This is a genomic window from Bacteroides stercoris ATCC 43183 (assembly GCF_025147325.1).
Classification (GTDB): domain Bacteria; phylum Bacteroidota; class Bacteroidia; order Bacteroidales; family Bacteroidaceae; genus Bacteroides; species Bacteroides stercoris.
The window spans coordinates 1671666-1902351 of record NZ_CP102262.1 but is presented as its reverse complement, the minus strand read 5'-3'; the positions used below and the strand labels follow the sequence as shown (position 1 = coordinate 1902351).

159 protein-coding genes, 1 tRNA gene and 1 pseudogene (2 of these 161 only partly in view) are annotated in these 230686 nt (G+C 46.8%); 67 read left to right on the top strand and 94 right to left on the bottom strand.

Annotated elements, in window-relative coordinates:
• Positions 1 to 398: the 5' end (the start) of a sugar kinase gene (locus NQ565_RS07660; protein ID WP_005654731.1), read on the bottom strand. It extends 676 nt beyond the left edge of the window; only the first 398 of its 1074 coding nucleotides appear in the window; it begins with the start codon at positions 396 to 398; its stop codon lies beyond the left edge, outside the window.
• 164 nt (positions 399 to 562) lie between these two features.
• Between NQ565_RS07660 and nhaC the strand changes: the two genes are divergently transcribed.
• The 3 genes from nhaC (at position 563) to NQ565_RS07645 (ending at position 3457) form a co-directional block, all read left to right on the top strand.
• The gene (gene nhaC, locus NQ565_RS07655; RefSeq protein WP_005654729.1) at positions 563 to 1984 is read left to right on the top strand and encodes a Na+/H+ antiporter NhaC; all 1422 of its coding nucleotides are present in this window, start codon (positions 563 to 565) and stop codon (positions 1982 to 1984) included.
• A 131-nt stretch (positions 1985 to 2115) separates the two neighbouring features.
• Positions 2116 to 2706, top strand: coding sequence for a DUF4251 domain-containing protein (locus NQ565_RS07650; protein ID WP_005654728.1), 591 nt, complete (start codon positions 2116 to 2118; stop codon positions 2704 to 2706).
• Between the two features lie 88 nt (positions 2707 to 2794).
• Positions 2795 to 3457, top strand: coding sequence for a LuxR C-terminal-related transcriptional regulator (locus NQ565_RS07645; protein ID WP_034535922.1), 663 nt, complete (start codon positions 2795 to 2797; stop codon positions 3455 to 3457).
• Here NQ565_RS07645 and mnmA read toward each other — a convergent pair.
• Together mnmA and NQ565_RS07635 are read right to left on the bottom strand one after the other, a co-directional pair.
• Positions 3414 to 4511 carry a tRNA 2-thiouridine(34) synthase MnmA gene (mnmA, locus tag NQ565_RS07640; protein WP_005654726.1) on the bottom strand — a complete coding sequence of 366 codons (1098 nt, stop codon included), beginning with the start codon at positions 4509 to 4511 and terminating at the stop codon, positions 3414 to 3416. The two genes, NQ565_RS07645 and mnmA, sit on opposite strands and share 44 nt — an antisense overlap.
• 73 nt (positions 4512 to 4584) lie before the next feature.
• Positions 4585 to 5871 (bottom strand): O-acetylhomoserine aminocarboxypropyltransferase/cysteine synthase family protein, encoded by a 1287-nt coding sequence (locus NQ565_RS07635; RefSeq protein ID WP_005654725.1) that lies wholly within the window; start codon positions 5869 to 5871, stop codon positions 4585 to 4587.
• Between the two features lie 191 nt (positions 5872 to 6062).
• Between NQ565_RS07635 and NQ565_RS07630 the strand changes: the two genes are divergently transcribed.
• Positions 6063 to 7475, top strand: coding sequence for a S41 family peptidase (locus NQ565_RS07630; RefSeq protein WP_005654724.1), 1413 nt, complete (start codon positions 6063 to 6065; stop codon positions 7473 to 7475).
• Positions 7476 to 7504: 29 nt separating this feature from the next.
• The gene (locus NQ565_RS07625; RefSeq protein WP_005654723.1) at positions 7505 to 8338 is read left to right on the top strand and encodes a DUF4595 domain-containing protein; all 834 of its coding nucleotides are present in this window, start codon (positions 7505 to 7507) and stop codon (positions 8336 to 8338) included.
• On the opposite strand, the gene NQ565_RS07620 is transcribed toward NQ565_RS07625, so the two are convergent.
• Positions 8339 to 9157 (bottom strand): alpha/beta hydrolase, encoded by an 819-nt coding sequence (locus NQ565_RS07620; RefSeq protein ID WP_040315727.1) that lies wholly within the window; start codon positions 9155 to 9157, stop codon positions 8339 to 8341.
• 93 nt (positions 9158 to 9250) lie between these two features.
• Here NQ565_RS07620 and NQ565_RS07615 point away from each other — a divergent pair, with 93 nt between their 5' ends.
• Positions 9251 to 10543 carry a hemolysin family protein gene (locus tag NQ565_RS07615; RefSeq protein WP_005654719.1) on the top strand — a complete coding sequence of 431 codons (1293 nt, stop codon included), beginning with the start codon at positions 9251 to 9253 and terminating at the stop codon, positions 10541 to 10543.
• A 42-nt stretch (positions 10544 to 10585) separates the two neighbouring features.
• Positions 10586 to 11059 (top strand): copper resistance protein NlpE N-terminal domain-containing protein, encoded by a 474-nt coding sequence (locus tag NQ565_RS07610; protein WP_005654717.1) that lies wholly within the window; start codon positions 10586 to 10588, stop codon positions 11057 to 11059.
• Positions 11060 to 11209: 150 nt separating this feature from the next.
• Here NQ565_RS07610 and NQ565_RS07605 read toward each other — a convergent pair whose 3' ends face one another.
• Together NQ565_RS07605 and NQ565_RS07600 are read right to left on the bottom strand one after the other, a co-directional pair.
• The gene (locus NQ565_RS07605; protein ID WP_005654715.1) at positions 11210 to 11809 is read right to left on the bottom strand and encodes an OmpH/Skp family outer membrane protein; all 600 of its coding nucleotides are present in this window, start codon (positions 11807 to 11809) and stop codon (positions 11210 to 11212) included.
• Positions 11810 to 11838: 29 nt separating this feature from the next.
• The gene (locus NQ565_RS07600) at positions 11839 to 12072 is read right to left on the bottom strand and encodes a hypothetical protein (RefSeq protein ID WP_016661408.1); all 234 of its coding nucleotides are present in this window, start codon (positions 12070 to 12072) and stop codon (positions 11839 to 11841) included.
• 266 nt (positions 12073 to 12338) lie between these two features.
• Between NQ565_RS07600 and NQ565_RS07595 the strand changes: the two genes are divergently transcribed.
• Positions 12339 to 13799 carry an aminoacyl-histidine dipeptidase gene (locus tag NQ565_RS07595; protein WP_005654711.1) on the top strand — a complete coding sequence of 487 codons (1461 nt, stop codon included), beginning with the start codon at positions 12339 to 12341 and terminating at the stop codon, positions 13797 to 13799.
• Between the two features lie 32 nt (positions 13800 to 13831).
• Entirely contained in the window at positions 13832 to 14917 is a 1086-nt protein-coding gene (locus tag NQ565_RS07590) for an endonuclease/exonuclease/phosphatase family protein (protein WP_394330095.1), read from the top strand.
• Here NQ565_RS07590 and NQ565_RS07585 read toward each other — a convergent pair.
• From NQ565_RS07585 to NQ565_RS07540, 10 genes are all read right to left on the bottom strand, one after another.
• Positions 14914 to 16083 (bottom strand): mechanosensitive ion channel family protein, encoded by a 1170-nt coding sequence (locus NQ565_RS07585; protein WP_040315792.1) that lies wholly within the window; start codon positions 16081 to 16083, stop codon positions 14914 to 14916. The genes NQ565_RS07590 and NQ565_RS07585 overlap by 4 nt on opposite strands.
• Before the next feature lie 97 nt (positions 16084 to 16180).
• Entirely contained in the window at positions 16181 to 16855 is a 675-nt protein-coding gene (locus NQ565_RS07580; RefSeq protein ID WP_005654705.1) for a phosphatase PAP2 family protein, read from the bottom strand.
• A 1-nt stretch (position 16856) separates the two neighbouring features.
• The gene (locus NQ565_RS07575) at positions 16857 to 18758 is read right to left on the bottom strand and encodes an LTA synthase family protein (RefSeq protein ID WP_005654704.1); all 1902 of its coding nucleotides are present in this window, start codon (positions 18756 to 18758) and stop codon (positions 16857 to 16859) included.
• A gap of 112 nt (positions 18759 to 18870) precedes the next feature.
• Positions 18871 to 19527, bottom strand: coding sequence for a fructose-6-phosphate aldolase (gene fsa / locus NQ565_RS07570; protein ID WP_005654702.1), 657 nt, complete (start codon positions 19525 to 19527; stop codon positions 18871 to 18873).
• A gap of 76 nt (positions 19528 to 19603) precedes the next feature.
• Positions 19604 to 21076, bottom strand: coding sequence for an ATP-binding cassette domain-containing protein (locus NQ565_RS07565; RefSeq protein WP_040315791.1), 1473 nt, complete (start codon positions 21074 to 21076; stop codon positions 19604 to 19606).
• Positions 21077 to 21286: 210 nt separating this feature from the next.
• On the bottom strand, positions 21287 to 23089 hold the full coding sequence (locus NQ565_RS07560) for a PL29 family lyase N-terminal domain-containing protein (RefSeq protein WP_005654698.1): 1803 nt from the start codon (positions 23087 to 23089) through the stop codon (positions 21287 to 21289).
• Between the two features lie 11 nt (positions 23090 to 23100).
• On the bottom strand, positions 23101 to 23313 hold the full coding sequence (locus tag NQ565_RS07555) for a hypothetical protein (RefSeq protein WP_005654697.1): 213 nt from the start codon (positions 23311 to 23313) through the stop codon (positions 23101 to 23103).
• A gap of 567 nt (positions 23314 to 23880) precedes the next feature.
• Complete coding sequence (pulA, locus tag NQ565_RS07550; protein WP_005654694.1) at positions 23881 to 25878, bottom strand: type I pullulanase; 1998 nt, start codon at positions 25876 to 25878, stop codon at positions 23881 to 23883.
• Positions 25879 to 25927: 49 nt separating this feature from the next.
• Positions 25928 to 26497: a crossover junction endodeoxyribonuclease RuvC gene (ruvC, locus tag NQ565_RS07545; protein WP_005654692.1), complete on the bottom strand. Its 570-nt coding sequence runs from the start codon at positions 26495 to 26497 to the stop codon at positions 25928 to 25930.
• Positions 26494 to 26799: a DUF4286 family protein gene (locus NQ565_RS07540; protein ID WP_022103763.1), complete on the bottom strand. Its 306-nt coding sequence runs from the start codon at positions 26797 to 26799 to the stop codon at positions 26494 to 26496. Before NQ565_RS07540 ends, ruvC begins: the two co-directional genes overlap by 4 nt.
• A gap of 104 nt (positions 26800 to 26903) precedes the next feature.
• Between NQ565_RS07540 and NQ565_RS07535 the strand changes: the two genes are divergently transcribed.
• Positions 26904 to 26977 (top strand) — tRNA-Ala (locus NQ565_RS07535).
• A 193-nt stretch (positions 26978 to 27170) separates the two neighbouring features.
• Here the strand turns inward: NQ565_RS07535 and NQ565_RS07530 are convergent.
• From NQ565_RS07530 to NQ565_RS07480, 11 genes and pseudogenes are all read right to left on the bottom strand, one after another.
• Positions 27171 to 28175: an ISAon1 family transposase gene (locus NQ565_RS07530; protein ID WP_040315496.1), complete on the bottom strand. Its 1005-nt coding sequence runs from the start codon at positions 28173 to 28175 to the stop codon at positions 27171 to 27173.
• 10 nt (positions 28176 to 28185) lie between these two features.
• Positions 28186 to 28536, bottom strand: a complete 351-nt coding sequence (locus tag NQ565_RS07525; RefSeq protein WP_005652161.1) for an ISAon1 family transposase N-terminal region protein — start codon at positions 28534 to 28536, stop codon at positions 28186 to 28188.
• 214 nt (positions 28537 to 28750) lie between these two features.
• Entirely contained in the window at positions 28751 to 31528 is a 2778-nt protein-coding gene (locus tag NQ565_RS07520; protein WP_040315790.1) for an alpha-L-fucosidase, read from the bottom strand.
• A gap of 13 nt (positions 31529 to 31541) precedes the next feature.
• The gene (locus NQ565_RS07515) at positions 31542 to 33863 is read right to left on the bottom strand and encodes a glycoside hydrolase family 20 protein (protein ID WP_005654686.1); all 2322 of its coding nucleotides are present in this window, start codon (positions 33861 to 33863) and stop codon (positions 31542 to 31544) included.
• Between the two features lie 23 nt (positions 33864 to 33886).
• The gene (locus NQ565_RS07510) at positions 33887 to 35464 is read right to left on the bottom strand and encodes a sulfatase family protein (RefSeq protein ID WP_005654685.1); all 1578 of its coding nucleotides are present in this window, start codon (positions 35462 to 35464) and stop codon (positions 33887 to 33889) included.
• A gap of 253 nt (positions 35465 to 35717) precedes the next feature.
• Entirely contained in the window at positions 35718 to 37613 is a 1896-nt protein-coding gene (locus tag NQ565_RS07505; protein ID WP_005654683.1) for a RagB/SusD family nutrient uptake outer membrane protein, read from the bottom strand.
• A 35-nt stretch (positions 37614 to 37648) separates the two neighbouring features.
• Positions 37649 to 40861, bottom strand: a complete 3213-nt coding sequence (locus NQ565_RS07500) for a SusC/RagA family TonB-linked outer membrane protein (RefSeq protein WP_005654682.1) — start codon at positions 40859 to 40861, stop codon at positions 37649 to 37651.
• Between the two features lie 232 nt (positions 40862 to 41093).
• Positions 41094 to 43541: pseudogene (locus NQ565_RS07495) on the bottom strand (glycoside hydrolase family 95 protein).
• Positions 43542 to 43678: 137 nt separating this feature from the next.
• Complete coding sequence (locus tag NQ565_RS07490; protein WP_005654677.1) at positions 43679 to 46129, bottom strand: glycosyl hydrolase family 18 protein; 2451 nt, start codon at positions 46127 to 46129, stop codon at positions 43679 to 43681.
• Between the two features lie 91 nt (positions 46130 to 46220).
• Positions 46221 to 48230: a family 20 glycosylhydrolase gene (locus tag NQ565_RS07485; protein ID WP_005654675.1), complete on the bottom strand. Its 2010-nt coding sequence runs from the start codon at positions 48228 to 48230 to the stop codon at positions 46221 to 46223.
• Between the two features lie 46 nt (positions 48231 to 48276).
• Positions 48277 to 51357, bottom strand: a complete 3081-nt coding sequence (locus tag NQ565_RS07480; RefSeq protein WP_005654674.1) for a glycoside hydrolase family 2 TIM barrel-domain containing protein — start codon at positions 51355 to 51357, stop codon at positions 48277 to 48279.
• A gap of 297 nt (positions 51358 to 51654) precedes the next feature.
• On the opposite strand from NQ565_RS07480, the gene NQ565_RS07475 reads away from it, so the two are divergent.
• From NQ565_RS07475 to NQ565_RS07445, 7 genes are all read left to right on the top strand, one after another.
• Positions 51655 to 55587 carry a hybrid sensor histidine kinase/response regulator transcription factor gene (locus tag NQ565_RS07475; protein ID WP_005654672.1) on the top strand — a complete coding sequence of 1311 codons (3933 nt, stop codon included), beginning with the start codon at positions 51655 to 51657 and terminating at the stop codon, positions 55585 to 55587.
• Positions 55588 to 55810: 223 nt separating this feature from the next.
• Positions 55811 to 56845, top strand: coding sequence for a phenylalanine--tRNA ligase subunit alpha (pheS, locus tag NQ565_RS07470; RefSeq protein WP_016661427.1), 1035 nt, complete (start codon positions 55811 to 55813; stop codon positions 56843 to 56845).
• Positions 56846 to 57088: 243 nt separating this feature from the next.
• Positions 57089 to 58285 carry an MFS transporter gene (locus NQ565_RS07465; protein ID WP_005654668.1) on the top strand — a complete coding sequence of 399 codons (1197 nt, stop codon included), beginning with the start codon at positions 57089 to 57091 and terminating at the stop codon, positions 58283 to 58285.
• Positions 58282 to 58956 carry an endonuclease III gene (gene nth / locus NQ565_RS07460; protein ID WP_005654667.1) on the top strand — a complete coding sequence of 225 codons (675 nt, stop codon included), beginning with the start codon at positions 58282 to 58284 and terminating at the stop codon, positions 58954 to 58956. Before NQ565_RS07465 ends, nth begins: the two co-directional genes overlap by 4 nt.
• Positions 58957 to 59044: 88 nt before the next feature.
• Complete coding sequence (locus NQ565_RS07455; protein WP_117666280.1) at positions 59045 to 60304, top strand: phosphoglycerate kinase; 1260 nt, start codon at positions 59045 to 59047, stop codon at positions 60302 to 60304.
• A gap of 73 nt (positions 60305 to 60377) precedes the next feature.
• The gene (locus NQ565_RS07450; protein ID WP_005654664.1) at positions 60378 to 61403 is read left to right on the top strand and encodes a porin; all 1026 of its coding nucleotides are present in this window, start codon (positions 60378 to 60380) and stop codon (positions 61401 to 61403) included.
• Between the two features lie 68 nt (positions 61404 to 61471).
• Positions 61472 to 63667 carry a tetratricopeptide repeat protein gene (locus tag NQ565_RS07445; RefSeq protein WP_005654662.1) on the top strand — a complete coding sequence of 732 codons (2196 nt, stop codon included), beginning with the start codon at positions 61472 to 61474 and terminating at the stop codon, positions 63665 to 63667.
• Between the two features lie 226 nt (positions 63668 to 63893).
• Here NQ565_RS07445 and NQ565_RS07440 read toward each other — a convergent pair whose 3' ends face one another.
• Genes NQ565_RS07440 through NQ565_RS07420 form a run of 5 tightly spaced genes read right to left on the bottom strand, consistent with a single transcriptional unit; the run spans position 63894 to position 66757 of the window.
• Positions 63894 to 64478, bottom strand: a complete 585-nt coding sequence (locus NQ565_RS07440; protein WP_005654657.1) for a Maf-like protein — start codon at positions 64476 to 64478, stop codon at positions 63894 to 63896.
• Between the two features lie 60 nt (positions 64479 to 64538).
• Positions 64539 to 65069: a KdsC family phosphatase gene (locus NQ565_RS07435; RefSeq protein WP_005654655.1), complete on the bottom strand. Its 531-nt coding sequence runs from the start codon at positions 65067 to 65069 to the stop codon at positions 64539 to 64541.
• 20 nt (positions 65070 to 65089) lie between these two features.
• Entirely contained in the window at positions 65090 to 65881 is a 792-nt protein-coding gene (locus tag NQ565_RS07430; protein WP_005654654.1) for a Rossmann-like and DUF2520 domain-containing protein, read from the bottom strand.
• A 1-nt stretch (position 65882) separates the two neighbouring features.
• Positions 65883 to 66218 carry a hypothetical protein gene (locus NQ565_RS07425; protein WP_005654653.1) on the bottom strand — a complete coding sequence of 112 codons (336 nt, stop codon included), beginning with the start codon at positions 66216 to 66218 and terminating at the stop codon, positions 65883 to 65885.
• 2 nt (positions 66219 to 66220) lie between these two features.
• Positions 66221 to 66757 carry a nitroreductase family protein gene (locus NQ565_RS07420; protein ID WP_005654652.1) on the bottom strand — a complete coding sequence of 179 codons (537 nt, stop codon included), beginning with the start codon at positions 66755 to 66757 and terminating at the stop codon, positions 66221 to 66223.
• Between the two features lie 79 nt (positions 66758 to 66836).
• Here NQ565_RS07420 and NQ565_RS07415 point away from each other — a divergent pair, with 79 nt between their 5' ends.
• Entirely contained in the window at positions 66837 to 67814 is a 978-nt protein-coding gene (locus tag NQ565_RS07415; RefSeq protein WP_040315723.1) for a GNAT family N-acetyltransferase, read from the top strand.
• 5 nt (positions 67815 to 67819) lie between these two features.
• On the opposite strand, the gene NQ565_RS07410 is transcribed toward NQ565_RS07415, so the two are convergent.
• The 8 genes from NQ565_RS07410 to NQ565_RS07375 all read right to left on the bottom strand — a co-directional run bounded on the left by NQ565_RS07410 (position 67820) and on the right by NQ565_RS07375 (position 84343).
• Positions 67820 to 69880: an alpha-amylase family glycosyl hydrolase gene (locus NQ565_RS07410; RefSeq protein ID WP_005654650.1), complete on the bottom strand. Its 2061-nt coding sequence runs from the start codon at positions 69878 to 69880 to the stop codon at positions 67820 to 67822.
• 177 nt (positions 69881 to 70057) lie between these two features.
• On the bottom strand, positions 70058 to 71191 hold the full coding sequence (locus tag NQ565_RS07405) for an Outer membrane protein SusF domain-containing protein (protein ID WP_005654649.1): 1134 nt from the start codon (positions 71189 to 71191) through the stop codon (positions 70058 to 70060).
• Between the two features lie 26 nt (positions 71192 to 71217).
• Positions 71218 to 72435 (bottom strand): SusE domain-containing protein, encoded by a 1218-nt coding sequence (locus NQ565_RS07400; protein ID WP_005654648.1) that lies wholly within the window; start codon positions 72433 to 72435, stop codon positions 71218 to 71220.
• Positions 72436 to 72464: 29 nt separating this feature from the next.
• Entirely contained in the window at positions 72465 to 74198 is a 1734-nt protein-coding gene (locus NQ565_RS07395) for a RagB/SusD family nutrient uptake outer membrane protein (RefSeq protein ID WP_005654647.1), read from the bottom strand.
• A 20-nt stretch (positions 74199 to 74218) separates the two neighbouring features.
• Positions 74219 to 77305 (bottom strand): SusC/RagA family TonB-linked outer membrane protein, encoded by a 3087-nt coding sequence (locus tag NQ565_RS07390; RefSeq protein WP_259830948.1) that lies wholly within the window; start codon positions 77303 to 77305, stop codon positions 74219 to 74221.
• Between the two features lie 832 nt (positions 77306 to 78137).
• The gene (locus NQ565_RS07385; RefSeq protein WP_005654640.1) at positions 78138 to 80612 is read right to left on the bottom strand and encodes a glycoside hydrolase family 2 TIM barrel-domain containing protein; all 2475 of its coding nucleotides are present in this window, start codon (positions 80610 to 80612) and stop codon (positions 78138 to 78140) included.
• A 19-nt stretch (positions 80613 to 80631) separates the two neighbouring features.
• A complete protein-coding gene (locus tag NQ565_RS07380; RefSeq protein ID WP_016661436.1) occupies positions 80632 to 81816 on the bottom strand; it encodes a glycoside hydrolase family 53 protein in 1185 nt (394 codons plus the stop codon).
• A gap of 58 nt (positions 81817 to 81874) precedes the next feature.
• Positions 81875 to 84343 (bottom strand): polysaccharide lyase family 8 super-sandwich domain-containing protein, encoded by a 2469-nt coding sequence (locus tag NQ565_RS07375; RefSeq protein ID WP_040315788.1) that lies wholly within the window; start codon positions 84341 to 84343, stop codon positions 81875 to 81877.
• A gap of 301 nt (positions 84344 to 84644) precedes the next feature.
• Between NQ565_RS07375 and NQ565_RS07370 the strand changes: the two genes are divergently transcribed.
• From NQ565_RS07370 to NQ565_RS07345, 6 genes are all read left to right on the top strand, one after another.
• Positions 84645 to 85652, top strand: coding sequence for a LacI family DNA-binding transcriptional regulator (locus tag NQ565_RS07370; protein ID WP_034535925.1), 1008 nt, complete (start codon positions 84645 to 84647; stop codon positions 85650 to 85652).
• Between the two features lie 51 nt (positions 85653 to 85703).
• Positions 85704 to 87074, top strand: coding sequence for an SLC45 family MFS transporter (locus NQ565_RS07365; RefSeq protein WP_005654631.1), 1371 nt, complete (start codon positions 85704 to 85706; stop codon positions 87072 to 87074).
• A gap of 266 nt (positions 87075 to 87340) precedes the next feature.
• Positions 87341 to 89659, top strand: coding sequence for a family 65 glycosyl hydrolase domain-containing protein (locus NQ565_RS07360; protein ID WP_005654629.1), 2319 nt, complete (start codon positions 87341 to 87343; stop codon positions 89657 to 89659).
• A gap of 10 nt (positions 89660 to 89669) precedes the next feature.
• Positions 89670 to 90722: an efflux RND transporter periplasmic adaptor subunit gene (locus NQ565_RS07355; protein WP_005654627.1), complete on the top strand. Its 1053-nt coding sequence runs from the start codon at positions 89670 to 89672 to the stop codon at positions 90720 to 90722.
• Between the two features lie 51 nt (positions 90723 to 90773).
• Positions 90774 to 93806: an efflux RND transporter permease subunit gene (locus NQ565_RS07350; protein ID WP_005654625.1), complete on the top strand. Its 3033-nt coding sequence runs from the start codon at positions 90774 to 90776 to the stop codon at positions 93804 to 93806.
• A gap of 61 nt (positions 93807 to 93867) precedes the next feature.
• Entirely contained in the window at positions 93868 to 95142 is a 1275-nt protein-coding gene (locus tag NQ565_RS07345) for a TolC family protein (protein WP_005654622.1), read from the top strand.
• A 79-nt stretch (positions 95143 to 95221) separates the two neighbouring features.
• Here the strand turns inward: NQ565_RS07345 and NQ565_RS07340 are convergent, their stop codons facing one another.
• The 4 genes from NQ565_RS07340 to NQ565_RS07325 all read right to left on the bottom strand — a co-directional run bounded on the left by NQ565_RS07340 (position 95222) and on the right by NQ565_RS07325 (position 100047).
• A complete protein-coding gene (locus NQ565_RS07340) occupies positions 95222 to 96457 on the bottom strand; it encodes a sodium ion-translocating decarboxylase subunit beta (RefSeq protein ID WP_016661442.1) in 1236 nt (411 codons plus the stop codon).
• Positions 96457 to 98292, bottom strand: a complete 1836-nt coding sequence (locus tag NQ565_RS07335; protein WP_005654617.1) for a biotin/lipoyl-containing protein — start codon at positions 98290 to 98292, stop codon at positions 96457 to 96459. The genes NQ565_RS07340 and NQ565_RS07335 overlap by 1 nt, the downstream gene beginning before the upstream one ends.
• Positions 98293 to 98333: 41 nt before the next feature.
• Positions 98334 to 98591, bottom strand: coding sequence for an OadG family protein (locus tag NQ565_RS07330; RefSeq protein ID WP_005654614.1), 258 nt, complete (start codon positions 98589 to 98591; stop codon positions 98334 to 98336).
• A gap of 133 nt (positions 98592 to 98724) precedes the next feature.
• Positions 98725 to 100047: an ATP-binding protein gene (locus NQ565_RS07325; RefSeq protein WP_005654612.1), complete on the bottom strand. Its 1323-nt coding sequence runs from the start codon at positions 100045 to 100047 to the stop codon at positions 98725 to 98727.
• Between the two features lie 184 nt (positions 100048 to 100231).
• On the opposite strand from NQ565_RS07325, the gene NQ565_RS07320 reads away from it, so the two are divergent.
• Together NQ565_RS07320 and NQ565_RS07315 are read left to right on the top strand one after the other, a co-directional pair.
• Positions 100232 to 101383, top strand: coding sequence for an IS110 family RNA-guided transposase (locus NQ565_RS07320; RefSeq protein WP_005654610.1), 1152 nt, complete (start codon positions 100232 to 100234; stop codon positions 101381 to 101383).
• Between the two features lie 439 nt (positions 101384 to 101822).
• Positions 101823 to 102974 carry an IS110 family RNA-guided transposase gene (locus NQ565_RS07315; RefSeq protein WP_005654610.1) on the top strand — a complete coding sequence of 384 codons (1152 nt, stop codon included), beginning with the start codon at positions 101823 to 101825 and terminating at the stop codon, positions 102972 to 102974.
• Between the two features lie 612 nt (positions 102975 to 103586).
• Here NQ565_RS07315 and NQ565_RS07310 read toward each other — a convergent pair.
• The 4 genes from NQ565_RS07310 to NQ565_RS07295 all read right to left on the bottom strand — a co-directional run bounded on the left by NQ565_RS07310 (position 103587) and on the right by NQ565_RS07295 (position 107445).
• On the bottom strand, positions 103587 to 105161 hold the full coding sequence (locus NQ565_RS07310; RefSeq protein WP_005657707.1) for a peptide chain release factor 3: 1575 nt from the start codon (positions 105159 to 105161) through the stop codon (positions 103587 to 103589).
• Positions 105162 to 105199: 38 nt separating this feature from the next.
• Entirely contained in the window at positions 105200 to 106054 is an 855-nt protein-coding gene (rfbD, locus tag NQ565_RS07305) for a dTDP-4-dehydrorhamnose reductase (protein ID WP_005657709.1), read from the bottom strand.
• A 127-nt stretch (positions 106055 to 106181) separates the two neighbouring features.
• Positions 106182 to 106727, bottom strand: coding sequence for a DUF4924 family protein (locus NQ565_RS07300; protein ID WP_005657711.1), 546 nt, complete (start codon positions 106725 to 106727; stop codon positions 106182 to 106184).
• A gap of 64 nt (positions 106728 to 106791) precedes the next feature.
• Positions 106792 to 107445 carry a LysE family translocator gene (locus NQ565_RS07295; protein WP_005657713.1) on the bottom strand — a complete coding sequence of 218 codons (654 nt, stop codon included), beginning with the start codon at positions 107443 to 107445 and terminating at the stop codon, positions 106792 to 106794.
• A 345-nt stretch (positions 107446 to 107790) separates the two neighbouring features.
• Here NQ565_RS07295 and purL point away from each other — a divergent pair, with 345 nt between their 5' ends.
• From purL to NQ565_RS07275, 4 genes are all read left to right on the top strand, one after another.
• Positions 107791 to 111498 carry a phosphoribosylformylglycinamidine synthase gene (gene purL, locus NQ565_RS07290; RefSeq protein ID WP_005657716.1) on the top strand — a complete coding sequence of 1236 codons (3708 nt, stop codon included), beginning with the start codon at positions 107791 to 107793 and terminating at the stop codon, positions 111496 to 111498.
• Positions 111499 to 111714: 216 nt separating this feature from the next.
• The gene (locus NQ565_RS07285; protein WP_005657720.1) at positions 111715 to 115767 is read left to right on the top strand and encodes a hybrid sensor histidine kinase/response regulator transcription factor; all 4053 of its coding nucleotides are present in this window, start codon (positions 111715 to 111717) and stop codon (positions 115765 to 115767) included.
• Between the two features lie 25 nt (positions 115768 to 115792).
• A complete protein-coding gene (locus tag NQ565_RS07280; protein ID WP_034535926.1) occupies positions 115793 to 116344 on the top strand; it encodes a chromate transporter in 552 nt (183 codons plus the stop codon).
• A 56-nt stretch (positions 116345 to 116400) separates the two neighbouring features.
• A complete protein-coding gene (locus NQ565_RS07275; protein WP_005657727.1) occupies positions 116401 to 116970 on the top strand; it encodes a chromate transporter in 570 nt (189 codons plus the stop codon).
• A 17-nt stretch (positions 116971 to 116987) separates the two neighbouring features.
• Here the strand turns inward: NQ565_RS07275 and NQ565_RS07270 are convergent, their stop codons facing one another.
• Complete coding sequence (locus NQ565_RS07270) at positions 116988 to 118499, bottom strand: glycoside hydrolase family 10 protein (protein WP_016661450.1); 1512 nt, start codon at positions 118497 to 118499, stop codon at positions 116988 to 116990.
• A gap of 72 nt (positions 118500 to 118571) precedes the next feature.
• Between NQ565_RS07270 and uvrA the strand changes: the two genes are divergently transcribed.
• Complete coding sequence (uvrA, locus tag NQ565_RS07265; protein ID WP_040316290.1) at positions 118572 to 121343, top strand: excinuclease ABC subunit UvrA; 2772 nt, start codon at positions 118572 to 118574, stop codon at positions 121341 to 121343.
• Between the two features lie 157 nt (positions 121344 to 121500).
• Here the strand turns inward: uvrA and NQ565_RS07260 are convergent, their stop codons facing one another.
• Genes NQ565_RS07260 through NQ565_RS07250 form a run of 3 tightly spaced genes read right to left on the bottom strand, consistent with a single transcriptional unit; the run spans position 121501 to position 123661 of the window.
• A complete protein-coding gene (locus NQ565_RS07260) occupies positions 121501 to 121980 on the bottom strand; it encodes a hypothetical protein (RefSeq protein WP_005657737.1) in 480 nt (159 codons plus the stop codon).
• A 25-nt stretch (positions 121981 to 122005) separates the two neighbouring features.
• The gene (locus tag NQ565_RS07255; RefSeq protein WP_005657740.1) at positions 122006 to 122230 is read right to left on the bottom strand and encodes a hypothetical protein; all 225 of its coding nucleotides are present in this window, start codon (positions 122228 to 122230) and stop codon (positions 122006 to 122008) included.
• A 15-nt stretch (positions 122231 to 122245) separates the two neighbouring features.
• Entirely contained in the window at positions 122246 to 123661 is a 1416-nt protein-coding gene (locus tag NQ565_RS07250; protein WP_005657741.1) for a carbon starvation CstA family protein, read from the bottom strand.
• A 200-nt stretch (positions 123662 to 123861) separates the two neighbouring features.
• Between NQ565_RS07250 and NQ565_RS07245 the strand changes: the two genes are divergently transcribed.
• Complete coding sequence (locus tag NQ565_RS07245) at positions 123862 to 125316, top strand: glycoside hydrolase family 10 protein (RefSeq protein ID WP_050759570.1); 1455 nt, start codon at positions 123862 to 123864, stop codon at positions 125314 to 125316.
• Between the two features lie 197 nt (positions 125317 to 125513).
• Here the strand turns inward: NQ565_RS07245 and NQ565_RS07240 are convergent, their stop codons facing one another.
• Positions 125514 to 126692, bottom strand: a complete 1179-nt coding sequence (locus tag NQ565_RS07240; protein ID WP_005657745.1) for a hypothetical protein — start codon at positions 126690 to 126692, stop codon at positions 125514 to 125516.
• 161 nt (positions 126693 to 126853) lie between these two features.
• On the opposite strand from NQ565_RS07240, the gene NQ565_RS07235 reads away from it, so the two are divergent.
• Together NQ565_RS07235 and nifJ are read left to right on the top strand one after the other, a co-directional pair.
• Entirely contained in the window at positions 126854 to 128032 is a 1179-nt protein-coding gene (locus NQ565_RS07235; protein WP_016661454.1) for an ATP-binding protein, read from the top strand.
• A gap of 46 nt (positions 128033 to 128078) precedes the next feature.
• Positions 128079 to 131636 carry a pyruvate:ferredoxin (flavodoxin) oxidoreductase gene (gene nifJ, locus NQ565_RS07230; RefSeq protein ID WP_005657749.1) on the top strand — a complete coding sequence of 1186 codons (3558 nt, stop codon included), beginning with the start codon at positions 128079 to 128081 and terminating at the stop codon, positions 131634 to 131636.
• Positions 131637 to 131762: 126 nt separating this feature from the next.
• Here the strand turns inward: nifJ and NQ565_RS07225 are convergent, their stop codons facing one another.
• From NQ565_RS07225 to NQ565_RS07210, 4 genes are read right to left on the bottom strand one after another with little or no spacing between them, the layout of a single operon-like run.
• On the bottom strand, positions 131763 to 134501 hold the full coding sequence (locus NQ565_RS07225) for a hybrid sensor histidine kinase/response regulator transcription factor (RefSeq protein ID WP_074713719.1): 2739 nt from the start codon (positions 134499 to 134501) through the stop codon (positions 131763 to 131765).
• Positions 134502 to 134549: 48 nt separating this feature from the next.
• Positions 134550 to 135434 (bottom strand): carbohydrate kinase family protein, encoded by an 885-nt coding sequence (locus NQ565_RS07220; protein WP_016661457.1) that lies wholly within the window; start codon positions 135432 to 135434, stop codon positions 134550 to 134552.
• 54 nt (positions 135435 to 135488) lie between these two features.
• Positions 135489 to 136652 (bottom strand): MFS transporter, encoded by a 1164-nt coding sequence (locus NQ565_RS07215; protein ID WP_005657755.1) that lies wholly within the window; start codon positions 136650 to 136652, stop codon positions 135489 to 135491.
• Between the two features lie 13 nt (positions 136653 to 136665).
• Positions 136666 to 138522 carry a DUF4980 domain-containing protein gene (locus tag NQ565_RS07210; protein WP_005657757.1) on the bottom strand — a complete coding sequence of 619 codons (1857 nt, stop codon included), beginning with the start codon at positions 138520 to 138522 and terminating at the stop codon, positions 136666 to 136668.
• A 325-nt stretch (positions 138523 to 138847) separates the two neighbouring features.
• Here NQ565_RS07210 and NQ565_RS07205 point away from each other — a divergent pair, with 325 nt between their 5' ends.
• Genes NQ565_RS07205 through NQ565_RS07185 form a run of 5 tightly spaced genes read left to right on the top strand, consistent with a single transcriptional unit; the run spans position 138848 to position 148540 of the window.
• Complete coding sequence (locus NQ565_RS07205; RefSeq protein ID WP_005657760.1) at positions 138848 to 141928, top strand: SusC/RagA family TonB-linked outer membrane protein; 3081 nt, start codon at positions 138848 to 138850, stop codon at positions 141926 to 141928.
• Between the two features lie 26 nt (positions 141929 to 141954).
• Positions 141955 to 143700, top strand: a complete 1746-nt coding sequence (locus NQ565_RS07200) for a RagB/SusD family nutrient uptake outer membrane protein (RefSeq protein WP_005657762.1) — start codon at positions 141955 to 141957, stop codon at positions 143698 to 143700.
• 49 nt (positions 143701 to 143749) lie between these two features.
• Complete coding sequence (locus NQ565_RS07195) at positions 143750 to 145156, top strand: DUF4960 domain-containing protein (protein ID WP_040316353.1); 1407 nt, start codon at positions 143750 to 143752, stop codon at positions 145154 to 145156.
• Positions 145157 to 145169: 13 nt separating this feature from the next.
• On the top strand, positions 145170 to 146753 hold the full coding sequence (locus NQ565_RS07190) for a glycoside hydrolase family 32 protein (protein ID WP_005657765.1): 1584 nt from the start codon (positions 145170 to 145172) through the stop codon (positions 146751 to 146753).
• 41 nt (positions 146754 to 146794) lie between these two features.
• Positions 146795 to 148540 (top strand): DUF4960 domain-containing protein, encoded by a 1746-nt coding sequence (locus NQ565_RS07185; RefSeq protein WP_005657767.1) that lies wholly within the window; start codon positions 146795 to 146797, stop codon positions 148538 to 148540.
• A 213-nt stretch (positions 148541 to 148753) separates the two neighbouring features.
• Here NQ565_RS07185 and NQ565_RS07180 read toward each other — a convergent pair whose 3' ends face one another.
• Complete coding sequence (locus NQ565_RS07180; RefSeq protein WP_005656266.1) at positions 148754 to 150409, bottom strand: IS1182 family transposase; 1656 nt, start codon at positions 150407 to 150409, stop codon at positions 148754 to 148756.
• A 338-nt stretch (positions 150410 to 150747) separates the two neighbouring features.
• On the opposite strand from NQ565_RS07180, the gene NQ565_RS07175 reads away from it, so the two are divergent.
• Positions 150748 to 153582, top strand: coding sequence for a glycoside hydrolase family 3 N-terminal domain-containing protein (locus NQ565_RS07175; RefSeq protein WP_005657769.1), 2835 nt, complete (start codon positions 150748 to 150750; stop codon positions 153580 to 153582).
• 126 nt (positions 153583 to 153708) lie between these two features.
• The gene (locus NQ565_RS07170) at positions 153709 to 154761 is read left to right on the top strand and encodes a DUF4831 family protein (protein ID WP_005657771.1); all 1053 of its coding nucleotides are present in this window, start codon (positions 153709 to 153711) and stop codon (positions 154759 to 154761) included.
• Between the two features lie 56 nt (positions 154762 to 154817).
• Here NQ565_RS07170 and NQ565_RS07165 read toward each other — a convergent pair whose 3' ends face one another.
• From NQ565_RS07165 to NQ565_RS07095, 15 genes are all read right to left on the bottom strand, one after another.
• Positions 154818 to 155168, bottom strand: coding sequence for a PqqD family protein (locus NQ565_RS07165; protein ID WP_005657773.1), 351 nt, complete (start codon positions 155166 to 155168; stop codon positions 154818 to 154820).
• 8 nt (positions 155169 to 155176) lie between these two features.
• Entirely contained in the window at positions 155177 to 156841 is a 1665-nt protein-coding gene (locus tag NQ565_RS07160) for an MFS transporter (RefSeq protein ID WP_005657775.1), read from the bottom strand.
• A 152-nt stretch (positions 156842 to 156993) separates the two neighbouring features.
• On the bottom strand, positions 156994 to 157389 hold the full coding sequence (gene secG / locus NQ565_RS07155) for a preprotein translocase subunit SecG (RefSeq protein ID WP_005657777.1): 396 nt from the start codon (positions 157387 to 157389) through the stop codon (positions 156994 to 156996).
• 4 nt (positions 157390 to 157393) lie between these two features.
• Positions 157394 to 158272 (bottom strand): tetratricopeptide repeat protein, encoded by an 879-nt coding sequence (locus tag NQ565_RS07150; RefSeq protein ID WP_005657779.1) that lies wholly within the window; start codon positions 158270 to 158272, stop codon positions 157394 to 157396.
• A 7-nt stretch (positions 158273 to 158279) separates the two neighbouring features.
• Complete coding sequence (locus NQ565_RS07145) at positions 158280 to 158804, bottom strand: LptE family protein (protein ID WP_005657781.1); 525 nt, start codon at positions 158802 to 158804, stop codon at positions 158280 to 158282.
• Complete coding sequence (locus tag NQ565_RS07140) at positions 158791 to 160044, bottom strand: sigma-54 interaction domain-containing protein (RefSeq protein ID WP_005657783.1); 1254 nt, start codon at positions 160042 to 160044, stop codon at positions 158791 to 158793. The genes NQ565_RS07145 and NQ565_RS07140 overlap by 14 nt, the downstream gene beginning before the upstream one ends.
• Before the next feature lies 1 nt (position 160045).
• Entirely contained in the window at positions 160046 to 161143 is a 1098-nt protein-coding gene (gene pdxA, locus NQ565_RS07135; protein ID WP_005657785.1) for a 4-hydroxythreonine-4-phosphate dehydrogenase PdxA, read from the bottom strand.
• Positions 161144 to 161145: 2 nt separating this feature from the next.
• Positions 161146 to 162204 carry a DUF4837 family protein gene (locus NQ565_RS07130; protein ID WP_005657786.1) on the bottom strand — a complete coding sequence of 353 codons (1059 nt, stop codon included), beginning with the start codon at positions 162202 to 162204 and terminating at the stop codon, positions 161146 to 161148.
• A 69-nt stretch (positions 162205 to 162273) separates the two neighbouring features.
• A complete protein-coding gene (gene rlmN / locus NQ565_RS07125; protein ID WP_005657788.1) occupies positions 162274 to 163311 on the bottom strand; it encodes a 23S rRNA (adenine(2503)-C(2))-methyltransferase RlmN in 1038 nt (345 codons plus the stop codon).
• A gap of 150 nt (positions 163312 to 163461) precedes the next feature.
• Positions 163462 to 165600, bottom strand: a complete 2139-nt coding sequence (locus tag NQ565_RS07120; RefSeq protein WP_005657790.1) for a peptidylprolyl isomerase — start codon at positions 165598 to 165600, stop codon at positions 163462 to 163464.
• 123 nt (positions 165601 to 165723) lie between these two features.
• Entirely contained in the window at positions 165724 to 166980 is a 1257-nt protein-coding gene (locus NQ565_RS07115) for a hemolysin family protein (RefSeq protein ID WP_040316354.1), read from the bottom strand.
• Between the two features lie 4 nt (positions 166981 to 166984).
• On the bottom strand, positions 166985 to 167611 hold the full coding sequence (gene lptC, locus NQ565_RS07110) for an LPS export ABC transporter periplasmic protein LptC (RefSeq protein ID WP_005657795.1): 627 nt from the start codon (positions 167609 to 167611) through the stop codon (positions 166985 to 166987).
• 4 nt (positions 167612 to 167615) lie between these two features.
• Positions 167616 to 168935, bottom strand: coding sequence for a tetratricopeptide repeat protein (locus NQ565_RS07105; protein WP_005657797.1), 1320 nt, complete (start codon positions 168933 to 168935; stop codon positions 167616 to 167618).
• Positions 168936 to 168982: 47 nt separating this feature from the next.
• The gene (locus NQ565_RS07100; RefSeq protein ID WP_005657799.1) at positions 168983 to 170245 is read right to left on the bottom strand and encodes a hypothetical protein; all 1263 of its coding nucleotides are present in this window, start codon (positions 170243 to 170245) and stop codon (positions 168983 to 168985) included.
• Positions 170232 to 170963: a type III pantothenate kinase gene (locus NQ565_RS07095; protein WP_040316292.1), complete on the bottom strand. Its 732-nt coding sequence runs from the start codon at positions 170961 to 170963 to the stop codon at positions 170232 to 170234. Before NQ565_RS07095 ends, NQ565_RS07100 begins: the two co-directional genes overlap by 14 nt.
• A 168-nt stretch (positions 170964 to 171131) precedes the next feature.
• Here NQ565_RS07095 and lnb point away from each other — a divergent pair, with 168 nt between their 5' ends.
• From lnb to NQ565_RS07070, 5 genes are all read left to right on the top strand, one after another.
• Positions 171132 to 172349: a lipoprotein N-acyltransferase Lnb gene (lnb, locus tag NQ565_RS07090; protein ID WP_040316294.1), complete on the top strand. Its 1218-nt coding sequence runs from the start codon at positions 171132 to 171134 to the stop codon at positions 172347 to 172349.
• Positions 172349 to 173914: an alkaline phosphatase family protein gene (locus NQ565_RS07085; RefSeq protein ID WP_005657805.1), complete on the top strand. Its 1566-nt coding sequence runs from the start codon at positions 172349 to 172351 to the stop codon at positions 173912 to 173914. Before lnb ends, NQ565_RS07085 begins: the two co-directional genes overlap by 1 nt.
• 129 nt (positions 173915 to 174043) lie before the next feature.
• Positions 174044 to 177340 (top strand): preprotein translocase subunit SecA, encoded by a 3297-nt coding sequence (gene secA, locus NQ565_RS07080; protein WP_005657808.1) that lies wholly within the window; start codon positions 174044 to 174046, stop codon positions 177338 to 177340.
• A 178-nt stretch (positions 177341 to 177518) separates the two neighbouring features.
• A complete protein-coding gene (locus NQ565_RS07075) occupies positions 177519 to 178613 on the top strand; it encodes a DUF6340 family protein (RefSeq protein WP_040316297.1) in 1095 nt (364 codons plus the stop codon).
• Positions 178614 to 178680: 67 nt separating this feature from the next.
• Complete coding sequence (locus tag NQ565_RS07070; protein ID WP_005657812.1) at positions 178681 to 179127, top strand: hypothetical protein; 447 nt, start codon at positions 178681 to 178683, stop codon at positions 179125 to 179127.
• 89 nt (positions 179128 to 179216) lie between these two features.
• On the opposite strand, the gene NQ565_RS07065 is transcribed toward NQ565_RS07070, so the two are convergent.
• Together NQ565_RS07065 and NQ565_RS07060 are read right to left on the bottom strand one after the other, a co-directional pair.
• The gene (locus NQ565_RS07065; protein ID WP_005657813.1) at positions 179217 to 181901 is read right to left on the bottom strand and encodes a valine--tRNA ligase; all 2685 of its coding nucleotides are present in this window, start codon (positions 181899 to 181901) and stop codon (positions 179217 to 179219) included.
• 111 nt (positions 181902 to 182012) lie between these two features.
• A complete protein-coding gene (locus tag NQ565_RS07060) occupies positions 182013 to 182288 on the bottom strand; it encodes a hypothetical protein (protein ID WP_040316299.1) in 276 nt (91 codons plus the stop codon).
• On the opposite strand from NQ565_RS07060, the gene NQ565_RS07055 reads away from it, so the two are divergent.
• Positions 182275 to 183372: a DUF3810 domain-containing protein gene (locus NQ565_RS07055; RefSeq protein ID WP_005657819.1), complete on the top strand. Its 1098-nt coding sequence runs from the start codon at positions 182275 to 182277 to the stop codon at positions 183370 to 183372. The two genes, NQ565_RS07060 and NQ565_RS07055, sit on opposite strands and share 14 nt — an antisense overlap.
• Positions 183373 to 183383: 11 nt before the next feature.
• Positions 183384 to 184181 carry a nucleoside triphosphate pyrophosphohydrolase gene (gene mazG, locus NQ565_RS07050; protein WP_005657821.1) on the top strand — a complete coding sequence of 266 codons (798 nt, stop codon included), beginning with the start codon at positions 183384 to 183386 and terminating at the stop codon, positions 184179 to 184181.
• Positions 184182 to 184398: 217 nt separating this feature from the next.
• Here the strand turns inward: mazG and NQ565_RS07045 are convergent, their stop codons facing one another.
• The 8 genes from NQ565_RS07045 to NQ565_RS07010 form a co-directional block, all read right to left on the bottom strand.
• Positions 184399 to 184878 carry a hypothetical protein gene (locus tag NQ565_RS07045; RefSeq protein WP_005657823.1) on the bottom strand — a complete coding sequence of 160 codons (480 nt, stop codon included), beginning with the start codon at positions 184876 to 184878 and terminating at the stop codon, positions 184399 to 184401.
• A 33-nt stretch (positions 184879 to 184911) separates the two neighbouring features.
• Positions 184912 to 185280: a hypothetical protein gene (locus tag NQ565_RS07040; RefSeq protein WP_040316356.1), complete on the bottom strand. Its 369-nt coding sequence runs from the start codon at positions 185278 to 185280 to the stop codon at positions 184912 to 184914.
• 48 nt (positions 185281 to 185328) lie between these two features.
• Positions 185329 to 185883, bottom strand: a complete 555-nt coding sequence (locus NQ565_RS07035; RefSeq protein ID WP_005657827.1) for an RNA polymerase sigma factor — start codon at positions 185881 to 185883, stop codon at positions 185329 to 185331.
• 118 nt (positions 185884 to 186001) lie between these two features.
• A complete protein-coding gene (locus NQ565_RS07030) occupies positions 186002 to 186586 on the bottom strand; it encodes a DNA-3-methyladenine glycosylase I (RefSeq protein ID WP_005657829.1) in 585 nt (194 codons plus the stop codon).
• Between the two features lie 43 nt (positions 186587 to 186629).
• Positions 186630 to 187544 (bottom strand): ribonuclease Z, encoded by a 915-nt coding sequence (locus NQ565_RS07025; RefSeq protein ID WP_034535891.1) that lies wholly within the window; start codon positions 187542 to 187544, stop codon positions 186630 to 186632.
• 130 nt (positions 187545 to 187674) lie between these two features.
• Positions 187675 to 189468 carry a 30S ribosomal protein S1 gene (gene rpsA, locus NQ565_RS07020; RefSeq protein WP_005657835.1) on the bottom strand — a complete coding sequence of 598 codons (1794 nt, stop codon included), beginning with the start codon at positions 189466 to 189468 and terminating at the stop codon, positions 187675 to 187677.
• A gap of 154 nt (positions 189469 to 189622) precedes the next feature.
• A complete protein-coding gene (gene coaW / locus NQ565_RS07015; protein ID WP_005657838.1) occupies positions 189623 to 190456 on the bottom strand; it encodes a type II pantothenate kinase in 834 nt (277 codons plus the stop codon).
• A 58-nt stretch (positions 190457 to 190514) separates the two neighbouring features.
• A complete protein-coding gene (locus NQ565_RS07010) occupies positions 190515 to 192854 on the bottom strand; it encodes a DUF5686 family protein (protein WP_005657839.1) in 2340 nt (779 codons plus the stop codon).
• Positions 192855 to 192997: 143 nt separating this feature from the next.
• Between NQ565_RS07010 and NQ565_RS07005 the strand changes: the two genes are divergently transcribed.
• Complete coding sequence (locus tag NQ565_RS07005) at positions 192998 to 195187, top strand: glutamine synthetase III family protein (protein ID WP_005657840.1); 2190 nt, start codon at positions 192998 to 193000, stop codon at positions 195185 to 195187.
• Between the two features lie 195 nt (positions 195188 to 195382).
• The gene (locus NQ565_RS07000) at positions 195383 to 196084 is read left to right on the top strand and encodes a Crp/Fnr family transcriptional regulator (RefSeq protein WP_005657842.1); all 702 of its coding nucleotides are present in this window, start codon (positions 195383 to 195385) and stop codon (positions 196082 to 196084) included.
• A gap of 105 nt (positions 196085 to 196189) precedes the next feature.
• On the opposite strand, the gene trxB is transcribed toward NQ565_RS07000, so the two are convergent.
• Genes trxB through NQ565_RS06985 form a run of 3 tightly spaced genes read right to left on the bottom strand, consistent with a single transcriptional unit; the run spans position 196190 to position 200322 of the window.
• On the bottom strand, positions 196190 to 197125 hold the full coding sequence (gene trxB, locus NQ565_RS06995) for a thioredoxin-disulfide reductase (protein ID WP_005657843.1): 936 nt from the start codon (positions 197123 to 197125) through the stop codon (positions 196190 to 196192).
• Between the two features lie 27 nt (positions 197126 to 197152).
• A complete protein-coding gene (locus tag NQ565_RS06990) occupies positions 197153 to 197785 on the bottom strand; it encodes a LolA-like putative outer membrane lipoprotein chaperone (RefSeq protein ID WP_005657845.1) in 633 nt (210 codons plus the stop codon).
• Between the two features lie 20 nt (positions 197786 to 197805).
• Complete coding sequence (locus NQ565_RS06985) at positions 197806 to 200322, bottom strand: FtsK/SpoIIIE family DNA translocase (protein ID WP_005657847.1); 2517 nt, start codon at positions 200320 to 200322, stop codon at positions 197806 to 197808.
• 108 nt (positions 200323 to 200430) lie between these two features.
• On the opposite strand from NQ565_RS06985, the gene NQ565_RS06980 reads away from it, so the two are divergent.
• The 10 genes from NQ565_RS06980 to NQ565_RS06935 all read left to right on the top strand — a co-directional run bounded on the left by NQ565_RS06980 (position 200431) and on the right by NQ565_RS06935 (position 209267).
• Entirely contained in the window at positions 200431 to 200988 is a 558-nt protein-coding gene (locus NQ565_RS06980) for a DUF5063 domain-containing protein (protein ID WP_005657849.1), read from the top strand.
• Between the two features lie 10 nt (positions 200989 to 200998).
• Positions 200999 to 201631, top strand: a complete 633-nt coding sequence (locus tag NQ565_RS06975) for a 3'-5' exonuclease (RefSeq protein WP_005657850.1) — start codon at positions 200999 to 201001, stop codon at positions 201629 to 201631.
• A 24-nt stretch (positions 201632 to 201655) separates the two neighbouring features.
• Complete coding sequence (locus NQ565_RS06970; RefSeq protein WP_005657852.1) at positions 201656 to 202837, top strand: class I SAM-dependent rRNA methyltransferase; 1182 nt, start codon at positions 201656 to 201658, stop codon at positions 202835 to 202837.
• A gap of 315 nt (positions 202838 to 203152) precedes the next feature.
• Positions 203153 to 204418, top strand: a complete 1266-nt coding sequence (locus NQ565_RS06965) for an MFS transporter (protein ID WP_005657854.1) — start codon at positions 203153 to 203155, stop codon at positions 204416 to 204418.
• 9 nt (positions 204419 to 204427) lie between these two features.
• Positions 204428 to 205009, top strand: a complete 582-nt coding sequence (locus NQ565_RS06960) for a bifunctional nuclease family protein (protein WP_005657856.1) — start codon at positions 204428 to 204430, stop codon at positions 205007 to 205009.
• Between the two features lie 6 nt (positions 205010 to 205015).
• Positions 205016 to 205714, top strand: a complete 699-nt coding sequence (locus NQ565_RS06955) for a 16S rRNA (uracil(1498)-N(3))-methyltransferase (RefSeq protein ID WP_005657858.1) — start codon at positions 205016 to 205018, stop codon at positions 205712 to 205714.
• A 6-nt stretch (positions 205715 to 205720) separates the two neighbouring features.
• A complete protein-coding gene (locus NQ565_RS06950; protein WP_005657860.1) occupies positions 205721 to 206821 on the top strand; it encodes a DUF4836 family protein in 1101 nt (366 codons plus the stop codon).
• A 63-nt stretch (positions 206822 to 206884) separates the two neighbouring features.
• Entirely contained in the window at positions 206885 to 207529 is a 645-nt protein-coding gene (locus tag NQ565_RS06945) for an ATP-binding cassette domain-containing protein (protein ID WP_005657862.1), read from the top strand.
• A 22-nt stretch (positions 207530 to 207551) separates the two neighbouring features.
• Positions 207552 to 208754 carry a hypothetical protein gene (locus NQ565_RS06940; protein WP_005657863.1) on the top strand — a complete coding sequence of 401 codons (1203 nt, stop codon included), beginning with the start codon at positions 207552 to 207554 and terminating at the stop codon, positions 208752 to 208754.
• A 240-nt stretch (positions 208755 to 208994) separates the two neighbouring features.
• Entirely contained in the window at positions 208995 to 209267 is a 273-nt protein-coding gene (locus NQ565_RS06935; protein ID WP_005657865.1) for a hypothetical protein, read from the top strand.
• Positions 209268 to 209475: 208 nt separating this feature from the next.
• Here the strand turns inward: NQ565_RS06935 and NQ565_RS06930 are convergent, their stop codons facing one another.
• Positions 209476 to 209628: a hypothetical protein gene (locus NQ565_RS06930; protein WP_155817349.1), complete on the bottom strand. Its 153-nt coding sequence runs from the start codon at positions 209626 to 209628 to the stop codon at positions 209476 to 209478.
• A gap of 540 nt (positions 209629 to 210168) precedes the next feature.
• Between NQ565_RS06930 and miaA the strand changes: the two genes are divergently transcribed.
• The 7 genes from miaA (at position 210169) to NQ565_RS06895 (ending at position 218819) form a co-directional block, all read left to right on the top strand.
• Complete coding sequence (miaA, locus tag NQ565_RS06925) at positions 210169 to 211089, top strand: tRNA (adenosine(37)-N6)-dimethylallyltransferase MiaA (RefSeq protein ID WP_005657872.1); 921 nt, start codon at positions 210169 to 210171, stop codon at positions 211087 to 211089.
• Positions 211090 to 211160: 71 nt separating this feature from the next.
• On the top strand, positions 211161 to 212087 hold the full coding sequence (locus NQ565_RS06920) for a diacylglycerol/lipid kinase family protein (RefSeq protein ID WP_005657874.1): 927 nt from the start codon (positions 211161 to 211163) through the stop codon (positions 212085 to 212087).
• A gap of 52 nt (positions 212088 to 212139) precedes the next feature.
• Entirely contained in the window at positions 212140 to 212940 is an 801-nt protein-coding gene (gene kdsA / locus NQ565_RS06915; protein WP_005657876.1) for a 3-deoxy-8-phosphooctulonate synthase, read from the top strand.
• A gap of 76 nt (positions 212941 to 213016) precedes the next feature.
• Positions 213017 to 215836: a M16 family metallopeptidase gene (locus NQ565_RS06910; protein WP_040316358.1), complete on the top strand. Its 2820-nt coding sequence runs from the start codon at positions 213017 to 213019 to the stop codon at positions 215834 to 215836.
• 196 nt (positions 215837 to 216032) lie between these two features.
• Positions 216033 to 217520, top strand: a complete 1488-nt coding sequence (locus tag NQ565_RS06905) for a DUF5687 family protein (RefSeq protein ID WP_005657878.1) — start codon at positions 216033 to 216035, stop codon at positions 217518 to 217520.
• Positions 217521 to 217545: 25 nt separating this feature from the next.
• Complete coding sequence (locus NQ565_RS06900) at positions 217546 to 218304, top strand: ABC transporter ATP-binding protein (protein ID WP_016661495.1); 759 nt, start codon at positions 217546 to 217548, stop codon at positions 218302 to 218304.
• A 2-nt stretch (positions 218305 to 218306) separates the two neighbouring features.
• Positions 218307 to 218819: a C40 family peptidase gene (locus NQ565_RS06895; RefSeq protein WP_016661496.1), complete on the top strand. Its 513-nt coding sequence runs from the start codon at positions 218307 to 218309 to the stop codon at positions 218817 to 218819.
• Between the two features lie 141 nt (positions 218820 to 218960).
• Here the strand turns inward: NQ565_RS06895 and NQ565_RS06890 are convergent, their stop codons facing one another.
• The 7 genes from NQ565_RS06890 to NQ565_RS06860 all read right to left on the bottom strand — a co-directional run.
• On the bottom strand, positions 218961 to 221252 hold the full coding sequence (locus tag NQ565_RS06890; RefSeq protein ID WP_005657881.1) for a GH92 family glycosyl hydrolase: 2292 nt from the start codon (positions 221250 to 221252) through the stop codon (positions 218961 to 218963).
• 22 nt (positions 221253 to 221274) lie between these two features.
• Entirely contained in the window at positions 221275 to 222252 is a 978-nt protein-coding gene (locus tag NQ565_RS06885) for a glycoside hydrolase family 130 protein (RefSeq protein WP_438839230.1), read from the bottom strand.
• Between the two features lie 147 nt (positions 222253 to 222399).
• The gene (locus tag NQ565_RS06880; protein WP_040316304.1) at positions 222400 to 223719 is read right to left on the bottom strand and encodes an MFS transporter; all 1320 of its coding nucleotides are present in this window, start codon (positions 223717 to 223719) and stop codon (positions 222400 to 222402) included.
• Positions 223720 to 223745: 26 nt separating this feature from the next.
• A complete protein-coding gene (locus NQ565_RS06875; RefSeq protein ID WP_005657884.1) occupies positions 223746 to 226037 on the bottom strand; it encodes a GH92 family glycosyl hydrolase in 2292 nt (763 codons plus the stop codon).
• A gap of 25 nt (positions 226038 to 226062) precedes the next feature.
• Positions 226063 to 228066 carry a glycoside hydrolase family 97 protein gene (locus tag NQ565_RS06870; RefSeq protein ID WP_040316306.1) on the bottom strand — a complete coding sequence of 668 codons (2004 nt, stop codon included), beginning with the start codon at positions 228064 to 228066 and terminating at the stop codon, positions 226063 to 226065.
• A 46-nt stretch (positions 228067 to 228112) separates the two neighbouring features.
• A complete protein-coding gene (locus NQ565_RS06865) occupies positions 228113 to 230389 on the bottom strand; it encodes a GH92 family glycosyl hydrolase (protein WP_005657887.1) in 2277 nt (758 codons plus the stop codon).
• Positions 230390 to 230432: 43 nt separating this feature from the next.
• A protein-coding gene (locus NQ565_RS06860; RefSeq protein WP_005657889.1) for a FecR family protein crosses the window boundary here: on the bottom strand, positions 230433 to 230686 show its final stretch. It continues 757 nt past the right edge of the window; the window shows 254 of its 1011 coding nt (coding positions 758-1011); its start codon lies beyond the right edge, outside the window; the stop codon is at positions 230433 to 230435.

Below are 230686 nucleotides of genomic sequence, written 5' to 3'. Positions count from 1 at the left end.
AAAATGGTTTCCCAATCGATCATACCCGGACGAAGCGTGGCGAAAGAAGAACCCTCGCGGTCGTACACCACATTGGAGTTTCGGAAAGCTGCGCCGCATTCCAGATAATACAATCCCAAACGTTTACCGCCAAATACAATACCGTCCGTCCCCAGCCCGCTGGCACGAAGCGAATTGATACATGCACGCGACACGGCATTATCGGGCAGACGGGTAACAAATTCCGTAGGAATGCCGAAGTGCGCCAAAGACACTGCCACATTAGCCTCACTGCCACCATATGTAGCAATAAATTCATTAGTCTGCGAAAAGCGGCGGAAACCGGGCGTAGTAAGCCGTAGCATAACTTCACCGAAAGTAACGACTTTCTTATCGGTGGAAAGGGATTTCTTTTTCATAAGTCTTATATATTCAAAAGCATCAATGGGAAGTCAAATATACTATCAAAATTCCAAGTAAACGCAAAGAATTGATAATATTTATTGGCAGGAAAGGAAAATAGAAAGGTATTAGGCAGTTTTGTTGTATTTTTGTCACGTCATATTTACAGTAAGATTATCGCATGAGTACAACAAAGAAAATTCCTTCCCCTCTTGTATCCTTTCTCCCCATCGTCCTCTTAATAGGAATGCTGTTTGCCACCATCCGCACTTTCGGCAGTGACGCTTTGAGCGGCGGAAGCCAGATATCCCTGCTCATCACCACAGCCGTTTGTGTCTTTATAGGCGTAGCTTTCTACCGGATTCCCTGGAGAGATTACGAAATAGCCATTACCAACAATGTGGCGGGAGTGACTTCCGCCATTATCATACTGCTGATTATCGGTGCGCTGAGCGGCGTATGGATGATTAGCGGAGTAGTCCCTACTCTCATATACTACGGAATGCAGATTATACATCCGGACTTCTTCCTCACCTCCACCTGCGTTATCTGCGCATTGGTGTCCATCATGACGGGAAGTTCGTGGACCACCATCGCCACTATCGGCATCGCCCTCCTGGGAATAGGCAAGGCGCAAGGGTTTGAAGAGGGCTGGATTGCAGGTGCCATTATTTCGGGAGCGTATTTCGGCGATAAAGTATCGCCGCTGTCGGATACAACGGTACTTGCCGCATCCGTCACGGACACTCCGCTGTTCCGCCATATCCGCTACATGATGATTACCACCATTCCGTCGCTCGTCATTACGCTGGTTATCTTTACGGTAATGGGATTTGCCTGCGAAACCAGCGGTACGGAGCAGATAGCCGAGTTTACCGCATCGCTGAATGCCAGATTCCACATTACGCCGTGGCTGCTGATTGTTCCGGTGGTTACGGGAATATTGATTGCACGCAAAGTACCCTCTATCATCACCCTGTTTCTATCCACGCTTCTGGCTGCAACTTTCGCTATTATATTTCAGCCCGAACTGCTGCACGAGATTTCCGGAAACAATGATTTGTTTGAAGGGACAATGATGAGCCTGTACGGCAGTACCAGCCTGCAAAGTGACAGTGCCATGCTGACTGAGCTGATTGCCACACGGGGCATGGCAGGAATGATGAACACGATATGGCTCATTATCTGCGCCATGTGTTTCGGTGGAGCAATGACGGCAAGCGGTATGCTGGGAAGCATCACTTCCGTATTCGTCCGGTTCATGAAGAATACGGTCAGTGTGGTAGCATCCACCGTCGGTTCGGGAATATTTCTCAATCTTGCCACAGCCGACCAATACATCAGCATCATCCTTACCGGAAACATGTTCAGCAACATCTACGAGAAGAAAGGATACGAAAGTCGCCTACTGAGCCGCACCACGGAAGATGCCGTTACCGTAACCTCGGCCCTCATCCCGTGGAACACGTGCGGAATGACTCAGGCCACCATTCTGAGCGTACCCACACTGACCTATCTCCCCTATTGTTTCTTCAACCTCATCAGCCCGCTGATGAGCATACTCGTTGCGGCAATCGGATATAAGATAGTGAGAAGGAAATAACTTCATAGCCCCGCCGCCAACTCCTTAAATCTCATAAAATTAAAAAAGAGAGTGAACAATCGCGGATGGGCATTGTTCTTGCAATAAACTTATAACGAACAATATAATTTAAACCTAAACAAAAATTAAGTATGAAAAAGTTTATTGCATTAGCAGCATTAGTATTGATGAGCATGGTGACAACCACCGTGTATGCACAAGAGAGTAACGCACAACGCCGTGCAGACCGCAAAGCCCAAAGAGACGCAGAGCGCGCACGCCTGAAAGCGGAACAGCAGGCAGCCGACGCGGTCTCCTACGATGATGCCGTAGCAGCGCTGAAAGCACAGAAGTTTGTATTGGAAGCCAATCAGGTAATGTTCCGCAACGGGCAGACGGCTTTCGTCACTTCCAACACAAACTTCGTATTGGTAAATCAGGCACGCGGTACGGTACAGGTGGCTTTCAACACGGTTTATCCCGGTCCTAACGGTATCGGCGGCGTAACAGTGGACGGGACGGTATCGGACATGAAAATGTCTACCGACAAACGCGGCAACATCAACTGTAATTTCAGCATCCAGGGTATCGGCATCTCCGCACAGATATTCCTTACGCTGACCAACGGCGGTAATAATGCAACCGTTACCATCAGCCCGAACTTCAACTCCAATACTATGACTTTAAGTGGCAGCCTGCTGCCGTTGAACCAATCGAATATCTTTAAGGGACGTTCCTGGTAGCCCTATTACAATATATATATTCCCAACTCCGCTGCAAGTCGCTTAAAAAGTGTACATTTGCAGCGGAGTTTTATATATTATATTCATCATGAGAGAATTTATCATCGCGGACAATCAAGATATAACCAAAGCAGGCATGATGTTTCTGTTGAGCAAACAGAAAGACACCGCCTTGCTGCTGGAAGCCGACAATAAAGCGGAGCTTATACAACAGCTACGGTTACATCCCGAAGCGGTGGTTATATTGGACTATACACTGTTTGACTTTACCGGCGCCGATGAACTGATTGTATTGCACGAACGCTTCAAAACAGCGGACTGGTTACTGTTTTCCGACGAACTGAGCGTCGGCTTTCTGCGACAAGTATTGTTCAGCAGCATGGCATTCGGAGTAGTGCTGAAGGACAATTCCAAAGAAGAGATACTCACAGCACTGCAATGCGCTTCACGTAAGGAACGCTTTATATGTAATCACGTCAGCAACTTATTACTCTCGGGAAATAACCAGTCGGCTGCTCCCCACCCCACTCTGCAAAACGCTCTGCTGACGCCTGCCGAAAGAAGTATTCTGAAAGAGATTGCATTAGGAAAAACGACCAAAGAAATAGCAGCCGAAAGAAACCTCAGTTTCCATACCGTGAACAGCCACCGGAAAAACATCTTCAGAAAACTGAATGTGAACAATGCCCACGAAGCTACGAAATATGCTATGAAAGCGGGCATTGTGGATTTGGTGGAGTACTATATCTGATTTCCCCGCTTCCGATACAAAGCTTGGCAGCCTCATCATATACAACGCCAAACTGGCCGGGAGCTATGCCCTGCAACTTCTCATCTGAAACAATACGATAGCCTGTTTCGTCCTGCCACAGCCTGCCGCCGATAAATCCGGGAGCATGGCGTATCTTGAACGTAACCGGAATCTCATCTTTAATGCCTTCCCACGGATTTTCCGTAATAAAATGAAAATCCTGCATACTGAACTCATGTCCGTATTGCAGTTCCGTATCATATCCGTGCGACACATAAATTACATTCTCGTCCGTATCTTTACGAACCACAAACCAAGGTCCGCCACTCAAGCCCAAGCCTTTACGCTGACCGATAGTATGAAACCAATAACCGCGATGCGTACCCAGTATCTTTCCCGTTTCCAACTCAACAATCCGGCCTTCCTTTTCTCCGAGGAAACGACGGACAAAGTCATTATAATTAATCCGTCCCAAGAAACAGATTCCTTGACTGTCTCGTCTTCGGGCACTGGGCAACTGAGCTTTCAAAGCAATATCGCGCACTTCCTGTTTCATCAGTCCGCCCAACGGGAACATCAGTTTGGACACTTGCAGGTAGTCTATCTGCGCAAGAAAGTCCGTCTGGTCTTTTACGGGGTCGAGGGCTGTTCCCAGCCAGGTCTTTCCATTCTGCAGAACGGTAGTAGCATAATGTCCGGTTGCCGTAAAGTCGAAGTGCCTGCCGACCCGCTGTTCAAAGCAACCGAATTTAATCAGCTTGTTGCACATCACATCCGGATTCGGAGTGAACCCGCGGCTAACTTTTTCAATAGCATAAGCGGCTACATTATCCCAGTACTCCCGATGTAAATCGACAACTTCCAGCGAAAGACCGTAACGGCGCGCTACGGCAGAAGCCATCTCCAGGTCTTCCTCTGCCGAACAGTCCATATACTCGGCATCATCCTTTCCTATCTTTATATAAAACAGAGAGGGACGGTGACCTTGCTCACAAAGGAGATGTACGACAACCGAACTGTCAACACCCCCGGATAATAAAACGGCAATATTCATATTAATAATGTATCTAACATTTCATCCGACGAACAAATGGTTTCATCGGACGAAATGCTCTTTGGTTCCGGACTTAAATTTTCTCCAACGCTTGGGACAAATCATCCAACAAGTCATCTATATGCTCCGTCCCTACTGAAAGGCGTACCGTTCCCGGCTTGATGCCCTGCTCTGCCAATTCCTGTTCATTCAATTGCGAATGGGTGGTAGTAGCGGGATGTATGACAAGCGACTTTACATCTGCCACATTTGCCAATAATGAGAATATCTGCAAGTTGTCAATAAATGTCTGAGCTTCCTTCTCTCCACCCCTTACCTCAAAGGTAAAGATGGAACCTGCTCCTTTCGGGAAATACTTCCGGTATAACGCATGGTCCGGATGATTTGGTAAAGACGGGTGGTTCACAGCCGCCACTTTAGGATGATTCTTCAAAAACTCCACCACTCTCAGCGCATTCTCCACATGGCGTTCCACACGCAAAGAGAGTGTTTCCAAACCCTGCAAAAGAACAAAGGCATTGAAAGGACTGATGGCAGCTCCGGTATCGCGCAACAAAACGGCACGGATACGGACAGCATATGCAGCCGCACCTGCCGCATCGGTAAAGCGCACGCCATGATAGCTCGGATCGGGTTCGGTCAGTTGCGGAAATTTACCGGAAGCCACCCAATCGAACTTGCCGCCATCTACAATAACACCGCCTAAAGAAGTACCATGCCCGCCAATAAATTTTGTGGCGGAATGTATCACAATATCAGCACCATGTTCGATAGGGCGAATCAGATAAGGAGTACCGAAGGTGTTGTCGATAATCAAAGGGATTTTATGACGATGAGCGATTTCGGCAACAGCACCAATATCAATAACATTGGAGTTAGGATTTCCCAATGTCTCGATAAACACGGCCTTTGTATTCTCCTGAATAGCTTTCTCGAAGTTGGATAAATCGCTCGGATCAACAAAGGTGGTCGTGACACCGTAAGCCGGTAATGTATGCGCCAGCAGATTGTATGTTCCGCCATAAATGGTTTTGGCGGCTACGATGTGGTCACCTGCACGCGTAATATTCTCGAAAGCATAGGTCACAGCCGCTGCACCGGAAGCAACCGCCAGCCCTGCAACACCGCCTTCAAGGGCGGCAACACGTTGCTCGAATACTCCTTGTGTGGGATTCGTTAGTCTGCCGTAGATGTTCCCCGGCTCTTGCAACGCAAAGCGGGCGGCTGCATGTGCCGAGTTGCGGAATACATACGAAGTAGTCTGATAAATAGGTACGGCACGCGCATCTGTAGCGGGATCGGGCTGTTCTTGTCCTGCATGAAGTTGCAGTGTCTCAAAATGTAAATTCTTTGTGTCCATTGTCAGTTGTATTTATGAGAGGATAGAAGCCTGTTTCCAATCCTCCCCGATTTATACTCGGATGTTGCAAAGATAGAGGGATAAAACCAAGCAAGCTATGACATACAATAGGGAATTTTATACCATATTTGTGGTAGATACAAGAAGTATTCGCTATTTTTGCGGACGAAAACCAAATGATATAGAGACTGATGAAGATAAGGAAGCTGTTATATTTTCCCTTACTGGGACTCCTTGCACTGACAAGCCTGTTTTCCTGCGGAGAAGACCGCTGGAAAGAATACTATCCGCTGACAGGGCGTGACCTGTGGATGGACAGCCTGATGCGGGAAGTCTACTTATGGTACGAGGATATTCCGGCTGCCAACAGTCTGAACTATTTTCAGGCTCCGGACGCTTTCTTAAAAAGTATCTTATCAAAAAACGATAAAGGTTTTTCCACCGTCGATTCAATAATGGATACGCCGTTGCCAAGTTATGGTTTTGACTACACATTATATAAAGTGGCTACCAGCGACACAACCTATACTGCCCTCGTATCATACGTGGCAAAGAACTCTCCCGCCAAGGATGCCGGACTGGAACGCGGCAACTGGATAATGCTTGTCGACGGCGACTCCATCACCAAAAAGACGGAAGAAAGGCTTATAGATGGCGGTGCACGAACATTGCGCATCGGAAAGTATGTGATAGTAAAAGAGGAGAACAACGGCGGCACAGAGGGGGATACGGAAAACGGAGAGAACGAAGAAGAAGAAGATAAAGAGGTAGGAATCATACAGGAAACAGGAGATGTTGCACTCCCGGCAGTCCGTCCGGTAACGGAGAGCGCCATCTATGACACAAATTTTATACAACTGAAAGGCACTGATTACAAGATAGCCTATCTGGCATACAACTCTTTCACTGCCGGCACTGCGGAACAGAGTGAGAAGTACAACAATGAGTTACGTGCTTTCTCCCAAGAATGCAAGCAACGCGGCATTAATAATCTTGTACTCGACTTCCGCTATAATTCCGGTGGAGAAATGGAATGCGTGCAACTTCTCGCAGATATCCTTGTACCTGCCGATAAATTGGAAAGCCCTTTTGCTTTCTTGCAATATAATGATAAGCAAAGCGCCCAAAACCGTGACCTGATATTGGACTCCCAACTCTTGCAAGGCGGAGTCAATCTGAATCTGCCCACCGTTTATATCATCACAAGCGGAACCACTGCCGGTGCAGCGGAAATGCTTATTAACTGCCTGAAACCCTATATGAAGGTAGTGCTCATCGGACAGACAACCAAAGGAGAATACGTGGCTACGGAAACTTTCATCAATCCCAAATACCCCTGGGCGGTACGTCCGGTCGTATGCGAAGTATTCAACTCTAACGGAGAAGCGGACTATAGCGCAGGCTTTAAGCCGGATATCGCTATCAACGAAACATCCTACCTGCAATACTATCTGCCCTTAGGCGAGCCTGACGAAATTTTGCTCCATACAGCCCTGCAAGTCATAGCTGGAATTGTCGAATTGCCGACCCCAAAAACAGGCACTGCCATAGTCCGGAGTTTCACCACTCAAAAGAACCTGCGCAAGGGGTTGATTGTCAAATAGCAGAAACAATGAATTAAACAACGGAAATAATGAGAAAAATAGTCTTTGCATTGTCAGTTGTACTCACAGTAATGACAGCTTGTGAAGACAATCATGACTCTACCGTCAACGGAAACCGCTCTACCGTACCCTTTTCCAAAATTCAATTATCGGAAAAAAGTACCTATGAAGCGGGAGTACCTACAGTAACCACCACTCAAACCTACTCATACAGTCAGGGACAATTGACCGGATTCACTATCGTACAAAGTTATTCGGTTCAAGGCGAACCGATGTGCATTGAAAACGCAGCATCAGTAACTTATAGTGAACATCAGGCTGTAGTAACGGATAATTTCGGCAATGTGTCAGTCTATACCCTGGACGACAAAGGATACGCCACCTCATGTACACGGCAGGAAAACGGTACGATCCGCACCTATACTTTCTCGTATTTCACCGCTCCGGAAGGTAAATATTACCTGAAAAACATAACCGAAAGCATCAATGACGGCGTATACGCATCCATCGACATAGACTACGGCAACTATCAGGCATTGCGCATCCTGCAAAAGACAGATGCTTACGGGCAGGCATATACGGCTACCACTCCGGCAAATGACGGAATAAATAATCTGTCAGGAGTTCCCTGCCTGTTTCTCGCCGAATTATATCCGCTTTCGCTACATACAGCCGCTCTATACGGGAAATTCCTGGGAGAGCCGTTTCCTATTTTAATAGACCGGATTATCCCCGATGGAAATAAAGAGGTCACCAATTATATCTTCTCTTTTGACAAACGCAATCTCATGACTTCCTGCAAAGAAGTCATAAACAGTTACGGCACGGATTATACCCGTACCGTAAGCTATGTGATTGAGTAATCATCTGCTAAAGAATTTGCAGAAAAACAGAATGTGATAATCTATGGAATTATTCCAATACGTACCGGTATGACCGCCGGGACGTGTTATAAAATCGTGGTCTATCTTGCACTCCAGCAACCTTTTGTGCAGATTCCTGTTCACATCAAGGAAGAAATCGCTTTCACCGCAATCGACAATCAGAGCCAAATCACCGTTCTTCAGTTTATCAACCTGATTGATTACCGTATGACTATCCCATACCGCTTCATTGGCGGCAAGCTCGCCCAACTGCTTCTTCATTTCCCAGTTATCAGGAAACGGACGGATATCCACTCCGCCACTCATACTTCCCGCCGCACCGAATATGTCGCTGTGGCGGATGGCATTCCACAACGCACCGTGTCCACCCATACTCAAACCGCTGATGGCACGCGCACTCTTCTTGGGAATCGTAGCATAATGCTCATCCGTATACTTCACCAGTTCCGAAGAGATGAAAGTTTCATAACGATAAGCGGAATTCCGGGGACTGTCCCAATACCAACTGTTCTTACCATCGGGACATGCGAATATTACGCCTTTTTCATCGGCAATCCGAGGCAGCTCCGGCTTGACACCCATCCACGTACGTGCGTTGCCTCCATAACCGTGCAACAGATAGATTACCGGACAAGCTTGCGGATTTCCGGCAACGGCCTTATCCGGAAGGATATAAACCACCTTTACCTCCCTGTTCATCGAAGGACTTTTTACAAACACAGTGTCTACACGTGCGGCATGTACACTTAAAGCCAGCACTTGCAATAAGAATACGAACAGATAAAGTTTGTTTTTCATGCTATTTTGTTTAATCTTCTTAAGGAACGGCAATATTAATAATAAATATCCAAAAAACATTATCTTTGTACACAAACAATTTGTAATCCAAACATGGAATTTATCATTATTCTATTTCTACTTATCCTGAATGGCATCTTTGCCATGTACGAAATTGCATTAGTATCTTCAAGTAAAGCACGCTTAGAGACTCTTGTAAGTAAAGGAAACAAAAGTGCAAAAGGGGTTTTGAAACAACTGGAAGAGCCCGAAAAATTTCTATCTACCATTCAAATCGGCATTACGCTGATTGGTATCATATCAGGTGCATATGGCGGCGTAGCCATAGCCGATGATGTAACTCCGCTATTTGCCATGATTCCCGGCCTGGAATTGTATGCCAAAGACCTGGCAATGGTTACTACAGTAGCCGTTATCACCTATTTGTCGCTCATTATCGGAGAGCTGGTTCCAAAATCAATGGCACTGAACAATCCGGAACGCTATGCCACCCTGCTCAGTCCTTTTATGATTATCCTGACAAAAGTATCCTATCCGTTTGTCTGCCTCCTCAGTGCTTCAACCAAACTGACAAACAAGCTTATCGGCATGAAAGACGGGGAAGAACGGCAGATGACACAGGAAGAACTGAAAATGATTTTGCATCAAAGTTCCGAGCAGGGCGTTATCGACAAAGAAGAGACCGAAATGCTGCGTGATGTTTTCCGCTTCTCGGACAAACGTGCCAACGACCTGATGACGCACCGACGCGATGTAATCGTGTTGCACCCCTCCGACACGCAAGAAGAAGTGCTTCGGATTATCCAGGAAGAGCACTTCAGCAAATATCTGTTGGTGGAAAACGGCAAGGACGAAATCATAGGTGTTGTTTCTGTAAAAGATATTATCCTGATGCTGGGTGGTGAGCAACCGTTCAATCTTCGCACAATTGCGCGTCCGCCCTTGTTTATTCCCGAAAGTTTGTATGCCAAAAAGGTTTTAGAGCTATTTAAGAAGAACAAAAACAAGTTCGGAGTTGTTGTAGACGAGTATGGCAATACAGAAGGCATTATCACTCTGCATGATTTGACGGAAAGTATCTTCGGCGATATTCTGGAAGAGAACGAAACGGAAGAAGAGGAAATAGTGGCCAGAGCCGACGGTTCCATGCTGGTAGAAGCTTCGATGAATATAGATGACTTTATGGAAGCAATGGGGATATTGAATTATGATGACCTGAAGGAAGAGGACTTTACCACTTTAAGCGGGCTCGCCATGTTCCTTATAGGACGCATCCCGAAAGCCGGTGACATTTTCAGCTACAGAAACCTGGAGTTTGAAATAATGGATATGGACCGCGGCAGAGTAGACAAACTGCTCGTTATTAAACGGAATGATGAAGAATAACGCCACCGGCGTCTCTTTATATTAATTTAAACCATTAAAGCAATGAAAAAAGTAATGATGATTGCAGCGATTGCCGCTGCATTGGTATCCTGCCAATCAAAAGGAAATCAAAACAACAACACCATGGACGAAGGCGTAATGACTGTTGCCGGCAACGATTCTTCCGCAGTAGCCGTTTATGAAGGCATACTTCCAGCTGCCGACGGTCCGGGTATCCAGTATGTGCTGAGTGTAGACAGTGTAGGCCCTAACGGTGAAAGCGGCTATACATTGGTCACAACTTATCTGGATGCGGAAGGACAGGGAAAAAACACCTCCTTCACCTCCAAAGGAAAACGTCAGGTTATTCAGAAAGACGTTAACAATAATAAGAAAACCGCCTATAAGCTGACTCCCGACAACGGTGACTCTCCCGTGTACTTCGTGGTTGTAAACGACACCACATTAAGACTGGTAAACGATAGCCTGCAAGAGGCTGTAAGCGATTTGAATTATGATATCGTACAGGTAAAGTAAAACAGTTGCCACTGAATATAAAAAAGGAAGTTAACTTCATGCCAAGCATGATATTAACTTCCTTTCTTTATGATATAAACTTATTACGGTTATCTTCTTAACTCATTATATCAACCAAGCTAACAGAATACTCCGCAACTATTTTCCAACTTATTTCTTTGGAGAAGAGTATCTTGCATTCAGACCGTCCAAAATTTCACGGGTAATGTTATAAATGCTGTCGGCATACAACAGATTGTCAAAACCGGTGTTGCTGATAATCATACTGTAACCCTTAGTCTTGTTATACTCCTTCAGGAAAGCATTGATAGAATCACGCAACTGCAAGCTGTTCTTTTCGTTCTCGCTCATCAGTTCAGCCTGCAACTTATTACCTAAGTTCTGCAAATCCTGTTCCAATTTGGCAATACGGTTATACTCCTGCTGGGCGCGTTCCTGCGTCAGATAAGCGTTGTTCTGAACTTTTGTCTGGAATTCCTGTTTCTGACGGTCGAGGTCCTTTGCTTTCTGGTTCAAAGTCAAACGTACATTTTCGCTCTTCTTCACCATTGCCTCATTCAAATCGACGCAGTAGTTATATTTTGCCAAAAGCGTATCTATTTCTACATAAGCAATTTTCATTCCGGACAGTCCGGCTGCCTGTGCTGATGCATTAGTCGTCTGATTATCCGCTTTACCGGCGCATTGAGAAAATAAAACGATTAGTGCAAGAGCTGCCAAACCGTTTACGAGGTAGTTTAATCTCTTCATAATTTGTAAAAATATTGTTTTTAGTTTATTTAGTTCATACTATCGTTTAAGGCTTTCTCCAGTTCATCGATAGAGAAGCGGCTTTTCTTCTGTGCTTCCCTGTCTTGCGACTGCACGCATCCGATTCCTCTATCACGCATCGCCTTATTACCGCTGACATGTCCGTTAGGAAACTTACCGCCTTTCACAAAAAAGACCTTCACGCCCAATAAAACAATGCAAATAGCAACTATTAACAAAGTTATCAATAATGTACCAAGCATTTCCATTAAATTTGTTGCACAAAACAGAATATCGTCCGATAAAAAGCATTTGAAATTTGTTTTTACTTTTATCAGCACTGTTTTGTGGGTGCAAATATAGGGCTTTGGTTGGACTAAGCACCCTTTTTTACTCTAAAAAAAGAGAAAGGGAAATAAAATAGCCAATTAATTTAACCATATTTAGCAATAAGAGGTTAATTTGTACAAGATAACAGAAGATCAGGATACGCTTCACTTGTATCCTGGCTGCTATAAACTATTAAGATATGGAAAAAAAAGATTTGAAACCGGCTGGCGTATTCCACTATTTCGAGGAAATCTGCCAGGTACCGCGCCCTTCCAAAAAGGAAGAAAAGATTATCGCTTTTCTAAAAGCATTCGGAGAAAAACATAAGTTGGAAACAAAGGTGGACGAAGCCGGAAACGTACTGATTAAAAAGCCTGCCACTCCGGGCATGGAAAACCGAAAGACCGTTGTGCTACAGTCGCATGTAGACATGGTATGCGAGAAGAATAATGATGTGAAGCATGACTTCCTCACCGACCCTATCGAGACCGAGATAGACGGGGAATGGCTGAAAGCCAAAGGTACGACGCTGGGGGCGGACAACGGTATCGGTGTAGCCACCGAACTTGCCATCCTTGCCGATGACAGTATCGAACACGGACCTGTCGAATGCCTGTTCACCGTAGACGAGGAAACCGGACTGACCGGTGCCTTTGCCTTACAAGAAGGTTTCATGAGCGGTGACATCCTGCTGAATCTCGATTCCGAAGATGAGGGAGAATTGTTCATCGGCTGTGCGGGCGGCATAGACTCCGTAGCCGAATTCACTTATAAAGAGGTGGATGTACCTGCCGGATATTTCTGCTGCAAGGTACAGGTAAAAGGACTTAAAGGCGGACATTCCGGCGGCGATATCCATTTAGGACTCGGTAATGCCAACAAATTATTGAACCGCTTCCTGAGTCAGACTTTCAAGAAGTACGATATGTATCTCTGCGAAATCGACGGCGGCAACCTGCGCAATGCCATTGCACGCGAAGCACATGCCATTATAGCCATCCCCGAAGCCGACAAGCATGCACTGCGTACCGACTTGAATGTATTCGCCGCCCAGGCAGAAGCCGAATATGCTGTAGCAGACCCCGATTTGCAGTTTACCCTCGAATCGGAAAATCCCCGTGCCAAAGCTATCGACAAAGACACTGCCAAACGTCTGTTACAGGCTCTTTACGCAGCTCCACACGGAGTATATGCCATGAGCCAGGACATTCCGGGTCTTGTGGAAACCTCCACCAATCTGGCATCCGTAAAGATGAAACCCGGTAACATCATCCGTATCGAGACAAGCCAGCGCAGTTCTATCGAGTCTTCCAAACAAGACATTGCGACTATGGTACGTACCGTATTCGAAATGGCAGGAGCCAGCGTATCTTTCGGCGACGGCTATCCGGGCTGGAAACCCAATCCGCACTCGGAAATCCTGGAAATTGCGGCGGAATCATATAAGCGTCTGTTTGGTGTGGATGCCAAAATAAAGGCTATCCATGCCGGACTGGAGTGCGGGTTATTCCTCGACAAATACCCCTCTTTGGATATGATTTCCTTCGGGCCTACCCTGCAGGGAGTACACTCTCCCGATGAACGGATGCTTATCCCCACTGTACAAAAGTTCTGGGATCACCTGCTTGATATATTGAAGCATATCCCTGCCAAGAATTGATGAGCTTACATAAATGGAGATATAAAGAAAGAATGCGGAGCAAAAGAGGACATGCTCCGCTTCTTTTTATCCCGCTATCCGCTCTGATGCTTCTTGCTTTCCTGACTTCCGCTCCACTCCACGGGCAAGAGAAGAAAGATACTCTTACCTTCCGCATCATGGGTTACAACGTAGAAAACCTGTTTGACTGCCGCCATGATACCCTGAAAAACGACCGTGACTTTCTGCCCGATGCCGTCCGGCGCTGGAACTATACCAAATACAAAAAGAAACTGAATGCCATTGCACGTGTCATCATTGCCGCAGGCAAATGGACACCACCCGCACTGGTTGCCCTCTGTGAAGTGGAGAACGACAGTGTGCTACGCGACCTTACCCGTTACTCCGTCCTGCGTGAGGCCGGCTACCGCTATGTAATCACTCACTCTCCCGACGAACGGGGCATCAATGTAGCGCTGCTCTATCAAAGAGGCATCTTCAAATTACTTTCCAACCGAAGCTATCCGGTAATGAAACCTCGCAGAAACAACCGCCCCACACGCGATATTCTCCACGTCAGCGGACAGCTTTTAAACTCCGACACTTTGGACGTATTTGTCGTGCATTTTCCGTCCCGGTCCGGCGGGGCAAAAGCGTCCGAACCGTACCGCCTGGCAGCGGCACAAAGATTGAAAGACACAACAGACAGCCTGCTCCGGATCCGCACCCGCCCTCAAATCATCATTATGGGAGATTTCAACGACTATTCTGACAACAAATCCATACAGAAGATACTGAAAGCCGGAATACCGCCCACAGAAACGGACTCTTTGGATTCCCGGACGCTTTACCATCTTTTAGCAAGAAAAGGCATTGACAACAAGCATTTCGGCAGCTACAAATATCAGGGGGAATGGGGACTGCTCGACCATATCATTCTTTCCGGCAACCTGCTGATGCCAGGTTCTCCCTTATACACCGCAGAGGAGAAAGCCGGTGTGTTCCGTGCTCCTTTCCTTCTGACCGAAGACCGGAAATACGGCGACGAACAACCCTTCCGCACCTACTACGGCATGAAATATCAAGGGGGATACAGTGACCACCTGCCCGTATGGGCAGAGTTCCGCCTACTGTATTAATCGGAATACTGGTAGAGCTTTAAATCGAACTTGCCGACTATTGCCAGCAAATGATCGAAAATATCGGACTGAATGCGCTCGTATTCTCTCCATACCTTATTGCGGGAGAAGAAATAAACCTGTATGGGTACTCCGTAAGTGGTTGGTTCTTTCTGACTGATAATCAAATCCATATCCTGATTGACAACCGGAAGGTTGCGCAGATAGCGTTCAATATAAATACGATAAAGCTGCGAGTTAGTGGGCACTTCCCCTTCCGCGGGCTGATAATCCGCCATCAGAGGTACATTCTTACGGATAGCATCCAAGTCTTCCGGCGTACAGAACTTCAGGGTAGTCATATCCAGATAGATATTTTTATTGACCCGGCGTCCGCCACTCTCCTGCATCCCCCGCCAGTTCTGGAAAGAGTTATTGACCAGCGTATAGGGCGGAACGGTAGATATCGTCTCATCCCAATTCCGGATCTTTACAGTATTCAACGTGATTTCCTCGACAGTACCGTTGGCTACTCCATTGGGCAACTGTATCCAGTCGCCGATACGCAGCATATCATTGGCAGAAAGCTGTACCCCCGCCACAAAACCCAGAATACTGTCTTTGAATACCAGCATCAGTACAGCCGCCGATGCACCCAAGCCTGCAAACAAAGTCATCGGGGACTTATTCACCAGCACCGCGATTATAACAATGCCGCCGATAAAGAACAGCAATACCTGAAGAACCTGCACAAACCCTTTCATCGGACGGTTCTTCTGCTTGTCCCTTGCATTATATACATCCAGCATCACCAGCAACAAGCCGTTGATAGTGAACAGTATGGCAGCAATGATATACACCGCACATATTTTCTGTGAGAAGTCCAGTATCTCTTTTCCCCGCACAAAGGCCAGGGGCAATAAGAAGTAAACCAATACACCGGGCAAGATATGAATAAGATGATGCACCACCCTGCGTTTCATCAGCAATGTATTCCACTGGTGGGGTGCACGCTTTGTATAATGTTTCATCCCCCCTACAAATATAGCCTGACACAGATAATCCAGCCCTATCGATACGCCTATCATCAATACGGCAATGATCGTCTCGTCAAACATGTTCGCAAGTTTCGGGTCTACTCCCCAATCAATGAGGATTTCGTTCATCCAGCTTCCTAAGCTCACCATAAGCATTCTGTTTTTATTAGTCTGTCGATAAGGATAACAAATCCAAAGGAAAGATGTTTATTCGCCTTTGCCTCAAAGAAGCGGACAAAGCAAGCCGCTACAACATCGCCCGTATCAGTGCATAAGCCAGAATGCCGGATATGGTAATTCCCCCTACCCAGATTGGAACATAGATATGCTCATAACTCTCTTTACGCCTATACTTACACAACCGGCTGAAAAGCCAGTAACAGAGAGAAGCGCCTACAAAGCCCACAAAAGCACCTACCAGCAAGTCGCCGGGATAATGTACTCCCAAGTAAGAACGGGAATAGCACGTTACCACCGCCCATAACATGATGAACCAGTTCAAGGCACGGTTACGAAACAGATAGAACAGGAAGAAAGCCAAGCCGAACGTATTGGCGGCATGGCAGGAGGGAAAACCGTACCGACCGCCCCTATAACCGTTTACTATCTGCACGAACTCCGAAACGGGATTCTCCAGATTCGCCGGACGAAGCCTGCACACTACCGGACGGATAACGGTTGCCCCCACCTGGTCGGCAAAAACAATGGTCAGCGCAATAGCCACGACACAGCCGATGGCAACTTTCCAATGCAGGTTGCGGACAATTACATAAAGGATGGCGGCATACAACGGCACCCAAATCCACTTCCCGCTAAAGGCATACATAAAATAATCCGCCCATTCGGCACGCCACCCGTTTATTGCGAGCAACAGGTCGGTGTCCGTTTCGACCAACCCCGACAAAACATCTGCTAATATCATTCTATCTTTTGGCTATATCGTCATACAACTTCTGCAGATAGGCCTGCCCCAAAGAGAGGTTTTGCCCTTTCTTCGGGCCTTCATCTACAACAATCGCATCCGCTTCATTATTAAATATCAATTGGTTGTCCGGCGTCAAAAAGCCGAAAGCGTCCGGCACGGTAAAGAAAGCAAAATGAGGAGAAGCCGGATTGAGCATATCTTTGCTGAACGTAAACTCACCGTGCGGTATCGACAACTGCGCCAATAACGTAGCGGCAATATCCTGTTGGGAACCGTAGATACCGATACGTTCCGGTCCGCGTACCGCCCCGCCCACTATCAGCAGAGGAATCCGGTATCTGCCCGTTTCAAGGTTTCCGATACGTTCGGGATAGGCCCCCAAGTGGTCGGGAACCAGTACCACTGCCGTATTCTTCCATTGCGGCAACCTGCGGAACTGTTTCACAAAATCACCGATGCAACTGTCCGTATACGCAAAAGCATTCAAACGTTCGTTCGCCAAACGGCTGTACGGAACTTCAAACGGCTCATGGCTGCTGGAAGTCTGCAACACACGGAAATGCGGCGTCTCCCTACCCGCCAGGGTACTGTCGGCAGCTTCCGCCTTCAGGTCGTCCAGCAAACGGCGGAATACAAGATGATCGTGCACGCCCCACTTGCTCAGACGCTCCGATACCGGAAAGTCCCGGTCGGCAACAATGTCCTCAAAACCGGACGACATCAGATAGGAACGCATATTGGTGAAGTCGGCATCACCGCCATAATAATATTTCGTCCTGTAACCGGCATTCTTCAAACTGCCTGCAATGGCAGGGATAGACTGCGTCTTACGGGGATACTTCATTATGCTGGTAGTGGGCTGTGCCGGATACCCGCTCAATATGGCAACCAACCCGCGGTCGGTGCGGAAACTGTTCGCATAGAAATTCGTGAAGAGAACGCCCTCTTGCGCCAGACTGTCCAACTGCACGGCCACGCCGGGTTCTCCCCCAAGCGTCGTCATCAGCCACGAAGAGAAACTCTCCATGATGATAAAGAGCACATCGGGACGCTTTGTCGTAAACAACGAATGCAAAGAATCCGGAGCCTGCTGCAGGGAATCTGTCGAAAGACCGTCCCGCATCGGAACGGCAGGGTCTGCCAAACCGGAAAAAATACGGTCGGCCGCATCCGCTTCCATGAAACGGTATTGACTGCCGAAGTCCTTCTGCTTAGAGAGAGACTCCATTAAGCTGAAAGCCGGATTAATGGCGGCATGGTTCAAGCGCTGGTCGGTACTGAAATACACCTTCCCGGTATTCATGGTGGAGACTGTAAATCCGCCGCGAATCGGGATAAACAATAATCCGGTCAGCAGCAACAGTACCCCCGATACCCTCAAACGCCGATAAGGTATCTTCATGCGTTCGAAAACCCGTTTCCGCAACAGCACGCCATGGAATATCCCGTATAATGCCGCCGCATAGGCAACCATTGCAATAATTCCCCCGATTACCACCCATATACTGACACTTGCCACCGCATCTTTGGGCGAAGAAAAGAAATAGAACAGAGGCGTAGCGTCCAACCGGAATCCCCAGTATTCGTATAATCCCAAATCGACGGTAAATATAACGGAGAGCAAAACCGAAACGAAAGCAAAATAACCGTACCATATACGGCGAAGAAGATTGGATACCGTCCAGGCAGAACAGATAAAGAGCAATCCAGGAACAGCAGTCAGATAGCCTGCAAGCGATAAGTCCAACGGAAGTCCATGCCACATCACACCCAACCACTCCGTCCACGAAACGCCCTCGTACAAGGAACGGTAGAAGAGCATAAAAAACGGTTTCTGTAATGCGAATATACAGATAAACAAGCAGTATGTCTTGAGAAATCCTATAAGCCTATCTTTCATCGGTGCTTTTTCTTAAACTGAATATATTCGGCAAAAATAAAGTTTTTTATTCTATTTCTCGCCAATATTGGTTAAGAAATGCGTGAAAGATAGGCTTATAAGAATTTAAGAGCTATCCGTTTACACGTTTATAGTCTTCCAGAAACTTCTTTAATCCGGCGTCCGTCAGCGGATGATTCAGCAGTCCTTTTATGGCGGAAAGCGGACATGTAGCTACATCCGCCCCTACCTCTATGCACTGGATGATATGCGCCGTATGGCGGATGGAAGCCGCAAGCACCTGGGTAGCGTAGCCATAATAACGGTATACGTCCACAATCTTACCCACCAAAGCGATACCGTCTTCACTGATGTCGTCAAGACGGCCTACAAAAGGCGAAACGTAAGTTGCTCCGGCTTTTGCCGCCAGCAGCGCCTGCCCTATGGAAAATACCAGTGTACAGTTGGTGCGGATACCTTTTCCCGAAAAGTATTTAATGGCTTTTATGCCGTCTGCGATGCAGGGTACTTTCACCACGATATGCGGATTGAGCGCGGCGAGTTCTTCACCTTCCTTAATCATGCCCTCGTAATCGGTGGCAATAACCTCTGCACTGACATCTCCCTGCACGATGTTGCAGATGTCTACATAATGCTTGCGCTGGTTTTCCACGCCTTTGATACCTTCTTTCGCCATGAGCGAGGGATTGGTAGTCACTCCGTCGAGTACGCCCATATCATAGGCTTCCCGAATCTGGTCTAAATTTGCAGTGTCGATAAAGAACTTCATAATATAATTTGTTTAAGGATTTATTTTACAAATATAGCGATTTACGCCATAGTCTGTTCTTTATCAGCAGGATATTTTAACGGTTACGCGTCAGGCACAAACGGTGGGTTATCGTTTCCGGCAACTCGTTCTCGTAATGGGTCACCATAATCATGGTCTTGTCCCTACGACGGCAGAAGGCTTCTATGATTTTCCTGACGCGACGGCGGTTGTACGTATCCAGCCCGTGCAGCGGTTCGTCAAGAATCAGCAGTTCGGGATCTTTCACAAAGGCACGCGCCAGCAAGGCAAGGCGCTGCTCGCCGCTGGACAGTTGCAGGAAAGGCTTGTCCTTCAAATGCGCCACACCGAAAATATCCATCCACCACTCGCACACAGCCATCTGGCCGGCATGCGGACGTTTGTACAAACCGATGCTGTCGTGCAGTCCGGAAGCTACGATTTCGATGGCAGGCAGGTTTTTCAGATAGGCACGGTGCATCTCCGGACTGACGTAACCTATATGCTTCTTGATTTCCCAAATGCTCTCTCCCGTACCTCGCTTACGGCCGAACAGACGGATGTCGCAGGCATAAGACTGAGGATTGTCCGCACATACCAGACTGAGTAAAGTGGACTTGCCCGCACCGTTCTCACCGCTCAATGCCCACTTCTGCCCACGCATCACCGTCCAGTCCAGTTCTTTCAGAATCGTACGGTCACCGTAGCGGATACTGACTTTGTTCAGCCGGACCACTTCGTCCGAAGTAAAGTTCATGTTTTCGTAAGGAAGACCGGCAATGCGCTGCTGCAATTCGCCCAAAGAAGCGACATCCGCCTCAGCACGGAGGGCATCTTGTTCACGGAAAGCCTGCAGGTAGGCTGCACGCGGCATTTTCTCTCCCACTGTTTTATTGTCAACAGGAACTACGTGGGTAATAAAAGACGGTATATCATCCAGCATGGAAAGTACCAGTACGATTTGCAGGGAAGCAAGTTGCGCCAGCTTCTCCAAGACAGTGTACAACAGCTCGCGCGTAGCAGCATCCAGTCCGATGAAAGGGTTATCCATGATAAGGACACGCGGAGCCGTAAGCAGCGTCTTGGTCAACTGGAACTTACGGAGTTCTCCGCTGGAAAGGAGAATAACCTTCTTGCCCAGCATCGGTTCGATACGGAAAAGCTCAAACAGTTGCTGTCTGAGAGACTCGTCCTTTACCTCGCCCAGCAGGTCGCACACCAGCGGAGCATCTTCCTGGTCGTGAGCATTCCAACGCTGCTGGTAGTAATAATTGGCATCGGCGGAACCGTAGGTGTCACGAAAAGCGATGTACCTGATGTTGTCGTAAGCGGTTTGTGTGGCGGAAGGACGGAAATCGTATGTCAGCGTACCGTCGCGCAAGGGATATTTGCCCGTAAGCAAATCGACCAACAGACTCTTTCCTGCCCCGTTAGGGCCTGCGATAGCGATATGTTCACCGTCGAGAAAATCAAGGGTTATGGGGTTCGATAAACGGACAAGCGGGTTGCGTGCCACGCCCCCCGCTATATGTATGGTATGTTGTTGCATCCTGTCAATGGTTTGTGGTTTGAACGGAGCAAAGATAAGAGAAAAAAATCTTTTTCCGACATCGCCACTCCTGTTGTTGTCACTTCCCGATTCCGTTTTCACATTTTTCAAACTTTCACCAATTTTGCGGATATGAGAACCGTATAACCACAAAGTAAGGAAAATAGAAATTCAAAATCTGTTAGCCGATGTTGAAAAACAGAAAACGGCTTAAAAAGCCAAAACAGCCCGTACCCGGTCAAGCATATTGCCTTTAACTCCATTCGACACGTAGCCAAGGTACATATTTACAAAAAATGCATTGTCGCCATTATCCGGAACTTCTGAAGAAGACCAATAAAGAGCTTCACCAACTTTTTGAGCTTCGAAGTCAGACAAAGCCTCTAACTTCTCATTGACAACGTTGACATTACTTCCGGAAACATTTATACCGCCATAGTTTCCATTTTCCGACCAGCCACTTTCTACCCAGCCCGAACAGAGTGTGGAGAGTTCACGTACAGAAGGAAAATACCAACCGCTACTGCTCTGTGGAGTCGGATTGTCAGAAGTGTATGCAGCAATTTCCATATAAGCTTTTAATAAACTGCCACTATTACTCGCATCATCATTCCATGCCTTCATTGCCTGTGTATTGCTATAACCACATATATGGCTTGTTTCGGAGACACCTATACCGGTTTGCCGATAAACGGATTGCCAACTGATGCCAGCGCTTGCATCCTTCAAGGCAACTACCAAACCATGTGCAGACTTTTTAATACTATTTACTTCATCCCCCATTATAATGGTTTTGGAAGTATCGCTTATTTTCCCTTTCAATTTACTATCATTCTCCGCTACATTACCTGTATGGAAAATGACACCTATCGGAGTTTTCGTATTGTCAAGAGTTGTGGAAAAAGTGCCGTCACTGTAATAATAATCGCCCACAGTCGCTGTGATATTGGAAATCAGTGCACGAGCAACACATGTTATTCTTCCGTCTGTCCCCACTATGGTTACCTCAAGCATGGCTTTGTCGCCAATATCAATGCCCGCAGGAGCATGAACGGTAATAACAGATGTATAAACTCCCTGTGAAGCAACAGGTTTCGTTATTGTTGCACTCCAAGGCGTTGCAACGGCTCGTGTCCGGATATCGGTGCCGACACCCTTGTCACTGACGACTTGAACCATGATAGCAGTACAGTCGCTTTCCCTGAAACCTGCTGGAAACGTGAAAGGAATTTCGGTAGTAAAGGCAGTTATGATTAAGGCGGAATTAGCCTGCCCTGCCTGGTCGTCACCAATGTAAAAAGCCCTATAAAGGGGAAGTTCTATCAGTTCAGTGCAAGTTACCATTCCTGCTGCATCCGTATTGGTTATAGTAATAATAACAGAATTGCCGCTATCGTCTACTGTAATAGAGCTGGAAGCCCCATTTATCCCGTCTGTGCCGTCAACGCCGTCTTTACCTATAGCTTTTACCCCTGTAGATGTCCAAGAAGCACCTTTGTCGATAGAGATTTCCCATTCTTTGCTAACTGCATTGATGCGGACTTTCGGAGCAACAGCATCGTCACCTTTCATACCGGTCTCGCCCCGTTCGCCTGTAACACGCAGAGGGCTACCATCGTTGTCCAATATATAGGAACCGTCCAAAGTCCAGTAATAAACGCCGCCGTTCTCTTTCACGCCTATATTGGGAACAATACCTGGAGCGCCGTCATTACCTTTTTCGCCTTGCCTTCCGTTCTTTATTATTACAGTTTCATTTTTCAGAAAAGCAATCATATAACCTGAACCATCTGGTAATTCACTTACACCTGTAACGTAATCGTTATCAGCAAGAGCAGCAATAAGACTTTGCATACTCTCGATTTGCACGTTAGCTGTCTTCTGCCACTCCTCAAGGGCAGAAAGTCGGGCATTGAGGGCAGTCTGTTCTGCACGTATTTCATCAAGGCTCTGATGAGCACAACTGCACAGTATAAATGTGGCAGCAAACAATAAAAATAAACTCTTTTTCATGAGAAGAAATTTTAATTGATTAACGGATTAGAAAGTAAAATACAGCCGGCAAATGCAAGAATGCTTCCTGCAAGAATATCTTTCCGATACAATTGCATCGGAAGCAGCACTTTTCGTTCCGTACAATTTTCCTTATAGAACATTTCCCGGTTGGAAGCATACAAGGAGTCTTGAGCTGCTGCCTGTAACTGCATAAAGGATGAGAGATGTGTTTTTTTCGTCATGTGGCATAGTATTAAGTTAAACATACAAAAAACGTGAGTCGCTGTATTTGTTTATCTTATCTATCAGGCCTTCGCATTGCCTTGCACTTAGATAAACAACAGCCACTCACGTCGTTTTGTATATAGATACTTTTCTTCCCGGTATACCTGGGAAGAAAGTAGGTATATAACACAGACGTGAGCGTTGTTGTTATCACCTTCAAGTGCATTTCAAAGTTGCGAAGTTTGATAGACGAAGATAATTTCAATAACGCTTCTTACAAAAATATAGATCCATTGCACCCAACGGACTGTTACAAAGATAAACAGTTTTTCCCAACCAAAGCGGGATTGTTCTGTTTTTATTTCACTTTTTTCAGGAATACCTGAAACTGCCACCACTTATTACGCTAGCTTGCCAACGGATATGCTCATTATCTCTTCTCATTTCTCGCGGATGCATCACCAGTTTATCCCCATTAAACTTCAGGTTCATTAGGAATAAACTTCAGGTTTATTCCTAATAAACTATCAGTTTAACCTAAGTAATCAGGAATAAACTCCAGCATTCTTGTGCCCAAAGCCCTCTTATTTATAGAAAATAAGCGCAGACTGTGCCGGAACTGAAATCTCCGGTCCGTACATCGTTCCCAATCCCTTCTCACTGATAAATCCGTCCTTGCAAACAACCGTATATTTGCCTTCGGGTACTGATACCTTAGCCGTTTCCTTACGCGCATTCAACACCACATAGATATCTCCCCACGCATCACCGCCGGCATGCTCTTTCAACCGATAAGCCACTACGTTGCCGCCCTCAGCCGGCAGGAACTCCAGATGTTTGCGAACCAGTCCGGCATCTCCCAGGCGGAAAGCCGGATGATGTTTACGCAACTGAATCAATCCTTTATAATAAGCAAACACATCGGCATGCTCCGTCTTGCGTTTCCAGTCGATGGCATTGACGGAGTCCGGACTTTGATAGCTGTTGTGTACGCCCTTCTTATCGCGCATCACTTCCTCGCCTGCATAGATGAAAGGCACGCCCTGCGAAGTGAACACCGCCGTTTGCGCCAGCTTATCCAACCGGGCAAGCTCTTCGGGAGTGATACCGGGGATGCTGGACTTCAGTCTGTCCACCAGGCACATATCATCGTGGCAAGATACATAGCTAATCATCTGCGTGGGTTGTTCCGCCCAGGGAGCCTTACTGTAATTCACTTTTCCATTATCAACCTGCGGATGCCTGACAGCACCGACAATACCGAATTTGATACTCTCCTCTCCCCCCGGCAGTCCGGCAAGGAAAGCGCCCTGACGGTTATCGTTGAACGGACCGCGCAACGCATCACGCATTTCGTCGGAGAAAGCTGCGATACCCGGCATCTTATAGGTATTGGCTTTCATCGCCAAGGAGTCCTGCGCCAATTGGGGAGCCGATGCGGCCCATCCTTCTCCATAAATAAAGATGGTAGGGTCTACCACTGTTGCCGCCTTGCGTATTTCGTTCATGGTTTCGATGTCGTGAATGCCCATTAAGTCGAAACGGAAACCGTCGATATGGTATTCGTTTATCCAGTGCAATACGGACTCTACCATATATTTGCGCATCATAGGGCGGTCGCTCGCCGTTTCGTTGCCGCATGCAGAAGCATCTGCGAAACCGCCGTCCGGAGCCTGACGATAGAAATATCCGGGAACGGTACGCTCGAAATTGCTCTCGGCCGTATTGAAAGTGTGATTGTACACCACATCCAGCACTACGCGGATGCCTGCCTTATGCAAGGCTTGCACCATTTGCTTGAACTCACGGATACGCACATCCGGTTTATAAGGGTCGGTGGCATACGAGCCGTCGGGCACATTGTAATTCTGCGGGTCATACCCCCAGTTGTATTTGTTCTCGTCCAGTCTGGATTCATCTACAGAGGCATAATCATAGGAAGGAAGGATGTGCACATGCGTCACTCCCAGTTCTTTCAGGTGGTCGATACCGGTTGCCAGCTTGTCCGGATTTGCCGTACCTGTTTCCGTCATTGCAAGGAACTTGCCTTTGTTCCGAATGCCCGAAGAGGGGTCTATGGAGAAGTCACGGTGATGTACCTCGTAGATTATCACATCGGCAGGCGATGCCAGCGGCGGACGTTTATCTTCCGCCCAGCCTTCCGGGTCGGTTTCCCGCATATCGATAACAGCCGCACGCTTACCGTTTACACCTACAGCCTGCGCATTGATACCCGGCGTATCGCCCAGCCATTTTCCGTTGATTTTTACATTGAAAGTATAGAACTTGCCTTTCAAATCCTGCTCCACCTTAGTCGTCCACGTACCGTCTTCGGCGGGCGACATGGCAACCGTTTCGTACGCATGTCCGCCCTCTCCCGCATCATACAGCATCAGACGCACTTCATCCGCAGTAGGCGACCAAAGCGTAAATTGCGTAGCAGCCGGAGCATATTCCATTTCTGCCAGACTGCCCGTACGGACCGGATAGAGTTCGTACGACGCGTATTCTTTCTTTGAGGGGGCGCAACTGGCAACTGTTGTAGCCGCAACTCCGATAATGACAAGATTGTTCAATTTCATGGTAGTATTTTTAAGTATAAAATATTAAGTATAATATATAAGGTATAGGTCAGCGTTTTACTTTGTCGGGATTCTTGGCTATGAAGTCTTTCCAGCCGTGATATCCTTTCTCTGCAACAGGACGCCCCATTTGCAGAAAATGGCAGTAGGCAGCGGCAAGCCCGTCGGTGGCATCCATGAATACGGGCATTTCCTCCTTCGGAAAATGAAGCATGCGCTGCAGCATATCCGCCACCTGCTCTTTAGATGCCTGTCCGTTTCCCGTTATCGCCATTTTTATCTTCAGAGGAGCATACTCGGTAATGGGAATATCACGGCTCAGGGCAGCAGCCATAGCCACCCCCTGCGCACGTCCCAGTTTCAGCATGGACTGCACGTTCTTTCCGAAGAAAGGCGCTTCAATGGCAAGTTCGTCCGGCAGATAACTCTCGATAATACCCAGTACCCGTTCGTGGATGTGGCGAAGTTTCAGATAGTGGTCGCCAAATTTGCGAAAGTCTATGATACCCATAGCAATCATTTCGGGCTTGGTTCCCGCCACACGCAGCACCCCGTACCCCATAATGGTAGTACCGGGGTCGATACCCAAAATAATTTTTTCCTTTACCGGCTGTATCACACTATCACCTCCATTAATGTCGGGAAACCGATTACTTTGTCCTTGAATATTTTCAGTAATTCCTCGTTCAGCTTCACTCCCTGTTCCTGATGCCAACGATGAAGTATGGCTGAATTTTCCACCTCAAACTGTACAGAGTAACAGACACTTCCCTCCTCAATATGGCTTAGTATGCGTGCAATGCGCGGAGCATACAGCGCACCGTGCTTCTCTACTTCGGGAAGATAAAATTCCTGCATCCAGGTGAGGAAGTATTTCTCCTGTCCTTCCTCTACATGATAGGTCGTATTATAGATCAACATAATTTCTTTTTGCATTTTATTGCGCAAACATAGCAATTATTTCAGAATAATGCATTATATTTGCGCCATCAAATAAAGCAGGTAGTTCTGCAAACGTTAGCAACGGGGCGTTAGCTCATCTGGCTAGAGCGCGACACTGGCAGTGTCGAGGTGATGAGTTCGAGTCTCATACGCTCCACAAGTTATCAAAATTAATTATACAAATCCTTGAATTCCAAGCATTCAAGGATTTTTTTATTTTATTTTCTTTTCCCCATTCTTTTATACTCATTCAAAGAGGTCGTAAAAAGCAACTCCCCCCAGCGAAAAAGAAAAGCGCATATTGCCCCATTTTATGGGTCAGCGGATTTCCCCGGTTGGCAAGCTTTCTTTTAAGCGTATAGCCTAGCCAGTCTGAACATGAAGAATTTCAGATCAGCCACCCCTCTTAACTGGCTTCGAAAAGCTTTGATTTTAGCATTGAACGACTCCGCTGAAGCATTTGTCAATCGTTCTTCAAAATAATTTATGATGGTCGTACTATGGTTTGAAAACGTATCAAGTACCTTGTTGAACTCCATATAGTCAAACTTTTCCACTTCATTGTACCATCTTGCGAGATTTAGCCTTGCTTCATCGAGACCTGACTTCTTGTTGAAGATGTCTGTCAGTTTCATGCTAAGGCTGTATCCTTCCAGAAGCTTGGGGAATTTATCAAAGAGAATGGCAGCCCTGGTCTTTTGCTGTTCATTCCATTTGCTCCAGTGTTTCAGTATAATGTGCTTGCTTCTGCTTACTATCTGTGACAGGGTTTCTCCGTTCTCCATTCTTTCAGGTTCCCATTTCCCTATTCTTTCCCTTTCCGCCTTACTCTTTGTTTCTTTCTTCTTTTGGCGATGCTCCCTGATAGCCTGATTTTCCGCATCAAGTACTTTCCACCGATAGCGTATTCTTAACTGGTCAACAGCTTCAGACATGAGCTGCTGTACATGAAAACGGTCATTGATCAGCTTTGCGGCAGGAAACACCTTTCTGACTGTCAGCATCATGGCTGAAGATAAATCTGTAGTGACAGTCTTGACAGACAGCCGTTTCCGGTGCGGAAGCCTGCGCAAGATTCCGCTTACCGCATCTGTGGCCACTCCACGAACTATTGCAACTAAAGCACCCTTACGACCTTTAGCTGCTTTATTGGTCAGAATCGTATAAACATCTCCATTGCTCAGGCAAGTTTCATCCAAAGAAAGCTTTTCTCCAATATTTTCAGGATAAAGGAGATAGTCATGCGCATGTTCGAGCTGATCCCAGTTCCGGTAATCACTGATTTTCTCCTTGTATTGTTTACGAAGAGTCTGCCCTTTTACGCCATAACGTTCCGCAAGCACACTGATGCTCACAGGAGTAGATTCAATCTCCTTCTTTTAAAAAAGAGACGAACTCAGAATTGAGCCGTGTACCGTCAAATTCGGATAAATCCCAGTCATAACTGAAGATTTCATTGGAAGATTTGTCAAGCCATTTACGTTTACGAACATGGAGATAAGTGGCGCGACCACGAATAGGATAGTCTTGGATTGTACGATACTCACCAAAACCATAGGATATGATATCCGGATTGATCTTATCTTCTTTTAGTTGAACTTTTTTTTCATCAAGATAAATATCAAAACGGTCAGCACTCTTGTCGAAATTGACAATATCAAAGTTGTCTATAAGCACATCCGGAAGGATGGCACGAAGGAGTTGTGCGGGTTTCATAAAACAAAGGTAAGCAAAGATAGCTAATTTTAAAACTTACCAACCAGATATTTCCGCTGAGCCCATTTTATTTGGCTTGCTTATAAATGGAAAGAGGAGCGATACAACATCGTGTACTGCTCCTCCTTGCCAATATATGAAAAAACAAATCCCGACTATTGCACATAACGGACCGTACTCCCAGTCCTGCTTTTAACATCGGCCTGTTCTCCTTCTAATAGTATTTCACGGCAGGAGCTGCCGCTCCTTTATATTGTTTATTGACATAAACACGTATCCAATCTATGTACATACAAGGCATGGCGCTGTTGTCCCACAGTTCAGGTTTCACAGCTCCGGCCCATGCTTTGGGATTGGTTGAGATACCGGTACTAAAAATCATAAAGAAACCTTTAGGATCACTCCACGGCCAATCGGTATTACCATTTTCCCCTCGTTTGTGCTCAAAATAAGTAGCTCCATTTACCCCACCTACTATACGGTCGGGATACCATTCCAACCAATAGATATTCCATTTTGACATATCTCTGATTTCAATAGACGAGGTAACACTTCCTGCCCCCCCAATGACACCGGCATAATGATTTTCCGAGTGCAGGGTGAAATGAGCACGGTTGTTCAATTTCCTTTTAGGGTTCTCCAAAAGATCTATCTCACCATTGGCAGGCCAAGGAAGATTATTATTGCCCATAAACCACAACGCATCGTTGAACCCCTCATAGGCATTACGTTTGAATCGCACCTCAATGCGCATATTTTCTGTAAAATTACACCACTCCTCACTACTTCCGGGCAGAGCAGTCCGATAACATCCATGTGAGAATTTCACACGCTTACCGAAACGGTTATCCACCGAATCGGCTTCTTCTATGCTACGAATCTGCAATACACCATTCTTCACTTCCGAACAACGGCTGTTATCTACCCGAGCATCACGACTCATATGCTTGCCTCGATGTTCGATGAATCCCAACGGCAGTCCATTACGGGTATCCCGCTCCAGAAATTCATGTGCAGTGAAAAAACTCCATCCATCCACCGACGGATGGGCATCCCCAACTTTTAAAGTAAGCGGTGCACCGGGAACGGGATAGACTGCAGATTCATCATCTTTAGCAGGTAAAGCAACAGCGAATATTCCTATTTCAGCAATCGATGTGCATGGTTTCCCACTTATTTCAGCAAGAGGAACCAGACGAAAGAAACGTCCTCTATAACTTTGTTCAAAGTGTACGAAACAAGTCACAGGGTTATGCATAATGTTACTGAACTCCCCGGATGTGGCACATGTTTTCCAATGCGAGCCATCCATACTGACTTCAAAACGGTACTTATAGATAGTTCCTGCCAGATTATCGTCCTGCGCAGGGGTATAGCTAAATCCGGTGATTTCGGCATCGCGCCCCAAATCTACAGTGAATGTTTTGAGCCCTTCCGTACGCCATACTGTCTGTACATTTTTATCAAAAGCCTTCCGCATAGTCTCATCCGTACCGGAAAGACGCCATTGGCTTACCGGCACATTGCCCAACTGCACTTTAGCGCTATTGTCTGTCAGCGGACGGGCATAAAAAAGTCCCGTACGCAAAATGTGGGCTGCGTTACGCGCAGAGCGTATCGTCAGACGAATTTTCTCCGGTTGGCACTCTGTAAAACGCACCAAACGCTTGTAGCCCACAGTAGTACCTTCGGCGAGTGTCCGCCAATTCCCATCCCAATAGCCTTCCAATAAAAAACTTTCCACACGTTGGCCTTTGGTTATATCCTCCTGAATCATAAATGTGTTTACAAGAGCATCCTTCCGTACCATGTATTCTTTCGATGTACCTGATAGGGCTTCCCACCGTGTTCTCCCCCTCTTCAGATAATCTTTTTCAAAAGTATTTTTGAGGTAAGTAGAGAACTCTTTTAGCCTGCGGCAATCATTTTCATGGATAAGTCCCGACTTATCGGGTGGAATATTGAGCAATAACACCGAATTATATCCTACCGACTTGAAGTAGATATCTGCCAGATGCGCAAGCGATTTTACATGACTATCCTCCTTGGAATGGTAAAACCAGCCCGGACGGATAGATACATCCACCTCCGAAGGAAACCAAAAAAGCTCTTTTGCGCGCGCCACAATGTCCCGGCTTCCCAAATCTTTTGACTTGCCAAATACGCCCAGCTCCTTATTTTGTCCTATGGCACGGGAATAAATACCAGGAGTCAATACCGTAGCGCTCCATTCTGTCTTACGTCCGATGCCCTTCTCGTTGCCTACCCAACGAACGTCATCGCCCATGACAGCAGTAACCGCTTTGGGCTGTAAACGCCGGATTGTACGCTCAATAGCCTCCCAATCATAAATTTGCTTTTTGCCATTAGGCCCTTCCCCATTGGCTCCGTCGAACCACACTTCATGCACCTCTCCATAGTTGGTAAGCAACTCCGTAAGCTGCTCGATGAAGAACCGGTTATAAGCATCGCCTTGTCCGTAACATTCGGCATTGCGATCCCAGGGTGAAAGATATATACCGAACTTCAAGCCATATTTCTTGCAGGCATTGCGTAATTCGCGCACCACATCTCCCTTGCCATTCTTCCAGGGTGACGAGACAACAGAATGCCGGGTAGTCTTGGTAGGCCATAGACAAAAGCCATCATGATGCTTGGCAGTAATGACAGCCATCTTGAAACCTCCTTCTTTCAAGGCACGCACCCATTGCTCGCAGTCCAGTCCGGTGGGATTGAAAAGCGCAGGATCCTCCTTGCCATCTCCCCATTCACGTCCTGTAAAAGTATTGATACCAAAATGTAAAAAAGCCGTTAGTTCCATCTGCTGCCACTCCAGTTGCTGTGGTGTGGGTACTAACCGGGATGCCATGTCTATTTTCTCCTCCACCGTAGCTTGTGGTGGAAATTCCAAATGCTTTTCGTAATATTCCTGTGCATTGGACTGTGTATAACAGCCCAACAACATCAAAACTGAAAAAAATGTCTTTTTCATGGTCATTCTTTTTCTATTCAATAATTAGCTCATCTATGCACACTTTCGTTTCTTGCTCCGGACGAACATGCGTTGGCGGATTCATACCAGCTCCATAGGCAACAATACGCACATAGCGAGACTCATCTTTTAAATCAAACTGTACATCCTCTGTAAACATACCCTGTCTGAATATTTCCGTCTCTGCAAAGGACTGTTCTTTTATTTTCCGGTATTGACGATCATCCGGCGATACCCAGACCTCTATCCTGCGTGGTTTGTGGATGCCCATGCCGTAACTGTTGTTGAATCCCATTATGAGTTTCTGCATACAGGTTTTCTTGCCTAAGTCAAGGGTGATGCAGATTGTATCGTTATTTTCCCATGACGCCCATTCAAAGTCAGAACTGCGACTGCTCCCTCTGACTCCGTTAACCAGCACATCCTTTGCCGGAGAGTCCGTATATACTGTACAAGCTGTCGCCTTATTCAAACCAACCGGCAACGTCAGCGTTTTCCCCATGCACTTTCCATTGTAAAAAGTTGCACATTTCAGCAAAGTGCTCTGTTTTACAATCAGAGGTTTTACATAGCGCGGAGAGTTGACCGTTGGTTCACTCCCGTCCAAGGTATAGGCTATCTCCACATCGGGACGAATACAATCCAGGGTGACTTGTAACTTGCCATCGCGAACCGTTACAGAGTGCTGAATATTATACATTGATTGGGCGAAATTCACTCCTTTGACGGCCAATCGTTCCGTAAAATGATCCAATGCTTTCAGAAAGCGGCTCCAGTCTTTCTTTCCTGGTATAGTCCACCCTACTTCAGCCACAGCCGCCAACCGAGGGAACAACATATATTCCACATCACTGGTCCGGTTGCAGAACTCTGTCCACATAGAACCTTGCACACCCATCAACAGCGACTTTATCCCATCACTCCAAGTCGGTTCCACAGGTTCATAACTATAAATATCTTTCAATGTATTATTTCCAAAATAGGTATATGGCTCAAACCATTGGGGACCTTGATAACGGATAAGATACATGACACGAGCAGGAGTCATTACAAAGCGATGCCCTTGCCCGGCTGCTTTTAGCGCAGCTTCACCCATACCTCTCCAGCCGAATATAATAGCATCATCAGGTATCTGCGATTGGGTCAGTTCGTCCCATCCCATCACTTCACGCCCCTTGCTTTGTACATACTTGCTCATACGTCGCATAAAATAGCCTTGCAAATCTTCCTCATCCGCCAGTTTTTCCTCTCTGATACGTTTCTGGCAAAGCGGGCATTGCTTCCAATGCGTTTTCCAAGCCTCATCACCCCCTAAATGAATATACCGGGAAGGAAAAAGCGCCATTACCTCATCAAGAACGTCTTGCAGGAAATGATAAACATTTTCATTCCCCGCACAATAAATGATGTCAGCATGATTCCCCCCGAGTCCCGGCAACACACCTATGAATTTATCCACTACAGGACAAGCAAGCATCGGATAGGCTGCAAGAGCCGCATTGCTGTGTGCCGGCATATCTATTTCAGGTATAATTTCAATGCACCGTGAGGAAGCATATGCCACAATCTCGCGTATGTCCGTCTGGGTATAGAATCCTTTTTTCACGGTAGGCTCACCTTGCCGTTGGTTGTGCCTCTCATGGAAAAGCAAGCCTTCCCGTTCTACACGACGGGAGCCTACAGCCGTAAGCAAAGGATGCTTTTTTATCTCAATGCGCCAACCGTTATCATCAGTAAGATGCAAGTGCAATGTATTTATCTTCAACAAAGATATACAATCTATCAGACGTAAAAGGTCTTCTTTAGGAATAAAATATCGGGCTACATCAATCATCACGCCTCTGTACCCGAAACGGGGACTGTCATCGACGGTAGCAGCCGGTACGCTCCAGTCGACATTCATTGCACGCTCTCCTCCCTCCAGCTCTGAAGGCAGAAGTTGGCGCAAGCTTTGAAAGGCATAGAACGCCCCTTCTTTACTCGATGTATACACGTTAATCCGCTTAGGAGTGATGACCAGGCGATAAGCTTCTTTTTTTAAGGAACTGTCAAAACGAAGGCAGACGTCACCGGCTTTCGCTGTTGTTTTCACTTGAGGAGTAAAGCCTGCAGGAACATTGAACAGCGAGGCGAACTGTTCTGCTACAGATACCATAGCTGTATCCTCTACGGTGATTACCGTACTGGCTTTAAATATGAAATTACCCTTTTCAAGCGTAAAATTCTCCGGTGCAGGTACAATTTCTAATTTTTGCATCTTGCGCTCTTCACCTCTGACATAAAGAATGCAGACACACAAAAAGAAGAAGGTCAAAATGAAGATATTTTTTTTCATTTCTATATTTATATAGTGAAAAATCAGTCTCTATCACGTTCCGGCGAGAACCGCACCGGATCGTTATACTGCTCTTGCAGCTCCAGCATGGTTTCTTTCAAACTATCTACAATTGACGCATAGTCGCTGTTTCCGTATAAATTATGCATTTCTGTAGGATCCTCCTTCAGGTCATACAGCTCCCAAGTGTCAATATCATTGTAAAAATGAATAAGTTTGAAACGGTCTGTCCGTACTCCGTAATGACGTTTAACCATATGCTCTGCCGGATATTCATAAAAATGATAGTACAAAGCCTTGCGCCAATCCACCGGATGCTCACCTCTCAATAGCGGCAGCAATGATACTCCGTGCATATCCTCGGGTACTGGAATGCCAGCAAGTTCCAGAAAGGTAGGAGCATAGTCGATGTTCTGTACCATCTCACGGATTTCTCCTTTTGCATTCAACCCTTTGGGCAGATGCATAAGCAATGGTGTGTGCATAGACTCCTCATACATGAAACGTTTGTCAAACCATCCGTGCTCACCCATGTAGAATCCCTGATCAGAGGTATAAACCACCAATGTATTTTCCAGCATACCTTTGTCTTCCAAATAATCCAGAATTCTTCCGACATTGTCATCCAATGACTTAACCACCTTCATATAGTCTCTCATATACCGCTGATATTTCCATTCCGCCAGTTCCTTGCCTTTCAAGTTGAGCTTATAGAACTCTTCAGTAATAGGTGCGTAAAAATCTTCAAACTGCTTGCGCTCAAGCGAGTCCATACGGTTCAGCATACATTCATATGTCTTTTTCAAACGCGACTCCTGACCGTCTTTCAGCATTTTCAAATCATATATAAGATCCATATCTTCAGCAATGCCCATTTCCTGAGAAGCAGCGGCAATACGTCCTTCGTAATCATCATGGAAATTTTCCGGCAATGGAAAGACTTTATCTTCGTAAAGTGAAAGATTTTTGATTTCCGGTAACCAATTCCGGTGGATGGCTTTGTGGTGAATGAGCAGACAGAACGGCTTCTTCTTGTCCCGTGAGTTTTCCATCCAGTCAATACTCATATCTGTGATAAGATTCGTTATATATCCTTTCTTCCGGATAGTGTCGTTGTTCATGTTAATAAAATCCGGATTGTAGTAATTACCCTGACCGGGAACAATTTCCCAATAATCGAATCCAGTAGGAAGACTTTCCAAGTGCCACTTCCCGATAATTGCTGTCTGATAACCGTTTTCACGCAAAATTTTCGGGAAAGTCTGCTGAGTACCATCAAATACGCAAGTACTATTGTCGTAAAACTTATTACCGCAACTGTGTTTACCTGTGAGCATGCAGGCACGACTAGGCCCGCTAAGCGAATTGGCCACAAAACTATTGGCAAATCGCACTCCATCAGACGCAATACGGTCTAAATTGGGAGTATGAACATAACGACGATCATAGCAACTCATCATCTGTGCCGTATGGTCATCGGTCATGATGTACACAATATTATACGGCTTATATTTCTGTTCCTGCTTTTGCTGGCAAGAAAAAAGTGAGGAAGATACAATAGTCACCCCTGCTACTGAAAAAAGTACATGTGTTGTTTTCATTTTATTAGGATTACGAATTATGGATTACACACACTATATTATTAATTCCGTCTGCAAAAATGGCAAGCTCTTATATAGATTACAGCCCTATATTTACTATAAAAACTCCAATAATCGCTATTTTCATATTATTTTGATTAGTATGGAGAGTGCATCCCGGACTTAGCTTAATAAATAAAAGGAGGCACAGAGCAAACAACTACTCTATGCCTCCAGCAAATATCTGCAAAACTGCTACTAAGGCAAAAATAGATTAATAACCAAAGTTGTTGTCATCTACCGTAATACCTTCGTTATAATTGATTTCTGACAAAGGTATCGGCAATAGCAGATTCTTCTTCAAGAAGTCCTGAGTTAATGCTCCACCTTCCGCTTCGTTATAAAGACGATCCTGCTTATTATTTTTTGTTTCCTGATACGTTTCTACCGAGGCTCTCGTTATCTCATGATTATTGTGTTTTTCCAAGGCTTTTTTAAAGAGTTCCACACCTTTCAACCGTACCATTTCATACATATTGGGCTCACCTGCAAATTCAAAGATCCGTTCGTAATACAGATGCTCTCTCACTTCATCCTGCGTCAAAGTCTTCGGCCAGTCAGCCGGCTGAGCAGAAGTCCCTGCAGATGATTGTCGGGCACGTGTCAGTACCTCATTAGCTAAATCAATAGCACGGTCTTTCTGCCCCAATTCATTATATACATCGGCCATCAAAAGCAACATTTCGGCATAACGGTATACAATCAGATTTTTATGACTGCGTGTACCCGTAGCTTTCTTATCGAACATTTTTCCGAAATAGGGAGAAGCGTGTTCTTTGCCAGAAGCTGCATAATCTGTTTGTACACTTTCTCCAATACGGGCCAAACGTGTGGAGTCTTTTAGAGCCTGACCTGTCAAAGGAACCTTTTTATCAGGATTCATTGCCTCCGCCATCTTGGTATAGTCAGCAAATTTTGCTATAGAAGGATTCGAAGGGTCTTCCATGTCTGCATAAGGAAGTTCTGCTACAAAATCTTGCTGTAGCGGTATGCCGTTTTCCATTACTGGTTTTCCGTCTTTCATCACATAGACACCTTTCACCTTATATGTGATGTACGGATAAGAGTAAGTAGAGTCGTTGGCACACGGTTGGTCGCCCTTTTGCGGTACATCATCAGCCTGATTATTCTTATGCTGGCGCCAGCTAGTAAGGAAATTTATTTCCAAACGGGGATCACCGGGATAGGTAGCACGCATCCAGTCGTAAAGCGCTTTGGTTGCCTTGTACGTCCCCCATGCGATACCACTGTTTGAGTGAGCCGGAGCAAAACGGTTACAAGCACGATTGAATACCAAAGTGGACTCTGCGTTATAGTTCAATTGGAAGATTGATTCTTTACTTCCATTTACATTGTCTACAAACAAGTCGCCAAATTTCGGTTGAAGTTGATATTTTCCGTACACTTCATCAAACATGGCTTTGGCATTGTTCAGATTCGTTTGTTTATCAATGTCCAAGCAAGCCATTTTATGATACACTTTGCCCAAATAAGCCTTGGCTGCCAGACTTGTGGCATAGCCATCATTTTGTGTTTCCGGTAACACCAAAGCTGACTTGAAATCATCGATAATCAATCCGAACACCTGTTCTTTCGGCGTACGGGGCATAGCGATTCCATCGGAAGAAGAGGCTGAAGTTCTCATGGGAACGTCACCAAAATGGGAAACCAAGTTGTAATAGGCAACACCACGCAAGAAACGTGCTTCTGCCCCCAGCTTGTTTTTGATATCATCCGAGAGTTCACTCTTGTTCAAATAGTCAAGGAAAGCATTGACTTCAGCGATTACTTTATACATACCGTTCCAAGCATACTCCACTTGTGTACTGGAAGTCAATACATTTAAACTGACATTAGGGTCTTCACCGGAATTACGGTTTGTCCAAGCAAAGCCAGAAGCGCTGATAGGCAATTCCTGCCATTGCTGACCATATCCGTTGGGAGCAGCCATATAGCCGTAGCATCCCAAGAGAGCTTGCCTGGCATTGGACTCACTGCTGAAAATCACCAAATTATTTTGGGAATAAAGGGGCTCTTCATCCAAACAACCGGTCAAAACAGCACTGCCGGTAAGCAGGAAAGAAAAAGCAATATATTTAAAATTCTTCATATTATTCAGTCATTTAAGTTGTTAGTGTAATGGAATTAAAAAGTAAGGTTCAAACCGAAGATGTAGGAACGCGGTGTAGGATAAGAGTTCATATCCACGCCCGGACGAAGTCCGTCGAAGGCAAAACTGTTCACTTCAGGGTCATAACCGCTGTAGTCGGTAAGGATGAAGGCATTCTTCACACTGGCGAATACTGACATGTTTTTCATTCCGATTTTGGAAATCAGGCTCTTGGGCAAAACATAGCTCAATGTAATGTCTGAACACCGAAAATAACTTCCATCCTCTACATAACGATCCATCACCATGTTCTGTACCTCAAAGTTGGCCGAGGGGAAGAGATTGCTGGGGTTTTCGGCAGTCCACATTCCCTGATAAGCTTCAGAAGTGATGTTGTTGGACTTCATACCCGGTGTGTTTATGTAACGGTTACCGGTGTTCAATATATCACGACCTTGTACGCCGTTGAAAGCAGCTTTCAGCGTCAGCGACTTCCAGGAAAGGCTGGTCTGGATACCATAAGTAAAGTCCGGATTGGGATTACCGATAATATCCTTATCCTTATCATCTACCACACCGTCTTCGTTTCTGTCGACAAACTTCACGTCACCGGCTTTCAATGTCTGCCCCATGGCAGTCTTATAGTAACCTTCCGTTCCATCAGCCTTAGTATAACGGATGCCCTTACCTTCTACCACATCGTCAACCTGTACGATACCGTCAGTCACATAACCGTAGAACTGTCCCGGAGCTTCACCTGCCAGGAACACATGGCCTACACCGAAGTGGTCACCCAAAGAATTACCAAAGTAACCGACTCTTTCACCCAATGCACCAAATTGTCCAGGCAACATACCCAAATCACCGATTTTTCCCTTGTTGACACCAATATTTCCGCTTACATTCCATTTCCAGTCTTTATGGTCAATGATGCAGGCATTCAGTGAGAATTCCACACCTTTGTTTGTCAATGATCCTTGGTTATAATAGGTTGTAGAGAAACCTGCCGAACCCGGAAGATCCCGACTGATAAGCAAGTCTGTAGTTTTCTTATTATAAACATCTATAGTACCTGTCAAACGGGAATTCCAAAAGCCGAAGTCTACTCCCACGTTCCAGGAAGCTGTCTTTTCCCATTTTAAGCTATTGTTTGCCAAGTTAGTAATAGTAAGCGTATTCAATGCATTGCCCAGTTTGTCGGCATAGATAATACTACCGCCACCATACATGGCAAAAGTAGAATACGGATCGATACTCTGGTTACCAGTGATACCATAGCTCAAACGAAGCTTCAATTGGCTCAGCCATTTCAAACTCTTCATGAATTCTTCCTGTTCCAAACGCCAGGCGATAGAAGCAGAGGGAAAATACCCCCAACGATTATTCTTGGCAAACTTGCTGGAACCATCGGCACGAATAGAGGCTGTTATCAAATATTTCTCAAAAAGATTGATATTCACGCGTCCCAAGTAAGAAAGCAACTGATAATCTTTCTGAATAGGTGTCTGATATTCACGAGAACCGGCCATGTGCATACCATTTTCGCGCATTTCCATTACAGAAAACTTGGTTCCGACAACATTTTTGTTCAAGAAATTGTAATCCTCGTAAGTCATACCGACTGTACCATCCAAATTACCCCAAGAACCCAGCTTCGTATTATACATTACCAGATTCTCTACCGAGTAATTGCTCTTGTCAAGATTGGAAATGGCCAAGTAACCTTGATTATTCATACCCTGATACAGCTCCAGACCATACCAGCGTTTACGTTCATTGGTATTGATGTTACCACCGGTACGGAGATTATAACGCAAAAACTTGCTGATTTTCCATGTCAGGTCCAAACTGGCATTGAAAGTTTTATCATCAGCCAAGTCTACATAATCATTTAACCAACTGAATACCGTTGTTTTAGCTTCTTGGTCGAAAGCAGGGTCGTCCTCCGGCATTTCATATGGAGCATAGTCCAAAGCCGTACGTGAAACGGCACCTGTAGAACCACCCAATGTATTACCACCGGCCATCATATCGTTCTGACGGAGAGAACCAGCCAAGGACAAACGTAGAGAAACAGCCTTGGACAAGTCGGCATTCAAGTTGGCACGCAAGTCACCTTGCTTCAGTCCTGTCTGCTTCACGGTTCCCTCAATATCCTTGAAATTAGCAGAGACGTAGTAGGTAGTCTTACCTGTACCACCATTTACAGATACGGAATAGTTCTGAGAAAAAGCGGTTTGATAAATTTCTTTCTGCCAGTTTCGTTCAGCCAGCACATGATAGGATTCAGGTTTATCAGGATCATAAGAACCTGTAGCATCACCGAATACATAACGTACTTCGTCACCAACCAGGTGGAACTGCCAGTTTTTCTCATCCGTCTGACGCGAATTACGATACAAGGCATGTTCACGCAAACTCATCATATTCAACAGTTCAGAAGGCTCTGCAATGGTGAAGTTAGCCGAAGCACTTACTTTTGCCTTACCTTCCTTACCTTTCTTTGTAGTAATCAAAATGACACCATTAGCACCACGGCTACCATAGATGGCGGTAGAAGAAGCATCCTTCAATATGGTAATATCTTCAATATCGGCCGGATTCAGCGAAGCCAAGGGGTCTTGTGCAATCTGAAAGTCACCTGAAATACCAGAAGAAGCAAATTCACCGGTAGAAGCCTGCGGGATATTATCAATCACATATAAAGGTTGGTTATCGCCACGCAAAGAACTGGCGCCACGAATCGTAATAGAGGAAGCAGCGCCCGGAGTAGCAGATGCTGTATTTACTACCAGACCGGCAACTTTACCATCAAGCAGATTGTCTATAGATGTCGCTTTCATAGCCTCATTGCCATCCGGACGCATGGTAGTCAAAGCACCGGTCAAGTCACCCTTGCGAGCCGTACCGTAAGCCACAACGACAACTTCATCCAATTGCTGCAAGTCGTCTTTCAATGTTACATTAATATTGGTACGATTACCTACTTTTATTTCCTGCGTTGTATATCCAATAAAAGAGAATACCAATATAGAATTGGAATTTGGAACAGAAACAGTATAATTACCATTTACATCAGTTATGGTACCACTGGCAGCACCTTTTACATGTACGTTTACACCAGGCATCGTTTCACCATTACCATCGTACACAATACCTTTCACTTGAATGGCCTGAGCGAGAGCTGTGGTTACAGCCAACAGACATAGCACCATCACAAGCATCGCCTTTTGAAGTCTTTGTCTCATAGAATTAAATTTAAATAAATATTGTCGTTTCAACGCTGCAAAATTGCAAAACAATCCAAAAACCGAAGTACAAAAATCACTATTAATAGGTCTAAAAATCACTATATTTTCATTGATAGTATTTTTAAGGACTCCAGCTTCTGAAATAAAGCATTTATGCCCATTTCATCGGTATTACATTCATTTCCAACCAGGAAAAGAATTCATAAACTTCACTATACGAACAAGAAATCTATCGTTTATTCAAAATCAGACATCCATTCTGATAGGTTACACGATAGCTTTTCCCTTTTTGAGTCTTGAAAATCAGCACAGCGTCCCGATATCTCAATATGCAAGGTGTTCCCGCATAAGAAATAATGTCAACCTGTCGCAGCTTTCCATCTTTCCAGCATACATCCAATGAAAAATTTCCACGGGCACAAAGTCCGGACACAGAACCGTCACTCCAAGCATCGGGCAAAGCTGGCAACAAGTGAATGAATCCCATGTGACTTTGTAGCAGCATTTCCGTAACACCGGCCGTGCCACCAAAATTCCCATCAATCTGGAAAGGCGGATGCATGTCCCAAAGATTATTCAATGTTCCGTGTTTTAAGAGATTACCAAAAAGTTTATAAGCATGATTACCATCGTGCAGACGCGCCCACTGATTAAGTTTCCAACCCATACTCCAACCGGTTGCTCCATCACCCCGGTGTTCCAACACCACTCTGGAAGCATCGGAAAGTTCAGGGGTGGTTATCGGTGATACCGTATGCCCGGGATGCAAACCAAAGAGATGGTTCACATGACGATGCTGGTCTTTCGGATCATCCATATCACCGGACCATTCCATCAGCTGACCATAGCGCCCAATTTTATAAGGAACCAACTTCTCCAATACCTGCTCCCAGTATTTGCGTTCTTTAGCATCCACCCGCAGCACTTTGCTGGCATCGATAGCATCGAGTAGAATTTCACGGACTACTGCATGTACGAAGGTTGCTCCCTGGTCTACCGGACCATGTTCAGGAGAAGTGGAAGGAGCCGCAGTATAGGTACCGTCGGGTTTATGCCATAAGTAATCTACGGCAAAGTTAGCACTACTTTTAATCAGTTCATAACCGATTTCTTTGAGAAACTTCACATCTCTGGTGTAATCATAATACTCCCAAATGTGTGTTGCCAGCCATGGTCCTGCCATAGGGTTGAAATTCCACGACATATTCTCACTCTCCAACGGTGTAGTAAAACCAAAGATATTTCCAGAAATGGAAGCCGTCCAGCCACGAGCCCCAAAATATGCCTGAGCAGTCTTCTCACCAGGTTTTACCAAAGTACGGATGAAATCTATGAGCGGTTTCATGCATTCGCTCAGATTGGTAGAACATGCCGGCCAATAGTTCATCTGCAGATTGATATTGTTGTGATAGTCCACACGCCACGGACCATCTACATTATTATGCCATATACCTTGCAAATTGGCAGGAAAATTGCCGGGACGAGAACTGGCTATCAACAAGTAACGGCCAAACTGATAGTACAATTGTTCTAAATAGAAATCTTTTTGACCTTCGCGATAACGACTCAAACGTTGAGTAATCGGCATATCACGAAAATCAGATGAATTTGTCAAGTTCAGTTTCACACGGTTGAACAATGCTGTATAATCTGCATAGTGAGCTTGATATAACGCTTCATAGCCTTGTTTTTCTGCCTCATTTATCCAATAAGCTGTCGTTTCTTCCGGATTTACTCCCACATACGTTTTCGGATTAGTGAAGTCAGGGTTGAAATTAATCAGATAGTCAGTATCAGCTGTAATCAGAAATACCACCTCATCCGCTCCTTCGATAAGGAGTTGGTCATGAGTATTCGTTACAGTTCCACCTTGCGTTAAAACCCGCATACGCACTACATACTCCATACTATTATTATCTAATCTGGCTCGAAAAACCAATCCATTTTTCCCTTCAGGTTGTAAAGAGCCTGCCGAAACCGGATTAGGAGCATAGCTGAATCTAAGGTTCTGTTTAGCAGGGCGGTCAGCACTATAACGCATCACCAAAACGTTTGCAGGATAAGATATAAATGAAGTACGCTTATATTTTACTCCATCTTTGCAAAATTGTACTATTGCACGGGCTGAATCGAGCGACAGTTCACGGCGATATCCGCTTATCCCAATAGTACTTAGTCCTGTTTCTATGTAGAATTCTCCCATCGTCGTAAAGTTACCGAACCGGAATGGGTCTTCTTTATAAGATTCATATGGAACTGTACTGTTGAAGTTCTGGCAGGTCAGACGTTCGGCCTTTTCTTGATTACCTTCAGTAAAGGCTTTACGAATCTCGTCAAGAAGATAAGCAGACTGCTTATTTACATTCCAATAATACGCCGCTCCCTTAGCGGTATTCGGTCCTCCTCTCCATAAGGTTTTCTCGTTAAAGGTAATACGTTAGGCTTCTATTGATCCTAAAATATTAGCACCTATACTACCATTGCCCAAAGGCAAGGAAGCTGATTCCCATTCTGCATCCGGATTCTTAGCATGGTCTCCAGCTGAAATAGGTTTCTTATCCTTCCATAATTCCGGATTTCCACCATACCATACAGCATGACCGTTTAACGTCGTGGGAGTATCAAACCAGTAAGACAAGGGTGGTTGTATGCCCTGACCATAAACGCCAAGGCTCATTAACAATCCTATAAATATAATCCTGTTTCTTTTCATATTATCCATAAAGTACATACCAAGCAGCTCACACAAAAGAGAATCATAGCAATGAGTTGATTCCTGCGATAGCATTTCCGCATCCACTTCTTCCATCTCTGTTATTTCCTGATTTCCTCTACTACTGCACGCTGTAAAGAAAGTGAATTTTCATAATCACAGTCGGTGGCCAAATCCCATGACATCACACCGTGCATGTGCTGGCCGAGCGCATACCTTACTTTTTTCTGAATAGTAGATACACTGTTCAAATAGTACGTAGTTCCTTTATAAGTTACCTGATCATCAGTCGTATTCTTGACAGAACCTTCCTTTACCATATCAAAATAGGCAACCGTGCCTTCCGAGCTACCAGAGTTCCAGTTTTTTGTACCATAGAAAGGTAGTCCGGGCACCAGTTTTTCTGTTGGAATACCGTAATTAATAGCAGCCTGCAAATGGCTAGTATAACTCTCATAAGGGAATTCGATAGCTTTCGGACCATAACATTGGAATGAAATCCAATCGCAGGCAGCCACTGCTTCCGGAGTTATCTTATAAGAAATGGGGTGCAAAGAAACCGTAAGTAGATAATCAGAGCCTATTACTTTTCTAATTTCCTGAATAGTCAAACTGTAATTCTTAAATTGGTCAGCAGAATATGCCCATTCAAAATCCAGGTCAACCCCGTCCAACTGATATTTGTCGAGCACAGTCTTAATATTTTTAGCGAATGAAGTACGATTACTGGCATTGCCAATCATAGCTGCCCAATCACCGCCGGACACCCCCAAACGGAACTTGATATCCTTGCCGGTCAACTTCGAACGGACATCTTCCATAATAGTTACCCAACTATGAGAATCCTTTCCTGGATTTTGCTCTTCATCATATTTCCAATAAGCCTGTACTTTGGTGTGATTCCAGTTCCCAAAGTTCAGTCCATCGGTCTTTACCTCATTGATTTCAGCAGCTGACATCGGCAACATACTAAAGAAAGTTTCGTCCAACTTACCTTTCAATCCAGTGCCCAAATACATATTAAAATAGGCATTCATAAATGGAAGTTTCAGAAATGCCGTTGTTTTTCCTGCAGAAACTCCATCAACAAACAATTCTGTGTTTTGGGCTACTCCATCATGAACCAGCGACACATGATGCCAAGCACCTGTTTGCAGCGAGGCTGTAGTATAGGTATGGGTTGTATTATCTACAAAGAAAGTCAACTTGCCTACAGTATCACCTAATTTCAAACCAACCTTTGGGGCATTGTTCCCATTCTGTTTTTTAAAGAGGAAAGCTCCTGCATGCCATTCATCGATATACACCCACGTAGCAAATGTGAATTTCGGAAATTCACCAATGGCTTTATTCAATATATCAGCTTTCACATCCAGCTGCGCTGTTCCATCCAGTGAGACCACACCAGTGCGGTCTGCATAACCAGCCATCCAGGTAGTACCAGCAGACAAAGAGAAAGTACTCTCAGGTATTTCAAAATACAAAGGACCGCCAAAATAGGGATTGGCTACCAGATAAATCAAATCATTGCAAGTCTGCAACCCTTTGGTAAAGATACGGCCGGTTTCATAGAAACTAGTACGGATATATGAACTATTGATAAACTGTTTGGAAGCAGTCTGTTCCGGAGTTTCAAAAGCCGTATCCACAGAGACACTTACCTGCGTCTGTACCTCAGATTCTGCTATATCCGAACAAATAAGATTGGTACGATAGTTCGGAGAGAAAGGCACAGATTCCACTTCATAAGATGCATCCGGTGTATCAGCCGTTTCAGTCACGTCAAATAAATTGATAATTACGTTATACAAACTACTACCTTGTTTGTATTTACCGGAATCAGCCAACGGATGAACAAACAGATAGTCATAAGCAATGCGGTTATTGCCTTCGTCAGTCAAAACGGGTGCTGCAAATGTCTGCTTACCTGCCTTTCCCGTAACATCAGCTGCCAGCACATTATAAGCTGTATAGACACTGGGATAACTGATTTGTACAGCCTTGGTTCTTTCAACAGATGTCTTCGTCCTGATGTTCATCATAGCCAACGGACGCTTCAAGGACAGCTCAATCGGAGCACCTGCCCGGATGTTTTTCTTCACAGCACAGAAAGCATCTTTAGCAGCTGTATTCAAAGCCCACTTGGCTGTATTCATAGACACATTCTGCAGATCGGCGGTGGTGTAGAATTCATCATTTACATTATTCAGTTTCACATTATCCATCCCACTACTTACGTAATCAGCCCAAGCCAGAAAAGTATAGGTTTTGTCAGGCATCAGTTCCAGTTCAAAAGTAGAAGATGTCTGGCAGAGACGTATTAACTTTGCACCCAAAGTACCTTCTGCTTCCTGTGCATAAGCTTCCAGAATATAACGTAAATGATAACCATTCACCTGTTGAGGAGCTGTCAGCCCGCGAGTAGACACATCCACATCAGGAATCAGATGCACTACAGTATGTTCTGACGAAGACATTGACTCAGTTTCATCAGTACAGCCAGACAAAAAAATTGCCATTGCTGCCAGCACTGACCATACTAGTTTTCTCATAATACAAATAATGATTTTATAGGTTTATATATAAATGAATAATTTAAATTTCCGAATCAAAGAGACAGGAAAAAACATTAGAAACGTTCCCTCAGAACTGCTTGCACACTACATTTTTAATCTTTCCTTTAAAACCGTTCAAGCCATCCCCTATTTGTTGTAAGGGAAATATCAGTGTCTCCTGATACTCCATATACTCCATACGCTTATACTGCTGACGATAGACTTTCTTGGTGCGGCCTTCCAGACGTTCCTGCAACTTACCGTTCACATAAAGGGAAGTCCCCTTGTAATCACCTTCTATACGAATATCACTCCACACACCTTCGGGCAAATGATAGGAATGAAACACAAATGTATAGCCGTCACGACTGAAAGCCAGGCAGCCTTTGTTTTCCCAATTGGCATACACCACAGAATGAGGTCCCTTGAATAGTATGGAACTATTGGAAGCATTCTCATCGGGACAAATTTTGAAAGATACAGCATACGGATACCCCACTTCTTGTAACACAGTAGAAATAGAATCGGTTCCGCTTAGCACACAGACTTCCCCGGCAGGGGTAAGTTGCACTTCACCAGAAGCAGTCTGACATACACCTGACGGTATCCGGCCTAACAGATTCACGCCGGGAGCTTCGGGCATCTGACGACATAAATCCTCAAACTGTTCAAAAGAAACCTGACTATTGCTGCCTTTCCACATCTTTTCAGCCAATACCTGTAGGGCTGGGAAAGAACGCACATGCACGTCTTGTTCTGATATACCGTTGCCGCACTTATCATTCCACACGGCAAACATACCTCCCAGTACTCCAACGGTACCTTCGGGCAATGTCAACTTTTTATTAATCAACCATGGTGACCAAGTTTCATACAACCATTGATGATCCAGAAAATCACGGTAATAACCTGCTGAGGGTACAATATAAAGATAAGTGTCACAAGAGTTAATCAACTTATATCCGTCTTTTAAAGATGCTTCCGGGTCTATCCAGTCATACGACCATGCATTGACAGTTACTCCTTCTGCCTGCACAGGTGTCTTTCCCGGGAGCCATTTCAAGCCACCCCACATACGGGGATTTTTACCGTATTTCGCAATGTATTTCAAATACCGGTCCGTGAAATAACGATACCGTTCAGCCTCCTTTTTATTATACTCGTCTGTTCCTATATGTACGTCCGGACCGATAAATACCGGTGAGTCTCCACAAAGATATTCGTCCAACAATGTATCCACAAAACGATAAGTCTCCTCTTTATAAAGGTCAAGATGATCCATACCATATTCTTGACTGGCTATTTCCGGCTTATAATGAGCAAAAGCCAGAGAGTGGGCGGGGATGTCTATTTCTGGAATAATGTTTACTCCATAAGCTTTCCCCATCTTCTGTAACTCTATAAATTCTTTTTTGGTATATGACCCGTCCTTGGATGTCAATCCAGGGAAACGTTCACTCTCTAACCGAAAAGCAGCATAGGTTTTATTCCAATCATTCTCAAAAAATTGCGGAAACCCATTATCATTCAAATGTATTTGAAACTCATTCATCTTGTAAAAAGACAATATCTTTACATATTGCTTCAGATAATCCATCGTGAAGAACTTTCTGGCAACATCTAGCATAAATCCTCGATTAGGGAATTGAGGATAATCGCGTGCAATACCTTTAGGAAGAGTACCTTGATGATTAAAAAGGATCTGCAGCAAACTGCGCGTACCCCAAAATACACCTTTTACGGCAGGAGCTTTTATACAAGCATAACCGGAAAAGTCAAGCACATATCCCTCTTCTCCCAACTCCTCATCAGGTGGAGTGAGGGACAAGCAAATATCGTTCTTACGAGGTTTTCCGGTACGCAAAGTATAATCCCACCCCATCAATTCCTTCAAGTCTGATATAAGAATACGAGCTGTGGACTCTAACGCAGCCTCATCGGTTGTGCGAATTACAATGCTGCCTCGTACAGGCAAGGAAAGAGTTCCACCTGTTCCACGCCATTGTTGCAAAGCCGGAATAACTTGCGGACAAGATTCTTGAGCAATAGCAGAAAGGCTTATACAAAACAATATGATAAAAAATAAAATTCTCTTCATAAACAATTGATACTATTTAAAATTCCGATATGTCAAAAGTGCCTCATCATTTTAAAGGACGTATTTCAAAACTAAACAGATACTCTTTTACAGGCACCAAATAAGGCGCCAGTACCCCCGGTCCGCAAGTAGCCGTTCCCACACCGCTTTGCAAAGCGTCAAGATGAACGGTCACCGTGCCATTTCTTTTCAACTTGTTAATGTGCCCGGCAGCATCTATATTCTCATCAGTGAAAGGAGATACACTAAATTCAAATGACTTCTCCCCCCACACAGACAATCCTTTTCCTAATTCATCGCTAACTTGCATCCAACGCACGTCTGTTCGATTACCGGTAGCCTGAGGACGCACATAATAATGAAACATTCGTTCTGCATCAGTATGATAAATTCCGATACGCCCCGATAGTTTTCGGTCAGCATAAGTCTCATGCTCTCCTCGGCCCAAATAAGTGACACGATTAAAACTGTGGGGCATTTCAAAAACCAGCCCGACACGAGCCAATGAACTGACAAACGTTGTATCCGGAACGAAACGGGTTTGTACAGACAATATTCCATCCTTGCGAATGGTGTATTCAAATGTAGCAGACCCTATTGTCTCATTTTTATCATTCAATAATTTCACTTCACTGTAAGTAGTGTGTCCTGATGTTTTTACAGATAATACACGTTGGACCAAATGATTTAGCCCTAATTTGCGCCAAACCTTTGCGCCTCCCTTCTTTTCACGGTTGTCATTGTCCGTTGCAGGGCGATATAAACTCAGCCGCACAGGCGAGGCAAGATATTCCTGTCCTTCATAGATGTATGATGTTAATGCTCCGGTTTTCGGATCAATCTGAATTTCCGGTTTTTCAGACAGTTTAGCCAATGTCGGACGATACTGACTATTGGCAGGCAAGACAAACTGATCATAAGCAACCTCATCATCAGTTCCGATGAAAGCACTTTTCTTCTTAGGCGTCCAGCTTAAATTCAGATAAGCCTCACGGATATTCCGGGGTAAGCGTACGCCTCCCAATGAAACTTCAGTAGTGGCATGTGGAGCAACTTCTATAGACTGTTCCCCTTTCGCTAACATTTTACCATTATCTCCCACTATGCTCCACTTCAACACATAAGCATTCAGATTGGTAAAGTCATACCAGTTTTTGATAGCGATGGTTAAATTTTTAGGATCTTTGAGCGTGCATTTAATATATTGATAAGCTTTTTTTACCTCTTTTAAATGAGGATGCGGTTCCCGTACAGCATTCACCAGCCCATTACAGCAAAAGTTACCAAAACTTGGTATATTTTCCGGTCCGTAATCACCGCCATACGCCCAATACCATTTACCATGAGCATCCACCTCTCTGAATGACTGGTCGACCCAGTCCCAGATACAACCGCCTTGTACGACAGGTTCGCTCTCGAACACTTCCATATATTCCTTCAAACCGCCTCCACTGTTACCCATTGTATGCAAATATTCCGTCATAATGAAAGGGCGGTATACTTTCGGACTTGTCTGATGGGCATAAGCCAACAACTCATCCACACTACGATACATGCGACAGTAAATATCAGTATTATATTGTTGTTCAGCACGTTCATACTGAACTGGACGACTTTGCTCTACTGATTTCATCCAATCGTAAGTGCGTTCAAAATTAATACCATTACCTGCCTCATTTCCTAATGACCAGATTATGATGGCGGGATGATTTTTTGACCTCTCGTACATCCGTTGTACCCGATCCATATGGGCTGGAAGCCATGTGCTATCCTTAGCAAGCGAAGCTGCTCCATACCCCATGCCATGCGACTCAATGTTTGCTTCATCTATTATATACAGACCGTAAAGATCACAGAGATGATACCAATACGGATGAGTGGGGTAATGCGAATTTCGCACTGTATTCAGATTATTCTGCTTCATCAGACGAATATCCTGTTCCATCAGTTCCTTGCTGACTGTACGTCCCAATTGAGAATGTTCATGACGATTTGCCCCTTTTACCAATATGGGCACACCGTTTATGCAAAATCGTCCATCTTTGATTTCCGAGGTACGAAACCCTACGTTGCACCCTGTCAGATGTATGATTTCTCCTGAAGTATCTTTTAGAGAAATAATCAATGTATAAAGATAAGGATGTTCCGCACTCCAACGTTTCACTTTCGGTAAAGTCTCTTTCTCAAAAAAAATGAAATTGCCGCTTTCCTTGCTTTGAACCGGACAATCCTTTTCCAAAATCGTTTTTCCGCAAGCATCTTCTAAACGATACGATAATGTGGCAGCACCTTCAGCCTCCCCTCCTATGGTTGTTTCAAGAGCAAAAAGCCCATCCGTATACGTTTCTTTATCTAAAGTGGAAGTCACTTGATAGTCTGCAATATATTGCTTGGGAGTGCTATACAGATAGATATCACGTTCTATACCGCTCAATCGCCACATATCCTGACATTCCAGGTATGATCCCGCACTCCAACGATATACTTCCAGGGCAACTGTGTTCTCTCCCTCTTTTACATATGGAGTAATATCCCATTCAGCAGGAGTCTTCGAACCTTGATTATAGCCCAATAAATGCCCATTTACCCAAATATAATAGAATGAGGTAACGCCCTCACAACAGATGACGGTCCGGCGATCTTTCCAATCCAATGGTAAAGTAAAGCTACGCCGATAAGAACCTACCTCATTTTCATCATATGGTACTAGTGGTGGATTTTTCTTAAAGTTAAATAGCGGGTCATCGAATTCGTAGGATTCATTCACATAAATAGCAGTTCCATAACCTTGACGTTCCCAGTTTCCAGGCACTTTGATGTCAGCCCATCCACCCGTATAATATCCAGGCTTATAAAAGTCTTTGGGCCGATTATCAGGATTCTTTACCCAAGAAAATTTCCATCTCCCGTTCAGACTCATATAATAGCGAGAATTTTCATAATCTCCTTGACGGATATTTGTAGCTTTGTCGTATGGCCATACATAAGTATGAGGCCGTAATTTATTTTTTCCAATAGCATATTGACTTTGCCATTCGGGAACAGTAGCCTGAGCAGAAAGCCTACCGACTCCAAAGAATATTCCCACAATGAGGAAGTGTAGAAAAATTTTATAGATGTAATTCATCGTATAACAAAGGTATTAGTTATAATAAATAGTTTTTTGCAAAAGTATCCGTTCCACAATGAATGGAAGGTATAGAAATATCTTTTTTTGCTCCAAAAATGACTATTTCACTCATTATCGTATAATCCTCCTATGCTCTATAAACAGCGTTAATTTATTGGTACAAATCTTGATATACAATAAATTACTGATACCAAACTTGACGGCGATTATACTTGTTAAAATAGCGGAATAAATTTATATGATTATTTGCATTATTGAAGCAAAAACAATATTTTTGTTTTACTTTTTTATACTATGAAGAAAATTTTATTAACTGTACTTGTTTGGATATTGCCAACCGTCTTATGGGGAAAGCAACTAAGTGACAAACAATATATATTTCAACGGATTGACGTACGTGAAGGACTCTCTTATCAAGTCAACTGCATGACAGTCAGCCACCGTACAGGTCATGCCTGGATGGGGACCAAAAACGGTATCGGACGCTTCGACGGATATGAACAAAAGAAATATTTGAATTGCAATATAGACCAATTGGTAGAAGACCGCAATAATAATATTTGGGCACTTGGCAGCGAAGGAGTTTTTCTGTATGATGCGGTCAATGACACCTTTTACCGGGCATGTGACCTAAATGGAAACCTTATATCAGCCTCCTCCATCTGCCTTTGGGATGACGGCGTTTTTTTCGGAGGATTTGACAAATTATACAAATATGATTATAAGACTGGGAAAATCGCTTTTTTCCGTTCGATTACTTCCAATATAAAATTCCAAATCACCGATCTTTACCGTTTTGACAGTCATACCCTGTTGGCTGCCAACCGTTGGGTGGGAGCTTTGCTGATAGATATTCGTACCGGACACACACGTGATGTCCCATTTGATTGTCACGACGTAGTTACGATGCTGCCTGATTCTAAAGGTAATTTTTGGGTGACTCCGTATTGTAAAGGAGTGCAATGTTACAATAAGAATGGTAAACTTCTTCACACCTACCACACAGGCAATTCATCAATGCAGAGTAACATTGTGCTTGCATTGGCTGAATATGATGGCCACATCTGGATAGGTACCGATGGCAAAGGAATTGCCGTTCTAAATCCTGAAAACAATCAAATGGATGTATTAACACATATTCCGGGAGATGCCTATTCTCTCCCCAGCAATTCTATTTTGTCTTTTTATGCAGATCCGGAAAATGGGATTTGGGCTGGCAGCGTACGCAGTGGAATGTTCAATATTAAGGAAGTGGGCATCAAACTATATGCAGATGCACTCCTTAATGCCGATTATGGACTCAGCGAGAAATCTGTATTAAGCCTTTATCAAGAACAAAACGAAAAGGATATATGGATAGGAACGGATGGTGGGGGACTGAATGTGTTTAATGCCGATACCAATAAATTTCGCCATATTCCATCTACATATGGAGAAAAGGTAGCCTCCATCACGGGTGTTGATAAAAACCACCTTTTGATATCACTCTTTGGCAAGGGGATATTTTTCTATAATAAGCAGACTGAACATTGTACTCCTTTGGTTATTGTAAATGATGATATTAACAACCGATTGTGTCAACAAGGCAAGACAGTCAATCTTATGCAAAATACACCGGAAACTATCCTACTGCTTTCCGAGAGTCCATACAGTTACAACTGGAAACAGAAAACATTCACCCCCATTCATATAAACCACCTTAAAGATGCCATAGTAGGTCAGTTGCTCCCGATATGTGTAAAGGAAACATTTTCTTACCTGCATGATTCCAAATGTATTTATCGTATAGACCATAATGACAATACCCTTCACGTCCTCTATCACTGTAAACAAGATACCATGATCCATTCGGCTTCAGCTGACGAGAAAGGCATTATCTGGATAGGGGGGAACTACGGGTTGGGCAGTTTCTCGCCCAATGACGGTTCATATACGCATATTTCAAACTCGTTGATTAACGAAGCAATGTCTGTTGCCAGTGACCAGCATGGACGATTATGGATTGGTAATAATGAACGTTTGCTTTCCTGGATGACCACCCAAAAGCGCTTTATCCTTTACGGTGTTCCAGACGGAGTCGCTCCTAACGAGTATCTGCCGAAACCCCGCTTACTTTCATCAGAAGGAGATGTATATTTGGGTAGTGTAAATGGATTATTACGCATTGCTTCCACACTTCCCAAAGAGCACCCGGAATCTCCGGTGCTTGAACTATCTGATGTATTTGTTGGCGGTGATCGCATGGAATATATTTCAGGCAGGAAGCCTGTTTTAAAAATTCCGGAGCAAAGCAGAACGATAACGATTAAAGTAAAGGCACACAATAAAGATATATTCCGTAAGCCTGCCTATTGTTACAATCTGCAAGGATATGAAAAAGAGCCTATCTATTCTTATTTGCCGGAACTGACACTGAATACGCTGTCAGCAGGCACCTATCAGATAACTGCTTCATGCACTACCCGTTCCGGCGAATGGACAGATAATTACCCCATTATTGAACTTATCATACTCCCACCTTGGTACCGTACATGGTGGTTCATATTAACATGCATGCTGACTGCCTTGTCAGCAGTGGGCTTATCCGTTTACAGCTTTTTACGCCGCAAAGAGAACCGAATGAAATTAGCAATGAAAGAGCACGAGCAACAAGCGTATGAAGAAAAGATACGCTTCCTGATAAATATCAATCATGAGCTGCGTACACCTCTTACGCTAATCCATGCTCCTTTAAAACAACTGATAGAACAGTTTCCTGCCAAAGATGCCCGCTATAGGGTTCTACAGAATATTGCCCGACAGTCTGAGCGCATGAAGAATTTATTAAACATGGTACTTGATGTACGCAAAATGGAAGTCAGCCAAAGTACCTTGCATATAGAAAGCATCAATCTGGAAAAATGGCTGGAAGAAGTAGTTGAAGACTTTATACCCGAGGCTACCCAAAAACATATAACACTCACCCGTCAGCTGTCAGCCGGAATAGAATCATTCTATTGTGATAAGGAAAAATGTACTACTATAATAACCAATTTATTAATTAATGCAATAAAATACAGTAACGAGGGAGGAGAAATCAATATTATTACTTCATTATCCGAAAAGAAAGACAGAGTGCGTATTTCTGTTTCAGATCAAGGTCCGGGGCTAAAAGATATTGATGTCTCGAAACTGTTTACACGTTTCTACCAGGGTGAGAACAGTCGTCCCGGATCAGGCATAGGACTTTCGTACTCAAAAATTTTGGCAGAACAGCAAGGCGGCAGTGTCGGCGCACTCAATAATGTTGAATCTGCAGGTTCTACTTTTTGGTTTGAACTGCCACTAAACATTAAGCCTGGCAAGCTTATTTTACAGCCACAACCTTATCTTAACGAATTGCTTGCCTCTGCTGAAAACATTGAGAGTGTACCAGACGAGCCTACTTTCAGATCCGAAACTAAAGATTATACCATTCTGGTGGTGGATGACAATATGGAATTAGTAGATTATCTGACTGATGCGATGAGGCCCTATTTTAAAGACGTGCGCACAGCTTACAACGGTGAAGAGGCGTTAGAGATGTGCAGGCAGTGGCATCCGGATATTATAATCAGCGATATACAGATGCCTAAAATGAACGGGTACGAGTTGTGCAAGCGGGTTAAGGAAGAATTAGACATCAGCCACACCCCAGTCATTCTGCTTACTGCTCGAAATGATGAAGCAAGCCGTATATTCGGCTATAAAAATGGAGCCGATACTTATCTTACAAAGCCGTTTGAGATAAGTACGCTCTACACAGCCATATATAACCAATTGAAAAATCGTGAGCGTATAAAGAAAAAGTATATTAGCAGCAAAACAGCACCAACACCGGAAGAAAGTACATTTAGCGCCGCTGACGAGAAGTTCTTGAATACAATGAATCAGATTATTACTGAAAATATCGACGAGCCTAATATGGGAGTTCCTTTCCTATGTGACAAACTCGGTATGAGCCGTGCCTCACTTTATAATAAGTTAAAGGCATTAACAGGTATGGGAGCAAACGATTATATAAATAAATTGCGCATTGACAATGCTATCAACCTACTACTAAACAGTTCATTAACAGTAAACGAAATAGCAGATCGGGTCGGGTTCTCTACCCCCCGCTACTTCAGTGCAGTATTCAAGAAAAACATGGGATGCTCTCCTACCCAATATAAGGAAGAACAATTCAAAAATAATGTACAGAATATATAAGTCAACAGGACAAGAATGTCCACCGAAGGAAAAAATATTGGAATAATTGAAGCTACATCTTAGCGGCACATTATATCGAAAGCCGGACACAAAGTCCGGAAAAGCATTCCGGCTGGCAGTCTGAGTTAATAAAAAATAATATGCAGCGATTGAAGGCAAAACAATGATAAAATTGTATCTTTGCATCGTTTTATGTATTGAAAGAATAAATAATAACAACGATATGATAGCCAGAATCAACGAGCTTCTGCAAGAAGTAGAAGCACTGAAAGCCGCTAATGCCGAGGAACTGGAAGCACTGCGAATCAAATACCTCAGCAAGAAAGGAGCCATTAACGAACTGATGGCAGACTTCCGCAACGTGCCTGCCGACCAGAAGAAAGAAGTGGGCATGCGCCTGAATGAACTCAAGAACAAGGCACAGGAAAAGATTGCCGCTCTGAAAGAACAATTCGAGAGCCGGGACAACGGTTGCGAAGACCTTGACCTTACCCGTTCGGCCTATCCCGTGAAATTAGGGACACGCCATCCGCTCAGCATCGTAAAGAACGAAATCATCGATATATTTGCCCGTATGGGATTCAACATCGCCGACGGTCCTGAAGTGGAAGACGACTGGCATGTATTTTCCGCCATGAACTTTGCCGAAGACCATCCGGCACGCGACATGCAGGATACTTTCTTCATTGAAAACAATGCCGAGAATGTATCGCACAATATCATACTGCGCACACATACATCCAGCGTGCAAAGCCGTGTCATGGAGAATACACAACCGCCCATCCGCATTATCTGTCCGGGACGCGTATACCGTAACGAGGCTATCAGCTATCGTGCACATGCTTTCTTCCACCAGGTAGAAGCGTTGTTTATAGACCGTAATGTATCGTTCACCGACTTGAAACAAGCTCTGTTGCTCTTTGCACAGGAAATGTTCGGCAAGGATACCAAGATACGCCTTCGTCCTTCCTACTTCCCGTTTACGGAACCAAGCGCCGAAATGGACATCAGTTGCAATATCTGTGGCGGCAAAGGCTGTCCTTTCTGTAAAGGAACCGGTTGGGTCGAAATCTTAGGTTGCGGTATGGTAGACCCCAATGTACTGGAACTGAACGGTATTGACAGCAAGATATACAGCGGCTACGCTTTAGGTATGGGTATAGAACGTATTGCCAATCTGAAATATCGCGTAAACGACCTGCGCCTGTTCTCGGAAAACGATACGCGCTTCCTGAAAGAATTTGAAGCAGCTTATTAATATAGAAATCCCGATATTTCTATATTGGGCATAAAATTGGGATGTGCCAGAACCCAAAGGCACTCACCATTTATTTTTAGGCACGGATTGCACGGAGAAACACGGATTAAATCAAAAAAAGGACCGTGAAGTCCGTATAATCCGTGCCTAAAAGAAATTATCAGGCGTATTTTTACTCCCGATTATTTGCAACTAACGGTTTTTAATACAGCCTGATTATCAATCCTATTAAATTTCCACCCAATGAAAGATAGGCTCGTAACTCCCGGCTATTGCTTTATCCTCGCTGCCAACTTCCTGCTGTACTTCGGCTTTTGGCTATTGATACCCGTATTGCCATTCTATCTATCCGAAGTATTCAATGCAGGAAACTCCACTATCGGCATCATTCTTTCCTGCTATACGGTAGCTGCCTTATGCATCCGTCCGTTCTCCGGATATTTTCTGGACAGTTTTGCCCGCAAACCGTTGTATCTGTTAGCTTATTTCATCTTCATGACTATGTTTGCCGGATACATCATTGCCGGGTCACTCACTTTATTTATCCTGTTCCGCATCATACACGGCGTATCATTCGGCATGGTAACCGTAGGCGGCAATACGGTAGTCATCGACATCATGCCCTCATCAAGACGCGGAGAAGGTCTCGGATATTACGGACTCTCCAACAACATAGCCATGGCAGTAGGGCCGATGTCCGGTTTGTTCCTGCACGATGCCGGTATGAGTTATACCACCATATTCTGTTGCTCGCTGGGTTCCTGCATTGCCGGGTTCATCTGTGCTTCCTTAGTGAAAACCCCGTATAAGCCGCCTGTCAGACGCGAACCGGTTTCGCTCGACCGCTTTATTTTGCTGAAAGGCATTCCTGCGGGCATCAGCCTGCTCTTATTATCCATTCCTTACGGAATGACTACCAATTACGTAGCCATGTATGCCAAAGAAATCGGTATCCATGCAACTACCGGCTTTTTCTTTACTTTCATGGCGGTGGGCATGGCTATCTCGCGCATCTTTTCCGGCAGGATTGTAGACAGAGGAAAAATAACGCAGGTGATTTCGGCAGGGTTGTACATCGTGGTATTCAGTTTCTTCCTGCTCTCGGCATGCGTCTATATCATCGAGTGGAACAGCATGGCATGCAACATCGTATTCTTTGCAGTGGCATTGCTGCTTGGCATAGGCTTCGGCATCATGTTTCCGGCCTACAACACACTGTTCGTAAACCTTGCCCCCAACAGTCAACGGGGCACGGCCACTTCCACCTACCTCACTTCGTGGGATGTGGGGATAGGCATCGGCATGCTGACAGGCGGATACATTGCAGAAGTCAGCACTTTCGACAAAGCCTATCTTTTCGGAGCCTGCCTGACAATTGTTTCCATGCTCTATTTCAACATCAAGGTAACTCCTCATTATCATAAAAACAAATTACGATGAGAAAGAAAGAACGTTATGAAAAGATACTCGCCTGGTTCAGGGAAAACCGCCCCATAGCGGAGACCGAGCTACATTATAACAACCCGTACGAACTGTTGATTGCGGTAATTCTTTCCGCCCAATGCACAGACAAGCGGGTGAATATGATAACTCCCGCCCTTTACCGGGACTTCCCCACTCCCGAAGCACTTGCAGCCACTACTCCGGAAGTAGTATACGAATACATACGCAGTGTATCCTACCCGAACAACAAGGCCAAGCATCTCGTAGGCATGGCTCAAATGCTGGTGAAAGACTTCAACAGCCAAGTGCCCGACACACTGGAAAAGCTCGTGAAACTTCCCGGTGTGGGACGCAAAACGGCAAATGTAATCCAGTCGGTCGTCTTCAACAAAGCCGCCATGGCGGTAGATACCCACGTTTTCCGCGTCAGCCACCGTTTGGGACTGGTATCCGACAAATGCACTACCCCGTTCAGCGTAGAGAAGGAACTGGTTAAATACATTCCGGAAGCAGAGATTCCCATTGCCCACCACTGGCTCATCCTGCACGGACGGTATGTATGCCAGGCACGTACCCCTCAATGTGACAACTGCGGTTTGCAATTGATGTGCAAATATTACTGCCGGAAGTATAAAGTTAGTAAAGAGAGCAATGATGGGGAAGAATAAACAATGATTTAATAGCAGGGAAAAGAAATAAATACTAACTTTGCCGTCACGAAAAGAAAACGGTAACACTTTTAAATAAAAATAGAGTATTATGACAATTGATCAATTTAACTTTGCCGGAAAAAAGGCATTCGTTCGCGTGGACTTCAACGTACCTCTGGACGAAAACTTCAACATTACAGACGATACCCGTATGCGTGCCGCTCTTCCTACATTGAAGAAGATTTTGGCTGACGGTGGCAGTATTATCATCGGTTCTCACCTCGGTCGTCCGAAAGGTGCAACCGACAAGTTCTCTTTGAAGCACATCCTGAAACATTTGTCAGAACTGCTGGGTGTTGAGGTACAGTTCGCCAACGACTGCATGGGCGAAGAAGCTGCCGTTAAGGCTGCCGCTCTGCAACCGGGTGAAGTGCTGTTGCTCGAAAATCTTCGTTTCTATGCTGAAGAAGAAGGCAAACCGCGCGGTTTGGCCGAAGATGCGACAGACGAAGAAAAGAAAGTTGCCAAAGCTGCCGTTAAGGAAAGCCAGAAAGAGTTTACCAAGAAACTTGCTTCTTACGCTGACTGCTACGTAAACGACGCATTCGGTACCGCTCACCGTGCACACGCTTCTACGGCATTGATCGCCAAATACTTCGACAAAGACAACAAGATGTTCGGCTACCTGATGGAGAAAGAAGTGAAAGCCGTAGACAAGGTGTTGAATGACATCCAACGTCCGTTCACTGCTATCATGGGCGGTTCCAAAGTATCTTCCAAGATTGAAATCATCGAAAACCTGCTGAACAAGGTAGATAATCTGATTATCACCGGCGGTATGACTTACACCTTCACCAAAGCTCAAGGCGGTAAAATCGGTCTTTCCATCTGCGAAGACGACAAGCTGGATCTGGCTCTCGAACTGTTGAAAAAAGCAAAAGAAAAAGGCGTAAACCTCGTATTGGCTGTAGATGCCAAGATTGCCGACTCTTTCTCTAACGACGCCAACACTCAGTTCTGCAAAGTAAACGAAATACCTGACGGCTGGGAAGGTCTGGATATAGGTCCTGAGACAGAAAAGATTTTTGCCGAAGTTATCAAGAACTCCAAGACTATCCTTTGGAACGGTCCTACGGGCGTATTCGAGTTCGACAACTTCACTCACGGTTCACGCTCTGTAGGTGAAGCTATCGTTGAGGCAACCAAGAACGGTGCGTTCTCACTCGTAGGCGGTGGCGACTCTGTAGCTTGCGTCAACAAATTCGGTCTGGCAAACGGCGTTTCTTACGTTTCTACCGGTGGTGGTGCATTGCTCGAGGCAATTGAAGGAAAAGTTCTTCCGGGTATCGCTGCTATCAACGAATAACAAGAACCTCATTCATACAAAAGGCAGCTCTTTGAAAAAAGGGTTGCTTTTTTTTTAATTATATATCCGACACATGAAACGAATTCTACTATCCTGTCTTTTTCTCCTCTCCATACATACATTAAAAGCCCAGGATACGCGTCTGAACAATGTAGTGAATACACTGAAAGAACGCATCACCCTGGCAGGGTATGCCCAAGTGGGATATACCTATGATGACGCCGGCGAAAAGGCCAGCAATACCTTCGACCTCAAACGCGCCATATTCATGGCACGCGGCAAGATTACCGACAAATGGTCGTGCTACTTCATGTACAGCTTCGCCAATACCGGAAAGATACTGGAAGCTTATACGGAATACCGGTTCCTGCCCCAACTCACTGCCCGCATCGGACAGTTCAAAACAATGTACACCATTGAGAATCCGATGTCTCCCTGTTTTGTCGAACTGATAAACTGTTATTCACAGGCAGTCAACTATCTGGCAGGCATCAACGGCAGCGATCCACTCTACGGCTCGAACAGCGGCCGTGACATGGGTATCCTTATCTACGGCGACCTTTTCAAGAAAAAGCTGAGTTATAACCTTGCCGTCATGAACGGGCAAGGCATCAATCTGAAAGACAAGAACAATCAAAAAGATATAGTAGGCAGCCTGATGGTTCATCCGCTCGACTGGCTGTCGGTGGGCGGCTCATTCGTCAAGGGCAAAGGCTGTGCCGTAGCCGCCTCTTCCGTCAATCCGGATATAGCGATAGGCGACAGCTACACACGCAACCGCTGGTCGGCAGGCGCCACCATACAGACAAAGCCTGTCAGCCTGCGTACCGAATACCTTGCCGGCAAAGACGGACATGTAAAAAGCGACGGATACTATGCAACCGCATCCGTACATGTGCTTCCCAAATTCGACATTGTAGCATCCTATGATTATTTCAACAAAGACAAAGCGCAGGATTACAAACAGAGCAACTATGTGGCCGGCGTGCAATGGTGGTTCTATCCCAAATGCCGCTTGCAGGCGCAATATACCTATTGCGATCCCCACAAAGGAGAAAACTCCAACCTGCTGCAGGCACAATTGCAGGTGCGTTTCTGATTTATGAAAACATTCTGGCATTCTTTTTGTACATTTGTAGAGTATAATCACTTAATGAATACAATTTTATGAACGAGCAAGCCATACAAGAGCAATATCAGCATATAGTCAATCTACTGGAACAGAAACGTCTGAAAGAGGCTCAAGTACAACTGGAAGCCTTTTTATGGAACTGCAACGACTGGACGCTCCGCAACCGTCTGGAGCAGGCTAAGGTGTCCTACCAATACATGTTACAGTACATGCGCCAGGGCATAAACGATCCGGAACGACAGAAACTATACCGACAACTTCTGGCAGAAACCTGGGAGCTTGCCGAACAGACCCGCATCAGCCTGCTCGATGAGGTTTCCACCCGTTATTACCACTCCCTGCACAAGAACAAAAAGAATATGGTAGCCGGTTACGGCATGTCTTCCTGGCTGAAAGTTCTGGAATCTTTTCCTGACGATATGGCGGTTTGCCAGCTTATGCCGGACAACAAACAAAGTCTGGACAGCGCCCTGCAACGCCATGAAGGCACTGCCCAATATCTGTTCCTCACTACATGGGGCAACAGTGGCTGGACGGCAGAAGAAGAACAGGAAGCCAGGCTGTATCTGGAGTCCGAATTGTTGCCGGTAAATGACTTGTGTCTGTTCACCGGAGCCATCCTGCTCAGCCTGATGGAATGTTTCGATCCGCGGAAATTCTCATGGTTACTGGATGCCGCAACGCACGCCGACACACAGGTCAACCAGCGCGCCCTGGTGATTATCGCCATCATACTGCACATACACTCCAACCGCTTGCGGCTATACCCGGAGCTGATGGCAAAGTTATCGCTTCTCGATGAGGACGGCAGCTTCGGCAAACAGTTGAACCGGGTTTACATCCAGCTACTCCGCAGCCGTGAAACAGAGAAGATAGACAAGAAAATGCGTGAAGAAATCATTCCGGAAATGATGAAGAACGTCACCATCATGCGCAATATGAAGTACGGCTTCGAAGAAAACATTGATGAAGACGACCGCAATCCGGACTGGGAGAAAGCATTCGAGGAATCGGGCCTGGGCGACAAGATACGCGAGATGAACGAACTTCAACTGGAAGGAGCCGATGTATATATGAGTACGTTTGCCCAGCTCAAGAGTTACCCGTTCTTTCAAAATCCGCATAACTGGTTCTATCCGTTCGACATGCAGCATTCCAGCATCATACGGGAGTTCGGACTGAAGCCAACCGGAGAAAACGCCGTCCTGTCGCTGATACTGCAATCGGGCTTTTTCTGCAACAGCGACAAGTATTCATTATGCTTTACCATGGCACATATACCGCAAGCGCAGCGTAATATGATGCTCAGCCAAATGACATCACAGGATTTGAATGAACTGATGGACGAGAGCAAGTCGTCCAGCCTGAGACAGTATGCCTTGCGGCCGGACGTTATCAGCAACCAGTATATCCACGATTTATACCGGTTCTTCAAGTTAAGCCAGCGCCGCCATGAGTACCGTGATATTTTCAAGGAAGAAATAGCCCTGCACCGTATACCGGCACTGAAAGATATTTTATGCAAGCCCGAACTATTGGCAACCATAGCCGACTTCCATTTCCGCAAAGAGCATCCCGCAGAAGCCTTAAGCATCTATAAAGAAATAACGGATATGAACCATGCCGATGCGGAAATCTTCCAAAAGACCGGCTATTGCCTGCAAAAAGAGAAACGTTACAAAAAAGCTATCGAAGCTTATAGGAAAGCCGATGTACTGAAACCCGATCATGTATGGACTATCCGCCACCTCGCCACCTGCCACCGCCAATTGCGGGACTTTGCAACGGCATTGGAATATTACAGAAAAGCGGAAGCCATGCAACCGGAAAACAGAAACCTGCCATTCCTTATCGGCAGTTGCCTGGCAGAGCAGGAACGCTACGAAGAAGCCTTGCAGTATTTCTTTAAGCTGGATTTCATGGAAAACGACTGCATCAAGGCATGGCGTGCCATAGGCTGGTGCTCGTTTGTCAGCGGAAAATTTGAACAGGCCATGCGGTATTACAACAAGATACTTGCCTTGAAACCGCTTTCCACAGATTACCTCAATGCCGGACACGCAGCATTGCTATTGGGAAATATGGAAAAGGCTGCCGAACTGTACGGAAAAGCTACCTCGGAAAGCGATAACCGGGAGACTTTTCTTGAGATGTTCGATAAAGACAAGGAGATGCTTATCAAGTTGGGGATAGACGAAAAAGACATACCGCTGATAAGAGATTTGGCCTGACCAGACGGCATACCTGTTTCCATAAAGAAAAGAGAATGTGTCAACATACACTTGATGATTTCTTTTAGGCACGGACTACACGGAGTTCACGGAAAAAAAACAAAGAAAATCTGTATTTTCCCTGTAATCCGTGCCTAAAAAGAAACAAACAGCAAGCGAATTTCAGTTTTGACATATCCCCTTTCATTGGCAGAAAATGCCAGATAAGCAAAGCTTAACAGCCCTACTATTTTACCTTGACAAGCTCCTTATAAAGCCGCTGCACCGGCAGCCCCATAATATTATAATAGCTTCCCGAAATATTCTCCACCCCGATAAAGCCAATCCACTCCTGCACCCCATAGGCACCGGCTTTATCCATCGGCTGGAACTTATCTACATAATAGGTTATTTCTTCTTCGCTCAGCTCAGCAAAGCGTACTTCCGTCTGAGCGGCAAAGCTGCGCTGCCATTCCGTTGTAGTTATACAAACTCCGGTAAACACTTCGTGGGTGCGACCGGACATATCCCGCAGCATGCACAAAGCGTCTTCCCGGTCTTTAGGTTTCCCAAGCACCCGCCCGTCCAGCCAGACAATGGTATCGGCAGTTATCATCAGTTCGCCCGGTTGCAACATGTTCCGATAGGCATCCGCTTTTTCTTTTGCGATATAAAGAGGTATATCCGCACCCTGCAATGTATCAGGGTACGATTCGTCTACATCCGGTAGGGTGCGCACTTCGTAGTCCACACCAAGTCCTGCCAGCAACTCTTTCCGGCGGGGAGAATTGGAAGCAAGTATAACTTTATATTTTTTGAGATTATCCAACATGGCTTTAAGTAGAGTTATGAATTATAAGTTATGAATTGCGAGAAATCAAACCGGCAGAAGTTACCAACCGAAGGCCCGCTCGTCTGCCATCCAAAGACCTTTCACTTTCAGGAACTGCTCCACGATATCCCGTCCGCAACCGTATCCCCCCTCTTTGTGGGAGATGTAGCGGGCAACGGATTTTACCTCAGGGGCGGCATCCCGCGGACAGCAAGGCAAACCGCAAGTGCGCATCACCTCAATATCGGGAATATCATCGCCTACATATAGAATTTCTTCATCCCGCAGGCCGTAGCGATCGCGGAAGTCACGATAATCGTGTATCTTGACAGAAGACCCCATATAGATATTCTCCGGCAATATTCCCAAAGCACGGAAACGCTTGCGCACCGCTTCCGTGCGTCCACCGGTAATGATAGCCAATGGTATTTCATGTCTGGCAGCCAGATGCAAGGCATAGCCATCCTTTATGTTTACCGTACGCAGCGGCTCGCCTTCCGTACTCATCGGAATGACATTGGCGCTCAACACCCCGTCCACATCAAAGGCGAGGGCTTTTATCTTATTCAAATCGTAATTGATTGTACTCATGCCTTATTCTTTCTAAGAAGTTAACTATTTTGCCGATGTATGCTTTCGCTAATCAGCCTGTACAGTTCCTGCATGTCCGGCTCGTCGGAAAGCATCTGCAAGTGCTCGCCAATAACATTTTCGTCATACCGCACGGCAGGCCCCGTCTGCGCAAGACGCGGTTCGAGTTCATGCACCTTACGGGCAGTCTCGTCTATCAAAGGCAGCATCACTTCAAAAGGAAGCCCGTATTTCTTCAACAACCCGGCTGCAAGGGCATACATATGATTGGTAAAATTACAAGTGAACACCGCTGCCAGGTGCAGACTTTTACGCTGTTCGGAATCGGCCTCATAGACATTCTCGGAGAGTACGGAAGCAATATCTTTCAGTGTCCGGGTATCCTCCGCAGAGTTGCTTTCCACGAAAACCGGTATCTGCCGGAAATCGACCGTACGCTGCTTGCTGAATGTCTGCATCGGATAGAACACGCCATACCGGTTTACCTTGCCTGCCCAAACATCCATCGGGATACTTCCAGCTGTATGTACCCACAGGGCATTTTCTTTTCCGGCAACAATTTCGGGCAGCAGTTGCACAAACGCCGCATCTTTCAGCGAAACGATATACAGCCGGGCATCCGCTGCCACAGACGACAAGTCGGTAGTATAGGCAGCCTCTACCGCCTGCGCCAATGTTCGCGCCGACTCTTCCGTACGGCTGTATACCTGCACGATACGGAATCCTTTATAGTAAAGCGCCTTTGCCAGATTCGTAGCCAGATTGCCGGCTCCGATAAATACAACAGATGTATCTTCTATGCTTCTTTTCATCTTATCTCGTAGATACCAAATACAAAATACCGCCTACAACCAACAGTGCCACCGGCAGCAAATAAGCGGACATAGTACCGAGCAGAGCCGTTATCAATCCGAAATTCAATATCAGCCACAGGCCCGTCAGCACCAGTCCCACCGACTTGTCATTCTTGAATAACAGGAAGATGACCGCCGTATAAAGCAGAAAATTATCCCGGTTCATCACCCACGACAGTCCCAGTGTGGAGAAATGCAGCAGTTTGTCTGCCAGATAGAGCACGCCGAACACAATCAGCGTGATAGCCGTAGCCTTATAGGTATCTTTATTGTTATTTGCTTTCGCCGCGCTCACCGTTACTTTCCTCCATATTTGTTAAGGTGAATCTTTTCCCATTGCAGGTTGTCCTCATTGAAAGGCTTGCGCTCCATTCCTTTATGCCCGATGGCAATGATACTGAGAGCCTGCAACTGCAAAGGCATGTCGAGTACTTCGTGCACATATTCGTTAGAGGACATGCCGGATGCCGTAAAACGCTCGCGAAGCTGTACCCAGCAACTGCCCAATCCCATATCTTCCGCCTGAAGTTGCAGGTAAATGGAAGCGATAGAGGCATCTTCTATCCAGACGTCGCTTGCCAGCGGGTCGGCGGTTACAACCACAGCCAATGCGGCATCCGCTATGAATTGCGAAGCCTGCTCTTTACAGAAAGACAGCTTTTTCAATGTTTCCTTATCATCCACCACGATAAACTGCCACGCATTGCTCCGTTTGGAAGTAGGCGCCATCAGTGCGGCTTTCATCAGCGTAACCACCTGTTCTTGCGTCAACTCCTCTTCTGTAAACTTCCGCATGCTGCGGCGGGTCTTTATCAATTCGCTAAAACTTTCCATATGTGTATATCGTTTAGAAATGAATACTTTGTCGTTAAGTAATGCAAAGATACAAGATTATTTTTTTAAATTTGCAGCAATGCCCTTGAAACTGACTACATACCATCGGGGAAGCCGGATACCCGAACTGCCGGGAACCGATACATTCCACTCTACGGAGCTGTTTCACGTCTATGAAGCAACTCCGGGATACACACCTTTGCTTATTGTGGCGTCGGAAAACGGAATACCCGTAGCCAAGTTGCTTGCCGCCATACGGAAGAGCGTACGACTGTTTCCACCCGCCATCATCAAGCGGTGTGAGGTATATGGCACCGGAGAATATTTCGATGAAACGCTCAACCGTGAAGCTGTCTTTAGCGATATGCTGCAACGCCTCACGGACGAAGCCCTGCGGGAAGCCTTCCTTATCGAGTTCCGCAATCTGGACAATTCGTTGTCCGGTTATAAAGTATTCCGCGAGAACCGTTACTTTGCCGTCAACTGGCTGCGCGTACGCAACTCGTTGCATAATGTGGAGCAGGTAGAATCCCGTTTCAGTTCCTCCCGCATCCGCCAAATCAAAAAAGGGCTGAACAACGGAGCAGAAGTAAAAGAAGCACATACCCCGGAAGAAATCCATGCTTTTGCCAAGATGCTGCATTACAACTACTCTGCCAAGATACGGCGGCATTTCCCAAGCATAGACTTTTTCCAGCTCCTGGAAAAGCAAATGCCCCGGAAAAGCCGTATTTTCATTGTAACCTATAAAGACAAAGTTATTGGCGGAAGCGTCTGTATCTATTCCAATAACAGTGCATACCTATGGTTCTCCGGCGGCATGCGTAAAACATACGCTTTGCAATATCCCGGCATTCTTGCCGTGTGGCAGGCGTTGCGCGATGCCAAAGAACGCGGCTACCGCCACCTGGAATTTATGGACGTAGGCCTGCCTTTCCGCAGACACGGCTACCGCGAATTCGTACTCCGCTTCGGCGGAAAACAAATCAGCACCCGTCGCTGGTTCCGTTTTCGGTGGGAATGGCTGAACAGGGTGCTGATAAAGATGTATGAGTAAATGGGCTATTGGGCTATTTTATAGACCACTGACGAATATCCTCCCAACCGTATGGAAGTATTATCCCCTTCTTTCACCTGAACAGTTCCCGATACACCGACAGCCTTCTCGATATTATCTGTCAATGACAGTTTAACAGATGCGCTTCCAAAGTTGTGAAGAACAAGCATCTTTTCATTATCTTTTGTCATATACCATGCAGCAATGCTCTTGTACTCTTCGTTCGATTCGTTATATACCGCATGTTTTGTCATTGTACCTTGAGCCAAAGCCGGATAGGTATTACGCAAACGGGTAAAAGAGAGATAGGTATTCAGCAACGAATTTGCATTTTCCTTCTGTTCTGCTACAGATTTTATACTCGAAGCCACGGTGGCATCAATCTTGTCCGTATAGGCAGTAGTATAATTATCTCCCCACAGCATCGGACTACGTACATATTCATCCGCCTTTTCCTTCGTTCCGTAGATACCCAATTCTTCCCCATAATAAATATAGGGTTCGCCCGGTGCGGTAAGCAATACGGCAGCCGCAAGTTTACACTTTGCCTCTGATTTTCCCAGTTTGGATGCTGTACGGTCTTCATCATGGTTGGATAGTTTGGTAGCTTCTATGTAATCGGCACGGTATCTCGCATATTTCTGTTGGAAAGAAAGTATGTCTTTCGCAAAGTAACAACCAGTGGAGTTGGCAATCGACCAGTCCAGTTTATACCAGAAGTCAAACTCAAACAATGCGGGAAGTCCTTGATAATAAGGCGCCACCTCGTCACTGCCCGAAAGGACTTCACCTACAATATAAATATCATCTGTATGCCCTTTCGATTTATAATATTCGTTCATATCATCATAGAACATTTTCAGAAAACGGGGATTCTCATCCGAAGTGGCACTGTGATAAATATGTTTCACCGCATCCAAACGGAATCCGTCAATTCCCCTGTCTATCCATTCTTTTGCTGCAGCGGATATTGCTTTATATGCCGGAGAGTTGGCAGCATCATCAATAGCACCGTAATTAAGGTCGGCAAACCAGTCTGTTTGGAAATGGGAATGGAAATACCATGCTTCGACCGATGCAAACAATATGTCCTCAGGATTTGCATTACTCAAAGTAAAAGGCTTGCCTAACTGCACTTTACTTGCTTTAGACGGAGCACCATACTTCGTTCCGTTGTCCCATGAAGTATTACTTGTACGGATTAAAAAACCCCAATCCGTATCAAGATCAACCGTTAACTCGTACTTATTATTGCCTCTCGCATAGAATTTCTTGCAAATGCCCTCACCATAATATAAGTACTTGGCATCTTGCGTGGTTACGTCCGGAGTATCCGCGTTCGGAGTATCTTCTTTTGTAACTGTTATGGTGGGACTTGCAGCATTAGACCAGTCGAGTACAAACTTATAATATCCTTTCATGGCATCACCTATACCAGCCGAAAACCATTCGCCTGCATTATATCCCGTAGAGCTTTCCCGCTTTATCATTGGAATTTTACCGGCAGTAATATCGGATTTCGGGTCTTGTGAGAAGATGTAATAGTTACGGTAAACACTTTCCTTGGACGATTTCGCATCTATAAACCAAGGATGATCCTTTCCGGTATGGTTCATCACATAATCCAAATAGACTTTTATACCCAATTCATGGGCTTTGGCAATCAACCGTTCAAAATCATCCATAGTTCCATACCGGGCATTCACTGTTGTATAATCCTTCACATCATATCCGTGATAAGACATTGCCGGATGAATTGGCGACAGCCATATTGCATTCACACCCATTTCATTAAGATAATCCAGCTTATCTGTGAGTCCTCTGAAATCGCCCCACTCGTCATTATTACTATCGGCAAATGAATACACCAATGTCTGATAAGTAATATCGGCACGTTTGGTTCCGTCCCACGTATCGGATGAGGGTTCTAAAGAGACATATCCTTCAGGAGTTTCATCCTGCCCCGGTGCAGGCTCAGAAAAAGCTCCGGGGTCATCACTACAAGCCATCAAAGAGCTTATCAGCAAACCCAATATTAAATATAAAACAGATTTTACGTTCTTCATTTTATCAGATTTTACATACAATTAAAAGAAATGTGTCTGAACTTGCCTTAAACAACGCAGACCGGTATGGAATCCCTTAATACAAAGAGAAGAAATAACACCAAATCCATGTAACTTGTAGCAAGTTCAGACACACTCGCCTGATTTAAAATAAATATTCTTTATATATCGCAGATATTATTCAGCCGTCTGAAATACAACTTCACCTGTAATATCATTAAAGAATACATTATATTTTCCATTGGGAACAACAACATTCTTACCATCTGCAGTAGTCAATGACAAATAGTTTTTATCCGCTATTGTTACGTTATCCGTTGCAGCACCCCAAGAAATGTCCCACTTATGGTCAGCACGCAACTTTAATACACCGTCTTTTCCCGGTTCAAAGCCAGCTATATACCAGTTATGCGGAGTAATCTGTTCCAAATCTTTCTCAGAACCCGCTGTATCCCAATCATTATAGTCACCAATCAAACTTATATGAGTATAAGATTTCGGAGCCTGATCAGTCAGTTCTGTCCAAGCATATTCGTTTGTAGAAAAGTCAACTTCCAGTTTATAAAATTTACCGACTTCCGGACAAGCTATCGCTCCGGCATTTACTGATACCAACTTACCGGAAACAGCATTATCGCCATCGCTCTCAGCACCATAACAATTATCCCAATTTCCAATATCTGCACCTAACCAAATTTTTAGATTACCGGCTGTTTGTACACCATTCTCAGTTTTAGTAAAATCGGTCGTATACGCATATTTCTTATCTCCTTGTGGATAAAGCATACATTTTGCCGACTTGTCTGCCCATGATGTAACGTCGCCTACCAGAAAATACTCCAATGGGGTATTCAGCTTGACTTTCAAAGTAAACGGAGAAGCTTTCTTCTTGGTTATGATGCTACCGTCTTCTGTTTTTACCGTTACATCGGCTGCCACTTCTACAGCAACAGTCCGTTCTTCGGGGCTTTTACCATAAATAGCCGCTACCGCGTTTGCCAAATCGGTTGAAGCAACCATCCCGGCTGCCGTTGCGCTCAGAGCGGCGGTTTTATCCTTACCTTCAGCAGAAAGAGTAAGCGCGTATTCACTTACCTGCCCATCTTGCAGACTGGTAGTAAATAACTGAATATTTTCCGCCGTTTCCACTACAAAATCAATGGCGCTGACTGCCGGTTCTACCGTAAATGCGATTTTATCGACCGGTTCTTTGGAATCATTGCTTTGAGGGCTTGCCCAATCCGTATAGTCATCATTGCAGGAAACAAGTCCTGCAATGATAGCCAAGCCATATACTAATTTCTTTATCATAGTATCTTTCTTTTAAAGTGTGTAATTTATTTCTTAGGAATAATACTGAATTCACCGGTTATATCATTGAACATGATAACCCATGTACCTGCCGCAACACCGATGTTCTTGCCTCCGGCTGCTGCCTTACCGCAAACAGATACCTCGCCGTCTTCCGAACCATATCCCCAATTTGTATCCCAAGAACCGGGAATCTTGAACTTAATCTGCTTCACGGCATCCTCTTCCACTGTCAACATATAACACCATACATGGTTTTCACCGCTCTTGTTCACCGGAGTCATGTTCTGGTCGGCCCAATCGCAGAAATCACCGGTGATACATATCTGACCGTAAACAGCCGGGGTTATTTCCTGATTGACAATAGTACAAGTATTCGCTCCGGTATTAATGGTAACAAGATAATATCCGGCCGGATTACATGTGATATTTCCGCCATCGGCTCCGCCGTTACGATAAACAGCCTCATTGGGAGCGCCTGTACCACAAAATCCATAATCCCAATTGAAATCCGCAGGCTGTATCTTCCACTCCTCAGTTGTAAAATAGTTGAGGTAGGTAATTTCACCGGCACCGGTCACCTTATCATAATTGTAATCGCTTTGCATGAACAGCGGGAAGCTACTTTCGCCCGGCTTATCACTCCAAGCACCGTCACCAAAATTATTTCCGACAAGATACCACATAATAGGAGCGGCATCCGACAATTCCACATAATAAGGAGCCACACTGATTTCTACCACATTCGATGTAATGGCATTCAATCTATTCATACCTTCAAGCACAAATGCATTGATACGAATAAAAGTCTTTTGTTCGGCAGGAACAGCGTCTGCTTTCCACTTCGCTACTTTAGCCAGAGCCTTGTTAAGTTCAGATGCCGCCAAATCAGCAAAACAGGTTGTAGAAGTCTTGTCGATAACTGCATAATCGGCAACAAGAGCATTTTCCTCATCCGCATCCGCTTCGTCCGTAGACACAGTGAATGAGTTTGTCGGAGAAACCTGTATTTCATATGTCGCATTAATCGGAGCATTGCCTGTTGTATATTCCGGTTGTGACCATGTCAACCGAAGAGCTTCCGTATTCTCCAAATCAACCGTTTCGTTCACGTAAGCCGGAGTGTTCAAGACGAACTCCGTGGGTTGTATCAGCGTAGGGTTCGAATCATTATCATCCGAACATGCTGCAAATATGCCGGCAGTACCGACAAGCACAGCACCAAGCAATAATTTATTCTTCATATTACTTTTCTAAATTTACTGTTTTAACTTTACTCTTCTGTCTCATTATAACCATCAATCTGGATAAGGCTTCTGTTTGCCTGTATTTCCGATGTCGGGAGAGGGAAAAGATTTCTTGTCTTATCGAATGTCACTCCATTGATATTGCCGCCTTTATACGACCAGTTATAGGTAGTTTGCGTACCACCGAACTGATTAAAACGTATAAGGTCGGTACGACGGAGACCCTCGAAATAGAATTCGCGCGAACGCTCGTCAAGAATATAGTTCAGGTTGTAAGAATCGCTTGTAGCCGTGTGAGCACGCTTACGCAAGATATCGATATAACCTTTTGCCTTTGTTGAACTCTCGCCATTGAGATGCATTTCTGCTTCCGCAGCATTGAGATAAGCTTCAGCCACACGGAAAAGGAAGAAATCCGTATCCACATCGAACACATCGTGCGGGCTTCCGCCGTTGGAATAGTTGTTATTCCATTTCGTAGTTACCAAGCCTTGATAGAAACTGGAGTTATCTCCCAAGTCAAGCGTACGTTCATCGCCGTCCGAACCTTTTCCCCAGAAAAGCGCACGGTCATCGATTTGCAAAGCACGGATTTCCTTCGTCGACTTGCCTACAAAAGATTCAGGATTATTAGTAAACTTCTCAATCAGTTGAGGACGGCATCGCATACCGGACCACGTATTACCCGTAGTACCGGCAGTTAGGTCGGTTACGGTTTGCATCTTATCGTTCCACATAGCGGCAATAAAGAAAAGCGAACCTCCATAGCCTTTCGTCACCTTTCCATCCTGAAGAAGCGGAAGTATGGCTTCACAACTGGCACCATTCGATCCGTTATCACCCATAAAGAGCAAATCGTACGGACGATAGCCTCTCTGCGTAGCTTCTGTCGGAATCCTGGTATCATCAAAGATTGCGTAATTTGAATTGATAACCATTTCAGCATATTCCAACGCTTTATCCCAATGAGGATTGTTCTGCCCGTCATTATTAAGATAAGTACCGGCATTAAGATATAAACGGCTCAGCAAAATCCAGGCTGCCGCTTTGTCAGCGCGGCCATAGTTTGCATCACTGTCCGTTTCCGGTTCGGCAGGCAACATATCCGCTTCGGCATTTTCCAATTCCTTTTTCACCCAATTAAAGAGGAATTCACGTCCCAATTGCAGAAGTTCCGCACGGGTATATGTGGCACTCTCGTCAAATTTCTCATTATAGGCATGGGCTTGTTTAGGCACTTCCGAGGTAATTGTCTCTATAAAAGAGGGGTCTCCAAAGAAATCGAGCATTAAGAAATAGTTGTATGCACGGATAAAACGCACCTCTGCAAGCATCGTCTTATCGGCTTGTGCCGCTTCAAGGCTCAAATAATGGTTGCAGTACGTAATATTGGACATCAGACGATAATAAAGAAATCTGAGAGTCGCAGTACCCGGCATACATTGGTTATAACCGATATCGGTAATACCACCGTCGCTCCACCAGCAGATAGCCTCATCGGTAGAAAGTTCATTAAAATTAAACACGTTACGCAATAACGTCGATTTACCGGCATCGTCTATGGTAAAATCCGCATTACCGTCATTACCTTCCATGATGAGTCCGGCATAACATTTGCTATACAGCCCCAACAGATTCGGATTAGGCTCTACGGTAGGGTCTATATTCCCTTTCTCAAGATCATCCATACAGGAAGTCATGCTTGCTGTCAGAAAAAGAGCAATGGCAGGAAATATTGCTTTTATTTTATTTAGTTTCATAATTGTCCTCAGTTATTAAATTAGAAATTAAGATTCAATCCAAGAAGGAAAGTACGGCTGCGCGGATAGAGGCTGCTCTCCTTTCCGGAAGTCTGTTCCGGGTCAAGCCCTTTGTACTTCGTAATGGTAAAGACATTTGAGCATGAAGCATAGATACGTCCTGACACGCCTTTGTACTTGCCGGCTTTAAAAAGATTATCGAAATTATATCCAAGCGTAATATTGTCACACTTCAGGAAACTTGCATTCTGTACAAAATAATCAGTAAGCGCATAATTGTAAGAACTCCAGCCAAGGCTTACGATATCTGCCGTGCTATTCTCGTAATATCCTTTGGAATTATAAAGCATTGCAGAATTTGCCTTGCCCGATTCGATGCCATTGTATACATAATTACCGAAGCTGGCTCTGAAGTTGGTTCCGAGGTCCCAGTTCTTATAAGCTACTTTAAAATTAAATCCGCCTGTCCAAGGCGCTATAATGTTTTTATAATAATAGCGGTCGTTTTCGTCTATGCTGCCGTCAGCATTCCGGTCTACATAACATCCCATGATAGGACGTCCGCTTTCGTCATACACCTGCTGATACACCCAGAAGGAGTTGGCGGGAAGTCCCACTTTATGATAGGTGATTTGCTGGTCGGTACCCACTTTCATACCTGCTTCAATAACGTCACGTCCGCCATAAAGACCAGTTATCTCATTCTTATTGTATGCTATGTTCATTCCAAGTTCCACAAACCAGTCTTTTGTTTGAACAGGTTTGCCCGACAGAGCTATTTCAACACCGGTATTCTTCAAAGAACCGGCATTAAGCATAAGGGCATTATCAAAGTTCTGTCCTGCCGGAATTGTAGGTGTGGAAAGCAAGTCCGTGGTTTCGCGGTAATAAGCATCAAGGTTCAAAGTCAGTCTCTGGTCAAACATTCCATAATCCAACCCTAAGTTCCATGTGGTCGTAGTTTCCCAAGTAAGGTCGTCATTATAAGGCAAAGGCTGATAAAGCGTACCCGGATTGTTAGGACCTACCGGATAACGATGGTTCTCACTGGTGCTTACCTTGTATATGACTGTGTAGTATTCCTTACCGGTATCCTGCTGACCGGTCTTACCCCAGCCAAGACGAAGTTTCAAGTCACTGACAGCATCTACATCTTTCAGGAAAGCTTCATCCTTCACACGCCAAGCAAAGGCTGCCGAAGGGAAGAAACCCCAGCGTTGTCCGTCTGCAAAACGGCTCGAACCGTCATAACGGGCTGTAAAGGTGAAAAGATAACGGTCAAGAAGCGAATAATTGACACGTCCATACCAGCTGACAAGATAAATCTGGCCTCTCCAATTCTTTGTAGAAGAGCTGTTTATTGTTCCGGCTTTCGGAGTACCATCGTCATAATAACTCTCATTGGTAGAAGGATAATAGTTTTCGAACCATTCTCCACCCCAATATTTCATGTGGTTATATTCGTAACCCACCATCACATCCAGATGATGTGCCTTGTTGAAATCTTTGTTGTACTGGGCGTATGCCGTAGCAATCAGGTTGTATTTCTTTTCCTTATTCTCGCCTACACCTCCATAATAGAAGCCATAAGTCGAATACGGATTGTTGTTAGTATATTCTCCACCATCGGCATATTCACCCGAAAGATTCATATGCAAACGCAAGTCTTCAAATCCATGTATCTTATAATCGGCTTCAAAATTACCGAGAAGTACGGTAGCGCTCTTATCGAATGTATAATGTTCAATCAGTTCCACCGGATTTTTAGGAGCATCATCATTGCGTGCAAACGGGAAAGTGGGGTCGTATTCGGAAGTATTCTTTGTCCACTGCCAATAACCGCCCCAATTCTTGAACTGTTCGTCCTCACTCATTATCGGACGAGTCGGGTCCATAGAGATAGCTGCACCGATAGCATCCGTACCACCCGGATTTGTCTTGGAGTAAGAATACTTGGCATTGATGTTAAAATTAAGATGATCATTCAGCAATGAGGGATTCAGAGTAAACCCTGCTGTAAAACGGTTATAATCGGAACCTTTCAGAATACCTTCCTGATTGGTATATCCTACGCTGACACGATAAGGCATGGACCAACTTTCATTGCCCACTCCACCGGTAACGCTGACATTATGGTCGTGACTGATACCGGCACGGTATATTTCATCCTGCCAATCCGTATTATATGTGCCGGCAGAAAAGTCCGGTGTACCATCTTCATTGTATTTCTGCCATCCGAGTCCTGCATAAGCTGCCGAGCCTTCGCCATACGTATTCTTGATAAATTCAACATATTCGGGAGCGTTCATTACATCGAGCTTGTCGGCAATCGTACTTACCGACAAAGTTCCGTTATATGAAACCTTCGGTGCCTGGTTCTTACGTCCTTTTTTAGTTGTAATGATAATTACTCCATTAGAACCACGGCTACCGTAAATTGCCGTAGCAGAAGCATCTTTCAGCACCGTAAAAGTTTCAATATCATTAGGATTGACAAGTGAAAGCGGATTGTTCACACCTTTGGTATTGTTATTATCCATCGGCATGCCGTCTATCACTATAAGCGGATTGTTGCTGGCATTCAAAGAAGCGCCACCACGAATACGGATTTGAGCACCTTCACCGGGAGCTCCCGAAGTGGTGTTTACATTTACACCGGCAATCTTACCTTGAATCATATCCTGAGCGCTTACGACCAGACCTTTATTTTTCTCATCCGGCTTGATCGCTGTCACCGAACCGGTAAGGTCATTTTTCTTAGCCACACCGTAACCGATGACAACCACTTCATTCAATAATTCCGAATCGTCTTTCAAAGTCACAATCACAGATGAAGTTGCTTCTATTTCCTGTGTTTTGTATCCTATAAAAGATACCTGAAGAATTGCTCCTTTGGGTACAGACAATGTAAAATTTCCGTCCACATCGGTAATGGTGCCATTAGACGGATTACCTTTTTCAATGACATTAGCGCCAATCACACCACCCAAAGCATCTTTCACATGCCCTTTCACCGTGATGTTCTGTGCATAAACGCCAACTGACAAGAATAACCCTAATAACAGGGGAAGAATCGTTCGACAGATTCTAAGATTAACTTGCTTCATGCATTTAAAAATTAAAGTTAACAATATTAATTATCTACAGTATATTCAAAAGACGTTTCAGTATATTAACCTAAATACGGAACGTGCTCCAAATACTTTATTATGATACAACAAATGTATGCTATATTGTCGAGTAAGAGACAAAGATACCGTAAAAAGTTCAATAAGAAGAATGCAAACGATTGCACTATATCCGGCATCATGCGCTATCATCTCATAAACGCATGGGCACACCAATGGAAACGCGTAATAAATAACGGGAAATCAGCAGGGTAATATCTGCAAAAACACACGCTAAATAGTAGTTTAGCTACTGCATTTTCCCCGGAACAGCAGGTCTTTTTTTTCGTTTCGCAGTTGCGGGCTCTACGGTTGCCAGCCGCGGGCTGTCGGGCCCGCAATTGGCAACCGTAGAGCCCGCAACCGGAAAACAAGGAAAAGGAAGTGATAAAAGGACATTATACATGCGATAAAACAAAGAAAAGAAAGAGGGAATGAGGCATTTATCCCTAACAAATACCTTACTGTCACAGGGCATATTCCGGAAATTACGGGTGCATTTATCTTTAAACAATGCACCGAATCGCATGATAAAGGTCTTTTGGAGTAGTAAATCGTCAGAAAAGTCTCTATTATCGACTGTGTGTCAATTAAGATAACACACTGATTATAAGACATATAATATTTATTCGCGTGACGACCACGAATCAGTCATCACTCTCACCACGCTTGTCGTCACTCCCTGTATCCCTTTGCTGGAAAGGGATACAGAGTGATTGGTGACGAGTGATGACAAATTATGCAAAACTCTGAAACAGAAATAATGCAAATGCTACCTATCGGCAGACAACAAGATTGTCCCAGTCTGCAAGCCTTTTGCTTTGGCTTCAAAAACAATTTCACCGGACTGTTCCGTGCTCTGCACGATAGCCGTCAACTGTCCGCTGAAAGCCGGCATCTTGGGTAAATGGAAAAGGTCGAGGCTGGTGGCATCGCCATTGGCTGCCGCACGGTAACGGCCGGCTCCTTTTACAGAGAAAGAGACAAGACGATTGTCCGACTGGCAGAGATTGCCGTCTTTATCGACAACGCGGACGGTGATGTAGGCAAGGTCTTTACCGTCGGCAGCAAGCCGGGTGCGGTCGGCAACCAGTTCCAGATGATGAGGTTTGCCGGCGGTACGGACGATTTTCTCTTCTGCCGGTTTGCCGGAAGCATCATAAGCCACGACTTTCAGTTCGCCCGGTTCATAAGGAACATCCATCCACATCAGGCGGTAGCGGCGTTGCAAGGCAAGCGAGTCCTTGCCTTGTAAGGCTTTGCTCTCCGATGCCGTCAGTTTGCGTTGCTTACCGTAGCTCTTGCCATTGACGAAAAGTTCCGCAGCGGGATAGCTGGTATAAACAAAGACGGGAGTATTCTCTCCTTCCCTGCCCGGCCATGTCCAGTGCGGAAGGACGTGCAGGGTATTTGCGGTCTTGTTCCAGATGCTGCGGTACAGATAATAGCGGTCTTTGGGCAGGCTTGCCAAGTCAATGATGCCGAATACGGAACTGTGGCTGGGCCAGGCATCCGTGTCGTACGGAGAGGGTTCGCCCAGATAGTCGAAACCCGTCCAGACAAACTGCCCGATAGTCCAGTCGTAATCATCGGCCAGGGCAAAGTCCTCATCGGGCACATTCGACCAAGAGCAATACTCCACATCATACCCCGAAGACTGGTGGTCGGCATACGTTGCCCCTGCCCGTTTCTCTACCGGGAATTTATAGACTCCGCGGGAACTTACGGTAGAGGCGGTTTCCGAACCAAGAATGATATTCTGCGGAAGTGCGTTGTAAGACTCCACATAGCGGTGGGCGCGGTAGTTGAGACCGGGAACGTCTATCATAGCGGCGAAACCGTTTTCCAGGACGCAAGACACCTGGTCCATACCGCAGGTAACAGGACGTGTGGGATCTTCGCGGTGGCATATATCCTGCAGGAAAGAAGCGACTTTATAGCCCTCGGCACTGCACTGCGTAGGCACTTCGTTGCCAATGCTCCACATGACCACACTCGGATTATTACGGTAATGACGCAACATATTCACCATGTCCCGCTCCGCCCATTCGTCGAAGTAACGGTGATAGCCGTTATCGCATTTGGCAATATCCCATTCATCGAAAGGCTCTATCATCATCATAAAGCCCATTTCGTCGCAAAGTTCCACCAGTTCCGGAGCCGGCATATTGTGCGATGTACGGATGGCATCGCAACCCATATCCTTCAGCAGCGTGAGCTGGCGGCGGAGAGCAGCCACATTGACGGCAGCCCCCAAAGGCCCCAGGTCGTGATGGTTGCAGACGCCCTGAAACTTACGGTGCTTGCCGTTCAGGAAAAAGCCTTTGTCCGCCACAATCTCTATGCTGCGGATGCCGAAACGGGTGGTATATTCGTCCACCAGCCTGCCGTCGGCATATATCTTGGAAGACGCCTTGTAGAGCCGGGGTGTCTCCGGCGACCATAAAGCGGGAGCATCTACCAGGAAGTTCTGCTCGAAAGGCTGCCCGTGGTTTATTTTGCGGGTGTTGTCTTTGGCGGCAACCACCTTACCGTCCGGCGATATAATCTCGGTCACAATCCGGATATGCTTGTTTCCGGCATTGGCAATCTCCGTACGCAAACGCACGGAAGCATACTTGTCCGACACGTGCGGGGTGGTAAGCTGAGTGCCCCACACCGGAACGCATACCGGTTCGGTCGTCAGCAGGCGGACATTCCGGTACAACCCCGCACCGGGATACCAGCGCGAAGACTGCGGTTTGTTCTCCAACCGCACGGCAAGCGTATTGGGTTTTCCGTCCTTATATATATAAGGTGTGACATCGCAATGGAAAGAGTTATAGCCGAAAGGCCAGAAGCAGGCTTCCTGCCCGTTGATATAGACACGGGCTTCGCTCATGGCTCCGTCAAAAACCAGTGTAGCCTGTTTGCGGGCGGGAACGGTAAAGGTGGTGCGATACCAGCCTACGCCTACATAAGGCAATCCGCCCGTGCGTCCGGTCTTTACCGAAGCCTGTTTTTCGAAATTCTGCGTGACGGCTACTTTCTGCAAATCGTTGTCACGGTCGAACGGTCCGTAAATGGCCCAATCGTGAGGCACGGTTACCGCCTGCCATTGCTCATCGTCATATCCCGGATGAGCAGCTCCGGATATATCTCCCCGGAAGAACTTCCAGCCCTTTTCCAATAGCACTTCGGTACGCTGCGCCATAACGGCCGTAAAGAGGAAGAAGCAACAGATGCCCGTTATCAGTCTCTTATTCATAATTATGCTGTTTTACAGGTTATTTAAACGCATCCATAATCACCGTAGGGCGGCCGTCGGCAGTAAACGCTCCCAACCGATACTGGCTCGGCTTGCACTCCGGCTCCCAATAGAACACACCCTTGCAGCGTCCTCCGGTATTCTCTCGGCTTTCCTTGACGATGCGTTCCAACTGCCGTTTGCCTTCGGCAAGGACAGACGCACTTGCCAGATTGCCCTTGTCATCACCGCATTCCATGCCGGTTTCCACTATCATCACATCACAATCATACTTGGCGCCCAACGCCTTGATATTCTCCATGCAGTCGGTGATAATGTCATCGGCGGTATAATCCGACTTCTCCATCCGTGTCCAGTAAGGATAAAGCGACATGCCTATCATATCCCACTTCCCGTTGTGTTTCTTCAGCTCATCGAAAAACCAGTTGAACAGTTCTTTATCCCAACCGTTGTCCAGATGAACAATCACAATCGCATCGCTGAAGACTGACTTCACCGCATTGTAGCCCTCAGTGATGAAATCGGCCAAATTACTCCAGTTTGCGGGATACACGACTTTATCCGACGCCGTTGCCGGAGCGTTTTTCAAGTCACGCTCTTTCACATCATAGGATGCACCGCTCAGCGCCACATTCTTATCCCACAACATACCCGGACGTATTTCGTTGCCCACTTGCACCCATTTGGGAGAAACTCCCGCCGCCTTCAAGGCCTGAAGCACCGCTACCGTATGGTCGCCGATGGCTTTCTTCAGTTCCGGCAGCGTTTTGTCCTTCCATGCGGCAGGCTTGTTTTGCTGGGCGGGGTCTGCCCACCAGTCACTATAATGGAAATCTATCATTACGTCCATTCCCAAATCCTTCGCCCTCTTGGCCTTGGCTACGACATCGGGTGTATTGCACCAGTTGCCGTGCTCTGCCGGGTCTACCCACACACGCAGGCGAACCGCATCCAGTCCGCACTCCTTCATCAGGGCAGTGCATTCAAGCTGCTTGCCGTCGGCATTATAGAAGCAATGTCCGGCCGCTTCCATTTCCGTAACCCAACTGATGTCGGCGCCTTTGGCAAAAGAATCATCTCCGGTGCCGGGAATCTGCTCCGGTGCCGGAGACGTGCCTTCCCTATCGTTGTCGGCCGTGTTCTTGCATGCAATGAAAAGGCATGCGATACTCAAAAAGAAAGTAATAAATTTAATGTGTTTCATGATTCCAAGTATTATAGTAATATAACATTCATTGAAGCAAGGCATCCCGTCTGCCCCATTAAGGCAATTCATACGATGCCGTCCTACCGCAAAATTCCCCCTGCGGCATAGATACTTCTATCGTTTCACCGTTATAAGTAAGCGTTATTTTCTTCAAAGCCGCATTCATGCAGGCATCCGTCACTGTAAAGACGGACTTTCCTGCCACCGTCTTTATCATTACGGTACAAGGTTCAGAAGCTGTAAGCGACACACCGCCGGCCTGCAGGCCATGGTTGCCCGGATAGAACACCGCCTGCAACAGTTTTTTATCTGCCGACTGCACCGCCTGTACCAAGGAGTCATTCCTCAGTACACGGAAAGGCAACCGGGCGGACGGAGTGCTCTTTCCCGTATACACGGTATAACCGTACGTATCATCCACGGGCGCTTGTCCGTGGTCAATCCACAAACGGAGAATTTTCACGCTATCCGGCAGATTCTTCTTACCGGCATTTGTTTTGTTGTGCAGCACCCAGTTCGCAGGACGCGTTTCGCAGGCTACGAACGCTTTCCGGCTGTATTCAGGAAGAACGCGGTAAGCAAATTGCCCCTCCTGCACCAGCCAGGGTGTGTTCTTGCCTGAGATTTTCCAAGTATGCACACCGGCTGAAAGAGCCGTTTTCTTGCCTTTCTCCAATAAACAGACATCATTCAGCAAGGCCGTCTGGTCGATAGTGGTACGGATGTGTCCCGGCTGTCCGGACTGCCTGTTCGTTACACCCGCTCCCAAGGCAACCATATAGTCTCCCTGAATAAAATAAGATTTATAAGCCTTTACACCATAAAGCACCTCGTTACAGCCGGCACTGCTGCCCCGGTCGTTCACACCCTCTTTCTCCGAAGCATTCATTTTCTCGAAAATATATCCCGCCACTGCATCGCCGCTACCGTCCGTGGCTGCTGCCGCATAATTATGCTTACTGCAATAGCCGCGCCAGTTAACTACCGGTTCCAGGCGCTCCATGCCTTCGCGTGCGGTTACTCCGGGAGATGCCGTTACGTCCCAGCCACCCATGATGGAGCGATATTCGTTGCCGCTGCGCTGAAACAAAGTCATACCGTCCGTAGGGTAGAAATTATAGGCATCGGCAAAGTTGGGAGCACTCTCCAAGCCGTCACAACGCATAGAAGCCATATTCACCATTATGTGGCAGTCGGGGGTTTTCTTTATCAAATCATCGTTATTAAAGAACCAGCGGGTTCCGGAATACATACCCGGAGCGTACCCCGCCATCCGGATATGCTTTTCTTTCACTTCTTTCCATAACTGCCGTAACTCCGCCTGCTCGGTTTCCGTAAAAGCATCCATCCAGTCCGTCAGCACTTTATTCAGCATCTTTGCGTAAGGAATCTCTTTTTCGGCAGCGGTATAGACATACGAGCCACGGTCCAGACAAGGCAAGGTAAATCCTTTATAGTAGTACCAGTTTCCACCGCGTAGAAAGTTCAGGATAGCTTGGGCATTCTTCCTGCTCAGGCGCTCCGCCCACGGTGTCCCTTTCAGCATACCCAGCATATTCAAGGCATTGAAGGTTCCGTCTATGGGATATCCCCAAATCAGGCATTGCTTACCATGTCCCCACCCTGCACCGTCGGCAGTAAAACCTTCGGTCCAGAAAGAATCGTGCAGAGTAAGTTGGGAAGTCACGCTGATACCTCTCCGGCAAACTTCTGCCAATACATCCACCATAGGCACCGAACTGTACATTGCAGCTACGGGCAATAGCGAACGGTATGCCAACGCGTTGCCGCCCACCCACCATACATGATTGCGGAAACGTTCTATCGAAACAACGTTCTTGTCGGTTTCATCATGACGCAGCGGCTGCGTATAGGCTTGCAGCCCCAATACCTTCAGCATATCGCAAGCGGCCTCCAGCAAAGGAGTTGCACCGCCGCGTTCGGCAAGTTCCATTTTATCCAGCCAGGCGAAATAGATGTTTACCGCAGCCGTAGGAATGGCAAAGCAGGAAGCGTGAAAACGGGAAACGGCGTTCGAGCGTCCGGCTTCCAGCATGCCGTAGTGCACCACCGCTTTCAGCACTTTGTCGCTCAACGACTCGTCTGCCGTCAGCGTACCGCGGCGGTATGCGTCGGCAATGCAGCACAAGCGGTCAAGAGCGTTTCCGATGAAAATACCCACCCGGTCATCGGCTGTTGTATGGAAGCTCTTCCGATAGGCATTGCTACGTTCGAACTCAGCTTCCAAAGCGTCCATATCCGAGAATGTCCCCTCCGGCGTAAGCAACTCCAGACACCTGGCGGGCGGCACGGACATATTCACCTTAGACAGCCTGTAAGGATGCTCATGAAAATAGACACGCAATTTCTTCATTGCCTCCAATTTTACACTATCGGTGCAGAGGCGCGCCTCGCGGTAATAGCGGTGATAGTTATCGAAAGCAAACTTAACTTCCTGCTCTTGGGCAGAGACAGCCAATGCCGGCAAGCATAGGCAACAAAATAAAACAAGTCTCTTTATCATAGTCAGCCAATACATTATAATATTAATTAAAGGATACCACATTTTCCAGAGGATAAAGTTACGGAGATTTATCGTATAGCAAATGATTTTTACCGGGAATTTACCGTGCAGCGGGCAAATACATGGTTGCAAACAGTACATGCAATCGTTTGCACAAACTTATAACCCGATATGTATCAACAGAAAACTTTTATTAGACGCATTCCGCTATTTTTGCAGCAGGATAAATAAGAAGCCCGGCTACGGTCTTCGTATATCTTCCTATTTTTATTACCTTTGGCTGAAAATTGAAATCATACTGATGAACAAACCGCAGATAACCATTAAAGATATTGCCCGGGCATTGAATGTCTCGCCGTCCACCGTGTCGAGAGCGCTCAAGGATAATCCGGACATCAGCCGGGAAACCCGTGACCTCATCCATGCCTACGCCCGCGAACATAACTACAAACCCAATGTGCTTGCCGTGAACCTCCGTTCGAGCCGCAGCAATACGATTGGCGTGATTGTGCCCCAACTGGTGCATCATTTCTTCTCGTGCGTGCTGAGCGGCATCGAGACAGCGGCGGCCAAAGCCGGCTACAACATAATCGTGGCTCAAAGCAACGAGTCTTACGAACAGGAAGTCAAAATCGTCCACTCTTTCCTTGCCGCCCGCGTTTGCGGCGTCATAGCCTCCCTTGCCAAAAACACGGAGCAATACGACCACTATCAGGAGCTGCTGAACAACGACATACCGATTGTATTTTACGACCGCATCTGTACGGAGCTGAAAACGGAACGGGTGGTTGTGGACGACTATGCCGGCTCGTTTGCCGCCGTAGAGTACATGATTCAGACCGGATGCAAACGTATCTTCTTCTACGGCGCATCTCCGCATCTGGAGATTACCAAAAACCGGCGGAACGGCTATCTGGATGCCATGAAGAAATACAAAGTGCCGGTGGACGACAGCATGATAAAGCTGTGCGACAACCGTGAACGCGCCATTGCCATAACGCCCGACCTGCTGGAGAGTGACAATCGTCCCGATGGTTTCTTTGCAATTAATGACGAAACGGCGGCAGGTATATTGTATGCCTGCAAGCTGGTGGGACTGAAAGTGCCGGACGAAGTTTCCATCTGCGGCTTCACCGACGGAGCCATCGCCCAAAGCACCGACCCGAAACTGACCACTGTGGAGCAGCACGGAGAAGAAGTGGGCAAAAGCGCATTCAGCATCCTTACAGACAAGCTGAACGGGCACGAGGGAAAAAGCACCAACAAGATTGTGCGGACAAACCTGGTGGTAAGGGGAACGACCAAATAAAAACACAACCGAATTCATCTATAAACTAATATCATAAAAAACAAGAGAGCAATGAAAGTAAAACCCGATTTAAGTTTCTGGAAACTATGGAATATCAGCTTCGGTTTCTTCGGCGTACAGATTGCGTATGCCTTGCAAAGCGCGAACATCAGCCGTATATTCTCTACTTTAGGAGCCGACCCGCACAGTTTGAGCTATTTCTGGATATTACCGCCGCTGGCAGGTATCATCGTGCAGCCCATCGTAGGAGCTGCCAGCGACAGGACATGGACACGGTTCGGACGTCGCATTCCCTATCTGTTCATCGGCTCGCTGGTTGCGGTACTCGTCATGTGCCTGCTGCCCAATGCCGGCAGTTTCGGTATGGCGGTGAGCACGGCCATGATTTTCGGTCTGGTATCGCTGATGTTTCTGGATACTTCCATTAATATGGCAATGCAGCCGTTCAAGATGATGGTAGGCGACATGGTGAACGAGAAACAGAAAGGACTTGCCTATTCCATCCAGAGTTTCTTATGCAATGCCGGCAGCCTGGTGGGCTATCTGTTCCCGTTCATATTTGCGTGGGTGGGTATCAGCAATACGGCACCCCAAGGGGTTATTCCCGATTCCGTAATCTACTCGTTCTATATCGGGGCCGCCATTCTGATATTCTGCGTTATTTATACAACGGTCAAAGTCAAGGAAATGCCGCCCGCAGAGTATGCCCAATATCACGGTATCACGGAAGAGCAGGAACATGAGAAAATCAATATGCTGAAGCTGCTGGTAAAAGCGCCGAAAGCCTTTTGGACGGTAGGGCTGGTGCAGTTCTTCTGCTGGTTCGCCTTTATGTTCATGTGGACATACACCAACGGAAGCATCGCCGCAAATGTATTTGACGCTCCCACCGTTGAAAATACGGTAAACGGAATCACAAAAATAGTTCTCGACACCAAGAGCCTGCAATATCAGGAAGCTGCCAACTGGGTAGGCGTACTGTTTGCCGTACAGGCTATCGGTTCCGTACTTTGGGCAATCTGCATTCCCATGTTCAAAGACCGCCGCTTCATTTACGCGCTGAGCCTCGTGCTGGGCGGTATCGGATTTATATCCACCTATTTCGTACACAGCCCGTATGTGCTGTTCGTATCTTTCCTGCTGATAGGCTGCGCATGGGCCGCCATGCTGGCACTGCCTTTCACCATCCTGACCAACGCCTTGTCCGGCGGACACATGGGTACGTATCTCGGACTGTTTAACGGAACCATCTGTATTCCGCAAATCGTAGCAGCGGCGTTAGGCGGAAGTATTCTGGCACTGTTTACGCCGGAAGGGATGCTTCCCCCTGAAATAAACATGCTGGTAACGGCGGGTGTGATGCTTATAATCGGAGCTGCCTGCGTATATTTGATAAAAGAGACCAAAGGAGAAAGGGCGTAAACAGCCCCTATCCTCACCGATGAATATATGCTTCCTCACCGGTAAGAGGGTGTAAAATACACTTGATGATTTCTTTTAGGCACGGATTACGCGGATTGACACGGATTTATTTTATCTCTTTTCCGTGAAATCCGCGTAATCCGTGCCTAAAAATAAATAAATAGCAAACGAATTTTAGTTTTGGCACATTCTTCTTTTTTCCGCATCCTATTTGTTTATCCGTTTATTTGTCTATCTTTACACCGATAACACAGAAAAAGAGCGCCATGAAGAAATACCTTAAAACCGATGAATGGAATATTATAGAAGATAGTTTTCAAGCCGACCGCATGCGGTGGTCGGAAAGCATATTCAGTCTTGGAAACGGCCGTTTCGGACAACGGGGACATTTTGAAGAACCATACAGCAGCGACAGCTATCGCGGCGCATTCGTGGCAGGTATCACCTTTCTGGACAAAACGCGTGTAGGCTGGTGGAAGAACGGTTTTCCGCAATTCTACACACGCATCCCCAATGCTCCGGACTGGAGCAGTATCAGCCTGCGCCTCATCGACGAGGAACTAGACCTGGCACAATGGGATGTGGACAGTTTCAACAGACGCCTCGACATGAAAGCGGGTATTTCTTATCGGGACGCGGAAGTAACCTCTTCGCGGGGAAACAAACTCCGCCTGCACGTGGAACATATCGCCAATATGGCTCACCCCAATCTCTGCCTTATAAAGTACAGCGTTACGTCCGTCAACTATACAGGCAAGGTTTCACTTGTGCCTATCCTTGACGGAGACACCGCGAACCCGGTCAGGCATCCGGATGAAAAGATATGGAATATCCTGCGCTCCGGCACCACCAGCGACTGTGCCTATCTGTGGACACAGACCAGGCGGGAGGATGCGCAAATATGCTATGCCATGACCTACCGGTTCTTCAAGAACAATAAAGAGACTTTTGCCAACCCGATACGGATAGAAAAAGAAAAACAGGCCGGATTCAGCGTAGGCACTGAAGTAAAGCCGGGAGATACCGTGACGCTCGTCAAATACATTGCCATAGCATCGTCCCTTTATTATGAACGGCAGGATTTGATAGAAGCCTCCGTAGCAGAAGCCCGCAACGCCCAAAGTACAGGTTGGGATGCTCTGGAACAGGAGCACCGGAATGCCTGGCAGGAGATATGGGACGAAACCGATGTCAGTATCGAAGGCGACCCGGAAGCCCAGCAAGGCATACGCTACAACATCTTCCAGCTCTACCAGACATACCGGGGAGACGACCCCCGCCTGAATATCGGCCCCAAAGGTTTCACCGGCGAGAAGTACGGCGGAAATACTTACTGGAATACCGAATTGTGCTGCGTACCTTTCTTCCTGCTTTCCACCCCGAAGAAGATTGCCGAAAACCTGCTGATATACCGCTATAAGCAACTGCCCAAAGCCATTGAGAATGCCCGTAAGTTGGGATTCGACCATGGAGCCGCCCTCTTCCCGCAGGTCACCAGCAACGGAGAAGAGTGCCACAGCGAATGGGAGATTACTTTTGAAGAGGTTCACCGGAACAATATGATTGTCTATGCCATTCTGCAACATGCCACGCTTACGGGTACGCTGGACTACATCGCCCATTACGGATTGGAAGTAATGATAGCCGTCAGCCGCTTCTGGAGCCAACGGGTGTCTTTCTCGCAACCCAAGCAGAAATACGTCATTCTGGGAGTTACCGGACCCGATGAATACGAAAACAACGTAAACAATAACTGGTATACCAACTACTCCTGCATGCGTTGCCTCGAAACCACTCTCAGTTTCCTTGAAATCATTGCCCGGCAATATCCCGATGAATATGCCCGCATATGCAGCATCACCAACCTGAATTATACGGAAGAGAGTGAACGCTGGCGGGACATTATCGAACGGATGTACCTGCCGGAAGATCCGGAACGCGGTATCTTCATCCAAAACGACGGCTATATGGACAAGGTTCTGCAAAGCACCGACGCCATTCCCGCCGGCGAACGCCCCATCAACCAGTATTGGTCGTGGGACCGTATCCTGCGTTCGTGCTACATCAAGCAGAGTGATATCCTGCTCGGCCTGTACCTCTATTATTTCAACTTCGACCGGGAGACCATCCGCCGCAACTTCGAATTTTACGAACCGATGACCGTGCACGAGTCTTCCCTCTCCCCGCACATCCACTCTATTCTTGCCGCACGCATCGGGAAAGTGGAAAAGGCATACCAACTATTCTTACACGCTACCCGCCTCGACCTGGACGACTACAACAATGAAGGAGACCAGGGGCTGCATATAACCAGTATGCCGGGCAGTTGGCTGGCTGTTGTACGCGGATTTGCAGGATTGCAGATACAGGGCGGCACGCTTAAGATTGAACCGGTCATACCGGCGAAATGGAGCGGCTATTCGTTCAAAGTGAATTACTTGGGCAATACGCTGCATATACAGATAGGCAAAGAAATAAAAATCAGCCTGACCGCAGGAAAACAATTGAACATACAGGTATATCAAAACGTTTATGAATTAAAACAAGGGTTGGATTTGACTGTCAACCGCAAAGACTTGTCTTAATCAAAAACAAATGAAGAAAATGTATCTGTTCGCCCTGACGGTGACACTTATCGTCACGTCCTGCGGGCAAAAGAAAGGGGAAGATATTCCCCTCGTGCGACCTGTGAAAACTGCCACCGTAAGTTCACAGTCGGTAATACTCAAAGACTTCTCCGGCATGGTGGAAGCGGTGGAATATGTGAAACTGGCATTTCGTGTCAGCGGACAAATCATCGACCTTCCGGTAGTGGAAGGACAAAGGGTCAGGAAAGGGCAACTGATTGCCGCCATCGACCCGCGGGATATTTCCCTGCAATATGCCGCCGACAAGGCTGCCTATGAAACCGCTGCCGCCCAGGTGGAGCGCAACAAACGGCTGCTGGGCCGCCAAGCCATCTCCCTGCAGGAGTATGAAATAAGCGTAGCCAATTACCAGAAAGCCAAATCGGCCTACGAGCTGTCCACCAACAATATGCGCGATACGAAACTGCTCGCGCCCTTCGACGGCTCTATCGAAAAGCGCCTGGTAGAGAACTATCAGCGCGTCAATTCGGGAGAAGGGATTGTGCGGCTGGTAAATACGCAGAAACTGCGCATAAAATTTACTGTACCCGATGATTACCTGTACCTGCTTCGTGCCAAGGACGCCACATTCAAGGTGGAGTTCGATACGTACAAAGGCAATATATTCAATGCCAGACTGGAAGAGTATCTTGACATATCGACCGACGGCACGGGTATTCCGGTTACCATCACCATCGACGACCCCGCCTTCGACCGTGCCGTATACGATGTGAAACCCGGATTTACCTGCAACATCCGCCTCGCTTCGGACATCGCTCCCTTTATAGAAGAAAAACTGATGAATGTACCGCTGAGCGCCGTATTCGGTGACAGCGAAAACAAGAATACCTACGTATGGGTGGTGAAAGACAACAGGGTAAGCCGCCGCGAAGTAACCGTGTATTCGCCGACCGGTGAAGCCAATCTTCTAATCTCCAAAGGACTGAAACCGGATGAAACCGTTGTCATTGCCGGAGTGTACCAACTGGTAGAGGGACAGAGGGTAAAAGAGGTGGAATAACCGCTTTCCCTCTATCACTTCATAACTTTATCATCCTATCACCTTTTATATATGAACTTAGCCAAATATTCATTAGATAATACAAAGATTATCTATTTCTTCCTTGCCGTGCTGCTCATCGGCGGCATATTCTCATTCGGCCGTTTGGGGAAGAAAGAAGATGCACCCTTTGTCATCAAGACAGCGGTCATCATGATACGCTATCCCGGAGCCGAGCCTGCCGAAGTGGAACGGCTCATTACCGAACCCATCTCCCGCGAAATACAGAGCATGAGCGGAGTGTACAAGATTAAATCGGAATCCATGTACGGACTTTCCAAAATTACGTTCGAGCTACAGCCGTCGCTTTCCGCAGCATCTATCCCGCAGAAGTGGGACGAACTGCGCCGGAAGGTTCTCAACATACAGCCCCAACTTCCGGCAGGAGCTTCCGTACCGACGGTATCGGACGACTTCGGCGATGTATTCGGCATTTATTACGGACTGGTCGGCGACGACGGCTTCTCTTACGAAGAAATGCGCAACTGGGCGGAGCGTATCAAGACGCAGGTTATCACTGCCGAAGGGGTTATGAAAGTAGCCCTGTTCGGCACACAGACGGAAGTAATCAATATCTTTATCTCCGTAAACAAACTGGCGGGGATGGGCATCGACCCCAAACAACTGGCAGGCTTGCTGCAATCGCAGAACCAGATTATCAATACGGGTGAAATCGGTGCAGGCGAACAGCAGTTGCGCATTGTGGCCAACGGTACTTATACCACCGTCAACGACATCCGCAACCAGACAATCACCACCCCCGGCGGACAAGTCAAACTGGGCGATATAGCCGTCGTTGAAAAGGGATACATGGACCCGCCCGGCACCATCATGCACGTAAACGGAAAACGGGCCATCGGCATCGGCGTCTCCACCGACCCGCAGAAGGATGTGGTAAAAACCGGTGAGCTGGTAGACAAGAAGCTCGCCGAACTCTTGCCTCTCATCCCCGTAGGGTTGGAACTGGAAAGCCTTTACCCCGAAAACGTCATTGCCAAAGAAGCGAACAACGGATTTATTATCAACCTGATAGAATCCATTCTGATTGTAATCGTCATCATCATGCTGGTAATGGGGATGCGCGCCGGCGTACTCATCGGCTCTTCACTGATATTTTCCATTGGCGGCACACTGCTCATCATGTCGTTCCTGGGAGTGGGACTGAACCGTACCTCGCTGGCAGGCTTTATCATCGCCATGGGAATGCTGGTGGATAACGCCATTGTGGTAACCGACAATGCACAGATTGCCATAGCCCGCGGCGTGAACAGACGGAAAGCGCTGATAGACGGTGCCACCGGTCCGCAATGGGGATTGCTGGGAGCAACCTTCATAGCCGTCTGCTCATTCCTGCCGCTTTATCTTGCACCGTCTTCCGTTGCCGAAATTGTAAAGCCGCTATTTATCGTACTGGCTATATCACTGGGGCTGAGCTGGGTACTTGCATTGACGCAAACCACCACCTTCGGCAATTTCATACTGAAAGCCCAAACCGGCAACAGCGACAAAGACCCTTACGACAAGCCTTTCTACCATAAATTCGCATCCATCCTCAGCCTGCTGATACGCAAGAAAACGCTCACATTGGGAAGCATGGTCGTATTGTTCATCCTCTCCCTCGTCATCATGGGACTGATGCCTCAAAACTTCTTCCCTTCACTGGACAAACCTTATTTCCGCGCCGATGTATTCTATCCCGACGGATACGGCATCCGCGATGTAGAGAAGGAAATGAAGAAAGTGGAAGCCCACCTGCTGGCACAGCCGGAAGTGAAACGGGTTTCCGTCACCTTCGGCAGCACCCCGCTGCGCTACTATCTGGCATCCACTTCCGTAGGTCCAAAACCCAACTTCGCCAACCTGCTGGTAGAAGTGACAGACAGCAAATACACCAAAGAATATGAAGAGAAGCTGGACAGCTATATGAAGGAGAACTACCCCAATGCCATCACCCGAACCACGCTCTTCAAACTCTCGCCTGCCGTAGACGCCGCCATCGAGATAGGCTTTATCGGCAATAGCACAGATACGCTGGTGGCGCTGACCAACCGGGTTTTAGAGATAATGCACCGCGACAAAGACCTTATCAATGTGCGCAACTCCTGGGGTAACAAGATTCCTATCTGGAAACCCGTATACAGCCAGGAGCGTGCGCAACCGTTAGGCGTATCCCGCCAAAGCATGGCGCAGAGCATACAAATAGGGACAAACGGAATGACGCTGGGCGAATACCGACAGGGCGACCAAGTGCTTCCTATCCTACTGAAAGACAACACAATCGGCGCGTTCCGCATTAACGACCTGCGCACGCTGCCCGTATTCGGAACTACGCGCGAAACCACCACGCTGGAGCAAGTGGTCAGTAAGTTCGACTACCAGTACAAGTTCTCCAACGTGAAGGACTACAACCGCCAGATGGTTATGATGGCGCAAGCCGACCCCCGCCGGGGCGTAAATGCCATTGCCGCCTTTAACCGTGTGTGGGAGCAGGTGCAGAAAGAAATCGATGTTCCCGAAGGATATGCCATGAAATACTTCGGCGAACAGGAAAGCCAGGCCGAATCCAATGCCGCACTGGCAGCCAACATGCCGCTGACGTTTTTCCTGATGTTCGTCACCCTGCTGTTCCTGTTCAAGACCTACCGCAAACCCATCGTCATCTTGCTGATGCTTCCGCTTATCTTTATCGGCATCGTATTGGGACTGTTGCTGTTGGGCAAGACATTTGACTTTTTCGCCATTCTGGGCCTGTTGGGACTGATTGGAATGAACATCAAGAACGCCATTGTCCTCGTAGACCAGATTGATACGGAAACGGCCGCCGGAAAAGCACCGCGTGAAGCGGTTATCAGCGCAACGACCACCCGCATTGTTCCCGTAGCCATGGCATCGGGCACAACCATCCTGGGTATGCTGCCGTTACTGTTCGACGCCATGTTCGGCGGTATGGCGGCCACTATCATGGGCGGCCTGCTGGTAGCTTCGATACTCACCCTGTTTGTATTGCCCGTGGCTTACTGTGCGATACACCGGATAAAAGGATAGAGGGATTGCGACTCGACTATTTACGATTTACGATTTAATGATTTGACTATTTACGATTTGAATGATGAGAAAGATTATATTTATATTGTCAGTAATCAGCTTCGGTATAAGTGCCGCAGCACAAGAAAGCTATCTCAGCCGCGAGGCTTATCGGGACAAAGTGGAAGCATACAGCCAACTGCTGAAACAGCAACGCCTGAAAGCTACGGCAAGCACCGAAGCCCGCAAGATAGCACAGACTGGCTTCCTGCCCAAAATAGACATTACTGCCGAAGGAACTGCCAATCTGAGCCATCTGGATGCCTGGAACAGTCCGGCGGGACAGTACCGTCCTTACACCTATCAGGCATTGGCAACACTGGGACAGCCTCTTTACACAGGCGGTTCGCTCATGGCCCGGAAAAAAATTGCCAAAGCCGATGAAGAGCTGGACAAACTTGCCACAGAGCTGACCCTCGACCAGATACACTATCAGAGCGATGCGGTTTACTGGAATGCCTCGGCCGCATTGGCAACACTCAAAGCCGCCGCCCGTTTTGAAGGGATTGTCAGCCAACAGTACAACATCATTCAAGACAGGTTTAATGACGGAGCTATCAGCCGTACGGATTTACTGATGATTTCCACCCGTAAAAAAGAGGCCGAATTGCAGTATATCAAAGCCCGCCAGAACTATACCCTTGCCTTGCAGCAACTCAATATCCTGATGGGAGTGAAACCGGATGCCGCGGTAGACAGTCTTTGTGAAATCGGCATGCACTGTCCGCCCGTCGATTTACTGAGTCTTGACGAAGTATTGTCCCGCCGTGCGGACTATGCCGGAACCCATGTCAGTATCGCCAGGAGCGAAGCGCAACGCAAGGCAGCCCTCAGCCAGTATAATCCCCAACTCAGTATGTTCCTGGCAACCGGTTGGGACACCGGTATCGCCTATATGGGACAAGACGTGCCCCATACGCCCATTGCGGGAATCAATCTCAACATCCCCATTTTCCGATGGGGTGCACGCTTCAAGACCAACCGCCAGCAAAAGGCATATATAGGTATTCAGAAATTACAGCAAAGCTATGTGGCAGATACTATTTTAGAAGAGCTGTCCGCCGCTACCACCAAACTGACGGAAACGGAACAGCAGGTAAAGACAGCCCGGGAGAATATGGCGCTTGCCGAAGAGAATCTCGACCTGGTTACGTTCTCCTACAATGAAGGCAAGGCAAGCATGGTCGATGTGCTATCCGCACAGCTTTCGTGGACACAGGCCCAGACCAACCTTATCAATGCGCACCTTGCCGCAAAGATGGCAGTGGCTGAATACAGGAAAGCTATCAGTGAATAAAGGTGGAAATAAAAAGGGAATGCGTCAAAACACTCATTATTTGTGTTTTGACGCATTCCCTTTTTATATCTCAACTTTCTTATCCGAGGAACGAAATCAATACGCCCGCCGCCACCGCAGAACCGATGACGCCGGAAATATTACTAGACATACAGTAATTCAGTACGTGGTTCTTAGGGTCGTACTTGGTAGCGATTTCATTGCATACGCGGCTTGCCATAGGCACGGCGCTCAATCCCGTCGCACCAATCAGCGGATTAATCTTCTTCTTGGAGAACAGATTGAACAGTTTCACAAAGAAGATACCACCCGAAATGGACAAGGCAAATGCAAGGAAGCCGCCGACAACGATGCCGATAGTGGTCCAGTTGAGGAATGCCTCGCTCGTCATGGTAGCGCCCACACTCAGTCCGAGGAAGATGGTTGCCGCATTCATAATGCTGTTGGCTGCCGCGTCGAACAGACGGCTGGTATCGGAACCGATTTCCTTAATCAGGTTACCGAACATCAGCATACCAATCAAAGGCACTGCCGTCGGCACGAAGAGAGCTACAATGGTAGTAACGGCAATCGGGAAAATAATCTTCAGTACACGCAGATTCTTTATCTCGGTCTTTGACGGATAGAGCTTTTCCTGCTCCTTCATGTTAATCATCAGTTCCTTCTTGCTGCAGAGCAGTTTCACAACCAATGGAATGATAACCGGAACCAGCGCCATGTACGAATAAGCCGCAATGGCAATAGGGCCCAGCAGATGCGGAGCGAGCTTGATAGTGGTGAAGATAGCCGTAGGACCGTCCGCACCGCCGATAATACCCAATGCACCGGCTTCCTGCGGCGTGAAGCCCATCATTACGGCACACAACAGTACAGTAAAGATACCGAGCTGCGCAGCCGCACCGAATATGGAAAGACGCAGATTGCGGAGCATCGGTCCGAAGTCCGTCAGCGCGCCCACACCCATAAAGATGACAGGCGGCAGAAATCCGGTCTTTATCAGCATATAGTAGATGAAGTTCATCAGTCCGAGGTCGTGTGCAATCTCGTGCAACGGCATTTCCCAGATGTTCTTCAACACTCCGTTCACCATTACCATGCCGTTTTCATCTGCCTGGATAACCCCCATGTCGCCACCGGGGAAATTGGCAATGAGCACACCGAAAGCAATGGGAACCAGCAACAGCGGTTCGTAGTGCTTCCTGATGCCCAGATACAGCAAAATAAAGGCAATGGCATACATTATAAGGAACGACGGATCGGCAATGATATTGCTGAACGCCGTCATATCATAGAGTTTCGCAAATATATCTTCCATCATCCAATCTTCATTAATACATCATCTTCAGAAACAGAATCACCCGGATTGACGCAGATAGCGGTCACCGTTCCGCTGAAGTCGGCACGGATGGCATTATAGGTTTTCATGGCCTCGATGTAACAAAGCAGGTCGCCCTCCTTCACTTTATCTCCTACCTTGAGGGGAGTTTCCTGTGCATTCTTGGTCAGGAAGAACTTGCCTTCGAGCGGAGCAGCCACTTCCTGCCCTTCACCGGCGGGAGCGGTAATCTTGTCGGTGGCGGAAGCCGGCAGGTCGATGTCGCCGTAAGCCACCGTCACGCGATAAGCCTGTCCGTCCACCTGCACGGTGAGCGTCTTGGGTTTGGCGTCGTCCAGAGGGGATTTGTCGCGTTCGGCACGGCGTTTCTCTACATCGGCAAGGAAATCCTCTTTCGCCTTGCCGCTCTTGTAAGCCTCGTACTGTGCCGGGTGCATGGCGTATTCAAAGAGTTCTTCATCATCTTCGCCAAGTTCCCACTTGTTTTCCTTCATCAGCTTGCGGTACTTGTCGAGTGCATCGGGATAGTTGTCCTGCGGATTGCCGTTGAAGAACTTACGTCCTTCGCGTTCCGCCTTTTCAACGAGTTCGGGAGCGAGTTCGCCCGGCAGCTTGCCTGCCTTGCCCAACAGCATGTCCCAAATATCGTCGGCTATCATGCCCCAACGCTCTTTTCCTTTCTCCATGGCCATGACGTTCATCATGGAAAGGTTCTTGACGTACTGGCTGAACGGAGTCACCAACGGTGGATAACCCACGCGCGGCCATACGTATGCCACTTCGTTGAAGAGTTTGATAAGCAGTTCGTCCTGCTTCATAAACGGCAGGTTGCGTTTGGCCTTGTACTTGTTGATAGATTCCAGATTGGATTCCAGGTCCGCCATCAGACTTCCCATCATGCCGCCCGGAAGTCCCGGACCAATCAGCAACGAATTCATCAGGCGGTTCTTCGGGCTGATGTACAGACCGAGGAAATCATCCATAAACTCCTGTATAAGTGCACGTACTTTCATGTACGCTTCCATATTGATTTCGGGAACCTTGAAACCTGCATCTTTCAGCATGGCCTGCACGCTGAGCAGGTCGGCATGTCCCGTACCCCATGAAAGCGGCTCCATACCCACGTCGATATAGTCGCAGCCGGCCTCACAAACCTCAAGGATGCTTGCCATGTTGAAACCGGGTCCTGCATGGCTGTGATACTGGATGGGAATGTCCGGATGAGCAGCCTTGATGTTTGCCACAATCTTGCCCAAAGATACCGGACGGCCGATACCTGCCATATCCTTGATACAGATTTCATCTGCACCCAGCTTGATAAGCTTCAATGCCATATCCGTATAATATTCCACAGTATGGATAGGCGAATGGGTGATACAGAGCGAACACTGCGAAATCATTCCCGCCTCGTGCGCATAAGTGATGGAAGGAGCGATGTTACGTATATCGTTCAGTCCGCAGAAAGTACGTGTGATGTCCGTACCCTGCGCCTTCTTCACTTTATAAAACAGCTTGCGCACATCGGCAGGCACGGGGCTCATGCGCAGGCCGTTCAGTGCACGGTCCAACATATGTGTCTGTATACCGGCTTCGTGGAACGGCTTCGTCCACTCGCGCACAGCTTTATTGGGGTTCTCGCCAAACAATAGATTTACCTGTTCAAAACCGCCGCCATTCGTTTCTACACGAGCGAAACATCCCATCTCGACAATGGCAGGCGCTACCTTTACCAGCTGGTCTACACGGGGCACATATTTTCCGGCACTTTGCCACATATCCCTGAATACCAAGCTGAACTTAATTTCTTTTTTCATACCAAATTATTCCTGTGTGTGTTTATATAAGATTAGTTATTTCAGATTTTCTCCACTTTCGCAACTTTACCCTTGCCTTGCGTCACTACCGTAACCGCCGCACTGATAGCCGCCATGATATTGCCGGGAACAGCCGCAGGAGCATTTGCCGCCTGTTTGGCAGGAGCGGCCTCTTCGGGTGCATATTTATTCACAAGGGCGATAAGTCCCTTTCCCAAGTAGATTACAATCAGCAGGATGGCAAAGACCGTTGCCATACCTACTATCATTAGCAGGAGCGCTATGTTCAAGTTTTCCATATTATAAATTATTAGTTATTCTATCGGATTTGCAAAAAATCGTCCGAAATTAGTGATAATAGACGAGAATATAGAATATTACAATGATAAATTATGCTAAAATAAAAGTAAGAAAAGAGCAAGTAGCCGGTCACTACATATCTTCCAACGACAAACAAACCGTCTCAATCCGATATTTCGGCAATAGCTTTTTCTTTAAATGTTCCACTTTTCCAGCCAGCAGTTCCGGTTTGAAGTTTTTCTTTTGCCGCTTCACTTCTGCCGCCACAGCTTGATTTTTCTCCAATTTCAGAGCAATAATATCAATTTCATTCTGATTGCCCTTCGGCTCCCACCACGAACCTATAGCCCGATATTGGAAACTTTCGGCAAACTGCTGTTTGAAATATCTTTCCAGCATGATACCTGAATAAGTTGAATAGTCGGATTTGATGATGGTCTGCAAACCGATAAAGTTCTTAATCTCTATCAGAGAACGGTAGCGGTCGAAATAGTTAAACCAAAACCGGATGAAATTATCTTGTATTTCATACCTTACAGTTTGACTTCCTTCTTTTGCCAATAAAGGACGCTGGCGGACAATGATGTTGTAATCCTCAATCAACCGCTTTATTTGACCGCCTATGCTTTTGTCTCCCAAAGCGGCTTCTATTTCGGGTTGCGTATTAATGCCACCGGAAATAGCACTTAAGATAGAAAAATAAGTGGCATAGTTTTTCCCGAACTCTTCCACCAGCAGATTTTTTCCTTCATCGGTAAAAGAAGAGTTCTCCCGAACCATAAATGAAATCATCCCGTCTACACTCAATTCGGTGTTGTCACAAAGCAGTTCAACATATTTCGGAACACCCCCTGTAAAAGAATAGAGGGCAAGCAAATCATCATTGCTGTAATCGGGATTGTAATCAAAGATAATCTCTTTCAATGTAGCCAAATCAAAAGCAGACAGTTTAATGATATTATCAGCTCTACCGAACAAGGGCTCTTTATTGTTCTGAAATATTTTCTGCATCAACGAATAAACGGAACCCGATACAATCAAATTCATCTTAGATTTCTTCCGATAGGTATCCCAAATGTTTTGCATATCGCTATATACCGATTCATTGATGTTATAGAACTCCTGAAACTCATCGATAACCAGGTTGAACGGTTTCTGGGAAGACAGTTCCATCAGATACTGAAATAATGACCGGAAAGTACGTATTTCCATTGGAACAAATACATCAAGCGATTGGCCGATAACCGGAATAAATTCAGAACAAAGCGTTGCTTCACTTTTACGCCCCACAAACAGATAAACGGTTGGCATATCTTCAACTGCTTTCATTATAAGGCTTGTTTTACCAATCCTTCTTCTTCCGGTTACCACTGTTAAGCGTGAATGGTCGCTGAAAGACAAATCGCGTATCCGCCGCAGCTCCGCCAACTCGCTTTTCCTATTATAAAATTTCATATTTCCAATTTTGTTACGGCTGTAACTGTTACAGCGGTTACAAATTTAGATATAAATCACGATTTATATGCCAGTGGGATATGAAAAAATCAAGACCACCCCTATCTTTATGGCGTGGAGGTCTCAGTGTGTGAGCCTCAAAATAAATGTTTCACGAGCTCTTAGTCTCAAAATGTAATAGCCTATGCGGATAGTATGTGGTCTTGACGTACACAAAGATAGTGTATTTGTTTGTATTCTCAACGAAAAAGGTGAGAAATTTGAAGCCAAGTACGGTGTTTTGACACCTGAACTGGAAGAGCTGCATCAACTTCTCCTTACTCATGAAGTTAAGGAAGTTACTATGGAAAGCACCAGTATTTACTGGTATCCCATCTGGCGCATTCTCAGTGACATAGAATGTCTGAAGTTGGTCAACCCCTACTTCATCAAGCAGCTTCCCGGCAGAAAAAGTGATGTCCGTGACGCTGCCTGGATAGCCGAATGTACCATGAAGGATCTCATCCGTGGCAGTTTCGTGCCGGATGAGATAGTGCAGCGCATGCGTCAGTATAACCGACGCATTTTTGACTTGAACAAGGAGAAGGTCTATAAACTGACCAAACTGGATGCCTTGCTTCAACGTTGCAATATCCGTATCAGCAACTACGTATCTTCTACAGACAGTAAGAGCTACAAAGATGTGGTGAAATTGCTTTCCGAAGGAATTGTCAATGCGGAAAAGCTGACGGAGGCCATCCATGGACGGACGGTGAACCGTGTCGGAAAAGAAGTAATTACAGCCGCTCTGACAGGAGTTGTCAATGAAGTGGACATAGACCTGATACGCCAGTACCGGGAGGAAATCCTTATGGATGACAAGCATCTGAAAGAGTGCCAGGAAAAACTGACGGAAATCTGCAGGAAAGAGTTCCCCAGGGAGTTCGATAATCTTCAGACGATACCCGGTGTAAAGGAACGCTCGGCAACCTCCATACTCTCTGAATTAGGGGCCGACATGAAGATGTTTATTACAGCGGCTGCATTGGTGTCGTGGTGCGGGCTCAAACCACGGAATGAAGAAAGCGCAGGAAAAATCAAATCACGAAGAATCACACATGGTAACAAGTACATCAGAAAGACTATGATTGAATGCGCATGGGGAGCCAGCCGGACACAAAACTGTTTTTACTCGAATTTCAGTTACACACAAACTGTCGTCAGAAGGAAGAATGCCATGAAAGTGAAAGTGGCCATAGCGCGGAAAATGCTTGTTGTCATTTGGCACGTGTTGAGTGATGGTGTTCCATACAATGATTATAAGAAGCCTGAAGCTATTGCAGAAGGCAACTCATAATATACCGCTTATTGTAAGGCCAGTATCTTTGTGGTAGCATAGACTCCGTTTTGCAAATTGACTGATGCTTTAAGCGGCTTAGAATGCCAGTGTTAGGAAATAAAGCCTGAAGAGGAAAATGATACTTTTTATATTGTATATCTGACTGCTCTTGATAGAACGGTCAATACATTCATGCTCATTAACACCATAAACTAAGTAAAGGAGCCATAAAGACAGGGGTAATCTTTATCTTTTCATAGAGGAAAATTTCATATTTCCAATTTTGTTACGGCTGTAACTGTTACAGCGGTTACAAATTTAGATATAAATCACGATTTATATGCCAGTGGGATATGAAAAAATCAAGACCACCCCTATCTTTATGGCGTGGAGGTCTCAGTGTGTGAGCCTCAAAATAAATGTTTCACGAGCTCTTAGTCTCAAAATGTAATAGCCTATGCGGATAGTATGTGGTCTTGACGTACACAAAGATAGTGTATTTGTTTGTATTCTCAACGAAAAAGGTGAGAAATTTGAAGCCAAGTACGGTGTTTTGACACCTGAACTGGAAGAGCTGCATCAACTTCTCCTTACTCATGAAGTTAAGGAAGTTACTATGGAAAGCACCAGTATTTACTGGTATCCCATCTGGCGCATTCTCAGTGACATAGAATGTCTGAAGTTGGTCAACCCCTACTTCATCAAGCAGCTTCCCGGCAGAAAAAGTGATGTCCGTGACGCTGCCTGGATAGCCGAATGTACCATGAAGGATCTCATCCGTGGCAGTTTCGTGCCGGATGAGATAGTGCAGCGCATGCGTCAGTATAACCGACGCATTTTTGACTTGAACAAGGAGAAGGTCTATAAACTGACCAAACTGGATGCCTTGCTTCAACGTTGCAATATCCGTATCAGCAACTACGTATCTTCTACAGACAGTAAGAGCTACAAAGATGTGGTGAAATTGCTTTCCGAAGGAATTGTCAATGCGGAAAAGCTGACGGAGGCCATCCATGGACGGACGGTGAACCGTGTCGGAAAAGAAGTAATTACAGCCGCTCTGACAGGAGTTGTCAATGAAGTGGACATAGACCTGATACGCCAGTACCGGGAGGAAATCCTTATGGATGACAAGCATCTGAAAGAGTGCCAGGAAAAACTGACGGAAATCTGCAGGAAAGAGTTCCCCAGGGAGTTCGATAATCTTCAGACGATACCCGGTGTAAAGGAACGCTCGGCAACCTCCATACTCTCTGAATTAGGGGCCGACATGAAGATGTTTATTACAGCGGCTGCATTGGTGTCGTGGTGCGGGCTCAAACCACGGAATGAAGAAAGCGCAGGAAAAATCAAATCACGAAGAATCACACATGGTAACAAGTACATCAGAAAGACTATGATTGAATGCGCATGGGGAGCCAGCCGGACACAAAACTGTTTTTACTCGAATTTCAGTTACACACAAACTGTCGTCAGAAGGAAGAATGCCATGAAAGTGAAAGTGGCCATAGCGCGGAAAATGCTTGTTGTCATTTGGCACGTGTTGAGTGATGGTGTTCCATACAATGATTATAAGAAGCCTGAAGCTATTGCAGAAGGCAACTCATAATATACCGCTTATTGTAAGGCCAGTATCTTTGTGGTAGCATAGACTCCGTTTTGCAAATTGACTGATGCTTTAAGCGGCTTAGAATGCCAGTGTTAGGAAATAAAGCCTGAAGAGGAAAATGATACTTTTTATATTGTATATCTGACTGCTCTTGATAGAACGGTCAATACATTCATGCTCATTAACACCATAAACTAAGTAAAGGAGCCATAAAGACAGGGGTAATCTTTATCTTTTCATAGAGGAAAGATATAAGAAATTATCTATATATACTCTGCTTTTTCATTTTTCCAAAAGATTTATGCGAATTACCGTATTTCATTCTTGGGGTATCTATTTTTAGTATCTCCATTTTTTTACCACATCCATTCACTTTTCCTCTACCATTCATCCCCCCACTTCGGAATACATTCTGAAAGGGTGGCATGTCAAAATTAAAATTCGTTTACTTTTTGTTTCTTTTTAGACACAGAATACGCGGATTTCACGGAAAAAGAATAAAAAAAATCTGTGCCTTCCGTGTAATCCGCGTAATCCTTTAGATTTGCGTACCTAAAAAACATCAAGTGTATTTTAACACCCTTCTGTCATTGCGTAATAGTATCTATTTACTTAGAACTCGCTTGTAAAGTGGAACTTGATATGCTTGAAATCCATCTGCGCCATCTGCAGTACGTAGCCGCTGTCTGCAAGGAACACATCCCTGCCCTCACGGTCTTTCGCCATATACTGGTACTTGCGTTTCTTGAACGCTTCCAGTTCGGCAGGGTCATCACTTTCAATCCAGCAGGCCTTGTAAAGACTCAACGGCTCCCAACGGCATTTGGCACTGTACTCATTTTCCAGACGGTATTGGATTACCTCGAACTGCAACTGCCCTACCGTACCGATAATCTTGCGTCCGTTAAACTGGTTGACAAACAACTGCGCTACACCTTCGTCCATCAACTGGTCGATACCTTTGGCAAGCTGCTTCTGTTTCATCGGGTCGGCATTCTCGATATACTTGAACATCTCGGGCGAGAAGCTCGGCAGTCCGCGGAAGTGAAGCATCTCACCCTCCGTCAGCGTATCGCCGATTTTGAACGTACCGTTGTCCGGCAAACCGATGATATCTCCCGCCCACGCCTCATCGATGGTAGTCTTGCGCTGCGCCATAAACTGCGTAGGCGACGAGAAACGCATAGTCTTGCCATGACGCACATGCAGGTAGGGCGTATTACGGGTGAACTTACCGGAACATATCTTGCAGAATGCGATACATGAGCGGTGGTTCGGGTCGATATTGGCGGTAATCTTAAAGATAAAGCCTGTGAATTTAGGCTCTTCCGGTTCTACTTCGCGTTCTTCCGCCTTCACGGGACGGGGACTGGGAGCAATCTCCACAAAGCAGTCCAGCAACTCCTGCACACCGAAGTTATTCAGGGCGGAGCCGAAGAACACGGGAGCCAATTCACCTTTCAGATACTCCTCTACCTGAAATTCGGGATACACACCGTCTATCAGTTCCAGTTCGCCGCGCAGCTTGTCCGCCAGTGCCGAACCGATCTGATTATCCAGTTCTTCCGTATTTATATCTACTTCCACCTTTTCCGTCACCACCTGCTTGGAAGGCTGGTAAAGATTGAGATTGCGTTCATAGATGTTGTAAACTCCCTTGAAACGGGGACCGCTCTCGATAGGCCACGTCAGCGGGCGGACGTGGATGGAGAGTTCCTCCTCCAGCTCATCCAGCAAGTCGAACGGGTCTTTTGCCTCACGGTCCATCTTATTGATGAAGATAATCACCGGAGTGTTGCGCATGCGGCAGACTTCCATCAGCTTGCGTGTCTGTGTTTCCACACCTTTCGCACCGTCCACCACGATGATAACGCTGTCCACCGCCGTCAGTGTGCGGTAGGTATCTTCGGCAAAGTCCTGGTGACCCGGAGTATCGAGGATATTGATTTTGTAATCGTGATAGTCGAACTCCATTACGGAAGTGGTTACGGAGATACCACGCTGTTTTTCAATATCCATCCAGTCTGACGTTGCCGTCTTCTTTATCTTGTTGCTCTTTACCGCACCCGCCACCTGAATCTGACCGCCAAACAGCAGCAGCTTTTCAGTCAACGATGTCTTACCGGCGTCCGGATGGGCGATAATCGCAAAGGTTCGTCTTCTCGCTATTTCTTGATTACTTGCCATATATATAAGGTATAATATTCAAATAAGTATTATTTTGCTTACTGCGCCAGCCTATCGATGCAGACCTGCAAGCTATCCTCCCAATGGGGAATCTCGATACCGAAAGTCTTTTTAATCTTCGTCTTATCCAATACGGAATACTGAGGACGCGGAGCTTTGGCCGGATACTCGTCCGTATGCAACGGGCTGACTTTACACGAGGTAATGCCCGCCATGCGGTGAATGGCCACCGTAAAATCATACCAGGAGCATACTCCCTCGTTACTGAAATGATAAATACCAGGGACGATGCCCTGATTGACAGCCGCAAAGATGGCACGTGCCAAATCGTTGGCATAAGTCGGCGTACCGATTTGGTCGAAAACAACTCCCAACCGCTCGCGTTCATTACCCAGACGAATCATGGTCTTTACAAAATTATTGCCGTAAATGGAATATAACCATGCCGTACGGATAACCATCGCACGGCTGCACTTCTCCATAACAGCCTGCTCACCTGCCAGTTTTGTAGAGCCGTAAACGGAGTTGGGGCAAGGAGTGACTTCTTCCGTATAAGGAATATGGCCGATTCCGTCGAACACGTAATCCGTAGAGACCTGTATCATGGCAGCACCGCAAGCCTCGGCGGCGGCAGCCAGATAGCCGGGAGCTATATGGTTCAGTTTATTGCAAAGTTCGGGATTGTCTTCTGCCTTGTCCACTGCCGTATAAGCGGCACAATTCACAATAACATCCACCCGATTATCGGTCACGAATGCACGTATGGCCTGTTCATCACATATATCCAGTTCCTGCACATCTGTAAAAAAGTAAGTGTGTTGCTGATTTTCAGCAGAGAGCACCCGCATCTCATTGCCAAGCTGACCGTTGGCACCGGTTACTAATATATTCATCTTAACAGTTACTATTTATTCCCTATGGTTATGATACCTCTTTTATCTTCAACACACAGGTACGTTGACTATTTTCAGTTTTCTATTTATTACCCGACTTATTACCCTGCTTCATGCAGACATTCCGTCAGTCATTATCCAGTTTCAACTCGCCTTTCCTCTCTTTGTCGTAATAATTGGCAAGCAGGGAAAGAAAACTGCTGATGGCTTCTATCGCCTTGGCAGTGCCCTGGCTGATTTCCTTTTTCTGCAAACGCAGCAGCAGTATGCCGTAAAGCGCCTCAAAACAGGTCTCCAATTCGGATTCTTCCGTTTGTCCGCTCTTTTGCCGCAATTCCACAATAAAAGGCAACGCTTTGAAATATGCCGCATTATAAAAGGGATACTTCGTGGAAGCCAGCAAATCGGCATGCAGGTCCGTAAGGTTGCGGATAACGTTGCGGTTAATCTGCAAATGCCCTTTCTCCGTCACCCCCTCGGCACGCATCATATCGGCAAGATTGCCGTACCACTCCTCCAGAGCCGCATGTTCTTCGGCAGGATAACGGGAGATGACGTTGCTGCGAATCAAGTCTATATCGCACTTGTTAGCACGAAGCAAATCCTCTACTTGCCACATATATATAAGGTATTCGGCAATATTCTTCTCTTTCAGTTGCTGTGAAATCTTCACGTTGAGATGATTTATGATTTATAATTTATATTCTTCACCAAGATACCGCGGTCCGCTCCCGTAACTAATAGAGCGATTCGCCCATCAGCGTAAACACCAGTCCGAATGCAGATACTACCATGACAATGCCGCCGATAATACGGTTCAATATCCAAATGCCGCGTAAATTGAATTGCGTACGGACCTTGTTGACAAAAAAGGTAATTCCAAACCACCACGTCAATGCTCCCAAAGCAATGGCAAGATACCCCGTAACGGCCTCAAAGACCAACACGCCTTCGCTTACAAAAGCAAAGCGCGCAAAAAGGCCTACAAAAAGAAATATGATAAGCGGATTGGAGAGAGTGACAGCGAACGCTGTGATAAAATTGTGAAAATAAGACCCCTTGCTGGTAGATACCGGACGAATGGACTGCACCGGATTACTGCGGAATGTATAGATACCGAATATCAGCAGCAGGATACTCCCGAACAGTTGCAGATAGAAGATATTCTTGTTGACATAATCGAATACGAAACTCATTCCGTAGCCTGTCAGCAAAGCATAGGCAATATCACTCAACGAGGCGCCTATACCGGTCACAAAACCATACCAACGCCCTTTGTTCAAAGTACGCTGAATGCACAATACTCCTACGGGGCCCAACGGTGCAGATACGATAACACCTATTATGAACCCTTTCCATAATATGTCAAGTATGGTCTCTATCTGAATCATGCCTGCAAATATCGGACTTTTTTATGAGACAACCGAATAGAGTTAACGTTTTTTCGTCAGAAAAGGAGTTTAGATACAAAGTCAATCATCCGGCGGGGCGGACTTCCCCCGTTCCACTGAAGTTTTTTATTTCCTTTTCTTTCTCCCACCCGACGATTTTCTTTATCTTTGCGCCAAAAGCAAAGGTAAACTGCATCCCGGCATAAAAAAACAGACAAGTTCGTTTTATTCTGCCTCCGGTTTGCACTATCTTTGCACCCAGGAAGAAAAGAGAAGAAGCTAACTGACAGACAATAGAATAGTTTCAATCACAAAGTAGCAAATCGTAAACTCTTAAATAAAAGTATGATTCTTTTTTTCAGAACACCATCCAAGAGCGTGATTGCCGTAGAATGCGACCACGAACTTACCCAGGCAGACAGCGACAAACTCTGCTGGCTTTTTGGAGAAGCCACCCCCGAAAGTGAAGACAACCTGAAAGGACATTTCGTAGGTCCGCGCCGCGAGATGATTACTCCCTGGAGTACCAATGCTGTGGAAATCACCCAGAACATGGGTCTGAACGGTATCACCCGTATCGAAGAATATTTCCCTGTGAAAGATGAAAATGCAGACCACGACCCGATGCTGCAACGTATGTATAAAGGTCTGGACCAAAACGTATTTACGACCAACCGCCAGCCGGAACCGATTATTCACATTGACGATCTGGAAGCATACAACGAAAAAGAAGGTCTGGCGCTCTCCAAAGAAGAGATGGACTACCTCAAGAAAGTGGAGAAAGACCTGGGACGTCCGCTAACCGACTCCGAGGTATTCGGTTTTGCGCAAATCAACTCCGAGCACTGCCGTCACAAAATTTTCGGCGGCACATTCATCATTGACGGAGTGGAGCAGGAATCTTCCCTCTTCCAGATGATTAAAAAGACCACTCAGGAAAATCCGAACAAGATTATATCGGCCTATAAAGATAATGTTGCCTTTGCCGAAGGTCCGGTTATCGAGCAGTTTGCCCCGGCAGACCACTCCAAGCCCGACTTCTTCCAGATAAAGGACATCAAGAGTGTTATCTCCCTGAAAGCCGAAACCCACAACTTCCCTACCACCGTAGAGCCTTTCAACGGTGCATCTACCGGTACGGGCGGTGAAATCCGCGACCGTATGGGCGGCGGTAAAGGCTCATGGCCTATTGCCGGAACAGCCGTATACATGACTTCCTACCCCCGCACGGACGAGGACCGTCCCTGGGAAGAGATACTTCCGGTGCGCAAATGGCTGTACCAGACTCCCGAACAAATCCTGATCAAGGCATCCAACGGCGCCAGCGATTTCGGAAACAAGTTCGGCCAGCCGCTGATTTGCGGTTCCGTACTCACCTTTGAACACAAAGAGAAAGATGAGGTGTACGGTTACGACAAAGTCATCATGCTTGCTGGCGGTGTGGGATACGGTACACAACGCGACTGCCTGAAAGGCGCTCCCGAAGCCGGCAACAAGGTTGTCGTGATCGGTGGCGACAACTACCGCATCGGTTTGGGCGGCGGTTCCGTGTCATCCGTAGATACGGGACGCTACAGCAGCGGCATCGAGCTGAATGCCGTACAGCGTGCCAATGCAGAGATGCAGAAACGTGCTTACAACGTAGTACGTGCGCTTTGCGAAGAAGACACCAACCCGGTGGTTTCCATCCACGACCACGGTTCTGCCGGACATGTAAACTGCCTGTCCGAGCTGGTAGAAGAGTGCGGCGGACTTATCGACATGAGCAAGCTGCCTATCGGCGACAAGACTTTGTCTGCCAAAGAAATCATAGCCAACGAAAGTCAGGAGCGCATGGGTCTGCTGATTCAGGAAGAGGCCATCGAACACGTACGTAAGGTAGCCGAACGCGAACGCGCTCCGATGTATGTAGTCGGTGAAACCACCGGCGACCACCGCTTCGCTTTCCAGCAAGCCGACGGCGTACGCCCGTTCGACCTTGCCGTAGAACAGATGTTCGGCTCTTCACCCAAAACCTATATGGTGGACAAGACCGTAGAACGTCATTATGAAATGCCGGAATACGAATTGTCGCAACTGCACGAATACCTTACCAACGTACTCCAACTGGAAGCCGTTGCCTGCAAAGACTGGTTGACAAACAAGGTAGACCGTTCCGTAACAGGTAAGATTGCCCGCCAGCAATGCCAGGGCGAACTCCAGTTGCCGTTGAGCGACTGCGGTGTCGTAGCTTTGGACTATCGCGGCGAAAAAGGTATCGCAACTTCTTTGGGACATGCTCCGCAGGCAGCCCTTGCCGACCCGGCAGCGGGTTCTATCCTCTCCGTCAGCGAAGCGTTGACCAACCTGATCTGGGCTCCGCTTGCCGAAGGTCTGGACAGCGTGTCCCTGTCAGCCAACTGGATGTGGCCGTGCCGCTCGCAAGAGGGTGAGGACGCACGTCTTTATACGGCAGTAAAGGCATTGAGCGACTTCTGCTGCGCCCTGCAAATCAATGTTCCCACGGGTAAGGACTCTTTGTCCATGACGCAGAAATACCCCGACGGCAGCAAAGTCATCGCTCCGGGTACGGTTATTGTATCTGCAGGCGGCGAGGTTTCAGATGTGAAGAAAGTGGTATCTCCCGTGCTTGTCAACGATGAGAAAACCACGCTGTACCATATCGACTTCAGTTTCGACAAGCTGAAGCTGGGCGGCTCCGCCTTCGCACAGTCATTGGGTAAAGTAGGCGACGAAGTACCTTGCGTACAAGATGCCGAATACTTCCGTGACGCTTTCCTGGCTGTACAGGAATTAATCAACAAGGGACTTGTTCTTGCCGGACACGACATTTCGGCCGGCGGTCTTATCACTACGTTGCTCGAAATGTGCTTCGCCAATGTAGAGGGCGGTATGGAAATCAACCTCGACAAGATGAAAGAGCAGGACCTCGTCAAGATATTGTTTGCCGAGAACCCGGGTATCGTTATCCAGGTGAGCAACAAGCATAAGGAAGAAGTCAAGAAGATACTGGAAGATGCCGGTGTAGGCTATATCAAAATCGGTAAGCCGACCGACGAACGTCATATTCTCGTAAGCAAAGACGGCGCTACCTACCAGTTCGGTGTGGACTACATGCGCGATGTCTGGTACTCTTCATCGTATCTGCTGGACCGCAAACAGTCCATGAACGGGTGCGCTAAGAAGCGTTTCGAGAACTACAAGATGCAACCGTTGGATTTGGTGTTCCGGCCTGAATTCAAGGGTAAACTTTCGCAATACGGCCTCGACCCGAACCGTCGTACCCCGACCGGTATCCGTGCCGCCATTATCCGCGAAAAGGGAACCAACGGCGAACGCGAAATGGCCTATTCACTCTATCTTGCCGGCTTCGATGTGAAAGACGTAACCATGACCGACCTCATCAGCGGACGTGAAACGCTGGAAGACGTAAACATGGTGGTTTATTGCGGCGGCTTCTCCAACTCCGACGTATTGGGTTCCGCCAAAGGTTGGGCAGGCGCTTTCCTCTTCAACCCGAAAGCCAAAGAGGCGCTCGACAAGTTCTATGCACGCGAAGACACGCTGTCTCTCGGCGTATGCAACGGTTGCCAGCTTATGATGGAATTAGGCCTCATCACTCCCGACCACGAAAAGAAGGGAAAGATGCTGCATAATGATTCCCATAAATTCGAATCGACCTTTATCGGCCTGACTATCCCTACCAACCGCAGCGTAATGTTCGGCTCTTTGAGCGGCAGCAAGCTCGGTATCTGGGTGGCACACGGAGAAGGAAAATTCTCATTGCCTTACGATGAGGACAAATACAATGTAGTGGCAAAATATACCTACGACGAATATCCGGGCAATCCGAACGGCTCCGACTACTCCGTTGCGGCAATAGCCAGCACCGACGGACGCCACCTGGCCATCATGCCTCACCTGGAACGCTCCATCTTCCCGTGGCAGAACGGCTACTATCCGCAAGACCGCGTTCACAGCGACCAGGTTACCCCATGGATAGAGGCATTTGTCAACGCACGCAAGTGGGTGGAAGAAAAGACTGGAAAATAACCACGTGTAAAACTGTAATGCAATAATGGATAATGTGCCAAAGACTCTGCTTTTGCAGGAGCTTTGGCACATTTCTTATATCTCCACACCGCCTTCCATCCTGCCGCTTTACCACTCTGTATTTCCTTTTTTGCATATCTCAAACATTTTCACTACTTTTGTGTTAATATTAAATCCCCCCAACTTTATCAAACTCAAATACCAAAATCGGCTAATATGAAAAAGCATTTCTTTTTCTTTCTTTTCCTTATATCATCCTTTCTGGCTGCCGCTCAGACATATAACTACATCGGCGTAGAGGATGGTTTGAGCAACAGGCGGGTATATGCGATTCAAAAAGGGCCTAAAGGTTACATGTGGTTCCTCACGCACGACGGCATCGACCGTTATAACGGAAAGGAATTCAAGCACTATAAACTCATGGACGGCGAAGATGAAATCAACTCCATGATGAACCTCAACTGGCTGTATTCGGATTCGCAGGGAAGGCTATGGGAAATAGGCAAGCAAGGACGCGTGTTCTGTTATGAAAGCAAGCACGACCGTTTCCAACTGGTATATAAATTGCCCAAAAGCGAGACGGAAGGCCTGCACACTCCCGTCAGCTATGGATTTATCGATGATAATAATATAATATGGCTCTGCAACCAAAGAAACATTTACCTATATAACAGCCTGACAAAAGCAACCGTTGTCATAAAGAATGAAATCAACGAAAGCATTACCGACATCGAGCAGATAGACGAGACCCACTATTTTATAGGCACGGATGTAGGCGTGCATTATGCCGAACTGAAAAACAATGTGCTTGCGCTAAGCCCTTGCGAGAAACTGGATACGCTAAGACTGCAAATCAACGAGCTGTTCTTTCATAAAGGCAGCCGCAAAATCTTTATCGGAACCTTTCAAAGAGGTATCTATGTATACGATCTGAACCTTCATAAGGCGTTCCACATCAAATCCGGCCTGATAGATGTCAGCATCAACCGTATCTGTACTTTCGGTGAAAAAGACATATTGATAGCGACAGACGGTGCAGGTGTCTACAAGATGGATGTGGACACTTACCGGTCCGAACCGTACATCGTGGCCGACTTCAACCGATATAACGCCATGAACGGCAATACAATCTACGACATATACGTGGATAACGAGCAACGCATCTGGATGGCGAACTATCCTATCGGCATTACCGTACGCAACAACCGGTACAGCGATTACAAATGGATAAAGCATTCCATCGGCAACAAACAGTCCCTCATCAACGATCAGGTAAACGCCGTTATGGAAGACGAAGAGGGCGACCTATGGTATGCCACCAACAACGGCATCAGCCTGTATGAGCATCGTACCCAACAATGGCATTCGTTCTTGAGCGTCTACGATAAGGAGCAGAAGAACCAGAGCCATACATTCATGTCTCTGTGCGAGGTCAGTCCCGGCATTATCTGGGTAGGCGGCTACAGTTCCGGCATCTACCAGATAGATAAGAAAAAGCGTTCTGTCAGCTTTTTCACGCCCGCCTTGTTCGGCGGCGCAACGATTCGTCCCGACAAGTACATCCGTTCCATTACCAAAGACAGAGACGGTTATATCTGGTCGGGGGGATACTACAACCTGAAAAGAATAGACCTGAAACATAAAAACATTGAATCGATACCCGGGCTGGAAGTCATAACGGACATCAAGGAGCGGGACGAAAAATACATGTGGATAGGTACAGCCAACGGCTTATACCTGCTGGAGAAAGCAACCGGCAAATACCGGTACATAACGCTGCCGGTAGAGTCCTCCTATATATACTCCCTGTATCAGGCCCCCAACGGACTGCTGTATATCGGCACAAACAATTCCGGTCTGCTGATTTACGACCCTGCCAGGCAGAACTTTGAACACTATCATAAAGATAACTGCGCACTTATCTCCAACAATATCTATACAATTCTGTCAGACGGAAAAGATGATATTCTCTTAAGTACGGAATACGGACTGAGCGGTTTCTACCTCAAAGAAAAAAGATTCCATAACTGGACCAAAGAACAGGGACTGCATTCCGACCATTTCAATGCCAATTCCGGAACACTGCGCAAGAACGGGAATGCCATTTTCGGAAGTACCGACGGAGCCATAGAATTTCCAAGAGACATGGTATTGCCCCGCGAGTACAGTTCGCGCATGATATTCAGCGATTTGCGCGTTTTCTACCAAACAGTATACCCCAAAGACGAAGGTTCTCCTTTGGTTTTGGATATCGACGAAACCAAAAGCCTGAAACTGAAATACAGCCAGAATATATTTTCGCTTCAGGTATCGTCCATCAATTATGACTATCCTTCCCTCATCCTGTATTCGTGGAAACTGGAAGGATTCTATGACGGCTGGAGCCGTCCGGGAGAGGAAAATGTCATCCGGTTCACCAATCTGAATCCCGGCCATTACACCCTGCGTGTCCGCGCCATATCCAGTGAAGACCGGCGTATGGTCTTGGAAGAGCGCAGCATAGATATTATTGTCGAGCAACCCATCTGGCTCAGCATATGGGCATTATTACTGTATGCGCTTATCCTTGTTGCGATTGCAAGCATCGCATTGCGCATAATCGTATTGCGCAAGCAACGAAAGATATCCGATGACAAGATCCGTTTCTTTGTCAACACCGCGCATGACATCCGTACTCCGCTGACGCTCATCAAAGCACCGTTGGAGGAACTCTCCGACCGTGAGAAACTAAGCAAGGAAGGAACGGACAACCTCAGCACGGCGCTTCGCAACGTCAACGCCCTGCTACGTCTCACAACCAACCTCATAAACTTTGAACGCGCGGATACCTATTCGAACAATTTCTACGTATCCGAATACGAACTGGGAGCTTATATGACCGACATTGTTAATGTTTTCCGTTCATACGCTTCCGTAAAGCACATCGACCTGACTTACGAAAGCAACTTCCGCTATCTGAATGTCTGGCTGGATAAGGATAAGATGGACTCCATTTTGAAGAATATCATATCCAATGCACTGAAATACACGCCCGAAGGCGGAAGCGTGCATGTCTATGCTTACGAAACGGAAGATACCTGGAACGTGGAAGTCAGTGACACAGGTATCGGCATTCCACTGGACGAGCAGAAAAAGCTGTTCAAGATGCACTTCCGCGGCAGCAATGCCATCAATTCCAAAGTAACCGGCAGCGGCATCGGACTGCTTCTTGTATGGAAACTCGTGCATATGCATAAAGGAAAGCTCAACTTCACCAGCACCGAAGGAAAAGGCTCCTGCATCAAAGTATCTTTCCCTAAAGGCGAGAAACGCTACCGCAAGGCCATACACCGTCCTGCTCCCACCAAAGAGCAGGAACAGAACAATGAACCGGAACAAATCACCTCTCCGGAAAAGGGAACTCCGGACACCCCCGCCGTCAACACGCCCATAGAGGGTTACGAACATGCCCAACAGCAAACTCAGGATGCCGGTAACCGCCAGAAGATACTGATAGTAGAGGATAACGACGAACTGAGGGAATACCTGCGGCGTACGCTGGCGGAGAACTACCATGTACAAGTATGTTCCAACGGAAAATCGGCGCTTTGTATCGTGAAGGAGTATTTCCCCGACCTGATTATCTCGGACATCATGATGCCCGAAATGCGGGGTGATGAATTGTGCCAGAAAGTGAAGAATGACATTGATACCTCGCACATCCCCGTTATCCTGCTTACGGCCCTCAATACGGACAAAAACATCATCGACGGGCTGCAAACCGGAGCGGATGAATACGTCGTGAAACCGTTTAACATCGGAATCCTGCGCGCCACCATTGCCAATCTGCTTGCCAACCGTGCCTTATTGCGCCACAGATACGGCAATCTGGAGCTGAACGATGATACCCACAACACGGAATGCATCAACTGTTCTACGGATTTGGACTGGAAATTCATTGCCAGCATCAAGAAGAATGTAGAGGACAACATGGACAATCCGAGCTTCACGATTGATGTGCTTTGCACCCTGCTCAACATGAGCCGTACCAGTTTCTACAACAAGTTAAAGGCACTGACCGACCAGGCTCCGGGAGATTATGTACGGTTGATACGCCTGAAACGTGCCATGCAACTGCTGAAGGAACAAAAGTACACCATCACCGAAGTTGCCGAAATGACCGGTTTCAGCGATGCCAAATACTTCCGTGAAGTCTTTAAGAAACACTTTAATATCAGTCCGAGCCAATATGCAAAAGAAGAAGGAAATATTGGAGAGGGCAAACAATAAACCGAATTACAGCATTACACATGATATGACGAATATATATACCGAAGCATTTTCCATTTTCTTTAAAATCGGAGCATTCACCATTGGCGGCGGCTATGCCATGGTTCCATTGATTGAGGACGAAATCGTAACGAAACGCCGGTGGATAGCCAAAGAGGATTTTATAGATCTGCTTGCCATCGCCCAGTCGGCACCGGGCATCCTTGCGGTCAACATATCCATATTCATAGGCTACCGCCTGCGTGGAATACGGGGAAGCATCGTTACCGCCCTGGGAACGATACTGCCCTCTTTCCTCATTATCCTTGCCATAGCCTTGTTTTTCCATAACTTCAAAGACAATGTCTACGTAGAGCGTATCTTCAAGGGTATCCGTCCGGCAGTTGTAGCACTGATAGCCGCTCCGACTTTCAGTATGGCCAAATCCGCCAAAATCAACCGCTACACGATATGGATTCCTGTTGTCTCGGCTCTGCTTATCTGGTTATTGGGCTTCTCCCCCATCTGGATTATCATTGCTGCCGGTATAGGCGGATACCTGTTCGGAAGGCTGCGCTTCCCGAAAACCAACAGTTAAAAATTAAACAAAACCACCCCACTTATCGCTAATCACTAACCACTAATCACTACATCATGCTTTTCCTCCATCTATTCTACACATTCTTTAAAATCGGCCTGTTCGGTTTTGGCGGCGGATACGCCATGCTGTCCATGATACAAGGTGAGGTAGTCACCCGTTACGGCTGGCTCACACCACAGGAGTTTACCGACATCGTAGCAATCAGCCAGATGACTCCCGGTCCTATCGGCATCAATTCGGCAACCTATGTAGGCTATTCCACGATAGCCGAACAATACGGCACGAGCATGGGAGTGCTTGGGTCTTGCATAGCCACTTTCGCCGTAGTGCTGCCTTCGTTCATCCTGATGCTCACCATCAGCAAATTCTTTCTGAAATATCAGAAGCACCCGGCAGTAGAAGCCGTATTCAGCGGACTTCGCCCGGCGGTAGTAGGACTGCTGGCATCGGCTGCGCTGGTACTGATGAACACGGAGAACTTCAGTTCGCCTCAGGAAGATATGTACTCTTTCATCATCAGTATCATCATCTTCCTTGCAGCTTTCATCGGAACAAGAAAATATAAGGTCAACCCCATACTGATGATTATAGTATGCGGAATAGCAGGGCTGATACTTTATTGATAGTTGGCAGTTGATTCCTACAGCTTCACTTTCTTGCTTACAGACTTGGATTCGTTGTGCAGGCGGTCGAGCGCCGTAACTACATAACGGTACTTCGTCTTGCCATCCTCATAAGGCAACTTATAGAAAGTATTGCGCGTAACAGCCACAATGTGCGAAGGGTCGTCGATGTCCACCTTCTCTTTCGAAGCAAAACGGTAGACAACATACTGTACCGGACGGTTCATTTCATCCTTGAACTTCGGAGCAGTCCAGAAAAGGATGTAACCGTCGGCAGTCCACACCGGTTTTACCTTGCGCACCTTATCCGGGGCTTCATTGTCCATAAAGTCAAATACGGGTGGCAAAGCCGGATACTTATGGTACTCGGCAACCAGCGCATCGCGGTATTTGCCGGCATTCTCCACTACTGCGCTGGCAGGCCATTGGCAACTGCCGCCGATTGTCTGATATGCCCGCTGCAAAGCCATCTTGCGGGGAAGCTGATTGACGGACGGATTCTTCGGGTCGGCATTCTGTACCGTATTCATTACAGACTGTCCGATAAACAAAGGACGGTTCTCCGTATGCTTTGCCCACCACTTCACCAAAGTTTCATAGTCGGCAGCCGGATGTCCTATCTGCCAATACACTTGCGGTATGTTATAATCAATCCAGCCTTTGCGTGCCCACAGAAGTACGTCGGCATACAAATCATCATAATTCTGCAAACCGTTTGTGGCGCTGCCCAGCGGGTCGCTGCTCTGATTGCGGTAGATACCGAAAGGACTCACGCCGAACTTCACCCAGGGTTTCAGTCCGCGAACCGTCTCATGTATTTTCTGAATGAGAATATTCACATTACTGCGGCGCCAGTCCGCCTTATTGCTGAAACCGCCGCCATAGCGTGCAAAGCTGGCATCATCCGGGAAATCCTTTCCCTTGATAGGATAGGGATAGAAATAATCGTCCATGTGAATGGCATCCACATCATAGCGCGACACGATGTCGGTTATCACCTTACAGATATGATTGCGGCTTTCGGGAAGCGCAGGATCGAAGTAAAGCTGGTCGCCATACGTCACGAACCACTCCGGATGCGAATTATAAATATGGATAGGCGAAAGCTCGTTCTTCAACGAAGTCTTTACCCGATACGGATTAATCCAGGCATGAAACTCCATGCTCCGCTTGTGGCACTCCTCAATCATAAACTGCATAGGGTCCCAATAAGGTTCCGGGGCTTTGCCCTGCACACCTGTCAGGAAACGGCTCCACGGTTCGTACTGCGAAGCATACAACGCATCGGCTTCGGGACGCACCTGAAAAATAATGGCATTGATACCTGCACCTTGCAGGGAGTTCAACTGATTTATCAAGATTTGCTTCAACCGGTCGGTCGGTATGCCACGGAACTGTCCGTTTACCGCCTGAATCCATGCAGCACGAAATTCACGTTTAGGATGTGCAGATGTGGATACGAACTGTGCCTGTACAGCCAGTGAAAGGCAGCAGAAAGCCAGTAACAAGAGGAGATTTCTCACTTTCATTTTATTCTTTTTAAATATTGTGTCGCAAAGATAATGATTATCTTTGCAACTCAATTCATTTTCAATCGTCTTATGGCAAAAAATACATCTATCATCATAAAGGGGGCACGCGTCAATAATCTGAAAAATATTGATGTGGAAATTCCCCGCAACAAACTGGTCGTCATAACCGGACTGTCCGGTTCCGGCAAGTCCTCGCTCGCATTCGATACACTCTATGCCGAGGGGCAACGGCGCTATGTGGAAAGCCTCAGCAGTTACGCCCGCCAGTTTTTGGGACGTATGAGTAAGCCCGAATGCGATTTCATCAAGGGTATCCCCCCTGCCATTGCCATTGAGCAGAAAGTAAGCAGCCGCAATCCCCGTTCCACCGTAGGCACTTCTACCGAAATCTACGAATACCTGCGCCTGCTCTATGCCCGTGTGGGACGGACTTTCAGTCCGGTCAGCGGACAGGAGGTAAAGAAACACTCCACCGAGGACATCGTGAACTGCATGCTCCGGCAACCTGAGGGAACACGCTATACCGTGCTCACCCCGATATTGCTCCGCGAAGGACGTACTTTGCAGCAGCAACTGGAAATAGACTTGAAGCAAGGGTTCAACCGACTGGAAGTGAACGGAGAAATGGTGCGCATTGACGAGTATCAGCCTAAAGACGGTGACACCGTATTCCTATTGGTAGACCGCATGACGGTTTCCGGCGAGAAAGATGCCGTCAGCCGCCTCACCGACTCCGCCGAAACCGCCATGTACGAGGGTGACGGAGCCTGCCTGCTGCGTTTCTACCAACCGGACGGCACTACCAGCCTGTACCGTTTCAGTACCAAGTTCGAGGCGGACGGCATCACGTTTGAAGAGCCCAACGACCAGATGTTCTCGTTCAACTCCCCCATCGGCGCATGTCCGGAATGCGAAGGCTTCGGACGTGTCGTGGGCATCGACGAACATCTCGTCATCCCCAACCGCTCCCTTTCCGTATACGACGGCGCCGTGGTGTGCTGGCGCGGCGAGAAAATGGGCGAATGGAAAGACATGGTGATACGCGGTGCGGAGAAAGCCGGATTCCCCATTTTCACTCCCTACTACCAGTTGACAAACGAACAACGCCGCATGCTGTGGGACGGAACCCGCTACTTCGAGGGTATCAATGCTTTCTTTAAAATGTTGCAGGAAAACCAGTACAAGATACAATACCGCGTTATGCTGGCGCGTTATCGCGGCAAAACCCTTTGTCCCAAATGCCACGGTACGAGGCTGAAGCCCGAAGCCGGTTATGTACGGGTGGGCGGACGCAGCATCTCCGAACTGGTAGACCTGCCCATTACCGAACTGAAAGTGTTCTTCGACAACCTGAAGCTGGACAAGCATGATGCCGACATTGCCCGCCGCATCCTTATAGAAATCAACAACCGCATTCGCTTCCTGCTGGATGTAGGCTTGGGATACCTCACCCTGAACCGCCTCAGCAATTCGCTGTCCGGCGGTGAAAGCCAGCGTATCAATCTGGCAACTTCCCTGGGAAGCAGTCTTGTGGGCAGTCTCTACATTCTGGACGAACCGAGCATCGGACTTCACAGCCGCGACACGGACAAGCTGATACACGTCTTGCGCCAACTGCAACAGTTGGGCAATACGGTGGTCGTGGTGGAACATGACGAAGAAATCATCCGGGCCGCCGATTATATCATCGACATCGGTCCCAAGGCCGGACGTCTGGGCGGCGAGGTTGTCTACCAAGGAGACATGAAGGATTTGCAAAAAGACAGCAACAGCTACACCGTGCGTTATCTTCTGGGCGAGGAAACCATTCCCGTGCCCGAAAGCCGTCGCCCGTGGAACCAGTATATTGAAATCACAGGCGCCCGCGAGAACAATCTGAAAGGCGTGGACGTACGCTTTCCGCTCAATGTAATGACCGTAGTCACCGGCGTATCGGGTTCCGGCAAAAGCACACTGGTACGCGATATCTTCTTCCGCGCCCTCAAACGCGAACTGGACGAATGCACCGACCGACCGGGCGAGTTTGCCTCTATCAGCGGAGACCTGCGAAATCTGCGCAACGTAGAGTTTGTAGACCAGAACCCCATCGGCAAGTCCTCGCGTTCCAACCCCGTAACCTACATAAAGGCCTACGACGAAATACGCAAACTTTGGGCAGAGCAACCCCTCGCCAAACAAATGGGCTATACCGCCGGCCATTTCAGCTTCAACAGTGAAGGCGGCCGTTGCGAGGAGTGCAAGGGCGAAGGAACCATCACCGTAGAGATGCAGTTCATGGCGGACCTTGTGCTGGAGTGCGAATCCTGCCACGGCAAACGCTTCAAGGCAGATACGCTGGAAGTGAAATTCCATGATGTCAATATCTACGATGTACTGGAAATGACCGTTAACCAAGCCATTGAATTCTTCACCGCACACGGACAGAAGAAAATCGTGAAACGCCTGCAACCGCTGCAAGATGTGGGGCTGGGATATATCAAACTCGGTCAGTCGTCCTCTACCCTCTCCGGCGGTGAGAACCAGCGCGTAAAACTGGCCTACTACCTCAGTATGGAGAAAGCCGACCCTACGCTATTCATCTTCGACGAGCCTACCACCGGCCTGCACTTCCACGACATCCGCAAACTGCTGGAAGCCTTTGATGCACTGATACGCCGCGGCCATTCCATCGTTATCATCGAGCATAATATGGACGTAGTGAAGTGTGCCGACCATGTTATAGACCTCGGCCCCGAAGGCGGAGACAAAGGCGGCTATATCGTGGCAACCGGTACACCGGAAGAAGTGGCGGCATGTGCGGCAAGCTACACAGGGCAGTTCCTAAGAGAAAAACTACAATAACCAAACGTACAATTCCGTCAGAAACATCCCGTAAGATAGATTAATCCGTCTTACGGGATGTTTTTTCATCCCACGAAACAAAAAATCGTCTCCTAAGACGAAACAAACCATCTTAGGAGACGAAATCAGATATTGTGCAAAAAGAGCTTTTTCTTTTTTAGAAGTAGAAACCGAATCCCACTTTCAGACCGAACTCCGAACGGTCTTTATTTATATCCCAATAAACGGCAGGCTCGATAGTGACCGTACGCGACAGGAAGAAAGCATAACCGCCCTCCATGCCGAAACCGAAACGGGTTTTATCGCCACCGTCCCAGTTGTAACGGTTCAAGTTTACATCAGCTCCCAGAAATACACCAATTTTGTTGAAATAGTAACGTCCGCCCACACCCAACGTATAGACATCCGTTCCGCCGCCTTGCCATGTAGCGCCGGCATCCAGCAGCAAAGCCACGTTATCGATTAAAAAAGCACCGCCCTTGACCTCAAGACCGAAATGAGCCTTATCCGTTTCCGTATTGTAGGAAAAATTAAGCCCGGTAACGGAAGGGTTGACGAACCACTTTCCTTTTTCAAACTGCGCATGGGCAGCCACTGTGCCAATAAGCAGGCATACGATTAATGCAAGTCTTCTCATCTTGTTTTCGTTTTTAAGTGAATAATTATTTTCGTTCTATTTTATCTTCTTCACGGCGCTTACGCTGCAACTCCTCTTTTTTGCGCAGCACCAGCCACAACGCCAGTACGATGACATACGAAGCGATTACGGTTACATATTTCTCCGTATTGCTAATTTCCGTATTGCGCGGCAGGAAATACGCCGCGGTGGCAGAAACATAAATAAGCAGGGCTACGGTCAGCCCGGTAGATTTCTTGAGTTTCTTCATCGGTTTAAGAGTTTTTTAGTCTGTTTGTCTTTTCTTCCATAGCACGAACCATACTAGAGCTATCGCCACACCGGCTGCTCCTATGCCGTAGGATGCCGGATGCGACAGGCCGAAACCTTCGGGCGCTATACAGATATACGTTGTACAGACGCAGGTCATGAAAAGGGCAGGTATCAACGTCAGGAAATACAACTTCCTCGCACGCACCAGATACACTGTGACAGCCCATAGGGTAAAGACGGACAAGGTCTGATTGGCCCATGCAAAGTAACGCCATATCATATCGAAACCGTCCTTATCGCGCAGGCTGTACAGCAACAGTCCGATAGCAGCCAAAAACATCGGTATGCAGATATATAAACGGCGGCGCATCGTTTTTTGTTCCATCCCCAGGAAATCTGCAACGATAAGCCGTGCCGAACGGAAAGCGGTATCGCCGCTGGTAATGGGGGCTGCAATCACACCCAGTATAGCCAGTACGCCTCCGATTGTTCCCAGCCAGTCTTTCGTAATGGCATCCACAATGACGGCGGCATTCGTCTCCGCCATTCCGTTTTCATGGAAGAAGCAAGTAGCGGCGGCAGCCCAGATAAGGGCCACGATGCCTTCGGTAATCATGGCTCCGTAGAATATAGGACGTCCATGGCGCTCGCTCATCATGCAGCGTGCCATCAAGGGGCTTTGCGTGGCATGAAAACCGCTGATAGCCCCGCACGCGATGCTGACAAACATAATGGGAAATACAGGCAGCGCCGAAGCGTTGGGATGGGTATTCTGCAATCCGTCCCATACTTCCGGCAATACCGGATGCTTCACGTAGAGCATAACCAAAATGCCCACCGCCATAAACAGCAGCGCAATGGCAAACAGCGGATATATCTTGCCGATAATCTTATCCACCGGCAGCAAGGTGGCAAGTATATAATAGATAAAGACCACCACAATCCAGAAAACAGTGTCCAGCGTTTCCGGCGTCAGGCTGGCAAGCAGTCCGGCAGGGCCTGCCACAAACACGGCTCCCACAAGTATCATCAGGACAACGGTAAATCCGCGCATCACCTGCTTGGTAGTCACGCCCAGATAACGGCCTATAATCTCCGGCAGGCTCTCGCCCCCGTTGCGCAACGAAAGCATTCCTGCAAAATAGTCGTGCACCGCTCCGGCAAAAATACTTCCGAACACTATCCACAGATAGGATGCCGAACCGAATTTCGCTCCCATGATTGCACCGAAGATAGGTCCCAGGCCTGCGATATTCAGGAACTGTATCATAAAGATTTTCCACGTAGGCAGCGGGATATAGTCCACCCCGTCGGCTTTGGTAATAGCAGGAGTCTTGCGGTCGTCCGGTCCGAATACGTGTTCTATAAAGCGTCCGTAGATGAAATAACCTGCAACCAACGCCAGCAGGCAGAGCGTAAATGTAATCATGGCGTGCTAATGTTTAATATACAGCAAGTGTTAATAATGTATTTTATGTATGCAAATGTAACGGTTTCTAACTAAACTACGCAATTTTATCAGGTGATTTACGTATCTTCGCCGTGAAATATAACAGAAATAAAGAAGTAAAAAGGAATTTGTTTCACCGTAGAGGAGAAATCATCATTTACCGAAAACAAGACAGCAACATGAAGAAATCAAGCCTTATACTATTATATATCTTCTGTCTTCTTCCCCTTGCCGCCCAGCGGCCGCCCAAGCACGAGGTACGTGCCGCATGGGTCACCGCCGTCTACGGACTGGATTGGCCCCGCACCCGCGCCACCACGCCCGAGAGCATCCGCAAGCAGCAGGACGAACTCGTAGAGATACTGGACAAACTGAAAGCCGCCAACTTCAACACCGTACTGTTTCAGACCCGTACGCGGGGCGATGTGCTCTACAAATCGTCCATCGAGCCTTATAACTCCATCCTGACAGGAAAAACCGACGGCAACCCCGGCTACGACCCGCTTGCCTTTGCCGTAGCCGAATGCCACAAACGCGGTATGGAATGCCACGCCTGGATGGTGACCATTCCTTTAGGCAACCGCAAGCATGTCGCCGCCCTCGGCAAGGCATCGGTCACCAAACGCAAACCCGCTATCTGCGTACCTTATAAACGCGAGTATTTCCTCAATCCCGGACATCCGCAGACCAAAGAATACCTGATGAGCCTTGTCCGCGAAGTCGTGGAACGTTACGATGTGGACGGCGTGCATTTCGATTACCTGCGCTACCCCGAACATGCCCTGCGCTTCTCCGACAGCTATACCTATAAGAAGTACGGCAACGGACGCGACCTCGCGCAATGGCGGCGTGACAATATCACGGAAATAGTCCGTTATCTCTATAAAGGCGTCAAGGCGCTGAAGCCCTGGGTAAAGGTGAGCACCTGCCCCGTGGGTAAGTACCGCGACACCGCCCGCTATCCGTCGCGCGGCTGGAATGCGTTCCACACCGTCTATCAGGACGTACAAGGCTGGCTGGGCGAAGGCATACAGGACCAGATATATCCTATGATGTACTTCCGCGGCAACGGCTTCTATCCTTTCGCCCTCGACTGGCAGGAGCAAAGCAACGGCCGGCAGATTATTCCCGGACTGGGCATCTACTTCCTCGACCCCGGCGAAGGCAACTGGACTGTGGACGAAGTGGAACGGCAGATAAACTTCACCCGTGCACACGGCCTGGCGGGCGAAGGCCACTACCGCGTGAAGTACCTTATGGACAATACGCAGGGGTTGTATGACATACTTCAAGAGAACTACTATACCGCCCCCGCCATGCAACCCGCCATGCCGTGGATAGACAATGTGCCGCCAACCGCCCCCACGCAACTCAACGTCGGGAAGCTGGCCGACGGATACTGGAAAATCACCTGGCAAGCCGCCACTGACAACGATAAACGGAATGCGCCGACCTATGTAGTCTACGGTTCCGATACGTATCCCGTAGATACCGCCAACCCGGAAAATATACTGGCGCAACGCATACAGGGAACCGAATACATATATGCCCCTATCCGCCCCTGGAACACCCGGAAATACTTTGCAGTTACCGCCGTAGACCGTTGCGGCAACGAAAGTCCCATCTGCCAATAGGAAACACAAAGGCAATGCGTTTATAGTCAAAAGGATGCATGTACCAAAAGAATTCCTCATTTGGTACGTCTCGTACCTGACTGTGGTACGACGTGTTTCTTACCATGGTAGGACGTGTACCTTAGTAAGGTACTTGACGTACCAAGCGGCAGGTACATCAGGTACCAGCCACTTGAAATATGCATCAACAGCAAGAATCATATCCGGACATACGCTCTGTAACAGCTTTTACCCGTAACGGGCACTAACGGCAAATAACCGGAAGCAAGTCTGCCCTGCTCCACCATTAACGGATAATCGTGCATATCCTGTTCGTGCCGTGCACGCAATGTTTCATTATCGGGAACGTATTCAACAGCAAAACATCCCTTACTGCCGGGAGCCACAAACCTGTCGTAAAACAAGCGGGCTACAACACCCATATTCATACGCATATTTATCTCCACGCAAGGATGTACACGATATCCGTTCTCCTTGTCTGACCGGCAAACCATCATATCCACTCCCAGATAACCGGTATACGTGTTCCCATAGATTGAGGCCAATTCCGCACGCAGCGCTTCGCGTATACCCGTCAACTTCTCAAGGGGCAGACAGCATGCGATACTTTCCTCTATCTGTCCGTCCGATGCAAGCAGATTGCCCGTATAGGCGCCATGCTCATTGGTGGAGAACACGGAATAGCCCGCAAAGCGCACTTCGCCCTGTCCGTCCGAATAGAACTCAAGGGCAAAATCCTTCACCTTATTATATATGGGTTCTGCCGTAAGACACCCCTGCTCTCTCAAAACCCGTTCACACCAATTGGAGACGGGCTTCGTAAACCCATGCAGACACCAGTTCAGCCCCTTTCCGCTACCCGACCAGGGTACTTTGAGCAGGCAGGCGTGCATTGCATTCACCGTGCGTTCACAATCCGCAATATTGTTTAGGAGCGTATGTTCGCCGCAGGTGCATTCGGGATAGCGGTCCGTCATGCGCCGGGTCACCGCCACAGCCTGCAGACGGGAAGAGAGCAGCCTGTATTCCGCAAGAAGCCGGGGAGAAGGCAGTCTGTCTTCACGAACTCCCCCTTTCAGAAAGAACCTGCGGATGGCAGGATTCCAGCCCCACGGCACAATTCGGGCTTCGGCATAATCGGGCAACTCAGGCTCGGTGACCAGTTGCACCTGCAACCCGAAGAGTTCCCGCATCCGCTTCAAGAAATCCGCATTGTAAGCGGAAGGCGCCAGTACCGCACTGCCCGGAGCGGCATACCATATCGGCAGCAAAGCCATGTCCTGCGCCATACGGCGGGCGGAAGCCGGGGCTATGTAGTTCGCTTCGTTATTGGCAAGCGCAAGGTCTGAATCCGGATTGAAAAGATATAGTTCCATCGATTATAGTTCATAATTATTCGGAACTGCAAACTTACAGAGAAAAAGAACAGCATACAAATATATAAAACTTAACTATGAAATAAGATATTTTGCTATCTCTACTTTGCAATTCTATAAAAAAGGCGTATATTTGTCGCCCGATAAACCGAATTTAAAGCATGGAAGCATTTTACCGAACACACGCTTATCTGGTAGAGCATACAAATGCCCCCGTTCGCCGCGACCTCATGGATGAGATTGACTGGAACGACCGTCTTATCGGTATCAAAGGCACCCGAGGCGTAGGCAAGACCACATTCCTGCTGCAATATGCCAAAGAGAAATTCGGTACCGACCGCTCCTGCCTCTTTATCAACATGAACAACTTTTACTTCTCCGGTCACAGCCTGGTGGACTTCGCTTACGAATTCCAGCGCCGCGGCGGAAAGGTATTGTTGATAGACCAGGTGTTCAAGCACCCCGACTGGAGCAAGGAGCTGCGCCTGTGCTACGACCGTTTTCCCAATCTGAAGATTGTATTCACCGGCTCGTCCGTGATGCGCCTGAAAGAGGAAAATCTGGAGTTGCGCGACATTGCGAAAAGTTATAACCTGCGCGGTTTCTCCTTCCGTGAGTATCTGAACCTGCAGACCGACATGAAGTTCCACGCCTACTCACTGGAAGAAATCCTGAGCAACCACGAACAGATAGCCAAAGGCATTCTGTCCAAAGTACGCCCGCTGGACTATTTTCAAGACTATATGCACCACGGCTTCTACCCCTTTTTCCTCGAGAAGCGCAATTTCTCGGAGAATCTGCTGAAGACGATGAACATGATGGTGGAAGTGGACATCCTGCTCATCAAACAAATAGAGCTGAAATATCTGTCAAAGATAAAAAAATTACTATATTTGTTGGCGGTGGACGGCCCGAAAGCGCCTAATGTGAGCCAATTGGCCAACGATATACAGACATCCAGAGCTACGGTGATGAACTACATCAAGTATCTGGCAGATGCACGGCTTATCAACATGGTATATCCCAAAGGAGAAGAATTCCCCAAAAAGCCGTCGAAGATAATGATGCACAATTCCAACCTGATGTACTCCATCTACCCCGTAAAGGTGGAAGAGCAGGATGTGCTGGAAACGTTCTTTGTAAACACCATGTGGAAAGACCACAAAGTGAACAAAGGCGACAAGAACATTTCGTTCATGGTGGACGAAGTGATGCCTTTCAAGATTTGTCAGGAAGGCATGAGGATCAAGAACAATCCGGGAGTGACGTACGCATTGCACAAGGCAGAGATAGGCCGGGGCAATCAGATACCTCTCTGGCTGTTCGGCTTCCTGTATTAGATTTACAGACAAAGAGTTTTTTTTACTTAATAAATTCAATTTAGTTATGACTAAACAGAAGAAATTCATTACTTGTGATGGTAACCAGGCTGCTGCACATATCTCGTATATGTTCTCGGAAGTAGCTGCCATCTATCCTATCACACCCTCTTCTACGATGGCTGAATACGTAGACGAATGGGCTGCCGCAGGTCGTAAAAACATCTTCGGCGAAACAGTATTGGTACAGGAAATGCAATCCGAAGGCGGTGCTGCCGGCGCCGTTCACGGTTCTTTGCAAGCCGGTGCGCTGACTACAACGTACACCGCTTCACAAGGTCTGTTGCTGATGATACCGAACATGTACAAGATTGCCGGTGAATTCCTGCCTTGCGTGTTCCACGTATCCGCACGTACTTTGGCAAGCCATGCGCTGTGTATCTTCGGTGACCACCAGGACGTAATGTCTGCACGTCAGACAGGTTTCGCCATGTTGGCCGAAGGTTCCGTACAGGAAGTTATGGACCTGGCGGGTGTCGCTCACCTTTCTACTATCAAGAGCCGCGTACCGTTCGTTAACTTCTTCGACGGTTTCCGTACTTCTCACGAAATCCAGAAGATTGAAATGCTGGAGAACGAAGACCTCGCTCCGCTTATCGACCAGGAAGCATTGGCTGAATTCCGTGCACGTGCACTGAACCCGATGAACCCGGTTGCCCGCGGTATGGCCGAAAACCCCGACCACTTCTTCCAACACCGCGAATCTTGCAACAACTACTACGAAGCTGTTCCCGCTATCGTAGAGGAATACATGAACGAGATTTCCAAAATCACAGGCCGCAAGTACGGTTTGTTCGATTACTACGGTGCAGAAGATGCAGAACGCGTAATCATCGCTATGGGTTCTGTAACGGAAGCTGCCCGTGAAGCCATCGACTACCTCGTTGCCAACGGCGAAAAGGTTGGTTTGGTTGCCGTTCACTTGTATCGTCCGTTCTCTGCCAAGCACTTCCTGGCTGCCGTTCCCAAGACTGCCAAGAAGATTGCCGTACTCGACCGTACGAAGGAACCGGGTGCTAACGGCGAACCGTTGTACCTCGATGTAAAAGACTGCTTCTACGGCACGGAAAACGCTCCGGTTATCGTAGGCGGCCGTTACGGTCTGGGTTCCAAGGATACCACTCCTGCACAAATCATCGCAGTTTACAAGAACCTGGCTATGCCGATGCCGAAGAACCACTTCACTATCGGTATTGTGGACGACGTTACTTTCACTTCTCTTCCTCAGGAAGAAGAAATCGCATTGGGCGGCGAAGGCATGTTCGAGGCTAAGTTCTACGGTTTGGGAGCCGACGGTACAGTAGGCGCCAACAAGAACTCGGTTAAGATTATCGGTGACAACACCGACAAGCACTGCCAGGCTTACTTCTCTTACGACTCCAAGAAATCAGGCGGTTTCACTTGCTCTCACCTGCGCTTCGGTGACACTCCGATCCGTTCTACATACTTGGTAAACACTCCGAACTTTGTGGCTTGCCACGTTCAGGCTTACCTGCACATGTACGACGTAACCCGCGGTCTGCGCAAGAACGGTTCATTCTTGCTGAACACCATCTGGGAAGGTGAAGAGCTGGCTAAGAACCTGCCTAACAGAGTAAAGAAATACTTTGCACAGAACAATATCTCCGTTTACTACATCAACGCAACTCAGATTGCACAGGAAATCGGTTTGGGCAACCGTACCAACACCATTCTCCAGTCTGCATTCTTCCGTATCACAGGTGTAATTCCTGTAGAACAGGCTGTTGAGCAGATGAAGAAATTCATCGTCAAGTCTTACGGCAAGAAGGGTGAAGACGTAGTAAACAAGAACTACGCAGCCGTAGACCGTGGCGGCGAATACAAGACTCTGGCTATCGACCCGGCATGGGCTAACCTGCCTGATGATGCCAAAGCAGAAAACAACGACCCCGCATTCATCAACGAAGTGGTTCGTCCTATCAATGCACAGGACGGCGACTTGCTGAAGGTATCTGCATTCAAGGGTATCGAAGACGGTACTTGGGAACAAGGTACGGCTAAGTACGAAAAACGCGGTGTGGCAGCTTTCGTTCCCGAATGGAATCCTGAAAACTGTATCCAGTGTAACAAGTGTGCTTACGTTTGTCCTCACGCTTCTATCCGTCCGTTCGTACTCGACGCTGAAGAGCAGAAGGGTGCTGAGTTCTCTCAACTGAAAGCAGTGGGTAAGGCATTCGAAGGCATGACATTCCGTATGCAGGTAGACGTTCTCGACTGTCTGGGTTGCGGTAACTGTGCCGACATCTGTCCGGGCAACCCAAAGAAGGGTGGCAAGGCTCTTACCATGAAGCATCTTGAAAGCCAACTGGCTGAAGCTGCCAACTGGACTTACTGCGTGGAAAACGTGAAGAGCAAACAACACTTGGTTGACATCAAGGCTAACGTGAAGAACTCTCAGTTTGCAACTCCGCTGTTCGAGTTCTCAGGCGCTTGCTCCGGTTGCGGTGAAACTCCGTATGTGAAACTGATTTCCCAGTTGTTCGGTGACCGCGAAATGGTTGCCAACGCTACCGGATGTTCTTCTATCTATTCAGGTTCCGTTCCTTCTACTCCTTATACCAAGAACGAAAAGGGTCACGGTCCTGCTTGGGCTAACTCACTGTTCGAGGACTTCTGTGAATTCGGTCTGGGTATGGAGCTCGCTAACGAAAAGATGCGCGCACGTATCGTGAAGACTATGGAAGAAGCTATCGCAGCAGAAGGTACTCCGGCTGAATACAAGGAAGTATTCCAGGCTTGGATTGAAAACATGTACGATGCAGACAAGACTAAGGAACTGGCTGAAAAGATCATTCCTATGGTAGAAGCTGCCAAGGACAAATGCGATTGCTGCAAGACCATCGCCGGTCTGTCTCAATACCTGGTTAAACGCAGCCAGTGGATCATCGGTGGTGACGGTGCTTCTTACGACATCGGCTACGGCGGTCTCGACCACGTAATCGCCAGCGGCAAGGACGTTAACATCCTCGTTCTGGATACTGAGGTTTACTCCAACACAGGCGGTCAGTCTTCCAAGGCTACTCCGGTAGGCGCTATCGCCAAGTTTGCTGCCGCCGGTAAGCGTGTACGCAAGAAAGACCTCGGTCTGATGGCTACTACTTACGGTTATGTATATGTTGCTCAAATCGCTATGGGTGCCGACCAGGCTCAGACTTTGAAGGCTATCCGCGAAGCAGAGGCATATCCCGGTCCGTCACTCATCATCGCTTACGCTCCGTGTATCAACCACGGTTTGAAGGCTGGTATGGGTAAGAGCCAGGCAGAAGAAGAGAAAGCCGTTAAGTGCGGTTACTGGCACTTGTGGCGTTACAACCCGGCTCTGGAAGCTGAAGGCAAGAATCCGTTCACGCTGGATAGCAAAGAACCGGATTGGTCGGGCTTCCAGGACTTCTTGAAAGGTGAGGTTCGTTACGCATCCGTAATGAAACAATATCCGCAGGAAGCCGAAGAGCTGTTCAAGGCTGCCGAGGAAAACGCTAAATGGCGTTACAACAGCTACAAGCGTCTGTCCAAAGAAAACTGGGGCGCTGAAGTTGCCGAATAATTTCAAGAATTGAAATAATACTTAAATAGAGACTGCTCCGCAAGCCGGATGCAGTCTCTATTCATTTATAAAGGAAAGAATGAATATATTGTGATTGGTTTATTATCCGGATAAGCTGAGGATGTTTTATCCTTTCCGTTTCAGAAAATCCGTGGGGCTCTCACCGAACTGCTCCTTATAGCATTTCGTGAAATAAGACGGTGACGAGAAACCTACCTCATAGGCAATCTCGGCCACAGTCATATCGGAGGCGGCAAGCAAGGAAGCGGCTTTCTTCAAACGCATCCGGCGCAGCAGTTCATTGGGGGAATAGTTTGTGAGCGACTTCAGTTTACGGTAAAGCTGTACACGGCTCATCCCCATATCACGGCCCAAATCCTCAACATTCAGTTCCGGATCTTTCATCTTCTCCCCCACCAGAGTCTTGAAGCGGGTAACGAAGTCCTTGTCAAGTTCGCTGACAGATTCTTTCTCTATCGACTGGTTATCACCGAAAAACTGTTTCAGCTGTTTGTGGTTGGCTATAAGATTTCTGATGCGCGAAAGCAGCAGTTGCGAATTGAAAGGCTTGGATATGTAAGAATCCGCTCCGCCGTCATAGCCTTGAATACGCTGTTCGTCGAGCGAGCAGGCAGTAAGCAGGATAACCGGAATATGGCAAGTCTGCAACTCCCCTTTCAGACGACGGCAGCACTCTATCCCGTCCATGCCGGGCATCATGACATCGGAAACAATCACATCAGGCACGTATTTCATAGCAAGACGAATGCCTGTTGCCCCATCCGCCGCATCCAGCACACGGAATTCCTTAACAAGCAAAGACTTCACATAATGGCGAATATCGGCATTATCATCAATGACAAGCACAATCGGGCAATCTTCTTCCAGAGCCTCATCCCCTGCCTGGATTTCCGCATCCACCAACGTAGACGAAATCTCTTTCTCATCGGCAGCCAATGCCGGTACGGCAGGATGATACTGCGATGTATCCCGCTTCGGAAGAATAACGGTGAAAGTAGTTCCTTTCTCATTACTGTGCGCCATGATATTGCCGCCATGCATTTCCACAAAAGCACGCACCAGGGCAAGACCGATACCAGTACCGGCCTGATGTCCGTCTACCTGATAGAAGCGTTCAAAAATGGCCTCTACATCAGTGGTAGAAATATAGCTGCCCGAATTGAATACCGACAAACGGAAATGGTTGTCTTCCGCTTCGAGGCGTACCACAATCTTTCCATTCTCCTGCGTGTACTTCACCGCATTGGAAAGAAGATTGAAGTAGATACGTTCCATTTTCCCGGCATCCGCCAGCATGCGATAGTCTACTCCGGAAGCCGGTTCAAAGCTGAAAGCGATATGTTTCTTAAGCAGAGCCATACGAAACGAATCATTCCACCCTTTGAAGCTCTCCAGCAAGTCGAACGGTTCAAGATGCAGTTCCATGCGTCCGTTCTCGACCTTGCGGAAATCGAGAATCTGATTGACGAGGCGCAGAAGTATATGTACATTCTTCTTCATCAGCTCCAGCAGTTGATGTGACTGTCCGCTGATAGAACGGTCGGCAAGAAGTTGCTCCACAGGGTCGGAAATCAGGGTTAACGGTGTACGGAAATCATGGGAAACGTTGGTAAAGAACACCAGCTTGGCATGCGTGGCAGCCTCCAGCTCGCGCGACAGTTGTTCCATCTGGTTTTTCTGCTGTTCCAGTTGGTCGCGTTGTTGCTCCAATTGCTCTTTCCGGCGGGAAAGTTCACGGTTCAGCCGGTTCTTTGTACGCAAGGAAAGATAAACGGCAACCAGCAATCCCACAACCAGCAGAAGTACCAGCAGACTGCCGTACAGAACAACCTGCTGCGTGGCATAGCGTGCCAGGTATCGGCTGATTTTCCCGTTCAGGGTTTCAATCTTCTCATCGAGTGAACTGATGTGGGCAGTCTGCATCTTCATGATGGGCGCATTATCACGGTCCACCACCGAAGTGCTCAGAATCGTTTCGCGGGGAAAGTCACGCTTATTCAGAATATCCATCGCAATCTGCATCACACGGTCTCCGCCTGTGGGATAGATAAATGTCGCATCCAATTCGCCCGAAAGCACTTGCTCCACCCCATAGCCTTCGCCGGGGATGGCGTCTGTGCCGACAAAGCGCATACCCTTCTCCCTTTTCCGGCGCATGGCGGCTGCATAGGCGCCGGCAGCCATACGGTCGTTTTGAGCATAGACCACATCAATTTCCGGAAAGCGGGCGAGCAAAGTATCCATTCTTTCTTCCGCCCGCGAACGCAGCCAAGCCCCGTCTTCCTTTGCCAGCAGACGGATGTCCGGACAAGCGGATATGACGCTCATAAATCCTTCATGGCGGTCTATGGCAGGAGTAGAACCCGCCAGTCCCGCAATTTCCACCACCGTACCTTTCCCATGAAGCATATTGGATACATACCTGCCTATCGCCTTGCCTATTTCGTAATTGTCCGCACCGACATAAGCGGTGTACTTTTCGGAAAGGATTCTGCGGTCTACCACAATAACGGGAATACCCCGGTCGTAGGCTTCTTCTACAACCGGGGTTATGGGTTCGGCTTCATTGGGAGCGACTATCAATAAATCCACTCCCGCCTCTATAAAGTGCCGGATATCCTCCGCCTGCCTGGCATTATCATCTTTCACTGTACGTATCTCCACTTCTACGCCATCGTAGAAAAGAGCTTCACGCAACATCTCGTTATTCATCTGGTGACGCCACTCGTCATCGCTGCATTGCGACACTCCGATACGGAAACGTACCTCATGCCGGGAACAGGAAGTCACCATGCCGCCGCATACCGACAGAACAAACAGTAACAGGTAAATATATCGTCTCATCTTCTTTCGCTGGTTTAAGTGATTGCAGATGAGCAAAGATAAGAAAAATTATATTCTGTCTTTCAATATTTGCGGTAATTCCGGCATCGCCCCGCTCTGCGTACATACATAAGCGGAAACTTCCACTGCCAGCTTATGAGCCTCCTGCACCGGTTTGCCGCTAAGAATAGCCGAAGTAAAGGCGGCGGTAAACGAATCGCCTGCGCCTACCGTATCGGCAACGGGCACTCTCGGAGTTTCCTGGAAAGATACAACTCCCGGAGTAAACACATAGCTGCCGTTCGTGCCGCAAGTAAGAATAAGCATTTTCAAATTGTATTTGGCAAGAAGAATCCAGCATTTATCCTGCAAGTCTATACCCGGATAGCCGAATATACGGCTGATTGTCACCAGTTCTTCATCATTTATTTTTAACACGTTGCAACGGCGCATGGAGTCACAAAGAATCTCTTTGGTATAAAATCCCTGACGCAGGTTGATATCGAATATCTTCAACTGTTCCGCACCATCGGGCATGGTATCGAGAAAACGGTTTATCGTAATGCGGCTGGCCTCATTGCGCTGCGCCAAAGAGCCGAAACATACGGCGCGCGTGTTCAGGGCCAAACGTTTCAACTCGTCCGTAAAAGGTATATTGTCCCATGCAACCCCTTCCTTTATTTCATAACAAGGCACCCCCACCGCATCGAGCGTCACCTGCACCGTACCTGTAGGATAAGGTACACGCTCAATCTGTGTACGCAAGCCTTTCTGCGCAAAAACATCCAGTATTTCATCACCGTCGGCATCAATGCCTACTGCACTGACTACACGACTGTCAAAACCGAATTGTGATACATGATAGGCAAAGTTTGCCGGAGCACCGCCGATTTTCTTTCCTTCGGGCAGGCAATCCCAAAGCGCCTCACCCATTCCTACTACAATCTGATTCATGGTAATTAATTTTATAGTTTTACATATTATCATCGTTAAAAAGAACGGAAAAGGTCAGCGTTTGATTTTCATCATATAGAAAAACAAATACAGTACCCCCACCGTCATTACAGCTACCGCACCGCTTTGACCGATAGCATCACTTGCCACACCCATAGCAAGCGGGAATATCGTACCGCCAAACAAACCCATAATCATCAGTCCGCTAACCTCGTTCTTCTTCTGCGGCATTGCCAGCAACGCCTGCGAGAAAATAATCGGGAAGATATTCGAATTGCCGAAACCAATCAGAGCGATACACACATATATCATTGTCATCTCATGAAAAACGAACAGCCCTACCATTGCCACCAACATACATAACACACTGATTCCGAAGAAAGTTCGAGCAGACAGTTTCTGCAAAATAAAGGCTCCGAGAAAGCAGCCTGCCGTACGGAAAATAAAATAAAGACTTGTTGCGAATCCGGCATCGGCAAGCGACATGCCCAAACGTTCCATCAATATCTTGGGTGCAGTGGTATTTGTACCTACATCGATACCCACATGGCACATGATGCCCAAGAAACAAAGCAGTATGAACGGCTTTCCCAACAAAGCAAGACATTCGCCGAAAGTAGAAGGACGCCCTTCTTCCTTTTCCTCATGAATAGATGTAGTGCCCAGCCACAGGATAGCGACAACCGCTATCACCATATAAATGGGAAACAGCACTCGCCAGCCCATCCCCAACGAAGGGATAGCCTGTGTAGCCCCCCACATAGCTATATAAGGAGCGAGGAAAGAAGCGATAGCCTTTACAAACTGTCCGAAAGTCAGCGAGCTTGCCAACCGCTCTCCACTGACGACATTGGAAAGCAGCGGATTGAGCGATGTCTGCATCAGCGCATTGCCGATACCCAACAGCGAAAACGAAATCAGCATCAGCGCATATCCGTCTCCAAAAACCGGCAGCAACAAGGATGCAAAAGTCACGGCCAAACTGAGAAGCACCGTTTTCTTGCGTCCGATGCGGTTCATCAGCATACCCGTGGGCACGGAGAAGATAAGGAACCAGAAGAATACAAGAGAGGGGAATATATTTGCCTGGGAATCGGTCAGGTTCAAATCAGCTTTCACATAGTTGGAAGCGATGCCTACAAGGTCTACAAACCCCATGGCGAAGAAGCAAAGCATCATGGGAAGCAGCTTTGCAAGCGAATTACTATTATTGTTCATAAGATATCGAAATTTAGTTGTTAACTTTTAAAGGATTTACTGTCAGGTCGTTGACTTTGCAACGTCCTTTATCTACAGCAATGGAAATAGTAGTGTAAGGATGCTGCGGAAATACAAGGTTTGTCATGGCAAAACGTCCGTCACCCTCGAAAGCTTCGATGCTGCAACGGTCTATAAACAGACGCAGGCGTTGCTTGGCTTCTGCCGGACACGGAGCTACTGTTATGGCAGGAAAGTCCTTATTGAAATCCGTAAGTCCGCTTGCAGTACGGTCCATGCTGAATGTGGAGTTCTTCAAGTCGTAAATCATTACAGTCTGTTCATCCTTATCATTGGACAACGTAATGTATACTTTATCGGCCGAGCGGGGAGCCAGTTCGAGATTAATCTCACAGATACCGCTGTTTTCGACTGGCAGTTTCCGGGATACCTTCTTTGTTCCGGCGGAGAAAGCGCCGTATTTCAATGCTTTGCCCGTACGCAATGCGTTTACTTCCGGTGCAGGCGTTGCGGCCAGATAAAGTTCGCCGTCACTGCCTTCGTACAATTCGATGTCGCGCGGCAATGTATTGGCGCTACGGAACTGTTTGGTAGGCACGTTGTTGGCATATTGCCAATTGCTCATCCAGGCAACCACGGTATGCCGCTTTTCGGGCGTATTACTCCAGGATACGGCAGCATAATGGTCTTTTCCGTAATCCATCCACTTGGCTACTTCGGGCTTGGTATCGCAAGTAAAGGTTTTCCCGTCAAAATCGCCTACAAAATACTGTGCCGCACTGCCTCCGAAAGGACCGCCGGGATTGATATTGCAAATCAGCACCCATTTGGTACGGTCTGTTCCGCGCACGGGCAATTCCATGAGGTCCGGACATTCCCATACACCCTCCTGCACACCATATCCATGTCCGAAACTGCTCTCCTTTGTCCAGTTCTTTAAATCGGGAGAGGAATATATCCACATTTCCTTTTCCAGTGCAGCCGCCAAAACAAGAATCCATTTGCCGCTCTTTTCGTGCCAGAACATATTCGGGTCGCGGCACTCCTTATCGGCGGCAATGATAGGATTGTTTTCATAAACATGGAAAGTCATTCCATTGTCCAGACTGTATGCAAGGCTCTGTATCTGACTGGCACCGGCTGAAGTATAGATGGCAATGATAGCATCCTTTCCGAAACCTGCCGTATTATCCTTATCAACCACACTGCTACCGCTGAACACAGCGCCCAATCCGTTGGGTTGTATGACTACCGGATGATGCTGCCAGCTTATCAAATCCTTGCTGGATGAATGTCCCCAGTTCATATTGCCCCACATAGAGCCGTAAGGATTATACTGATAATACAGATGATATTCTCCATCTTTATAAAACATACCGTTGGGGTCGTTCATCCAACCATAGACAGGAGTGTGATGATAGAACGGACGGAACACTTCTCGGTTGGCATCATCAAACGTATCGGAAAGTTTCAGTTCTTTCCAGCAGGCATCTGCCATGGCATCGCGTACATTGGTACGGCTGTTGCCGGTATGAATGTCGAAAGTTACCGTCTTACCTTTATACTGCTCCAAAGCAAACGGAACAAGATAGTCGATACGGTTGACAGCCAACCGAACCTGAAAACTTTGATCGGCCTTATTATTCACCAATACATTGACAGTAGCCTCGGGAGCAGCCTCTTCCACCGGCAACAAAAGGTATTTCTGCGGTTCCTGTACCTGTACCAAACTGTGGTTTGCACCCAGATAATGGATTTTCAGCCCGGCATACTGTGCCCTACAAATACCAATACTCATTATTACAATAAGAAAAGTTACAATAATCTTTCCCCAAAAAGGAGAAAGTATTCTATGAAAGTAATGCTTCATTTTCAAAATCAGGTATTAAATTTAATGTTTACTTTATGAACTCACTCAATGCTCGGGAAAGCACATTGCAAAGAAAAGGAATAAAAGCGAAAAGGGCTAACACAAATGTTACAAATGCAGCTAAAATTGATACCAGGCTATCTCCTGGGCATAGTCAGCTCCATACCACGAAACAAATTTTGCAGCATCCGTATCATTTTTTATAGCCAGTTTCAATGCAATCCATTTACTTTGCAATATCAAAACATGATCGGGAAAGCTGTTTTGAGAATTCACAAGATAATTGTTAACAATAAATTTATAACGTATGAGAAAACTTAGCATTATGATGTTCCTTTTAGGATTATGTGGTTTTGCCTATGCGCAAAACATCCAAATAAAAGGAACGGTAACCTCTGCTACCGATAGCTACCCCATCATCGGGGCATCCGTTGTGGACAAGGCAGATAAAACCAACGGAACGATTACGGATATAGACGGCAACTTCACCCTCACCGTAAAGCCGGGTTCCGAAATAACTTTCTCTTATATAGGTTACAAAACACTAACCTTGAAAGCGGAAACATCCATGAGTGTCATCATGCACGAAGACTCGGAAATGCTGCAGGAAGTAGTGGTAACCGGTTACACCACACAACGCAAAGCAGACCTTACCGGTTCCATCTCCGTAGTCAGCATGGATGAAATAGCCAAGCAAAACGAAAACAATCCAATGAAAGCCATGCAGGGGCGTGTACCGGGCATGAACATTACGGCCGACGGTAATCCAAGCGGCAGCACTACCATCCGTATCCGCGGTATAGGTACGCTAAACAACAATGACCCGCTCTACATCATCGATGGCGTGCCCACCAAAGGAGGCATGCACGAATTGAATGGCAATGACATCGAGTCCATACAGGTACTGAAAGATGCCGCTTCTGCCTCTATCTACGGTAGCCGCGCTGCCAACGGTGTCATCATCATTACCACAAAGAAGGGCAAAGAAGGACAACTCAAGATTAACTTTGACGCTTCCGTTTCCGCTTCCATGTACACCAACAAACTGGAAGTACTGAACACCGAAGAATATGGCCGTGCCATGTGGCAAGCCTATGTGAACGAAGGACAAGACCCGAATACCAACAACTTAGGCTACCTCTATGACTGGAACTACGGTGTAAACGGTTATCCACAACTCAACGGCATCAGCATGCGCAAATATCTGGATGCCGCCAATACAGTACCTGCCGCAGACACCGACTGGTTCGACCAGACCACACGCACTGGTATCATCCAACAATACAACGTATCTGTAAGCAACGGCTCGGAAAAAGGTTCGTCTTTCTTCTCCTTAGGATATTACAAGAATCTGGGCATCATAAAAGATACTGATTTTGACCGCATATCCGCCCGTATGAATGCTGACTACAAACTAATAGACAACCTGCTGACCGTAGGCGAGCACTTCACCGTAAACCGTACCAGCGAAGTGCAAGCTCCCGGCGGATTCCTGCAAAACGTGCTACAAGCCAATCCTTCACTGCCGGTATATACAACCGAAGGTAAATTTGCCGGTCCCGTCAGCGGCTATCCCGACCGTGAAAATCCGGTAGCGCGCCTGCAACGCAATGCCGACAATCGCTACACATATTGGCGTATGTTCGGCGATGCATATATCAACCTGAATCCGTTCAAGAACTTCAATCTCCGCTCTACTTTTGGCATAGACTACTCACAAAAACAACAACGTATCTTTACCTATCCCATCACGGAAGGCAATGTAGCTAACGACAAGAATGCCATAGAAGCAAAGCAAGAGCATTGGACCAAATGGATGTGGAATGCCATCGCCACTTATAATATGGAAGTTGGCAAACACCGCGGAGACGTAATGCTGGGTATGGAACTGAATCGTGAAGACGATATACATTTCTCTGGTTACAAAGAAAACTTTTCCATCCTCACACCCGACTATATGTGGCCGGATGCAGGTGTAGGCACGGCACAGTCCTATGGTGCAGGCGAAGGCTACTCACTCGTTTCTTTCTTCGGAAAGTTGAACTATACATATAACGACAAATATCTGCTGTCGCTTACCGTACGTCGTGACGGCTCTTCACGCTTTGGCAAGGATAACCGCTATGCTACCTTCCCATCGGTTTCTGCCGGCTGGCGTCTTAGTCAGGAAGAATTCATGAAAGACATCAAATGGCTGGACGATTTGAAAATACGCACATCCTGGGGACAGACCGGTAATCAGGAAATCAGCAACAACGCCCGTTATACAATTTATGTACCCAACTATGCCGGAACGGAAAGCGGCGGCGGAAGTTACGGAACTTCCTACGACATCACGGGAAGCAATGGCGGAAGCATTCTCCAATCCGGTTTCAAACGTGACCAGCTCGGCAATAACGGTATCAAGTGGGAAACCACCACACAAACCGACCTCGGTTTCGACTTTTCCCTTTTCGCCCAAACACTTTACGGTTCGTTCGATTGGTACTATAAAAAGACAACCGACATTTTGGTACAAATGGCAGGCATTGCCACCATGGGTGAAGGAAGTAAGCAATGGATTAATGCCGGTGAAATGGAAAACAAGGGTTTTGAACTGAATTTAGGCTACCGCAACAGTACAAAATTCGGACTGAAATACGACATCAATGCCAACCTCTCCTCTTACCGCAACAAAATCACTGCCTTGCCTGCTACGGTAGCAGCCAACGGCACTTTCGGGGGAAACGGCGTGGAAAGTGTGATAGGACACCCCAACGGAGCACAGGTAGGCTACGTAGCCGACGGTCTTTTCAAGTCACAGGAAGAAATCGACAACCACGCCACTCAGGAAGGTGCAGGTTTGGGACGCATCCGCTGGCGTGACCTGGACAGCAACGGTATCATCAACGAAAAAGACCAGCAATGGATATTCGACCCTACACCTGCCTTCAGCTACGGTATCAATATCTATTTGGAATATAAGAACTTCGATCTTACCATGTTTTGGCAAGGCGTACAAGGAGTAGACATCATCAGTGATTTAAAGAAAGAAACCGACTTGTGGAGCGGACTCAACATCGGCTTCCTGAACAAAGGCAAACGCGTACTCGATGCCTGGTCGCCCGCCAATCCAGGTTCCGACATTCCGGCACTTGCACGTAACGACAGTAACAACGAAAAACGCGTATCTACCTATTATGTGGAGAACGGCTCCTTCCTGAAACTACGCAATCTGCAAGTAGGCTACAACGTACCGAAAGCATGGACAGAGAAAATCCGCATGGAGCGCCTGCGCTTCTACCTCAGTGCACAAAATCTGCTCACCATCAAGAGCAAAGATTTCACCGGAGTAGACCCGGAAAACGTGAACTACGGCTATCCTATTCCTTTGAACATCACTTTTGGCGTGAACGTCAGCTTTTAATACAACGAACAACAAATAGAAAAACCATGAAAAATTTAGTATATACTCTTATCTTTGGACTCGCATGGATATGCACCGGATGCTCAGACTTCCTGGAAAGCCAGACACCGCAGGGAAGTGTGGATGAAGAACAACTGCAAGACCCTGTTTATATAGACAACCTGGTAATTTCGGCATACGCCGTATGGATCAGCGCCGAGGATATCAACTCCTCTTTCTCTTTATGGAACTACGATGTTCGCTCGGACGACGCTTACAAGGGCGGTAACGGTACGGAAGACGGCGATGTGTTCCATGCGTTAGAAATCTCTCAAGGCATCATGACTACCGCATGGAATATCAGCGACATCTGGCAACGGTTATACAACAGCATTTCACGCGTAAACATGGCTTTAAAATCTCTGAACCGGATGGATGAAGCCACCTACCCGGAAAAGCAGCAACGTATTGCGGAAATGCGTTTTCTGCGCGGACACGGACATTTCCTGCTAAAGCAGCTTTTCAAGAAGATAGTCATTGCCAATGATGAGACGCTGGACCAGGAAGGTTATAATAATCTGTCTAACGATATCTATACCAACGATGAGAGCTGGGCGGAAATAGCCGAGGATTTCGAGTTTGCCTACGGACACTTGCCTGTTACCCAAGAAGATAAAGGGCGTCCCACCCGGGCTGCTGCCGCAGCGTATCTGGCAAAAACGTATCTGTACAAAGCATACCGCCAAGATAATGATGCCACCAACGAAGTAACTTCCATTAATGCGGAAGACCTTCTTCAAGTGGTGAAATATACGGACAAGAGCATCATGAACGCAGGCGGATATGGTCTGGAACCGGATTTTCACAACAATTTCCGCCCTGAACCGGAATATGAGAATGGTGTGGAATCCCTATGGGCCATGCAATACTCCATGAACGACGGAACAAAGAATGGTAACTGTAATTGGTCAAACGGTCTGATAGTACCTAATATTCCGGGGGTGACAGATGGCGGTACTGACTTCTACAAACCCAGTCAGAACTTAGTAAACGCTTTCCGTACCGATGCTGACGGACATCCGCTGTTCGACAGCTTCAACACCAAGAACTACGACAAGACCGAAGATAACGCCGACCCGCGTTTGTTCCTTACGGTAGGTATACCGGAACTGCCTTACGAATTCAACACCAAGTATATGATGAAGAAAGACAACACTTGGAGCCGTAGCGGCGGTCTGTATGGCTATAACGTTACCCTGAAACAAAATGTAGACCCCGATGGCGGTTATCTGGTGAAAGGAAGTTATTGGGGCACGCCTATGAATCATATCGTACTGCGCTATGCCGATGTATTGCTGATGCGCGCCGAGGCTCTAATTCAATTGAACGATGGTCGGATTGAAGAAGCCGTAAGCCTAATCAACGAAGTACGTAACCGTGCCGGTCAAAGCGTTACTGCAAGCACCAGTGTGATAAAGAATTATGCCGAAGACTATGGCGTAAAGATTAAAGTAGAGCCTTACAACGGTACATACAGCCAAGCCGATGCCTTGAAAATGATGAAATTCGAGCGCCGTGTGGAACTTGCCATGGAGTGCGACCGTTTCTTCGACCTTGTGCGCTGGGGTGAAGCAGCCGAAGTTCTAAACAAGTACTATGCAGAAGAAGCAGCCGACTGTAGTATCTACTCCAACGCTTCGTTTACCAAAAACAAAAACGAATATCTGCCCGTACCGTTTGCACAAATCAGTGCCAGCAATGGAAAATATGTACAGAACTGCGGTAACTGGTAATTCCTCTACGGGAATAGAAACATCGTTTTACCTTCAAAAACATAAAAGAATGAAATCAATCCTGAATATATTTAACCTGTCTTTCCTCACAGTCACCCTATTATTGACTGTCGGATGCAGCGATGATAACAGTAGCGCGCTAAGACTGAACGAAGACACCGCCATCAAATCCTTTGCGCTGGACAACTACTCCGGCACCATTGACCAACAAAAAGAGACTATCACCATCACCCTGCCGGAAGACTACGATATGGCAGCAATGACAGTAACCGACATACAACTACCGGTAGGTGCCGAGGCTACCCTCAAGCGAGGAGATGTATTGAATCTGAACATGACACAGACTATAAAAGTATCCAATGGCAACGTATTCCAACAATACGTCATCAAAACGAGATACGATGAAGCGAGGATTCTGACATTCCAATTGAACGATATGTATAGCGGTATCATCGACCAGCAAAACCAGAATATTCTGGTTCAAGTACCGGCTTCCACCGATATAACGAAGCTCGTTCCCACCTATACCGCCACCGAAGGAGCCATCGTAGCTCCTGCCGGCGGAACCGCCATGGATTTCAGCCGCCCGGTAGACTTCATCGTGTCCAACAATATGGCATCAGCTGTCTATACCGTAAAAGTACTCACACCCACAGGCAAACCGGCAGCTATTTATGCCGGTCTCGCTTCCACTATAGAGGGACTGAACCCCGAAGAGAAAGAAGCAGCAACGTGGATGCTGTTCAATGTGAAAGATGCACAGTATGTTTCTTTCAGCGACATAGCGACTGGTAATGCGGATCTATGTGAGTGTAAGATGCTGTGGTGGCATTTCCATGCAGACACTACCATTGATGATATGAACAAGTTCGAAACGGCTGCTCCAGCTGCCTTATCTGCTGCCAGCATGATTAAAGCACGCTATGACCAAGGTATGAACCTGCTGCTGACACGCTATGCTACTTTCTACGCTGTCAATATAGGAGCAACCAAAGACAATAAGAATCCCAACAATTGCTGGCTCGGGCGTACAGAAACTGATCCTGAAATAACCGCAGAGCCTTGGAGTTTCTTTATACAAGGACATAAAAGTCACCCTGCTTATCAAGGTATACACGAGGGTAATTCCGTATATACCTGCAGTAAGGGCTACGGAATCACCAACACTACTGCTCAATGGCATTTACGCTCGCAAGATGAAGTGAATCCTTGGGGAGATTACAACGATGAGGCCGACTGGTCTCGGAAACATGGTGGCCAAGCCTTAGGTTACGGTGGCGACGGAGCTATCGTGGTTTGGGAATATCCGGCCAACGGTAGCAAGGGCGGTGTCTTCTGCATCGGTTCCGGCTGCTACGACTGGTATTCGGAAGGCATCGACACATCCAAAGACCCATACCACGGCAATGTAGCCAAGCTCACCAAAAATGTAATCAATTATCTAACCGGTAAATAAAGACTGACATATAATGAAAACAATGATACACACACTTGCATACACCGCACTGCTGAGTATAGCCCTCAGTAGTTGCAACGACGATAATGCTCCCATACTCACCCAAAAGGATTGGGACAACACTGCCACTTATTTTAAGCCGACCGATGAAAATATGTTTGGCACTTACTACAAACCGCAACTGGGTTACGTAGGTGACCCCATGCCTTTCTATGACCCGCAAGCCGGCGACTTCAAGATAATGTACTTACAGGAGTACCGTCCCAATCAAACCACTTACCACCCTTTTTGGGCGGTAAGCACCAAAAACGGAGGAAGTTACACCTCATTGGGTGAACTTATCCCCACTGGAACGGAAGATGAACCCGATGCGGCCTTAGGTACTGGTTGTATATTCTATGATGAAACCAATAAAGTATATTATACCTATTATACCGGACACACAGCTGACACTGAAGTTGTGATGCGGGCCACTTCTACCGATTTCAAGACGTGGAACAAAGATCGTACTTTCTTCTTGCTCGGCAGCAATGACGGTTACAGCCGGAAAGACTTCCGCGACCCCTTCATCTTCGAGAGCGAAAGTGGCAAATATCACATGATCGTATCCACTAAAAAGGATGGTATAGGAGTACTCGCCGAATACACTTCCACCGATTTGAAAGCATGGAAACATTCAGGCGTATTTATGCCGATGCACTGGGGTGCTGACCGGTTCTACGAATGTGCAGATGTATTCAAAATGGGAGACTGGTGGTACCTCGTGTATTCCGACCAAAATGCGGTATCACGTAAAGTATGCTACTTCAAAGGCAGCACACTGGAAGAACTGAAACAAATGACCGCAGCCCCCACTTTTCCCGACAATAAAGAGGGTGTACTCGACTCACGTGCTTTCTATGCCGGAAAAACGGCAAGCAACGGAACAGACCGTTACATTTGGGGTTGGTGTCCCACCCGTGCCGGTAATGACAATACGGCTGTCGGTGCTGCTCCTGCCGAACCTGAGTGGGCGGGTAATCTTGTGATGCATAAGATTATCCAGCATGAAGACGGCACGCTCTCATTAGGTTCCGTAGATGGAATTTTGAACAAATACACTAACAATACCACCTTAAAAGTAATGGCACAAAGTGAAACCGGTGTAGCCGAAAGTAACGACAACTACACGCTCAGTGGTGATGCTTACGTACTTTTCAACCGCCTGAACATACATAACAAACTTACATTTACCGTAACAGCCTCAAGCAACGAAGATATATTCGGCATTTCCCTGGCACGTGGCACAGACTCCAAGAAATACTACTCCCTTATCATCAATCCGGAAGATAACAACAGTAACCGCAAAATCAACTTCGAGCAGAAAGGAAAGGAAGGTATAGGGTTCATCGCAGGAATAGACGGCTACAAGTTTCCCGTTCCTGCCGATAACATTTATCATGTCACTATCTGCACGGACAATTCCGTATGTACTGTATACATCAATGATAACGTAGCATATACCAACCGGATTTACGGGATACAAAAGAATTGCTGGTCATTAGACTCTTATGAGGGCAGTATACAAGTGAGCAACATAAAAGTGAGCTACTATTAACAGAGAACAAAAGAATACTAATACTAAAAAGAACAAATATCATGAAAACAAAACTATCTACTCTTATTTTATCAAAGTTAACCTTTAGCTCTCTAAAGTTGACCTTTACACTTTTAATGTTGGCCTTTACAACGCTAACATTGACCTTTACGGCATGCAGCAATGACGATGAAGACAATATCCTCAGCGAAGATGAGGGTAAACAGCTGGCACACCCCGCAGTGGTGGACTTCTCAGCAGGTATCACTACTCGCGTAACGACAAGCAGCGAGTGGGAAGCAGGTGACCTTGTAGGTATATCGGCTTCCGAAATAGCAGGAACAGTATCCACTCCTAAGTATACAAACATACAGTACAAAGCGGATATAGCCGGAGCGTCTACTGCATTCTCATTGGTTGAAACAGAACAGGAAGAAATAGCCTATACATCAGAGAATGACATGATTTTCACAGCATATTATCCGTATACTGATAACAAAGATGGCGTTATCGAAGCCAACACAGCTACTACGGAAGAAGAACAAAAGAAGATTGATTTTCTATTTGCTTCTTCTAAAGGAAAGTATATTGAGGGGAATGCAAATCAGAAAATAAACTTTACTTTTCAACACAAAATGGCACGTATCCGACTGAAGATTAAAGTAACCGATACCACACCAATAGAAAACAAAAGTATTATATTAGGCGGTTTGATACACAAAGGTACATTTAATATAAAATCCGGTATCGCAAGCGCCAATGGTAATGTAGAAAATGACTGGTCACTTGGGAACTTAAGTTCTACAGCGAGTGGTACAGAAATGGAAATAGTCCGTATCATCTACCCTCAAAATGCCGAATCTCTCGACTTACGAATTGGGAATGAGGATGATAATCTAAAGACATCATTCACTCTGTTCGGTAATAAGTTCGAACCGAATAACTCATATACCATTAATGCAGAAGTAAGGAACGGTAAAATCCATGCTACCATTACTCTTGATAATAATACAATAGAGGGATGGAATGAAAATGAACCGGGTAAGAAAGCTTTTATCGGTATTGCAGATAATATGGAAGAACTAACAGAGGAGGCAAAAGCTGCTGCAACATGGATGATACACAACATTGAAAACTCTGAATACATCAGCATCAACCAAATCACTGAAAATAATATCAATCTTGATGGATACAAAATGATTTGGGCACACTTTGATTGGACTGAGGCAAATACAAATAATGATGCAATAATAGATAATGCCAACGAAGCTATTAAATCATATTTTCAAACAGGTGGAAATATATTAGCATCACGTGATGCCGCTCGTTTTATCGGTAAATGGGGAATTTCCCAAAATGGGTCATACCCTAAGAATAACTGGGGCGGAAATGAAAATGTAGACTTTAATAAGAGTCTTTATTGTAACAATATCTATCATCCAATATTTAACAATATTACGTTCAATAAACATTGGCTCCCATTACATGCAGAAGATGCCGGTTATAAAAACAGTAATCGGGTTCTTCAATGGAATATTAATGATGAAACAGAAAAATATGATGATATAAATGCATGGCAAACCGCAACGGGAGGTATTCAATTAGGTTCAGACAGTGGTAACAGTGATACAACTATTCGTGTTGCAGAATTTCCGTCACGCGAGAATAGTGGAAAAGCCATCGTTATTGGAGACCCGTCTTTTGAGTGGAAAAACTCCAATGAGGAAAGTAATAGTATACATAATAATCTTACAAAACTTGCAACCAATACTATTAGCTACTTAATCGGTCAATCCAACAACAAATAACAACAACCACAAGCAATTATATTAAATATACATTATTTGTGATGCCCTGTAATGATACCCCTAAATAAAACAAAGTATCTGTCAAAGCCATAATAACCTCACGACCGAAAAACTGCTAAAAGGCTTATTTATGATACTGTATTAAAGAAGGTGTGTCGTAATGCACGATGCACCTCTTTTTTGTTCATCACTATACAAATCTGTTCATTTTCTTTAAGCTGCGATAATTCGAAGATTTCTTTGATTTATGTGTCTCCAGCATCTAAATAAAGCGACAGTAAGTTCATAAAACCATCCAATCAGCCATTTCGTATCTTCTTTTGTCAGTTTTGCACACATTTTTTTTATATTGAAGGCAATGGCTAGGAAGGCAAAGTCCATGAAGACCTTGTCCTTTCCAAAATGTCGGAAACGTTTGTAGTTCATATTGTTTTTAATTTGTCCGAACACGGCCTCCGGTTCTATGCATCTCTGCCCTCTGTGTTTCAGTCCTTTCTCAGAGCAGAGCAGTTCTTTGGCTCTCCGCTTGTATTGTCTAAGCCTATGATTCAGTTCTATCGTCCTGTTTCCTTTTGCTTTAAAACAGCGGCATCGCAGGGGACAACCTTCACACCTGACAGCTCTGTACCGTGCATTTTCGCTGACATATCCGGATGCGGTTTTCACATTCCTGGTGCCTATCCTCCGCATCCTTTGCCCCATAGGGCAGATGCAGAAGTCATGTTCTTCATTGTAGTAGAAGTTTTCGGCCTTGAACGGGGCCGGTTTGAATCTCGGCCGCTGCTCCATGTGGAAATAGTTGTACTTTACGTAGGCTTCCATGCCGTTTTCGGACATGAAGCGGTAATTCTCTTCGGAGCCATAGCCGGAATCAGCAACCACCGTATGGGCCATCCGTTCATACCTGTTTGAAAAAGATTGCAGGAAAGGAATCAGGGTCAGTGTATCCGTAGGGTTCGGGAAGAGTGCAAAATCGGTGATGAACTGATTTTCGGTGCCGATTTGAAGGTTGTAACCGGGCTTCGTCTGTCCGTTGCGCATGGCATCCTCCTTCATTCTCATAAAAGTAGCGTCCTTGTCCGTCTTGGAATAGGAATTCCTCTCTTGCAGTGTTTCCAGATGGCAGTCGTATTCCTGCAGTTTGTCCCTGTGTTCTTCCAGTTCCTTCAGCTGTTTGCGTTTCTTTTTCAGTTCAGTCTTTTCCTCTTTCGCGGATGGCTCGGAAACCTGTTCCAGTGCATGACGCAATTCTCCTGCCATTTCAGTCAGCATGGCCGGAGTGAACTCAACTTCCTCATTGTTCTCTGATGACTTCTCCTGAGCAATGACATCGTCTATCTGCCCTAACAGGACATGTATCTTCTTCATCAGGCGTTCACGGTTCCGCTCAACCGTTTTTCGCCAGACGAAAGTGTACTTGTTGGCTTTGGATTCGAGCTTTGTCCCGTCAATATATTCCACATTCAGGCTGATGAAGCCTTTGGAAGAGAGAAGAAGTACGGTTTGCGTAAACACTTCGTTAATTTCCTTCTTCACCCGGTTGCGGAAACGGTTGATGGTAATGAAATCCGGTTTCTCATATCCGGCCAGCCAGATATAATGGATGTCACGGTGAAGGAGTTTTTCAATTTTCCGGCAGGAGTAGATGTTGTTCATATAGGCATACAGAATGACCTTGAGCATCATCTTGGGGTGGTAAGGGCTGCGACCGCATTCCTTATACAGTTTTCTGAAACTTTCAAGATTCAAGCCCTCAACCAGGGCGTCAACCATGCGCACCGGATCGTTTTCTGCAATATCCTCATCAATTCTTTGAGGAAAAAGAACGGTTTGGTTGGGATTGTAAGGACGAAAATGTATCTTTGTCATAGTAAAGAACTTATGCTTAAAGATACAAAATCTTTAGGTAATAACAAAGCCCCAGCTTGTGAAAGTCGGGGCTTTGTGCGTAAAAAACAGAAGGTGTGCATTTTGACACACCTTCTTTAATCATAAATCACCTTATGACAAAGCTCTGCTGACTTAATCAATCAAGAGGCATCAACCATATAATTTATCAGCCAAAAGCGCAATGCCATTATCCGCCACTATCACCCCATTCCAATATAGTATGTACAATAGATAACCGTACTTCGAACAATTTTATCCTTTTCTGTTCTCAAAATTCACTATCTTTGACACCCAAAGAAAACTATAAAAAACATACCATGAAGAAATTAATTGTAGCCACCTTGTTATTAGGCAGTAGCACATTACTGTCTGCACAAAAAACTGCAAAAATACCGGCATACTATAAACCGGCAAAAAGCGAAATGTACCATAAAGGCTGGATAGACTTCAACAAAAACGGTATCAAAGATATATATGAAGACCCTGCCGCAACACTCGATGCCCGCATTGAAAACCTCTTGCAGCAGATGACACTCGAAGAAAAAACCTGCCAGATGGTTACCCTCTACGGCTACAAACGAGTGCTGAAAGATGCTCTTCCCACCCCCGAATGGAAACAGATGCTCTGGAAAGACGGTATCGGAGCCATTGACGAACATCTGAACGGCTTCCAGCAATGGGGACTGCCACCCTCGGACAATGAAAACGTCTGGCCTGCCTCGCGTCATGCCTGGGCACTGAACGAAATACAACGCTTCTTTGTTGAAGATACCCGCCTCGGAATCCCCGTAGATTTCACTAATGAGGGCATCCGTGGTGTGGAAAGTTATAAAGCCACCAATTTCCCCACCCAACTGGGATTAGGACACACGTGGAACCGCGAACTTATCCGCCAAGTAGGACTTATCACCGGACGGGAAGCCCGCATGCTGGGCTATACCAACGTCTACGCCCCCATCCTCGATGTAGGTCGCGACCAGCGTTGGGGACGCTATGAGGAAGTCTACGGCGAATCCCCCTATCTTGTTGCCGAGCTGGGTATCGAAATGGTACGCGGACTGCAACATAATCACCAAGTAGCCGCCACTGCCAAACACTTTGCTGCATACAGCAACAATAAGGGAGCACGTGAAGGCATGGCGCGCGTTGATCCGCAAATGCCGCCGCGCGAAGTGGAAAACATACACATCTACCCTTTCAAACGGGTAATCCGTGAAGCAGGGCTATTGGGCGTGATGAGTTCCTATAACGACTACGACGGCATTCCCATCCAGGGAAGCTACTATTGGCTGACTACCCGACTCCGCAAGGAAATGGGTTTCCGGGGATATGTAGTGTCGGACAGCGATGCCGTAGAATATCTCTATACCAAGCATAACACCGCCAAAGACATGAAAGAAGCCGTACGCCAAAGCGTGGAAGCAGGCCTCAACGTACGTTGTACATTCCGCTCGCCCGACTCATTCGTACTTCCGCTACGCGAACTCGTAAAGGAAGGCGGACTGAGTGAAGAAGTTATCAATGACCGTGTCCGTGACATCCTTCGGGTAAAGTTCCTTATCGGTCTGTTCGATGCTCCCTATCAAACAGACCTTGCCGGAGCTGACGATGAAGTGGAGAAGGAAGCCAATGAAGCCGTTGCCCTACAGGCATCCCGCGAATCCATCGTATTGCTGAAAAATACAGATAATACACTGCCGCTGAATATCGATAAGATAAAGAAGATTGCCGTCTGTGGCCCGAATGCCGATGAGGAAGGCTATGCTCTGACACATTACGGACCACTCGCCGTAGAGGTTACTACTGTCCTCGAAGGAATCCGCGAGAAAGCACAGGGTAAGGCCGAAGTGCTTTATACCAAAGGCTGCGACCTTGTAGATGCCCATTGGCCTGAAAGCGAAATCATGGAATACCCGCTTACCCCTGACGAACAAGCCGAAATAGACCGTGCCGTAGCCAATGCCCGTCAGGCTGATGTAGCAGTAGTAGTACTGGGTGGTGGCCAACGTACCTGCGGTGAGAACAAATCGCGCACAAGCCTGGAATTACCGGGACACCAGTTGAAATTGCTGCAAGCCGTACAAGCCACGGGCAAGCCTGTTATACTGATATTGATTAACGGTCGTCCGCTATCCGTAAACTGGGCGGACAAGTTTGTCCCTGCCATTCTTGAAGCCTGGTATCCGGGCTCTAAAGGCGGTACGGTAGTAGCCGACATTCTCTTCGGCGATTACAATCCCGGAGGCAAACTGACAGTTACTTTTCCTAAAACAGTAGGACAAATCCCGTTCAACTTCCCCTACAAACCGGCTTCACAGATAGATGGCGGTAAAAATCCGGGACCGGACGGCAATATGTCACGCATTAATGGTGCACTGTATCCTTTCGGTTACGGTTTGAGCTATACTACTTTTGAGTATTCCGACCTCGAAATCACTCCCAAAGTAATCACACCCAACCAAAAAGCCACCATACGACTGAAAGTAACGAATACCGGCAAACGTGCCGGTGACGAAGTGGTACAACTCTACACGCGCGATATTCTAAGCAGTGTCACCACCTACGAAAAGAATCTTGCCGGTTTTGAACGTATCCACCTGAAGCCGGGAGAGAGCAAAGAAATAGTTTTCACTCTTGACCGCAAGCATCTTGAATTGTTGAATGCCGATATGAAATGGACAGTGGAACCGGGCGAGTTCGCCATCATGGCGGGTGCGTCTTCCGAAGACATCCGGCTGAATGGTATACTTACTGTAGAAGATTACCAAGCCCGCCTGCAAGCACTTGAAAGTCAAAATCCCATCAGTCCCGTAACAGCAAGTACCGATATGGAAAACGCCCCAAATGTGCTTGACAAACAAAAGAATACGGTCTGGCAGGGTAACAAAGGAGATTATATAACCTTTGCCCTAAAGAACGGAAGCAAAATAAACGAAGTTGCTATCGCTTTCAAGCGAGACAACGGACTTCCGGCAGAGTTCGAGATACAGCTTTCAGGCGGAGGCGGTCAGTTCCTTACTGTCTATTCGGGTACTGTCAGCCAATACGGTGAACTTATCTCCTATCCGTTCAAAGGAACCACGGCCAGTGATTTGCGCATCTTACTGAATGATGACCGTGTAGGAATAGCGGAAGTTGTACTGAAAGAATAAGGACATGCAGTATTCCTATTTTATGGTCTGACTGAAAGTTAATCTTTCGTAAATGAATATCCAAGAACTAAAGAACTTCGTTAACTTTGTTATTTAAAATTCATAGTTATAAACCGATAGAGAAATATGAAGAAAAAAATGATATGGGTGGCCGGCATTCTAATAGCTACAAGTGCCTATGCCCAAACAGATGTCAGCACCGGTATTATGCGCGGTAAAGACTACGGAGTAACTTATCTCCTGCCTAAAACCGAAATAGAAATTGTAGTACAGGCTACCAAACATACATACATGCCCGGAGAGTTCTGTAAATATGCCGACCGCTACTTACGCATGAACAATGTATCTGCCGATCCGAATATCTATTGGACCATCGACAAAGTACAAACACACGTGGCGGGAGTACCCGATAAAGATAATGTATACTTCGTTAAGTTGAAAGATAAGACTGTAGCCCCACTAATGGAACTTACCGAAGACGGCATTGTCCGTTCCATCAACATACCGCTTAACAGCCATACGATACCGGCAACCAAAATAACCGCTGCCGCACAAGAAATCATAGATCCGCGTAAATTCCTTACGGAAGAAATACTCATGGCAAGTTCCAGAGCTAAAATGGCGGAGTTGGTAGCCAAGGAAATCTATAACATCCGTGAAAGCAAAAATGCCCTTCTCCGTGGTGAAGCCGACAATATGCCGCAGGATGGCGCCCAACTCAAAATCATGCTCGACAACCTCAACTTACAGGAACGTGCTATGACGGAGATGTTCTCCGGAACCTTGAAAGAAGAACCTCAGACGTTTACAATTCGCCTTACTCCCAAAGAAATGAACAATGAAGTAGCTTTCCGCTTCTCCAAACGATTGGGCATAGTGGCAAACGATGATTTGGCAGGCGAACCGTATTATATCTCCATAACCGATTTGAAGACTCCCGCCATTCCGGAAGAAGACGGTAAGAAAAAAGTAGACGGAGTTGCTTACAACGTTCCGGGACGCGCCCATGTTATATTGACAGGCAACAACAAGAAGATATTCGATGGTGAACTGCCCGTTACACAATTTGGTACTATAGAATATCTTGCACCTGTACTATTCAATAAAAATTCTACTATAAAAGTTTTGTTCGATACAGCTACCGGTGGATTAATCAAGGTAGACAGAGAAAGCAATTAGGAAATTGAGAGTCGAGAGTTGAAAGCAGTCTGCATTGTAATACCAGATGGTAGCTTTCAACTCTCGACTTTCAACTGAATGAATCCATCTTTCTGCAACTGCATAATGTAAGTAGTGACACGAGAAGGATAGTTATCTTCATTTTGGAAATGGTCGGTAAGCAGAGAGATTATCTCTTGTACGGTTCGGTTTCCATCTATCAAACGCCATACGGCAGTACCGTGTTCTTCCAGCTTCACATGAATATCGGCCGACATACTCTTCGGCAACAAAAAACGTCTCATCCAGTCGTACTTAAACCGAGGAAAGGAAAGTATCGCGTACTCCCCTTCCCATTCGGTTGTAATATGTCCGCACTGAACGGGAACAGTATCCAATAGGTTTACTTTTCCTTTTGTATCTGACATTACCGTTATCAAGCTTTGATATTAGGTTCTTCCAAACCAAGACCTTTCTTCTTGTCAACAACTTTAAGAATAAATCCCAATACCAAAGCAGCAACGCCAAGACAAGCCAGCATTACAAGCGGTGCGGTGTAATCATACGACACGGCAGCCTCTTCCGGAGTAATCACACCGTTCTTTAAATCAGCAACAAGCTGCGTATTGGTTTTATCAAGTACCTTTCCGATAAGAAGCGGGAAGAGCCAAAGACCAATATTCTGCACCCAGAAAATAAGCGCGTAAGCACTGCCTATAATCTTGGCATCAACCAATTTAGGAACACTGGGCCATAAAGAAGCAGGAACCAGTGAAAAACTTGCACCAAGTACCAATATAGTAAGATAAGCTATCACAACACCACCTACCGCATTATCTCTGAACTCAGGAAGAACAAACGCGAAAGTAAGATGGCAAAGAACCAGTAACATGGAACCTATCATCAGCATCGAAGCTGCCTTACCTTTATGGTCAACATAGTTTCCAAGTATCGGTGTTATACCTACAGCGAGCAAAGGGAAGACTGCAAATACTGTTTCGGCACTCTGACGCATATAACCCATATAACAGAAGACAGTGAGCAATACTCCGGCAAGGGTAAGCAAGCCATACTTCATACTTGCCTTCTTCATAAAATTACTTGCAAAAGAAGCACCCGCAACGACAAGCATAATGCAGTACTGAAGAATTGTCACCGTATTAGTAGCCCAGAAAGAGTCGGTGGGTACTTCCTTGAATACCAAATTACATTGCAGCATATTTACGGCATATTTCTGGAACGGGAATATAGCAGAATAATAAAGTACACAAAGAAGCGCTACCAACCAGAATCCGCCACTGGACAAAATAGTACCGAGATCGCTGATCTTGAACGGATCGTCTTTCTCCTCAGCCTCACCCGTCTGCTCGTCAAGTTTCTTATCCATGAAGAAGTAGACAATAAACATAATAAGTGCGATAAGCAATAGCACAACACCAAATGCCACTGAACGGGAAACATCAATAACACCCCCTAATTTAGCAAATACCGGAGAGAAAATCATGCAAGTGGCAACCCCCAAACGGGCAAGCGCCATTTCAGACCCCATAGCAAGCGCCATTTCACGGCCTTTGAACCACTTAACGATACCGCGAGACACCGTAATACCCGCCATCTCGACACCGCAACCGAAAATCATGAAACCTATTGCTGCAAATTTAGCTGATGCCGGCATACCTCTATAGAATGGAGAGATACCCAACTCATCGAAACCGGGAATATAATTCAGGTTGTTGGTAAACCAAGTTTGAAGTCCACTTCCCTGAAAAGCGTCTGTCACCGCATACCAATTAATGGTAGCTCCGACAAGCATCACAGCACCGGAAAGGATTGCCGTGAAGCGTACTCCCATTTTATCGAGGATAATACCTGCAAAAATGAGAAAAAACACAAATACATTGAGAAATGTCTCAGAACCCTGCATCGTACCGAATGCTGTCGAATCCCAACCACGGGTAGATTGCATCAGGTCTTTGATAGGTGAAAGTATGTCCATAAAAATATATGAACAGAACATAGCAAACGCTAAAAGCAGTAATACCAACCAACGCATACCTGCCGAATCGCGTAGCGTCTGGTGAATTTTGTCAGTAGTTGTCATTATAATATTATAATATGGTTTATAATTTCAAATGAATCTTATCTGGCTACAAAAATAACCAAATATAAAAGACTATAAATAAAAACAGGCAGAATTGTACAACATAAATTGTACAACTCCACCTGTCAAGAAATTACAGTTCTTTCTCAAAATTAATTTCCAGCCGGTTCTGCAGCATCCGTAGCAGCAGGAGCTGTTGTTGCAGGAGCTGTTTCAGCCGGTTGCTCAGCTTTCGGAGCAGCTGTACCTACGGGCATATTGTACGGGTTCGTCTTCTCTTCTTGCTGTGCCTGTTCCAAAATCACATCACCGCCTTTGTGAGAAGCAGAAGGGATAACGTAAGCGGAAGCAACACTCATCACCACCAAAAACACAGCGAGACTCCATGTTGCCTTTTCCAGAAAGTCAGTAGTCTTGCGTACACCCATGATTTGATTGGATGATGAGAAACCCGAAGCCAGACCACCGCCTTTGGAATTCTGAATCAACACAATGAAACACATCAATATGGATGCGATCACCATTAAGATAACTAATAATAAATACATTTTGTTATTTTGATTTAGCGTTAATAATCAATTTCTCCAAAAATCTGATTTGGTCTGCAAAGTAAGCATTTTTTTTTGGATAATTCAAACTTAATTTTTTAATAATTTCAAGTGCTTTATCATATCTGTGCTGTTTAATATAGATTTTAGCCAAAGTTTCTGTAAAACAGCTATCATCCACATCTTCCTGACGTATCTGTCCATCATCATTTTCATCGTCTTCGGAAGTAGAATATTCATTCTTTGAAAGGGAAGCGGAGAAAGCCTCTTTTTGCTCGGAAATCACTTCCTCATCTTCAAGAGATGCCTCCTTTTCTTCCGGAGATACGAGAACTTTCTCAGGACATACCGATCTTTCAAATACAGATGATTCCGACGACTCGCTCTTACGTATAAATCCATCTATCAGTTCGTGTCCGCGCAGTTTAGGAACTTCTTTCCCACCGGTCGGTTCAGAATCATTCTGTCCGTCATCCTGCAACAGATAAGTTGTGTAATCCATTGCATAATCCAATTCTGTAACCTGCGAATGCTCTTCGGGAACTGTTGCCAGAAAAGCATCTATCAAAGAGAGTGTACGGTCTACATTAGGTTCTTCTTCCGGCACTTTGGAAGAAAGTAAAGGTGACTTTTGTGATTTCAACCTATAGCGGTCACCTTCTATCAAATAAAACAATACACGTCTGTCTGCCACATACAGAACAGCCTTACGCAGCTCTGCTCCGAATGTGACATCATGCAGCAAATATAGATTCTTAAGATACAGCAGCCGAAGCGACTGAAAATAGGGATAACGGACCAGCAGAGTACGAAGCTCGTACAAAGTATCCTTATTCAACATTTCAGGATGCTGTATCCATTGTTGCAAATAGGCAGAAGTCATTCCTTGATTACCAGTTAGCTACGGTTGAATTAAATATTTGTTCTGTGATATCCTTTATCATTTTACTTATCAAGTCATCCTGCACATCAGTCAGCAGCAAGGAGGAATCATAAGTCTGGAAAGCGGAAAACTGTTGTTCAAAATCTTCCTCATGATTGGTATTGTTTACATAACGCACGTTTACGGTCATAGTCAGCTTCACTTTAGAAGAATAGCCATCAGCTGCTACAGCTTCATTGTATTGGTTATAACCCGTTATCTCACCGTCTATTTCCAGATCGCCGTTGGCATTCACCAATTGCAAACGTGTTTGCTGGATAAACATATCCTTAAGTTTCTGGTTAAACTCCGTAGTCATGGGAGCATACACGTACTCGGCACGATTAGGAAATTCGGCAATCGTAATAGTCTTCACTTTGCTGTAATCAATAGAACTTATCGGAGCAAGTCCCATAGAGATGCGGCAGGAAACTACCACGCACACCAAACCTGCTAACGCCGATATCAACGTTATTTTCTTAATCCAATCCATATTCTTTTATCTTTCTGTATAGCGTACGCTCCGATATATTCAAATCTTGAGCCGCACTTTTACGCTTTCCGTGATGCTTTTCAAGTGCCTTGCGTATCATTTCTTTTTCCACTTCATCCAATGAGAGAGATTCTTCAACATACTCTTCCGTGTCTTGAATATCCTCATCTACTTCCTGAGCTGATTTCACGGAAGGGTGTATTATAGTAGGCACTCCGGCAGCAGGTACTGAAGCTACTACCGCTGGAGCAGATGCATAATAAGCAGTAGGTGTCGCACCCTGATTTCCCATAGTTGCCCGTTCGGTCATAATTTCGTGTACCAGTTTTTTCAACTCGGTGACATCCTGGCGCATGTCAAAAAGCACCTGATACAGTATTTCGCGCTCGCTTTCAAAACTTTTACTTTCATTCTTTACACCAAACAAGGCAGGCAGGCGCTGCACATTGCTCTGTTCGGGCAGGTAATTCTTCAAAATAGAAGCGTTGATTTCACGATTGGTTTCAATAATGGAAATCTGTTCCGTTATATTCTTCAACTGACGTACATTACCGGGCCATGGATATGTCAGCAGCACTTGTTTGGCATCATCAGTCAGCTGAATGGCAGGCATACGATACTTTTCGGCAAAGTCTGATGCAAACTTGCGGAACAGTAACACAACATCCTCTCCACGTTCGCGTAAAGCCGGAACCGGAATAGGCACCGTATTAAGACGGTAGTATAAATCTTCGCGGAAACGCCCGTCAGCAATTGCTTGTGTAAGATTCACATTGGTAGCAGCAACAATACGTACATTCGTTTTTTCAACTTTAGACGAACCAACTTTAATAAACTCACCTGTTTCGAGCACCCGAAGCAAACGAGCTTGTGTAGGCATAGGAAGCTCCCCCACCTCATCAAGAAAAATGGTACCGCCGTCAGCCTCGCCAAAATACCCTTTACGTTCACCGATAGCACCGGTAAAAGCGCCTTTTTCATGGCCGAACAGTTCCGAATCAATCGTTCCTTCGGGGATAGCCCCGCAGTTTACAGCGATATATTGTCCGTGCTTTCTGCGGCTGTATTGATGGATAATCTGCGGAAAACTCTCCTTACCCACACCACTCTCTCCGGTAATCAGCACCGACAAATCAGTAGGAGCTACCTGAATGGCGATATCAATAGCACGCATCAATGCCTCGTTATTGCCAATAATACCAAAACGCAGTTTTACTTGTTGTATTTCTGCTTTCGTCATACTACAAATCCTCTTCTGTACTATCAAGTTTCAGCTTATCGCTGTCATCACGTCTTTCGTAATATTGTTTCCTCAGGGGATTGGCATGTGCTTCCTGCTCGCGCATACGGTTACGGAACACATCGATTGCCACATAGACAGCCTGCCGGAAAGAATCTTCGGAAGCGATCCCTTTTCCTGCAATATCATAAGCCGTGCCATGCGCCGGTGAAGTACGCACTACCGGAAGACCGGCCGTATAGTTTACACCTTCATCCATAGCCAAAGATTTAAAAGGAGCAAGTCCCTGATCGTGATACATTGCCAGTATACCGTCAAAATGAGTAAAGTTACCGGAACCCATAAAGCCATCAGCCGGATAAGGACCATAACACAATATGCCTTTCCCCGCCAGTTCTTTAATGGCAGGGATGATTACTTCCTGCTCTTCCGTACCCAATAAGCCTTCATCACCGGCATGTGGATTCAGGGAAAGTACAGCAATACGCGGTGCTCCGATACCAAAGTCCTGCTTCAACGCACGGTTAAAAACGAGCAGTTTCTCCTGTATCAACTCTTTCGTTATAGCCGATGCTATCTCCCGTACAGGAATGTGTCCTGTCACTAATGCCACCCGTAAATCATCTTTCATCAGAATCATCAAAGCTTTTCCGCCATCACCCAACTTCTCTTCGAGATACTCCGTATGTCCGGGAAAAGAGAATTCTTCCGACTGAATAGTGTGCTTATTGATAGGAGCCGTAACAATAACATCAATCAGCCCCGCTTTGTATTCTTCAATTGCCTTCTCCAAAGCGCCAAGAGCAGCTTTACCAGCCTCCGGATCAGGTTTGGAAAACTCAACTTTTACTTCATCGTCCGTACAGTTCACGACACTCAGACGATTAGGGACAGCTTCCGATGCCGAGTTCACAATACTGAAATTAGTCGGCAAGTCCAATGACTTGCGGTGATAAGCAGCTACTTTGGGTGAACCGTAAATAATCGGGGTACATAACTCCAACATCATCGGATCCGAAAATGTTTTCAAAATCACTTCATACCCAACTCCGTTTATGTCTCCCTGAGTTATACCGACTCTTATTTTATTATCTTCCATCCTTATTTTTCTGTTTTAGTAGAATCTTTTTTTGTTACTGCCAAAGGCATCTCATTTCCTTCCTGTTTGCTTCCGGGCAATTTAAGCGTATACAATGACGCTTCCATCTGACGTACCAGATTACGTTTCATCTTATCGGGTGAATACACAAATATCTCGGATACGATAATGCGCTGATTAACTTTATCCAAACGGACATGAGATACATACGGACCACCCATAAAATCGCCTTTCACACGCCACAAGCCACGAGCTTCCAATGCATATTCGTCCTGTACATTGATAGGACGTACGTCTGTCATCAATGAATCGGTTTCCATATACATACCCTCCCTTGCACCAGGAATATTAATCTTCATCACAGAGTCACGCTTATGCACGAAATACTCTTTCGTAAATGTATCCTTGTCGGTATAAGGATAGGAATAGATAACAAAATTTTGATCACCTGTAGCAGCATTCGTACCTGCCCAAAAGAAGTTTTCTCCCTGCTTAGTCGCCGTCAGTTCACCCGGAACCCATACGTCACAATCGAACATACTCTTTACTTTCGTAGAAACATAGTCACTGTGTTTGTTTTCCAGCACTGCAATCTGGCGGTTCATTTCAGCACGGGTAAAGAAATCCACAATTACTTGCCTGTTCTCCTCGACAAACTTCTCAAAAGAGGCTTCATCCGGTGCCTGAATAGTCAGGATAGATTGAGGTGCAGCATATACATTCTTCGCATATTTGAACTTAGGCTGTGTATACAGATCTTTGTTCACCTCAACAATGATAATATTGCGGATCAACTTCAATGTAGAGTCATAGTTTGCCGGAGAAGTATACATAATACGGAATGAACGTTCCGACTGGGGAAGCCCAGGTACGTCAGAATCAAGTACATCATAGAGAGCACGACCGGCAGGACGCTCCCACAACCCTTGGTCAATCACTACCAAAATTTCATACGCCCGACCACTGGATGTCGGAGTAAACACACCCTTCTTGCCATTACCACATGCTGAAAACAATGCAGTTATCAGGGCCATACTCAAATAAAACAGGTGTTTCTTCATACATTTATATGTTTTAGTTATTACAAAACTACGAAAAAGGCGTATAAGCTTGGCGTCAAAGTTAATAATTTATATTAATTCTTCTTTATTCTCTTCCTGTTTAGCAGTCGAAAGCATACCGCATGCGGCAAATATATCCTCACCGCGCGAAGCACGAATCGTAGTAAACAGTCCATGCGATGTCAGATAATCACGGAATGCTGTCATTGTCTCCATATCAGCACCTTCCAGATTAACTCCCGGAATAGCATGAAAACGAATCAAATTGATACGGCAGTCCAGCCCCCGCAATAATTTCAACAACTCCTTGGCATACAACAAAGAATCATTCACTCCTTTAAAAACAATATACTCGAAAGATAGTCTGCGCTGTTTACTAAAATCATAGTTTCTTAACAAATCTACAATCTCAGTAATGGAAAAAGCCTTTTCGGCAGGCATCAGTTCACGTCGTTGCAAAGGCACGGGCGAGTGCAGGCTGACTGCCAAATGACAGTCTGATTCTTCAATGAAACGCTGCAACCCCTTACGAAGCCCGACAGAAGAGAGTGTAATCCGCTTCGGACTCCAACCGTATCCATAGGATGATGTCATTACTTCCAGCGCCTTCAAAACTTCATCAAGGTTATCCAACGGTTCTCCCATACCCATCATCACCACATTGGTCAGTTTATCCCGTTCGGGCAAAGAATTTATCTGATTAATAATCTGATTAGCGGTCAGATTGGCGGTGAAACCCTGCTTACCTGTCATACAGAACTTACAGTTCATCTTACATCCCACCTGGGAAGATACACACAACGTAGCCCTATCTTCATCCGGAATGTAAACGGCTTCAACATAATGTCCCTCTCCGGCACGGTAAAGATACTTCACGGTACCGTCTACCGACCGCATGGCATCCACTGGTACTTCACATCCTACTTCGTATATCTCTTTCAACAGAGCCCGATGTCTTAACGACAAGTTTGTCATTTCGTCTATGGAAGCTACTTTCTTGTCATATAGCCACGCAGCAATCTGCTTGGCCGCAAATCCTGGCAGCCCCAGATTCTTTACGACCGTCTGAAGCTCGGTTAATGTAAGGCCTAAAAGAGGTTGTTTCATTCTAACTGTATATTTACGATAAAAGATAGTTTATTTACTGATAAATTATCCTTTGCAAAGGTAGGAATAAAGTTGCACAAATGAAAAAAGCCGTTCGACATTTATCGAACGGCTTCCCCAAGTATATAAAATTATTCTACTTTTATATTATTAGAAATACAGATAACGGCTATCTTTCACATTGGCATTCAAGTATAAATCATTCATGAACTGATTTGCTATACGTGCATGCATACCTTCCAATGTAGCTTCTTCCGTTTCCTGGTTATAAGTTTCATTCAGTTTTTCCTTAGCATAAGGTTGAAGAACAAATACACCACCATTACCCTTGATAGGTGCGCTCAACTTGTTTAATTCAGCAATTGAAGCATATGCCCCTACCAAAGGTTCGCTACTACGCAATGCCGGGACATAGGCCGGAGCAGCGAAAGTAACATGCTTTACGGAGTCACTCACTGCATTTGCCATATTCTTATATTGGTCAAAAGTCGTTGCACCGGCAGCTTTCATATCAGCCATGATTTTCTCTGCTTTCTTATCACGAAGAATTTCGCTTCTCAACTGTTCTTGTACCATAGACAACGGACGGTAACCTTCAGGAATGATATTCGTAACAGCCACCACCATCATATGGTCACTTTCGCCACATTCATACAGACCTGAAACCTCACCTGCTTTTGCTGCAAATGCCCATCTCAAAGCTTCTTTCGTACCTTTCACACCTCCGATAGCGTGCTCCGAACTGTACAAGTCAGTTCTATCCAGCAGTCTGTACCCTGCATCTTCTGCATTGGCAACCAATTTGTCCAAAGTATTGTTGGCTGCAATGAACTGACTGAAGTCATTGTATGCCTTGCTATAAGTTTCCTTGCTGAATTCAACCGGACGCTTGATAACGGCTACTTTATATTTATCTTTCACAGCTTTTTTATTCATCACTTGCAAGATAACGTTTGCCTGTCCCAAAGCGAGGTTAGCCAACTCATTCTGACCCAAAGTAGTGATGGCTGCGATATACTTCAAATTATCACCGTCCACTTGAGCACCTTCATAGTTGGCAGAAGAAATCCATGTTGCCTCACCTGTCTGACCGTACTTCTTGGCTATTTCAGCAAAGTCTGCACCGCCTTTAATGGCTGTGTAGATACTGTCAGCCAAAGTCTTGGTCTTGGCAGCATCTTCTGCAACCACTTGAATCTGACGATATTGAATGGAGTCAGGCATAGCAGCAGAAGCCAGTTTCTTGAAAGAATTGATTGTATTGTCCGATGCATTATAGTAAGGACCATATACACCACCTACCTTTACAGAATCCAAACGGGCAACAACGTCAGCAGGCAGCGCCTTGTCTGTATAGAATAAGTCAACATATTGCTGAGTAGAACCGGTTGAGCGAATGAAGTTTGAATAATCGGAAGGATTCTCAGCCAACTGCACAGTATATTCCTCCACTTCTTTCTGAATATCGGCTTTGTCTTCCGGACTTGCAGTAACCTGCACATCAATATACTTGATGTTACGGGTTTCCACATATTGTCTGAATTGCTCTTTTTTCTTGTTATAAGCATCTTTCAGTTCGGATTCCTTAATAACAATTGTAGAATCTACAATAGAGGAATAAGGAACGGCTGCCAACAATAAGTCAGACTGGTCTACACGTGCATTGAAAGCATCTTCCGCTTCAACAGGATTAGAGAACAGAGACTTCGTAATCAAAGCCTGATATTTCTCCTGCAAACGAGCCTGTATAAGTGACTTCTCCACAAAACTCCAAAAGTTATACATGGAATTGTAATACTCCGCATATTGAGCCGGCATCTGAGCCTTGTTCATCTTAGAGTAATCCACCAAGAATTTCTTCAACATATCTTTGTCGAAAGCACCGGTCTGCGGGTTACGGAACGGAGTCTGCTGCAACATCGGATGTACACCGGCATCAATAATAGCCTGGAGTTCCGCTTTAGAAACAGTCAAACCCAACTTTTCAGCTTCGTTCTCAATCAGTTTATTGTTTACGTATGCTCTCCAGACTTCATCCTTAATCTGATTAGTTTGTTCATCGCTCAACGCGTTCAAGCCGCTGGAGAATTTCACTACTTCCGTATATTCCTCTACCAATGCCTGAAAATCCTGAGCGGAAATTGTTTCCCCGTTCACTTCTCCTACATCTTGTGACTGGTGCGGCTGAAGTACTTTCCACGCGTCTCCCGCGATGAAGGCAAACAGCGCCAGACCAATAACAATCACCAATAAGGGCCCTTTAGACCGAATGTTTTGTAATGTTGCCATTTTAGTTAATATGAATTATTTGTTTATTATTATTTTCTATTCAATGTTCTTTTTAGCGCACGAAGATACAAAAAATGCTAATACGCATCTATTTATTCTTTAAAAATTTACGCTGAAACGAAATTATTCCGTGACTTTCAACCGTACCAATTCTATTTTAGTGGCTGTCACCTTAATTATCTTAAACTGATATTTGTCAACGGCTATCACTTCATGCAGTTTCGGGAAACTTTGATAACGGTTCAGAATCAGTCCGCCTATCGTAAGATATTCATCCGATTCGGGCAGTTCAAGATTGAACGTTTCATTTACCTTCTCTATTTCAAGACGTGCGGACAGTACATATTCATGTTCGCCAATTTGTTTACAGATGTAGGAAGTGTTGTCGTGCTCGTCCTCAATATCCCCGAATATTTCTTCAACCAAATCTTCCAGTGAAACAATACCGGATGTACCTCCAAATTCATCTACCACAACAGCAATTGTTTTTTTCTGTTGCATAAAAAGTTTCATCAATTTATGTGCCGCCATCGTTTCGGGCACAATGGGTACTTCCTTGACATTATTTCTCCAGTCCGCCGGATTTCTGAACATTTCAGACGAATGAATATAGCCGATTACGTTATCTATATTCCCATCGTACACAATAATTTTGGAGATACCCGACTCCACAAACACGTTCTTCAAGTCTTCGAGCGAGGCCGTCACATCCACTGCCACCACTTCCGTACGGGGAACAATACAATCGCGTATTTTTATATTAGAGAAATCAAGCGCATTCTGAAAGATTTTCACTTCCGCATCCAACTCTTCCTCATTAGCAGCATTCTCTATACCCGACTGCACGAAATAATCCAAATCGACTTTGCCGAATGCCTTATCGGACGCTTCCTTATTTATCCTCATGCCAAATAAGCGCAAAAAGAGATAAGACAGCCCGGAAGCAAACTTTGATATGGGAAACAGAATAACATAGCAGACAAACAAAGGTGTAGCAAATACCCTCAATACCAGATTCGGGTTAATCTTGAACAGCGTCTTCGGAAGAAACTCGCCCGTTACAAGAATAACAAGAGTGGATATGATAGTCTGCACCAGCACCATTACAAAATGATTATCAATCATACCCGCCAGCAGATTCACCTCGATAATCTGTGCCATAAGGATACCATAAATAACCAGCGCGATATTATTTCCCACCAGCATGGTGGAAATAAAATTATTCGGATTGCGGAAGAAACAAGAAAGGATGCTTGACGTAATACCCGGTTTCCGCTCCATCTCAAAACGGAGTTTGTCCACGGAAACAAAAGCAATCTCCATCCCCGAAAAAAAAGCGGAGAAAGCCATGGTTATCAATAAGTAAATTATAGTGCTCATCATATTATTTGATGCTGTCTGTTTTCAACGTATCAGAAGGGGTGACACTGTCCTCATCCACATAAAAGATACCTTCCGTCTTGAAGAAACGGTATTTTGTCAATTGCTCATTTGATTCAAAACCAATGGCATAAATTATCTGGTCGGGTTGTTCTATACGCACCCGCTGATCGGAATAGACACGCTTTTTATTCTGATCCCAATACAGCAACTCCGTATCGAATTTTTCTCCTTTCAGGTTCTGTATGTGTACATTTCCTATCAGCTTCCACAATTCTTTCTTATTATAGTAATAAGCTGTATCGGCCTTGATACTGGCTTCAGTATGGAACAAAGAATCGAATTTTTCCAGATATATACCTTTTTCAAACGCCCAATAAGGTGGTTTCTTACGGTCGTAAATCAACCACTCCGCCGTATTGACCCGATAACGGGTAATACCCGAATCGGAAATCAGCGTTGTTACCCCTTTAGTATCCATAACCGGCAACGAATCACGTTCGGTAATGGCAGCTCCCATCTCTTTTTTACGTCCGGAACAGGAAGAAAATAAAAGAAGCATAACCATCACCCTCAGGGCAATGGTTATGCTCATATTTTTATGTCCGACAACGTTAGGTTGTAGCGACATATTCTTATCTAATGGTTGTAGACTCACCGATCCAGCCACCAATCGTAATACGGTCACCGGCTTTGTAACCCAACATAAAGAGGTCTTTTGCCTGCGGAGTATGACGTGCATAGGTTGCAATCAGTTCATTAACCTTATCTGTAACACTCGGATCTACGGCTTTAGCACGTTGAAGTTTATCAATAACTACGTAGTAAGTACATCTGTTCAATGCAGGCTCATCACTCCAGTTGGGATTTGAACCGTACATTTGAGCCAGCAGAATATAGGGTTCGCCATAGTTTTCATTAAAGCTGATTGCTTTCTGGGCATAAGTTCTTGCCTGAGACAGTTTCTTAGCCTGCCACAAAGCTGCAGCGGTAGCATAAGCCATTTCAGATTTCTTTGCATTATCGGTTTCCATGCCCAATGCTTCATCGAAATACTTCACCGCAGTGTCATAATCACCTTTTTTATAGTACATATATGCTACACCTACAGCTGCATCAGCAGTCGGATTAACACGATACAAATAATCGGAAGCTTTGAAGTATGCCTCACATTCATTACACTTCATCATCTTCAGAATAGTGATGGTCTTCTTCAGGAAAGCAGAGTCTGCCTTATTTTCTTCAACTTTCGGACCGTAGATATTCTGCAATGATTCACAATCAGCTACACCGCTGTTAACGAACATAGCTACCAAATTATCCTTAATTGTTTGCAAAACAGCTTTTTTCTTTGCATTATCCTCTGCTGCAATAGCATCATCGGCGTATTGCGAAGCATTGATATAATCCTGGAAGAATTGATCTGTATGATTAGTATCTGCCTTTACTTTCTGCATGGACACATCAACAAAATAGTGCAATACAGCACCATCAGACTCACCCTTAGCGGTTTCTGCTGATTCTTTCAGCCAGGCATAAGCCTGATTCAAATCAGGAGCAGGTGCATATTGCAGATAATCCACAGCTTTTGTGCCTAATGCAGACGCAACACTCGGTACACCCTTCATCTTTGAAGCAAATTCAGGAATATACTTCATTTTCTGATCATGCACAGCCATCAGTTCATCAAACAATTTCTTATACTCTGCTGAATTACGATCCTTAATCTGACTCATCAAACCTGTAAGAATCTTCTGTGCATCGGTATAAGTGTAATATCTCAGTGTCGGACAATCTTTCAGAACTGCCATACAAGGAGCGTAAGCATCCTTGAAGTTTTTCGCTCTTACTGCCTCATGCGAGATACTACTATTGGCATTACAATCACTTTGTGCGAAAGTGCTGGTTACTCCACCCGAAAGGAGCAAAACAGCGACAAGCGTTTTAATTTTCATTGTATTTAAATTTTAGTTGTTATATTGTCTATTTTCACCATTCAGCATTAATCAACTTTCCGCTTGAAGAACCAGCGTTCATTGAAAGTTACTCCAACACAGATACGCAACGTATTTTCATTCAGGAATGCGGCTGTCTTGCCTTCGGTTCTTACATACTGGGCCGAAAGGCTTAACACAGAACGCGTACGCGGAATGGGAAGTCCGAAACCGGCAGTTACCCCATATTCGTCAGCGGCACGCATACCGTTTATTTTATAATAAGGTTGGGAATAGTAAGCTCCCAAACGATATTTTACATGTGCCAAGTAGCTCCTTCCCATAGGGTTTGGAAGAAATTCAGCGCCTACAGCAATCTTGGTACGGTTACAGAAAGCATTTTTCTCATTCATATAAGTAACTGAACTCCATTTTTGAAAAGTAAAGTCAGCCCCTACCGTCAAACGCTTGTCATACACATAGCTGAAACCAACACCCAAACTCATCGGACTACCGAAAGCGGCAACCGTATCTCTGTTATTCACAGTAGTTCCCGTTTTCTCATTTCCCAATCTATCCTCTACATATGAATCGTTGTTCAAATCATGTCCCGGCGAGAATACTATACCTAATGTAGCTTCATGTTTCTTTCCGAATACCTGCGTATACTGTGCTCCGATATCCAACTTATAGCTTTGTATAGATGTACCTGTTATCGTAGTCAGCGGCAAAGTAGACGAATTTCCCGGAAATGTTATGGCTCTTGTGTGCGTTATATCTCCCCAAAAATATGAGATATTAGCACCGACAGAAAGATTTTTCAAGACTTTAAACCCTGCTCCCAAATATAGCTGATGTAATCCGCCATCTCCATAATATTGCAACGCGCTGGATTGGGAAGGATAATCCGTATCTTCCTTGTATTCCGCCATGCTATACCCTACATTCGAGTAAGGCAACAATCCCAGACTCATAGCAGCCCATTTACCCAAACGAAATTGCATTGTAATATAGTCAAAACTGGAGTTTTTGGCATTTTGCTTTATCGTACCGTTACTGAAGTTCGTATTTTGCAGGGAAATACCGCCGTCAAAAATAAAAGTAAGCGAATCGATCGCCGTATAGGATGCCGGATTAGCGAAATTCACCTGATATTTATCCCGTAATCCGTATGCAATACCACCCATGGCTTTGCTATTACCTGAACCCTGGTCCGCCAATTGTCCGTATCCGTATCGTGTATAGGGAGAATTCGTATTATTTTGAGCGATTGCCGCTCCGGACAACATCATAAGCAAGAACACCAAGAGTGTTTGTCTATATCCTATCATTATTATAGTTTAAAATTCTATTTAATCCTTTCAATACTAAAAATCTGTCTGCAAAGATGATACTTTTTAAGTTTGTATCAAAAGAAAAATCATCGCCGCCCGTTAAAAAAACCAAAAGTTCAGGATATTTATGTTTCATCGCCGTTATGTAACCCGAAATTTCATATTCCATACCTTTCAGCACTCCTTCGCGCATTGCCGTATCGGTATCGCTGCCCAACGGCAGGCGCCGTCCCTCCCGAAGCACCAGCGGAAGCCTTCCTGTGAACTCATGGAGCGCCCTAAAGCGCATCTGCACGCCCGGCGAAATATTTCCGCCATGATAACGTCCGGCGGCATCTATAAATTCATAAGTAATGCAAGTCCCGGCATCTATAACCAGAATATCCTTACCGGGAAACTGTTCGTATGCGCCCACCACAGCCGCCATCCGGTCATATCCCAAGGTTTCGGGCGTTTCGTAAAGATTCTCCACCGGAAGCAATGTTTTTTCATTTAGCCACAACAATGAAACGGGCAAACTTTTCAGTTGTGCCAACACCCGTTCATTCAAATCGATAACGGTAGCCACGATTGCCTTCTCGACAGCATATTTCGCACATATATCCGACAGACATTCAAGCGTTTGATTAGAATCATAGAGTATTTCTACAATATCCTTATCTTTAAACACCGCTATCTTTGCAACGGTATTACCTATATCAATAATAAGATTCATTCTGCATATATTTAAAGCGGCGCAAAGATAGCACTTTTTTCCTTTGTTCCACATGCATAAAAGAAAAAGGTTCTCCTATGACAATTGCTGTTTTAAGATTTAAAGTCTATCTTTGTAACGAATTACAAAATACACTCTTGATTAAATCAATGATAATAAAAAAGACAAATGAAGTTATCTCCATCGGTTTTCCGTTCACTTATTTTTCTTTTCTTCAGCCTGTCCGTCGTCACTATGCAGGCACAAGAACCAAAAAGAGTTATTCCGGACTCTATACATATCAATCTGTTGACATGTGCCTCGGGAGAAGAAATATATTCCCTTTTCGGACATACGGCCATACGGTACGAAAACTATACCCGCGGCATTGACGCAGTATTCAATTACGGCATATTCAACTTCAATGCTCCCAACTTCATCCTTCGTTTTGCCTTGGGTGAAACGGACTACCAATTGGGAGTAACCGATTATGAACGCTTTGCTGCAGAATATTATTACCTGGAACGCGATGTTTGGCAACAAGAGCTGAATCTCACTGTACAAGAGAAAGAAAAGTTGGTTATGTTACTTGAAGAGAATTACCGCCCCGAAAACCGGATATATCGTTATAACTTCTTTTACGATAACTGTGCCACACGTCCGCGCGATTTAATAGAAAAATCCATTAACGGCACGCTGCAATACGCAGGCGACATGACAGACACTGATTCCGGCATTTCTTTCCGAGACCTGCTGCACAAATACAGCAAGGGGCATCCCTGGTCGCGTTTCGGCATGGACTTATGTATGGGCAGCCAAGCCGACAAAACCATCAACCGCAGACTGATGATGTTTGTACCTTTCTATGTACAAGAGTACTTCAACCAAGCCCGCATTGTAAACAAAGAAGGAGAAACACGCCCTTTGGTACTGAATGAAGAGAAAATAATAGTAACCGGCAACGAAGAAGCGGAACAGCCTTCCGATGGCTTCACCCCTATGCAGACCGCCCTGCTCCTTCTTATACTGACCGCAGCCGCCACCATCTACGGCATACGCCGGAAGAAAACGCTTTGGGGAATCGATTTCGCGCTGTTCTTTGCCGCCGGAACGGCGGGATGTATATTGGCGTTCCTTGCCTTGTTCTCCCAACATCCTGCCGTCAGTCCCAATTATCTGCTGTTTGTGTTCCATCCGCTTCATCTTTTCTGCCTGCCTTGTATGCTGAACAGAGTGCGAAAAAGGAAAAGAAGCCGTTATATGCTGGCGAACTTTATTGTTTTAACACTTTTTATATTGCTTTGGCTCGTAATACCGCAAAGATTTCCGTTAGCAGTGTTACCTTTGGCACTTTGTTTGCTGATACGTTCTGCAAGCAACCTAATTCTCACATACGATAAGAAATAATGAAGAAAGGACTGATAACTTCCATACTCGCACTGACATTCGGCAGCCTGCAAGCCCAGCCACTGCCGCCATCTCCGAAACTGGTGGTGACGTTGACAATAGACCAACTGCGTACAGACTACATGGAAGCATTCTCGTCATTGTATGGAGAAAAGGGGGTTAAACGGCTGTTAAGGGAAGGGAAAGTATTCCGCCAGGCTGACTATTCTTTCAATGTCGCCGACCGCGCTTCTGCCATTGCCGCTCTCTACACAGGTACCACACCGTCCATGAACGGCATCATAGCCGAACGTTGGTTTGACCCCAAAACCCTGCGTCCGAAGAATTGTGTAGACGACTCCGCTTTCATGGGTAACTATACCGACCAGAACACCGCCCCTACCCAACTGTTGACTTCCACTTTTGCCGACGAACTTAAAATAGCCACTAAAAACGCCGCACTGGTATATGCCATTGCCCCCTTTCGCGATGCTGCCGTCCTTTCGGCCGGACATAGCGGTAACGGCGCATTCTGGCTGAATCATCAAACCGGCAAATGGTGCGGCACAACCTATTACGGCGAGTATCCCTGGTGGCTGAGCCAATACAACGACGGGCAATCACCCGACTTCCGCATCAAGGAGATGGAGTGGAATCCTCTTCACCCCATCACAAGCTATACATTCCTGCCCGAATGGCGCACCATCCCTTTCAAGTATAGGTTTGAAACAGAAAAAGACAACAAGTACCGCCGGTTGATAACCAGCCCGCTCATCAACGATGAAGTGAACCGTGTGACAGAGGATTTGCTGGATAAAAGCAATATCGGCAAGGACGACATCACTGATTTGCTTGCAATTACCTATTATGCAGGCAACTACAATCACCGCAGCACGCAAGAGTGTGCCATGGAAATGCAAGACACCTACGCCCGCTTAGACCAAAGCATCGCCCGCTTGCTGGATATGCTGGAAAGCAAAGTAGGCCTGCAAAACGTACTGTTATGCATCGCGTCCACAGGATATGCCGACCCGGACGGAGCAGACATAGGCATCTACCGTATTCCCGGAGGAGAATTCCATCTGAACCGTTGCGCCACTTTGCTGAACATGTATCTGATGGCTACTTACGGTGAAGGACAATATGTAGAAGGCTTTTATAATCAACAGATATATCTCAATCATAAATTAATAGAGGAGAAGCAGTTGAATCTTGCCGAAATACAACAAAAGTCGGCAGAATTTCTGGTGCAGTTCAGCGGAGTTAACAAAGTATATTCCGCCTACCAATTACTGCTGGGTTCCTGGGCTCCGCAGACGGAGCACATACGCAACGGGTTCCACCGCCACCGCTCCGGCGACTTGATTATCGAAGTCTTGCCGGGCTGGACCGTTATGCAGGAAAACAGCAATGACAACCGCGTAGTACGCGCTGCCACCATAGCCACTCCCCTCATTCTTCTTGGCAAAGGAATAAAGCCGGAAATTATCCGCATGCCGGTTGCCATAGACCGCGTTGCTCCCACCCTATCGAGTGCGATGCGCATCCGCGCCCCCAATGCGTGCACAGCCGCACCGCTCAATTAAGGAACAAACTCCGCATTCTCCGTGGCAAGTCCTTAAAATAATCAGTGCAACTTTACATTATCTATTGCAAAATCAGTAACTTTGCACGCCATATAAACTTTAGTAAATAATAATAAAAACAAATACATAATGGGATTTAATGAATTTTTAAGCTCGATTTTCGGAAATAAGGCTACCCGTGACATGAAGGAAATAAAGCCGTGGGTAGACAAAGTAAAAGCCGCTTATCCGGAAATAGCCGCATTGGACAATGATGCCCTGCGTGCCAAAACCGAAGAACTGAAGGCATACATCCGTAACTCGGCAGCGGAACAACGCTCCAAAGTGGAAGAACTGAAAGCAAGCGTTGAAAACACGGAACTGGAAGAACGCGAAGAACTCTTTGCTCAAATAGACAAACTGGAAAAAGAGATATTGGATATTTACGAAAAAGCATTAGACGAGGTGCTGCCCGCCGCTTTTTCCATCGTAAAGGAAACCGCCAAGCGTTTTTCCGAAAATGAAGAAATCACGGTAACCGCTACGGAGTTCGACCGCCATCTGGCTGCTACCAAAGATTTCGTACGTATTGAAGGCGATAAGGCCATCTACCAGAACCACTGGGTAGCCGGTGGCAATGATACGGTATGGAACATGGTACACTACGACGTACAGTTGTTCGGCGGTGTGGTACTGCACAAAGGCAAGATTGCGGAAATGGCAACCGGTGAAGGTAAGACTTTGGTGGCTACTCTGCCCGTATTCCTCAATGCACTGACCGGAAACGGCGTACACGTAGTAACCGTGAACGACTATCTGGCAAAGCGTGACTCCGAATGGATGGGTCCTCTTTATATGTTCCACGGTTTGAGCGTGGATTGCATCGACAAGCACCAGCCCAACTCCGACGCACGCCGCCAGGCTTATCTCGCAGATATCACCTTCGGTACGAACAACGAATTCGGTTTCGACTATCTGCGCGATAACATGGCTATCAGCCCGAAAGACCTGGTACAACGCCAGCACAATTACGCCATCGTCGATGAGGTAGACTCCGTATTGATTGACGACGCCCGTACTCCGCTGATTATCTCCGGTCCGGTACCCAAAGGCGACGACCAGCTCTTCGAGCAACTCCGTCCGCAGGTAGAACGCCTGGTAGAAGCACAGAAGAAACTTGCCACGCAATACCTTGCCGACGCCAAGCGCCTGATAGCTTCAAACGACAAGAAAGAACAGGAAGAAGGATTCCTTGCCCTGTACCGCAGCCACAAGTGCTTGCCAAAGAACAAGGCATTGATTAAGTTCCTCAGCGAGCAGGGTATCAAAGCCGGTATGCTCAAAACCGAGGAAATCTACATGGAGCAGAACAACAAGCGTATGCACGAGGTTACCGACCCGCTGTATTTCGTAATCGATGAAAAGTTGAACAGCGTAGACCTCACCGACAAGGGTGTAGACTTAATTAGCGGTAACTCCGCCGACCCTACGTTCTTCGTACTTCCCGACATCACCGCCCAGCTCTCCGAACTGGAAAATGAAAAAGACCTGACGGATGAGGAACGCCTTGCCAAGAAAGACGCCCTTATGACCAACTTCGCCATCAAGAGCGAGCGTGTACATACCATCAACCAACTGTTGAAAGCTTACACCATGTTCGAGAAAGACGACGAATACGTAGTTATCGACGGTCAGGTGAAGATTGTGGACGAACAGACCGGACGTATCATGGAAGGCCGCCGCTACTCCGACGGCTTGCATCAGGCCATCGAAGCCAAAGAAGGCGTGAAAGTGGAAGCCGCCACACAGACCTTTGCAACGATTACGCTGCAAAATTACTTCCGTATGTATCACAAGCTGTCCGGTATGACCGGTACTGCCGAAACGGAAGCAGGCGAACTTTGGGACATCTACAAACTGGATGTAGTCGTTATCCCGACCAACCGCCCCATTGCCCGCAACGATATGAACGACCGCGTTTACAAGACCAAACGCGAAAAATATAAAGCCGTTATCGAAGAGATTGAGAAAATGGTGGCAGCCGGACGTCCTGTCCTGGTGGGTACTACTTCCGTTGAAATCTCCGAAATGCTGAGCAAGATGCTGACTATGCGCCATATCGAGCACAGCGTACTGAATGCGAAGCTGCACCAGAAGGAAGCCGACATTGTAGCCAAAGCCGGTTTGAGTTGCGCCGTAACCATTGCCACTAATATGGCGGGTCGTGGTACGGACATCAAGCTGAGCCCGGAAGTAAAAGCTGCGGGCGGTCTTGCCATTATCGGTACGGAGCGTCACGAGTCGCGCCGTGTAGACCGCCAGTTGCGTGGTCGTGCCGGACGTCAGGGTGACCCCGGTTCATCCGTATTCTTCGTGTCTTTGGAAGACGACCTGATGCGTCTGTTCTCTTCCGACCGTATTGCCGGCGTTATGGACAAGCTCGGTTTCAAGGAAGGCGAAATGATTGAGCACAGCATGATTTCCAAGTCTATCGAACGTGCACAGAAGAAAGTGGAAGAAAACAACTTCGGTATCCGTAAACGCCTGCTGGAATACGACGATGTGATGAACAAACAGCGTACCGTAGTCTACACCAAACGCCGCCACGCTTTGATGGGCGAACGTATCGGTATGGACATTGTGAACATGATTTGGGACCGTTGTGTCAATGCGATCGAAGCTCCTACCTATGAGGACTGCAAGATGGATCTTCTCCAGACACTTGCCATGGAAACTCCGTTCACGGAAGAGGAGTTCCGCAACGAGAAAAAGGAGAAACTTGCCGATAAGGCTTTCGATGCTGCCATGGAACTTTTCAAACGCAAAACCGAACGTATGGCACAAATCGCTTATCCGGTTATCAAGCAGGTATACGAGAATCAAGGACACATGTACGAAAACATCCTGATTCCCATTACAGACGGCAAGCGCATGTATAACATCTCCTGCAACCTGAAAGCCGCTTATGAAAGCGAATGCAAGGAAGTAGTGAAAGCGTTTGAGAAGTCTATCCTGCTGCATGTCATCGATGAAGCATGGAAAGAAAACCTGCGCGAACTGGATGACTTGAAACACTCCGTACAGAATGCCAGCTACGAACAGAAAGACCCGTTGTTGATTTACAAGCTGGAGTCTGTAAACCTGTTCGATACAATGGTAGACAAGATAAACAATCAGACAGTTTCCATCCTGATGCGCGGACAAATCCCGGTACAGGAACCGCAGGAAGTTCGTCAGGCAGCTCCCGAACAACGTCAGGATTTAAGCAAGTATCGCGAGCAAAAGCAAGACCTGACCGACCCAAACCAGCAAGCCGCCGCCCAGCAAGATACGCGCGAACAGCAGAAACGCGAACCTATCCGCGTAGAAAAGACGGTGGGACGTAACGACCCTTGTCCGTGCGGAAGCGGTAAAAAGTACAAGAACTGTCACGGAAAGAATGCATAAAATAGCAATTAGTGGTTAGTGATTAAGGGTTCATTGAGTACCAATCTTAACCACTAGCCACTAACCACTAATCGCTAATCACTATAATAAGAGCCTCGAACGGTTAAAAACTGTTCGAGGCTTTTATTTATTCAAGTAAAAGATTACTTTTGTTTTTCAGAACTAAGAATAAAAGACTATGACTAAATACTCTTATTACCTGTTACTGTCTTGTTTGATGTTTTTGGCGGGTTGCCAAACCGTCGAACCGCTTGCCATAGATTATATGTTACCGGCGGATGTAAGTTTCCCACCGAGTTTGAAACGGGTAGCCATTGTCAATAACATGCCTGAAGTTCCGGACAACAAGCCTATTCTTGCCAAAGAGAAGAAAAAAGACGATTTTGAGATAGCCAGCAAAACAGATTATTACAACGGCAATGCCGCTATTGCCACGGAATCCCTTGCCGAAGCCCTTGCCCACGAGAACTACTTCAACGAAGTGGTTATCTGCGATTCGGCCTTACGTGCCCACGATGTCACTCCCCGCGAAGGAGTGCTGTCACAAGAAGAAACAAACCGGTTGGTGCATGACTTGGACGTAGATTTCCTCATCGCATTGGAAAACGTACAGATACGCTCTGTCCGCAAAATAAAGTACATGCGCGACTGGGGCATTTATTACGGCACGGTAGATGCCCGGATATATCCTACTGTCAGGATTTACCTGCCCAACCGCAGTACCCCTATGGCTACAATCAACGCTAACGACAGCATTTTCTGGGAAGAAACCGGAAACGGTCCCTTTGTACAAGGCAACCTCATCAGTGAAGAAGAACTGATAAAACAAGCTTCTGATTTTGCCGGAACCATACCGGTAAAAAAACTGCTGCCGTATTGGAAAACCGCCAACCGCTATCTGTTCTGCGGCGGTTCCGTAAACATGCGCGATGCCGCCGTATATGCTCGGGACAAGCAATGGAACACAGCCATCGGGCTATGGAAGCAAACCTACGCCACCCAAAAAGGAAAGAAAAAGATGCAGGCAGCCTATAACCTTGCTGTCGGCTATGAAATGCAGGACAGTATTGCCGCCGCTCTCGACTGGGCGTTGAAAGCGCAAGCCGAAGCACGTATCGTAGACGGCGTGGATAAAAAAGATTTGATTCACCTTGGCAAAGCGGATATCCCCTACTACGTCCTTACAACACTTTACGCCACCGAATTAAAGGAACGGAAAGAAGGCTTATCGCGCCTAAATATGCAAATGCAGCGATTTAATAATGATTTTTAGTCAAATACTGTAAATGTAATTGTTTTTTTTATACCTTTGAACATCCATTAAGTAAAGAAAAGCAATTATGAAACTCAGTCAACCGGCATTATCTCTTCTCGAAGAAACTATCAAACAGGCAATCGGCAAGTACGCTTGCGGTTGTGAGCAGACAGTCGTTACGGATATCCATCTGCAAGCCAACCAAAGTTCGGGCGAATTTTCCATATTCGATGATGATGACAAAGAACTCGCCAGTACCACCATAGAAGAATGGATGACATACGAAGGCGATGATTTCTACGAAAACATGGAACGCATCCTGAGCAATCTGCTCTGCAACCTCAAGAACCGGGGTGCTTTTGACAAGCTGACCATCATGAAGCCTTTCTCTTTCGTATTAGTAGATGACGACAAGGAAACCATAGCCGAACTCTTGTTGCTGGACGATGACACCCTGCTGGTAAACGAAGAGCTGTTGAAGGGATTGGATGAGGAGTTGGATGCTTTCCTAAAAGACTTACTGGAGAAATAACGAATCATATACGAATCGTACAACGTACATAAAAGAAAGGTCCGGACTTTATTGAGTCCGGACCTTTCTTTTATATCGGAGATACTGTCTTACGCTTTCTTCAAAGCGGCAATACTTTCTCTCAGTGAGCTGATGATACTCTCCGCGTCCGCCTGTTTCTTGCGTTCCATTTCGATAACGGCAGCAGGAGCATTATTCACGAACTTCTCGTTACTCAGTTTCTTCAGAACGCCTTGCAGGAAGCCTTCCTTATGCTTCAATTCAGCTTCCATACGGGCTATTTCGGCTTCCACATCAATCATGTTGCCCAAAGGAACGGCAAATTCCGTTGTGCCTACCATGAAAGCGGCAGCGCCGTCGGCCTTAGCCTCAACTGCGGTTACGACAGAAAGGTTGCACATCTTGATAATGACAGCATCGAAAGCAGCCACCGGGTTTTCACCGACAACCTGTAATTCCAACGGTCCTTTTTGGGCGATGTTCTTCTGCAAACGGATAGAACGTACATTACTGATAACCTCTTTCACCACCTCGAACTGCTGTACAAAAGCCTCGTCCACTTCCGTCGACATGGAGATAGGGCTTACCATAAGGCTTTCTCCATTCTTACGGTCGACGATGTGCTGCCACAACTCTTCAGTGATGAACGGCATGAACGGGTGCAGCAGATGCAACAGATTATCGAAGAGACCGATAGTCGTATCGTACACCTTCTTGTTGATGGGCTGTCCGTAAGCAGGCTTAATCATCTCCAGATACCAGGAAGAGAACTCATCCCAGAAGAGCTTGTACACCGCCATCAATGCTTCGCTCAAACGATACTTGCCGAACAGGTCTGCCAATTCGGCAGCCACGGCATTCTGTTTGGACTCGAACCAGCGCATAGCCAGTTCGGCAGCTTCTGGCACAGGCACTTCCTCACTCACTTCCCAGCCCTTAACCAGGCGGAAAGCATTCCATATCTTATTGTTGAAGTTACGTCCCTGTTCGCAAAGCGCATCGTCAAAAAGGATGTCGTTACCTGCAGGAGCCGAAAGCATCATACCCATACGCACACCATCGGCACCGTAACGGTCTATCAGGTCAAGCGGGTCGGGTGAATTGCCGAGCGATTTGGACATCTTGCGTCCCAGCTTGTCGCGGACAATACCCGTGAAGTAAACGTTCTTGAACGGCATCTTACCTTCGTATTCATACCCTGCCATAATCATGCGCGCCACCCAGAAGAAGATAATATCCGGCCCCGTTACCAGGTCACTGGTAGGATAATAATAGTTGATTTCTTCGTTGCCCGGATTCAGGATACCGTCGAACAGGGAGATAGGCCACAACCAGGAAGAAAACCAGGTGTCGAGACAATCCTCGTCCTGACGCAAATCCTCTATTTTAAGGGCAGGATTTCCGGTCTTTTCCTGTGCCAGCTTCAAGGCCTCTTCGGGAGTGGCTGCCACCACATATCCGCCTTCCGGCAGGAAGTAAGCGGGAATGCGGTGTCCCCACCACAACTGGCGGCTGATACACCAGTCCTTGATATTCTCCAGCCAATTTCTATAGGTATTCTTATATTTGGCTGGATAGAATTTCAAGTCATCATTCATTACCGGAGGCAGAGCCATATCGGCAAAGTGCTGCATCTTGAGGAACCACTGCATGGAGAGCTTCGGCTCGATTGCCACGTTGGTACGTTCGGAGAAACCGACCTTATTGGTATAGGCTTCCACCTTTTCCAGCAACCCGGCACCCTGCAGGTCTTTCTCAATCTGCTCGCGTACATCGAAGCGGTCCATGCCTACGTACAGTCCGGCTGCTTCGCTCAGCGTACCGTTGTCGTTGAAGATGTCGATGGCAGGCAGGTTGTATTTCTCGCCCAGCATATAGTCGTTGACATCGTGTGCAGGAGTTACCTTCAGACAGCCCGTACCGAACTCCACGTCTACATAATCATCCTGGATAACAGGAATAACGCGGTTCACCAGCGGCACAATCACTTTCTTGCCTTTCAGCCATTGGTTCTTCGGGTCGGCAGGGTTGATACACATCGCCGTATCACCCATGATTGTTTCGGGACGTGTAGTGGCTACCACGGCATAACGCTTGCCGGAAGCGTCGCGATGAACCACTTCGCCTTCGGCTCCCGTCTCACCGGACATGTCATCGTCGGCAACGTAATATTTCAGATAATACAGCTTGCTGTGCTCTTCCTTATAGATAACCTCTTCGTCGCTGAGGGCGGTGAGGGCTTTCGGGTCCCAGTTCACCATACGCACACCGCGATAAATCAGCCCCTTGTTGTAAAGGTCTACAAACACTTTAATCACGCTTTCACTGCGTTTCTCATCCATGGTGAAGGCAGTGCGGTCCCAATCGCAGGAAGCGCCCAACTTACGGAGCTGTTTCAGGATGATGCCACCGTGCTCGTCCGTCCATTCCCAGGCATGCTTCAGGAATTCGTCGCGGGTAAGGTCTGTTTTCTTGATGCCCTGTGCGGCAAGCTTGTTCACAACCTTGGCTTCGGTGGCAATGGAAGCATGGTCCGTACCCGGAACCCAGCAGGCGTTCTTGCCTTCCATACGGGCACGGCGTACAAGGATATCTTGGATGGTATTATTAAGCATGTGTCCCATGTGGAGCACACCGGTGACGTTAGGGGGCGGAATGACGATGGTGTAGGGCTCACGACCATCGGGTTTAGAACTGAATAATTTGTGGTCTAACCAATACTGGTACCACTTTCCCTCTACGTCAGCGGGATTGTACTTACTTGCTAATTCCATGTTTCTAAAATCTATATTTTGTTATAATGGGCGCAAAATTAATAAATTAATAGCTTTATCCGGCAAAAGCAATGAAAAGAATTACATACCTTTGCTTTACAAATGATGATTTTATACGGAGTTGCCGTAACAAGCACCCGGTGCCGCTTCGGCTTCGGCTACCGAAACCGGAAGTTTCCACGCAAGGAAACAGGAGTATACACGCAGGGAAACGACAGTGTCTACGTAAGGAAACAGCAGTTTCCACGCAAGGGAACAGCAGTTTCCACGTAAGGAAACCGGAGTATCCACCGCTTGAAACTCCCGTTCCCAAAGGGAGAAACGACAGCACCGAAAGCAGGAAACCGGCACGGGCCCCAAAAAGAAGAATAGAATGAAGCGTAGCATAACAACAGCAGGAGTGAGATTCAGAGGCAATTCATTACTTTTGATATTTTTTTTGTTGCTCGTATTGTGCGTGCAGACAGTGCCCGGTTTGGGAGATGCCTACGCCATGTACGTATACCCGTCCATCGCCCGGGCACTTTCGTCCTTCTCCCGGCTTGTACCTTTCGCCATCGGCGACCTGTTCATTGCGCTAAGTATCGCCGGCGTACTTCTCTACCCTGTTTACGCACGCTGCATCCGCAAACAGAAATGGAACCGTATCCTGCTGAAAGATGTAAAGTATCTTCTATGGGTGTACGTATGGTTCTATCTGGCATGGGGACTGAATTACTCGCAAAAAAACTTTTACGAGCGGACGCGCATTCCTTACACAGCCTATACTCCTGATAACTTTCGGAGTTTTACAGACAGCTATATCGAGAATCTGAACAGCTCTTACACCGATATTACGTCGGTCGAAAAAGAGCTGGTCTGCCGTGAAAGCGTACGGGTCTATAATCAAATCGGTGACTCCTTAGGCGTTCACCGCCCCTTCCATCAAACGCCCCGCGCAAAGACAATGCTGTTCACCCCACTGATTTCCATGGTAGGCGTCACCGGCAGCATGGGACCTTTCTTCTGCGAGTTCACCCTGAACGGTGACTTGCTCCCCTCGCAATATCCGGCTACTTACGCCCACGAGCTTGCCCACTTATTGGGTATCACCAGCGAGGCGGAAGCCAACTTCTACGCCTATCAGGTATGTACACGCTCGCAAGTGCAGGCCATCCGCTTCAGCGGTTACCTTTCCGTACTGCCGCATGTCCTGAACAACGCCCGCCAGCTCATGGCTGAAGAGGAATACGCGCAGCTCTTCCGGCGCATACGTCCGGAGATTATCGGACTGGCAAAGAAGAACAGCGAGTACTGGATGAAGAAATACAATCCTGTAATCGGCCGCATTCAGGACCGGATATACGACTTATACCTGAAAGGAAACAAGATAGAAAGCGGGCGGAAAAACTACTCGGAAGTGGTAGGTCTGCTGATTTCGTATGAGGAATGGAAGAAAAACAGTATCTTTGCGTCAATAATGTTTAATTAAAAAAATAACTCATGCAACATACAAGAAAGGAACAGATGGAAGCCTTCGGCCGCTTCCTCGACATACTCGACGAACTGCGTGTGAAATGTCCCTGGGACAAGAAGCAGACCAACGAAAGCCTGCGTCCCAATACCATTGAAGAGACTTATGAACTATGCGATGCCCTGATGCGCGACGATAAGCAGGATATCTGCAAAGAACTGGGAGACGTGCTGCTCCACGTGGCTTTCTATGCCAAGATAGGTTCGGAAACCGGCGATTTCGACATAAAGGATGTATGCGACCGCTTATGTGAAAAGCTTATCTTCCGCCATCCCCACGTATTCGGTGATGTGAAAGCGGAGACTGCAGGACAGGTATCCGAAAACTGGGAACAGTTGAAACTCAAGGAAAAAGGGGGCAACAAAACGGTGTTGAGCGGTGTGCCCGCCGCCCTGCCCTCGCTCATCAAGGCATACCGCATTCAGGACAAAGCCCGCAACGTGGGTTTCGACTGGGAAGAACGGGAACAGGTGTGGGATAAAGTAAAAGAAGAAATCGGAGAATTCCAAGCCGAAGTGGCCCGCATGGACAAGCAGAAAGCAGAAGAGGAATTCGGTGACGTAATGTTCAGCCTTATCAATGCCGCACGCCTGTATAAAATAAATCCGGACAATGCACTGGAGCATACCAACCAGAAGTTTATCCGCCGCTTCAACTATGTGGAAGCACATAGCATCAAGGAAGGCAGAAACCTGCACGACATGACGCTGGAAGAAATGGATAAATTATGGGAAGAAGCCAAAGCATTGGAAAAGAAAGGAAACTGAAATTCACTTACTATCTGTTTCTTTTCAGGCACGGAATTACACGGATTTCACGGAAAAAGATAAAATAAATCCGTGTAATTCCGTGCCTGAAAGAAATCATCAAGTGTATTTGAACACTCTCCTTTTAAATATTAAAGTTACAACCTGTAACTTTTCAGAACAGTCATTTTAGTTTTGACACACCCGCACAATTTTCAATCCGAGCATATATCCTTTTTCATTTCTTGCCCGGCTGGGGTTTCGACGTCTTATCTTTGTTGTCATTATGCCGCATTCCTTTCAGCAATTCCCGGTGAAAACGCATCTCGGCTTTCTGCACCAGATAAAGTTTCTTGGCAGACAATATCTTCTTGAACTTCGCAAAATAAGTCTTGTCCAAACGGTCGGCAGCGATACGGGCATCGTACACGCCTTCCATAATCACATCATATTGGGCTTCGGTGGTCTTTTCGTCCTTTCCCTGACGAATCAGACTCCACGCCTTGTCATTCTGCTCTTTTTTCTTGTCCTGCAATTCAAAATAAAGAGGAAAGAACCTGGCTGCCTCTTCCTTGGTCAATCCGGCTTTTTCTGTGATATATGCTTTTTGTCTGGCACGGAACTCAGCAGGCGACAAACGTTGGTTGCATCCGTCCGCTGCCCGCAATACGGGTGCCAGACTGCACATCATTACTAATAAAACAATCAGCTTTTTCATTTCTTTTTTCAATCGGTTAAAGTTCTCTACGGTTTATTCGGCATCGGAATCGGCCAGATATACATACAATGAGTAGTCGTCAAGCATGGAGTTATCCACCGCCATGTTGATATATTCCATTTCGGTTTCCGTTTCGTCGGCAGCCATGCGGTCGGTCGCAGCCGGCGTACGGTCAGAGGAAGCCACGCGGATAATCAATGCCGCACCTACAAACATAGCTGCCATATAGGCCCAGGGTTTCACCCTCTCCCACATCGTAGGCTCTTTCTGTTCGAAGGCAAGTTTCTCCTTTTCGGGCAGACGGTTCATCAGCTCCGAAGTGAAATTCTCAAAATATCCTTCGGGAACACGGAAAGCATTCTCCGTCCCTACTTTCTTGAGTATGTTGTCTTCTTCTTTCATAAGCTCTTCTCCTTTCTGTTTGGTTAGACTTTTTTTCACGTTAAAGGTTTAATCTTCTTCTCCCAATATCTTCTCTATTTTTTTTACGGCATGGTGGTAGGACGCTTTCAAAGCCCCCACCGAAGTGCCGAAAATATCGGATATCTGCTCGTATTTCATTTCCTGGTAGTACTTCAGGTTGAACACCATGCGTTGCTTTTCGGGCAAGGTGAGCAACGCTTTCTGCAAGGCCATCTGAGCTTTGTCGCCCGAAAAGTAAGGATCGCTCTCCAGCTTCTGAAGGGTGTCGGCTTCGGGAGCGTCCAACGACACGGTGCTCGCCGCCCGCTGTTTGTTCAGGAAAGTAAGGCATTCGTTCAGGGCGATGCGGTAGAGCCAGGTGGAGAGTTTGGCCTCTGCCCGGAAATAATCGATATTGAGCCATGCCTTGACGAAGGTATTCTGAAGCAAGTCGTTGGCATCCTCATGAGAAAGCACCATGCGCCGGATTTGCCAGTATAACTGCTCGCTGTATTGCGCCACAATCATCTCAAATCCCCGCTTCTGCGTACTTTCTTCCTGAAGAAGCGCCAGCACTTCGCGTTCGTTATAAGAAGGGTTCATATAGTCTATTCACATTTATATCTTTTCTCTACGCAAAGATAGAAAATTAAAAACGAAAAGCCATCCGCAAGAGGCAAAAAGCCCGGCAGGTACAAAAGCATATTGCCGATTCGTTTGTTTAATGCTCCTCTTTGACTTGGCGGCAGATACATTCTGCCAGATGGTCGTTGACAAAGCCTGCTGCCTGCAAATGCGCGTAGCAAATCGTGCTCCCGAAGAACTTGAATCCCCGTTTTTTCATGTCCTTGCTCATGGCATCGGATTGGGGCGATGATACAGGAATATCGCTCAATGAGTGAACGGTATTCACGATAGGCTTCCCGTCGGGGAAGAATGAAAGGGTGTAGTTATAAAAGCTGCCGAACTCCTTCTGCACGGCAAGGAACAGCCTTGCGTTCGTAATGGTCGATTTGATTTTCAGACGGTTCCGCACAATACCTTCAAACTGCATCAGACGCTCAACGTCCTCATCGGTCATTTGCGCCACTTGTCCGGCATCGAAGTTGCAAAAGGCTTTACGGTATCCCTCGCGCTTTTTGAGGATTGTGATCCAGCTCAGTCCGGCTTGGGAACTCTCCAATACAAGAAACTCAAACAGCGTCCTGTCATCGGTCACCAATCTTCCCCACTCCTCATCGTGGTACTTCACATACAGTTCATCCGTTCCGCACCAGCCGCAACGTCCGTTTATTATATCTTGCATACTTATAATATTTATACGTCAGCAAAGATAGCAAAATTCCGATTCACACCGATATGCAAAGCGTTTCTTTGGCCAACTGCGTGTCCGGAAAAACGGCGCGCGCCTCATCCAGCAATACCTGTTCATCGTCATAACGGGCGGAGAAATGACCTATCAGCAGCTTCTTCACTTCCGCATCGCGGGCTATCCGTGCGGCTTGCGAAGCGGTGGTATGGAACGTTTCTTTGGCACGCGGGGCGGCATCTTCGGCAAAAGTGGCCTCATGGAAAAGCAAATCCACTCCTTTTATCTGTTCTGTTATGGAAGGAAGATAAATCGTATCCGAACAATAGGCATAACGCCGCGGGGCAGCCGAGGGACGGGTGAGGCGGGCATTGGGTATCACCTCTCCTTCCGGCGTGACGTAATCCGCACCGTTCTTAATACGGTTCAGCTCGTACACCGGCACTTGATAGAAGTCTATCATGTCGCGCAGGATATGATTGGGGCGCGGCTTCTCGGCAAACAGAAAACCGCAGCAAGGCATGCGATGCCGCAAAGGAATGGTTGTCACCGTAAGCGACCGATCTTCATAAATCAAGGCGGCTTCTTTCGTCTCGAACGCGTGGAAGAAGATTTTATAGGTCATCTGATGATTGAAGAATGCGAGCATCGGCGTAAGAAGTTCTTCCAAACCTTTGGGAGAATGGATATGCAGGTCGGCCGTACGCCCCAAGAGATTAAGCGTGGATATCAGTCCCAGCAGCCCGAAACAGTGGTCGCCGTGCAGGTGGGAGATGAAGATACGGTTCAAACGCGAGAATTTGAGGCGTGACTTTCGGAATTGCAACTGTGCGCCTTCTCCACAGTCTATCATAAAAAGTTTGTCACGTAAGTTCACTACCTGCGAAGTAGGAAAATGGCGGGTGGTGGGCAATGCCGAACCGGAGCCAAGAATATGTAGTTCAAATTTCTCCATGATGGTGCAAAGATAAGGGTAATCATCACAGATTGCACAGATTATTGGCAAGAAATTAAGAGCCTGCCTAAAAAGAAAGGGCACTTGTGTTTGCCACAAGCACCCTTACCTTATTTATATGGAGAAGTAATTACTTCTTTCCGGCTTCCATTTGCTCTTTCAAAGCAGCCAGAGCGTCGATGTCGCCCAAAGTTGTAGAAGCAGCCTGGTTTTGGATAGAAGCAGGAGCTTCGTCTCTCTTACCGGAAGACTTCTTGGCAGCTTTCTTTTCTGCTCTTTCTTCAGCCTTGGCTACATCTTCGAAGATGCGGCTGTGAGACAGGATGATACGCTTAGCATCCTTGTTGAACTCGATAACTTTGAATTCGAGCTTCTCGTCCAACTGAGCCTGTGAGCCGTCTTCCTTAACGAGGTGTTTCGGAGTAGCAAAACCTTCTACGCCATAAGGCAGAGCAACAACTGCACCCTTGTCCAGCATTTCGATGATAGTACCTTCGTGTACAGAACCTACTGTGAATACAGTTTCAAATACATCCCAAGGATTCTCTTCGAGTTGCTTGTGACCGAGGCTCAAACGACGGTTTTCCTTGTCGATTTCCAATACCTGTACGTCGATGTCCGCACCGATTTGAGTGAATTCTGAAGGATGTTTAACCTTCTTAGTCCAAGACAGGTCAGAGATGTGAATCAAGCCGTCAACACCTTCTTCGATTTCTACGAATACACCGAAGTTAGTGAAGTTGCGAACTTTTGCAGTGTGCTTGGAACCGATAGGATATTTCTCTTCGATAGTTTCCCAAGGATCAGCTTTCAGCTGCTTGATACCGAGAGACATCTTACGTTCTTCGCGGTCCAGAGTCAGAACTACCGCCTCAACTTCGTCACCTACCTTCATGAAGTCCTGTGCAGAACGCAAGTGTTGTGACCAGGACATTTCGGATACGTGAATCAGACCTTCAACACCCGGAGCGATTTCGATGAATGCACCGTAGTCAGCCATAACGACAACTTTACCCTTCACGTGGTCGCCTACCTTCAAGTTAGGATCGAGGGCATCCCAAGGATGCGGAGTCAGCTGCTTCAAGCCGAGAGCGATACGTTTCTTCTCATCATCGAAGTCGAGGATAACGACGTTGAGCTTCTGGTCGAGTTCAACCACTTCTTTCGGATCGCTGACGCGACCCCAGGAGAGGTCTGTGATGTGAATCAAACCGTCTACGCCACCCAGGTCGATGAATACACCGTAGGATGTGATATTCTTAACGGTACCTTCGAGAACTTGTCCTTTTTCGAGTTTACCGATGATTTCTTTCTTCTGTTGTTCCAGTTCAGCCTCGATAAGAGCCTTGTGAGATACAACGACATTCTTGAATTCCTGATTGATTTTAACAACCTTGAATTCCATAGTCTTGCCAACGAATACATCGTAGTCGCGGATAGGCTTAACGTCGATTTGAGAACCCGGCAAGAATGCTTCGATACCGAATACGTCGACAATCATACCACCCTTAGTGCGGCACTTGATGTAACCCTTGATAATTTCTTCATTTTCCAAAGCAGCGTTAACGCGATCCCAAGAACGGGTAGCACGAGCTTTGCGGTGAGACAGAACCAGCTGTCCTTTCTTGTCTTCCTGGTTTTCGATGTACACTTCTACCGTATCACCTACTTTCAGGTCGGGATTGTAGCGGAATTCATTCAAAGGAATGATACCGTCTGATTTGTAACCGATGTTCACAACTACTTCACGCTTGTTCATTGCGATTACGGTTCCGTCAACTACCTCGCGGTCGTTAACTTTGTTCAGCGTGTTGTCATACGCCTTTTCCAAGTCTTCGTGACTTACGTTTGTTACGGTTTCACCGTTTTCGTAAGCATCCCAGTTGAAGTCCTCAATGGGAGCAACATTTTTTAAATTTTCCATTAATAAATAAATTGTTTAACTCGTTAATTAAGTGAGACTTTATGTTGACTCATATTAAATCGGGCGCAAAGATAGGAGTATTTTCTTGAATGACAAAAAGTTCTTTCTGAAAATATCCGGTCTTTATGCCCGATTTCTAAAGATTTACACCTTATTATATGGTAGAATTCTCCCTGACATATGCCAAAGCCGCCCCTATGGCCGTGCGGTATTCCGCATAGGGCGGGATATGGAAACGCACATGATAAATGCTTTCCATCTTCGGAAACACTTCCCGGCATTGCGGCAACTGGGTAAGATTACCTATCAGCACAAAGTCCTTTACCGGACTGTTCAGGGCGGAAAGCACAGCCGCACCGCCGATAGTCTGGAGCACGGTATAAATGATGCCGCAGGCGATGTCTTCCGGTGAGGCGTTACTGTCGGCCTTTCCGAACAATGAAGCGGTAGCGGATACGGGCAGGTCGGGCAATGCGTTGTTACAGATATCGCCGATTTGCAGATTGACGCGGGTCACATCGCCTTTTGCCGCCAAACCGGCAACCTGATGAATGTCGTGTGTTTTGAGCAACAGCCGCGAAAGTCCCTGTAAGGTTCCGCCACCGATACCCATACCGCCGATATGCTGTATTTCATCCCCGTTGATTCTTACAAAGGAGGTGCCTGTTCCCATGCTGACAACTATCAGCCGGTCGATGTCCGTAGCATGGCGCGCCCCGAGTCCGTTGGCAATGAACTCATCCGTCTTGCGGGTGGGAAGTCCGTAAAGCGGGCTGTCCACAAACGCACTGCCCACACCGGTCAGCATCACCTGCTCCACATCGGACAAATGGATTCCGTTATCATAGATATACTTGCCGAACGCTCCGAACAGGGAAGTTACCGGGTCGGCTGCCGTTATGAACATTGGAGACTGTATCTTGCCTTTATTGAGTCCTACGATTTTAGTAGTGCTTCCACCTACGTCTATGCCTATTACAATTCCCATAGTCTTAAAATTTTGGCACAAAGATAAAGTATAAATTCTTATAATATGCCTTTCGGACCTACCTATTGAACAACTCAAACGTAAACTTAACCCCTACTTCCTGGTACTTCCAGTTTGCAAAGCTTGTAAAAACGCCGAAATCGAAGATGTGCGTACCGATGCCATACCCAAGCTCAAGATAAGGATTCAGGTGGGGAACCACCAGAGCATTCAGATACAACCGTTCATTCAATACGTATTGAGTATATTTCTTCAAGTGGCGGAGCAGCAGGAAAGGAGCCTCGTACGTAAAATGCCCGCGGATGTACTTACGGGACGAGTTATACCAACGCCCGTCGAGCAACTGGAACACTCCGCCGATTTCATCATTCCAGCCTACGGGAAGATTGGAACGGGCCAGATTGGCGAAATCCACAAAATAAAGCTCTTTCTGATTCGTAAAAGCACCCCAGCCGAAGCGGTAGTAAATGTCACGCATCAATCCCAACGGGATGTTGTGCTGGAAGTCCACTTCAATACGTTCGTACTTTCCGGTGCTGTGCATGACACCGCTGATACCGCGTTCCCAGTCTACGGAAACGGTGGGATATTTGGAATGAAGGTTGATTTTACGGTCGCCGCTCATATAATAATACTGACCGGGAGTCCACGTCAGGCGTACACGGGGTGCAAAGCTGTTATAACTGTGGCGGAACTTTTTCAGAACCGAAGGGTCGAATCCCGGATAGACAGATGACACACCCGCAGACATCACATTCGGAGCATCGGGGTAGACAAGAACGAATTTAGAACGCTCCACTTCGGTACGCCTGTGTAAGGAAAGCCCCACATCCAGAGTCAGACCGTTGACAATCTCCCAGCTGTGGCGTATGTGCAAATACAAGTCCTTAAAATAGTCCAGGTGAATCTGGTCGAAATCAAAGATACTGTCGGGAATAGCTTTCAAATCGTCCAGCACATCGCTGCTGTAGATACGGTTACCGTTACCCACGCTGACATGCAGGGCGGCACGCTTGCGGGGCCAATAGTCGAAATCGGAATTGACCGACCAGTAAAACTCCTTCCGTTTGAAGTTGTAACCTAACTTGGGAACGATACGCAACAGACGGTCGCCCTTAAACAACCGGTTGTATTTAAATTCCTGACGGTAAGAGAAACCGTTGCTCTTGCTGTAGCTCAGCAACAAAGGATTTATAAGAGGCGAACAGCGCACACTCCCCATTTTGGCAAGGTCTACCGTATACTTGCTTACCAGCGCATCGCCTATCTGCCCCCAGAACTCCAGCCGCTTGTTCTTGGGCTTTTTCTTATAGAGAAGCGTGTCACGGCGCAAGAAGAAGTCCTCATACAGCTTCTTCTCATGCGAAGTCAGCGGAATAGGACGCAGCTTATTGAAGTGGGCGGTATCACGCCGGTAAGCATTGGTATCCGTCAGCAGAGTATAAGATTCCGACAGGTCGTATTTGCTTTTTGTCCTGTTCCGCACAACAGCCGGGTCTTTCTGACTAATCTCCTTATAGTCGAGTACCGCCGTATAGCTGCCGTCGATGACATTGCCCAGCAAACGAAATGTGGCATCGATGTTGAAATGCACAGGCAAAAACTCATTAGCGCTCCCCACCTGTCCCATTCTTACCAGATTATTAAAACGCAGCATCTCGGAACGCCCGGAAAAACGAATCTCGCGCACACTCCACACATTGTCGCTGACCACCATGTATCCCCCCACGAGCTGAAAACTCTTGCTCTTCGGCATAAAACGGATACGGAACTCACGGTTGTGCGCTTCACCCATTATGGAATCTATATAATAGGTATAGAATTTCTTTGCATTGGAAGCCAGCGGGGAGAGCAGCTTATCATACAGCAAGGTGGAAGAGTAGATATTGATGTGGAAGTATTCAAGCAAACGGCCGTCCAGTTCCCAAAGTTCGGAAGAAGTGCCCACACTGGCTTTCACTTTCTGGTCGTAAATATCGGGAGCGGTATAATGCAGTTCGCTGTATGTCTCCATCATATACTCCCGGACCCCTTTCTTCATACGGAACATGGAAGGGATAAAGCGGAGCAGATGATTTTTCTTGCGGATGTTTGCCCAGCCTTTTATATAAAGTTCCGCCTTGTACTCATCGACAACGCGCTCGTAAAAAGGCGCAAAGAAGATAACCTTGTCCATAATGGAATCCGCATAAGCCCGTTGTCCCGCATACGATTGGGGAACAGCCGTAGCACCCGCCTTCTGCAAACTTGCACACAAGAAACAGATTCCTATCCATATACATATAATATGTTTCAACCGCAATATCTTCTTATGAGGGAACAAATATAGAAAAAAAGTAATAACTTCCACCTTTATTCCATTTTCATTTTCAGAGGACGATATTTCTCCAAAAAACATTATTTTCAAGAGCACCCCTTATTTTTTAGGGGTATATCTTCAAAAAACATATAAAAAATCAAGATTACCCCCTGAAAAGTAGGGGGTGATTCAGAAAAAACATATAATTTTGCGCCCAACAACCAATAAAAGAAGAGACTAATATGTCAAAAATGAGATTTTTTGCTTTGCAAGAGCTCGCCAATCGCCGCCCTCTTGAAGTCATCACTCCTTCAAACAAGTTGTCCGATTATTACGGCAGCCATGTTTTCGACCGTAAAAAGATGCAGGAATACCTGCCCAAAGAAGCCTACAAAGCTGTAACAGACGCCATTGAAAAAGGAACTCCCATCAACAGGGAAATGGCCGATTTAATAGCAAACGGCATGAAAAGCTGGGCAAAATCCCTGAACGTTACCCACTACACCCACTGGTTCCAACCTCTGACAGACGGTACAGCCGAAAAGCATGACGGCTTCATCGAATTCGGAGAAGACGGAGATGTCATTGAACGCTTTTCCGGAAAGCTGCTTATCCAACAGGAACCGGATGCTTCTTCTTTCCCCAACGGTGGTATCCGCAACACATTCGAGGCACGCGGATATACGGCATGGGATGTTTCTTCACCGGCTTTTGTCGTAGACACCACGCTCTGTATCCCAACAATCTTCATCTCCTACACAGGCGAGGCGCTGGACTATAAGACACCTCTGCTCAAGGCCCTTGCAGCTGTGGACAAAGCCGCAACGGATGTCTGCCAGCTTTTCGACAAGAACATAGCACGCGTATATACGAACTTGGGCTGGGAACAGGAATATTTCCTCGTCGACCTGGCGCTCTATAACGCACGTCCCGACTTATGCCTGACAGGACGTACACTCATGGGGCACTCTTCTGCCAAAGACCAGCAGTTGGAAGACCATTATTTCGGTTCTATCCCGCCACGTGTCACTGCCTTTATGAAAGAACTGGAAATAGAGTGCCACAAACTGGGCATTCCCGTCAAGACGCGCCACAACGAGGTTGCCCCCAACCAGTTTGAGCTGGCCCCCATCTTCGAGAACGCCAATCTTGCCAACGACCACAACCAGCTGGTTATGGATTTGATGAAACGCATCGCACGCAAACACAACTTTGCCGTGCTGTTGCATGAAAAGCCATACAGCGGCGTGAACGGTTCGGGCAAGCATAACAACTGGTCGCTCTGCACCGATACGGGAATAAACCTTTTTGCTCCGGGAAAAAATCCGAAAGGCAACATGCTGTTCCTCACATTCCTTGTGAATGTACTGATGATGGTATACAAAAACCAGGACTTGCTCCGCGCTTCCATTGCAAGTGCCGGAAACAGCTACCGCTTAGGCGCCAATGAGGCTCCCCCTGCCATTTTATCCATATTCCTGGGCAAGCAGTTATCTTCCATCCTCGATGAGATAGCCCGTCAGGTAAGCAACAGTAAGATGACAGCCGAGGAAAAGACTACGCTAAAGTTAGGTATCGGACGTATCCCTGAGATTCTGCTGGACACGACAGACCGCAACCGCACCTCTCCTTTCGCTTTCACGGGAAACCGTTTTGAGTTCCGCGCCGCCGGTTCATCAGCCAACTGTGCTGCGGCAATGATTGCCATCAATGCGGCAATGGCCAACCAACTGAACGAATTCAAAGTATCCATTGAGAAGCTCATGGAAGAGGGTGTCGGCAAGGACGAAGCCATTTTCCGCATTCTGAAAGAAACAATCATCGCCTCGGAACCCATCCGTTTTGAAGGAGACGGCTATTCCGAACAATGGAAACAGGAAGCTGCCAAACGCGGACTGACCAATATCTGCCATGTGCCGGAAGCCTTGATGCGTTATATGGACAACCAGGCACGTTCCGTACTCATCGGCGAACGCATCTTCAACGAAACGGAGCTGGCCTGCCGTCTTGAAGTGGAACTGGAAAAGTACACAATGAAAGTACAGATTGAAAGCCGCGTTTTAGGTGATCTTGCCATCAACCATATCGTACCGACTGCCGTTATCTACCAGAACCGTTTGCTGGAAAACCTGCGTGGACTGCGCGAAACTTTCACTCCGGAAGAGTATGAAATACTCAGCGCTGACCGCAAGGAACTGATACGTGAAATCTCCCACCGCGTAACAGCCATCAAAATGCAGGTACGTGAAATGACGGAAGCCCGCAAGGTTGCCAACCACATGGACAATTACAAAGACAAGGCCTTTGCATACGAAGAAACAGTACGCCCCTACCTGGAAAGCATCCGCGAGCATATCGACAATCTTGAAATGGAAATAGATGATGAGATATGGCCGTTGCCGAAGTACAGGGAACTGCTGTTCACCAAATGATAAATGAACGGCTTTGCTGATAAACCGACTTCAAATTATGAATGATGAACCTGCCGCATTGTCATGCCAAACGGTAATTCATCATTCATAATTTAAAATTCCTTTCCCCCTTCCTTGCACTTTTTTGATACAAATGTGTCATTTTTAATTTTTTCTTTTTACATTTGTGCTGTACAACACAGTTTTGCAGCATTTATGGTAAAAATAAATTTATCCGATATTAATGTTCCGGAGTTGATTCCCGATATATGGTCACCTCTGAATGAAGAACAGCGAGAGTTTCTTGCCAACCATTTTACGCTTCAGAATTATAAGAAGAACGAAATTATCCATTGTGAAGGCGAGACACCTACTTGCCTGATGTGTCTGCTGAATGGAAAAGTCAAAATCTATAAAGACGGTGTGGGCGGAAGAAGCCAGATTATCCGTATGATCAAGCCCACTGAGTATTTCGGATATCGCCCTTATTTTGCCAAAGCGGATTATGTAACCGCTGCCTGTGCATTTGAACCGTCATTGGTCTGTCTGATACCCATGACTGCCATAATGACATTACTATCGCAAAACAATGAACTGGCGATGTTCTTTATCAGACGATTGTCCATTGACCTCGGTATCGCCGACGAACGTACGGTGAACCTCACCCAAAAGCATATCCGCGGCCGTCTGGCAGAATCGCTTATTTTCCTCAAAGAAAGCTATGGCCTGGAAGAGGACGGTTCTACTTTAAGTATCTACCTGTCCCGTGAAGATTTAGCCAACCTTTCCAATATGACAACATCCAATGCTATCCGCACCCTCTCACAATTTGCTGCGGAACGCCTGATTACCATTGACGGAAGAAAAATCAAAATTATCGACGAGGAAAAGCTGAAGAAGATAAGTAAGATAGGATAAACTTCTAAAATTAAAAATTGAGAATAAAAAAATAGGGCTGCGCGGTGTTTGTTATACAACACTTGTATTGCGCAGCCCTATTTTTTTATTCTCAATTCCCAATTTTTAATTTAACAAGAATCTTTCCGCCTCAATCGCTGCCATACATCCTGTAGCTGCCGCTGTGATGGCCTGACGGTAATGAGGGTCGGCAACATCTCCCGCTGCAAACACTCCGGGAACCTTTGTACGGGGAGTACCGGGATCTGTCAGTATATAGCCCGTTTCGTCGGTGTCGACATACGGTTTGAAAATATCGGAATTAGGCTTATGGCCGATAGCCAGGAAAAAGCCGTCGATAGCCAGGTCATAACGCTGTTCGTCCGCTTCACCCATACGCTTCACCAAGTGTACGCCTTCCACACCGTTATCTCCATATAATCCTACTGCATTGTGTTCAAACAAAACTTCTATTTTCTCATTCTCCATTACACGCTTCTGCATAATCTTGGAAGCACGCAAGAACGGTTTACGCACAATCAGGTACACTTTGCTTGCCAGACCCGCCAGATAAGAGGCTTCCTCACATGCCGTATCGCCGCCGCCAACTACCGCTACGACCTTCTTCCGATAGAAGAAACCGTCACAGGTAGCACAGGCGCTGACACCCATGCCGGCATATTTCTTCTCGTCTTCCAGTCCTAAATACTTGGCAGCAGCACCGGTAGCAATAATAACGGTTTGCGCTTCAATGACCTTTTCTTCATCAATGGTTATCTTATAGGGAGACTTACTCAAATCGGCAGCCGTAGCCACGCCGAAACGCAAGTCCGCACCGAAGCGTTCAGCCTGTTTGCGCAAATCCTCCATCATCTGCGTACCGCTGATACCTTCCGGATAACCGGGAAAATTCTCGATATCGGTGGTGGTGGTCAACTGTCCGCCGGGTTGAAGCCCCTCATAAAGCACCGGAGAAAGATTGGCACGTGCAGCATAGATAGCTGCGGTATATCCGGCAGGACCGGAACCTATAATTAAACACTTTACTTTTTCTGCTTCCATATTATTCTTTTTTATTAGTAACGTTTATCATCTTAAATCAACCAGTTCGGCTGTAGGATATGCTTTCCTGTCAAACACAAAAAGGCTGTCATCATAGTTCTTGCCCGTCTGATAGGAATTTATGAACACTACTGCCGCATCTTTGCTGCCCCGCTGAACCATACTCAGTTTTAACGGGCGGAACGAACCTTTTTCTATATACAGGATAATACATTGCATATCCTGGCTGCGTTTGGTAGCGTTCATCACCACTTTATACGCCGTATCATCCGAAGCATTGCCGGTTTTAGCCACTTTCAGCTTATAATCCTGCTTATAGAGCGACAACCACGAATAAGGATTGATGCTCTGCAACTCTTCGGGAGTGGGTTCGGAAACATTAACCTCATCGCTCGAAGCAAGATAACTCCACTGTGTGCGTCCGTCGAACCATGTCGTCACTCCTTCCGTCTCCAGCAGAAATTTATCGCCTTTCAAACGGATGGAACCGTTCGTATTTCCTTCAGGCGCACGGACGGAGAAAGTGATTTTGACCCCACCTTCCCTGCGAAAAGCATCTGCCGCACGGTCAAGTATATCTCTGGCATCCGGCTGCTGTGCAACCGTAGGGATAGTCAGGAAAAGCATCCAGACTGTGAATAAAAGACTGTTGATTTTCATGTACTTCAAACGTTGATTTGTTACAAATTGTTCAAGCGCGTTTCCAAGTCCGTTATATCCACGCAGAACACCTCACGCGCTTTACTGCCTTGCGCCGGACCTACAATCCCGGCTTTCTCCAACTGGTCCATAATACGCCCCGCACGATTATAACCGATGGCAAATTTACGCTGGATAAGCGAAGTGGAACCTTGCTGCTGATACACTATCAGCCGGGCGGCATCTTCAAACAGCGGGTCAAGACGTCCCATATCCACATCGCCCAAATCGCCGTTTGCATTTTCATCCACATACTCAGGCAGGTAGAATGCAGTGGGATACCCCTGCTGACGGGCTATGAATTTCGTTATCTCCGCCACTTCCGGCGTATCGATAAACGCGCACTGCACACGAACCGGGTCCGCACCTTGCAGGAACAGCATATCGCCGCGACCGATCAACTGGTTGGCTCCCGGCCGGTCGAGGATGGTACGGGAGTCCACCATAGCCGACACCCGGAAAGCGATACGTGCCGGGAAGTTGGCCTTAATCGTACCCGTAATGATATTCGTCGTAGGACGCTGGGTAGCGATAATCATGTGTATACCTACGGCACGCGCCAACTGGGCGATACGGGCAATAGGCAGTTCCACATCCTTACCGGCTGTCATAATCAAATCGCCGAACTCATCAATCACCACCACGATATACGGCATGAACTTATGTCCCTTTTCCGGATTCAGGCGGCGGTTGATAAACTTCTCGTTGTATTCTTTGATATTACGCACATGTGCAGCTTTCAGCAGGTCGTAACGGGTGTCCATTTCGATACAGATAGAGTTCAAAGTCTGTACAACCTTGGTAACATCCGTTATAATGGCATCCTCACCGTCGGGCAGCTTGGCAAGGAAATGATGTTCTATCACCGAATAGATACTGAACTCCACTTTCTTCGGGTCCACCAGCACGAACTTCAGTTCCGCGGGATGCTTCTTATAGAGCAGGGAAGTAATGATGGCATTCAACCCGACAGACTTACCCTGACCGGTAGCACCCGCCACGAGCACGTGGGGCATTTTACACAAATCCACCATAAAGACCTCATTGGTAATGGTCTTGCCCAATGCAATAGGCAGGTCGTACGTAGACTCCTGAAACTTCTTACTGCCGATGATGCTCTGGCCCGAGACAATCTTCGGATTGGAATTAGGCACTTCAATACCGATTGTTCCCTTTCCCGGTATCGGAGCAATGATACGGATGCCCAGCGCGGAAAGGCTGAGTGCGATATCATCTTCCAGACCGCGTATCTTGGAGATACGGACACCCTGTTCCGGCGTAATCTCATACAGCGTCACCGTAGGGCCCACCGTAGCTTTAATGGTACTGATTTCGATACCGAAGCTGCGCAGCGTATTGATAATCTTATCCTTATTGGCATTCTGTTCTGCCATATCGATGGTCGGTTCGGCATTGTCATAATGCTTCATCAGGTCAATGGTCGGATAATGATAGTTTTCCAAGTCAAGACAAGGGTTATACGGCTCTATTTCCGGACCGCGATACTCTTCATCCTCCACTGTCTCCACCTCAAAGACAGGACCTTTTTCCTCTTGCCGTCCCGATGCCGGAATGGCGGAAACGGTATCGGACGGCGGAGTCTCAATCGTCATAAGCACTTCGTCTTCTTCTTTTTCTTTGGCAAGTGAAGCTTTATGCGTTGCGGCATCTCCCAGGTCGAGCATTATCTCATGAGCATCCTCATCCTTCTCTTCTTTTCCGGCTTCTTCCGGAGCCTTCGTTTCTTCTTCTCTTCCCGCATCAGAAGCCGTTTCCGCCATTACCGGCGACTTCTTCCCCTTTACAGTCCAGGAATCTGTAAACTCTTCCGGAGCTTCACCGGATTTGCGTTCCGCCTTTTCTTTATGTTTCAGGAAACTGAGACTGAAAAGTTTTCTCAACCAGATAACGGTACGTGCACTCAGATAAATAAGGAAGCATATAGCAGTAACCAGCAGTATCATCCACAACCCCGGCACTCCCACTTGAGACACCAGCCAGTTGCTGACATTATATCCGTGCATGCCGCCCAGATAGAGGAAAGAGTCCTTATATTGGTCCACAAACACGAACCCGAAGAATATCGAGAACCAAATCAGCAGCAGGGAGCATCCTATGAACCACTTCCACAAACGTACCACGCGGACACGCATCAGCTTTAATCCGGCTACAGCCAGAAACACCAAGATGAAAAAGGAAGAGATGCCGAAGCAATCGTTTATCAAATAACTGGCAAGCTGCGCCCCACGCGAACCGGCATAGTTCTTCACGCCGTTATGCGTGGAAATCAGTTCCTGCGCATTACCCGAATCTATAATGCTCTGGTCTGCCGCCCCCGTAAAGAAGAAAGACGAAAAGGCCAGCAGCAGATAAACCGAAAAGATTACCAGTATCAGACCGGCAACAAAATGAACGGTTTCATTCTTTAAGACAGCAGCTGCCTTTCCGAAAAAAGAGATAGAGTGTTCCGTATCTTTAGTTGTATTTTTTTTGACCATAATGTATTCTGCTAATATCCGTACAATGACGCAAAAGTAACAAAAAAAAGCTTATGCAGTAATGCTTTCAAACCTTTTTCGTACCTTTGCGTTTCAAATCAAGAAGATATGAAAAAAGAAAGTCAAGTGATATTCGACCGCAATGTCGTGGAATTCGTAACCGTAGCTGCCGAGTTCTGCAAGTTTCTGGAACAGACGGAAACCATGAAGCGTTCCGTCTTCGTCGATACATCCTTAAAGATACTTCCCCTGCTTTATCTCAAGGCATCCATGCTTCCCAAATGCGAAACGATAGGCGATGAAGCCCTCGAAACATTCGTAACAGAGGAAACTTACGAAATACTCCGCATGAACCTGGCCGGTATTCTTGCCGAAAAGGACGATTACCTGGATGTATTTGTATCGGATATGAAGTACAGCGACCAGCCCATCACCAAAAACATTTCCGAGGATTTGGCCGACATCTACCAGGACATCAGAGACTTTATTTTCGTATTCCAGCTGGGACTCAACGAGACGATGAACGATTCACTCGCCGCCTGCCAGGAACACTTCGCCCTATACTGGGGCCAAAAGCTGGTGAACACCCTGCGTGCCCTGCACGATGTGAAGTACAACCAACCGGATGAGGAAGAGGAAAACGAGGAAGCGGAGGAAGATGAATAAACTTTAAGCTATGATTATCAGAAGAAGTATAAATAAAGAAGAAGTAAAGGACATGCCGAAAGCCGTCTTCCCCGGACAGATACACGTTGTCCAGACTCCTCAAGAGGCAGAGCGTGCTGTGGCTTATCTGAAAAAATGCTCCATACTGGGTATCGACAGCGAAACGCGTCCGTCATTCACCAAAGGGCAGTCGCATAAGGTGGCTTTATTGCAGATTTCATCGGAAGAGCATTGTTTCCTTTTCCGCCTCAACCTCACCGGGCTCACCCTTCCGGTTATCACATTGCTCGAAACCCCCGCCGTAACCAAAGTCGGCCTCTCCCTGCGCGACGACTTCATGATGCTGCACAAACGTGCTCCGTTTGAACAGCGCGGCTGCATCGAGCTGCAGGAATATGTCCGCACGTTCGGCATTCAGGACAGAAGCCTTCAAAAGATATATGCCATCCTTTTCGGAGAAAAGATTTCAAAGAGCCAGCGCCTGTCCAACTGGGAAGCCGATGTGCTGACACCGTCCCAACAACAATACGCAGCTACCGACGCATGGGCCTGCCTGAACATATACAACCGGCTGCAGGAGCTGAAGCGTACCGGTGATTTTGAACTGGCAATCGAAGAAAGTTGCCACACAACCACATTATAACGTTACCACATCTTAATTATAATTATGTATAAAGTATATCTAAAGCCAGGTAAGGAAGAATCATTAAAACGTTTTCACCCCTGGGTGTTTTCAGGTGCCATCGCACATTTCGACGGAGAGCCGGAGGAAGGGGAAGTTGTTGAAATCTATACATCCAAAAAAGAGTTCATAGCCAAAGGACATTTCCAAATCGGCAGCATTGCCGTCCGTGTACTCAGCTTCTGCCGGGACGAGGCTATCGATGCCGGCTTCTGGAAACGCAAACTCAGCATAGCTTACGATATGCGACGCAGCATCGGCATAGCCGGAAATCCCACCAACAACACTTACCGTCTGGTACACGGCGAGGGCGACAACCTGCCGGGGCTCGTGATTGACATCTATGCCCGCACAGCCGTGATGCAGGCACATTCCGCCGGTATGCACCTCGACCGCATGGCGATAGCCGATGCACTGACCGAGGTGATGGGCGACCAAATAGACAATATATACTATAAATCCGAAACGACACTCCCCTTCAAAGCCGACCTCTATCCTGAAAACGGTTTCCTGAAAGGGGGAAGCGCGGATAACATCGCCATGGAATACGGTCTGAAATTCCATATCGACTGGCTGAAAGGCCAGAAAACCGGTTTCTTTGTAGACCAGCGCGAGAACCGTTCACTGCTGGAACGCTATGCCAACGGCCGCAGTGTGCTGAACATGTTCTGCTATACCGGCGGTTTTTCGGTTTACGCCATGCGCGGCAATGCCACACTGGTACATTCCGTAGACAGCTCGGCCAAAGCCATCGACCTGACCAACAAGAATATCGAATTGAACTTTCCCGGCGACAACCGTCATGCAGCCTATGCAGAGGATGCCTTTAAGTACCTTGACCGCATGGGCGACCAATACGACCTTATCATTCTGGACCCGCCGGCATTTGCCAAGCACCGCGATGCCCTGCGCAACGCCCTGCAAGGCTATCGGAAACTCAACGTCAAAGCTTTCGAGAAAATCAAACCGGGAGGCATACTTTTCACATTCTCCTGTTCGCAGGCCGTCAGCAAAGAGAATTTCCGCACTGCCGTATTCACCGCCGCTGCCATGTCGGGCCGCAGCGTGCGCATCCTGCACCAGTTGACGCAGCCCGCCGACCACCCGGTAAGCATCTATCACCCCGAAGGCGAATACCTGAAAGGACTTGTGCTATACGTGGAATAAGCAGGAACCGGCTTCTGTACAGGAAGGACAGAAAAAGCCCTTCATATACTAAACATTGTTAATATACTAAAGAAAACAAGCAAAACATTATGTTTTATAACATAAATCCCTTTATCTTTGCACCGTGTTTTTCATGGTATTAGATTTAAGGTTAATAAAGATTGGCTGTCTGGGATAGATAGCCTTCTTTTTTTTATACCTCCCGCCTTCCCTTTTTTTGATGCTTTATACATCGCCTTTTCCGATAATTTGTCTACATTTGCGTTTTATTAATTAGTTCAACTTCGAAAGACACGTTAATTTATAGAAAGCATTATGAGCATCAAGATTCGCTTAATCATTATGAATTTCCTACAGTTTGCCGTGTGGGGAGCATACCTCACATCAATGGGCAGTTACCTGGTAAACGTAGGCCTGCACGAGCACATCGGTATGTTTTACGCCATGCAGGGAATCGTATCGTTGTTTATGCCTGCCGTTCTCGGCATCATTGCCGACCGCTGGATACCGGCACAAAAGCTGTTAAGCTTCAGTCACTTCACCGCAGCCCTGTTCATGGCCGCAGCCGGATACTACGGCATGACGAAAGGTGCGGAGGTAGATTTCGGAACCCTGTTCACACTTTACTCGCTAAGCGTTGCTTTCTATATGCCTACATTGGCATTGTCGAACTCCGTGGCCTACACCGCACTCGACAAAGCCGGACTGGATACCATCAAGACATTCCCTCCCATACGTATTTTCGGCACAATCGGATTCATCTGCTCCATGTGGGTGGTGGACCTGCTCGGACTGCAAAATAATTACGGGCAGTTCTTTGCCTGCGCCATCATCGGAGTAGCGTATGGCGTATATGCGCTGACCCTGCCGGAATGCCCCACCAGCAAGGGCGACAATGCCAAATCATTGGTAGAGGCACTGGGCTTACGCGCCTTTACGCTATTCAAGCAGAAGAAAATGGCTGTTTTCTTCATTTTCTCCATGCTGCTGGGCGTTTCCTTGCAGATTACCAACGGATTTGCCAACCCCTACATCAGCAGTTTCGGCAGTATTCCCGAATATGCCGGCACTTTCGGAGTGCAACATGCCAACATACTGATTTCGCTGTCGCAAATATCCGAAACACTCTGCATCCTGCTGATACCTTTCTTCCTGAAACGCTTCGGCATCAAGCAGGTGATGCTGATTGCCATGCTGGCATGGGTATTGCGCTTCGGGCTCTTCGGCATGGGCAATCCCGGAAGCGGCGTATGGATGTTTGTACTTTCCATGATTGTGTACGGTGTGGCATTCGATTTCTTCAACATATCCGGTTCGCTGTTTGTTGACAGAGAGACCGACCGGGGCATCCGTTCCAGCGCACAGGGACTGTTCGTTATCATGACAAACGGTTTCGGTGCCACTATCGGCACACTGGGTGCACAGGCGGTAGTGAATCACTTTGTAGATTTCAACAGCAATGTCCCGCAGATAGCGCAATGGCAATCGGCATGGTACGTATTTGCAATCTACGCGCTGACCGTAGCAGTGGTGTTTGCCATCGTATTCAAGTACAAACACCATCCGGAAGATTTAAAGTAACTACAGCCGATGAACAAAAAAAAGATTGAGCTGCAAGTATTGAATATCTCAAACAGCCAGGCACAGGCCGGCGCTTATGCCATGGTGCTGGGCGAGATAAACGGCATGCGGCAACTGCCGGTTATCATAGGCAGTGCCGAGGCACAATCCATGATGATTGAAATGAGAGGCATCGTTCCTCCCCGGCCGCTGACGCATACGCTGTTTGCCTCAGTTCTCAAGGTACTGGGGGCAACCTTGCTGCGCGTGCTTATTTACAAAGTGGACAACGGTGTTTTCTATTCTTACCTCTATATGAAAACGGAAGAGACCATCCTGCGCATCGACGCACGTACCAGCGATGCCGTGGCCCTCGCCTTGCGCATGGATGCCCCCATTTTCATATACGATGATATTTTAGAAGCCGAATGCCTGAAAACAGAGCACAGCATCACTCCCACCCAACAGACGGATGATGCCGCCGCAGATGCCGCTACACGGAAAAAGACCCTGAAACAATTAAAGGAAGCCCTTCAAAACGCCATAGACGCAGAAGACTACGAACGGGCTGCACAACTAAGGGATATTATCAACCAGCATAAGAAACCATAAACAATCATGCACGTATTCTACACCCCCGACATACAATCGCAAGCCGAACTGCCCGAAGAAGAAGCCGCTCACGCAGTCCGCGTACTGCGGCTGCAAACAGGCGACGAGGTAACGCTGACCGACGGCAAAGGCAACTTCTACCGTGCGGAAATCAGTACCGCCACGACCAAGCGTTGCCTTGTCAACATACTTGAAACCATCCCCCAAGCGCCTTTATGGAGCGGACACCTGCACATTGCAATGGCTCCCACCAAGAATATGGACCGCACGGAATGGTTTGCAGAGAAAGCCACCGAAATAGGCTTTGACGAACTGACTTTCCTGAACTGCCGTTTTTCCGAACGTAAAATAATCAAAACGGAGCGCATTGCCAAGATACTGGTATCCGCCATCAAGCAGTCGCTGAAAGCACGCCTGCCCCGCCTGAACGGAATGACCGACTTCAACCGGTTCATCAGCCAGCCTTTCGAAGGCCGTAAATTCATCGCGCATTGTTACGAAGGAGAAAAACCTTTATTGAAAGATGTTGTCCGTAAAGGAGAAGACGCGCTGGTGCTTATCGGACCGGAAGGCGACTTCAGTGAAGAAGAGGTGAAACAGGCCATTGAAAACGGATTCGAGCCCATCAGCCTCGGCCGTTCCCGACTGCGCACTGAAACGGCGGCACTCGTAGCCTGCCACATATTGAATCTACAAAACCAATAATACGATATGAGAAAGAGTATTTCCTTCTATTTGCTGCCGGTTTTATTAACAGTGCTATGCCTGAGCTCATGCAGCGAAACCGGGCAAAAAACAGAATGCACGCATGTAATCCCCGCCAATGCCACAGAAGTGGCGGCACTCGACCTAAAAAGCATCGTCGATAAAGCCGGATTGAATACCTCAGACAGCCGGGCCACCTTGCAGAAGTTCCTGGGGCTGCTCCTTGAAGGCGGGAGCGCCAACCTGAAACAAGAAGCGGAAACTCTTCTGAAAGACCCTGCCGAAAGCGGGATAGACTGGAACGCCCCGCTCTACGTATTCGAAGCCCCTACGCTGCACAACACGGCAATCACCCTGAAAATTGCCGATTTAAAGAAGTTTGAAGCCATGCTCCGGCTGCTTGTCCAGGAACAGTTGTGCACCGCCCCGGTCGAGGCCGGCGGTTACCGGAGCGTTGAAATAAAAGACGCAGGAGTACTGCTTGCCTACAACGACGGCACTCTGCTGGGAGTTTACGGCGGCAGTACGGAACAGTTGAAGAAGCTGCAACCCGCCATCACCGCCCTCATGCAACAACCTGCCGACAAAAGCATCCGCACCGGCAAATACTTCGCCCCGATGATGCAACAAAAAGGAGACATACGCCTGCTGGCAACTCCCGATGCCCTCCCCATGGACGTTCGCGGTGTACTGACCTGGCCGCACGGCACGCAACTGCTGGGTTATGTCCTGTTTGAAAACGGACGTATATACGCTACCTTGCAAAACGCCGATTTCAAAGGAAATACCAAAGAAAGCAACCAGCCTTTCCACCCTCAAAATTCGCGGGAGCTGCAACAGGCCATGCTGAACATGATGCACGGACGAGCCTTCAACATTTCATTGACCAGCAACGAATTGCTTACTTTAAGCAACCTGCGGGTGCTTATGGAATATGCTCCGAACGAACCGGAAGTCAACATCCTCTATCAACTGATTATGAAAATAGAAGAGCTGAACCTGCGGGGAGACAAGAACCGGACCAACTTTACGGTCGTTCTGAACGAAAAGAACGAGAATGCCCTGAAACAGCTTACCGACTTTGCCAAGTTGTTCATAGGGATGTAACCGGCAGCTGGCATTCAGCGATTTATATTCAGCACGCAATGCGTAATTTGTAAATCATAAGTAATGGACCACATTCATTTACAGCATACCCTGCCCCAGGTCTTTGCCGCCCGTGACACCGTCATTTCACAGGTGTGGCATCAGGACATCGTGTTCGACAAAGGAAAGCGCTATCTGATAGAGGCTTCCTCCGGCACCGGAAAATCCTCCTTGTGCAGCTATATCTACGGGTATCGGCGCGACTATCAGGGCATCATCAGTTTCGACGGACGCAACATCCGCTCATTCTCCGTCGGCGAATGGGCAGATGTAAGGAAACATTCGCTCAGCATCCTTTTCCAGGAACTGCGTATCTTCCCCGAGCTGACCGCCCTTGAGAACGTCTTGTTAAAGAACCGCCTGACCAACCATAAGAAGAAAAAAGAAATTCTCGCCCTTTTCGAAGCAACCGGCATTCCCGACAAAACCGACGAAAGAGCCGGCAAGCTTTCCTTCGGGCAGCAGCAACGCGTCGCTTTTATCCGCAGCCTTTGCCAGCCGTTCGACTTTATCTTCCTGGACGAACCCATCAGCCACCTGGACAACGACAACAGTGCCATAATGAGCCGGTTGCTCATGGAAGAGGCGGGCAAGCAGGGAGCAGGCATTATTGTCACATCCATCGGGAAGCACCTGGAGCTCGAATACGATGAAACCTTCCGCCTATAACGCATAAACCATTATCCGCACCATGAACAGACTTGTTTGGAAACTTCTCCGCCAACATATCAGTATAGGCCAGTTGACCGGCTTTTTCCTCGCCAACCTCTTCGGCATGCTGATTGTATTACTGAGCGTACAATTCTACCGGGATGTACTCCCCGTTTTCACGCAGGGAGACAGCTTCATGAAAAAGAATTATATCATCGCCACAAAGAAAATCAGCGCACTCGGCAGTTTTACCGGAAGAAGCAACACCTTCTCCCCCAAGGAAATCGAAGAGATGAAAGAACAGTCTTTCACCGAAAGCGTGGGCGCCTTCACCCCTTCCTTGTTTAAAGTATCCGCAGGCTTAGGCATGCAGGAAGCCGGAATACATCTTTCCACCGAAATGTTTTTCGAGTCCGTACCCGACGAATATGTAGATGTCAGCCTGGATAACTGGCATTTTGACGAGTCCGCCCAAGTCATTCCCATCATCATTCCCCGCAATTACCTGAATCTGTATAACTTCGGATTTGCACAAAGCCGTAACCTGCCGAAACTCTCCGAAGGCCTCATGAGCCTGATACAGATGGACATCATGCTACGGGGCAACGGACGTGCAGAGCAGTTCAAAGGTAAGATTGTAGGGTTCTCCAACCGCCTGAATACAATTCTTGTTCCCCAGGCATTCATGGACTGGGCAAACCAACGTTTCGCCCCCGGCAAAGAAGCCCGGCCTTCCCGCCTCATCGTCGAGGTAAAGAATCCTGCCGACACAGCCGTCAGCGACTATTTCCAACAGCAGCACTATGAACCCGAAGGCGACGGACTGGATGCCGGAAAAACGACGCATTTCCTGCGCCTCATCACCGGTATCGTCATGGGAGTAGGATTATTCATCAGCATTTTATCCTTTTATATCCTGATGTTAAGCATCTTCCTGCTGTTGCAAAAGAATACCGTAAAATTGGAAAATCTGCTTCTGATAGGCTATAGCCCCAATCGTGTGGCGCTTCCCTACAATATCCTGACCTGCGGCTTGAATCTGGCGGTACTGGTATTGTCTGTCGGCGGAGTGGCATGGGTGCGCAGTTACTATACGGAAATTATCGGCACGCTCTTTCCGCAATTGGAGACGGGGACACTGCTCCCATGCTGGACAGCAGGTTGCCTGCTATGCCTCGCAGTATCTTCATTGAATATTGTAATGATACGTAGAAAAATCATGAGTATTTGGAAAGGAAGATAAGCGGACCGGTGACTTATATTGCAGGTGCAGCTATCTCTCAGGCTCCACAAAGTACGTATCAAAGCAGACTGAAAGCAAGCAATCCCCTCTTGTTTTGAGATTTATCCCTCGTGTCCACCCCTGAAACAACCGGGAATAATCAGAAAACAAACCGTTGAAAACCCCGCTTTCCCTCATGGATTTTATGCCTTTGCAAGGTGTAAAACTTCGTTTTGCAGTTGCGGGCCGAAGAGCCTGCATATGCGGGCCCGACAGCCCGCAACCGGCAACCGCCGGGCCTGCAACTGCAAAACGGGGTTTTACCATAAGCATAACGACATTTTGCAGGGTCCGGACAAACAAAAACAACGAAGCAAAGCGCTGTTTATCTTCCGGCTTTCCCCGAACAGCCCGTGGAGAATATCCGAATTTATACGCAAGAATTACAGTGGAATTACGGGACTTATGCAGGACAATACGCTGGACGACCTCAATCTGCCGATGGAAAAAGGTATTTTAACAATATTGGAATAAGGAACGTACAAGACGTTTTTAAAGCTGTTAATCAATGCATTACTAAATAAAAAGCAACGGAATGTAGCCCAAAAGCGGTGACGACCGATGTTTGGTCGTCACGGTTATAAGGTGTCTTATAACCGTACAACTCCCATATAATCAGCTAATTGAAGTCAAAAGTGACGAGTGATGACAAATGTACCATTATTTGCCGGTTGAGCTTGGGTTATTTTACGCTTACATTGCTAATGAATTCATTTGTCACTGCCTCTTTCAAATCGCGCATCTTCTCTCCGCCGCGTTCTTTACGGCTACGGAAAATATCTACTTCGTTTTGAAAAGGAATACGCACAACCTGCCTCGCACACTCAATAATCAAGAACTTTTTAGCATCCTTTCTGCTTTCAAACCGATATTACCGGGGCGGCGGTTCATTCCGTATTTTTTGGGAAAGATAACTGTTTCAACTGTTAAAACAGTTTGTCTATTCCATTTTTTCTGCAAGGAACAATAAAGATGGCTGCCGTTACGGGAACTTTGTAATCCAGCGTAACTTTGACAGCCTCATCCAAAGGTTGTCCCAATACCACTCATTCCGTCTTTTCCAGAACAGCATAAGGAAAGTATAGAGCAAAAAAAAGGAGTACCGCTGTACTCCAACCTTTGTTAACCTTAAATCTAATACTATGAAAAACACATTGCAAAGATACGGACATTTGCTAAATCTGCAAATTATCCAAAGGAAAAGATATGTTTTATAACACCTTTTAAGAAGAAGGACGTTTTTTTTACTTCCTTTTTCAGATATACGCTTTAAATGTAAAGAGAAATTATATCCTCACAGAATAAAATGAACCGGTTCTTTTTATCTACCCGCAAATTGCATTATCTTTGTAAACGAATTACAAATACTTAGTATATGCCTGACTATGATTTAATCGCCATATTAGGCCCTACAGCATCCGGCAAAACTCCATTTGCCGCCGCGTTGGCAGCAGAACTCAATACGGAAATCATCAGTGCCGACTCCCGGCAAATATACCGGAGCATGGATCTCGGTACAGGAAAAGACCTGGCCGACTACATTGTAAACGGCAGACAAGTACCTTACCACCTTATTGATATAGCCGACCCGGGATATAAATACAATGTATTTGAATACCAACGCGATTTCCTAACCGCCTATGAAAGCATTAAACAAAAAGGCTGCCTGCCCATTGTATGCGGCGGAACGGGAATGTATTTGGAATCCGTACTCAAGGGATACAAACTACTGCCTGTACCCGAGAATCCGGAATTGCGCAACCGCCTGGCCAATAAATCACTGGAAGAGCTTACCGAAATATTGCAAACCTATAAGAGCCTGCACAATACAACGGATGTAGATACCGTGAAACGGGCCATCCGCGCCATTGAAATCGAAGAATATTATGCTCATACTCCGATAGACGCGCGCTCATTTCCACAACTGAACAGTCTCATCATCGGCGTAGACATAGACCGGGAACTTCGGCGTGAGAAAATTACCCGTCGCCTGCGCCAACGATTGGACGAAGGAATGGTAGATGAAGTACGCCGGTTGATAGATTCAGGCATTTGTCCCGACGACCTCATTTACTACGGACTGGAATACAAGTATCTGACACTTTACGTCATTGGCAAGCTGACCTATGATGAAATGTTCAGCCAACTGGAAATAGCCATCCACCAATTTGCCAAACGCCAGATGACCTGGTTCCGGGGGATGGAAAGACGAGGCTTTACTATCCATTGGATGGACGCCCGGTGGCCCATGGAAGAAAAGATAGCTTTTGTAAAGTCAAAACTCAAAGAGATTTAGTATCTTTGACGGCAACACCGCTTAAGCGGCAGATTTATGAAAATGTTGGACCGATTGAAAGAAACGGATATATGAGTGTAGAACCCGATAAATGGGGCGTAATCTATAACCCCAAAGCCGGAACGCGCAAAGTGCAGAAACGGTGGAAAGAGATTAAAGCATATATGGACAGCAAAGGCGTGTCTTACGATTATGTGCAGTCCGAAGGGTTCGGCTCCGTAGAACGTCTGGCAGGCATACTTGCCAACAACGGTTACCGCACCATTGTCGTTGTAGGAGGTGACGGTGCACTGAACGATGCAATCAACGGCATAATGCTTTCCAACGCGGAAGATAAAGAGAACATCGCTATCGGCATTATCCCCAATGGCATCGGCAATGACTTTGCCAAATATTGGGAAATGAGTTCGGAATACAAGGAAGCCGTAGATTGTATCATAAATAACCGTCGCCGTAAAATAGATGTCGGCACATGTTATTACTATGACGGCCAAAAACACATGACCCGCTATTTCCTGAATGCCATCAATATCGGTCTTGGAGCCCGCATTGTAAAAATCACCGACCAATGCAAGCGCTTCTGGGGGGTAAAGTTCCTTTCTTATTTTATGGCATTCATCTCCTTGATTTTTGAGCGGAAGTTATATCGTATGCACCTTAAAATAAACGGCGAGCATATACGCGGGCGCATTATGACGGTGTGCATAGGCAGTGCATGGGGATACGGACAGGCACCCAGTGCAGTACCTTACAATGGCTGGCTGGATGTATCGGTTATCTACCGCCCCGAACTGTTGCAACTCTTTTCGGGAATATGGATGTTGATGGAAGGACGGATTCTAAACCATAAAGTGGTAAAACCCTACCGTACCCAAAAGATAAAGGTATTACGTGCACAAAATGCTTCCGTCGATTTGGACGGACGTATCCTCGACCGGCATTTTCCATTGGACATCGGTGTGCTGCACGAAGCGATAACATTGATTATACCCAACTGAGATATGAACTTTTCATAGCTCGTAATCCATAACTCATAATTCAAAAAAACGTATGATTGAACTGATAAATAATCCTGCCGGAAACTTCTTTCTGCTGGCAGGTCCTTGTGTTATTGAAGGAGAAGATATGGCAATGCGCATTGCCGAACGCGTAGTAGCTATTACCGACAAACTGCAGATTCCTTACGTATTCAAAGGCTCGTACCGTAAAGCCAACCGCTCGCGTCTGGACTCTTTCATGGGTATAGGTGATGAAAAAGCCCTGAAAATCCTAAAAAAAGTGCACGACACATTCGGAGTACCCACCGTAACAGACATCCATGCCGCCGAAGAAGCTGCCATGGCAGCCGAATATGTAGATATTCTGCAAATCCCTGCTTTCCTTTGCAGACAAACCGACCTGCTGGTAGCCGCAGCCAAGACCGGCAAGACCGTCAATATAAAGAAAGGACAGTTCCTCTCTCCGCTTGCCATGCAATTCGCTGCAGACAAGGTGGTGGAAGCCGGCAATAAGAACGTGATGATTACCGAACGCGGGACAACCTTCGGCTATCAAGACCTCGTAGTAGACTATCGCGGAATACCGGAAATGCAAACCTTCGGCTTCCCCGTCATACTGGACGTCACCCACTCCCTGCAACAACCCAACCAAACCAGCGGCGTTACAGGCGGTATGCCTCAGCTGATTGAAACCATAGCAAAGGCAGGCATCGCAGTAGGCGCAGACGGTTTGTTCATCGAAACACACGAAAATCCCGCCGTAGCCAAAAGTGACGGTGCCAATATGCTGAAACTAGATTTACTGGAAGGACTTTTAACCAGATTAGTACGCATCCGGGAAGCAATCAAATAAAAAAACAAGACTCTTTTGTGATTTATTATTTATCACTTCGACAGATAAGGCAAAAACATTTTAAAATCAAATAATGATGAAACATTTATTACGTAACTTATGGATTGCCGCATTAATCGTATGCTGCAACTTCCAACAGGTATCTGCGCAACAACTGCCGCCTATTCCTATCGATCAGGATGTACGTATCGGTAAGCTGGACAACGGGTTGACCTATTACATCCGTAAAAACAGTCTTCCGGCTAACCGCGCCGACTTCTACATTGCCCAAAAAGTAGGCTCCATACAAGAAGAGGACAACCAGCGCGGTCTTGCCCACTTCCTGGAACACATGTGTTTCAACGGAACGACTCACTTCCCCGGAAAGTCCCTGATACAATACCTGGAACGCATCGGCGTGAAGTTCGGTGAAAACCTGAATGCCTACACGTCCATAGACGAAACGGTTTATAACATTTCCAATGTACCGGTCAATACTCCGGGTGCTATCGACTCTTGTCTGCTGATTCTTCACGACTGGAGCAACGACCTTATTCTGGATCCCAAAGAAATAGACAAGGAACGCGGCGTTATCAATGAAGAATGGCGTACCCGCATGAGTGCCATGCAACGTTTTCAGGAGAAAATGCTTCCCGCCATGTTTGCCGGAACAAAATACGCCAACTGCTTCCCTATCGGAACTATGGACGTTGTAATGAACTTCAAGCCTCAGACTTTACGAGACTACTATGAAAAATGGTACCGTCCCGACTTACAAGGTATCATGGTGGTAGGTGACGTTGACGTAGATGCCACTGAAGCCCTGATTAAGAAGATGTTTGCAGATATTCCCGCCCAGCCCAATGGTGCCAAACGCGAATACTACCCGGTAAACGATAATAAAGAACCTATCATATTGGTTGCACGTGACAAGGAACAGCCTTATGTGCAAACCTTTATCTTCAATAAGCACGAAACAACTCCCAGAGAGGAGAAAAGCAACGTGGGTTATCTGATGCAAGACTATGCAGCAACACTGATTACCAACATGTTGAATGCACGTCTGAACGAATTGCTCCAGGCAGCTAACCCGCCTTATATCTATGCTGCAACCTATGACGATGACTTCTTCGTGGCCAAGACCAAGGATGCTTTTACCGGAATTGTAGTCTGCAAGGAAGATGCCATTGAAAACGGTATCTCAACCGTTCTCCGCGAAATCGAGCGTGCACGCCAATTCGGCTTTACCGAAACCGAGTACAGCCGTGCCCGTGCAGAATATCTGCGCCATCTGGAATCGGCTTTCCAGGAACGCGACAAGCGTAAGAATGAAAGCTATGTAAAGGAATATGTCCGTCACTTCCTCGACAACGAACCTATCCCGGGCATTGCCAACGAATATACCATCATCAACCAGATAGCACCGGCTATTCCCGTAACCGCCCTGAACCAGATGATGCAGCAAATGGTGACAGACAGCAACCAGGTGGTAGCCCTGTTCGGTCCTGAGAAAGAAGGCTTAAAGCTCCCTACAGAGGACGCTATCAAGAACCTTCTGAAAGCGGTAAAATCAGAGAAACTTACTCCGTATGTAGATAAAGTTTCTAACGAGCCCTTGATGAAAGAAGCCCCGAAAGGCGGTAAAATCGTATCTGAAAAGAAAGACGATATCTTCGGAACTACTATGCTGACACTGTCCAACGGAGTTAAGGTTATCATCAAAAAGACAGATTTCAAAGCCGATGAAATTCGTATGAAAGGTGTAAGTATGGGTGGTAGCTCACTCTTCCCCGACTCGGAAATCATCAATATCAACGGATTGGATGCAGTAGCATTAGGCGGTCTTGGCAATTTCAGCGCTATTGAACTGGAAAAAGTGCTGGCCGGTAAAAAAGCTTCCGTAAACTACGGAATCGGCGATAAGACAGAAGCCGTAACGGGCAGTTGCTCACCCAAAGACTTTGAGACAATGATGCAGCTCACCTATCTGACTTTCACAGCTCCAAGACGTGACGACAATGCTTTTGCATCTTATAAAAACCGCAGCAAGGCCGAATTGCAGAACATGGACCTGAACCCGAATTCTTCGTTCAGCGACTCCATCACGTCCACTCTTTACATGAAGCACCCCAGAACTCTGAGAATGAAAGCCGACATGGTAGACAAGATGGATTATGACAAGATTCTTTCCATGTATCAGGACCGTTTCAAAGACGCCAGCGACTTTACCTTTATTTTAGTAGGAAACGTCGATGTGGAAGCCGTGAAACCTCTGATTGAATCTTATCTGGGTGCATTACCCTCTATCAACCGCAAAGAAACATTCAAGGACAACCACATCGAAATGCGCAAAGGAATCTATAAGAACGAGTTTATCCGTCAGCAAGAGACTCCGAAGGTTAATAACTTCATCTCTTACAGCGGTACTTGCGCATACACGCTCCGCAACGATATTCTCATGAGTATGACCGACCAGCTCCTGAACTTAATCTATACGGAGAAAGTACGTGAAGATGAAGGTGGTACTTATGGTGTATATCCTATGGGACAACTTGTTAAATATCCTACGGAAAGAGCCGTTCTGCAAATCTTCTTCAATACAGCTCCCGACAAGCAGGACAAGCTGATGAAGATTATCTATGCCGAAGCGGAAGCTTTCGCCAAAAACGGTCCCGATGAAGCCAGCCTGAACAAAGTGAAAGAGTACATGCTGAAGAAACATAACGAAAATCTGAAAGAAAACGGTTACTGGCTGAACAGCATAGACGAATATCTCTATACCGGTATCAATCCGATAAAGGATTACGAGCAGATTGTCAATGGAATCACAGCAAAAGATATCCAGAAATTTGCCAACGAACTCCTGAAGCAGAAGAACCAAATCACCGTTTCAATGATCAGCCCCGAAAAGAAATAGGGGGTCTGCATCAGGAGTCGTAAAGTAGACCTTTAGCGTTGCAGAGTTGACCTTTAGAGGCGTAAAGTAGCTCTTTACAAACCGTACTATCAGCAGTCTGATTTTTCAACTCACAACCAAAGTCACAGTTTTCAAAAGGCTGCGTTGTTCGTGAAGCAGCGCAGCCTTTTTCATATACATTAACCATCTATCCATTATGAACCTCTTTATAGAATTACGCAAGCACGGAAAGTTGGCAGCCAAGCGAAACCCGATGTACGAGAAGAATAAATTCGGAAAATTCTGGATGTACTTCATGGCTGTATTCTGGGCCGGTTATCTGGTATTCTTCGGAACGAGTTTTGCCTTTGCTTTCAACGACGGGGCAACCGAAGCATATCATGTCCTGAACAGCGGGCTCATATTTATCCTCTGCCTGGATTTCCTGATGCGTTTTCCATTTCAGAAAACGCCTGCCCAAGAGGTAAAGCCCTATCTGCTGTTACCGGTAAAACGCAACCGTCTTATCGACTCCCTGCTGATACGTTCCGGATTGAACGGCTTCAACCTGATATGGCTGTTCTTCTTCGTTCCGTTCGCCATCATCAGCATCACCAGATTTTACGGCATAACGGGTGTACTGACCTATAGTATCGGAATATGGTTATTGATGGTGCTCAACAATTACTGGTTCCTGCTATGCCGGACATTGATGAACGAACGCGTCTGGTGGATAATCCTGCCTATACTGGCATACGGGAGTATCGCTGCCGGAATGTTAGTACCGGACAACAGTCCGCTATTCGACTGGTCCGTCGACTTAGGAGAAGGCTTTATCCTCGGACATCTTCTCACCTTCACCGGAGTATTTGCAGCTATCGTAGTGCTGTGGTTCATCAATCGCAGAGTGATGATAAAATTGATTTATAACGAAATCAATAAAGTAGAAGACACCAAGGTAAAGCATGTATCCGAATACAAATTTTTGGACCGCTACGGAGAGATTGGCGAATACATGCGGCTGGAACTGAAAATGTTATTGCGCAATAAAGTCTGCAAGACAGCCCTGCGCACAGTATTCCTGGTAGTGATTTCATTTACCTGCATTCTGAGCTTCACCGAAGCATACGACGGACAAGGTATGAAAAGCTTTATCCTGGTTTACAACTTTGTGATTTTCGGCATTCTGTTTTTATCAAGCCTGATGAGTTACGAAGGCAACTACATCGACGGGCTGATGAGCCGCAAGGAGTCCATCTACACACTGCTGCGTGCCAAATATATTCTGTACAGCATCGCCATACTCATCCCCCTGTTCCTGATGATACCGGCTATGGCAACCGGCAAACTGGCTGTACTGAGTTGCATCGGTTGGGCTGTATTTGTTGCAGGCTGTGTATATTTCTGCCTGTTCCAATTGGCCGTATACAATAACAGGACAGTGGATTTGAACGCCAAAATGACCAACCGCCAGAACATGGGAACCGGATTGCAGAATCTGATTTCCGGAGCGGCATTCGGCGTACCTCTGCTTATGAATTTTATGCTGACAACCTTTTTCGGCCCCACAGTTACAGCCTGGATATTGATTGCCATCGGTGCGGGTTTTATATTGACATCCCGCTTCTGGCTGAAGAATGTATACCACCGCTTTATGAAGCGGCGCTATAAGAACATGGAAGGATTTAGAGACAGCAGACAGTAAGATTTACAATTTAAGATTTATGGCTATGATTCAGATAAGTAATTTGCAAAAGAAGTTCGGCGAAAAGACCGCCGTAAATATCGACAACTACCTCATCAATCAAGGTGATATGCTGGGCTTGGTAGGAAACAACGGAGCCGGAAAGACCACCCTTTTCCGGCTGATATTGGATTTGCTGCAAGCCGACCGCGGAAAGGTCACCATCAATGATATAGACGTATGCAAAAGCGAAGACTGGAAAAACTTTACCGGCGCTTTCATAGACGACGGTTTCCTGATAGACTATCTTACGCCGGAGGAATACTTCTACTTCATCGGCAAGATGTACGGACTTAAAAAAGAAGAAGTAGACGGACGCATCGCTCCTTTCGAGCGTTTCATGAACGGTGAAGTCATGGGACAAAAGAAATTCATACGCAACTTCTCCGCCGGAAACAAGCAAAAGATAGGCATCATCTCCGCCATGCTGCATCATCCGCAACTACTGATACTTGACGAACCTTTCAACTTCCTCGACCCCAGTTCGCAGTCCATCATTAAACAACTGCTGAAAAAATATAACGAGGAACACAAAGCAACCGTCATCATTTCCAGCCACAACCTCAATCATACGGTAGATGTATGTCCGCGCATCGCCCTGTTGGAACACGGAGTCATTATCCGTGATATACAGAACGAAAACAATTCAGCCGAAAAAGAATTGGAAGCTTATTTCAATGTCAGTGTCGAAGAAAACATTGAAACTGAAACTAATACTGAAGAAGAAACACTTACAGAGGAATAAATATGAAACACTCCTTTTCCTGTATAATTGCCTTGACCGGGTTAATATTCTGTTTAAGTTCCTGCCATACTGCCGCTCCCCGTCTCGACTATAAAGCATTGGCACAAGCCTCTGTACGCCTGGGTATGGATATCGGACTGACAGACAACCACAAGCTGTACGTCAATGCCGCCGAGTGGATAGGCACTCCCTACCGTGCCGGCGGCGACAGTAAACATGGAACGGACTGTTCCGGCCTGGTATCCCAACTTTATAAGAAAACCTACCGCATACGCCTGTCGCGCAGCACGGACGGCCAGTTGAAAGAAAGCAACAGGATAGCCCGCCGCAACCTGCGCGAAGGCGACTTGGTATTCTTTACCAGCCGGGCGTCACGCAAGAAAGTGGCACATGTAGGCATCTACCTGAAAGACGGCAAATTCGTTCATGCCAGTACCGGACAAGGAGTCATCGTGAGCAGCCTCAAGGAAGATTACTATACAAAGCACTGGCTCTGCGGCGGAAGAGTGAAATAAGACTCCATCCAACATTAAAAAAAGGGTATGCCTAAAAGAAAGTTCACTTATTATTTGTGTCCTTTAGGCACGGATTACACGGATTTCACAGAAGAAGAATAAAGTAAATCTGTGAAATCCGGTTACGTATCATCCGATTCGTCAACGTAACACAAACCGTAACTTTCCACCCTCTACCAGCTCCTGGTGGCTGATTCGGAAACGTGACAGTCTTTTTCCTCCTAACTCCATTTCACGGATATAAAGCGAATCGTCCGAAGGACGCTCCGTTTCTATCACCAACTGCTCACGTCCCCACACTTCGGCATCAAGACGGATGGTCACTTTGTCGAACACCGGTGTGGAAAGCGTGTAAGACGGTTCGCCCGGACAATCCGGATAGAAGCCCATCATATTGAAGATGGCCCATGCAGACATCGTTCCGGTATCATCATTGCCGGGAATGCCATCGGGGGCATTCTTGAAATACTTCTGCAAAAGACGGTGTAACTCCTTCTGGGTACGCCACTCCTCTCCCTTGAAATAAGAGAACAGATGCGCATAAGCGATGTCCGGCTCATTGGCAGGGTCGTAAAGCCCCTCATCGAAAACACGTTGCAACTTGTCTACGAAAGCCTTCTTCCCGCCCATAAGTTGCGCCAGCCCCTTTACATCGTGGGGAACATAGAAAGTATAGTTCCATGCACACCCCTCATGAAAGCCCGGATTAGGTTCAAAGTTTTCGCCCTGCCTCGGGTCAAACGGAGCATAAAACTCACCATTCGGCAAGATAGGACGGAATGTGCCGTACTCCTTGCTATAATAATGCTTATATCCCAAAGAACGGTTATAGAAAAGACGGGCATCCTCCTTGTAGCGGCGTGCTTTTTCCTTCTGTCCTTTCACCTCGGCATCCTTGGCAAGCGCCTCTGCCATGCGCGAAAGGGCGTTATCGGCTATGTAGTACTCCAAAGCATGCGATACGGAGTTGTCGTACTGCTCGCGCAAAGGTACATACCCCAATGAAAGATAATCGTCATTATCCGGTCGCAGGAGATTTTCCGCTCCCGGCAATACAGCCCCTTTACGCATCGCCTCATAAGCCAGCTCCACATCGAAGCCGCGCAAACCTTTCAGCCAGGTATCCACAATGACCGGTATAGAAGGGTCGCCCTCCATCGTCAATGTCTCGCGTCCATAGAGTTCCCACTTGGGCAACCAGCCATGCTCACGGTACATGTCGAGCATGGAACGCACCATTTGCAGTTGCCGTTCGGGATACACCAGCGTAAGAAGCTGATGCACATTACGGTAAGTATCCCAAAGGGAGAATACGGTATACCGGTCGCCCTTTGCCGTAAGAATCCGGTTGCTTTCCATTGCCGGATATTGCCCGTTGACGTCCTGCAAAAGGTTGGGATGTATCAGCGCATGATAAAGCGCCGTATAGAAAACAATCTTCTGCTCGTCCGTCCCGCCTTCCACAATGATACGCGACAAATCGTCGTGCCAGCGTTTACGGCTTTCCGCCAATACCTTGTCGAAGTCCTTGCCGGACTGCTCTTTGTCCAGATTGAGACGGGCATTCTCGATACTGACGAAAGAAACACCCATCTGCACTTCTATCTGCTCGCTCTCCCCGGTATCGAATGTCAGAAAAGCGCCGATATCATCGCCCGCCAGTTCCTTGCGATAACCGGTATACAATTTATACTTGCCATTGTCCGGATCCCATTCGGCCTCCACGCCTGTCATGGAGCGCTGTTTTTTCCAATAACCGGTTTTGAGGGGAGTTTTGTTGACACGCATCACGAAGTAAATAGGAAATACTGCCTGCGGATTATAGCAGAAAGTACCGAGCAACTTCATCCCCTCAAATTCACACTCTCCGGTTTGCCGCAGGAAAGCTCCGGTTTCATTGGTCAGTCCCTCTCCCAAGTTCAGCAGAATATGACTCCGGCCTTTTGGAAAAGTGAAGCGCGCCACACCGGTGCGCGGCGTGGCAGTCACTTCGGTCTTTACATTATAACGGGTAAGGAAATTAGTGTAATACCCCGGAGAGGCCTGTTCGTCTTCATAACGGCTGCCATACTCCTTGTAGTCTACGGAAAGCTCGCCCGTAGTGGGCATCAGCAGCAACGAACCAAGTTCGGGACATCCCACTCCACTGAGATTGACATGCGAATACCCGGTAAAGAAGCAGTTGTGATACTCATAGGGAGTGGACCACCAACGGGCATCCTTATCGTATTTGTTGTCCGCCGACCCCATCACGTTGAAAGGAACAACAGACATCATCCCGTTGGGGCAGACAGCTCCCGGATTGGTCGTGCCGAAGTTAGTCGTACCGATAAAGGGATTCACATAGTCTACAGGAGAAAAACTTTTCTCCGCAGCCGGAGACACAGCCAGCAGAACAAAGGCAAATACGCCGGAAAGGAATGCTCGTTTCATGGTTCTCAAAAGTTTATGTACATCAGATGATGCTTGTACGTTTGGTAAATTCTATAATTTCGGGAATATAGCCGAATGCCAGTCCGGTTACGGTATCGGCACAGCCATAGTATATGGCAATCCTGCCCGTTTCATTGTCGTGCAAAGCGGCGCACGGGAAACATACATTAGGAACATCGCCCATACATTCGTACGGTTCGCGCGGGGCAAGCAGATAAGGCCCTGAGCGGAACTTTACCTTCCACGGTTCGTCCAAATCGAGCAGAGCAGAACCGAAACTGTAAACATAACCGTTGCAGGAATGCAGCACGCCGTGATAAATCAGCAGCCAGCCCTCGGGAGTCTCGACAGGGATAGGACCTGCACCGATTTTGGTGCATTGCCATGCACTTACCTCAAAAGCGGCAGGTGACATCACATGGCGGTGGCGTCCCCAAAACTCCATATCGGGCGACTCACTGTAGAAAATATCTCCAAAGGGAGTATGCCCATTGTCGCTCGGACGGCTCAACATGGCAAAACGACCGTTTATCTTGCGCGGGAAAAGTACTCCGTTACGGTTGAAGGGAATAAAAGCGTTTTCCAACTGGTGGAACGTCTCGAAATCGAACGTATAAGCCACACCGATAGTAGGACCGTGATAGCCGTTGCACCAGGTAACATAATAGCGGTCTTCGATAAAGCACACGCGCGGGTCGTAGCCATACACCCATGTACCGATTTCCTCATCATCGCATTGGAACTTCAACGGTTCTTCCTTGATGTTCCAGTTTATGGCATCTTTACTGAACCCTACGTGCAGCCGCATGCGACGGTTAGTATCGTCGCAGCGGAATACTCCTGCAAACCCGTCGCCGAAAGGTACTACCGCACTGTTGAAAATACTGTTGGAAGTGGGAAGCAAATCACGCGGAATAATGGGGTTTGCCACACTGCGCCATAATACGTCCTTGCATCCTGCCGGACGTTCTTCCCAAGGAATAATAACTTTGCTACTCATACTCATTTCATTTTCTATGTAATAACACGAAATTAAATCTATCTATAATTACTTATATAATCTGTCATAGAAACCGGGAATGTACGGGAAGCCGGCATCAATCGAAACCACTATCCGGAACACGTCCCGCCAATGTTTTTCCACCGACTATGTGGCCGCTCCGCCTTTTACCTCATCGGCATACGTAAACGGTACGAACCAGGTAATGAGGAATGCCGGAATAGTGGCGAACAGGGTGAAGATGAAGAAATTCTCATACCCCAGAAAATCGCTCACGTATCCGCTGATTGTTCCCGGAAGCATCACACCCAGATTCATGATACCAGAAGCGAAGGCATAGTGCGCCATCTGGTGCTTGCCCGGAGCTACCTGTTGCATCATAAACAGCGAAAGCCCCACAAAGCCGAAGCCGTAACCGAAATACTCCAGCACGATGGCACTGCCAATCAGCATGCCGCTCTCCGGCTGATATATCGCCAGCAGGGTATATGCCACAAAAGGCAGGTTAAAGATGCAGCACAGGGAGAACAGCGTTTTCCGCAGTCCGCGGTGCGATATGTAATAACCGGCCAGCAAAGAGCCCAGCACAAAGGCGGCAGCTCCGTAAGTGCCGTAATACAACCCTATCTCCTGCTCATTCAGTCCCAAGCCGCCTGCCGAACGTTCCGCCTTCAAGAAAAGGGGAACAATCTTCATGACGAAACCCTCGGCAAGGCGATAGAGAATGATAAAGGCAATATAATACCCTATATGACGTTTCTGAAAAAAATCCCAGATTACGCTCCGCAACTTCTCCAGCGTTTCGCCCGCCGACTTGGTTTCGGCAGCCGCAGCACCGCCCGAAGGCAGCATACGCCAATGGTATATTGCCAGCAATATCATCACGGCAGCCATTACCAGCATTACACACATCCAAGCCTGGACAGTTGCCTCATGACGCACTGCATCCGTAGCACCGGGCACTCCGCCGAAGTATTTCAGCAGCCACCCAGCCAGCCATACCAAACCGCCGGACGCCACAATCTTGGCGATGTTATAGAAAGCTCCCTGCCAGCCGATGTACTTTGCCTGTTCCTGCTTATTCAGCTCGGACATGTACACGCCGTCCGTTGCCACATCGTGCGTAGCGCCGCTGAAAGCGATAACCGCCAACAAAAAAATGGAAAGAGCAAAAAAGAACGGAAGATTCAGTGCAAAGGCGACCAGTGCGAACCCCGCTCCCGTAACCAACTGCGTCAGTACCACGAAGAATTTCTTCGTCTTGAACATCTCGAGAAAAGGACTCCAAAGAAACTTCAACGTCCAGGGAAGCATTATCAGTGAGGTCCACAAAGCTATTTGGGCATCACCCACTCCCAGCCCCTTGAACATAAGTACGGAAACCATGTTCAGCACCACAAAGGGAAGCCCCATGGCGAAATAAACGGTTGGAATCCAAGATATCGGATTATGATAATTCCGGCTCATATATGTTTCGTTGCTATCGGTACTTTCTATTTCCGTAACTCATTATCCGGCATCAGCGGTTCCGCTCCCATAGTCAGCTCCAGCGTACCGCCGTTTACGATGTCTTGATGGTTGAAGAAAGGAGCGGCAAGTTCTTCCCCGTTCAGGATAATCTTCCGGACATACTTATTGTCACGACTGTTATTATGGGTTATAATGGTAAAGGTGTTGCCATTCTGCAAACGGATGGCGGCCTCATCAAACAGCGGACGCCCGATGGAATACACCGGTTTTCCGGGGCAAACCTGGTAGAATCCCATAGCATTCAGCACGTACCATGCCGACATCTGTCCGCAGTCTTCATTGCCGGAAAGGCCATTGGGCTCGTTGAAGTAAAGCGTATGCAGCACACTGTCCACCAATGCCTGTGTCTTGTACGGCTGTCCCACATAGTTATAAAGGTGAGCAATATGGTGGCTCGGCTCGTTACCGTGTGCATACTGTCCTATCAGTCCGGAAATATCTACCGATACCGACTCGCCCTCCAAGGAAGAATCTGCCACGAACAGAGAATCGAGCTTACCGATGAATGCGTCACGGCCACCCATGAGTTCCACCAGACCATCTACATCATGCGGCACGAACCAAGTCCATTGCCAGGCAGTGCCTTCACAATAATCATCGTTGCGGTGAGTGGAAGCACGAGGATTGAAAGGCGTACGCCAATTGCCCTCGCTGTCGAGCCCGCGCATAAAACGGGTAGACGGATCGAAATATACCTTATAACCCTCTGCAAAAGCCGCGTACTTAGTCCGGTTCGGTTCATCGCCCATTGCTTCAGCCAACTGTGAGATGCACCAGTCGTCATAAGCATATTCCAACGCCTTGGCTACCGATTCATTGTCTTTGTCACAGGGAACATAGCCTATTTTATTCTTCCAGTATTTGGCCTGCGGCATCAAATGCGGCAATACACGGGGGTGAGTAATAATGCCCGTCGTATCGTATTCCGCCGTACGGAGACAGGCACGGTAGGCTTCCTTCACATCAAAATTACGATATCCTTTGGCGTAAGAGTCGGCAATCAGAGAAGCTGCATGGTAGCCAATCATCGTTCCCGTATAGTTGCCGGCAAGCTCCCACATCGGGAATACACCGCCTTCTTTCTCTTTCTGGATCAAAGAGCGGATAAAGGCTTCATTCAGTTCCGGATCTATAATTGTCATCAAAGGATGATAAGCACGGAAAGTATCCCACAAGGAGAATATCGTGTACACAGGTTCGTCCACACTGCCCTGATGCGGCTTCAAATCCATACCGAAATAACGTCCGTCTGCATCCGTAAAAAGATTGGGCTGCAAACCGGTGTGATAAAGGGCTGTATAAAACATCGTGCGCTGGTCGGCATTCTGCGTACGGATATCTATTTTGGACAGATAGTCATTCCATGCCTGACGTGCTGCACTCCGTACTCCGTCAAAATCCCATCCGGGTATTTCGGCCTCCACATTCTTACGTGCTCCGTCCATATCGACAGCCGAAACACCCACTTTCACCAATACCTCTTCATTCTGTGCCGTAGGGAACTGCAACAGAACTTTAGCGGTGGGCAAAAGCGGACCGCCTTCTTCCAATGCCACAGAATCCGTCACCAATGTATAGGTAAACGGCTTGGAGAACTTGGCATAGAAGTTGATATACTGGTCGAATGCCCAATATACCGTTTTTTTATGTCCGCGGATTTCGGTATCACTGATTACTTCTATTTTCATTTCCTCATTTGTCTGACGCTCGATACTGTAATCAAAGTCCAGAATGAAACCGGCATCTTCGGCTTCCGGAAAGGTATAACGGTGAATGGCGGCACGCTTTGTCGCAGTGAGTTCCGCCTTTACGTTATAGCGTTCCAGCAAGACGGAATAATATCCGGGTTGCGCCACTTCATTATCGTGCGAGAAAACCGAACAGTACGCCATTTGCTGACTCTTCGCCCCCATCGGATGATACTCCTGTTTCCCAACAGTAGGCATCAGCAGTACATCACCGTAGTCCGCACATCCTGTTCCGCTGACATGGGTATGCGAGAAACCGTTGATGGTAGTATCCTCGTAATAGTATCCGGAACAAGCGTCCCATTCATAGATACGTGTATCGGGACTGGGTTGAATCATCCCATTAGGAACAACCGCACCCGGATATGTATGTCCATGTCCGCCTGTCCCGATAAAGGGATTTACATAAGAGGCATAGTCCTGCTCTGCCTGCGTACAGCTAAAGACAGTACCCAGCAACAGGAGTCCGCCCAGCAATATGGAATTAGATTTCAAGTTTGTTTTCATATTCTTTGGTATTACATTAGGATTATCAAATCGGCATAAAGCTGACAGCCTGTCCCCCACCTTTTGCCATGACAATGGTCAGGGTATCATCGGATGTCACCTGTTTCTCTATGATTTCGTAAGATTCCGGATTGGTCTCCCAATCGGCATCTTTTCCGTCGGCATAGATAACGGCTGCATAAGTTTTTCCTTTTTCCAGAAAATCCAGTTTCACATCTATGCTGCGCGCCTCTTCATCGGTTGCCGCCCCCAGAAAATATTTATCTTTTGCCTTACGTACTATTGCCACGTATTCACCCGGTTCGCCGGCAAGCGCCTCCGACCAGTCACAGTCTGCATCAAAATCACGGAAGAAACGGAAAGCGGGATGGCCTTCATAGTTTTCAATCATGTCGGCAGCCATCTGCAAAGGAGAGTAAAGTATCACCCAATTGGCTATCTGCTTGGCAAGCGTGGTATTGATACGGCAATCCTTACTGTCTTTCATATTCCACTTTTTCCGGTCGGGATTGTTTTTGGCACGCTTGTACAGCACATCAAAGATACCCGGCGTATAGTCCATCGGACCACCCAGCAAACGGGTAAACGGCAACATCACATGATGTTCCGGCGGATTACCTTCGCTCCAGGCATTCCACTCCATGCCGCGGGCGCCTTCGCGGGTCATCATGTTGGGATAGGTACGACGTATACCGGTATCCTTTATCGGCTCATGCACATCGAGGGTAGTACGATACTTGGCAGCCGTTTTCACGACATTGCGATAATGCCGCACATTGAACTGTCCGTGGTGGTTGTGACCGTTGGGAAGACCACCGGCATACCCGGTCTTTACGCTATGGATGCCCAAATCGGCATACCATTCATAAGCCTTATCCAACTGATTTTCGTAATTACAGATATTTCCTCCCGTTTCATGATGACCGATAATCTCAACACCCTTCTTCCGGGCATAGGCTGCTATTTCCTTTATATCGAAATCGGCATACGGTTTGGTATAATCGAAGTTCTGCGTTCCGCCCCAGTTCTCCCAACCTTCATTCCAGCCTTCGAACATAACGGCTTCGATGTTGTTGGCTGCGGCAAAATCAATATAACGTTTTGCATTTTCGGTAGTGGCGCCGTGGCGGTCGTTTATCACCCAGCTCTCCACACCCAGATGCATGCCCCACCATATACCTACATACTTCATCGGGCGAATCCAGTCGGTAGACTCCAAAACGCAGGGTTCGTTCAAGTTCAGGATAAGTGCTGAATTTATCAGTCCCACAGCTTTCGAAGCTATCTGTACAGTACGCCAGGGCGTATTGAAACTGCCGCCTTCTATCTTAGCCTTAATGCCGTCGGGCCATGGAGCCAACTCGGATTTGAATCCGCAGCCGCCGGTATTTTGCAAAGTCATTTCAGGAAAGTCCGTCAATGCGGCTTCGTGAATACTGGCGTAAGTCTTACCTACCTTAAAGGTCATCGGAGTGTTTGCGTTATCAGTCTTGCTGAGCGGCTGTGTACGATATAACAACTCATATGTTTCGTAGTTGGCAGGAATAGACCAGGAAATTCCATCCTGCGCCATATTGAAAGAGGTAAGTTCGTCCGTAACAAAGATGCTGTCTACTCCGGCAACTTCATACTCGTACCGGAAACCGACTCCGTCGTCAAATACCCGAAAACGAAGGGTCAGTTTCGTATCCGCCTCATCAGACAGACAAACCGCCATTTCATTATAATGGTTACGGATACTCTTATTCTCGCCCCAAGGTTGTGTCCATGTCTCGTCCGCAGCGGAAAACTCCGTACCGACAACTTTCATACCTTCCGAAAGATTCACACCCTTTCCGGCAAGGAATCCCAAAGCAGAAGGGGTTACAAAAGCCGTATCATCCACATCTATCCGATAGGTCATGCGGTTGTGGTCATCCAATGCAAACTGAAGGCGGATATGACCATCAGGCGAAACGACTTCTGTCGGTTTGGGAGTACATCCGCATATTACAAGCAGCAGACTGACAGTCCATAATATTGTTTTCATGTTTTTCCGGTAATCTTTTATTGTGTAATGGTACAAAAACATGCAGCTACCTACGCTTTTCCTTAGAAAACGAATACGGATAATCTTCCGCACGGACACCTCGCTGCAGGTTGGGCTTATCGCCCATTTCGAATTTCAGCGTACCGCCTTTCAGCAAGTCTCCGTGGCGCAGATAGTTTTTGGTATATTCATTTCCGTCGACCTGAAGAGACTGTATATAGACATTCTGCGCACTGTTGTTTCCGGCATCGATCGTCAGCGAGTTTCCGTTTTCAAAATGCAGAACGGCTTTCTTGAACAAGGGAGCACCCAATACATATTCGTCCGTACCCGGACAAACCGGATAGAAGCCTAATGCGGAGAATACATACCATGCCGAAGTCTGCCCGTTGTCTTCATCCCCGCAATAACCGTCCGGACCGGGTGTGTACATGCGGTTCATCACCTGACGCAGCCAATATTGCGCTTTCCAGGGTTGTCCGATGTAGTTATAGAGATAAATCATGTGCTGTATAGGCTGGTTGCCATGTGCGTAATTGCCCATATTCATTACAGTCATTTCGCGTATTTCATGGATGACTTGTCCGTAGTAGCTATCATCGAATACAGGCGGAACAATGAATACGGAATCGAGCATATTGGCAAATACCTTTTCGCCCCCCATCAAATCGACCAATCCTTGCGGATCGTGGAATACCGACCAGGAGTAGTGCCAACTGTTTCCTTCGGTAAAGGCATCCCCCCACTTCAACGGTGAGAACGGTGTCTGGAACTTACCGTCTTTATTACGCCCGCGCATCAACAGACTTTCCTTATCGAATATATTACGGTAGTTCATGGCACGCTTTGCAAACAACTCCTGCTCCTTTTTCGGACGGTTCAAAGCTTTGGCAAGCTTATAGATGCACCAGTCGTCATAAGCATATTCCAGCGTACGGGCGGCATTCTCGTTAATCTTCACATCATAAGGAACATATCCCAACTTATTGTAATATTCATAGCCCAAACGTCCGGTAGATGATATTTCCGGATGTACATGCTCCGTTCCGTAAAGCAACCCTTCATACATAGTCTTTACATCTTCTACCTTAACACCCTTCAAATAGGCATCGACCAAAACGGAAGCCGAATTATTGCCGATCATGCAGCCACGGTGTCCCGGACTCGCCCATTCGGGAAAGAAACCACTTTCCTTGTAAGTATTGACCAGTCCTTCCTGAATTTCCCTGTTTACCGACGGATACATCAGATTAAGGAAAGGAAACAGACAACGGAATGTATCCCAAAAACCCGTATCGGTGTACATATAGCCGGGAAGCACTTCCCCATTATAGGGGCTGTAGTGAATGGGAGCACCCTGCTTGTCCAACTCGTAAAAAGCACGGGGGAAAAGCAGCGAGCGGTACAGGCAGGAATAGAAAGTGCGGTATTGGTCGAGGTTTCCGCCCTCCACTTCAATCTTGCCCAACACATTGTTCCAAGCATCACGTCCTTTCTGCACCAGCGTGTCAAAATTGTCCGTACCCAATTCGAGCAAGTTCCGCTCAGCCTGTTCGTAGCTGACAAAAGAAGAAGCAACACGTGCATGCACAATCTCGCCTTTCTTCGTCTTAAATCCGATAATCGCACCTGCATGGTCAGCTTGCTGCTCTTTCTGCGATTCCTGAATTACACTGTCTTTAACAGAAGCGGTATATGTAAAAGGTTTGTCGAACTCTACAATAAAGTAGTTTCTGAAATTCTGCGGTACACCGCCGCTGTTACGGGTGGAATATCCGATGATCCGGTTCTTTTCCGGTACAATCCTGATATAGGAACCGCGGTCGAAAGCATCTACCACCACATAGGAATGTTCATTTTCCGGAAATGTGAAACGGAACAGCACGGCACGTTCGGTAGGAGTAAACTCCGTCACCACATCGTGCTCCGCCAGATATACCTTATAATAATGCGGCAACGCAATCTCACCTTTATGCGAGAACCAGCTTGCACGTTTGTCCTCATCGAAAACAGGTTGCCCGGTAACAGGCATAATGGAGAATTGCCCGTAATCGTTTATCCATGGACTGGGCTGGTGCGTCTGCTTGAAGCCTCGGATTTTATTGGCCGTATAGACATATTGCCAGCCATCCCCCATTTTTCCGGTTTGCGGTGTCCAAAAATTCATTCCCCACGGACGCGCAATGGCGGGATAGGTGTTTCCGGTAGAAAGCTCGAATGTGGATTGAGTACCCACCAAAGGATTTACATACTGTACCCAATCCTTAGCCTTTATGCTCGTAAAACAGCATAAAAAGGCAAATGCCAATAAAAGTTTTTTCATAATATTTGAATTTCAGATTATCAATAAACAAAACAAGCCTGTTCTATTTGGATTTGGAAGAAGATATAAAAACGTTTTCGCCTATTACCTTGTATTTGATACCGATGGAATTCTTTATCAAATCCAATGTGGCAGCTACGTTTTCTTTCTTCTTCAACGGTCCGGAATATGTTCTTTCAATGTCCACATCCGGTGCTATAATGATTTTCACATTATAGGCTCTCTCCAAAATCTTGCAAAGCGTGCGTATGTCCGTCTGATTTAAATCGAATGCCGTATCATGCCAGCCCTCTATAC

Bases quoted from the DNA above. Each gene is read 5' to 3' on its own strand.
- nhaC (WP_005654729.1), top strand. From the start codon at position 563: ATGAGTACAACAAAGAAAATTCCTTCCCCTCTTGTATCCTTTCTCCCC.
- NQ565_RS07650 (WP_005654728.1), top strand. From the start codon at position 2,116: ATGAAAAAGTTTATTGCATTAGCAGCATTAGTATTGATGAGCATGGTG.
- NQ565_RS07645 (WP_034535922.1), top strand. From the start codon at position 2,795: ATGAGAGAATTTATCATCGCGGACAATCAAGATATAACCAAAGCAGGC.
- mnmA (WP_005654726.1), bottom strand. From the start codon at position 4,511: ATGAATATTGCCGTTTTATTATCCGGGGGTGTTGACAGTTCGGTTGTC.
- NQ565_RS07635 (WP_005654725.1), bottom strand. From the start codon at position 5,871: ATGGACACAAAGAATTTACATTTTGAGACACTGCAACTTCATGCAGGA.
- NQ565_RS07630 (WP_005654724.1), top strand. From the start codon at position 6,063: ATGAAGATAAGGAAGCTGTTATATTTTCCCTTACTGGGACTCCTTGCA.
- NQ565_RS07625 (WP_005654723.1), top strand. From the start codon at position 7,505: ATGAGAAAAATAGTCTTTGCATTGTCAGTTGTACTCACAGTAATGACA.
- NQ565_RS07620 (WP_040315727.1), bottom strand. From the start codon at position 9,157: ATGAAAAACAAACTTTATCTGTTCGTATTCTTATTGCAAGTGCTGGCT.
- NQ565_RS07615 (WP_005654719.1), top strand. From the start codon at position 9,251: ATGGAATTTATCATTATTCTATTTCTACTTATCCTGAATGGCATCTTT.
- NQ565_RS07610 (WP_005654717.1), top strand. From the start codon at position 10,586: ATGAAAAAAGTAATGATGATTGCAGCGATTGCCGCTGCATTGGTATCC.
- NQ565_RS07605 (WP_005654715.1), bottom strand. From the start codon at position 11,809: ATGAAGAGATTAAACTACCTCGTAAACGGTTTGGCAGCTCTTGCACTA.
- NQ565_RS07600 (WP_016661408.1), bottom strand. From the start codon at position 12,072: ATGCTTGGTACATTATTGATAACTTTGTTAATAGTTGCTATTTGCATT.
- NQ565_RS07595 (WP_005654711.1), top strand. From the start codon at position 12,339: ATGGAAAAAAAAGATTTGAAACCGGCTGGCGTATTCCACTATTTCGAG.
- NQ565_RS07590 (WP_394330095.1), top strand. From the start codon at position 13,832: ATGCGGAGCAAAAGAGGACATGCTCCGCTTCTTTTTATCCCGCTATCC.
- NQ565_RS07585 (WP_040315792.1), bottom strand. From the start codon at position 16,083: ATGGTGAGCTTAGGAAGCTGGATGAACGAAATCCTCATTGATTGGGGA.
- NQ565_RS07580 (WP_005654705.1), bottom strand. From the start codon at position 16,855: ATGATATTAGCAGATGTTTTGTCGGGGTTGGTCGAAACGGACACCGAC.
- NQ565_RS07575 (WP_005654704.1), bottom strand. From the start codon at position 18,758: ATGAAAGATAGGCTTATAGGATTTCTCAAGACATACTGCTTGTTTATC.
- fsa (WP_005654702.1), bottom strand. From the start codon at position 19,527: ATGAAGTTCTTTATCGACACTGCAAATTTAGACCAGATTCGGGAAGCC.
- NQ565_RS07565 (WP_040315791.1), bottom strand. From the start codon at position 21,076: ATGCAACAACATACCATACATATAGCGGGGGGCGTGGCACGCAACCCG.
- NQ565_RS07560 (WP_005654698.1), bottom strand. From the start codon at position 23,089: ATGAAAAAGAGTTTATTTTTATTGTTTGCTGCCACATTTATACTGTGC.
- NQ565_RS07555 (WP_005654697.1), bottom strand. From the start codon at position 23,313: ATGACGAAAAAAACACATCTCTCATCCTTTATGCAGTTACAGGCAGCA.
- pulA (WP_005654694.1), bottom strand. From the start codon at position 25,878: ATGAAATTGAACAATCTTGTCATTATCGGAGTTGCGGCTACAACAGTT.
- NQ565_RS07540 (WP_022103763.1), bottom strand. From the start codon at position 26,799: ATGTTGATCTATAATACGACCTATCATGTAGAGGAAGGACAGGAGAAA.
- NQ565_RS07525 (WP_005652161.1), bottom strand. From the start codon at position 28,536: ATGAAACCCGCACAACTCCTTCGTGCCATCCTTCCGGATGTGCTTATA.
- NQ565_RS07520 (WP_040315790.1), bottom strand. From the start codon at position 31,528: ATGAAAAAGACATTTTTTTCAGTTTTGATGTTGTTGGGCTGTTATACA.
- NQ565_RS07515 (WP_005654686.1), bottom strand. From the start codon at position 33,863: ATGAAAAAAAATATCTTCATTTTGACCTTCTTCTTTTTGTGTGTCTGC.
- NQ565_RS07510 (WP_005654685.1), bottom strand. From the start codon at position 35,464: ATGAAAACAACACATGTACTTTTTTCAGTAGCAGGGGTGACTATTGTA.
- NQ565_RS07505 (WP_005654683.1), bottom strand. From the start codon at position 37,613: ATGAAGAATTTTAAATATATTGCTTTTTCTTTCCTGCTTACCGGCAGT.
- NQ565_RS07500 (WP_005654682.1), bottom strand. From the start codon at position 40,861: ATGAGACAAAGACTTCAAAAGGCGATGCTTGTGATGGTGCTATGTCTG.
- NQ565_RS07490 (WP_005654677.1), bottom strand. From the start codon at position 46,129: ATGAGAAAACTAGTATGGTCAGTGCTGGCAGCAATGGCAATTTTTTTG.
- NQ565_RS07485 (WP_005654675.1), bottom strand. From the start codon at position 48,230: ATGAAGAGAATTTTATTTTTTATCATATTGTTTTGTATAAGCCTTTCT.
- NQ565_RS07480 (WP_005654674.1), bottom strand. From the start codon at position 51,357: ATGAATTACATCTATAAAATTTTTCTACACTTCCTCATTGTGGGAATA.
- NQ565_RS07475 (WP_005654672.1), top strand. From the start codon at position 51,655: ATGAAGAAAATTTTATTAACTGTACTTGTTTGGATATTGCCAACCGTC.
- pheS (WP_016661427.1), top strand. From the start codon at position 55,811: ATGATAGCCAGAATCAACGAGCTTCTGCAAGAAGTAGAAGCACTGAAA.
- NQ565_RS07465 (WP_005654668.1), top strand. From the start codon at position 57,089: ATGAAAGATAGGCTCGTAACTCCCGGCTATTGCTTTATCCTCGCTGCC.
- nth (WP_005654667.1), top strand. From the start codon at position 58,282: ATGAGAAAGAAAGAACGTTATGAAAAGATACTCGCCTGGTTCAGGGAA.
- NQ565_RS07450 (WP_005654664.1), top strand. From the start codon at position 60,378: ATGAAACGAATTCTACTATCCTGTCTTTTTCTCCTCTCCATACATACA.
- NQ565_RS07445 (WP_005654662.1), top strand. From the start codon at position 61,472: ATGAACGAGCAAGCCATACAAGAGCAATATCAGCATATAGTCAATCTA.
- NQ565_RS07440 (WP_005654657.1), bottom strand. From the start codon at position 64,478: ATGTTGGATAATCTCAAAAAATATAAAGTTATACTTGCTTCCAATTCT.
- NQ565_RS07435 (WP_005654655.1), bottom strand. From the start codon at position 65,069: ATGAGTACAATCAATTACGATTTGAATAAGATAAAAGCCCTCGCCTTT.
- NQ565_RS07430 (WP_005654654.1), bottom strand. From the start codon at position 65,881: ATGAAAAGAAGCATAGAAGATACATCTGTTGTATTTATCGGAGCCGGC.
- NQ565_RS07420 (WP_005654652.1), bottom strand. From the start codon at position 66,757: ATGGAAAGTTTTAGCGAATTGATAAAGACCCGCCGCAGCATGCGGAAG.
- NQ565_RS07415 (WP_040315723.1), top strand. From the start codon at position 66,837: ATGCCCTTGAAACTGACTACATACCATCGGGGAAGCCGGATACCCGAA.
- NQ565_RS07410 (WP_005654650.1), bottom strand. From the start codon at position 69,880: ATGAAGAACGTAAAATCTGTTTTATATTTAATATTGGGTTTGCTGATA.
- NQ565_RS07405 (WP_005654649.1), bottom strand. From the start codon at position 71,191: ATGATAAAGAAATTAGTATATGGCTTGGCTATCATTGCAGGACTTGTT.
- NQ565_RS07400 (WP_005654648.1), bottom strand. From the start codon at position 72,435: ATGAAGAATAAATTATTGCTTGGTGCTGTGCTTGTCGGTACTGCCGGC.
- NQ565_RS07395 (WP_005654647.1), bottom strand. From the start codon at position 74,198: ATGAAACTAAATAAAATAAAAGCAATATTTCCTGCCATTGCTCTTTTT.
- NQ565_RS07390 (WP_259830948.1), bottom strand. From the start codon at position 77,305: ATGAAGCAAGTTAATCTTAGAATCTGTCGAACGATTCTTCCCCTGTTA.
- NQ565_RS07385 (WP_005654640.1), bottom strand. From the start codon at position 80,612: ATGAATAAGAGACTGATAACGGGCATCTGTTGCTTCTTCCTCTTTACG.
- NQ565_RS07380 (WP_016661436.1), bottom strand. From the start codon at position 81,816: ATGAAACACATTAAATTTATTACTTTCTTTTTGAGTATCGCATGCCTT.
- NQ565_RS07375 (WP_040315788.1), bottom strand. From the start codon at position 84,343: ATGATAAAGAGACTTGTTTTATTTTGTTGCCTATGCTTGCCGGCATTG.
- NQ565_RS07370 (WP_034535925.1), top strand. From the start codon at position 84,645: ATGAACAAACCGCAGATAACCATTAAAGATATTGCCCGGGCATTGAAT.
- NQ565_RS07365 (WP_005654631.1), top strand. From the start codon at position 85,704: ATGAAAGTAAAACCCGATTTAAGTTTCTGGAAACTATGGAATATCAGC.
- NQ565_RS07360 (WP_005654629.1), top strand. From the start codon at position 87,341: ATGAAGAAATACCTTAAAACCGATGAATGGAATATTATAGAAGATAGT.
- NQ565_RS07355 (WP_005654627.1), top strand. From the start codon at position 89,670: ATGAAGAAAATGTATCTGTTCGCCCTGACGGTGACACTTATCGTCACG.
- NQ565_RS07350 (WP_005654625.1), top strand. From the start codon at position 90,774: ATGAACTTAGCCAAATATTCATTAGATAATACAAAGATTATCTATTTC.
- NQ565_RS07345 (WP_005654622.1), top strand. From the start codon at position 93,868: ATGATGAGAAAGATTATATTTATATTGTCAGTAATCAGCTTCGGTATA.
- NQ565_RS07340 (WP_016661442.1), bottom strand. From the start codon at position 96,457: ATGGAAGATATATTTGCGAAACTCTATGATATGACGGCGTTCAGCAAT.
- NQ565_RS07335 (WP_005654617.1), bottom strand. From the start codon at position 98,292: ATGAAAAAAGAAATTAAGTTCAGCTTGGTATTCAGGGATATGTGGCAA.
- NQ565_RS07330 (WP_005654614.1), bottom strand. From the start codon at position 98,591: ATGGAAAACTTGAACATAGCGCTCCTGCTAATGATAGTAGGTATGGCA.
- NQ565_RS07325 (WP_005654612.1), bottom strand. From the start codon at position 100,047: ATGAAATTTTATAATAGGAAAAGCGAGTTGGCGGAGCTGCGGCGGATA.
- NQ565_RS07320 (WP_005654610.1), top strand. From the start codon at position 100,232: ATGCGGATAGTATGTGGTCTTGACGTACACAAAGATAGTGTATTTGTT.
- NQ565_RS07315 (WP_005654610.1), top strand. From the start codon at position 101,823: ATGCGGATAGTATGTGGTCTTGACGTACACAAAGATAGTGTATTTGTT.
- NQ565_RS07310 (WP_005657707.1), bottom strand. From the start codon at position 105,161: ATGGCAAGTAATCAAGAAATAGCGAGAAGACGAACCTTTGCGATTATC.
- rfbD (WP_005657709.1), bottom strand. From the start codon at position 106,054: ATGAATATATTAGTAACCGGTGCCAACGGTCAGCTTGGCAATGAGATG.
- NQ565_RS07295 (WP_005657713.1), bottom strand. From the start codon at position 107,445: ATGATTCAGATAGAGACCATACTTGACATATTATGGAAAGGGTTCATA.
- purL (WP_005657716.1), top strand. From the start codon at position 107,791: ATGATTCTTTTTTTCAGAACACCATCCAAGAGCGTGATTGCCGTAGAA.
- NQ565_RS07285 (WP_005657720.1), top strand. From the start codon at position 111,715: ATGAAAAAGCATTTCTTTTTCTTTCTTTTCCTTATATCATCCTTTCTG.
- NQ565_RS07280 (WP_034535926.1), top strand. From the start codon at position 115,793: ATGACGAATATATATACCGAAGCATTTTCCATTTTCTTTAAAATCGGA.
- NQ565_RS07275 (WP_005657727.1), top strand. From the start codon at position 116,401: ATGCTTTTCCTCCATCTATTCTACACATTCTTTAAAATCGGCCTGTTC.
- NQ565_RS07270 (WP_016661450.1), bottom strand. From the start codon at position 118,499: ATGAAAGTGAGAAATCTCCTCTTGTTACTGGCTTTCTGCTGCCTTTCA.
- uvrA (WP_040316290.1), top strand. From the start codon at position 118,572: ATGGCAAAAAATACATCTATCATCATAAAGGGGGCACGCGTCAATAAT.
- NQ565_RS07260 (WP_005657737.1), bottom strand. From the start codon at position 121,980: ATGAGAAGACTTGCATTAATCGTATGCCTGCTTATTGGCACAGTGGCT.
- NQ565_RS07255 (WP_005657740.1), bottom strand. From the start codon at position 122,230: ATGAAGAAACTCAAGAAATCTACCGGGCTGACCGTAGCCCTGCTTATT.
- NQ565_RS07250 (WP_005657741.1), bottom strand. From the start codon at position 123,661: ATGATTACATTTACGCTCTGCCTGCTGGCGTTGGTTGCAGGTTATTTC.
- NQ565_RS07245 (WP_050759570.1), top strand. From the start codon at position 123,862: ATGAAGAAATCAAGCCTTATACTATTATATATCTTCTGTCTTCTTCCC.
- NQ565_RS07240 (WP_005657745.1), bottom strand. From the start codon at position 126,692: ATGGAACTATATCTTTTCAATCCGGATTCAGACCTTGCGCTTGCCAAT.
- NQ565_RS07235 (WP_016661454.1), top strand. From the start codon at position 126,854: ATGGAAGCATTTTACCGAACACACGCTTATCTGGTAGAGCATACAAAT.
- nifJ (WP_005657749.1), top strand. From the start codon at position 128,079: ATGACTAAACAGAAGAAATTCATTACTTGTGATGGTAACCAGGCTGCT.
- NQ565_RS07225 (WP_074713719.1), bottom strand. From the start codon at position 134,501: ATGAGACGATATATTTACCTGTTACTGTTTGTTCTGTCGGTATGCGGC.
- NQ565_RS07220 (WP_016661457.1), bottom strand. From the start codon at position 135,434: ATGAATCAGATTGTAGTAGGAATGGGTGAGGCGCTTTGGGATTGCCTG.
- NQ565_RS07215 (WP_005657755.1), bottom strand. From the start codon at position 136,652: ATGAACAATAATAGTAATTCGCTTGCAAAGCTGCTTCCCATGATGCTT.
- NQ565_RS07210 (WP_005657757.1), bottom strand. From the start codon at position 138,522: ATGAAGCATTACTTTCATAGAATACTTTCTCCTTTTTGGGGAAAGATT.
- NQ565_RS07205 (WP_005657760.1), top strand. From the start codon at position 138,848: ATGATGTTCCTTTTAGGATTATGTGGTTTTGCCTATGCGCAAAACATC.
- NQ565_RS07200 (WP_005657762.1), top strand. From the start codon at position 141,955: ATGAAAAATTTAGTATATACTCTTATCTTTGGACTCGCATGGATATGC.
- NQ565_RS07195 (WP_040316353.1), top strand. From the start codon at position 143,750: ATGAAATCAATCCTGAATATATTTAACCTGTCTTTCCTCACAGTCACC.
- NQ565_RS07190 (WP_005657765.1), top strand. From the start codon at position 145,170: ATGAAAACAATGATACACACACTTGCATACACCGCACTGCTGAGTATA.
- NQ565_RS07185 (WP_005657767.1), top strand. From the start codon at position 146,795: ATGAAAACAAAACTATCTACTCTTATTTTATCAAAGTTAACCTTTAGC.
- NQ565_RS07180 (WP_005656266.1), bottom strand. From the start codon at position 150,409: ATGACAAAGATACATTTTCGTCCTTACAATCCCAACCAAACCGTTCTT.
- NQ565_RS07175 (WP_005657769.1), top strand. From the start codon at position 150,748: ATGAAGAAATTAATTGTAGCCACCTTGTTATTAGGCAGTAGCACATTA.
- NQ565_RS07170 (WP_005657771.1), top strand. From the start codon at position 153,709: ATGAAGAAAAAAATGATATGGGTGGCCGGCATTCTAATAGCTACAAGT.
- NQ565_RS07165 (WP_005657773.1), bottom strand. From the start codon at position 155,168: ATGTCAGATACAAAAGGAAAAGTAAACCTATTGGATACTGTTCCCGTT.
- NQ565_RS07160 (WP_005657775.1), bottom strand. From the start codon at position 156,841: ATGACAACTACTGACAAAATTCACCAGACGCTACGCGATTCGGCAGGT.
- secG (WP_005657777.1), bottom strand. From the start codon at position 157,389: ATGTATTTATTATTAGTTATCTTAATGGTGATCGCATCCATATTGATG.
- NQ565_RS07150 (WP_005657779.1), bottom strand. From the start codon at position 158,272: ATGACTTCTGCCTATTTGCAACAATGGATACAGCATCCTGAAATGTTG.
- NQ565_RS07145 (WP_005657781.1), bottom strand. From the start codon at position 158,804: ATGGATTGGATTAAGAAAATAACGTTGATATCGGCGTTAGCAGGTTTG.
- NQ565_RS07140 (WP_005657783.1), bottom strand. From the start codon at position 160,044: ATGACGAAAGCAGAAATACAACAAGTAAAACTGCGTTTTGGTATTATT.
- pdxA (WP_005657785.1), bottom strand. From the start codon at position 161,143: ATGGAAGATAATAAAATAAGAGTCGGTATAACTCAGGGAGACATAAAC.
- NQ565_RS07130 (WP_005657786.1), bottom strand. From the start codon at position 162,204: ATGAAGAAACACCTGTTTTATTTGAGTATGGCCCTGATAACTGCATTG.
- rlmN (WP_005657788.1), bottom strand. From the start codon at position 163,311: ATGAAACAACCTCTTTTAGGCCTTACATTAACCGAGCTTCAGACGGTC.
- NQ565_RS07120 (WP_005657790.1), bottom strand. From the start codon at position 165,600: ATGGCAACATTACAAAACATTCGGTCTAAAGGGCCCTTATTGGTGATT.
- NQ565_RS07115 (WP_040316354.1), bottom strand. From the start codon at position 166,980: ATGAGCACTATAATTTACTTATTGATAACCATGGCTTTCTCCGCTTTT.
- lptC (WP_005657795.1), bottom strand. From the start codon at position 167,611: ATGTCGCTACAACCTAACGTTGTCGGACATAAAAATATGAGCATAACC.
- NQ565_RS07105 (WP_005657797.1), bottom strand. From the start codon at position 168,935: ATGAAAATTAAAACGCTTGTCGCTGTTTTGCTCCTTTCGGGTGGAGTA.
- NQ565_RS07100 (WP_005657799.1), bottom strand. From the start codon at position 170,245: ATGATAGGATATAGACAAACACTCTTGGTGTTCTTGCTTATGATGTTG.
- NQ565_RS07095 (WP_040316292.1), bottom strand. From the start codon at position 170,963: ATGAATCTTATTATTGATATAGGTAATACCGTTGCAAAGATAGCGGTG.
- lnb (WP_040316294.1), top strand. From the start codon at position 171,132: ATGAAGTTATCTCCATCGGTTTTCCGTTCACTTATTTTTCTTTTCTTC.
- NQ565_RS07085 (WP_005657805.1), top strand. From the start codon at position 172,349: ATGAAGAAAGGACTGATAACTTCCATACTCGCACTGACATTCGGCAGC.
- secA (WP_005657808.1), top strand. From the start codon at position 174,044: ATGGGATTTAATGAATTTTTAAGCTCGATTTTCGGAAATAAGGCTACC.
- NQ565_RS07075 (WP_040316297.1), top strand. From the start codon at position 177,519: ATGACTAAATACTCTTATTACCTGTTACTGTCTTGTTTGATGTTTTTG.
- NQ565_RS07070 (WP_005657812.1), top strand. From the start codon at position 178,681: ATGAAACTCAGTCAACCGGCATTATCTCTTCTCGAAGAAACTATCAAA.
- NQ565_RS07065 (WP_005657813.1), bottom strand. From the start codon at position 181,901: ATGGAATTAGCAAGTAAGTACAATCCCGCTGACGTAGAGGGAAAGTGG.
- NQ565_RS07055 (WP_005657819.1), top strand. From the start codon at position 182,275: ATGAAGCGTAGCATAACAACAGCAGGAGTGAGATTCAGAGGCAATTCA.
- NQ565_RS07060 (WP_040316299.1), bottom strand. From the start codon at position 182,288: ATGCTACGCTTCATTCTATTCTTCTTTTTGGGGCCCGTGCCGGTTTCC.
- mazG (WP_005657821.1), top strand. From the start codon at position 183,384: ATGCAACATACAAGAAAGGAACAGATGGAAGCCTTCGGCCGCTTCCTC.
- NQ565_RS07045 (WP_005657823.1), bottom strand. From the start codon at position 184,878: ATGAAAAAGCTGATTGTTTTATTAGTAATGATGTGCAGTCTGGCACCC.
- NQ565_RS07040 (WP_040316356.1), bottom strand. From the start codon at position 185,280: ATGAAAGAAGAAGACAACATACTCAAGAAAGTAGGGACGGAGAATGCT.
- NQ565_RS07035 (WP_005657827.1), bottom strand. From the start codon at position 185,883: ATGAACCCTTCTTATAACGAACGCGAAGTGCTGGCGCTTCTTCAGGAA.
- NQ565_RS07030 (WP_005657829.1), bottom strand. From the start codon at position 186,586: ATGCAAGATATAATAAACGGACGTTGCGGCTGGTGCGGAACGGATGAA.
- NQ565_RS07025 (WP_034535891.1), bottom strand. From the start codon at position 187,544: ATGGAGAAATTTGAACTACATATTCTTGGCTCCGGTTCGGCATTGCCC.
- rpsA (WP_005657835.1), bottom strand. From the start codon at position 189,468: ATGGAAAATTTAAAAAATGTTGCTCCCATTGAGGACTTCAACTGGGAT.
- coaW (WP_005657838.1), bottom strand. From the start codon at position 190,456: ATGGGAATTGTAATAGGCATAGACGTAGGTGGAAGCACTACTAAAATC.
- NQ565_RS07010 (WP_005657839.1), bottom strand. From the start codon at position 192,854: ATGTTTTTTGGAGAAATATCGTCCTCTGAAAATGAAAATGGAATAAAG.
- NQ565_RS07005 (WP_005657840.1), top strand. From the start codon at position 192,998: ATGTCAAAAATGAGATTTTTTGCTTTGCAAGAGCTCGCCAATCGCCGC.
- NQ565_RS07000 (WP_005657842.1), top strand. From the start codon at position 195,383: ATGGTAAAAATAAATTTATCCGATATTAATGTTCCGGAGTTGATTCCC.
- trxB (WP_005657843.1), bottom strand. From the start codon at position 197,125: ATGGAAGCAGAAAAAGTAAAGTGTTTAATTATAGGTTCCGGTCCTGCC.
- NQ565_RS06990 (WP_005657845.1), bottom strand. From the start codon at position 197,785: ATGAAAATCAACAGTCTTTTATTCACAGTCTGGATGCTTTTCCTGACT.
- NQ565_RS06985 (WP_005657847.1), bottom strand. From the start codon at position 200,322: ATGGTCAAAAAAAATACAACTAAAGATACGGAACACTCTATCTCTTTT.
- NQ565_RS06980 (WP_005657849.1), top strand. From the start codon at position 200,431: ATGAAAAAAGAAAGTCAAGTGATATTCGACCGCAATGTCGTGGAATTC.
- NQ565_RS06975 (WP_005657850.1), top strand. From the start codon at position 200,999: ATGATTATCAGAAGAAGTATAAATAAAGAAGAAGTAAAGGACATGCCG.
- NQ565_RS06970 (WP_005657852.1), top strand. From the start codon at position 201,656: ATGTATAAAGTATATCTAAAGCCAGGTAAGGAAGAATCATTAAAACGT.
- NQ565_RS06965 (WP_005657854.1), top strand. From the start codon at position 203,153: ATGAGCATCAAGATTCGCTTAATCATTATGAATTTCCTACAGTTTGCC.
- NQ565_RS06960 (WP_005657856.1), top strand. From the start codon at position 204,428: ATGAACAAAAAAAAGATTGAGCTGCAAGTATTGAATATCTCAAACAGC.
- NQ565_RS06955 (WP_005657858.1), top strand. From the start codon at position 205,016: ATGCACGTATTCTACACCCCCGACATACAATCGCAAGCCGAACTGCCC.
- NQ565_RS06950 (WP_005657860.1), top strand. From the start codon at position 205,721: ATGAGAAAGAGTATTTCCTTCTATTTGCTGCCGGTTTTATTAACAGTG.
- NQ565_RS06945 (WP_005657862.1), top strand. From the start codon at position 206,885: ATGGACCACATTCATTTACAGCATACCCTGCCCCAGGTCTTTGCCGCC.
- NQ565_RS06940 (WP_005657863.1), top strand. From the start codon at position 207,552: ATGAACAGACTTGTTTGGAAACTTCTCCGCCAACATATCAGTATAGGC.
- NQ565_RS06935 (WP_005657865.1), top strand. From the start codon at position 208,995: ATGCGGGCCCGACAGCCCGCAACCGGCAACCGCCGGGCCTGCAACTGC.
- miaA (WP_005657872.1), top strand. From the start codon at position 210,169: ATGCCTGACTATGATTTAATCGCCATATTAGGCCCTACAGCATCCGGC.
- NQ565_RS06920 (WP_005657874.1), top strand. From the start codon at position 211,161: ATGAGTGTAGAACCCGATAAATGGGGCGTAATCTATAACCCCAAAGCC.
- kdsA (WP_005657876.1), top strand. From the start codon at position 212,140: ATGATTGAACTGATAAATAATCCTGCCGGAAACTTCTTTCTGCTGGCA.
- NQ565_RS06910 (WP_040316358.1), top strand. From the start codon at position 213,017: ATGAAACATTTATTACGTAACTTATGGATTGCCGCATTAATCGTATGC.
- NQ565_RS06905 (WP_005657878.1), top strand. From the start codon at position 216,033: ATGAACCTCTTTATAGAATTACGCAAGCACGGAAAGTTGGCAGCCAAG.
- NQ565_RS06900 (WP_016661495.1), top strand. From the start codon at position 217,546: ATGATTCAGATAAGTAATTTGCAAAAGAAGTTCGGCGAAAAGACCGCC.
- NQ565_RS06895 (WP_016661496.1), top strand. From the start codon at position 218,307: ATGAAACACTCCTTTTCCTGTATAATTGCCTTGACCGGGTTAATATTC.
- NQ565_RS06890 (WP_005657881.1), bottom strand. From the start codon at position 221,252: ATGAAACGAGCATTCCTTTCCGGCGTATTTGCCTTTGTTCTGCTGGCT.
- NQ565_RS06885 (WP_438839230.1), bottom strand. From the start codon at position 222,252: ATGAGTAGCAAAGTTATTATTCCTTGGGAAGAACGTCCGGCAGGATGC.
- NQ565_RS06880 (WP_040316304.1), bottom strand. From the start codon at position 223,719: ATGAGCCGGAATTATCATAATCCGATATCTTGGATTCCAACCGTTTAT.
- NQ565_RS06875 (WP_005657884.1), bottom strand. From the start codon at position 226,037: ATGAAAACAAACTTGAAATCTAATTCCATATTGCTGGGCGGACTCCTG.
- NQ565_RS06870 (WP_040316306.1), bottom strand. From the start codon at position 228,066: ATGAAAACAATATTATGGACTGTCAGTCTGCTGCTTGTAATATGCGGA.
- NQ565_RS06865 (WP_005657887.1), bottom strand. From the start codon at position 230,389: ATGAAAAAACTTTTATTGGCATTTGCCTTTTTATGCTGTTTTACGAGC.